The sequence below is a fragment of the Clostridium carnis genome, assembly GCF_054657435.1.
On the sequence record NZ_BAAHYS010000001.1, the window covers coordinates 865,072 to 1,080,000 of the forward strand.

183 protein-coding genes, 2 tRNA genes, 2 rRNA genes, 4 pseudogenes, 4 riboswitches and 1 other annotated feature (2 of these 196 cut by a window edge) are annotated in these 214,929 nt (G+C 28.5%); of the genes and pseudogenes, 26 read left to right on the plus strand and 165 right to left on the minus strand.

The annotated features are described in order from the left end of the window. The 4 genes from ACYQ1T_RS04015 to murQ form a co-directional block, all read right to left on the minus strand. Positions 1–42, minus strand: partial view of a MurR/RpiR family transcriptional regulator gene (locus ACYQ1T_RS04015; protein WP_459832081.1) — the start only. 804 nt of this gene lie to the left of the window's left edge; only the first 42 of its 846 coding nucleotides appear in the window; the start codon lies at positions 40–42; its stop codon lies off the left edge, out of view. A gap of 33 nt (positions 43–75) precedes the next feature. Then, positions 76–1,155, minus strand: coding sequence for a DUF871 domain-containing protein (locus tag ACYQ1T_RS04020; protein ID WP_459832083.1), 1,080 nt, complete (start codon positions 1,153–1,155; stop codon positions 76–78). An 87-nt stretch (positions 1,156–1,242) separates the two neighbouring features. Continuing rightward, positions 1,243–2,604 carry a PTS transporter subunit EIIC gene (locus tag ACYQ1T_RS04025; protein WP_459832086.1) on the minus strand — a complete coding sequence of 454 codons (1,362 nt, stop codon included), beginning with the start codon at positions 2,602–2,604 and terminating at the stop codon, positions 1,243–1,245. Positions 2,605–2,606: 2 nt separating this feature from the next. Continuing rightward, positions 2,607–3,530 carry an N-acetylmuramic acid 6-phosphate etherase gene (gene murQ / locus ACYQ1T_RS04030; protein WP_459832089.1) on the minus strand — a complete coding sequence of 308 codons (924 nt, stop codon included), beginning with the start codon at positions 3,528–3,530 and terminating at the stop codon, positions 2,607–2,609. A gap of 240 nt (positions 3,531–3,770) precedes the next feature. On the opposite strand from murQ, the gene ACYQ1T_RS04035 reads away from it, so the two are divergent. Further along, a complete protein-coding gene (locus tag ACYQ1T_RS04035) occupies positions 3,771–4,391 on the plus strand; it encodes a hypothetical protein (protein ID WP_459832091.1) in 621 nt (206 codons plus the stop codon). Between the two features lie 127 nt (positions 4,392–4,518). Here the strand turns inward: ACYQ1T_RS04035 and ACYQ1T_RS04040 are convergent, their stop codons facing one another. Beyond that, complete coding sequence (locus ACYQ1T_RS04040; protein ID WP_459832093.1) at positions 4,519–5,814, minus strand: M18 family aminopeptidase; 1,296 nt, start codon at positions 5,812–5,814, stop codon at positions 4,519–4,521. Positions 5,815–6,015: 201 nt separating this feature from the next. Between ACYQ1T_RS04040 and ACYQ1T_RS04045 the strand changes: the two genes are divergently transcribed. Both ACYQ1T_RS04045 and ACYQ1T_RS04050 read left to right on the plus strand, forming a co-directional pair. Next, positions 6,016–7,194 carry a cation diffusion facilitator family transporter gene (locus ACYQ1T_RS04045; RefSeq protein WP_459832095.1) on the plus strand — a complete coding sequence of 393 codons (1,179 nt, stop codon included), beginning with the start codon at positions 6,016–6,018 and terminating at the stop codon, positions 7,192–7,194. A gap of 233 nt (positions 7,195–7,427) precedes the next feature. Beyond that, the gene (locus ACYQ1T_RS04050) at positions 7,428–8,636 is read left to right on the plus strand and encodes a dicarboxylate/amino acid:cation symporter (protein WP_459832098.1); all 1,209 of its coding nucleotides are present in this window, start codon (positions 7,428–7,430) and stop codon (positions 8,634–8,636) included. Positions 8,637–8,720: 84 nt separating this feature from the next. Here the strand turns inward: ACYQ1T_RS04050 and ACYQ1T_RS04055 are convergent, their stop codons facing one another. The 5 genes from ACYQ1T_RS04055 to ACYQ1T_RS04075 form a co-directional block, all read right to left on the minus strand. Beyond that, a complete protein-coding gene (locus tag ACYQ1T_RS04055) occupies positions 8,721–8,915 on the minus strand; it encodes a hypothetical protein (RefSeq protein ID WP_459832102.1) in 195 nt (64 codons plus the stop codon). Further along, positions 8,908–11,454, minus strand: a complete 2,547-nt coding sequence (locus ACYQ1T_RS04060) for an SEL1-like repeat protein (RefSeq protein ID WP_459832106.1) — start codon at positions 11,452–11,454, stop codon at positions 8,908–8,910. The genes ACYQ1T_RS04055 and ACYQ1T_RS04060 overlap by 8 nt, the downstream gene beginning before the upstream one ends. A gap of 122 nt (positions 11,455–11,576) precedes the next feature. Then, a complete protein-coding gene (locus tag ACYQ1T_RS04065; RefSeq protein ID WP_459832108.1) occupies positions 11,577–12,299 on the minus strand; it encodes an amino acid ABC transporter ATP-binding protein in 723 nt (240 codons plus the stop codon). Beyond that, positions 12,286–12,966 (minus strand): amino acid ABC transporter permease, encoded by a 681-nt coding sequence (locus ACYQ1T_RS04070; RefSeq protein WP_459832110.1) that lies wholly within the window; start codon positions 12,964–12,966, stop codon positions 12,286–12,288. The genes ACYQ1T_RS04065 and ACYQ1T_RS04070 overlap by 14 nt, the downstream gene beginning before the upstream one ends. Before the next feature lie 67 nt (positions 12,967–13,033). Beyond that, entirely contained in the window at positions 13,034–13,876 is an 843-nt protein-coding gene (locus tag ACYQ1T_RS04075) for an ABC transporter substrate-binding protein (protein ID WP_459832112.1), read from the minus strand. A gap of 359 nt (positions 13,877–14,235) precedes the next feature. Between ACYQ1T_RS04075 and ACYQ1T_RS04080 the strand changes: the two genes are divergently transcribed. Next, positions 14,236–15,324 (plus strand): PRK06851 family protein, encoded by a 1,089-nt coding sequence (locus ACYQ1T_RS04080; RefSeq protein WP_459832115.1) that lies wholly within the window; start codon positions 14,236–14,238, stop codon positions 15,322–15,324. A gap of 116 nt (positions 15,325–15,440) precedes the next feature. Here ACYQ1T_RS04080 and ACYQ1T_RS04085 read toward each other — a convergent pair. From ACYQ1T_RS04085 to ACYQ1T_RS04125, 9 genes and pseudogenes are all read right to left on the minus strand, one after another. Beyond that, a pseudogene (locus ACYQ1T_RS04085) lies at positions 15,441–15,647 on the minus strand (ATP-binding protein); the annotation flags it as partial. Between the two features lie 118 nt (positions 15,648–15,765). Next, entirely contained in the window at positions 15,766–17,793 is a 2,028-nt protein-coding gene (locus ACYQ1T_RS04090; protein ID WP_459832117.1) for a beta-galactosidase, read from the minus strand. Between the two features lie 188 nt (positions 17,794–17,981). Then, positions 17,982–18,194, minus strand: a complete 213-nt coding sequence (locus tag ACYQ1T_RS04095; protein ID WP_459832119.1) for a hypothetical protein — start codon at positions 18,192–18,194, stop codon at positions 17,982–17,984. Then, complete coding sequence (locus ACYQ1T_RS04100) at positions 18,167–19,999, minus strand: DUF3863 domain-containing protein (RefSeq protein WP_459832121.1); 1,833 nt, start codon at positions 19,997–19,999, stop codon at positions 18,167–18,169. Before ACYQ1T_RS04100 ends, ACYQ1T_RS04095 begins: the two co-directional genes overlap by 28 nt. A 15-nt stretch (positions 20,000–20,014) precedes the next feature. Further along, positions 20,015–20,821: a carbohydrate ABC transporter permease gene (locus ACYQ1T_RS04105; RefSeq protein ID WP_459832123.1), complete on the minus strand. Its 807-nt coding sequence runs from the start codon at positions 20,819–20,821 to the stop codon at positions 20,015–20,017. Continuing rightward, the gene (locus ACYQ1T_RS04110) at positions 20,814–21,707 is read right to left on the minus strand and encodes a carbohydrate ABC transporter permease (RefSeq protein ID WP_459836448.1); all 894 of its coding nucleotides are present in this window, start codon (positions 21,705–21,707) and stop codon (positions 20,814–20,816) included. Before ACYQ1T_RS04110 ends, ACYQ1T_RS04105 begins: the two co-directional genes overlap by 8 nt. A gap of 104 nt (positions 21,708–21,811) precedes the next feature. Beyond that, positions 21,812–23,110, minus strand: a complete 1,299-nt coding sequence (locus ACYQ1T_RS04115) for an ABC transporter substrate-binding protein (RefSeq protein ID WP_459832125.1) — start codon at positions 23,108–23,110, stop codon at positions 21,812–21,814. Between the two features lie 210 nt (positions 23,111–23,320). After that, positions 23,321–25,054 carry a sensor histidine kinase gene (locus tag ACYQ1T_RS04120; RefSeq protein WP_459832127.1) on the minus strand — a complete coding sequence of 578 codons (1,734 nt, stop codon included), beginning with the start codon at positions 25,052–25,054 and terminating at the stop codon, positions 23,321–23,323. Further along, on the minus strand, positions 25,054–26,598 hold the full coding sequence (locus ACYQ1T_RS04125; protein ID WP_459832129.1) for a response regulator transcription factor: 1,545 nt from the start codon (positions 26,596–26,598) through the stop codon (positions 25,054–25,056). Before ACYQ1T_RS04125 ends, ACYQ1T_RS04120 begins: the two co-directional genes overlap by 1 nt. A 413-nt stretch (positions 26,599–27,011) precedes the next feature. On the opposite strand from ACYQ1T_RS04125, the gene ACYQ1T_RS04130 reads away from it, so the two are divergent. Further along, complete coding sequence (locus tag ACYQ1T_RS04130; RefSeq protein ID WP_459832131.1) at positions 27,012–29,012, plus strand: flagellin N-terminal helical domain-containing protein; 2,001 nt, start codon at positions 27,012–27,014, stop codon at positions 29,010–29,012. 114 nt (positions 29,013–29,126) lie between these two features. On the opposite strand, the gene ACYQ1T_RS04135 is transcribed toward ACYQ1T_RS04130, so the two are convergent. From ACYQ1T_RS04135 to ACYQ1T_RS04165, 7 genes are all read right to left on the minus strand, one after another. After that, the gene (locus tag ACYQ1T_RS04135) at positions 29,127–29,453 is read right to left on the minus strand and encodes a thioredoxin family protein (protein WP_459832133.1); all 327 of its coding nucleotides are present in this window, start codon (positions 29,451–29,453) and stop codon (positions 29,127–29,129) included. A gap of 49 nt (positions 29,454–29,502) precedes the next feature. Beyond that, complete coding sequence (locus ACYQ1T_RS04140; protein WP_459832135.1) at positions 29,503–29,841, minus strand: hypothetical protein; 339 nt, start codon at positions 29,839–29,841, stop codon at positions 29,503–29,505. Positions 29,842–30,024: 183 nt separating this feature from the next. Further along, positions 30,025–30,345, minus strand: a complete 321-nt coding sequence (locus ACYQ1T_RS04145) for a rhodanese-like domain-containing protein (RefSeq protein ID WP_459832137.1) — start codon at positions 30,343–30,345, stop codon at positions 30,025–30,027. Between the two features lie 192 nt (positions 30,346–30,537). After that, a complete protein-coding gene (locus tag ACYQ1T_RS04150; protein WP_459832139.1) occupies positions 30,538–30,690 on the minus strand; it encodes a FeoB-associated Cys-rich membrane protein in 153 nt (50 codons plus the stop codon). A 16-nt stretch (positions 30,691–30,706) separates the two neighbouring features. Beyond that, on the minus strand, positions 30,707–32,875 hold the full coding sequence (gene feoB / locus ACYQ1T_RS04155) for a ferrous iron transport protein B (protein ID WP_459832140.1): 2,169 nt from the start codon (positions 32,873–32,875) through the stop codon (positions 30,707–30,709). A 46-nt stretch (positions 32,876–32,921) separates the two neighbouring features. Further along, entirely contained in the window at positions 32,922–33,143 is a 222-nt protein-coding gene (locus ACYQ1T_RS04160) for a FeoA family protein (protein ID WP_459832142.1), read from the minus strand. 32 nt (positions 33,144–33,175) lie between these two features. Then, complete coding sequence (locus tag ACYQ1T_RS04165; protein WP_459832144.1) at positions 33,176–33,385, minus strand: FeoA family protein; 210 nt, start codon at positions 33,383–33,385, stop codon at positions 33,176–33,178. A 244-nt stretch (positions 33,386–33,629) separates the two neighbouring features. On the opposite strand from ACYQ1T_RS04165, the gene ACYQ1T_RS04170 reads away from it, so the two are divergent. Both ACYQ1T_RS04170 and ACYQ1T_RS04175 read left to right on the plus strand, forming a co-directional pair. Then, complete coding sequence (locus ACYQ1T_RS04170) at positions 33,630–34,001, plus strand: metal-dependent transcriptional regulator (protein WP_459832146.1); 372 nt, start codon at positions 33,630–33,632, stop codon at positions 33,999–34,001. Positions 34,002–34,174: 173 nt separating this feature from the next. Continuing rightward, positions 34,175–35,113: an L-lactate dehydrogenase gene (locus tag ACYQ1T_RS04175; protein WP_459832148.1), complete on the plus strand. Its 939-nt coding sequence runs from the start codon at positions 34,175–34,177 to the stop codon at positions 35,111–35,113. Between the two features lie 379 nt (positions 35,114–35,492). On the opposite strand, the pseudogene ACYQ1T_RS04180 reads toward ACYQ1T_RS04175, so the two are convergent. Next, positions 35,493–35,837, minus strand: a pseudogene (locus tag ACYQ1T_RS04180) (ATP-binding cassette domain-containing protein); the annotation flags it as partial. 359 nt (positions 35,838–36,196) lie between these two features. Between ACYQ1T_RS04180 and ACYQ1T_RS04185 the strand changes: the two are divergent. Continuing rightward, positions 36,197–37,255 carry a leukocidin family pore-forming toxin gene (locus tag ACYQ1T_RS04185; protein ID WP_459832150.1) on the plus strand — a complete coding sequence of 353 codons (1,059 nt, stop codon included), beginning with the start codon at positions 36,197–36,199 and terminating at the stop codon, positions 37,253–37,255. Positions 37,256–37,515: 260 nt separating this feature from the next. Here ACYQ1T_RS04185 and ACYQ1T_RS04190 read toward each other — a convergent pair whose 3' ends face one another. Continuing rightward, positions 37,516–37,608: an ATP-binding cassette domain-containing protein gene (locus tag ACYQ1T_RS04190; protein ID WP_459836450.1), complete on the minus strand. Its 93-nt coding sequence runs from the start codon at positions 37,606–37,608 to the stop codon at positions 37,516–37,518. 463 nt (positions 37,609–38,071) lie between these two features. Here ACYQ1T_RS04190 and istA point away from each other — a divergent pair. Next, a pseudogene (istA, locus tag ACYQ1T_RS04195) lies at positions 38,072–39,360 on the plus strand (IS21 family transposase). Then, positions 39,354–40,112, plus strand: coding sequence for an IS21-like element helper ATPase IstB (gene istB, locus ACYQ1T_RS04200; protein WP_459831189.1), 759 nt, complete (start codon positions 39,354–39,356; stop codon positions 40,110–40,112). Before istA ends, istB begins: the two are co-directional and overlap by 7 nt. A 356-nt stretch (positions 40,113–40,468) precedes the next feature. Here istB and ACYQ1T_RS04205 read toward each other — a convergent pair whose 3' ends face one another. The 14 genes from ACYQ1T_RS04205 to ACYQ1T_RS04270 form a co-directional block, all read right to left on the minus strand. Then, positions 40,469–40,696: a hypothetical protein gene (locus ACYQ1T_RS04205; RefSeq protein ID WP_459832152.1), complete on the minus strand. Its 228-nt coding sequence runs from the start codon at positions 40,694–40,696 to the stop codon at positions 40,469–40,471. 1,631 nt (positions 40,697–42,327) lie between these two features. Then, the gene (locus ACYQ1T_RS04210) at positions 42,328–44,118 is read right to left on the minus strand and encodes an ABC transporter ATP-binding protein (protein ID WP_459832154.1); all 1,791 of its coding nucleotides are present in this window, start codon (positions 44,116–44,118) and stop codon (positions 42,328–42,330) included. After that, complete coding sequence (locus ACYQ1T_RS04215) at positions 44,118–45,932, minus strand: ABC transporter ATP-binding protein (protein WP_459832156.1); 1,815 nt, start codon at positions 45,930–45,932, stop codon at positions 44,118–44,120. Before ACYQ1T_RS04215 ends, ACYQ1T_RS04210 begins: the two co-directional genes overlap by 1 nt. 252 nt (positions 45,933–46,184) lie before the next feature. Further along, entirely contained in the window at positions 46,185–48,305 is a 2,121-nt protein-coding gene (locus tag ACYQ1T_RS04220) for a methyl-accepting chemotaxis protein (RefSeq protein ID WP_459832159.1), read from the minus strand. A 50-nt stretch (positions 48,306–48,355) separates the two neighbouring features. Next, complete coding sequence (locus ACYQ1T_RS04225) at positions 48,356–49,093, minus strand: acyltransferase (RefSeq protein WP_459832162.1); 738 nt, start codon at positions 49,091–49,093, stop codon at positions 48,356–48,358. Between the two features lie 323 nt (positions 49,094–49,416). Beyond that, positions 49,417–49,506, minus strand: a riboswitch (cyclic di-GMP riboswitch). A 313-nt stretch (positions 49,507–49,819) separates the two neighbouring features. After that, positions 49,820–50,929: an ABC transporter ATP-binding protein gene (locus ACYQ1T_RS04230; protein WP_459832164.1), complete on the minus strand. Its 1,110-nt coding sequence runs from the start codon at positions 50,927–50,929 to the stop codon at positions 49,820–49,822. A 21-nt stretch (positions 50,930–50,950) separates the two neighbouring features. Beyond that, a complete protein-coding gene (locus ACYQ1T_RS04235; protein WP_459832166.1) occupies positions 50,951–51,433 on the minus strand; it encodes a DUF6106 family protein in 483 nt (160 codons plus the stop codon). 296 nt (positions 51,434–51,729) lie between these two features. Continuing rightward, complete coding sequence (locus ACYQ1T_RS04240) at positions 51,730–53,829, minus strand: HelD family protein (protein ID WP_459832168.1); 2,100 nt, start codon at positions 53,827–53,829, stop codon at positions 51,730–51,732. A 148-nt stretch (positions 53,830–53,977) separates the two neighbouring features. Further along, complete coding sequence (gene ftsH, locus ACYQ1T_RS04245; protein ID WP_459836452.1) at positions 53,978–55,942, minus strand: ATP-dependent zinc metalloprotease FtsH; 1,965 nt, start codon at positions 55,940–55,942, stop codon at positions 53,978–53,980. A gap of 19 nt (positions 55,943–55,961) precedes the next feature. Beyond that, complete coding sequence (gene lepB, locus ACYQ1T_RS04250; RefSeq protein WP_459832171.1) at positions 55,962–56,528, minus strand: signal peptidase I; 567 nt, start codon at positions 56,526–56,528, stop codon at positions 55,962–55,964. A gap of 29 nt (positions 56,529–56,557) precedes the next feature. Further along, positions 56,558–57,172, minus strand: a complete 615-nt coding sequence (gene lepB / locus ACYQ1T_RS04255) for a signal peptidase I (RefSeq protein ID WP_459832173.1) — start codon at positions 57,170–57,172, stop codon at positions 56,558–56,560. Continuing rightward, positions 57,172–57,396 (minus strand): DUF3006 domain-containing protein, encoded by a 225-nt coding sequence (locus tag ACYQ1T_RS04260; protein ID WP_459832175.1) that lies wholly within the window; start codon positions 57,394–57,396, stop codon positions 57,172–57,174. The genes lepB (ACYQ1T_RS04255) and ACYQ1T_RS04260 overlap by 1 nt, the downstream gene beginning before the upstream one ends. Positions 57,397–57,587: 191 nt before the next feature. Then, entirely contained in the window at positions 57,588–58,880 is a 1,293-nt protein-coding gene (lysA, locus tag ACYQ1T_RS04265; RefSeq protein WP_459832177.1) for a diaminopimelate decarboxylase, read from the minus strand. Positions 58,881–59,045: 165 nt separating this feature from the next. Next, a riboswitch (Lysine riboswitch) is annotated at positions 59,046–59,210 on the minus strand. A 126-nt stretch (positions 59,211–59,336) separates the two neighbouring features. Then, entirely contained in the window at positions 59,337–60,011 is a 675-nt protein-coding gene (locus ACYQ1T_RS04270) for a hydrolase (protein WP_459832180.1), read from the minus strand. A 299-nt stretch (positions 60,012–60,310) separates the two neighbouring features. Between ACYQ1T_RS04270 and ACYQ1T_RS04275 the strand changes: the two genes are divergently transcribed. Both ACYQ1T_RS04275 and ACYQ1T_RS04280 read left to right on the plus strand, forming a co-directional pair. After that, a complete protein-coding gene (locus ACYQ1T_RS04275; protein WP_459832182.1) occupies positions 60,311–61,507 on the plus strand; it encodes a DUF1576 domain-containing protein in 1,197 nt (398 codons plus the stop codon). 3 nt (positions 61,508–61,510) lie between these two features. Further along, complete coding sequence (locus tag ACYQ1T_RS04280; RefSeq protein WP_459832184.1) at positions 61,511–61,855, plus strand: hypothetical protein; 345 nt, start codon at positions 61,511–61,513, stop codon at positions 61,853–61,855. 241 nt (positions 61,856–62,096) lie between these two features. On the opposite strand, the gene ACYQ1T_RS04285 is transcribed toward ACYQ1T_RS04280, so the two are convergent. Genes ACYQ1T_RS04285 through sfsA form a run of 3 tightly spaced genes read right to left on the minus strand, consistent with a single transcriptional unit; the run spans position 62,097 to position 63,566 of the window. Further along, positions 62,097–62,309 (minus strand): nucleotidyltransferase family protein, encoded by a 213-nt coding sequence (locus ACYQ1T_RS04285; RefSeq protein WP_459832186.1) that lies wholly within the window; start codon positions 62,307–62,309, stop codon positions 62,097–62,099. A 23-nt stretch (positions 62,310–62,332) separates the two neighbouring features. Then, on the minus strand, positions 62,333–62,833 hold the full coding sequence (locus ACYQ1T_RS04290) for an NAD(+) diphosphatase (protein WP_459832189.1): 501 nt from the start codon (positions 62,831–62,833) through the stop codon (positions 62,333–62,335). 40 nt (positions 62,834–62,873) lie between these two features. After that, entirely contained in the window at positions 62,874–63,566 is a 693-nt protein-coding gene (gene sfsA / locus ACYQ1T_RS04295) for a DNA/RNA nuclease SfsA (protein ID WP_459836454.1), read from the minus strand. 566 nt (positions 63,567–64,132) lie between these two features. On the opposite strand from sfsA, the gene ACYQ1T_RS04300 reads away from it, so the two are divergent. Genes ACYQ1T_RS04300 through ACYQ1T_RS04310 form a run of 3 tightly spaced genes read left to right on the plus strand, consistent with a single transcriptional unit; the run spans position 64,133 to position 66,130 of the window. Then, a complete protein-coding gene (locus tag ACYQ1T_RS04300; RefSeq protein WP_459836456.1) occupies positions 64,133–64,438 on the plus strand; it encodes a PadR family transcriptional regulator in 306 nt (101 codons plus the stop codon). Between the two features lie 16 nt (positions 64,439–64,454). Next, positions 64,455–65,144, plus strand: a complete 690-nt coding sequence (locus ACYQ1T_RS04305) for a DUF1700 domain-containing protein (RefSeq protein ID WP_459832192.1) — start codon at positions 64,455–64,457, stop codon at positions 65,142–65,144. Continuing rightward, positions 65,144–66,130 carry a DUF4097 family beta strand repeat-containing protein gene (locus ACYQ1T_RS04310; RefSeq protein WP_459832194.1) on the plus strand — a complete coding sequence of 329 codons (987 nt, stop codon included), beginning with the start codon at positions 65,144–65,146 and terminating at the stop codon, positions 66,128–66,130. The genes ACYQ1T_RS04305 and ACYQ1T_RS04310 overlap by 1 nt, the downstream gene beginning before the upstream one ends. A gap of 59 nt (positions 66,131–66,189) precedes the next feature. Here the strand turns inward: ACYQ1T_RS04310 and ACYQ1T_RS04315 are convergent, their stop codons facing one another. The 59 genes from ACYQ1T_RS04315 to ACYQ1T_RS04605 form a co-directional block, all read right to left on the minus strand. Next, positions 66,190–66,369, minus strand: a complete 180-nt coding sequence (locus ACYQ1T_RS04315) for a hypothetical protein (protein ID WP_459832197.1) — start codon at positions 66,367–66,369, stop codon at positions 66,190–66,192. 136 nt (positions 66,370–66,505) lie between these two features. Then, positions 66,506–66,808, minus strand: coding sequence for a DUF3892 domain-containing protein (locus tag ACYQ1T_RS04320; RefSeq protein ID WP_459832199.1), 303 nt, complete (start codon positions 66,806–66,808; stop codon positions 66,506–66,508). 80 nt (positions 66,809–66,888) lie between these two features. Further along, positions 66,889–67,461, minus strand: coding sequence for a dihydroxyacetone kinase transcriptional activator DhaS (dhaS, locus tag ACYQ1T_RS04325; RefSeq protein WP_459832202.1), 573 nt, complete (start codon positions 67,459–67,461; stop codon positions 66,889–66,891). 226 nt (positions 67,462–67,687) lie between these two features. After that, entirely contained in the window at positions 67,688–68,275 is a 588-nt protein-coding gene (gene rbr, locus ACYQ1T_RS04330; RefSeq protein WP_459832205.1) for a rubrerythrin, read from the minus strand. Between the two features lie 227 nt (positions 68,276–68,502). Then, entirely contained in the window at positions 68,503–70,374 is a 1,872-nt protein-coding gene (locus ACYQ1T_RS04335; RefSeq protein WP_459832207.1) for a PTS fructose transporter subunit IIABC, read from the minus strand. Between the two features lie 17 nt (positions 70,375–70,391). Next, entirely contained in the window at positions 70,392–71,297 is a 906-nt protein-coding gene (gene pfkB, locus ACYQ1T_RS04340) for a 1-phosphofructokinase (protein ID WP_459832210.1), read from the minus strand. After that, positions 71,294–72,046 carry a DeoR/GlpR family DNA-binding transcription regulator gene (locus ACYQ1T_RS04345; RefSeq protein WP_459832213.1) on the minus strand — a complete coding sequence of 251 codons (753 nt, stop codon included), beginning with the start codon at positions 72,044–72,046 and terminating at the stop codon, positions 71,294–71,296. Before ACYQ1T_RS04345 ends, pfkB begins: the two co-directional genes overlap by 4 nt. 161 nt (positions 72,047–72,207) lie before the next feature. After that, the gene (locus ACYQ1T_RS04350; protein WP_459832216.1) at positions 72,208–72,528 is read right to left on the minus strand and encodes a (2Fe-2S)-binding protein; all 321 of its coding nucleotides are present in this window, start codon (positions 72,526–72,528) and stop codon (positions 72,208–72,210) included. A 234-nt stretch (positions 72,529–72,762) separates the two neighbouring features. Beyond that, positions 72,763–74,028, minus strand: a complete 1,266-nt coding sequence (locus ACYQ1T_RS04355) for a sensor histidine kinase (RefSeq protein ID WP_459832219.1) — start codon at positions 74,026–74,028, stop codon at positions 72,763–72,765. A gap of 24 nt (positions 74,029–74,052) precedes the next feature. Beyond that, positions 74,053–74,181, minus strand: coding sequence for a hypothetical protein (locus tag ACYQ1T_RS04360; protein WP_459832222.1), 129 nt, complete (start codon positions 74,179–74,181; stop codon positions 74,053–74,055). Between the two features lie 14 nt (positions 74,182–74,195). Further along, positions 74,196–74,744, minus strand: a complete 549-nt coding sequence (locus ACYQ1T_RS04365) for an accessory gene regulator B family protein (RefSeq protein ID WP_459832224.1) — start codon at positions 74,742–74,744, stop codon at positions 74,196–74,198. Positions 74,745–74,889: 145 nt separating this feature from the next. Beyond that, the gene (mprF, locus tag ACYQ1T_RS04370; protein WP_459832227.1) at positions 74,890–77,415 is read right to left on the minus strand and encodes a bifunctional lysylphosphatidylglycerol flippase/synthetase MprF; all 2,526 of its coding nucleotides are present in this window, start codon (positions 77,413–77,415) and stop codon (positions 74,890–74,892) included. 377 nt (positions 77,416–77,792) lie between these two features. Next, on the minus strand, positions 77,793–80,075 hold the full coding sequence (locus ACYQ1T_RS04375) for a DEAD/DEAH box helicase (RefSeq protein WP_459832229.1): 2,283 nt from the start codon (positions 80,073–80,075) through the stop codon (positions 77,793–77,795). Continuing rightward, positions 80,075–80,977 (minus strand): hypothetical protein, encoded by a 903-nt coding sequence (locus tag ACYQ1T_RS04380; protein ID WP_459832231.1) that lies wholly within the window; start codon positions 80,975–80,977, stop codon positions 80,075–80,077. The genes ACYQ1T_RS04375 and ACYQ1T_RS04380 overlap by 1 nt, the downstream gene beginning before the upstream one ends. Positions 80,978–81,092: 115 nt before the next feature. Continuing rightward, on the minus strand, positions 81,093–82,880 hold the full coding sequence (locus tag ACYQ1T_RS04385; protein WP_459832234.1) for a peptidoglycan-binding domain-containing protein: 1,788 nt from the start codon (positions 82,878–82,880) through the stop codon (positions 81,093–81,095). A 91-nt stretch (positions 82,881–82,971) separates the two neighbouring features. Then, entirely contained in the window at positions 82,972–83,520 is a 549-nt protein-coding gene (locus tag ACYQ1T_RS04390; RefSeq protein ID WP_459832236.1) for a tocopherol cyclase family protein, read from the minus strand. Beyond that, entirely contained in the window at positions 83,469–83,849 is a 381-nt protein-coding gene (locus ACYQ1T_RS04395; RefSeq protein ID WP_459832239.1) for a hypothetical protein, read from the minus strand. Before ACYQ1T_RS04395 ends, ACYQ1T_RS04390 begins: the two co-directional genes overlap by 52 nt. Next, positions 83,842–85,281: an FAD-dependent oxidoreductase gene (locus tag ACYQ1T_RS04400; RefSeq protein ID WP_459832241.1), complete on the minus strand. Its 1,440-nt coding sequence runs from the start codon at positions 85,279–85,281 to the stop codon at positions 83,842–83,844. Before ACYQ1T_RS04400 ends, ACYQ1T_RS04395 begins: the two co-directional genes overlap by 8 nt. 65 nt (positions 85,282–85,346) lie before the next feature. After that, a complete protein-coding gene (locus ACYQ1T_RS04405) occupies positions 85,347–86,102 on the minus strand; it encodes a DUF4184 family protein (RefSeq protein WP_459832242.1) in 756 nt (251 codons plus the stop codon). Between the two features lie 152 nt (positions 86,103–86,254). Continuing rightward, the gene (locus ACYQ1T_RS04410) at positions 86,255–87,895 is read right to left on the minus strand and encodes a SulP family inorganic anion transporter (protein WP_459836458.1); all 1,641 of its coding nucleotides are present in this window, start codon (positions 87,893–87,895) and stop codon (positions 86,255–86,257) included. A gap of 172 nt (positions 87,896–88,067) precedes the next feature. Beyond that, positions 88,068–88,217, minus strand: a complete 150-nt coding sequence (locus ACYQ1T_RS04415) for a hypothetical protein (protein WP_459832245.1) — start codon at positions 88,215–88,217, stop codon at positions 88,068–88,070. 98 nt (positions 88,218–88,315) lie between these two features. Further along, complete coding sequence (gene htpG / locus ACYQ1T_RS04420) at positions 88,316–90,196, minus strand: molecular chaperone HtpG (RefSeq protein ID WP_459832248.1); 1,881 nt, start codon at positions 90,194–90,196, stop codon at positions 88,316–88,318. Between the two features lie 165 nt (positions 90,197–90,361). Further along, complete coding sequence (locus ACYQ1T_RS04425; protein WP_459832250.1) at positions 90,362–91,300, minus strand: ROK family protein; 939 nt, start codon at positions 91,298–91,300, stop codon at positions 90,362–90,364. 3 nt (positions 91,301–91,303) lie between these two features. Further along, the gene (locus tag ACYQ1T_RS04430; protein ID WP_459832253.1) at positions 91,304–92,002 is read right to left on the minus strand and encodes an N-acetylmannosamine-6-phosphate 2-epimerase; all 699 of its coding nucleotides are present in this window, start codon (positions 92,000–92,002) and stop codon (positions 91,304–91,306) included. Between the two features lie 66 nt (positions 92,003–92,068). Continuing rightward, complete coding sequence (locus ACYQ1T_RS04435; protein ID WP_459832255.1) at positions 92,069–93,028, minus strand: acetylxylan esterase; 960 nt, start codon at positions 93,026–93,028, stop codon at positions 92,069–92,071. Position 93,029: 1 nt separating this feature from the next. After that, on the minus strand, positions 93,030–93,995 hold the full coding sequence (locus ACYQ1T_RS04440) for an acetylxylan esterase (protein ID WP_459832257.1): 966 nt from the start codon (positions 93,993–93,995) through the stop codon (positions 93,030–93,032). A gap of 4 nt (positions 93,996–93,999) precedes the next feature. Then, positions 94,000–95,625: an FAD-binding protein gene (locus ACYQ1T_RS04445; RefSeq protein WP_459832260.1), complete on the minus strand. Its 1,626-nt coding sequence runs from the start codon at positions 95,623–95,625 to the stop codon at positions 94,000–94,002. After that, the gene (locus tag ACYQ1T_RS04450) at positions 95,615–96,544 is read right to left on the minus strand and encodes a dihydrodipicolinate synthase family protein (protein WP_459832262.1); all 930 of its coding nucleotides are present in this window, start codon (positions 96,542–96,544) and stop codon (positions 95,615–95,617) included. Before ACYQ1T_RS04450 ends, ACYQ1T_RS04445 begins: the two co-directional genes overlap by 11 nt. Positions 96,545–96,546: 2 nt before the next feature. After that, entirely contained in the window at positions 96,547–97,566 is a 1,020-nt protein-coding gene (locus ACYQ1T_RS04455) for an ABC transporter ATP-binding protein (RefSeq protein ID WP_459832264.1), read from the minus strand. Then, entirely contained in the window at positions 97,556–98,596 is a 1,041-nt protein-coding gene (locus ACYQ1T_RS04460; RefSeq protein WP_459832267.1) for an ABC transporter ATP-binding protein, read from the minus strand. Before ACYQ1T_RS04460 ends, ACYQ1T_RS04455 begins: the two co-directional genes overlap by 11 nt. A gap of 12 nt (positions 98,597–98,608) precedes the next feature. Further along, complete coding sequence (locus ACYQ1T_RS04465; protein WP_459832270.1) at positions 98,609–99,538, minus strand: ABC transporter permease; 930 nt, start codon at positions 99,536–99,538, stop codon at positions 98,609–98,611. Between the two features lie 9 nt (positions 99,539–99,547). Then, positions 99,548–100,507 (minus strand): ABC transporter permease, encoded by a 960-nt coding sequence (locus ACYQ1T_RS04470; protein WP_459832273.1) that lies wholly within the window; start codon positions 100,505–100,507, stop codon positions 99,548–99,550. A gap of 68 nt (positions 100,508–100,575) precedes the next feature. Then, positions 100,576–102,213: an ABC transporter substrate-binding protein gene (locus ACYQ1T_RS04475; RefSeq protein ID WP_459832275.1), complete on the minus strand. Its 1,638-nt coding sequence runs from the start codon at positions 102,211–102,213 to the stop codon at positions 100,576–100,578. A gap of 347 nt (positions 102,214–102,560) precedes the next feature. Further along, positions 102,561–103,376: a MurR/RpiR family transcriptional regulator gene (locus ACYQ1T_RS04480; RefSeq protein WP_459832277.1), complete on the minus strand. Its 816-nt coding sequence runs from the start codon at positions 103,374–103,376 to the stop codon at positions 102,561–102,563. A gap of 231 nt (positions 103,377–103,607) precedes the next feature. Then, the gene (locus tag ACYQ1T_RS04485; protein WP_459832279.1) at positions 103,608–104,525 is read right to left on the minus strand and encodes an aldo/keto reductase; all 918 of its coding nucleotides are present in this window, start codon (positions 104,523–104,525) and stop codon (positions 103,608–103,610) included. A gap of 105 nt (positions 104,526–104,630) precedes the next feature. Next, positions 104,631–105,365, minus strand: a complete 735-nt coding sequence (locus ACYQ1T_RS04490) for an amino acid ABC transporter ATP-binding protein (RefSeq protein ID WP_459832281.1) — start codon at positions 105,363–105,365, stop codon at positions 104,631–104,633. Between the two features lie 14 nt (positions 105,366–105,379). Then, positions 105,380–106,162, minus strand: a complete 783-nt coding sequence (locus ACYQ1T_RS04495) for an amino acid ABC transporter permease (protein ID WP_459832283.1) — start codon at positions 106,160–106,162, stop codon at positions 105,380–105,382. Between the two features lie 79 nt (positions 106,163–106,241). Then, positions 106,242–107,066, minus strand: a complete 825-nt coding sequence (locus tag ACYQ1T_RS04500; protein WP_459832286.1) for a transporter substrate-binding domain-containing protein — start codon at positions 107,064–107,066, stop codon at positions 106,242–106,244. A gap of 193 nt (positions 107,067–107,259) precedes the next feature. Further along, positions 107,260–107,443: riboswitch (Lysine riboswitch) on the minus strand. A gap of 129 nt (positions 107,444–107,572) precedes the next feature. Further along, positions 107,573–108,580 carry an aspartate--ammonia ligase gene (gene asnA / locus ACYQ1T_RS04505; protein ID WP_459836460.1) on the minus strand — a complete coding sequence of 336 codons (1,008 nt, stop codon included), beginning with the start codon at positions 108,578–108,580 and terminating at the stop codon, positions 107,573–107,575. 117 nt (positions 108,581–108,697) lie between these two features. After that, positions 108,698–108,953: a binding site (T-box leader), on the minus strand. Between the two features lie 207 nt (positions 108,954–109,160). After that, positions 109,161–109,559 carry a Fic family protein gene (locus ACYQ1T_RS04510; RefSeq protein WP_459832289.1) on the minus strand — a complete coding sequence of 133 codons (399 nt, stop codon included), beginning with the start codon at positions 109,557–109,559 and terminating at the stop codon, positions 109,161–109,163. A 207-nt stretch (positions 109,560–109,766) separates the two neighbouring features. Continuing rightward, on the minus strand, positions 109,767–113,507 hold the full coding sequence (locus ACYQ1T_RS04515; RefSeq protein WP_459832291.1) for a polysaccharide lyase family 8 super-sandwich domain-containing protein: 3,741 nt from the start codon (positions 113,505–113,507) through the stop codon (positions 109,767–109,769). 314 nt (positions 113,508–113,821) lie between these two features. After that, positions 113,822–114,763: a hypothetical protein gene (locus tag ACYQ1T_RS04520; protein ID WP_459832293.1), complete on the minus strand. Its 942-nt coding sequence runs from the start codon at positions 114,761–114,763 to the stop codon at positions 113,822–113,824. A 12-nt stretch (positions 114,764–114,775) separates the two neighbouring features. Next, positions 114,776–116,359 (minus strand): MBOAT family O-acyltransferase, encoded by a 1,584-nt coding sequence (locus ACYQ1T_RS04525; protein ID WP_459832296.1) that lies wholly within the window; start codon positions 116,357–116,359, stop codon positions 114,776–114,778. Further along, positions 116,360–116,590, minus strand: a complete 231-nt coding sequence (locus tag ACYQ1T_RS04530) for a phosphopantetheine-binding protein (RefSeq protein ID WP_459832298.1) — start codon at positions 116,588–116,590, stop codon at positions 116,360–116,362. Between the two features lie 18 nt (positions 116,591–116,608). Beyond that, on the minus strand, positions 116,609–117,796 hold the full coding sequence (locus tag ACYQ1T_RS04535) for a diaminopimelate decarboxylase family protein (RefSeq protein WP_459832301.1): 1,188 nt from the start codon (positions 117,794–117,796) through the stop codon (positions 116,609–116,611). A gap of 3 nt (positions 117,797–117,799) precedes the next feature. Continuing rightward, positions 117,800–119,311, minus strand: a complete 1,512-nt coding sequence (locus tag ACYQ1T_RS04540) for an amino acid adenylation domain-containing protein (RefSeq protein ID WP_459832304.1) — start codon at positions 119,309–119,311, stop codon at positions 117,800–117,802. 199 nt (positions 119,312–119,510) lie between these two features. Continuing rightward, positions 119,511–121,121, minus strand: a complete 1,611-nt coding sequence (locus tag ACYQ1T_RS04545; protein WP_459832306.1) for a sensor histidine kinase — start codon at positions 121,119–121,121, stop codon at positions 119,511–119,513. Beyond that, entirely contained in the window at positions 121,108–121,809 is a 702-nt protein-coding gene (locus tag ACYQ1T_RS04550; RefSeq protein WP_459832309.1) for a response regulator transcription factor, read from the minus strand. Before ACYQ1T_RS04550 ends, ACYQ1T_RS04545 begins: the two co-directional genes overlap by 14 nt. 306 nt (positions 121,810–122,115) lie before the next feature. Continuing rightward, the gene (locus ACYQ1T_RS04555; RefSeq protein WP_459832312.1) at positions 122,116–122,262 is read right to left on the minus strand and encodes a hypothetical protein; all 147 of its coding nucleotides are present in this window, start codon (positions 122,260–122,262) and stop codon (positions 122,116–122,118) included. A 150-nt stretch (positions 122,263–122,412) separates the two neighbouring features. Further along, positions 122,413–123,555: a hypothetical protein gene (locus ACYQ1T_RS04560; protein ID WP_459832315.1), complete on the minus strand. Its 1,143-nt coding sequence runs from the start codon at positions 123,553–123,555 to the stop codon at positions 122,413–122,415. 1 nt (position 123,556) lies between these two features. Next, positions 123,557–123,910: a hypothetical protein gene (locus ACYQ1T_RS04565; RefSeq protein WP_459832317.1), complete on the minus strand. Its 354-nt coding sequence runs from the start codon at positions 123,908–123,910 to the stop codon at positions 123,557–123,559. 101 nt (positions 123,911–124,011) lie between these two features. Then, positions 124,012–124,560 carry a hypothetical protein gene (locus ACYQ1T_RS04570; RefSeq protein WP_459832319.1) on the minus strand — a complete coding sequence of 183 codons (549 nt, stop codon included), beginning with the start codon at positions 124,558–124,560 and terminating at the stop codon, positions 124,012–124,014. A 206-nt stretch (positions 124,561–124,766) separates the two neighbouring features. Further along, positions 124,767–125,935, minus strand: a protein-coding gene (locus ACYQ1T_RS04575; RefSeq protein WP_459830674.1) for an IS3 family transposase whose coding sequence is annotated in 2 segments (ribosomal slippage) — positions 124,767–125,671 and positions 125,671–125,935 — 1,170 coding nt in all. Because the reading frame shifts where the segments join, the coding sequence is not laid out codon by codon here. 52 nt (positions 125,936–125,987) lie between these two features. Further along, positions 125,988–126,236: a hypothetical protein gene (locus ACYQ1T_RS04580; protein WP_459832322.1), complete on the minus strand. Its 249-nt coding sequence runs from the start codon at positions 126,234–126,236 to the stop codon at positions 125,988–125,990. 126 nt (positions 126,237–126,362) lie between these two features. Continuing rightward, positions 126,363–127,814, minus strand: coding sequence for a hypothetical protein (locus ACYQ1T_RS04585; RefSeq protein ID WP_459832324.1), 1,452 nt, complete (start codon positions 127,812–127,814; stop codon positions 126,363–126,365). A gap of 11 nt (positions 127,815–127,825) precedes the next feature. Further along, the gene (locus tag ACYQ1T_RS04590; protein ID WP_459832327.1) at positions 127,826–128,500 is read right to left on the minus strand and encodes a hypothetical protein; all 675 of its coding nucleotides are present in this window, start codon (positions 128,498–128,500) and stop codon (positions 127,826–127,828) included. A 42-nt stretch (positions 128,501–128,542) separates the two neighbouring features. Next, a complete protein-coding gene (locus tag ACYQ1T_RS04595; RefSeq protein WP_459832329.1) occupies positions 128,543–130,234 on the minus strand; it encodes a DUF262 domain-containing protein in 1,692 nt (563 codons plus the stop codon). Positions 130,235–130,236: 2 nt separating this feature from the next. Further along, complete coding sequence (locus ACYQ1T_RS04600) at positions 130,237–130,755, minus strand: hypothetical protein (protein WP_459832332.1); 519 nt, start codon at positions 130,753–130,755, stop codon at positions 130,237–130,239. A gap of 143 nt (positions 130,756–130,898) precedes the next feature. Beyond that, complete coding sequence (locus tag ACYQ1T_RS04605; RefSeq protein WP_459832335.1) at positions 130,899–131,093, minus strand: hypothetical protein; 195 nt, start codon at positions 131,091–131,093, stop codon at positions 130,899–130,901. Positions 131,094–131,178: 85 nt separating this feature from the next. On the opposite strand from ACYQ1T_RS04605, the pseudogene ACYQ1T_RS04610 reads away from it, so the two are divergent. Beyond that, positions 131,179–132,326: pseudogene (locus ACYQ1T_RS04610) on the plus strand (IS3 family transposase). Here the strand turns inward: ACYQ1T_RS04610 and ACYQ1T_RS04615 are convergent. From ACYQ1T_RS04615 to ACYQ1T_RS04720, 22 genes are all read right to left on the minus strand, one after another. After that, complete coding sequence (locus ACYQ1T_RS04615) at positions 132,310–132,519, minus strand: ABC-three component system middle component 2 (RefSeq protein WP_459832337.1); 210 nt, start codon at positions 132,517–132,519, stop codon at positions 132,310–132,312. The pseudogene ACYQ1T_RS04610 and the gene ACYQ1T_RS04615 sit on opposite strands and share 17 nt — an antisense overlap. Continuing rightward, on the minus strand, positions 132,509–133,585 hold the full coding sequence (locus tag ACYQ1T_RS04620) for an ABC-three component system protein (protein WP_459832340.1): 1,077 nt from the start codon (positions 133,583–133,585) through the stop codon (positions 132,509–132,511). Before ACYQ1T_RS04620 ends, ACYQ1T_RS04615 begins: the two co-directional genes overlap by 11 nt. Before the next feature lie 96 nt (positions 133,586–133,681). Beyond that, a complete protein-coding gene (locus tag ACYQ1T_RS04625; RefSeq protein WP_459832342.1) occupies positions 133,682–136,678 on the minus strand; it encodes a DEAD/DEAH box helicase in 2,997 nt (998 codons plus the stop codon). A gap of 9 nt (positions 136,679–136,687) precedes the next feature. Beyond that, on the minus strand, positions 136,688–137,203 hold the full coding sequence (locus ACYQ1T_RS04630) for a restriction endonuclease (protein WP_459832345.1): 516 nt from the start codon (positions 137,201–137,203) through the stop codon (positions 136,688–136,690). After that, positions 137,191–137,616, minus strand: a complete 426-nt coding sequence (locus tag ACYQ1T_RS04635) for a hypothetical protein (RefSeq protein ID WP_459832348.1) — start codon at positions 137,614–137,616, stop codon at positions 137,191–137,193. Before ACYQ1T_RS04635 ends, ACYQ1T_RS04630 begins: the two co-directional genes overlap by 13 nt. An 892-nt stretch (positions 137,617–138,508) precedes the next feature. After that, entirely contained in the window at positions 138,509–139,870 is a 1,362-nt protein-coding gene (gene rlmD / locus ACYQ1T_RS04640) for a 23S rRNA (uracil(1939)-C(5))-methyltransferase RlmD (RefSeq protein WP_459832350.1), read from the minus strand. A 13-nt stretch (positions 139,871–139,883) separates the two neighbouring features. Beyond that, complete coding sequence (locus ACYQ1T_RS04645) at positions 139,884–140,012, minus strand: hypothetical protein (protein WP_459832353.1); 129 nt, start codon at positions 140,010–140,012, stop codon at positions 139,884–139,886. A gap of 321 nt (positions 140,013–140,333) precedes the next feature. Then, positions 140,334–141,752, minus strand: a complete 1,419-nt coding sequence (pyk, locus tag ACYQ1T_RS04650; RefSeq protein ID WP_459832355.1) for a pyruvate kinase — start codon at positions 141,750–141,752, stop codon at positions 140,334–140,336. 164 nt (positions 141,753–141,916) lie between these two features. Continuing rightward, positions 141,917–142,876, minus strand: a complete 960-nt coding sequence (gene pfkA / locus ACYQ1T_RS04655) for a 6-phosphofructokinase (protein WP_459832358.1) — start codon at positions 142,874–142,876, stop codon at positions 141,917–141,919. 443 nt (positions 142,877–143,319) lie between these two features. Then, positions 143,320–146,874, minus strand: coding sequence for a DNA polymerase III subunit alpha (locus ACYQ1T_RS04660; protein ID WP_459832360.1), 3,555 nt, complete (start codon positions 146,872–146,874; stop codon positions 143,320–143,322). A gap of 16 nt (positions 146,875–146,890) precedes the next feature. Continuing rightward, on the minus strand, positions 146,891–147,841 hold the full coding sequence (gene whiA, locus ACYQ1T_RS04665) for a DNA-binding protein WhiA (RefSeq protein ID WP_459832362.1): 951 nt from the start codon (positions 147,839–147,841) through the stop codon (positions 146,891–146,893). 136 nt (positions 147,842–147,977) lie between these two features. After that, the gene (locus ACYQ1T_RS04670; RefSeq protein WP_459832365.1) at positions 147,978–149,183 is read right to left on the minus strand and encodes an ABC transporter permease; all 1,206 of its coding nucleotides are present in this window, start codon (positions 149,181–149,183) and stop codon (positions 147,978–147,980) included. Then, positions 149,180–149,857, minus strand: coding sequence for an ABC transporter ATP-binding protein (locus ACYQ1T_RS04675; protein ID WP_459832368.1), 678 nt, complete (start codon positions 149,855–149,857; stop codon positions 149,180–149,182). The genes ACYQ1T_RS04670 and ACYQ1T_RS04675 overlap by 4 nt, the downstream gene beginning before the upstream one ends. 2 nt (positions 149,858–149,859) lie before the next feature. Continuing rightward, on the minus strand, positions 149,860–151,065 hold the full coding sequence (locus tag ACYQ1T_RS04680) for an efflux RND transporter periplasmic adaptor subunit (protein WP_459832370.1): 1,206 nt from the start codon (positions 151,063–151,065) through the stop codon (positions 149,860–149,862). A gap of 146 nt (positions 151,066–151,211) precedes the next feature. Then, positions 151,212–151,625, minus strand: coding sequence for a hypothetical protein (locus ACYQ1T_RS04685; RefSeq protein WP_459832372.1), 414 nt, complete (start codon positions 151,623–151,625; stop codon positions 151,212–151,214). A 209-nt stretch (positions 151,626–151,834) separates the two neighbouring features. Then, positions 151,835–153,196 (minus strand): gluconeogenesis factor YvcK family protein, encoded by a 1,362-nt coding sequence (locus ACYQ1T_RS04690; protein WP_459832374.1) that lies wholly within the window; start codon positions 153,194–153,196, stop codon positions 151,835–151,837. Next, positions 153,193–154,077: an RNase adapter RapZ gene (gene rapZ, locus ACYQ1T_RS04695; RefSeq protein ID WP_459832376.1), complete on the minus strand. Its 885-nt coding sequence runs from the start codon at positions 154,075–154,077 to the stop codon at positions 153,193–153,195. The genes ACYQ1T_RS04690 and rapZ overlap by 4 nt, the downstream gene beginning before the upstream one ends. A 162-nt stretch (positions 154,078–154,239) precedes the next feature. Further along, complete coding sequence (gene hisC / locus ACYQ1T_RS04700) at positions 154,240–155,364, minus strand: histidinol-phosphate transaminase (RefSeq protein WP_459832379.1); 1,125 nt, start codon at positions 155,362–155,364, stop codon at positions 154,240–154,242. A 199-nt stretch (positions 155,365–155,563) separates the two neighbouring features. Further along, positions 155,564–156,478, minus strand: a complete 915-nt coding sequence (gene murB, locus ACYQ1T_RS04705; protein ID WP_459832382.1) for a UDP-N-acetylmuramate dehydrogenase — start codon at positions 156,476–156,478, stop codon at positions 155,564–155,566. 133 nt (positions 156,479–156,611) lie between these two features. Continuing rightward, positions 156,612–158,477 carry an excinuclease ABC subunit UvrC gene (gene uvrC, locus ACYQ1T_RS04710; protein WP_459832385.1) on the minus strand — a complete coding sequence of 622 codons (1,866 nt, stop codon included), beginning with the start codon at positions 158,475–158,477 and terminating at the stop codon, positions 156,612–156,614. Between the two features lie 168 nt (positions 158,478–158,645). Further along, on the minus strand, positions 158,646–159,194 hold the full coding sequence (locus ACYQ1T_RS04715) for a dTDP-4-dehydrorhamnose 3,5-epimerase family protein (RefSeq protein ID WP_459832387.1): 549 nt from the start codon (positions 159,192–159,194) through the stop codon (positions 158,646–158,648). A 179-nt stretch (positions 159,195–159,373) separates the two neighbouring features. Further along, on the minus strand, positions 159,374–160,324 hold the full coding sequence (locus tag ACYQ1T_RS04720; protein WP_459832390.1) for an alpha/beta hydrolase: 951 nt from the start codon (positions 160,322–160,324) through the stop codon (positions 159,374–159,376). A 235-nt stretch (positions 160,325–160,559) separates the two neighbouring features. Between ACYQ1T_RS04720 and ACYQ1T_RS04725 the strand changes: the two genes are divergently transcribed. Next, positions 160,560–161,333, plus strand: coding sequence for a hypothetical protein (locus ACYQ1T_RS04725; RefSeq protein WP_459832392.1), 774 nt, complete (start codon positions 160,560–160,562; stop codon positions 161,331–161,333). A 58-nt stretch (positions 161,334–161,391) separates the two neighbouring features. On the opposite strand, the gene ACYQ1T_RS04730 is transcribed toward ACYQ1T_RS04725, so the two are convergent. From ACYQ1T_RS04730 to uvrA, 4 genes are all read right to left on the minus strand, one after another. Next, positions 161,392–162,864 (minus strand): peptidoglycan D,D-transpeptidase FtsI family protein, encoded by a 1,473-nt coding sequence (locus ACYQ1T_RS04730; RefSeq protein ID WP_459832394.1) that lies wholly within the window; start codon positions 162,862–162,864, stop codon positions 161,392–161,394. A gap of 3 nt (positions 162,865–162,867) precedes the next feature. Then, entirely contained in the window at positions 162,868–164,100 is a 1,233-nt protein-coding gene (locus ACYQ1T_RS04735; protein ID WP_459832397.1) for an FtsW/RodA/SpoVE family cell cycle protein, read from the minus strand. Positions 164,101–164,112: 12 nt separating this feature from the next. After that, positions 164,113–164,565, minus strand: coding sequence for an FHA domain-containing protein (locus ACYQ1T_RS04740; protein WP_459832399.1), 453 nt, complete (start codon positions 164,563–164,565; stop codon positions 164,113–164,115). Between the two features lie 75 nt (positions 164,566–164,640). Further along, positions 164,641–167,466 (minus strand): excinuclease ABC subunit UvrA, encoded by a 2,826-nt coding sequence (gene uvrA, locus ACYQ1T_RS04745; protein WP_459832401.1) that lies wholly within the window; start codon positions 167,464–167,466, stop codon positions 164,641–164,643. 229 nt (positions 167,467–167,695) lie between these two features. Continuing rightward, positions 167,696–167,855, plus strand: a riboswitch (M-box (ykoK) riboswitch). A gap of 337 nt (positions 167,856–168,192) precedes the next feature. On the opposite strand from uvrA, the gene mgtA reads away from it, so the two are divergent. Then, a complete protein-coding gene (mgtA, locus tag ACYQ1T_RS04750) occupies positions 168,193–170,874 on the plus strand; it encodes a magnesium-translocating P-type ATPase (RefSeq protein ID WP_459832404.1) in 2,682 nt (893 codons plus the stop codon). Between the two features lie 154 nt (positions 170,875–171,028). Here the strand turns inward: mgtA and ACYQ1T_RS04755 are convergent, their stop codons facing one another. The 17 genes from ACYQ1T_RS04755 to ACYQ1T_RS04835 form a co-directional block, all read right to left on the minus strand. After that, a complete protein-coding gene (locus ACYQ1T_RS04755; RefSeq protein WP_459832406.1) occupies positions 171,029–171,997 on the minus strand; it encodes a hypothetical protein in 969 nt (322 codons plus the stop codon). Positions 171,998–172,146: 149 nt separating this feature from the next. Beyond that, entirely contained in the window at positions 172,147–172,746 is a 600-nt protein-coding gene (locus tag ACYQ1T_RS04760; protein ID WP_459832409.1) for a sugar O-acetyltransferase, read from the minus strand. Positions 172,747–172,906: 160 nt separating this feature from the next. After that, positions 172,907–174,877 carry an excinuclease ABC subunit UvrB gene (gene uvrB / locus ACYQ1T_RS04765; RefSeq protein WP_459832411.1) on the minus strand — a complete coding sequence of 657 codons (1,971 nt, stop codon included), beginning with the start codon at positions 174,875–174,877 and terminating at the stop codon, positions 172,907–172,909. 191 nt (positions 174,878–175,068) lie between these two features. After that, a complete protein-coding gene (locus ACYQ1T_RS04770) occupies positions 175,069–176,340 on the minus strand; it encodes a PDZ domain-containing protein (protein ID WP_459832413.1) in 1,272 nt (423 codons plus the stop codon). Between the two features lie 21 nt (positions 176,341–176,361). After that, positions 176,362–177,624: a S41 family peptidase gene (locus ACYQ1T_RS04775; RefSeq protein ID WP_459832415.1), complete on the minus strand. Its 1,263-nt coding sequence runs from the start codon at positions 177,622–177,624 to the stop codon at positions 176,362–176,364. 43 nt (positions 177,625–177,667) lie between these two features. Continuing rightward, positions 177,668–178,558 (minus strand): permease-like cell division protein FtsX, encoded by an 891-nt coding sequence (gene ftsX / locus ACYQ1T_RS04780; protein WP_459832418.1) that lies wholly within the window; start codon positions 178,556–178,558, stop codon positions 177,668–177,670. Then, complete coding sequence (gene ftsE, locus ACYQ1T_RS04785; protein WP_459832421.1) at positions 178,548–179,234, minus strand: cell division ATP-binding protein FtsE; 687 nt, start codon at positions 179,232–179,234, stop codon at positions 178,548–178,550. The genes ftsX and ftsE overlap by 11 nt, the downstream gene beginning before the upstream one ends. A gap of 151 nt (positions 179,235–179,385) precedes the next feature. After that, positions 179,386–180,222, minus strand: coding sequence for a YitT family protein (locus tag ACYQ1T_RS04790; RefSeq protein WP_459832424.1), 837 nt, complete (start codon positions 180,220–180,222; stop codon positions 179,386–179,388). Between the two features lie 33 nt (positions 180,223–180,255). After that, on the minus strand, positions 180,256–181,107 hold the full coding sequence (locus tag ACYQ1T_RS04795) for a YitT family protein (RefSeq protein WP_459832427.1): 852 nt from the start codon (positions 181,105–181,107) through the stop codon (positions 180,256–180,258). Positions 181,108–181,353: 246 nt separating this feature from the next. Continuing rightward, positions 181,354–182,298: a transketolase family protein gene (locus ACYQ1T_RS04800; protein ID WP_459832429.1), complete on the minus strand. Its 945-nt coding sequence runs from the start codon at positions 182,296–182,298 to the stop codon at positions 181,354–181,356. Further along, entirely contained in the window at positions 182,298–183,122 is an 825-nt protein-coding gene (locus ACYQ1T_RS04805) for a transketolase (RefSeq protein WP_459832432.1), read from the minus strand. The genes ACYQ1T_RS04800 and ACYQ1T_RS04805 overlap by 1 nt, the downstream gene beginning before the upstream one ends. Positions 183,123–183,408: 286 nt before the next feature. Further along, on the minus strand, positions 183,409–183,762 hold the full coding sequence (locus tag ACYQ1T_RS04810) for a type II toxin-antitoxin system PemK/MazF family toxin (RefSeq protein ID WP_459832433.1): 354 nt from the start codon (positions 183,760–183,762) through the stop codon (positions 183,409–183,411). A gap of 8 nt (positions 183,763–183,770) precedes the next feature. Then, a complete protein-coding gene (locus ACYQ1T_RS04815; RefSeq protein ID WP_459832435.1) occupies positions 183,771–184,013 on the minus strand; it encodes a hypothetical protein in 243 nt (80 codons plus the stop codon). 390 nt (positions 184,014–184,403) lie between these two features. Then, positions 184,404–185,012, minus strand: coding sequence for a germination lipoprotein GerS-related protein (locus tag ACYQ1T_RS04820; RefSeq protein ID WP_459832437.1), 609 nt, complete (start codon positions 185,010–185,012; stop codon positions 184,404–184,406). 81 nt (positions 185,013–185,093) lie between these two features. Further along, positions 185,094–186,584, minus strand: a complete 1,491-nt coding sequence (locus tag ACYQ1T_RS04825) for an NAD(P)H-hydrate dehydratase (protein ID WP_459832439.1) — start codon at positions 186,582–186,584, stop codon at positions 185,094–185,096. Between the two features lie 3 nt (positions 186,585–186,587). Beyond that, the gene (acpS, locus tag ACYQ1T_RS04830; protein WP_459832441.1) at positions 186,588–186,956 is read right to left on the minus strand and encodes a holo-ACP synthase; all 369 of its coding nucleotides are present in this window, start codon (positions 186,954–186,956) and stop codon (positions 186,588–186,590) included. Positions 186,957–187,006: 50 nt separating this feature from the next. Continuing rightward, on the minus strand, positions 187,007–187,336 hold the full coding sequence (locus ACYQ1T_RS04835; RefSeq protein WP_459832443.1) for a DUF6514 family protein: 330 nt from the start codon (positions 187,334–187,336) through the stop codon (positions 187,007–187,009). Positions 187,337–187,797: 461 nt separating this feature from the next. Here ACYQ1T_RS04835 and ACYQ1T_RS04840 point away from each other — a divergent pair, with 461 nt between their 5' ends. Then, positions 187,798–190,428 carry an FAD-dependent oxidoreductase gene (locus tag ACYQ1T_RS04840; RefSeq protein ID WP_459832446.1) on the plus strand — a complete coding sequence of 877 codons (2,631 nt, stop codon included), beginning with the start codon at positions 187,798–187,800 and terminating at the stop codon, positions 190,426–190,428. A 47-nt stretch (positions 190,429–190,475) separates the two neighbouring features. On the opposite strand, the gene ACYQ1T_RS04845 is transcribed toward ACYQ1T_RS04840, so the two are convergent. After that, complete coding sequence (locus tag ACYQ1T_RS04845; protein ID WP_459832449.1) at positions 190,476–190,832, minus strand: single-stranded DNA-binding protein; 357 nt, start codon at positions 190,830–190,832, stop codon at positions 190,476–190,478. A 116-nt stretch (positions 190,833–190,948) separates the two neighbouring features. On the opposite strand from ACYQ1T_RS04845, the gene galE reads away from it, so the two are divergent. After that, on the plus strand, positions 190,949–191,935 hold the full coding sequence (gene galE, locus ACYQ1T_RS04850; protein ID WP_459832452.1) for a UDP-glucose 4-epimerase GalE: 987 nt from the start codon (positions 190,949–190,951) through the stop codon (positions 191,933–191,935). A 47-nt stretch (positions 191,936–191,982) separates the two neighbouring features. Here the strand turns inward: galE and ACYQ1T_RS04855 are convergent, their stop codons facing one another. Then, positions 191,983–192,825: a YihY/virulence factor BrkB family protein gene (locus ACYQ1T_RS04855; protein ID WP_459832455.1), complete on the minus strand. Its 843-nt coding sequence runs from the start codon at positions 192,823–192,825 to the stop codon at positions 191,983–191,985. Positions 192,826–193,040: 215 nt separating this feature from the next. Here ACYQ1T_RS04855 and ACYQ1T_RS04860 point away from each other — a divergent pair, with 215 nt between their 5' ends. Then, the gene (locus ACYQ1T_RS04860; RefSeq protein ID WP_459832457.1) at positions 193,041–193,922 is read left to right on the plus strand and encodes an aldose 1-epimerase family protein; all 882 of its coding nucleotides are present in this window, start codon (positions 193,041–193,043) and stop codon (positions 193,920–193,922) included. An 88-nt stretch (positions 193,923–194,010) separates the two neighbouring features. Here ACYQ1T_RS04860 and ACYQ1T_RS04865 read toward each other — a convergent pair whose 3' ends face one another. The 7 genes from ACYQ1T_RS04865 to ACYQ1T_RS04895 all read right to left on the minus strand — a co-directional run bounded on the left by ACYQ1T_RS04865 (position 194,011) and on the right by ACYQ1T_RS04895 (position 203,339). Beyond that, complete coding sequence (locus ACYQ1T_RS04865) at positions 194,011–195,693, minus strand: M3 family oligoendopeptidase (RefSeq protein WP_459832460.1); 1,683 nt, start codon at positions 195,691–195,693, stop codon at positions 194,011–194,013. Beyond that, positions 195,683–196,576, minus strand: a complete 894-nt coding sequence (locus tag ACYQ1T_RS04870; RefSeq protein ID WP_459832463.1) for a GNAT family N-acetyltransferase — start codon at positions 196,574–196,576, stop codon at positions 195,683–195,685. The genes ACYQ1T_RS04865 and ACYQ1T_RS04870 overlap by 11 nt, the downstream gene beginning before the upstream one ends. Before the next feature lie 131 nt (positions 196,577–196,707). Continuing rightward, the gene (locus tag ACYQ1T_RS04875; protein ID WP_459832466.1) at positions 196,708–197,895 is read right to left on the minus strand and encodes a pentapeptide repeat-containing protein; all 1,188 of its coding nucleotides are present in this window, start codon (positions 197,893–197,895) and stop codon (positions 196,708–196,710) included. A 204-nt stretch (positions 197,896–198,099) separates the two neighbouring features. Next, complete coding sequence (locus tag ACYQ1T_RS04880) at positions 198,100–199,827, minus strand: oleate hydratase (RefSeq protein ID WP_459832468.1); 1,728 nt, start codon at positions 199,825–199,827, stop codon at positions 198,100–198,102. Positions 199,828–200,081: 254 nt separating this feature from the next. Beyond that, a complete protein-coding gene (locus ACYQ1T_RS04885) occupies positions 200,082–202,370 on the minus strand; it encodes an ATP-dependent DNA helicase (protein WP_459832471.1) in 2,289 nt (762 codons plus the stop codon). Between the two features lie 133 nt (positions 202,371–202,503). Continuing rightward, a complete protein-coding gene (locus tag ACYQ1T_RS04890) occupies positions 202,504–202,650 on the minus strand; it encodes a YvrJ family protein (RefSeq protein WP_459832473.1) in 147 nt (48 codons plus the stop codon). A gap of 98 nt (positions 202,651–202,748) precedes the next feature. After that, complete coding sequence (locus ACYQ1T_RS04895) at positions 202,749–203,339, minus strand: DUF1836 domain-containing protein (RefSeq protein WP_459832476.1); 591 nt, start codon at positions 203,337–203,339, stop codon at positions 202,749–202,751. A 495-nt stretch (positions 203,340–203,834) separates the two neighbouring features. On the opposite strand from ACYQ1T_RS04895, the gene ACYQ1T_RS04900 reads away from it, so the two are divergent. Then, entirely contained in the window at positions 203,835–204,074 is a 240-nt protein-coding gene (locus tag ACYQ1T_RS04900; protein ID WP_024614332.1) for an AbrB/MazE/SpoVT family DNA-binding domain-containing protein, read from the plus strand. Positions 204,075–204,149: 75 nt separating this feature from the next. Here the strand turns inward: ACYQ1T_RS04900 and rsmI are convergent, their stop codons facing one another. From rsmI to ACYQ1T_RS04920, 4 genes are all read right to left on the minus strand, one after another. Then, on the minus strand, positions 204,150–204,995 hold the full coding sequence (rsmI, locus tag ACYQ1T_RS04905) for a 16S rRNA (cytidine(1402)-2'-O)-methyltransferase (RefSeq protein ID WP_459832478.1): 846 nt from the start codon (positions 204,993–204,995) through the stop codon (positions 204,150–204,152). After that, positions 204,996–205,748: a tRNA1(Val) (adenine(37)-N6)-methyltransferase gene (locus ACYQ1T_RS04910; RefSeq protein ID WP_459832480.1), complete on the minus strand. Its 753-nt coding sequence runs from the start codon at positions 205,746–205,748 to the stop codon at positions 204,996–204,998. Between the two features lie 107 nt (positions 205,749–205,855). After that, on the minus strand, positions 205,856–207,070 hold the full coding sequence (locus tag ACYQ1T_RS04915) for a C40 family peptidase (protein ID WP_459832483.1): 1,215 nt from the start codon (positions 207,068–207,070) through the stop codon (positions 205,856–205,858). A 273-nt stretch (positions 207,071–207,343) separates the two neighbouring features. Continuing rightward, positions 207,344–207,649 carry a hypothetical protein gene (locus tag ACYQ1T_RS04920; RefSeq protein ID WP_459832485.1) on the minus strand — a complete coding sequence of 102 codons (306 nt, stop codon included), beginning with the start codon at positions 207,647–207,649 and terminating at the stop codon, positions 207,344–207,346. Positions 207,650–207,774: 125 nt separating this feature from the next. Between ACYQ1T_RS04920 and ACYQ1T_RS04925 the strand changes: the two genes are divergently transcribed. After that, a tRNA-Pro gene (locus ACYQ1T_RS04925) sits at positions 207,775–207,850 on the plus strand. Between the two features lie 46 nt (positions 207,851–207,896). On the opposite strand, the gene ACYQ1T_RS04930 is transcribed toward ACYQ1T_RS04925, so the two are convergent. Further along, positions 207,897–208,025, minus strand: a complete 129-nt coding sequence (locus ACYQ1T_RS04930) for a hypothetical protein (RefSeq protein ID WP_459832487.1) — start codon at positions 208,023–208,025, stop codon at positions 207,897–207,899. A gap of 113 nt (positions 208,026–208,138) precedes the next feature. On the opposite strand from ACYQ1T_RS04930, the gene ACYQ1T_RS04935 reads away from it, so the two are divergent. Both ACYQ1T_RS04935 and ACYQ1T_RS04940 read left to right on the plus strand, forming a co-directional pair. Beyond that, a complete protein-coding gene (locus tag ACYQ1T_RS04935) occupies positions 208,139–209,488 on the plus strand; it encodes a [Fe-Fe] hydrogenase large subunit C-terminal domain-containing protein (RefSeq protein ID WP_459832490.1) in 1,350 nt (449 codons plus the stop codon). 178 nt (positions 209,489–209,666) lie between these two features. Continuing rightward, complete coding sequence (locus ACYQ1T_RS04940) at positions 209,667–210,323, plus strand: HAD family hydrolase (protein WP_459832493.1); 657 nt, start codon at positions 209,667–209,669, stop codon at positions 210,321–210,323. A 92-nt stretch (positions 210,324–210,415) separates the two neighbouring features. Here the strand turns inward: ACYQ1T_RS04940 and ACYQ1T_RS04945 are convergent, their stop codons facing one another. Continuing rightward, entirely contained in the window at positions 210,416–211,162 is a 747-nt protein-coding gene (locus tag ACYQ1T_RS04945) for a peptidylprolyl isomerase (RefSeq protein WP_459832496.1), read from the minus strand. A gap of 173 nt (positions 211,163–211,335) precedes the next feature. Here ACYQ1T_RS04945 and bcp point away from each other — a divergent pair, with 173 nt between their 5' ends. Continuing rightward, positions 211,336–211,788: a thioredoxin-dependent thiol peroxidase gene (gene bcp / locus ACYQ1T_RS04950; protein ID WP_459832498.1), complete on the plus strand. Its 453-nt coding sequence runs from the start codon at positions 211,336–211,338 to the stop codon at positions 211,786–211,788. Between the two features lie 56 nt (positions 211,789–211,844). On the opposite strand, the gene ACYQ1T_RS04955 is transcribed toward bcp, so the two are convergent. The 3 genes from ACYQ1T_RS04955 to ACYQ1T_RS04965 all read right to left on the minus strand — a co-directional run. Then, positions 211,845–211,920, minus strand: a tRNA-Phe gene (locus ACYQ1T_RS04955). Positions 211,921–211,925: 5 nt separating this feature from the next. Beyond that, positions 211,926–212,042: ribosomal RNA gene (gene rrf, locus ACYQ1T_RS04960) — 5S ribosomal RNA — on the minus strand. Positions 212,043–212,242: 200 nt separating this feature from the next. Beyond that, positions 212,243–214,929 (minus strand): 23S ribosomal RNA (locus ACYQ1T_RS04965); it runs 219 nt beyond the window's last position.

A 214,929-nucleotide genomic window follows, 5' to 3' on the forward strand; every position in this document is an offset into this window, starting at 1 on the left:
AAAGCTCTCATAGTTTTGCTTAATATACTGTAATATATCCATAACTCACATCCAATCTAAAACTTATACTGCTTACTAATTATTAATAATTCTGAATTTAAACTTTTTACCTCTATTAATATATTTTAATAAATAATGTTGATTATGTAAAATAGAAGCTACTACATTTGTTCTTTTATCAGCCTTTTGTTCTGATATTAATATTTGTAATTCTCCCATATACCTCATATATCCTTCATTATCTATTGTAATATCTCCATATTTTTTATCAACTGTATTTTCAGGTTTTATTTTATTTCCTTTTAATAATAATCTACTTTCAGCAGCTCTAATTGCATCTCTAGCTGAGTCTGGTCTTGAACTATAGGTTTCTTTTAATAAATCTAATATAAATTCATTATCTGTTTTTGTATTTATTAAAAGTTCAACCACCTCTGGATTTAAAGATGATAATTCCTTAAGTTCCTTTATATTTGGTAGTGAGTCTCCAATAAATATAGATGTATTTCCTAAGGCAAATAAATGATTTGCAGCTTCTCTTACTTCCTTTCCTCTATGATCTTCTAATGTTGGTAGTCCATCTTTTAATGGGCTTCTTTTTCTATTATTAGATTGAACAAAGGCACAAGCTTTGATTCCTCTTTCTCTTAGCATATTATTCTTCTCTATCATACATTCTTCTGATATTCCTGTTCCTACCCTTGGATAAAAATTATGAAGAGCATCTATATTTTCATAATTTGGATTTTCTTTATCTAAAGCTTTAAAAAAATCTTCTGTTATAGTTGAAGCATTTAATTGTATTTTAATATTATAAGGATTTTTACTCATTTCTGATATTTCTTTTTCTGTATATCCAAAATCTATTCTTATTGTTTTAACTCCCATATCCTTTAAACCATTTAAATCCATATTCTTTAAATCTAAAAATTTAAAGGTATTTGGGGAAATATCACTTATTATATCCATATTGTATTCCTTAGCGATGCTAAAAAATTCTCTTACTTCAGCTTTTAAAACTTCATAATTTGCCTCTGGAATATGTAGTGAAGTAAATATTCTAGTAAATCCTAACTTATAAGCCTCCTTTAACAATTGAATATTTTCTTCTTTTGTATTATCTAAACCAAAATAAACTGAAAATCCAAAACTCATATTACTTACACCTCTATTATTCTATATATTTAAGAAAGTAGAAAACTAAGTTTTCTACTTTCTTCTTACTGTTAGCTACTATTTTATTTATTCTACTGGATCTTCAAATCCTAACATTTCTGTAAAGAAATAACCAGCAACATATGATGCTACTACTCCTGCTAAGAACACAAGAATCTTTCCATCTGCTATTAATAATGCTAGTGGTAATCCTGATACACCAAGTGCAACTGCTCCAACTTTAAATAATGCCATTACAGCACCACCTACTGCTGCTCCTAAACAAGCACCTAAGAATGGCTTACCTAAAGGTAATGTTACACCATATATTAAAGGTTCTCCAATTCCTAATACTCCTGGAACTAATCCATTTTTAGCTGTTTTCTTTAATCTTTCATTTTTTGTCTTTCTAAGCACTGCTATAGTTGCTCCAACTTGAGCCATACCAGCTGTTGCTAGTACTGGAAGTAATACTGTAAAACCAACGCTTGCTATTAAGTCTGCATGTATTGGTGTTAATGCTTGATGCATTCCTGTCATAACTAATGGTAAGAATAATCCACCTGATATAGCTCCTGATATAACTGAAACTATTGTATTATCTGATGCAATTGTATTAGCAACTACTACACCTATTGATTCTGATATAAATCCACCAACTGGTTGAAGTATAAATAAAGCTGCTAAAACTGAAACTGTTAATGTAACTAATGGAGTTACAAATAAATCTAATATATCTGGAACAAATTTTCTGCATGTCTTTTCAACAAAAACAGCTAAAACTACTACTAATATTACTGAAATAATTCCTCCACGTCCTGGAGTTAAAGCTTTTCCAAAAAGAGTTATATTTGCAAGTGCTCCTGATGAAAGGATACCACCTAGTACTCCACCCATCATAGGCATTTCAGATCCAAATTCCTTTGCTGCATTAAAACCAACTAAAACAGATAAAACAGAAAATACACCATTACCTATTAGTCCTATAATTTGTGCTGCTGTAGTTGTTTTATACGCATCTCCAAAATATACACCGGCTATATTATTTATTGCAAGTACAAGCCCACAAGCTACGAATAAAGGTATTAATGGAATAAATACATTTCCTAGCTTTTTAAGTATATTTTTAAACTTAGTATCATTTTTTTCTTTTAGTCTTGCTTTAGTTTCCTTAACTGCCTCTTCTCCAAGAACAACAGGCTTTCCTACAATTTTACTTACCTCACTAGTTACTTTATTTACTTTACCTGGTCCATAAATAACTTGTAATTGACCTTCTGCTTGTACTACTCCAAGAGCTCCTTCTGATTTTTTAATTGCTTCAATATTAACTATTGAATAATCTCTAAGCTCTAGTCTACAACGAGTCATACAATTCGCTACAGATTTGATATTAGTTTTCCCACCAACTAGTTCTACTAGCTTTTTTGCAATTTCTTGATTTGTCATTTTTATTCCCCCTTATTTTTATTAATATATTTCAATGCTTCTGAAATATAACCTCTACTACTATTTAGCACTACACTTGCCTCTTCTTTTTTTAATTCTGATAAAATCATAAATATAGCAAGTTTAACATCATATTTTGTTTTTTCTAAAACTTCCTCTGCCTCTTTAATATCTACTTCTGTAGCTTCACATACTATTCTCTTTGCTCTTTCAACTAGTTTTTCATTAGTTGCCTTCACATCTACCATTAAATTGCCATATACTTTTCCAAGCTTTATCATCGCTCCTGTAGAAAGCATATTTAAAACTAACTTTTGTGCTGTACCTGATTTTAACCTTGTTGACCCTGTAATAACCTCTGCCCCAACTACTGGTGCTATTGATATCATGGCCTCCTTTGCTACAGCTGAATTTGCATTACAAGTAACTGAAATTGTTAGTGCACCTATTTCATTTGCATATTCCAATGCTCCTATAACATAGGGAGTTCTTCCTGATGCTGCAAGACCTACTACTATATCATTTTCAGTAATATTTCTTTCTTTTAAATCTGAAACAGCTAATTCTTTTGAATCTTCCGCACCTTCTTTTGCTCTAAATATAGCTTCTGTTCCTCCTGCTATAATTCCTTGAACTAACTCTTCTGAAACTCCATATGTTGGTGGACACTCTGAAGCATCTAATACTCCAAGTCTTCCTGAAGTTCCTGCTCCTATATAAATTAGTCTTCCATCCTTATGCATTTTTTCAACTATTCCATCTATTGCTTTTGCTATTTGAGGAAGTTCTTTTTCAACTGCTTCTGCAACCTTCTTATCTTCTGAATTTATTTTTCTCACCATTTCTAGTGTTGAAAGGTTGTCTATATCTAGCGTATTTTCATTTCTACTTTCTGTTGTTAATTGCTTTAAATTTAATTTATCCATATCTACTCCTCCTAAACAACAAGTTAATTATAAATTCATCATTCTTGATTACGTTTTCACTTTATGGTTTTATATTACCACCTTTGAAATATTATTTCAAGTATTTTTTTATAAATTAAAATTATGTTTCATGATTTCAATTTTATTATTATCTTCTTAAGAAAAAAAGTCTATATTACTAAAAAATAAAAATGGTATAATATTCTTAATAACTAAACTATCGATAAAGGAGTTTTTTATATGAAGAAAAGATTTTTATCAATTATTATTACAACACTATTATCCTTCTCAGTATTAGTTAGCTGCTCAAATAATATAACTGCTAATGAAAAAAATAATTATTCAAAAGAAGAAATTACTATAGATGCTAATGCTGATTTAAAAAAAGAAAACAATAAAGAAGAAAATAATAATAAAGTATCTAATAATAATGAAGTATCTAATAATAAAAATAGCAATAATGCACCTATTGAAAATGATTCTTTTACTACTGAGGATTCTATAAAAAAATCTTTTGAAAACTCATTAACTAATCTTTATAAAAATGATTATTCCATTGAGAAAAATAAAGATTTAGCAAAAGAATTTATAAAGAAGAACTTTACTGAAAATGGAACTGAAAAAATAAATGAAAGAATTAAAGAGTATAATTCTAAATTAGATTTCTCTGATTTAACTATTACTGGTATTAAAGAAATAAAAAATATTGATGGGAACAAGTACTTAAATACATATGAAATTAGATATAATATTACTGTTATTGATGAAAAACCTTCTATTTATTCAGATATTATTGGAGTAGTTGTTACAGATAAGAGCGGGCAGGTATTAATAGATTCAATAAATCAAGGGAATTTTTAAAAATGATTTCCCTTATTTAAAAACCTACTTTAAGTTTAAATAAATAAATGGTTATGCTTAAGGGACTATATCACAATGTTAAGTGATATAGTCCCTTAAAACATAACTCTTTGTTATTTTCTATATTTTATACACTAAAGAATTTTGTAAATGCTTTAACTGTATAATAGTTGTCTTTAACTGCAGCAAGTTCTTTAATTGAATGCATTCCAAGAACTGGAGCTCCCATATCTATTACTGGTATAGTAAGATTTGCTGATGTAACTGGACCTATTGTTGTTCCCCCTCTTACATCTGACCTATTTACAAACTTTTGATATGGAACTTCTGCTGCATTACATACACTTTCAAATATTGCAGCATTATAACTATCTGTACTATAGCTTCCTGATGCAGCCATTTTTAATACTGGTCCACCTTCTAAAACTGGTCTATTTGTTGGATCATGTGTTTCTGGAACATTTGGATGTACAGCATGAGCTAAATCAGCTGATATCATTACTGAATTTGATAATGTTCTATGGAAGCCTTCTCTATCTTCTCCTAAAGCTATTGTGATTCTTTCTAATATATTAATTAATAAATTAGAACTAGCCCCTTGAGCTGTTAAGTTTCCTATTTCTTCATTATCTATACAAACCATAACCTTTGTTGCAGAATTTTCTTCTGAATCAACTAAAGCCTTAATTCCTGCATAAACCATCCACATATCATCAAGTCTTCCTGTTGAAATAAGTTCTTCATTCATTCCTACTAAAGAACCTTTTTCAATTTCATATAGACCTAAATCAAAGCTTAAAATATCTTCTGCTTTAACATTTAATTCATCTGCTAAAAGCTTAACTAAGTATCCATCCTTTTCAAACTTTTCATTAATTAAACCTAGTAAAGGAAGTGTATCCTTTTGTCTATTTATGTTAAACCCTTCATTTACACTTCTATTCATATGAATTGCAAGACTTGGTATAACAAGTAAAGGTCTATTAATATTAACAAGTTTTACTTCTGGTTTTATTGGAGAAGCTCCTTTTAAAGATACTTTTCCAGCTAATCCAAGAGGTCTATCAAACCAAGTATAAAGTATTGGTCCTCCATAAACTTCTGTGTTTAATTTTAAGTATTTTCCTTCACCAATCATTTCTGGATTTGGTTTAATTCTAAATCCTGGTGCATCTGTATGTGCTCCTATTAATCTAAAACCTTCTTCTGATACTTTACCATCTCCAACTACAAATGCAATTAACGCTGATCCATTTTTTATAACATAATACTTACCTTTTGATTGTAAGTTCCACTTTTCACATTCCTTTACTTCTGAAAATCCATTATTATCTAGCATTTTTTTTATAGTTACAACACTATGAAAAGCTGATGGACTTTCATATAAAAAATCTATTAATTCTAAAGCTAATTTCTTCTCCATAAATTTTTCCTCCTACTGTAATCTTTATTGAATTTTATTATATTAATATATTATATCACATTTTAGAATTTATCCTTTTATGTTATTAATTATTTAATTTTATTTTTAGTAATTTTTAGGATATAATGAAATTTGATTACTTAATTGCATATATAAATTAATTTATTGAAAAAATATTTATAATAGATTGGAGTGATAAAAATGCTATCTAATTTTTTGGTAAAGTCCTTTATTAAAAATAACGAAGATACAAAAAACCCTAAAGTCAGAAATTCATATGGAACCTTAGGTGGGATTATTGGGATATTTATAAACTCATTATTATTTATAATAAAGTTTTTTGTTGGAATATTTGTTGGATCTATTGCTATTTCTGCTGATGCTTTTAACAACTTATCAGATGCTGCATCATCTATAATTACAATAGTAGGATTTAAAATGGCAAATAAACCTGCTGATGCTGAGCATCCATTTGGTCATGGAAGAATTGAGTATCTTTCTGCATTATTAGTTGCCTTTATGGTAATGCTTGTTGGACTTCAATTTATAAAATCTTCAGTTCAAAGAATACTTAATCCTATACCTGTTACCTTTGAACTTATTCCCTTTATATTATTACTAATATCAATTGGATTTAAATTATGGTTATCAAATTTTAATAAATTTATCGGTAATGAAATAAATTCATCAGCATTAAAAGCTGCTGCAACAGATGCATTAGGTGATGTATTTACAACAAGTACAGTTGTTATATCATTTTTAATTGCAAAATTCACTACCTTCCCAATTGATGGATATATTGGAGTACTAGTTGCTTTAGCTATTTTATATGCAGGCTTTAGCCTTGTACGTGAAACTCTTAATCCACTACTTGGAGAAGCTCCTGAACCTGAACTTGTAAATGGTATATGTGAAAAAGTATTATCATATCCTAATATTACAGGCGTTCATGATTTAATAGTTCATAATTATGGGCCAGGTAGAGTTATTGCATCTATTCATGCTGAAATTCCTTCTGATATAGATATTATGGAAATTCATAATGTAATAGATACTGCGGAAAGAGAAATTTCTAAAGAACTTAATCTTCATTTAGTAATACACATGGATCCTATTTGTGTTCTTACTGATGAAATTAAAGAAACATGGACTTTTGTTGAAAAAATACTTAGAACTTATCCTGCAATAAAATCTATGCATGATTTTAGAATTGTAGGCGAAGGAGAAATTAAAAATTTAATTTTTGATATAGTTCTTAATCCTACTGAAAATATTGATAAAGAATCTCAAGATAAAATGTTAATGGATATAAAAAGTGCTATAAAAAAAGATCATCCTCAATATAATTGTGTTATAACACTTGATTATGATTTTGTATAAAATTTAATTTTTAATCAAATCATTTTAACCTTCTTATAATATTAATTTCATTAGTATTATAAGGAGGTTTTCTTATTTTTTATAGTTAATTTCTGGTTTAAAAATACTTTTATCTTGTTATATCCTCTATGAAAACTCTTGACAAAGCTTCATGTTTATAATATTATGTATTTATAGTAAATACAAGTGTATTCAAAGTAAATACACTTTCAATATAAAAAGGGGGCAATTTTATGAAAAAGGGGTCTTTAATTTTAAATATTTTTATTGCTTTAATAGCTGGTATACTTATAGGTTTTGTATGTCGATCATATGAAATAACATTTATTATACGATTATTAGCTACTTTCAGTGGTTTATTTGGTAACTTTTTATCATTTTTAATTCCATTGATAATAATAGGCTTTATAGTACCTGGGATATCTTCCTTAGGTCATAAATCTGGAAGAGGACTTTTAATAACTACACTTGTTTGTTATATATCAACAATTATAGCTGGTTTTCTTACTTATTTTGTTGGATCAAGCTTATTACCAAAACTTATAAAGGGAGCAACTTTAGTAGAAGCCTCTACTTCTTCTATTTCTCCTTACTTCTCATTAGAAATTCCACCAATAATGGGTGTAATGACAGCTTTAGTATTTGCATTTTTAATGGGAATTGGTTTATCAAAAATAAAAAATAGTACTCTTTTAAAAATATCTCAAGAGTTCAATGAAGTTATGTTACTTGTTGTATCTAAAGTATTAATACCTATAGTTCCAGTTTATATAGGTTGTATATTTGCTAAGTTAAGCTTTAGTGGAGAAATGTTTACAACACTTAAAAACTTTGGAATAGTTTATGTAATATTATTCTCACTTCAAGCTATATATCTTATAATTCAATACTTATTAGCTGGAAGTATAAAAAAAGAAAATCCTTTAAAGTTACTAAAAAATATGTTACCAGCTTATTTAACTGCAGTTGGAACTCAATCTTCTGCTGCTACTATTCCTGTAACATTACAATCTGTTAATAATAATAATGTTAATGAAGAAATTGCTGACTTCGTAGTTCCATTAGCTGCCACTATTCACTTAGCTGGAGATACTATAACTTTAGTATTAACTTCAATGGCCGTAATGTACATGAATGGAAAAGTTCCATCATTTGAATTAATGTTACCTTTTATCTTTATGTTAGGTGTAACAATGATTGCAGCGCCTGGAATACCTGGTGGTGGTGTTATGGCAGCACTTGGACTTTTAGAATCAATGCTTGGATTTGGTGGTTTAGAAAAGCCTATTATGATTGCATTACATGTTGCTCAAGATAGCTTTGGAACAGCTACTAATGTAACAGGTGATGGAGCTATTGCAATTATAATTGACTATATAATCAATAGAAAAAAACAACCTGTCCTAGAGCTAAAAAAAGCAGAGAAGAACTGTCCTGCTTAATAAATACTACTATAATAGCCGTACACTAATAATTTAAAGTGTACGGCTTATTTCTAAGAAGAGATTTCAGATACACAAAATTTTTTACACGGTCTTTTTTAAATTATCAATAGCTTCTTTATCTTTTCTTTTTACTGATTTAGTACTACTAGAAATTAATTCTTTATATCTTTTCATATAAAAGAAATCGTCTCTAGTTTCAACTTCAAATTCTGGAGTATTATTGTAGACTGTTTTATTAGCTACAATATAAAAATCGATTCTATATAATTTATACATTATAATAAATTTTCTTTTGTTTATATTTATATAATTCTAACAAATTTTTCTTTGTTTTTTTAGCTTCCTCATAGTAAGTTATTATATCGTTTATACCTTTATAAAAGCCTAAATGGATACTCTTCTTTAATATTTTTATCCCCTTTTCCATTATTACTTTATTATTTTCTTCTTTTCCTATTTGTAAAAGTTTAATGCCACTAACATATACACTTTTACCTTGTTCTATCCAATATCCTGATTTTTTTATATCTCCAATTTTATCTGTATAATCACTTATACTACTATTATTCTTATATAGATAGTACTCTAAATTTGAATATGCTTTTGTTGATCCATAATGTATTGCTCTTAAGTAATAATCTTCAACAGGCATTTTATTTATTTCCTTATATAATCCCTCTTCTACTAACGTTCCTATGAAGTTCATAGTCTTTCCTAAATCAAGTAGCATAACCTCATTTATATAGTCCTCTGCTGCTTCATAATTTTTTTCTACCCCAATTCCAACTATATTATAATAAGCTAATTTTAAATCGCCCTCTACAATATTTGCTTCTCTTAAAAGTAATGCCCCTTCGTAAGCTTTATGATAATCCTTTTTTATTCCTATTCCTAACTCATAGATTTCTATAATATTCATTAAAGCTTCTACATTATATTCTTTAGCAGCTTTTTTATACCAAGAAATTGCCTCTTTTATATTTGCCTTTACAAATATACCATGCTTATACCAGTTTCCAAGCTTTATCATTGCCTTTTGTGATCCTTGCTCAGCTGCTAAAATAAAGTATTTAAAGGCTTCCTCATTATTTTTCGTTACTCCTACACCATATGCATATAAAAGTCCATAATAATAAACAGCTTCTTCAATCTCATTTTCCATTGCATATTCTATATACTCTAAAACTTCCTTTTCATCTACATCCTTTTCATTAAACACATCTATTAAAAGTTCACTAGCTAATACTTCAGCTGCATATGCAGATCCATTTTCATATGCTTTTTTTAAATATTCAAATCCCTTTTCTCTAGATTCTTCTAAATATGCCACACCTAATACATATAAAGAATGTGCATCTCCATCAGTTGCTGCAATTTTCATATATTCTAAAGACTTTTGTTTATCCTTTTTAACACCTTCACCATTAAAATACATAATTCCTAATCTTTGAGTTGATTTCAAATCACCATTATTATGTCCTTTTAAATAATTTACTAAAGCAAGTTCTATATTATTATCTTCTTCGTATAACTTACCAACCTTGTAATACAACTCTATATTTCCATTTTCTATACTTTCCTTATAAAGTTCAAAGGCATTTTCTCTATCTTCATCTACATAAAAGCCAAAGTAATACATATCTCCTAGACTATCAAGGCAATTTATATCACCCTTTTCCGCCCCCTTTGATAAATACAAAAATGCTTTTTTATAATTTATATCTATATTATTTCCTTCTAAGTATGATTGTCCTAAAATATAATACGCATCCTCAAATCCATTTTCAGCTGCCTCTTCTAACCAATAATAAGCCTTAAATATATTTTTTTCACAACCCTCCCCATTTTTATATAAATATGAAAGTGCATATTGGGCAGGTGCAAACTCATTTTCTGCTGCTTTTTTATACCATTCAAAAGAATAATCTAAATTTTGCTCAACTTCTTCCCCTGAAAAATAAATATATCCTAATGAATATTGAGAAAATGCATTTCCCTTCATTGCAGCTTTTTTATACCACTCTAACGCCTTATCAATATTTTTTTCTCCACCAAATCCCTTTTCATAAAATAAAGCTAAATACCCCTCTGCATATTCATTTCCTTGTTCTGCTGCCATTTCAAAGTATTCTCTTGCTTTAAAATAATCTTTATCAACATTTTTTCCTAAATAATAAAGTTCTCCAGCTAAAAGGTATTCCTCTCCATTTTCAAATATATCACAATCCTCTTTATCATCCTCTAAGTCTTCTATATCCTCTTCATTATCCTCATTACTTCCTATATCAAAATATCCAACTTCTTCATCAATATTAAGTCTTTTATCATTATTAGATTTCCCCAATATACCTTTTGCAAATAAACATTCTTCAAAAACTATTTTTTCTTCTCTACTTAAATTATCATAAAATAATGAATAATCTTCTTCTCCACAATTTACTACAAACCATACAATTAACTCATAAATAACAAAAAATTCTTTATATATAATTTTCATATCCTCTGAAACATCTTCTTTCTTATTTATCTTAAGTTGTTCTTTACTAATTTCTCCTATATAATTAAGCAATTTTTTCATTAATTCATATGGTAAAATATCCTTACTAGATAAATATCTAATATTTTCAATCAAAGAATTTTCACTGTTATAAAAAATTCTATTATATAAATGAATTGTAATAATTATATGTTGTAAAATTTTTATTATCTTGGAGCAAATCGCCTTTGGCTCATCTTCATCCTCTAAACTTTTTATGCTATGGTGCAAATCCTTAAACTCTAATAGTAAAAAATCATAGTCAAAATTTACCCTCATTATTCCTCCTAGCCTTTTTATTTGATTAATACTATTTTATTAATATTTCATATAGTGTAGAACAATTTGAAAATTGAAAATGGACATTGAATGCTAAATTTATTAACACTCAATGTCCATTTTTATAATACCTTAGATAAAAAATCTATCGTTCTTGGGTTTTTAGGGTTATTAAATATTTCTTCTGGAGTTCCCTGCTCTACTATATTTCCTCCATCCATAAATAATATTCTATCTCCAACTTCCTTTGCAAATCCCATTTCATGAGTTACTACTATCATTGTCATACCTTCTTTTGCAAGATCTTTCATAACATTCAGTACTTCTCCAACCATTTCTGGATCTAATGCTGAAGTTGGCTCATCAAATAACATCACATCCGGTTCCATAGCTAATGCTCTAGCTATAGCTATTCTTTGCTTTTGCCCTCCTGATAATGATGCAGGATAAGCATCTGCCTTTTCTTTTAATCCTACTCTAGCTAAAAGTTTCATTGCTTTTTCTTCTGCTTCACTTTTAGAAATATTTTTAACTTGTGTAGGTGCTATTGTTAGATTTTTTAAAACTGTTTTATGTGGAAATAAATTAAATTGTTGAAAAACCATTCCCATCTTTTCTCTTATTTTGTTTATATCAGCTTTTTTATCAGTTATATTAGTTCCCTCAAAAATTATTTCACCATCTGTTGGTGTTTCTAATAAATTTAAGCATCTTAAAAATGTACTTTTTCCAGATCCTGAAGGACCTATAACAACTACAACTTCGCCTTTTTTAATGTGTTCATTAACACCCTTTAAAACTTCATTTTTACCAAAATATTTATGCAAATTATTAACGTGTATCACCGGCCTTCAATCTCCTTTCAAAATAATTCATAAGTCTTCCTAATGAAAATGTCATAACAAAATAAAATGCTGCTGCTACCATTAGTGGTTCAAAGCCTCTAAAGCTTGATCCTCTTACAACCTTAGCTGCATACATAAGCTCTGCAACTCCAATAACTGATGCCATTGAAGATTCTTTTATTATAGCAACAAACTCATTACCAATAGCAGGTAATATATTTCTTATAGCTTGTGGCATAATTATTAATCTCATAGCTTTAACTTGACTCATCCCAAGACTTCTTGCAGCCTCCATTTGCCCTTTATCAACAGCATCTATACCAGCTCTTATAATCTCTGACACATATGCAGATGAATTTAATGATATTGCAATTACTGCTGAGGTTACTGCTTCTAAGCTAACTCCAAAAATCATTTCTGATCCAACATAAACCATCATTATTTGAAGTAATAAAGGTGTTCCTCTTATTAACTCAATATATACAGTTGCTATAAGCTTAAGCGGTTTTATCTTCCATATATGAAAATTTGAACGTTTCATAAAACATAAGATTGATCCTAATATAACTCCAACACAAACTGTTATTAATGATATAAGTAATGTCCATTTAGCACCATCAATAAAATATGACATATACTTAGATAAAAAACTAAAATCTAACTCCATAACACTAACCCCCTATAATAATTAGAAAATGGACAAACTAGTGTCCATTTTCTAATCTAACTTCTAACTAGTTACTAGCTGCTTCTGCTGCTAAATTATTTGCATCTAATATAAATTGACTTAATTTCTTTTCATCTGTAATTCTTTTAATTGTTTTATTTATTTGTTCTGCTAATTCTGGTGAATTCTTCTTAATAGCTACAGCTGATCCACCTTCTTCATCTTTTACTTTTTCTTCTGAAATAGCAAGTTCTGAATTTTGCTTAACTACCATTTCAGCAACTGGTAATTCACATACTAATGCGTCTATTTTTCCTGATTTTAATTCAAGTATTAAATCATTAACATTTGAAAGTAATTGCATTTGTGCATCTGGAATTAATTTAGCTGCTAAGTCTGCTTGAATTGAGCCCATTTGAGCTCCTATCTTCTTTCCCTTTAATGCTTCAAAGCTCTTATATTTATCTTTATCTTCGCCCTTTATAACTATTCCGTGTTGCGCTGTATAATATATATCTGAAAAATCTACTGCTTGACGTCTTTCTTCTGTTGGACTCATTCCTGAGATAATCATATCTATTTTTCCTGCTGGAAGTGAAGTTATTAATGAATCAAACTCCATATCTTTAATTTCTAATTCAACACCTAAATCCTTAGCTATTTCCTTAGCTATTTCAACATCAAATCCTACTATTTCATCTTTTCCATCTTTTTTAATATGAAATTCATATGGCGCATAATCTGCACTTAAACCAAGTACAATCTTACCATTTGATTTAATAGTAGCTAATGCATCTTTTGAATTAGAAGCACTACTTCCTTCTTTTTTTCCTCCACAACCTATTAAACCTAAACTCATAACTCCAATTAAAGTTACCCCAATAATCTTTTTTAACATTCCATTTTTCATTTAAAAAATCCCCCTTTTTATTACTTCTATATTATAATTATTATTCCCATTTACGATAGCATAATTATACATCACTATTTTATATTTATGCAATAGCTTTTTAAATAAATTTTTATATTTTTTTTATATTTTATAATTTTTCTAGAAAATATTAAAATTTTATAGAGTTTTTTCACATATACATATCTAACAAATGTTAATTTATACACTTATTTTAATACAAGGTCTGCATAAATAATTATTTTATACTGGTAATTATACATAATGTAAAATTCATTTATTCATGACACTTTTTAAATTTCTTTCATATACTGTACTAAATATTAAATGTAATATAGTAAGGATTAGGAGTGATAACATTGAATCATTTAAAAGAAAGACATCTATTCCCAGGAGGTAATACTTCACAAGGATTTTACTCTTTTTATAGGTATATCCTATCACAAGAAGATGCTGTTAGAATTATTTGTTTAAAAGGAGGTCCTGGAACAGGAAAATCATCCTTAATGAAAAAATTAGGTGCTCATTTTCAAGACAAAGGTTATACATTAGAGTATCATCACTGCTCTTCTGATAATAATTCATTAGATGGAATTGTTATTAAAGAATTAGGAGTAGCTTTATTAGATGGAACTTCTCCCCATATGGTAGACCCTATTCATCCTGGTGCAGTAGATGAAATACTTAATCTTGGAGATGCACTTGATACAGATGCTCTTTCTTTATGTAAAAATGAAATAATGAGTACTTGTAAGAGAATCAGCAATAACTTTAAACGAGCTTATACTTTCTTAGAAGCTGCAAAATCTATTCATGAGGATTGGAGTAGTCTTAATGCAGCCTCCTTAGATTATTATAAGGTATCTACTATTACGGAAAGTCTTAAGGAAGAGATTTTTAATGTTCAAAAATCTGGTTATGGTGATGAAAGACACTTATTTGCAACGGCTTTTACACCTGATGGAATTATCACCTTTGCTAAGGATCTTACCTCCCAATATAAAAATAAATTTGTTTTAAAAGGCGGACCTGGCTTTGGCAAAACTAATATTCTTACAGAGATTGGTAAAACTGCTCAAAAAAAGGGCTACTTCGTGGAATATATGCATGATCCTTTTATTCCTGAAAGATTAGAGCATATTTTTATACCTGAATTATCTACTTGCGTTTTAAGTGAAAATGAAATTAGCCAAACATCATTTTCAGGAAAAGTATATAACATAGAAGATTTTTGTAAGTCCTCTATACTTTCTTCAAATAAAAATGATATAGACTATAGTAGTGAATTATTTTATGAATTAACTAATAAAGCACTTTCATTTATTTCTGAGGCTCATAAAATCCATGACGAACTTGAAGCTTACTATATTAAAGCTATGGATTTTAATATGATTAATAAGATTTATGATAATTTAGTTATTAGAATTGAAAATATAGCAAATTCTTAATTGCTATAAAATAATTGAACATTAAAACAAATAGGCATAAGTTAATTTAATTTTTAACTTATGCCTATACTTTTTAGTATTATTTACCTTGTAATACTATTATTAATATATAATCTTTATTTTTTATTAAATATAACTATAGCTTTAAATAAATCGCCATCTATTTCTATATTAAATACTCCTTCTTGTAGTTCTACTAAACTTTTTGCTATTGATAACCCTAACCCTGAACCTTCTGTATTTCTTGATTTATCTCCTCTTTTAAATCTTTCAACAGCTTCTTCTGCTAAAAAATCTAGTTGATATGCAGATATATTTTTCATATTTCCCCCTAAATTTGCAACTTATCTTAATATTTTACCATAACAACTGTCCTATATATTAATAGTAAAATATACAAATTACAAAATTAGGGTTAAATTTCTTAAGAAATCCTTAAATTTATAAAACTTTAGTTTTTTCTAATATTTTAACTCCAAATGAATCTAATATTATTTTATCCTTTATAACTTCTCCAGTTGAAATTTCTATATAATTATTTTTTCCAAGATTAATTTCTACTTTCTTATCAGAATAATTTTGAATAAATAAAAACTCTTTATTTTCATTCTCTCTTTTAGATACTGTTACACCATAAGGTAAATCTATATCTATATTTTTTTGAATTGAATTTTCCTTAATTATTTTATTAAAAAACTCCTTATTAAAATCTTTTTCAGTCCTACTAGCAATGTAATAAGCAGTTCCTTTACCAAATTTATTTTTTGTAATGGCTGCATTACCTTTATAAAAGTCACTAGTATATGTTGCAAGTATTTCAGCTTCATTAGCTTTAATTAAATCGCATAATTCTATACACTTATAAATCTTATTTGTATCCTTCATTTTAATTGTATTTACTTCATAATCATAAAGTGCATCAACTTCTTCACTTCTAATTCCAAAGACATCCATTAACTCTCCAGGGAAACCACCTAAATAACATAAATCTGTTTCATTTACTATTCCAGTAAAATATGTTGATACAATTACTCCGCCATTATTCACAAACTCTCTAATTTTATTTTGAAATGAATTTCTTATCATATAAAGTATTGGTGCTACTACAAGCTTATATTTAGAAATATCACTTTCCATATCCACAAAATCTACATTGATTCCTTCATTCCAAAATACACTATAATAATCTTTTACTATATCATTATAATTAAGTCCTATATTTCTTGGTCCTTCTGAATCATTAATTGCCCACATATTTTCCCAATCGTATATTATAGCTACTTCTGACTTTGTTTTTGAACCATTAATTTCAGATATTTTCTCTAAAGTTTCCCCTATAGTTCTAACATCTTTAAATACTCTTGTATCTTCCTTTCCATAATGATCAATAACAGCTCCATGTAATTTTTCGCTTGACCCTCTACTTTTTCTCCATTGAAAATATTGTACAGTATCAGACCCATGAGCTATAGCTTGCATAGAGGATAAAAGATGCATATTAGGCTTTTTAAGTTTACTAACACGTTGCCAATTAGTCATACTTGGAGTGCTTTCCATTAATACAAATGGTTGGTTCTTAATGGATCTTATAATGTCAAAAAATAATGCTGTTTTTACTGCCACATCAACATTATTTTCACTATGCCATTCTGAATAGCTATCTATAGAAATAGTATCTACATAATCCTTAAATTTAAAGTAATTCAGTCCTTCATGATAAACTATAAAATTAGTAGTAACAGGAATATTTTCATTATATTTTCTTACTGCATTTATTTCATGATTCATAAAATCTATTGTTTTATATGTTGAAAACCTCTTCCAATCTAAATTTAAAGCATGAATTTTATTCTCTCCATGAGGTGAGGGACTTTCTACTTCATCCCAATCTGAAAAAGTATGGCTCCAAAAAGATGTCCACCACTGCTTATTTAAGTTTTCTATAGTTTTATATTTACCCTTTAGCCATTTTCTAAATTCATTTTGACAAAGTTCACAATGGCACTCTCCATTAAATTCATTTGAAATATGCCACATAATAACTGCTGGATGTTTAGAATATCTACTAGCTAATTTTTCGTCTAAAATAGCAATTTTTTCTCTATATATAGATGATGTATAACAATGATTATGTCTATATCCATGTAAATTTCTTACTCTATTATCACCTACTCTTAAAACTTCTGGATATTTTTTAGATAACCAAGCAGGTCTTGCACCACTAGGTGTTGCTAAAATAGTATAAATTCCATTTTTATAAAGATTATCAATTATTTTATCTAACCAGCTAAAGTCAAATTCTCCTTCTTTTGGCTCTAGCTTTGCCCATGAGAATATTCCAACTGACATCACATTACATTTTGCCTTTTTCATTAATTCTAAATCTGCCTCTAAAATTTCAGGATAATCTAGCCATTGTTCTGGATTATAGTCTGCTCCGTGTAAAAAAGTATCAAATATCTTCTTCATTTTTTCTCTACCTCTAAATTTATTTATATTAATAATTAATTTTCTTAACTTACTCTTTTAATAATTAAAATAAGAATAGCACTCATATATGACGTTTATATATGAATGCTTTTCTTAAAAAATATATAGTTTGGGGGATTTTTAGTATACTTTTATAACAACATTTTTAATATATCTATTTAATATATTTATTCAAAATCCGTTATTCTTTCCATCATCTTTCTATAACGGAATCTTGCCATTTCATTTAATTCTTTTACTTTCTCTTCTGTTCCTGTAAATTGACATCTTAAACAATAATATTCTTCTTTTTCTTTATCGTAAAACATATCAATATCTAAGTCTCTCATAAAACATGATGGACATCTATAATTTAGTTTGCCTTTTCCAGCTTGAGACATGTAATCAACTCCTCGTTATTTGATATTTCCTTAGTTAATCCAATTGTGTACATTGGGGAGAAAGCATATCCTTCTCTTATATATCCTTTTACTTCACAATTTAATGCCCTTAAAGATACTTTAGTTTCTACTTGTGGTATAGTAGCTTCAACTAAAAGTAATTCTTCTACTTCTTCTTCACGGCACTTATATTCATAACTAATTTCTTTAACGTCTTTTTTACCAGTACATTTTAATGTAATACCACACATATCTTCTGGATATTCTGTTGTTCCATAGCATGCTGTCATATATTCATTTATTTGTACTTTAGCATCTTTATTAGTTGATTCTATTATTTTACGAGATACTTTTATTTCTCCTGTATTTTCTTCAAAGATAAACTCTGAAACAAGTTTTATTGTAAGGTTTTTAAATTCTATTTCAACTGGATTAAGAGTTAAAATTCTATCCTTACCTTTTTGTGAGAACTTAGCCTTTGTACGGCATAAGCATAAATCTACTTCTTCACCTTCATAGCTTACTTTACAACTTCTAACAGTTCCTTCACCTGCATAATGAGTAAAGTATCCAGCACGGTACATTGCTTGTATTAAGAATGGATATGAAGCATCTTGTACATGTTTTGTTCCTATTCCTACTGGACGTTCTAATTTTGCAACATAAGGACGTAAGTCTATTAAGGCTCCCCCTTGATTCATATCAACACAAGTTCTCATAAATGGATCACTATACCAAAACAATTGTTTTTCTGATCCATATAATATATCTTTCCATAATGCGCATTCTGGTTCTGTATATGTTTTATTTGATCTATACCAATTTGCAAATTCAGCCATTGTCATTTCTTCAAGCTCTCCAGCATCTCTTAACTTTGCATAGTAAGCCATTCCATCACGATAGCTCTTTACCAGTAGTTCATATGGCGCTTCCCAACGTCCCATTTTATTCATCCAACCTGGTCCAACAAACATCATGTTATATGCATAACCATTGTTGTATTTCTTTAATGACTTATATTGATCAATTAAATTATAAAGGTAAGGATATTCTCCATCTTTATAAATCATACCTCTTAAAACATTTTGTGGATGTGTTCCAAAGTTTGACCCATTTCCATCAAAGCAAGCTAGCAAATCACGAGAAAGGTGTGGTATTGCTACTATACCACTATCTTCAGCTTCATTAACTGCTGGCGCGTGGGTATTTGCCTTTGATGGTATCCAAGGATTCCATGGGCCTCCATCAAATAATGTGTACCAAGAATTATTACAAGTTCTATATGCCTTTGGTCCCTCTTCCCAACATGTTGCAACAGCACATTTAACCATTGGATATTTTTCTTTAATATAATTTGTTAACTCTGCATCCATATAATATGACCCTGTTGATTCTGGATAAAATCCAAAAACTTCATAGAACTTTTCAAATACATCATTAACAATTGAAATCTTGTCCTCCATGGAGAACATCCAAATACAAAAATCCTTCGTCTTGTACTTTTCTCTAAATTCTTTACATGGAAGCCCAAGTAGAGTTAGTGCTATTTCATCTCCATATTTTTCATGATGTTCTTTTGCAAGTGCAATTGCTTCATCATTAAATAAACTAGCATAAGTCATTTGAATAGTAGTTTTAAAACCATTTTCATGTGCAATTTCTTGTTGAAGCTTAAATATATCAAGTGACTCTGTTAATAAACTTTCCCTAGTTATATCCTCTTCTTTTCCCTGTCCTGTTACCTTTTCTGCATATTCTGGCACCATTTCAGGTCTATGGATGATATTTAATATAAATTTGTCCATGATACACCTCCGATGTTATTTTATTGATCCTACCATTCCTTCAACGAAATTCTTTTGCATTAAGAAGAATAATATCGCTGATGGAATTGTTGTTATAATAATAGCAACCATTATTACTCCATAATCAGGTGTATAAGCTGATGACAATGAAGAAATTAATAATGGTAATGTTCTTTTTTCTGGTGTTTTTATTGCTATTAATGGCCATAAATATGAATTCCAATAACTCATAAAAGTTATAATAGCTGCTGCTGCATAAGTAGATTTCATTGATGGAACATATATTTTAAGAAATGCTCCAAATTCTGTTAGTCCATCTATTCGTGCCGCTTCTAACATCTCCTTCTCAAAAGATTTTGTATTTTGCCTAAAGAAGTATATTAAAAAAGCCGTTGCCATAGTCGGAAGAATAAGTGCTGGAATTGTATCTAGTAATCCAATTTTACTAAATAGTCTGAATAACGGTATCATAATGGCTGCAAAGGGCATCATCAAAGAAAGCATTATAACTCCCATTATTCTATCGCTAGTTTTGCTTTTAAATATTTCAAAACCATATCCAGCTAGTGAGCATAATAAAAGTGTAATAATCGTTCCAATAATTGCTACTGTCAGTGACATCCCTATTCCTGCAAATACGTTAGTTGTATTAAAAAGTTCTTTTATATTATTAATTAATTGTCCTCCAAAAGTAAGCTTACCTTTAATTACATCCTTTGATAAATTAGTAGCACCAATCATCATCCAAATAAATGGAAATATTGATAGTATTGATGAAATACTTAAAAATATATATGTGAATATTTTTCCTTTTTTACTCATTTTTATCACCTGCCACTTTAAATTGAATGAATGCAATTATTGCTACCATAAATACAATTGCATAAGAAACTGTAGCTGCATAACCAAAGTTTGGAGTATATACAAAAGATAGGTTATATATATATTGTGATATTGTCATTGTTGCATTTCCAGGGCCTCCACCAGTTATATTTACAACTTCATCGAATAATTGTAATGTACCATTTGTGGAAATAATTGCTGTAAATAATATAATAGGTTTTAGCATTGGCACTGTAATTTTAAAAAATTGTTGTATTTTAGATGCTCCATCTACTGTAGCTGCTTCATAAACATTTTTATCAATATTTTGCATAGCTGCTAAGTAAAACATCATATTGTATCCTGTCCATCTCCATGTTATAGCAACTATAATAACTACCTTAGCCCAAAGTGGATCTAGTAACCATGCAATCGGTGTATCTATTATATGCATATTCATAAGAACCTTATTTGCTAGTCCATCTATTGAAAATAAACTTTTGAATAAAACTGAATATGCTACTAAAGATGTTATACAAGGTAAAAATATAGCTGTTCTAAAAAAACCCTTAAATTTAATGCTAGTACTATTAAGCATACTTGCAATAATAAGTCCTAATAATAACATAATTGGAACTTGTATAATTAAATATATAAATGTATTTTTAACTGCTATTAAAAATACATCATCTTCAAATAATCTAATGTAATTATTTATTCCATTAAAATGTATTGCAGTTCCTTTTCCTGATTGCAATGATAAAGTAAATGCTTTTATCATTGGATAAAAATTAAATATTATTATAAGCAACACAGGTATAGTTATAAATTTCCAACTATTTATGTTGCAGTGTCTTTTCTTTTTCTCTAACCATATATTTTTCATCAAACCTATCCCTCCAGTCTTACAATAATTTTAAAATTATGAGCATCTACCAGTTTGATAACTGCTCCTAAAATATCCTTTAATATCTACTCTATCTTTTTATACTACTTAGTTTGTTGTTCATATAATTTTTGAGCATTTTTAAGTGAATCTTGTATGTTTGCACCATTAACAATATTTGGTATCTCTTGTCTTATAGCTTCTCTTCCTTCATGAGAGTACATACCAACAACGCTTGCTGGAATTTCTTTTGACCATTCTGCAAATTCTTGATATACTTTTTGTCCACCAAAGAATTCTACTGGTTGTTTATACGCTTCACTTTCAAAAGCTTTAGTATATGATCCTACACCACCATTTTTAGTTAAGAATTGAGAATAAAAATCGCTACTTCCACCTATAGTTTTAGCTAAGAAATCTATAGCTGTCTTTTTACTTTTTGATGATTCTAAAACCATCCAGCTTGAACCACCTTCATTAGAAGCATTTTTAGCACCACTAACATTTAAACGAGGTAATTGAGCAATTCCCCATTTTCCTGATTGAGACTTTTCTTGCATAATAGTTGGTATTTGCCAAACTGCTGAAATTACTGTTGCTACATCACCATTGTTAAAGCTACTTACAAATTCACTCCAACCAGTTACTGGCTTTGCAATATCTGCATCATAAATCTTTTTATAAGTATTTAGCGCTTCAGTTAATACAGGATTATTTTCAAAGTTTCCTTTATTATCCTTTGTAATAAACCATGAACCTGCTGATGTAAGCATAAGTGGAATTAATACATCATCACTTGGAGTGATAGTTAACATATTATATCCAGTTTTCTCTTTTACCACTTTACCAATTTCAATATATCTATCCCATGTTATATTTTCTAAATCCTTAGATGTAAATCCAGCTTTTTCGATATAATCACGTCTATAGAACATCCCTGCTGATCCAATATCGAAAGGTACAGCATATGTTTTTCCATCTACAGTTATTCCATCTACTTTATATTTAGCAAAGTCATTTAAATTTACACTTCCTGATAAGTCAACAAATGCTCCTTGATATGAATTAACATATTTATTAACATTAATATCATTTGCCAGTACAATATCTGGTAACCCATCTTCTACACCAGATACTAAGTTTGTATTTAACTTTTGCTCTAAATCCACTTTAGACATATCAACTATATCTAATTGGAAATCTGGATGATCCTTTTTATAAATTTCTTCTGCTATTTGTAATGCAGCTCCATTAAAGGCCTTGTCCCAACACCACACTGTAACTTTTTTAGCTTCACCATCTTTAGTCGTTTTATCTTCTTTATTAGTAGATGAACAACCAACTATTGTACTTCCAGCTACAGCTAGTGCCATTAATGACACAAGTATTTTTTTAAATTTCATTATTAACACCCCTCTTTTTGTTTCTCTTTACAATTTTATTTTAACAAAACCTTTTGAAAACGTTTATAACTCACTTTGGTACTTTTGATACTTTTTTGTGTTAAAATAATTTATATTTTTATAATTGATACTTTTTTTAGAAATTGATACTTTTTTGCGTATTATATAATAAAAAATGCCACACAACCCTTATAGATTGTGTAGCATTTTCTATACTATTGGAATTTTTATAGAAATACATGTTCCATATCCCTTTTCACTATTTATTTCTACATTATACTTGCTTCCATAAATTAATTTTATTCTTTCATCTACATTTTTAACTCCTATTCCTCCCTTTCGCTTATTATTTCTTTTTAATGAATTTATATTATTACAATCGAATCCTATACCATTATCTATTATTTCAATAAATATATTTTCACCTTTTTTATTTATATAAATTGTTATATTTCCACTATCAGCACCTTGAAAAGCATGAAAAAATGCATTTTCTACAAATGGTTGTAAAATAAGCTTAGGAATCAATAAATCATAACACTCTTCGCTTATTTGATAATCTACATTTATAAAGTTTCCAAATCTTAATTTATTAATATATACATATAGCTTCATGTTTTCAATTTCTGATTTTATTGATACCATTTCATCTGTAGTTCCAATAGTATTTTGTAAAATGCTTATGAGACAATCTATAGTTTTATCTACCTCATTAAATTTTTCTCCTTTAGCTAAGTATTTTATTATACTTAAAGTATTATAAAGGAAATGTGGATTTATCTGCATCTGTAGAGCATTTAACTCTGCTTTGCGTCTTTCCTCTTGTTCTGAAATAAGATTCTTAACATGTAAATCTATTTCTTCTATCATTGTATTGTATGCCTCAGTTAAAATTTTCGTTTCATAATCACTACCAAGAATAACCTTCCTATCTTCTAATCTACATCTAGTTGTTTTTGACATACTATCTACTAATGATATAAGAGGTTTAGAGAAATTATAATATATTATATATATACTTATACATGTTATTATAAGAAGAATTACTAACATCATAATCATATAATATTTTAAATTGTATAATTTTCCAAAAATATGTTCATGATTAATTGTTACAGTTAGATAAGCATCTACAATTGGTACATACTTAACTACAAGTGTATTATTTGAATCAACCTTTTTATAATCAGAGCTACTTTTAACTATTTCATTAACATTATACAAAAGATCTAAATCCTCACTATCAATATTGGAAGTTTTATTACTAGACATAACTTCTCCATTTGATGATATTAATGAATATGTCATACCATTATCCACATACTTACTATACATTTTGTTTATAATTCTTTCATTCATAACTATATATAAAAAAGCATAAGCATTATCACCTTGCCTATTAACTAAAGGTTTACTTACAGAAATTACATTATCATAACCAATCTTTTCTAATTTTTTTGTATCAACAACTTTATATTTAACAATATTTTTTACACCTTCACCAAAAAAATCATCCTTTTTAAAAAAATCTTTTACATCCTCATCCCAATTTATTGAATTACTAGAATACCACATACCATTTTCTCCTACAGCAATAATATAGGATCCTTTAGGTGTTAAATGATCTTTGTTAAACTTTATATAATCATTTAAATTTTTTATTAACTCAAATCGTTGGCTATTACTTACTATAGGTTGGCTCAAATATTCCTTAAAAGCTGAACTTTGATTTATCTTAGACATAGCTAGTATTACATCTGCATTGTATTCTATTAACTCTTCCTTTACATATTCTAAATTTTCATTTGTGCCTTGGATAATTTGTTTTAAAATAATTTTTTCAGATATTTTTATACAAGCTGCCGTTAATACAGTGCATATAAAAATAATTAAAGATACTGTTAATATTAATATCTTCGAAAATATACTATTTCTCTTTATCATTATCTTAACAACTTCTTTCTATATTCTGATGGTGTTAAGTTAGTATATTTTTTAAATATTTTAGAAAAGTAATTATGCTCTGAAAATCCAACCATTTCACTTATTTTAGATATTGGATTTTTATTATCTGCTAAATAAATCTTTGCTTTTTCAACTCTTACTTTATTAATATATATAGATAAATTTTCATTAGTTTGACTTTTAAAGTAATGAGATAAATAGTAATAATCTATATGTAGTTCTTTTGCAATATCTGATAAAGACATATCCTCTTTATAATTTTCTTCAACATACTGCTTTACTTTATTAATAATAACATTCTTATTATTAATTTGATTTATTATTGTATTAGATAATTCCTCTATAAAACCTAAAACTACTTCTATTAATTCATTAAATTTAAATGATAAATCAATTTTCTTAAATATTTTCATTCTACTTTTATTAATAATACCTATATCAAATTCTAATTCGTCCACTGTGTTTAAAGTATTATATATAATATTTTGACAAAATTTTTTAAAGCTATATTCATCTAGTGCAAGTAAAGTCTTAACATTATTAAAATAATCTATTAATATATTAGTACATCCATTAAAATCTAAACCAATAACCTTAGTATTATATAACTCATAATTAAACCTAGGACTTTTAGTTAATGATTTGAAAACATTTTCACTAACTATAAACTCCTTATCAAAATAAAAGCACTTATTAATAAATTCAGTTATATTTAAATTTTTTTCTTTTAAAATATTAATATCTTTAATTATATTACTTATTACAAATACTGATTTATTAAAGTTTATTTTAACTTCTTTTGCAAATAACTCCAAATTATGTATTACTTCTAATGAATTCATCTCATCTAAATTTATTATTACTGTATATTGATTATTTTCTATAATAGTAATATAAATATTATTTTTTAATTTTTCTCTAGCAATACTATCTAGTTTTTCTTTAATATCCATATCTTTATTAGAATTATTACCTACTAATAGATTTAAGGACACTTTCATAATATAAAAATATTTTTTATAGAAATGCTTAGATAGTGAATTTATAACATTTATATTATCCTCTTCATCTAAAAACAGCTTGACCAATTCATTTTCTAACTGAATATTTAAATCATTATTCTTACTATAATAATCCTTATCTATCTCTTCACTCATTTTCTTTATTATAGGTAAAATCGACTCTGCGCTAACCTTTGGCTTTAATAAATAATCATATACTCCATGCTTAAAGGTTTCTTTAATATAATCAAATTCCCCAAAACTACTAAGAATTAATACCTTTATATTAGGATATTTTTTTTCTATTATTTTACTTAAATCAACTCCATCTAAAATAGGCATTACTACATCTGTTATTACTATGTTAGGTTGCAATTTTTCTATTTTCTCTAATGCCTCTTCCCCATTTGACGCTTCCCCTACAATGACAAAGCCTTCTTCTTCCCAATTGCAAATACACTTTAATCCATAACGTAATATACTCTCATCATCAACAATTAAAATTTTACATAAACTCTTCATTAATAAATTCTTCCTTTCTAACCTACAATTTAATGTAAAATTCTTTCCTAATTAAATATTAATTATAATAATTTGATTTTATATTTTTAATTTAAACCTTTTCTAAAATTTTATAACTAATTATACCATATTTTACAATAAAATTAACAAATAAACATTTTATTATAACTTATCTTTTATTCTAATTAAAATCTAAACAACTATTAATCTAATATGTTTCATTATATTTTTATTAATGTTTATTCTTTAATATTTCACTCATTACTAACCTGTCTCTTTTCTTTATACAAAAATATATTAAAATAATACAAATAATATACGATAATAAATATTGACGTGGACTTTTATAGGATACATTTTTATAAAGATACTTTATTTGTTAATAAAATTTGAAAATAAGGAGGAAGTTTTTAATGTCCATCAACACCAATATATCTGCTTTAACATCTAATAGAGCTATGAGTTCAAGTTCTAATTTAAGAGATAAAATTAGTAATAAATTAAGTACCGGATTTAGAATAAATTCAGCTGCTGATGATGCTGCTGGTTTAAGCATTTCTGAAAAAATGCGTTCTCAAATTAGAGGACTAGAGCAAGCTTCAAGAAATGCTTCTTATGGTATTTCTCTTATCCAAACAGCTGATGGAGCTTTATCTGAAACTACTGATATAATACAAAGATTAAGAGAATTATCTGTTCAAGCATCTAATAGTATATATACCACTGAAGATAGAGATGCAACTCAAACTGAAATTAAACAATTAATTAAACAAGTTGATAGAATAGCTAATGATACTGAATTTAATAATAAAAAATTATTAAATGGTTCAATTGGAAATTCAGTAAAAAGTGATTCATTAAGTTCAGTTGTTAATAGCTCCAATGGTTTAAATATTATTTATGTTGAAAATACAGATAATTTTGCAACAACAGCTACTTCTTCTGGAACTTTAAACAATTCAGCTACTTTCCCTATATTATCTGATAAATTACAAACAGAAATAGTTCCACAAGCTGTAACTAATATTTTAAAACAATATTCACCTGCATTTGACTATTTAGAGAATTCATCTATAGGAATAGGATTAAAAATTTATACAGATGCTTCTACCAATACTTTAGCTTCTGTTGGAGTTGGATATAGTAAATATAGCGATGGGTCTGTGGCAACAAACCTTCTTACATATACATTATCAGTTAATACTAATACACTAAAATTTATAGATAATGACTTAAAAAAAGACCTAACCGATGATAGTAGAAGAAACTTAGAGTCTACTATAGCTCATGAAATGATGCATGCTTTAATGGATGAATCAGTTACTAATGGTATGATTGGAGTTTCTAATGGTAAATTGGATTCTACCAATGTATTTCCAGGTTGGTTCAAAGAAGGTATGGCTCAAACAGCATCTGGTGGTTATGATAATGATAATGACTGGGTAAATAATGCTTTACATATTAATAAATCTACATCTTTAGACGATATTTCTAAAAACTTAACATCTCCATCTAACATACTTAAGAGTAACTCAACTGAAGCAAAATATGGAACTGGATATCTTGCATCTATGTATTTAGGATATTTAGCTGGTGGAAATAATATTGATAATATAGCTACTGGTCTTGGTGCAATATTAAACAAACTTACCAATGGAGATAGTTTAGATTCTGTTATAAAAGATGCTTCTAATGATAAATATTTAAGTGTATCAGATTTTGAAAATAAATTTGGAGATATAGAATCATCTACTTTTATTTCTAATTTAACTAAAAATGTAGGTGAAGGTAATGGTGGATTAGTTTCTGGTAATTTGAAAGATACTGATTTATTAAGTAACTCTTCCATTAGTACTAATTTATTTAAATTAGATACAACAACACCTACTGTTCAAAATATTTATCCTTCAACGGTTAATGTTTTTAGTGGTGGAGGAACTAAAGTTAATGGAACTAATAGTGAAGGAAAATATATTCCTGTACCTATTGGCGGTGGCTATGGAAAAATATCTAATTATTCTGATGGAATTAACATTCAACTTGGAGCTAATAGTGGACAATGTGTAAATTTAAAAATTGGTAGTGCAACTTCAAGAGACTTAGGAATTAGTAATTTATCTATAACAAATACTACAAGTGCTAACAAAGCAATTAACTCATGTGATAATGCATTAAAATATGTATCAACAATACGTTCTACATTAGGAGCATATCAAAATCGTTTAGAGCATAGCATTTCTAACTTAGATAACACTGCTGAAAATTTAACTTCATCTGAAAGTAGAATACGAGATATAGATATGGCTAAAGGTATTAGTGAACTTTTAAAATATAATATTTTACAACAAGCTTCTCAAGCTATGCTATCACAAGCAAATATTAATCAACAAAGTATATTATCACTATTAAGATAATATATAAATTATATATATTTATTCCATTATTAAATTAATAGACACATAGAAAATACTTTAATAGTAATTTCTATGTGTCTATTAAATCAGGTATAAAATCTTTATATTATTATATTAACTAAATATCATTGAATAATATCTACTTATATTATTTTCAAAATCTAAAATATCAAAGTATCTTCCAAAACGTATAGCTTCCTTTCCTTCTACAAAAAGCAATAAAATCGGAAGAGAAAATATACTATATTCTGCTGCTAATTCCTGATTTATAACTCCATTTACCTCTACAGCATTTATATTTGGATATTTAACTAACATTTTTTCTACTTTAGTTTTTATTACTTCACAAGCTCCACATGAGGTACCACTAAAATATATTATTGTTATTTTATTATTTTTTATTAATTCTTCAACCTCTACTTTATTATTTAAACTCCTCATGTTTATCTCCTTAATATATTTGTTAATCTCTATTTAAATAGTGTTTTATTTATATTCCCATTGCTAATACAAGAGTTACTATTGATGATATTATACATGCTATTGGTGCTAACGCAATATCAAAATTTACTTTTAAATCATGTGCAAATATTTTTTCTAATTTTCCTTCATTTATAGATTGCTTATTATTTCCAACATAATTAACTGCAAGATATCCATCTGATTCGTTTATTGTTGAAAAAATTCCCCCAATTAATACTAATATAGCAATCATAAATATGCTATCATTTAATGTAAAGCTAATAAAATTACTTAATAAATTTGAAGCAATAAATATCCCTCCCATTGTAGCTAAAAAATAAATAACACCTTTTTTTAAACCTATCATAAATACCACCTCTTAACAAATATTTTCTTCTCTATAGTTTTATAGTATCATTTAGCATCACTATTGTAAACGTAAACAAGTGGTATTTTTTAACTTTCATACTTTTGCACTTTTTCTTTTATTACATAAATATTTTTGCAATTTTCCCTTTAATTTCTTAATGAACTTTCAATTTATTTTCTTCTATTTTCTTTTATTCCCTGAATATGAACCTATTCCCCCCAAAACATTAACTACATCGTATCCCTTATCTCTTAACCTTTTACAAGTTGAAGAGCTCCTTCCTCCCGATTGACATAATACATGATACTCTTTATCCTTTTTTAAATACTTTTCAGTATTTGCTAAGAGTTCTCTCATGGGTATATTCTTTGCAGTTTTTATACTACCACCCTTATATTCATATTGTTCTCTTATATCGATTAAATCTATTTTCCCAATTAATTTGTCAATATCATTTACATTAATTGTTTTACCAGTTTCTCTTTTTAAAAAATTAAACATTTTCTTCACTCCTATCCATAAACCTTTTTTATAAATTTATTTTATACTATTTTAATCAAAATTTATGTAACTTACTCACATATACTTATAATTATATAAAAATAAAATCCATTAATATTAAGAATTTAAACTCTTAACACTAATGGATTTATCACTATTTTTTATTAAATATTAATTTACAATAATTAGCATTTACTTATTTTTTACTATCTTTAATTCATTACAACTGCTTTTTCCACATCCTGAGCAGTTTCCTCCACAACCCTTACCTTTATTTTTAATAAGCGACTTTATAGAAAAACCTAAACTCAAGATAACTACTAATACTATAATAATATCAATCATAAATTTTCTCCTTATATTAAGCGGCTATGTCGGAATATTCTTTCATGCTTTTGATCTTATTGGCTATAATTACAATTAATCCTATTGCTAAAATTACACCAAATATAATAAGCACAATATTTCCATGAACAACCGCTGTTTCAGATGCCTCTTCCATTAAACCTATATCTAGCACTTGAGGTTCAGTAATACTTGTTCCCTTAAATATAGCATTACCTATTAAATTTACTAATGTCGCTGATATATATGCTATAGCCATTTGATATCCAACAGCAAAGGAAGTCATCTTCCAGCTTCCAAACTCTTTTTTCATTGCTCCTATAGCTGCAAAACAAGGTGCTGCAAATATAGTAAATATCATAAAGGAAAATGCTGTTACTTGTGTAAATACTATTGGAGTAGATTCTCCTATTGATACAAATGTTGCAACCACAACTTCTTTAGCTACTAATCCAGTAATAGATGCAACTGCTGGTACCCATGAATCTCCAAATCCTAATGGTATAAATATCCACTTTATAGATTCACCTATAGTTGCTAACATACTTTCATTAATCTTACCTTCACCTAAATAATTTAATGAAAAATCAAATGATTGCATAAACCATAATATTGTACATGCTACAAATATAATTGTTCCAGCCTTCTTAATAAATGATTTTGCTTTTTCCCACATATGAATTACTATGCCTTTAGCACTTGGAAGTTTATAATTTGGTAACTCCATAACAAATGGTGCTGGATCGCCCTTAAACATTCTAGTTCTTTTTAAAATAATTCCTGATAAAATAACTGATAAAATTGCTATTAAATAAATAGATGGTCCAACCCATGAATACCCTCTAAACATCATTGCTATAAACATTGCAAAAACTGGTAACTTTGCTCCACATGGAATAAATGGAGTTAACATGATAGTCATTTTTCTATCTTTCTCATTTTCTATAGTACGACTTGCCATTATTCCTGGAATAGAACATCCTGTTCCAATAAGCATTGGTATAAATGACTTTCCTGATAATCCAAACTTTCTAAATATCCTGTCCATTATAAAGGCTACTCTTGCCATATATCCACTATCTTCTAGTAATGATAAGAAAAGAAATAATATCATCAACTGAGGTACATAAGTAAATATAGCTCCTATACTGGCTATAATTCCCTTAGTAACTAAATTAACTGCCCATTCTGAAGCTTGCATATTTACAAGTATTCCTTCAACTCCACCTTCAGCCCATTCAAAAAACTTTTCAACCCATCCAATAGTTGTTTCCCCTACTGTAGTTATTGAAATATAATAAATTACCCATAAAATTGCAAAAAATATTGGCAGTGCTATCCACTTATTTGTAAGTATTTTATCTAATTTATCTGAATATGATATAGCTTCTTTATTTTTCTTATAACACTTCTTTATAATTTTATTTATATTATTATATCTTTCATTTGTAATTATGCTCTCACTATCATCATCTAATATATCTTCATATTTAGCTATTATATTTTCAATACTTTCTAGTTCTTCTTTTCCTAAAGATAATTTTTCTATTGCCTTAGAATCTCTTTCAAAAACCTTTATAAGATTCCATCTAAAAGTATTGCTTTCTAATATACTTTTATCCATAAAAACAGAAATTTCATCTAAAGCACTTTCTATATCATTTGTAAATCTATGAATTATCTTATTTTCTTCCTTGCTTTTAGTCAAATCAACAGCAGCTGAAATAAGATTTTTTATTCCATTACCTTTTAAAGCTGATGTTTCAACTACCTTACAACCAAGAAGCTTTGAAAGTTTTTCTGTATCTAATTTATCATTATTCTTATTTACAATATCTATCATATTTAAAGCTACAATTGTTGGAATACCAAGTTCTAATACTTGTGTAGTTAAAAATAAGTTTCTCTCTAAATTTGAAGCATCTACTATATTTATAACTACATCTGGTTTTTCCTCTAATAGATAATCCCTTGTTATAACTTCTTCTAATGTATAAGGTGAAAGAGAATAAATACCTGGTAAATCCATAATAATAGTCGAACTATTCCCTTTTAACTTTCCTTCCTTTTTTTCAACAGTAACTCCTGGCCAATTCCCCACATGTTGATAAGAGCCTGTTAACTCATTAAACATTGTTGTTTTACCACAATTAGGATTACCTACTAATGCTATTTTCATATTCATTTTAATCCCCCTACTTTTATTAATTTCATACTAGACTATATTTAAATTAATCAACCATTATCTTCTCTGCATCTACTTTTCTAAGTGAAAGATCATATCCTCTTACAGTTATTTCAATTGGATCACCTAAAGGTGCAAACCTTTTAACAAATATAGTTGTCCCTTTTGTTATCCCCATATCCATTAACCTTCTTTTAATTGCACCTTCTCCACTTAATTTAATAACCTTTACAGTCTCTCCTAAATTAGTTGAACTTAATGTTTTCAAAATATCTCCTCCTTATAAATTAATAATTAAATCTACACTAAAATTCTATTTGCCATAACTTTATCTAAAGCAATTCTTGTTTCTTTAATATTTAGTATTAAGTTTCCATTAAACTCTGAAATAACTTTAACTTTTTCTCCAATAACAAATCCTAAACTTTCTAAAAATCTTTTAGTCTCATCTTTTCCATTAATTTTCTTTATATATAATTCCTCTCCTGTTTTAGCCATTGATAGTGGCATAACATTTACCTCCTTTTAGTTAGCATAAGCTAACTAATTATCAAAAAAATCAGTTAGCAATCGCTAACCCAATAACAGTATATGGCAATTGATAAAGATTGTCAATACCATTTGGTATCTTAGTTTTATTTTGCCAGTATTATATATTACCACATATTGTTATTTATCTATTGATTATTCTATAAAAATACATTATATAGTATAATATCAGTTATATTATTTTATTTACAAGGCAGGTGTGTTTATGAAGCTTCAAGAATCAGGTGAAAATTATTTAGAAACAATATTAATTTTAGAAAAGAAAAACGGCATGGTACGTTCTATAGATATAGCTAATACATTAGGTTTTTCAAAGCCAAGTGTTAGTAGAGCAATTAATATATTAAAATCACATAACTTTATTTCTGTTGATAATACTGGAATTATTAAATTAACCGATACCGGTAGATCTACTGCTGAAGAAATATATAAACGACATATGTTTATAACGAAATATCTTATGGCAACTCTTAATTTAGATGAAGAAACGGCTGAAAAAGATGCCTGTAAAATTGAGCATATATTAAGTGAAAAAACTTTTGAAAAAATTGTAGAATTGTTTAAAGATAGACTATAAGCTTTTAAATATTATTTATTTTATTTACATATAAATAATATCAACTATTAACTGAAAATTACTTTCATTTAGTTCTAATAAATGTTAATATATAAATATAATATTTTGTATTGTCTTAGATAATAATAAATAATTATCATTAAAATATACAAATATAAAGGAGGTAATAGATAATGAGTAAAATTTCCATAATAGGTGCTGGTTCAATAGGTGCTACTACAGCATTTGCATTAATGCAAAAAGGTGTAGCTAGGGAAATAGTGCTTAATGATATAAATCAAGAAAAGGCTCTAGGAGAAGTTTTAGACTTAATGCAAGGTAGTTCCTTATGTAAGCCTTGTAATGTTTCTTTAGGTTCTTTAGAAGATACTGCTAATTCAGATATAATTATTATAACTGCAGGAGTAGGTCAAAAACCTGGTGAAACAAGACTTGATCTAATAGATAAAAATTATAATATTTTCAAAAGTTTTATTCCTACAATATCTAAATTAAGTCCAAATGCTATTCTTATTGTAGTATCAAATCCAGTTGATGTATTAACTTATATGACTTATAAGCTATCATCCTTCCCTATAAATAGAGTAATTGGATCTGGTACAGTATTAGATACTGCAAGACTTAGAAGCTTACTTGGAAAATATTTCGAAATTGATGGAAGAAATGTTCAAGGACATGTACTTGGTGAGCATGGTGATAGTGAATTTATTCCTTGGTCAACACTATCGATTGGAAATATTCCTGTAAAAGACTTCGCTAAGCAATATAATATTGAATGGGATAAAGAAATAGAGAATGTTTTAGCCCAAGACGTTAAAAATTCTGCTTATGAAGTTATTAACAGAAAAGGAGCTACTGCTTTTGCTGTTGCTGTTGCTATTGTAAGAATAGTTGAAGCTATATTAAGAGATGAAAAAACTATATTAACAGTTTCGACTTTACTTAATGATTATTTAGGGGTAAATGACACATATTTAAGTGTTCCTTCAATTATAGGTAAAAATGGTATTGAGAAAGTTTTAGATATAAATTTAACTGATGAAGAACATGAAAAGTTCTTATCATCAGCTAAATTAATGAGAGAGTATATTGAAAGAATAAATAATAAATAACTTTAGTTTAAAATGGATAGAGAATAGATAATTCATCTTTATATACTTCAGTTCTTGATTTACACTCTTATATTGATTACATGACTGCAGATTAATATGAATTATTAGCTAGAAGTGTAGCATAAAAAAATTGGGACAGTAGTTAGTTTTGTTTTTGCATAAAACCAACTACTGTCCCTAAACTTTATAGTTTCCTAAGTTAAATTTCCTACTACTAATCAACTTTTTGATGGTTAAATCTTAATTACCTTACTATAATAGTTTTAATAACTGGATTACTATTATAGGTATAAATAATAATAGATAGCTATATAGCCATATCTTTTTAAATTTTAAATTTTTTTCTGATTTATTATTGATACGATTTTTTCTATTTACACTAATAGATGATAGTATACATATAATATTGAGCCTGTGCTGAATACATAACTTCATATTCACTACTTTTATTTTTTATAAGTTCTTCATGGCTACCATATTGAACTATCTTACCTTTATTAAAAACAGCTATTTTATCACAGGACTTACAACTTGATAGTCTATGTGAAATATATATTGTAGTCTTTCCCCCTATAAGTTCATTGAATTTGCTATATATCTCATATTCTGAATGTGGATCTAAGGCCGCTGTTAGTTCATCTAATACAACTATTGGTGCATTTTTATATATAGCTCTAACAATTGCAAGTTTTTGAGACTGACCTCCTGAAAGTTCTACTCCATCCTTTTCAAAATTATCAGTTGTAGTAATTATACTAAGTACTCTAGTTAATTATCTCTAACCTCCCTTGATAAAAACCCTAATTTTTCTACCGTTAGAATTACAATTCTATTTTTATCTGCTCTATCTACTTTCCTTATCTTTGATATAGGATATTTTAATCCATTTTATACTATACCTATTTATTTATAATTATTTTCACTATATTAATCACTATTAATTATTCTATTTAAATTCCATCTATTTTTTCAATAATTATTATTGAAATATTTAAAAAATTATGTATAATATAGTTATATGAGAAATATTGTCAATAGATATATATTATCATATAACTATATTTAATAATTAGGAGTGATAAAATGAAAAAAAAATTAATAATTTCACTAATTTCAATTAGCTTAATTAGTTCATTTTCTGGACAAGTTGTTTTTGCCAATACCGATTCCGTAATTCCACATCCAACTACTCCAATATCTGATAATCATATTAGTACAACAACAACTGTCACTAAAGATCCAAATGGATCAGCTTCTACTATTGATACAGTTTATAATAAGAGAGTTACAACCTATTCCTCCACAGATACAATAAGTAAGGATGGTATAACTTCTACCGTGGATGCTACATTTATACATGATAAAAATTCAGCGGAAATGACAACCATACTAAACTTAAAAGGCTTTATTCCAAGTAATCTTACATACAATTTATTTAATACTGAATATAAAGAACTAACTTATCTTCTTTGGCCATATAAATATCAAGTGCACGCTTCAACTTCAACACCAAAAGTTAAAATTGCTGAAACTTTTCCTAAAAATACTATAGATACTTCTGAAGTTAATAGCTCAATCTCATATTCATTAGGTGGTGGAATAGAAGTTAGTAAAGAAGGTTCTAAATCTAATATCAATGGTTCTGTTGCATATTCAAAATCTATCTCCTATTCTCAACCAGAATATAAAACTGTACAATCAATAAATACAAATAATAATGTTAAATGGGATATAACCTTTAATCAAAATAAAGAGGGTTATTCTGTGCATGATTATAATACTTTATATGGTAATCAACTATTTATGGTATCAAGATATAATACCGCAAAGGCAAACAATAATTTAACTTCTAAAGATCAATTATCCTCATTAATGTCAGGGGGATTTTCTCCTAACATGGGATTAGTGCTGACAGCACCTAATGGTACTAAAAAATCAACTGTAAAAATTTCACTTGGTAGAGAATCACTGTTATATCAACTATATTGGAATGCACAATGGAGAGGAAGAAATTTAGATGAAGAGGCCTGGAATAAAGAGTACTTTAATAAACATAAAAATCATATAGATGTCTGGAGTAACCAAAAAGAATTTATATTTGAAATAGACTGGGAAAATAACACAATTAGAGAAAAAAATTAATATAAAAATTATTATTTAAAATGGTCTCTATGAATAGTAAAAGCTTCTATTGCTACTAGGAGATGTATAACTATAAGAGATATTAATACTGGTGAAAGATGGGCTAAAATAATATAAAAAAGAAATTGTTGCACTAACTAATTAATGCAACAACTTCTTTTTTATTCAGGATGAGAGGGACAGTAGATAGATTTGTGTAAAAACAAATCTATCTACTGTTTTTTTGAATGAATAGTTGGTTTTCATTTTTCTATATATTTCTATATAAATTCTAAATTGCTATTTAAAAATTCTGCAATACAATTAAATAATGTTGTTTTACCTGCTCCATTTACTCCAAGTAAACAATATATTTTCCCTTTTTTTCTATTTTAAAGGTAACATCATCAAGAATTTTTTTTACCATCATAACTATAATTTAAATTATTTATTTCTAATACACTTTATCTTTAGTAAGAGAATGTATTATAAGTACCAAATTCTCACTAAATCTATCCTCCTTTCATTTTATACATTTTTTATTGTCTAATAAGTAGTTACTTCGTTTTAGATTAAAATTGTGTAGTAATAAAATGACTTTTTGTATTATTTTTTCTCCTCAACATATAATAAATTAGCTTCACAATGTGGACATAATATTTCATCAACATTGTTTTTTGCATCAAACCTCATTGGCAATCGCTTTTTACAGAAAGGACATCGCCAAAATATTACTGACTATAAGTGTTAAGATAGGAATGTAAATAAATGATCATTTAATAATGTAATAAAATAACTTTATAAAGTATAATTACCAAAGAGAAATCGGAGGTAATTATGATTATAAAAGTAAATGTTAATTCAGAAATTAAAGTTAATAGTTTAGTAGATCTTCATAAATTAAAAGTAATTATGGAGGTAAATAATTTGAAAGTTAATAAAAGTCAAATTGCAAGAGAACTTGGCGTGGATGCCCGTACCGTAGGCAAATATTTAAATGGATATGTTAAGCCATCAACTCGAAATCGAAAATCACCAATTGATGATTTTAAGCCTATTATACAATCTCTTTTGAATGAAGAGTCAATTCAAGTATTCTATTATAAGCGTGTTCTATGGCAATATCTTAAAGATAACCATGGCTTAGACTGTGCACAATCTTCTTTTAGAAGATACATATCTAATAATATTGAGTTTAATGACTATTTTAAACGTAGAAAAAAAGGCTACATATCTAATAAATCTACTATGAGATTTGAAACGGATAAGGGACAACAAGCACAATTAGATTGGAAAGAAAATATTGATTTTGTTTTAAGCAACGGTGAAGTTATTAACATAAATATATTTGTTTTAATACTGTCATATTCAAGGTTTAGAATTTATAGATTATCATTAGAAAAAACACAAGATATATTATTTTCATTTTTAAATGAATCATTTGAAGCCTTTGGCGGCGTTCCTAAAGAGTTATTAACAGATAATATGAAAACTGTTATGGATCACCCAAGAACAACTTATCAAAGCGGAAAGGTAAATAATAAATTTCAACAGTTTGCAGATGATTATGGTTTTAAAGTACGTCCCTGCATAGCAGGTAGACCGAATACAAAAGCTAAAGTAGAAGCACCAATGAAATTACTAGATGAGATTAGAGCTTATAATGGTACTCTCAACTTTGATGAATTACATGAATTGATTTCAAAACTTAATAACAGAATTAATGGGACATGCCATACTTCAACTGGAAAAATTCCTGTTCTACACTTAGAAAAAGAAAAAGATTTCTTATTTGCGCTTCCAACATAACAAATAAGAAATCAATACAACATCATAACTACAAGTGTTAAGGTTAATAGCCAAAGTATGATTTCTTATAAATCAAACCAATATTCTGTACCACCAGAATATATAGGCAAAAAACTTAAACTGCAAGTATATGACAATCAACTACATTTGTATTATAGCACAAATTTAGTTACTATCCATGAAATTAAAAATCAAAAATTAAATTATCATAATAATCATTACTTACAGATTAGTTCTTTAACATTAAAAAATTCTAAATATGAAATGAATGAAATAGCTAAAAATAATTTAAAAGTGATAGGAGAAATATATGGTAACTAATAGTGCGTATATGCAATTAATTAATAATTTAGAGTATTTAAAATTAAAGCAAATGGTTAATCATTTAGATGAAGTTATTGATTTTTCAACAAAAAACAATTTATCATTTGTTGATACTCTTATAAAACTTACATCTCATGAAATAGATTGTAAAGAAGCAAATATGATTAGATCAATGGTTAAAGTAGGGGCATTTCCCCACACTAAAGAACTTAAAGACTTTGATTTTAATTTTCAACCATGTATAAATAAAGATCAAATATTAGATTTTGCATCATTACGCTTCTTACAAGCAAAAGAGAATATTGTATTTTTAGGAACAAGTGGAGTTGGAAAGACTCACCTGTCCACTTCTATAGGTATCGCTGCCGCGAAGCGAAGATGTAGCACATATTTTATTAAATGTAATGATTTATTACAGCAATTAAAAAGAGCTAATTTAGAAAATAGGCTTGATTCAAGGCTTAAGCATTTTAGTAAATACAAGCTTTTGATTATAGACGAATTAGGATACTTACCTATAGATAAAGAAGATTCAAAACTATTTTTTCAACTTATAGATATGCGTTATGAAAAGAAAAGTACTATTATAACTACTAATATAAATTTTAATGCTTGGGATGAAATATTTTGTGATCCTATAATAGCTAATGCTATTTTAGATAGGGTACTTCACCATGCTCACGTAGTTTCTATTACTGGAAATTCTTATAGATTAAAAGATCATTTTAATTTTGAGGAGAACTAAAAACAACACTCTTAAATGATCAAAAACTTACAGCATTAACTTGACATTTATACTGACATTATAACATAAATAATCAACGAAACTGCCCCAATAATTGCTAATATATCGCTACTTAAAAGAGTGCCTATAATAGAAATAATTATAGAAGCAAACAAAAATATCAAAGAAATTCTTCTAAACATTAACACATCTCTTTTTTTACTTATAATAATCGCCACCATTTTTATATAGTTTTACTGTTTCATAATTTATTACTATTGCCACTTACTTCAACTTTTTAATTTATCTAATTGCTCCCTTAATCTTTTATTTTCATCTTTAAGTTCTTCCATTTTAACTAACTGAATAATTAAGTTTTACTTATCTTCTTTAAGTTTCTTAATTTCTTCATATTGGTAATGCTCTCTATTTAAGAAATCCCAATATAATTTTAGATCTCTTCCATTAGCCTTCATAGTATTAAATGCTCTATCTTTTTGTCTAAGATATTTCAAGTAATGATATATAGGCTTAACTAATTTCATATTGCTGTCAAGTAAGACAACAATATCGTTATCTTTGTATCTTATTGTGTGTAATTCCACCTCCTTTGTTCCTCCATACTTGTTTTCTATTTCTAATAAGTATATACCACTACTATATAAATCCTTTACTGCTATTTCTAATGGTAATATATTCTTACTAATATCTATTCTAAGTACGGTACTTACTCTCTTTTAACTCTTTCCTATCTATACTATAATCACTAAAGATAACATTTATTCTCTCCTTATTTATAAATAAATTAAACAAATATAAAACTATTAAATTTGCTAATAGCACTAGTTATCCATATATAAATTAAATTATTTCTGTGTGAAAATATAAATTTATTAATGTCCTTAAAGTAATACTTATCAAAATAAAATTTAATATTTTATTTATCATTTTATTGCTATTAAACTTATTTGTAGATTTTATTAGCCAAAGTCCACTTATTTCTTTTAAAAATAAAAGTTGGAGCATTAATATAAAATAAATTAAAGCTAAATAGGTGTTTTAATAAATAATTAAACTCGAAATAATAATAATACAAAAAACAGATAAGACTTTAGGAAGCAAAATTGCTGACAATACTTTTGTTTTAACTTTAATTATTCCATTCATTGTAACTCTAATATTGTAATTTTTCAAAACTTTATAATCCGTATCTATATTTATATTCTTTTCAAAACTCACCTTTCCAAGAAAATAGCTAATTAAGGTTTGAACTATAGTAAGACTTAATGATATCTTAATGCTAATAATAGATATCTCTATACTATTAATGTTATCTGCAAAGAAAAAAAATAATATAAGGTAAATACTAATTATAGAGATTATAAATATTATCAGAATAATCATAATTTGAAAAAAGTTTATATCTATTTTATTCAAAATCAAGTCCTCTTTTTTCAAATATCTTTCTAAACTTTCTAAATACCATATAGGTGTAATAGCTGATTGATAAATAACTAAACTAGTAATATAAGAAAGTAATAAAGTTTATTAATTTATTTACTATATTTAATAAATATCTATACAAAATAGATATTATAACATTTAAAAATATAATTGAAATTATAAATGCTAACGAACATATATAAAAAATATAAATAGGATTTATAAAAATATCTTTAAATATTAGTATTGATAATGTTATTACAGGTAAATATGTTTTTATAAAAATCATTAATACCCTTAATATTATATAAACATTAAACTTTTTAGGAACAAACTTTACTATTACATCCCCTTGCAAAAAATATAATGTTTTTTTCTGAATATATATATGGATAATACTGCTGTATAGCAAATTGAAAACAATTATATTAGTGACTGCACCAAACAAGTTATATTGAACTCTTATTAAAACTTTATCTGAAACTATAATAACTACAATAGTAGATAAAATATAACTACGAATAGATTTAATGATGAAATTCGTAAAAAATTGTTTTTTATTAAAATTTTGTTTAAAAAAATAATTTTAATACTAAAAGAGTAAATGATGATTTTAAGCATTTGTAATCTGTTAAAATTATAGTTTTTTCTTTACTATAAATAAACTTATAAAGAAAATGTAAAGCACCGTTGTATATATATCAATAAAAAGTGATATAAAATTATGTTAATTTTATAAATTCAATTTTTTTAAATTGAGCAATTTAAATATAATTAAGTTAATCCTTTTTATTTAAATATAATATTGAGCCTGTGCTGAATACATAACTTCATATTCACTACCTTTATTTTTTATAAGTTCTTCATTGCTACCATATTGAACTATCTTACCTTTATTAAAAACAGCTATTTTATCACAGAACTTACAACTTGATAGTCTATGTGAAATATATATTGTAGTCTTTCCTCCTATAAGTTCATTGAATTTGCTATATATCTCATATTCTGAATGTGGATCTAAGGCCGCTGTTGGTTCATCTAATACAACTATTGGTGCATTTTTATATATAGCTCTAGCAATTGCAAGTTTTTGAGACTGACCTCCTGAAAGTTCTACTCCATCCTTTTCAAATATTTTATATAGGAATGTATTGATTCCTTTATCTAATTTCTTTAAATCTTTATCAAAACCAGTTTTCTTTAAAACTTCAATTATTTCTTTATCTTCAATCTCATTTAATTTATCTATTGTTATATTTTCTTTAATTGAAAATGCCATAAGCTTAAAATCTTGAAATACTATTGATAAAATTTTCATATACTCTTTATAATCTATTTCATTTATATTAACTCCATTTAATAATATTTCTCCTTTAGTTGGCGAATATAATCTAGTTAAAAGTTTTATAAAGGTTGTTTTCCCAGCTCCATTTAGTCCTACAACAGATAGTTTTTCACCATTATTTATTTTAATAGATACTTCACTTAAAGTATAATCCTTTGCTCTTGGATATTTAAACCATACATTTTTAAATTCTATATTATATTCTTTATTTTTATCTAATTTTTTCATTCCTGTTTTATTAGATACTTCTATACTTTCAAACTCAATATAAGCTTCAAGATATCTACACATTTGTCTTAGTTCTACATAATTATTGAAAATTTCTGATATAGAGTTACTAAAGTTAATCGCTGCATTTGTATATAATGTAAAGTCTCCTATACTTATACTATTTACTAACAACTTATAAGCTATATATCCATATACAACTACCATTTGAATTTGTAAATTTACTTGATTAATTCCGTCATAAATACTAAGTCTTTTAAACATCTTACCAAATATATCTATACTATTTTTATTAAACTTTTTTATCTTATCAATAATAAGTGATGCTATACTATATAATCTAATATCCTTCCCTAAAGAAAAATCAGTTGTAGTTTGCAAATAATACATAAAGTATCTATTTATAGGTATAAGCTTATTGTTAAATTTATATTGTAGATTTTGTGATTTTTTATATATTAACATGTTTAATATTACTATTAAAGTAATAGCAATTATAATAAAAACATTTAGAGTTACTATAACTCCTATTAACCCTATAATAGTTAATATTTGAGTTAAAATATTCATTATTCCACTTATCATTCTAGTAAGTGCTAATTGATTATGAATAGGGAATAATGCTCTTTCTTTAAGATTTAATATTTCTGGATCTTCTATTTTCTCAAAATCCATATCCATTATTTTCTTCCCAATTAACAAATCAAATCCAGCTAAAATTTCTTCATTTCTAATTGCTGTAGACTTATCAAACCATTTATTTATAATGGATAGAATAGCATTTCCAACTATAGTAATTAAAATTAGCACAACAAATTTCTCTACTCTTTGTGATCCCATAAGTTCATCTATTATAAATTTTGGCATTATAATATTTATAAATGGAACTACTGCTTTAAATATAGAGGCCAGGACTAAAAATGGAATATATGTTTTTGAAACTTTATTAGTTATTTTAATAAAATGAACTAAAATAGAGAAATCACTTTTTTTAATATTATTTTCTTCCATTATACTGTATCCTCCTTATAATATTGTGCTTGTACATTAAACATCTCACTATAGCTTCCACCCTTATTTAAAAGTTCTTCATGCGTTCCATATTCCTTTATTTGCCCATTTTCAAAAAATGCTATAGCATCACAAAAACGGGTACTTGCTAACCTATGAGAAATATATATCGCTGTCTTATTTCCTATAAGTTTATTAAAATCCTTATAAATATTATATTCAGCTACAGGATCTAGTGCTGCTGTTGGTTCATCTAATATAATTATTGGTCCATTTTTATATAATGCTCTTGCTAATGCTATCCTTTGATTTTCTCCTCCTGAAAATTCTACGCCCTCATCATCTAATATTTTTAGAATATTTGTATCTATACCTTTTTCAAGTGAATTTATTTTTTCACTCATTGTCGCTCTTTCTATACACTCAATAACCTTTTCCCTATTAATTAAATCACTTTTATCTAAAGCAATATTTTCAGCTACTGAAAATGCAAACATTTTAATTTCCTGAAATACAACTGAAAATAATTTATAGTAATTTTCTCTATTAAAGTATTTTATATTTACTCCATTTAATAAAATTTCTCCTTCTGTAGGCTCATAAAGTCTTGTTATAAGCTTTACTAAAGTAGTTTTTCCTGCTCCATTTATCCCTACTATAGCTAATTTCTCACCAGACTTTATTTTAAAAGATAAATTCTTGTATATATATTTTTCACTTCCTGGATATTTAAATGAGACATTATTAAATTCTATTTCATATTTTTTAGTTTTTTTAATATCCACTAACTTTTCCTTATTTGACTCATTACTTATATCTAAAAAGTCTCTAAAATCATTTATATACATATTTTGAGCTTTTATATGTGCAATATCATCAAGGATAGTTTTCATCCAATTAGCAAAACCACCTATTGTTACAAAATACATGGTAAAGTCCCCTATTCCCATACCACTATAAATTACACTATAAATTAAATAAGCATATACAATTCCTTCTCTAAATAAAAGAAGTACAGTTTCAACTATTCCTACAATAAATTCTTTATCTTTTATTTTTTTAGATATATTGACTCTCTCTTTTTTATAATTCTTAAACTTATCTTCAAGTATTTTTTTAAATCCATATACTCTAATGTCTTTTCCATAAGAAAAATCATACATGGTTTTATAAATATAATCTGATTTTCTATCATACTCAGCTATACTATCTTTTTTGCTATATTCATATTCTTTAACTTTTAAAGTTAAAAAGTATACAATTAAAACGTTAACAACTAAATATAAAAGTATTAATGGATTTAAGGTTACTACAATAGCTATATAACCTATAAAAGCTACTACTTTACCTAAAATCCCAAATAATCTATGATATGTTCCCTCTATTCCACTATCATTATTATTAACTGCATTAATGGCAGATTCTATATTGTTTAAAATTATTGGATCTTCTGTATTTTTAAAATCCATAACCATACACTTTTCAGAAAGCATAGTTATATAATTAAATCTAATATTAATTAGTTTAGGAAAATATGCCCCCTTTAAATGTGCTGCTGAATAATTAACTATTGCTGATATTATAAAAAATACTATAAGTATAATTATTAAAATATTAATTCGTTTTTCTCCAGTAAGCTCATCTAATAAAAACTTTGGAAGTAATATTCCTATAAATGGAGTTAATGACGTAAATATTGTAAATAGCCCTAATTGCAAGAATACACTCTTATCCCATTTCCAAGCATTGCTTATTAAAAACTTTAAATTCGTTAGTGTACTTCTATTCTTCTTTTTGTTATTATCCTCACTCATAATTAATCCCTTCCCCTATTATTATTTATAAAAAACTCTTTACTTATATTAATCCCAATATTAAACTTTCCTTTGTTAATTATATCATTAACAAATTGTTTACTTTATCTATCGTAACTACTTCCCATAAATTTTTCACTTTTTCTAATAAATGTTCACTTTCCTATTTTATGTTTATATTATAAAAAAGACTATATTGCAATGATTAAAAAAATCTTACAATATAGTCTTTATTACTTTTAAACTTTAAATTTACTTTGTATCATCATTAGATGTCTTAAATTTCGCAACTAGCTCATTAAGTCTATCAGAAAGCCCTGATAATTCATTAGCAGTTTCTCCTATTTCTTCCATAGTAACTGTATGTTCTTCTGCTGATGCTGATACTTCCTCTGTAGCTGATGCAGTATCTTCTGCTATATCTGATGTAGTTTTCATTTCCTTTACAGTACTTTGAGCTTTATCAATCATATTTTCTGTTGCTGATGAAACATCCTGTACAACAGAGAATATATTTCTAATAGCTTTTTCTATATCTTCAAAATGGTTTCCTGCTTCTAAAGCAACCTTCATACCATCAGTAATTTCCTTTGAACCTTCGTCCATACTTTCTGTTATATTTGAAATTTGCTTTTGTATTCCATTAATTAATGTAGATATTTGATTAGCTGCACCTGATGATTGTTCTGCAAGTTTTCTAACTTCATCTGCAACAACAGCGAATCCACGACCTTGTTCTCCAGCACGTGCTGCTTCAATAGCTGCATTTAAAGCTAATAAATTAGTTTGATCAGCTATACTAGTTATAACTTCGATAATTTTACCAATTTCAGAAGATTTATTAAGTAATATTCTACTTTCTTCTAAATTCTTTTCATTATTTTCAACAATAACCCTCATGCTATATACTGCTTTATCAACAGCTTTAAATGCAACTGCACTTATATTATGTGATTCTTCTGCAGTTTCAAGCATGTAATTACACTTACTAGTAACAGCTTTACTTGCTTCTTGCATCTCTACTGTTTTTTCAACAGCTAAAGCTACTTGTTCTGCTTGTTGAGTTGTATTTTCTGCTACGTGTTGAATTGTTTTAGCAACTTCTTCTGTAGCTTTACTAGATTCATCACAAGATCTAGCTAGTCCCTTTGATAAAGTATTAACTTTATTAGACTCTTGATTAATATCAGTTAATAATCCTCTTAATGCCTTAACAGTATTATTAAATGCTTTTGCTAAATTTCCAATTTCATCTTCTGAATTAACCTCTACAGCACCTGTTAAATCACCAGTAGATACTGTATCTGCAAAATTACTAAGCTTAGTTAATGGTTTAACAAGATAACTTGATGCGAAGTATATAGTTGCTGTTACTATTAATGAAATTGCTGAAGCTATTGCTAACATAATAGCTAACATTTTATTAGACTCATCAAATAATTCACTTTCATAAACTACATTAACTACAGTCCAATTTGTTATTGGAGCTTTTGAATAAAAAGCTATTTTCTTTTCTTTACCTGTACCAAAACGGAATACTCCTTGATTATTCTTTTCTATAAGCCCTCCAAGTTCAGTAAGTTCAGAATCATTAACAGTAGTAATCTTTTCTTTCATTGCCCAATTCTCATCTGGATGAACTATAAATGTTCCATCATCTGAAATTAGCATACCGTATCCCTTTTGTCCATACTTTATATTCCTAGCTATTTCTTGAATAGCCTCAATTTTTAAACTTGCAGCTGCTCCTGCTATAGTTTTTCCTGATTCATTTTTTAACCATGCAAGCATTAATACCATATTTGAGTGATAAGCTTCTGAATATGATGGTTTTAATATAACATCATATGGAACACCACCATTAGCTGCAAATCTTTCTAAAGTTTCTGCTGCTCCTGCTTTAGCCCATGGAGAAGTACTTGAAGCTCCCTTTTGAACATTATAATAACGTGCTTTTAACTTACCTGCATTATCTTGATTTCCCCATTCATTTTGTTCTAAAGGATTTACAATGTGTAAAGCCGCATATTGATCTGGATATGTATTTTTAATAAAATTCCAACGTGCTAAATTAAGTTCATCTATAAGTGCTATAGATTCACTATTTCCATCGAAATTTAAGCTTGGATTTTTTTCTAAAACACGTTTTACCATAGGACTATTAACAGTTTCTTGAACTTCTGCAAGCTTACCCGTTAACCAAGTATTAATATGGTTAGTAGCTTCTGAAGTTCTTGTTGACATGGCTTGTGTTAATTCTTTTTCAATTATATTATTGAAACTAAAATATGCTATTCCAGTTAATGATAATAATCCAACTATAACTAATGGTAAAATTACTACCATTAATTTAGATTTAAAAGATATTTTCATTTTGTCACCCCTTAATTCGTTACTACAATATTATTTTATTTTGTCGTGAGTTATATCTTTTGAAAATCTCCATCAGTAAGCCATATATGCTTTAACTCATGTTCATTTCTATCAAAGTTCTTTCTGCATCTTATTCTCTTAGCTGGTACTCCAGCTACTAAAGAATTTTCTTCTACATTTTTATCTACTAACGAACAAGCACCTACTATAGATTGTTTTCCAATTATTACTCCAGGTAAAATTGTTGAATTTGAATATACCTTAGAATAATCTTCTAAAATCACAGGATTATAACCTCTTATTGAATGATCATGTTCTAAATGAGAATGTGTAAATATTGTTACACCTTCAGTAACAACTACTGAATTCCCAAGTTTCAATCCACCTTTGGAATCTATAAATATTCCTCTATTTAAGAATACATCATCACCTATTTCAATATTATCTGGTACATTAAAACGTACATTTTCTTCAACTATAAGATTTCTACCACAAGACTTAAATAATTTTTTTGCTAATATTCTTCTAAAAGGAATTGAAAAATTAGCTATAAGACACATTGGTGACTTATCTAAAACATCCCATAAAAAATGTAAATATCTTTTTTCTTTTGAAAATGATATCTCTTTATTTTTAGGCAAATAATCCCCATATAACTTAGCTTCCTCTAAAATTTCTATGGGAAAAGGACATTTTAATATTTCTAGAATCTCTCTTACTCCATCCTCAGTTATTCCTCTGTTTATTATTTCTTCTACTTCATTCAATAAATTATTTATTCTGCTCATCTATTATTGCGATTATTAAAATCGTAAAAAAATAACCTTTTCCTCCCTTCATTACAATTTATTACTCCTTACGATTTTTATTTTTACTGCCTCTTTATAATTGCTATCTCTAATGGAATACTAAACTATACATTATCTAGAGCTCAAAAGTATTTTACATAAGAAAAAATTAAGTATATATCCCTTTTTATATACTTACTAAATAAATAATTTCATACTAAATCTTTACTTTTACCTCTGAAAATTTCAGAGAAATAAAAAAATGCCTAAATAATATAGACACCAAAATTTTAAAAAATATAGACTTATATCTATAACTATACTTTGGCAGCCTGACAATCATAAAAAATAAAATTTTCCTTAGACTCATAGCTTTGCGACCCTATCTTTCGATAAGTGTGCTATTTAACATTATAGGTTTTGTTCATACTATAGTATTATTACATGAAATTTGTCAACTTTCAACATATTTTTGCAGGTTTTACCAAATAAATTGGTAATTAAACCTAAATAATTCATCTTTTTAATAATTTATATTTAATTTATAATTAAACTTTTATATTTCATTCTTTTGAAAAACATCTTTAGTTTTAAAATCACAATTAAGCTATCCTTAATTTACCCACTTCTATAACTTTCTAATGAATAGAAAAAGCTAGGATAAATCCCAATGCCATTTCGTTAACAAAATGACATTAAGGTTATTCCTAGCATTTTTTCTCTATCTTAATATATTGTAACTTGATCTTCTTTATTAAATACATGTATCTTATTTTGATCAAATCCAAATTCTATAACGTCTCCAATTCTATAACCTTCTCCAGATCTTGACTTAATTATAAAATTAGCTCCATCTTTCTTAATATGGATATAAGTTTCTGCCCCTAGATTTTCCATTATATCAACTTCACCTTTAAATCTAGTAACTCCTGAAGCTTCTAATGCTTCTTTTCCATGAATAATGTTTTCAGGTCTTATACCAACTAAAGTTTCTATTTTTTCTGCATTCTTTTCTTTTAATATCTTAACCTTATCTTCTGGTATTTCTAGCAATTCTCCAAATACCTTTAGATAATTCTTATTATCCTTAATTAAAGTTTCTCCATATGTCATATTCATTTGAGGACTTCCTATAAATCCTGCAACAAATAGATTTGCTGGATGATTATATATCTCAGTCGGTGAAGCTACTTGTTGTATAACCCCATCTTTCATTACTACTATTCTTGTTCCTAAAGTCATAGCTTCTGTTTGGTCATGAGTTACATATATAAATGTTGTATTTAATTTATTATATAACTTAGAAATTTCTATTCTCATTTGTACTCTTAATTTAGCATCAAGGTTTGATAAAGGTTCATCCATTAAGAATACTTTAGGATTTCTTACTATAGCTCTTCCCATAGCAACTCTTTGTCTTTGACCACCTGATAAAGCCTTTGGCTTTCTGTCTAAAAGATGTTCTATATCAAGTACCTTAGCTGCTTCTCTAACTTTTTCATCTATTTCTTGTTTAGGCATTTTTCTTAATTTTAATCCAAATGCCATATTATCATAAACTGTCATATGTGGATATAATGCATAGTTTTGGAATACCATTGCTATATCTCTATCTTTAGGTGCAGTATCATTTACTAACTTATTATCTATATATAATTCTCCACCTGTTATTTCTTCTAGTCCAGCTATCATTCTTAAAGTTGTTGATTTACCACATCCTGATGGTCCAACAAAAACTATAAACTCCTTGTCCTCAATATCTAAATTAAAATCTGTAACTGCTTTAAAACCATTTTCATATGATTTTTGTATATGTTTTAATACTACTCCTGCCATTTTTTATTCTCCTTTTGTATTTTATATATTACTGAATGCTAATGGATTAATTCTTCTCATCATCATCATTAATTTTTCATCCATAGCTAATTGAAATCCTACTAATCCTGAAGATGTTTTTGTATAAATTACTTGCTGCTTTAAATTTATTCCATCTAAACAAGCCTTAACAACTTTAGTATTTTCTTTTCTTTTAGATCTTCCATCTCTTACATCTGTTATACTTTTAACATCTACAGTTGCTACTGTTTTTCTCTTTTTCATATCTAATATTTTAACTATTACAAGTTCATCATTAGTTAATTCATATTCAAACTCTACAAAAACATTTCTACAAACTATTATTATAATTCCATATATAACTAGAAATATTACTGCCATTATTAATCTAAATAAAACCGCATTAAGCCCTGCTATAATTAAAACTCCAATAGCTACACTATTTAATATACTTTGAATTTTACCATAATTCTTAGTTTGAAATTGCTCGTAAAAACATTCCATTTAATCACCTCTTGCTTACTCAAATATCGTTTACACCCACTGTATAATTTAATTATATAAGTCTCATTTAAAATTTCAAATACAATTCAGGATATTAATTATTTTTCTTAACTTATGACAAATAATTAATAATAAAATCTACATTTTCTACAAATAAATTTATATTGTTTTATAAAATATTAAAATGCTCCCTCTATAGTTACAGTTTTATTATTTTAACTGTCTACCATAAAGAGAGCATATCAAAATTTTATGATATTCTTTTATTTAAATATTTTTTATTCTATTAGTATTTATTATTTTACTTTTATTACTGATAACCTATGAAGAGCTCTAGTACACATTATATATTTTACTAAATCATCTGTTTCATCATCAAAATCAACAACTATAACTCCATCAAATTCAAGCCCCTTTGCATAATAAGATGGTACTAATACTTTTCCACCTCTATATATTATATCTTCCTTGTCAAAAGATAATATTTTAGTAAACTTTTTAAGTTCTGGAGCTATTAATCTAAGTTCTGCTTTTCCTTTAGTTATTACTGCAATATTTTCATATTTTTCATCTTGATAGTCTTCTAAAAGATTTAGTATTGTATCAATTAATCCTTCATTATCTTCCTTAGGTACTACTGTTTCTAATACATCAAATTCACCTTTTCTTACAAATGGAACTATTGCATTTTCATTTAGTAGTTTACTTGAATACTCCATTATTTGATGTGTTGATCTATAACTTTTATTCAGTTCATATAATTTAACAAAACCACCAAATAGCTCTTTCATTTTAAGCATGGCAGGTATTTCCTCTGCTTTAACTAATCTTTGATTAGAATCTCCAACTATAGTATAACTTCTACATCCTGTTAACTCTTTTAAAACTATAAATTGCAGCATATTATAATCTTGAGCTTCATCTATAACTATATGCTTTATTTCTCCATCTACTTTTTTACCATCTAATTTAATCATTAAATATAATATAGCTGGCAAATCTAAATATGAAAGAAGTTCTACATTTGCTACATTCTTATATATATTAACTATACTTTCATTTTCTATCCATTCATCAATGGCAGCTCTAGAGTTCATAACTTCTCTAACAATATCTCTTATATCATTTTTTCTTTGGAATTCTATATTATTTTCTTCTATTAATAACTCTTCACTAGTTAACGAAGCTAGTTTTTCTTTTGTTTTTAGGTTTATTTCTCTAACTTTTTCATCTCTTTTATCTTTTATTTTAGAAACTAATATTCTCTTTATTTTTTGACTTCTTCTAAATAAAGGCATGTATTTATAATGCTTATTAAATAACTCATCTATTTCTTCTAAAGATACTATTTCTTCCTTGCAGAATATTACTGGTTTTGCTTTAAAATAGCCTTCTTCAAACTCTTGAACTTTAGTATCTAAAAATTCTAAGAAAGCTTTTGATGATTTATATTTTATTTCATCTATAATAACATCGTTACCCTTAAGAACTTCTTCTAAATATGCAGTTATATCTATAACTTGTTCATTAAGACCAATTTCTTTATAAGCAAAGCTTAAGAAGGTTTCATTTTTAACTGCTGTCTCTCCTAGAGTAGGTAATACCTCTGATATATAATCCATAAATATATCATTAGGTCCAAGTATTAAAACCTTATCTGTCAATTGCTCTCTAAAGTTATATAAAAGATATGCAATTCTATGAAGTGCTATTGTTGTTTTACCTGACCCTGCAACTCCATTAACAACTAATACTTTATTTCTTTCTGCTCTTATTATTTCATCTTGCTCTTTTTGTATAGTCATTACTATATCTTTAAGCTTTTCACCAGCATTAGATGAAAGCACAAGTTGAAGAATTTCATCTTGTATATTTACATCGGAATCAAAGAAACCTTCAAGTTTTGCTTTTTTTACTATCAGTTGTCTTCTTTCTAATATATCTACTGGAATTTCTCCATTAGGTGTTTTATAACTAGTTTTTCCTAGCATTCCTTTATAAAATAATGATGAAACTGGAGCTCTCCAATCTACTATTACTGGTTCATACGTTCCTTCTGGTGTTAATCCATATCTTCCAATATAAAGATTTTCTGAATATCCATCATCTATAAACCCTATTTTTCCAAAATAAGGAGACTCCTTAAGCTTTGTAAACTCTGATAATTTTCTATCTATTACTCTATAGGATTCTTCCTTTACATATCTTTCATGATCAAAATACTCTATTAATTTATCTTCATCATCCTTATATTCCTCTATGAATTTCTTTCTATAATCAAGTATATAATCTACTATTCCTTTTCTTTTTTCAACATAATTTAAAATTTCGTCATTTAAAATCTTCAATGTATTTTCTAGGTTTTGTTCTTCTTTTAATAGTTCAATTCTATCCAAGCTTACACTCCCCTTTTCTTTTATAATATATTAATTGTAATTTTTTATTATATCAAAATATTAATATTAAGTCTATTATTTTTATTAAAACTCTAAGAAAGAGTGATGCAACTATTTATGCCTCACTCTTCCTATAATTATATATCTTTTATAATTCTTTATTTTCAGTATTATCATTAGAAGTATTAGCTTCTTCTAATTCAATAATATTATCTTCAGTTTTTATTTCTTCAATTTTAGGTTTTACTTCCTTCTTTTTCTTGCCTTTAGTAGCTCTTAATTCTGGATGTTTTTCAAAAACAAATTCCATAAATTCTTCACCAAATATAGTCTCTTTTTCTAATAAATATTCTGATATTTTATCTAATAATTCTCTATTATCATTTAAAAGTCTTCTTGCCTTTTCATGGCAATTTCTTATAATTGATAATATTTCCTCATCTACTAATGTAGAGGTTTGTTCACTACATTCCCTTACAGCCCTACCATCTAAATATCTATTTTTAACTGACTCTAAAGCCATCATATCAAACTTATCAGTCATACCATAAACCGTAACCATACTTCTTGCTGTTTGAGTTGCTCTTTCAATATCATTAGATGCTCCTGTTGAAACTAATTTAAATACCTCTTCTTCAGCAGCTCTACCACCTAGCATTACTGTTATTTGATTTATAAGTTCTTCCCTAGATACTAAATATTTTTCTTCCTCTGGTAACTGCATTGTATATCCTAATGCTCCCATAGTTCTTGGAACTATTGTTATTTTATGAACTGGGTCAGTACCTTCTAAAAGAGCTGCAACAAGTGCATGCCCAACTTCATGGAAAGCAACTATTCTCTTTTCTAAAGGTGATAATATTCTATCTTTCTTCTCTTTACCAGCTATTATAACTTCAACAGCTTCTCTTAAATCTTCTTGAAGCACCATATCTCTACCATGTTTAACAGCTCTTAAGGCCGCTTCATTAATTATATTTGCAAGGTCTGCTCCCACTGCACCTGGAGTTCCCTTTGCTGTTTCTTCTAAATCAACATCCTCACCTAATTTTACTCCTTTGGAGTGAACTTTTAATATATCTACTCTTCCTTTTAAATCTGGTCTATCTACTATAACTCTTCTATCAAATCTACCTGGTCTTAGAAGTGCCTTATCTAATATTTCTGGTCTATTTGTAGCTGCTAAAATTACTATAGCCTTTGTAGAGTCAAAGCCATCCATTTGAGTTAATAATTGATTTAAGGTTTGCTCTCTTTCATCATTAGTTTGAATTTGAGAATCTCTACTTTTACCAATTGAATCAACTTCATCTATGAAAATAATACAAGGTGAATTTTTTTCTGCTTCTTGGAATAAATCTCTTACTTTAGCAGCTCCCATTCCTGCAAACATCTCAACGAAGTTTGATCCTGAAATGGATAAAAACGGAACCTTAGCCTCACCTGCAACAGCTTTTGCAAGTAATGTTTTTCCTGTTCCTGGAGGTCCTACTAAAAGAGCTCCCTTAGGAAGTTTAGCTCCTATATCTATATATTTTTCATTATGATTTAAGTAATCTATTATTTCTTTTAATGATTCCTTTGCCTCATCCTGACCTGCAACATCATCAAATGTAATGCTTATATCATTTTCTTTGTAAACCTTAGCATTGCTTTTTCCTAACCCCATCATTGGACCACCGCCAATTTTTCCTCCTATTTTACTCATTACAAATTTAAATAGGAAGAATATCATAACAAATGGTAACAACCAAGTTATAATAAATTCTGTTATAAAATTATTTTCTACTGGTGCTGCTTTAAAGTTAACTCCAGCTTCATTTAATGTATCAACTAATTTAGGATCTTTTACATTCCCTGTATATAATATTTTACCCTTTATTTTTTTATCGCTATTTTCTTTAGGGGTTATTTGTATTTCATTTTGGCCTATAACAACACTTTCAACTTCTCCAGCTTTAATCATTGTTAAGAACTCATTATAGTTTAACTCCTTTGTAGTCATCATACTTTTAGTAGATGTAAAAGCATATATAACTAAAAATGTTATAACAGCATACCAAATCATAAAATTTCTTTTTTTTGCATTATTGTCTTCAGTATTTTTACCCATCATCTTCTCTTACTCTCCATCATTTTATACTTCCTATATTTTTGAAAGGAAATATTCTAAATTTTACTATTCCTATTATATCTTCCGACTTTATATAGGTATCCTTCCATCTTCTTGAATCTAATGATATTAATCTATTGTCTCCTAAAAAGAAGTATTCTTCTTCTGGAACATAATATTCCCCATTAAACTCATCTTTATTTTTTACATACTCTTCTTTTAATAGTTCTCCATTTATATATACTGCCCCATTTTCTATTGATATATAGTCACCTGGTAAACCTATCAGCCTTTTTACCATATGTTCATCATTTTCTTTTGAATAAAATACTACTATATCTCCTCTTTGCAGAACATCCTTATTATAAATTCTTGTTACTAAAAGCACATCATCTACATTTAAAGTTGGAACCATGGATGATGTAGGTACATATGCTTTAAATATTATAAACTCATTTATTAAAAGTGCTAAAATTAAAGAAGCTATTATTAAAATTCCATATTCTAAAATGTTATTTTTCTTTTGTATAGGCTCTTCACTTTCTCCTTTTCTCTCTTGTAAAAGTTCTTTAAACTTCTCAAGCATTATCAATCTCCAATCCCATACTTATTTAATTACTTCAACTTTCCAATTTCACTAAATGGATATACTTTAATTTGTGCCTTTCCTTTTATATCTTTACCATCTATATATGGATTAATCCAATATCTTGAATCTTTTGACCATAATCTATTATCTCCTAAGAAAAAGTACTTCCCTTCTGGAACATCATATTCTCCATTAAATCTGTCTGCTGCTCCTATATATGGTTCATCTAACCTTTCTCCATTTACATATACTACTCCATCAACAATTTTAACCTTATCTCCTGGAAGCCCTATAAGTCTTTTAATTAGTGAATCTTGTAGTTCATCTGAGTAAAATACAACTATATCTCCTCTTTCTAGCTTTTTAGGCTTATAGACTCTTGTAACAAAAAGTCTATCCTTAACATTTAAAGTTGGTACCATTGATTCTGATGGTATAAAAACTTTAAATACAACAAACTTATTTATAAGAGTTGCTAAAATTACTGCTACAATTATTGGAATTCCCCATTCATAAAAAAATCCATTTTTCTTTTCTTTTAAATTTAACTTATAATCTTTTTCTGAGTTTTCATCATCCTCTATATTAACATCTAAGGATTTAGATATATATAGATCATTTTTAGAATTTTTCTTCTCCATTAATCTTCCCACAAACCTTTCACGATTTTTTCTATTCTTTCTTTTCTTATTCTAGTTTCTACTTCATCAAGAATAAATTTATTCCCTTTTTTAATTAATATATCTCCCTCTTTTATATTATCTGTTAATTCTTTTTTATCTATATTAATAATTTTATTATTAGGTGCTTCTAAAACTATATATTCACCTTCAATTCTATCTACAATAAAAAGTTGTTTTTCCATATAATATAACAATCCTGTTGTTATTCACCTCTCTTTTTTTATACTTATATTTTAGTATAACACATTTGATTTAAATTTAAATATCAGCTTTGTGTCAGTTAAATTTTTTTACACATTATTAAAATAAAAAGCTATTTGATAAAATAAAAATCAAATAGCTTTTGCTTTATTTTAAGCTTATATAATACTTTCTATAGCTCTCCTTCTAATAATTCTTCATAACTTTGTCTTTTAACAACAACTTTTGCCTCTCCGTTTCTTACAAATATAACTGCTGGTCTTAAATTTTTATTATATTTATTAGACATTGAAAATCCATATGCTCCTGTTGAAAATACTGCTAATATATCTCCACTCTCAGCTTTTTGTATTTTAATATCTTTTAAAAGTATATCTCCTGACTCACAACACTTGCCTGCTATTGTTACTTTTTCTGTTAATTTATCATTTACTTTATTAGCAATAACAGCTTCATACTTTGCACCATATAATGCTGGTCTAATATTATCTGTCATTCCTCCATCTACAGCTACATAAGTTCTTATATCAGGTATCTCTTTTATAGATCCTACTGTATATAATGTAGTCCCTGCATTAGCGACAATTGATCTACCTGGCTCTATAGTTAAAATTGGTCTTTTAAGACATAACTTTTTACATACTTCATCTACTCTATTTAATATTACATTGCAATATTCCTCAGTTTCCTTTGGCTTATCACCTTCTGAATAATAAATACCAAAACCTCCACCTAAATCTAACTCTTCAATTAAATGTCCTGTTTCTTGCTTGATAGTATTAATAAAGTTTAACATAACTTCTGCTGCATCACCAAAGGGTTCAGTTTCAAAAATTTGTGATCCTATATGACAGTGTAACCCTACTAGTTCAATGTTATCAAATTCTAATGCAGTTTTAACTGCATCTAAAATTATATTACCAACTGGCGCAAACCCAAACTTAGAATCTATTTGTCCTGTCTTTATATAATCATGTGTGTGAGCCTCTATACCTGGAGTTAACCTTAGGTATATCTTTTGAACTTTTTTATACTTTCTGGCTATTGTATTTACCTTTTCAAGTTCTAAAAGATTATCAACTATAAATCTACCAACTCCAAGTTTTACTCCCAGTTCTATTTCATCTATTGTTTTATTGTTTCCATGAAAATATATATTTTCCAATGGAAATTCTGCCTTATAAGCAGTATATAACTCTCCCCCTGAAACAACATCTAAAAAAAGCCCCTCTTCTTTTATTAACTTGCACATTGCTACTGTTAAAAATGCTTTTCCTGCAAAGGCAACTCTATTTCCAGTTTCTCTACATTTAAAATTTTTATAATAGCTTCTACAGGTATCAATAATTAATTGCTCATCCATTACATATAATGGAGTTCCATAATTCTTTGCTAGCTCCTTTGCACTAATACCTCCAATTACTAAATCATTTCCTTTACATCGACTTGCCCCAAATAGTCTCATAATTTACCTCCATTTTAACTATCTATTTTTTTAATAATAAAAAATCCACTACGGAATTATCCATAGTGGTAGACTTACATAAGTTTAATGATAGCTATAATTATGTTAGTATTTTATTTATAAATACTTTTAGGTATTTACCTAATTCATAATTTTGCAATTTAATGCCATTGTAGCTCTCCACTTACGTGACAGTTATGTATATATTATATACATACCCAGAAATAACTTTTAGCATTGATATCTCTTCGGCTATTATCCCTTTCTCTATGCCTCGAAGCCTGCCGGCTAATCATAGATACTCTTTATAACAGCTCCTCTACCTTGGTAATTCTTTTAAAGTGAGAAACTAAATTTTATATTTAATCTCTTAAATCTTTCTATTAATATTATTATACACTTTTTACAAAATTATTCTATATTTATTTTCAGAATTTTTTTTTTATTAAGTAACTTTCATTCACCTCTATATTTATCCATTAACTCTCCCATTTTTTCTCCTGATGATGGTGGGGTATATGTTATAGCATTAGCTCCAGCTTCTATTGTTTCAATAATTGTCTCCTCTGTTGGTCCACCAGTTGCCATAATGGGGAATATAGGGAATTCTTCTCTTATTTTTCTAACTATTTTAGGTGTATTTTTCCCACCTGATACATTAAGAATTGTTGCTCCAGCATCAATTCTTTCTCTAATATTCTCACATTCTGAAACTACCGTTACAATTACTGGTATATCAATAGTTTCTCTAATACTTTTTACTATTTCATTTGATGTTGGTGCATTAACTACAACGCCCATTGCTCCTTTAAACTCTGCATCTAGGGAAAGGTTAACAACTCTCTTGCCTTGTGTTATTCCTCCTCCAACGCCACAAAATACTGGAACATCAGCAGCCATTACTAAAGCTTGTGTTATTAGAGGCTGAGGAGTAAATGGATAAACTGCTATTATAGCATCTGCATTTGTATTTCTTATAATAGCAACATCTGTAGTAAACAATAACGATTTTATTCTCTTACCAAAGATTTTTATTCCAGTGCAATCTCTTATACAAGTTGGCACTTCAACTACATGACTTCTTAATATCCCCTTAATTTCTGGTACTTGTTTGGTCTTTTTAACTTCCATATGCTCCCCCTATTGCTTATGATTTTTAATTATTTACCACTTTATATTTCCAATTTATATTATACTACTTTATAATTATATTTAAAGATATTACTTGCAATTATATATGTATAATAATTGTATCTAAATATATTATTTTTAATAAAACAATACCTACGAATTTTACACAAATCAAAGGTATTTATCAACTATAATTTTTTACTTTTAATAATTATTTTTCAAACAATACTATACAAGAGAGGTGATTTCTAATGACTTTAAAAAAGAAACTCTATCCCCCATATATCGTATTGCTAATAATGTATTTATTTTTTATTATTTTTGCACTTTTTATAGACTCACCCAAGGAGATTTTTAATGGCTTAAAGTCTATAATATTTACTCCAGACATTTTAATTACAGATTATTTTGAAGTTGGAGGCATTGGTGCAACTTTAGTAAATGCAGCTTTAACAAGTAGCATTTCTATTTTAATACTTGTATGTATAGGTATAAAACCAAATGGGTCTACTATAATGGCCTTATGGTTAATGACAGGCTTCTCTTTTTTCGGTAAAAATATATTAAATATTTGGCCAATAATCATAGGAACATATTTATTTTCAAAATATCAAAAAGAACCATTTTTAAATTATGTTTTAGTTGCTCTTTTAGCTACTTCTCTTGCACCAACAGTTAGTCAACTTAGTTTTACAGGGCATTTTTCAACATTTCAAGGTATAGTTCTAGGGTATTTAATTGGGATTTTTACAGGATTTATTTTAGCTCCTATAGCATCCCATTGCATTAAATCTCATAATGGGTATAATTTATATAATATAGGCTTTGCTGGTGGATTATTTGCTACTTTATTAATGTCTATATTCCGTGGTTTTGGAATTAATTTTGAAACAAGACTTATTTGGCATACTGGCTCTAATATTAAATTCACAATATTTTTAACTATAATATCTGTATATTTAATAATTATTGGGTTAATTTTTAGTAATAAACCTAAAGAAAAGCTTATTGAAATAAATAAGCAAACTGGTAGGCTAGTTAGCGACTTTTTCCTTCTCTTTGGAGAAGCTTCTTATATAAATATGGGAATACTTGGACTATTTTATACACTATTTGTAATTCTTATTAAAGGAGATTTAAATGGTCCTACAATGGCAGGTATATTTACAATTATGGGATTTGGCTGCTTTGGAAAACATTTAAAAAATACAATACCTATAGTTTTAGGTGCTTGTATTGCATCTTATTTTCATGTAGCTCCTATGAATTCGCCTACTTTATTATTATCTATTTTATTTTCCACAGCCCTTGCTCCAATTGCAGGTAAATTTGGATTTAAAATAGGAATACTAGCTGGAATTCTTCACTTAAATATGGTAACAAATATAGGATCACTTCATGGTGGACTTAATTTATATAATAATGGTTTAGCAGCTGGCTTTGTAGCAATGATACTAATTCCATTAATAACAACTTTCAAAAAGGAGATTAACTAAAAAATGAAGTTTAAATTTGAAAAAAATCTTAGAATAATTAGTGAACTTATTACCTATTTTCATAAACTAGGAACTGAAGATGTTCACATAGATATGGGGAGTGGTGAAGATAGCTCTTATTTCTTTATATCCGGTAAAGTGATAGATATGCCTAGTGAAGAACTTGAAAATTTAAATAGAATTTTAAACACAGATCGTCAACATGAAGTTGAACAATATTATTGGCATCTTGGAGGTGAAAGTGAGCTTGATTGTGAACTTTCATTAGTTGGAATGATGATAGATAATGTAGATATAATATACGAAAATGAGGTTCTTACAATTAAAATTTTAAGAGAAGAACATTAATAATGTATTTATACATTTTATAATAAAAATAGAGGGCTATGGCATTATAATATTTAACTCAACAATATGTTGTATTTAAATTTTCTTGTCCAATATCCCTCTATTTTTAATTTCTTAAGTAAAAATCTAAATTTCTATATTTATTAATTCACTCTTACATTTATAAACGAATTTGAGTAACTTTTTTCTTTAATATATTCTCTATGCTTTCTTTTACTTTAAATGGTAAGATTTTTGTTGATTAGGTATTTACTTTATCACTAATATGCTTTTTTCCAATGTTAGTAAGAATATTATCAACTTTATGAATATCTTTAATATCTACTAAAATATCTATATCATTAGGCTTTGATATTATTCCATAGTTATTTAATAATACTGATGCCCCAACTGCCCAAAGTATATTTTCTTCATTTAATTTACTTCCTACATAACTTAAAGTATCATATAACATAAAATTCCCCAATTTAGAATATATTAAAATTTATTTTTCATACTCTCTAATGCTTTTCTAACCACTTTGCTACCTATTAAGTCTTCCTTCATTTCATCTAGAGCAGTTTCTAACTTTCTCCATTCCATACCTTCTACTTCTGTTGATTTATTTATTTCACCTGATATATGCTTTGCCATAAAAGTAATCATTAATATTTCCTTATCTTTTACAAAATCTGTTCCTAAATATTTTAAATCACCTATTTCTATTCCTGCTTCTTCTTTTACTTCTCTACACACGGCTTCCTCAGCAGTTTCATTATGGCCAACATATCCTGAAAGTAAAACCTTTGAATTTTTAAATATATAACTTTGTGTTAATAATAAAATTTCATCATCTTTAATTACAGCTACCATAATACATGGCTTAGGTGTATCAAAAAACATTATATCATCATGAGAGCAATATGGTACTCCACCCTCATCCCAACTATATTTTTCTTCTAGTGTTCTCCCACATAGAGGACAAAATTTAAATTTCATATTTCACCTCATCTTTTTATTCTACTTTATTTATATCTTATTATAATATTATATCAACCTGTTCATTAATAGCAATTCCTTCATTATCAACTTTACAATTATATGCAAATATATCTACTCCATGTTCAGATGCTAACCTTAAAGCGTTAGCAAAATCTGGATCCGTATCATCATTTGGAGAAAACTTATTAACATTTTCTAATTGTATTAAAAATAAAATTCCTCCACCAAATCCTTGCTCTTTTGCTTGTACTAATTCAAGTATATGCCTAGCTCCTCTCTCTGTTGGTGCATCTGGAAATCTAGCATACCCATTATTCTCTAAAGTTACACCTTTTACCTCTAAATAATAAATTTCTTCGCTATCTGTTGATAACTTAAAATCAAACCTACTTTTTCCAAAAGTCTTTTCCCTTAATATACTTTTATATTTTTTTAATTTTTCTATTTTTCCATTAACTAGTGCTTCATATACTACTTTATTTGGAATTTGTGAATCTATGCTAATTAACATATCACCTTTCATAACTGCTATTAAATCATACTTAGTTTTTCTATTTGGGTTTTCCTCTTCTCTTAAAAATACTTTTACCCCTTCTATTAGTAGTTCTCTACATCTTCCTGTATTAGGAACATGTACAACTATTTCTTCTTCATTTAAAATAACCTTAGCATTAAATCTATTAGGTCTATTTATAAATATTGCTTCATATATATTTTTATTATATTTCATATAAGACTCCTTAAGTTTATTATATATTGATAGTTTTCCACATTTTTTTGCATTTATTTCATATATTTTTTTCTTTTCCAAAAAAGTTGTCCACAGGTTAACTATTATCTTCTATGATTTTTCCTATATTTACATTAATATTGTAACATTATCCACAGATTTTATCCACATTATATACAATCTGTGTATAACTTTTTAAAGTTATACACATTTGGAATTTTATCCATTTTAATACTATTTCATTTTTTTCTATGCTTCCCTAAAAATCATCATATTGTTACAAACATATATTCTTGCAATATATATTGTGTCAATACCCTTTTTAAAAGTTTTCAACAGTTTTTAATACTTATCCACATTTTGTGGATAACTTTCCACAATCTTAACAAGTTCTACACTTCTTAAGATTTACTTATCCACTTCTTAATATTTCCTTAAACATTATTCAGTACCTTGTATTATATAATAGCCTTTTATATACTATATTATAGAAAAGAAAAAATTTACTATTTAAAATTACTACTTTTCAAATATATCTTTATTTTTAACTAAGAAAGGGTGATATGGTGAATATTCAACTAAAGAAAGGCGTTTTAGAATTATGTGTTCTTTCAGTTCTATCTAAAAAGGATTGTTATGGCTATGAATTAATATCTGAAATTTCTGAACACATACAAATTTCAGACGGTACAATATATCCTATTTTAAGAAGGCTAACACAAGAAGGGTACTTCACAACTTATCTTCAAGAATCTCAAGAAGGCCCGCCAAGAAAGTATTACAAATTAACTGAACTTGGTTATCAAGTTAAAGATGAATTACAAAATGAATGGATTAATTTTTCTAATTCAATAAATAAAATATTAGTTTAAGGGGGTCTCATTAATAATGACTAAAGAAATGTTTTTAAATATTCTTAAAGATGGTTTAAGTGACTTCCCAGCTGGTGAACTTAGTGATATTTTATATGACTACAAAGAACACTTTGATGTTGGTTTTGCTTCTGGGAAAACTGAAGAAAATATAATAGAAGAACTTGGCAATCCATATGATATAGTAAATCAATATAGAAATGGCTACCTTCAAAAATATAAAGAAGAACCTGTAGAGGAAGAAGAATCTTATAATGATTACACTGAAGATAAACAAGATACTTTTAACGCTGAATATAAAGCTTCAAGTAGCTCTAATTCAACAAATGTTAAAAGAAATAATAACAATATAATTATTACTGTTATTATTATTGTTCTTTCTCTTTTTCTTTTTGGCCCTGTAATAGGTGCTATTGCTATTAGTATTTTAGCAATTATTGTAAGTGTAATAGTTGGATCATTAGGATTATCTATTGGAGGAATAGGAATACTTATAGGTAAAGTAGTTACTAATACAGTTGGTGCTTTTGTCTTTCCAGCCTTTATTTTAGATTTTCCAAGTTCAGTAATTGGCTTAATGGTTATAGGTTGTATTTTATTATTTATCTTTTCAATCTTATGTAGCTATTATTTTATAAAATTATGTGTAATATTAGTTAAAAAGTTTATTTTTTGGATATCTCCAAATGAACAGGAGGAAAAGTAATGGCTAGAAAAAAAATTATAAGTACAAAAATGAAAATATTTATGCTTGCTTTATTTATTTCATCAATATCATGCTTTATAGCTGGATTTATAGTTTTATCTAATAGTGGATTTACATTAAGTAAATATTTTGATACAAGTGATTGGTTTCTTGGTTTTAATAGTTATAATGAAAATCCAAACTTTAATTATTCTCAATCATTATCAGATATAAAATCATTAACATTAGATTTCGGTAATGCTGTATCTTCTGATGAAAATATTTCTATAAATAAACATAGTTATTCAACATCTATAGAAAACTATTCTGGAGATACTCTTAATGTTCTAGGTTTTACTAATAATTCTAATATTATAACTAATGGTGAGCCATTCATTGTAAAAAAGGAAAATAATATATTAAAAATAACATTTAATAAGGATATCTTTACTAATAATTTTGCAGTGAAGTTTAATATACAAATTCCTCAGTCTTATGCTGGAGACTTAAATATAACTAATACTTCAGGTAATGTTAATCTGAATAATTCTTCATTTACTAATCTTGATATTAAATCAGTTAATTCAGATATTCAACTAGATTCCATAAAATCACCTAAAATTAATTTATCTACAACTAATGGAAATATAAATACTAATTTTTTAACTAGCAATGACTTATTGTTAAATACTATTAATGGTGATGCTAATATAAATAATGTTTCTGGAGTAGTTAAAGCTACAGCAGTTAATGGGGATATTTTTGCCTCTTTAGCAAATCCATTATCATCTTTTATTGCTAATACTACTTCTGGAGATGTAGATATATCTATTAACGATAATAAAAATTTATCTGTTACTTACTCTACAGTAAATGGTGATTTCACGTCTAATTTAGCTAATAATAATTTACCCGAACATAACGAAAATATTAGCTTTTCTATAGGTGATGGCTCTAGTATAATTAACGTAAAAACTGTTACTGGAGATTTTACTATATATCCTTAAATTAAAAGACAATGATTAGGTTTATTATAAAAACTTAATCATTGTCTACTTTATTTTACTTATTGTTCTGAAGTTTTTATTCTGTAATAGAAATATAAGTACTGTACCACAACAACCATAGGTCCCATTAAAGCTGTTACTGCAGCCCAAACTATCTTCTGCTGACCATTTTCTTCAGCCATTTTATATGATGCAAATACAGCTGCAACTATCATTATTATAAACATAATTGTGTTCATCTTAACGACTCCTTTATATATGTATTTTAGCTACAAGGTAATTCTATCATATTTTTATAGCAAAATATTCGACTTAATTTTTAACATTTTATAAATTAAAAAAAGACTAGCAAATTGCTAATCTTTTAAAATACGTTTATTCATTTATTGTAGGTAATGCACTTAAGTTATTTCCTTCAGATTGATCTGGTAAACTTCTTAAATATTCTTCTCCTTTTTTAGAAACGCCTACAGCTACCCCTGAGATATTGCCATTTTTAGCCATTTCAACACCTTGTTCTTTAGATATTCTTTCTCCACTAGAAAGTTCATATCCAATAACTTCACCTGAATGTTTAATTAAAGCCTTTATTGATTTTGCATCACTATTTGGTGTTGGAACTTCCTTATTGATGTTGATTGGTAATCCTCCCATCATTCCATCATTTTCATTATTCATAAATAACACCTCCAATAACTTGATGATATTATTTTCTCCAATAACTTATCTTTAATACTACTTTATATTAAATTGATATTTTATATTATTCCCTTTTTTTCGTATCTGTCTATTGCTACTACGAAATTTCCATGAATAAGCTCTTTTAAATCCTCTATTATACTATTCGGCTTTTCAAGCATTCCATTTTTCATACATTGAATAACTAAGCCTGTAAATGCTAATGTATAAAAATTAGCCAAAAACTCCTTATCTTTATTAGCTACATTTCTATTTAAAGCTACTTCATTAACAACGCCCATAATTAGTTCATTAGTTACAGAATATAAATACATATCTAAATGATTTCTTCCCATAGAATTTAATGTATTTAAACAAAAACTTTTGTTTTCTTCAATATATTTAAAAATTTTAAATAATCCATCTGTCCAAGTTTCATAACTTCTATATTCTGATATACTCTCCACAGCTTCTGTTTTATATATCCAATCTATTAAGTCAAAAATATCTTGAAAATGATAATAGAATGTTTGTCTATTAACTCCACATTTATCAACAATATCTTTTACAGATATTTTATGTAAATCACTACTTTTCATTAACTCCTTTAGAGATGCCGCAATAGCATTTTTTGTTATTAAAGAATTAGACATCCTATCACCTACCAAACCTTACTTACATTTATACTTATAAAAAATTATACTTAAATTTATATGCTTTTACAATAATAACTGATTCTATTAACTATTTTATATTAACTTAAATAATCTCTTCTATTAACTACTTTAAATTTACTTAATTTTATCTATTTATATATATTATTAACTTCAACAAAAATAAGGCTATCCATAAATAAATTTATAGATAGCCTTATTAATTTTAATAGTTTTCTAAAAATACTTCAAAGTATCCTTGTGGATGTAAGCAAGCTGGGCAAACAACTGGTGCTTCTAATCCTTCTGCTATGTATCCACAGTTATTGCACTTCCAAAGTACAACTTCTTCTTTTTTAAATACTGTTCCATTTTCTATGTTATTAAGTAATTTTCTATATCTTCTTTCATGTCTTTTTTCTACTTCTGCTATTCTTTCAAAGGCTACTGCTACTTCGTTATAACCTTCTTCTTTAGCAATTCTTGCAAACTCTGGATAGTCATGAGACCATTCTTCATTTTCTCCATTTGCTGCTGCCTTTAAATTTTTAGCTGTTTCATTATGAAAAGATACTGGATAAGCTGCATTTATTTCTATAGCTTCATCAACAAAATCTTCTTTTAAAAATTTATAAAATCTCTTAGCATGTTCCTTTTCTTGCTCTGCAGTTTCTAAAAATACATTAGCAATTTGTACATACCCCTCTTTTTTAGCTATGCTTGAATAATAAGTATATCTTGTTCTTGCTTGACTTTCTCCTGCAAATGATTTTAATAAATTTTCTGCTGTTTTACTTCCTTTTAAACTTTTCATTACATACCTCCACACACTAAATTAACTGGAAATATATATTTATTAATCCAGTTTATAGTACTATTATACTTATAATGATCTTTCCAGTCAATACTAAGTAATAATTATTATTACTTAACTGAAAATTCTAATTTATTCGGTTTTTATTTTAGGTATTATATAATCAAACTTTAAGTTCTATAAAAATAAATCTCTGTAAGAATTATCCTTACAGAGATTTATTTACATTATTTTATTTTTTTCTTTAAGGCCACTAATACGACCATTCCTAAAACTGATCCTGCTACTAATGATATAAAGTATCCTAAAGGATTTGTTATAACTGGAAGTACAAATATTCCACCGTGAGGTGCTCTTAACGCACATCCAAATACCATTGATAAAGCTCCAGCTGTTGCAGAACCTACTACACATGCAGGTATAACTCTTAATGGATCAGCAGCTGCAAAAGGAATAGCTCCTTCTGTTATAAATGATAATCCCATTATGTAATTTGTTAATCCTGATTGTCTTTCTCTTTGTGTAAATCTATTTTTAAAGAAAGTAGTACTTAATGCTATTGCTAAAGGAGGTACCATACCACCTATCATAACAGCAGCCATAAATTCAAATTGTCCACTAGCTAAAGATGCTGTTCCAAATACATAAGCTGCCTTATTTATTGGGCCACCCATATCTATAGCCATCATTCCACCTAAAACTGCTCCAAGTAATATTTTACTTGTTTCACCCATGTTGTTTAACATGTTTGTAATACCATTATTTAAAGATCCTACTGGAGGATTAACTACAAATACAATTATAGCTCCAATTAATAATATACCGAAGAATGGATATAAAAGTACTGGTTTTAAGCCTTCTAAGCTATTAGGTAATGATGAGAATATCTTCTTTAAACCTAACACTAAATATCCTGCTATAAATCCAGCAAGTAATGCACCTAAGAATCCTGAGCCACCTTGATTTGCAAGCATTCCACCTACAAAACCAACTGCTAATGCTGGTCTATCACCAATACTCATTGCAATATATCCTGCTAATACAGGCAACATAAATCCAAATGCAGTTCCACCAACTGTTTTTAAGAATGCTGCAAATGGTGTATTCATACCAAAATTAGATGGGTCTATACTATAATCATCAAATAAGAATGCTAAAGCTATTAATATACCTCCACCTATAACAAATGGTAACATATGAGAAACACCATTCATTAAGTGTTTGTATACTCTTCTTCCTGCACTTTCATGTTCTCCTGAAGCTTCACTCATATCACTTCCACCTTGGTGATTATAAACTGATGCTTTTCCACTTGTTGCTTGATTTATTAATTCTTCTGATTTATGTATTCCATTTGCTACTTTAGTTTGTATTACTTTTTTTCCATTAAATCTTTCCATAGCTACTTTTTTATCAGCAGCTATAATTATACATTCTGCATTATCTATTTCTTCTTGAGTTAAAACATTTTTAGCCCCACCAGAACCATTTGTTTCAACCTTTATAGATATACCCATTTCTTTTGCCTTATTTTCTAAACTTTCCGCTGCCATAAAAGTATGAGCTATTCCAGTTGGACAAGCTGTAACAGCTAAAACTCTATATCCTTTATTTTTTTCTTCTTTCTTATTTTCATTTAACTTTTCGCTTTCTTTGTCATCTATAAGTTTTAAAAACTCATCTACGGATTTAGCTTGTATTAAATCTTCTCTAAAGCCTTCATCCATAAGCATTGTTGAAAGTCTTGCAAGCACTTCTAAATGAAGATTATTTTCCCCATCTGGTGCCGCAATCATAAAGAATAGTTTTGCTGGTGCTCCATCTAAAGAGTCATAATCAACTCCCTCAGTTAAAACCATTGAACTTAATCCAGCTTCTTTAACTGCAGTAGTTTTTGCATGAGGAATAGCTATTCCTTCACCTATACCTGTTGTACTTAATTCCTCTCTAGCTAAAACTGCTTTCTTATATTCTTCCTTATCTCTAAGTTTTCCTGCCTTATCCATTAATTCTACTAAAGTATTTATAGCTTCTTTTTTATCTGTTACTTTAGGATTTAATGATATAGCCCTTTTATTAAGTAAATCAGTAATTTTCATTATTTTATCCTCCTATTTTATATTATTTGTTTTAATAACTCTTCTACTTTTTCCTTGGTTGCTAGCCCTTCTGAAAATGCACTTGCACTACCTGTAGCTACTCCCATTTTAAAGGCTTCCTCTAAATTATTATTTTTTAAATATCCTGCTAAAAATCCACCTACCATTGAATCTCCAGCCCCTACTGAGTTTTTTAGTTTTCCTTTTGGTACATCACTTCTTAAAACTTCATTATTTTCAGTAATAAATATTGCTCCATCACCAGCCATTGAAATTAGTACATTATGGGCTCCCATCTCTTTAAGCTTTTTAGCATAATAAATAATTTCTTCTTCATTTTTTATTTCTACATTAAATAACTCCGCTAATTCATGGTGATTTGGCTTTATTAAAAATGGGTTATATTTTAATACATTTAATAATAACTCACCAGTAGCATCTACTATAAATTTAATTCCTCTACCACTTAATCTCTCCATGATAGTTTCATATATATTTTTAGGTAATGTTGTTGGAATACTTCCTGCTAATACAAGAATGTCATTATTATCTAAAACTTCTAACTGCTTAAACAACTTATTTAATGATTCATCATTTATTTTAGGACCACTTCCATTTATTTCTGATTCTTCACTAGACTTTAGCTTTACGTTAATTCTAGACATTCCATCTTCTAATTTAATAAAATCTGTAGTACATCCAAACTCTTTTACTCTTCTTTCTATCTCTTTACCTGTAAAACCTGCTATATACCCTAGTGCTTTATTTTCTATTCCTAGGTTTTTTAAAACTATAGAAACATTTATTCCCTTTCCTCCAGCATACACTTCTTCATAGGTTGTTCTATTAACACTTCCTAATTTAAAGTCTTCTACATTAACTATATAATCTAAAGCTGGATTAAAAGTTATTGTATATATCATATCTTAGACACCTCCAAAATTTCAGTTAAATCTCCATATATATTATCATCTATATTATTAGTAATTATTACAGCATCTTCTAAATTTCCAAAGGTCACACAACTTACCTCGTTAAACTTTGATTTATCAGATAAGATATATGCCAAGCTTGTTCTATTTAAAGCCTCATGCTTTACCAAAGCTTCTTTTATATCCGGAGTAGTATATCCACTTTCTTTAGAAATACCATTTGTTCCAAAAAAACCTTTTGTGAAATTATATTTCTTTAAACTATTTATAGCTTCTACCCCAATTATAGCTTCTGTTAATACTTTAATTTCCCCACCTAATATATAGGCTTTAAACCCTTTATTTATTAATTTTTTTGCTTGATTTATACCATTTGTAATATAAATGGCATCTTTTTCTGTTAAATAGTCAATCATTAAATCTGTTGTTGTTCCAGCATCAATATAAACAAAATCCTTCTCTTCAATTATAGAAGCTGCATATTTTGCTATTTCTATTTTTTCTTCTATATTAAGGTTTTCTCTTTCTGATACTAAATGATCTTTTGTATGTATTACCTTATCTAAGGATGTTGCTCCACCATGAATTTTTTTGAGCTTTTTTTCTTTATGTAAAAAATTCAAATCCCTTCTTATTGTAGATTCTGATGCATTAAGCTTTTCAACTAATTCGCTGACATTAACTACTGAATTTCTTTTTATTTCTTCTAAAATGATACTATGTCTTTCTTCTGTTAACATTTTCATCACTTCCTTATATATATAATAACTCTTTTTTCAGTCAATTTCAATCATAAACATTCAAATTAATTCATTTATTTGAAGTAAAACTTTCATAAAAATCATTTAAATTCCATTTACTATTAAAAAAAGATCCTGATTAAAAATCAAGATCTTAATTCCTATTTCTTTATTTCAATAACATTATTTATTAAGGATTTACATTTCCCACAAGCTGTTCCTGCTCCTGTAACTTCCCCTACCTTCTCAACTGTATCAGCTCCATTTTTTACTGCATTAACTACAGTTTCAAGAGATACACTTCTGCACCCACAAACTGAAGATAAAACTTTTTCTATTTCTTCAGTACATGCACCACAACCAAGTCCAGCCCCTGTTGACTCTTCTATTTCATCTAATGTACGGGCTCCATTAATCATTTCTTTTCTTATTGTCACGTAATCCACATTACAACAATGACAAATTACCTTATTTCCTGCCATTTGAATCCTCCAAAGTTTTATTTTTATATTTATTATTATATAATAATAAATATTGTTTATCAAGATTTTCTTTTTATATCTCTTAAAATTTTATATTTATAAAAATATTTTAGGTATTAATTAGATATAATATTTAACTTTTTTAATTTAAAAATAAAATATACTACTTAAATAAAAAAGAACTAACTTTTAATGATTAAAGTTTCATTAAAAGTTAGTTCTTTCTATTTAATATTACATCGCCTTGTCCACTTTAAATGGTAAGGATATTTTAAATTCTGTAAGTTCCTCATTACTTTTCACAGAAATTTTACCATTATATTTTTCTACTAGTTCTTTTACAATAGATAATCCAAATCCATGATCCGAACTCTTTTTAGTAGAAAATCCAGGTTCAAATATTTTTTCAATTATATTATCTGGAATCTTAGGCCCATTATTTTGAATTACTATCAGAATATTATCAAACCTAATATAAGTTCTAGCTGTTATCAATCCCTTCCCATCAAGAGCTCTAATAGAATTACTTACAATATTAGAAATTATACTTTGAAGTTCTAATTCTGAAATATTTAAATTACTTATGTCAAATTGTTCATCTATTATAACATTTATCCCTTTGTCTATAGCATCCTTCATAACAATAGAAATAATAGAACCTTGATTATTACAAACCTGAACAGCATCCTTAATGCTATTATTTCCATTAATTATATCTTTTAATAGTTCACCTAATCTATCGTGTTTACCCATTAAATGCAATCCATATAAGTAAGATATTTGTGCACCATAATCATGTTTAACTTTTTTAAGTTCTTGAACTTTAAAGTCTAATGCCTCATTTAACTTAGAAATCTCTTTACTTTTACTTTTAACATTTGCAAAATAAATAGTTACAAAAATTAATAATACTAAATAAGTTACTAGTATAAAATTTTTAAATAAACTAGAATCTTTACCATATAACATTCTTGAAAATGCTATAGTATAATCTAAAGAAAAGATTATAATTATTATTGTTATTAAAGAATACTTCATACTTGTTATAAGCTTATAACTTTTTAGTACAGATTTCATATTACTCATAATTAAATAAGTCATAACATATTGAGGTAAATACATAGTAACTATTAAAACAGTATCTAAATATTTAGCATCTATTATATGTGTAAGATATCCAAAATATATGTTTCCGCATATAAGTACATTTATTCCAATAGCAAAGTTAACCATATTAAATGCTATAACTGCTCCAAGGTAATTTGAATTATAAATTAATCCTAAAATTATCATCTGAATAATGTGTATTAAAAACATAGAAATAGATGAGTTACCTAAAAAATAGGTGAAAATATAAGTACTTGCTAAAAAAATAATTCCTATTAAAAATAGCTTACCTTTCCCATTTATTTTATTTCCATTTACACAATATTCTATTACACTTATAAATAATATTGTCTGTAATATACTGTTTATTATATCTGCCGTAGTTACTAACAATTTATTTCCCCCATATTTACAACATTATCTTTTATTTTTAATAGATTCAGGCATATCTTCTACTCCTATAGTCATAGCTGATGCTACTCCAGCAGTAACAAAAATAGCTGATAAAGCTAATAAAATTGATCCTAGACCTTTTCCTTTTTTCATAAATTCTCACCCCATTATTTTTTATTAAACATTAAAATTGTTTGTATAGTTATTGTCCATATTAATATTAAAGAGATATTATTAATATTAAATGTACAAATTGACAACACTACTAAAAACACAACACTTACTAATCCTAAAATTCTATTGCGTCTAATTAAATCTTCTCTACTTAACGGCATCATAGGATTTATTATTGGCGCTTGATGATATACTGCAAAAATATTTATTACACCCAAAATTACAGTAGTTATAAATTCAAGTCTACTGTTAAAACTTAAAAATATAATTGCAGAAGTTAGAAGAAAAGTAGCTAAGAAACACTTACTTTGTGTTTCTTCATGATATCCTCCAATAAACGGTTTAGTAAATGACATTGCTAGTAATATAATAAGTGCTTCTTTAAAATATCCAGATAAACTAAATATTATTAGAAGCAATATCATTTTTATTATCTCAAAAGTTAAAACCCTTAAAGTATACTCAACTTGTTCTTTTTGTTCTTGAGTATAGTTATTTTCTTGAGATATTTTATTAACTATCTTATTTATTAACCCTCTCATAAATATATTCCTTAATTTTTTTACTATTATATACATAATTATAACAAACAACGATTTATTACTCAATAAGATTTATTTTTCATTACTCATTTCCACAAAAATTTGCTAAAAAAATAAACCTTCGGATTTTCCGAAGGTTTATTTTTTAATTTACTTTAATATTTTTATTACATACAGCTATTACTTGCATCATAGTAAATGGTAAAGATGTTTTTTTTCTATAAGCTAAATATTTAGGTGTCCATTGCTTTGTATACTTTTCCTTAAAACTTCTTAATCCTGTAAATGAATAAAAAGATTGACCATAAACACATATTTGTGCTGCAATACGTTCGCTTACAAATGAATATTTTGATGTTCCTACATTAGCTAATGGAGCCATTCCAATATCAAAGTTCTTAAATTGATTTTCCTTTCCATATGATATAAGATTAAGCATAAGAAAATCCATTGTTCCAATTATTGCATCATTAGAATATCTCATTAAATCTATAGAAAAACTTTTTCCTTCATCATACATTGGCATCAAGTTTGCGAAACATTTAATCTTTCCATTAGCATCTTTAATTATAGCTAGCTTATCTAAAGATAAATAAGCTTCATCAAAGAATCCCATAGAAAATCCTTTTTCCTTCTTATCTCCAAGCCATTCATTAGAAACTTCTTTTAGTTCTTTTATAACTTCACTACTAAATGGTGGTTCTATAATCTCAAAAGTATATCCAGCCTTTTCTATTTTATTATATGCGGCTCTTAACCCTCGAGTCTTTTTACCTGCAATTGAAAAGTTTACTAAATCTACAATTCCTTCTTCTCCTAGCTTCATAAATTCATATCCATATTCATGAAGTATAGGAATCATCTCTTTATCTATTTGATAAAATATTGGTGTATATCCATATTTATCAGCTAAATCATAAAATTCTTCTATTGCATTTAAAAGGTCACTTTTATTTCCTACTGGATTTCCTAAAACAATTAACTTATCTGCATATTTTTGATATTGAATAAGAACTGTTTTATTTTCATTTATAAATACATATTTATCTTTTAAATAAACTAAATGAGTTAATGGTGTCCCTTTATAATTTTCTAAAATATTTGAAATATAATCTTTATTATCTTCAAAAGTTTTAAATGGATATTTTCTTCTTTTATTAATTAAATAAATAGTTCCTATAAATAATATTGATACTAAAAATCCTATAATACTACTAATAAATAAATAACTATAAGTATTAGCTATCATTTCTCTAATATATCCACCTAACTTATTTGCCTTATGTGGGAATTTTGGAAAATTTATTACTAAATAAAATATTAGAAATCCAAATAAAGTTATTGTATCTTTAAGTATTTTTTCCCAAGAAAAAGTAAAACTTTCTCTATAAAAATTCTTTCTACTTAAAAATAAAAATATAGTTACAAAAATTAAAAAGCCAACTTGCCAGTATGAATCAAGTCCTACTAATGATCTTATTAATGTAACTACAACTAAAGCCATAACAACTCTAAATGTATATTTTGATTTATATGCAAGCATTGTAGAAATTGCTATAAGTAAAAATCCCATAACTATTTCAGTAGTAATAGCCACATTATTTATTGGTTCTTTTAGTACATACATCTTTCTAAATACAACTTTCATATGTGGTAATGCTCTCCATAATAACATCATTATCCCTGTTAAAAATATTAATATTGAAGAAACAGTATATGTAAGATTGCTTAAAACTGTTGTAAATATATTATTGTATTTTTTATCTATGTCCTTTTTGATTTCATTTATAAATAATATTAATCCTATTGTTAGTGGAACAATATAATAACTTACACGATATAATACTAATGCTAATAATGCCTCTTCTTTAGGAACTCCTAAAGCTCCTATAGATAATATAAATGATAAATCAAAGGTTCCAAGACCTCCCGGTATCATACTTATAATTCCTATAGCAGATGATACTACATATATAGGAAATATTTGTGCTAATGTTAATTTAGTTCCTAGTATTGTTAAAATTCCATATATTAAAATAACAGATGTTATCCATTCTGCAATTGAAATCATCATTATTTTAATTGTTTTAGATGCATCTTTACGTTTGTCCTTATTAATATATCTAACTATATTATAAATAAAAAGAGCTGGTGTATAAATTGCTGCTACTAATATACCTATTTGTATTAATTCAAAATTTCTTAAATTTGATATATTTAATATAGAGTAAACAAAACATACCATTGAAAATCCTGTAAAATTTAATGCTACTATTTTTGAAACTTCTTTTACAAGTACATTTTTATCTTTAATATATGGTGCGTAAAAATAACTCTTCAATGCTATTGCAGCAGTTCCTCCGAATCCTACCATACTTGAAATTGAACTAGCAATCCAAGAAAATTTGTATAGTTTTCTATTATTTAAATTTATCTCACATGTATCCTTTATAACAAAATCATAAAACGACAACGGCAAATAGGATATTATTCCTAAAGCTGCAATGATAGTTAAACTTACTATAGAAAGCTTATCTCTATAAAAATGGAAAGTACGTGCATTAAAATCTAAAAATAATTTTTTAAATTCCATAAGTATAACTGTAAAAATTGCTAATATGAATATTATTTTTATAGCCAACTTTAATTTTTTCCCTAGTTTCACTTTCATTTAAATTCTCCCTACAAAATTAATTTTATTTTAATATTTTTAAATACAATATCTTAGTTTTAATTTACAATACTTTTATCAGTATATATGAATAAACTCTTTAATTCAAAAGAAAATTTCATTTTTATGGTTATTTTAAGATTATTTTAAGCTTATTTTAAGATACTATTATTAAAGTCTATTTTCTACCTAATCAATTAAATTTCTTTATGAATTAATTATAATATAGATTTTTATATACTACCATCTATCTATATTACTTAAACCTTTCATTTTTGTAAGGTAATTAACACCTCTAATGTTCTTATAGTTTATGTAATATTTAATAAAAATAAAGTAGCATTATTTAACTAAAGAGTAATTATTTTTCATTACTTCTAGCTAAATAATGCTATTATTTCATCATTTGTTAATGTTCTAATTCCATCACCTAATGACACTTCTCCATTTATTACATCATTAATTAATTCTTTTTTATCTTGTTGTAATTTTATTATTTTTTCTTCTATAGTATCTTTTGCTACTAATTTTATTATTTCAACTATATTTTTTTGACCTATTCTATGAGCCCTATCTGTTGCTTGATCTTCTATTGCTGGATTCCACCATGGATCAAAATGAATTACTACATTTGCCGATGTTAAGTTTAAGCCTGTTCCACCAGCCTTTAGTGAAATTAAAAATATATTTATATCTTTGCTTTCATTAAATTTATTTACAAGATTTATTCTTTCTTTAGCATTTGTTCCTCCATCTAAATATAAAAATTCTTTATTATTTACTTTTAGTTCATTACCAATCTTCTTAAGAACAGACGTAAATTGAGAAAATATTATAATCTTTTTATTTAAATTAATTCTATTATTAATAATCTCCATTGAAATCTTTAATTTTCCACTTCCACCACAATAATTCTCTAATAATAATGATGGATCTAAACAAAGTCTTCTTAACTTTGTTAAATAAGAAAAAATAGTAATTCTATCCTCTTTATTATTTTTAATTTTTTCTCTTACTTCTTTTATATATCCCTTATAAACTTGCTTTTGACTTGGAGTCATTTCAACTAAATATTTCTTTTCTATTTTATCTGGTAATTCAATTAAAACATCTTTCTTTAGCCTTCTTAAAATAAATGGATTTATTAAATCCTTTAACTCTTGTATATTTTTATCTCCAGAATTTATAAACTTTCTTTTAAAAGCCTCTTCATTATTTAAATATCCTGGCATAATAAAATCAAAAATTGACCAAAGTTCCTTAAGGTTATTTTCTATTGGAGTTCCAGTAAGTGCAAATTTACATCTAGCATTAATATCTTTAACTTTACTAGTAATTTTAGAAGTTGAGTTTTTAATATTTTGAGCTTCATCTATAATACAATAATCAAAGAACTTATTTTCATATAACTTATAATCATTTCTTAATGTTCCATAAGAAGTTAATATAACATCATATTTTTCTATATCTTCTATTATCTTAGATCTTTCCTTTAAAGAACCATGCATTACACCTATTTTAAATCCTTTTGTAAAGTTATCAAATTCATCTTTCCAATTATATATAAGTGATGTGGGAGTTATTATTAAACTTTTACTTCCTTTTTTAGAAAGTAAAAATGTTATAGTTTGTAATGTCTTCCCAAGACCCATTTCATCAGCTAAAATTCCACCAAGCTCTAAAACTGATAATTCATTTAACCAATTATATCCTATTAATTGATAACTTCTTAGCTTAGCATTTAACTCTTTAGGTGCTTCAATAGTTTTAAACTTCCTATTTAGAATTCTCTCTATTATATTTGTAAGACATTCTCCACCTTTTATAAAAGCTAATCTATTTCTTCTTAATTTTTCATTAATGTATACTCCTTTAAATTTATCTATTTTAATATCAGTTCCATTTAACTCTTTTCCAGAAATAATCTCTTCTAATAGATTAAAAAACATTATTACATCCGAATCATCTAAATCTAAAAAACTATTATTTTTAGTTTTGAAAAATCTATTTCCTTCTTTAAAAGCCATCATGGCTCCTTGTAGTTCTTCACCACTTAAGGTTTCTATACCATATTTAAATATAAATCCATTATTATTTTCTAATAATTCGCATCTTAAAAAATCTTTATTTAAAAATTTCACTTCATTAAAGCTTGGTGATAAATACACTTCTCCTATAATCCTTAAATTATCTAATCCATAAGATAAAAGATTATACATCTCATTATCATCACCTATAAACGTAAATACATTATTTTTCTTTATAAATCTAAATTTCTCTAGTTCTCTATCAATTTCATCTTCTTTTTTAAGGTTTCTAATAAAGTCTTTATTATTATAATCCTTTATTATATCTATTATCTTCCCTAAATAATCTAGCTTAACACTGCATAATATTGTATCCTTACTTTTCTCAAAATAAAATTTGGGGGTTAATAAATTAGTGACATAGCTTTTTACTCCTTCATCAATAGAAATATCATCTGAAATCTCCCTTAAAATCCTTACTATTTTTTCAAATTCCTCTATTGATTTTTTAAATTTAATTTCCCCACTATTTTTAAGCTTTTTATATAATGGAATGTAGTATTTTACTTGATTTAAAGTTGGTAAATATATTTTTCTATCATATATCATGACATCATTATTTCCATTTAACATTATTGGAAACTTTTTTTAGTTCTTAATATAAATTCATCTTTATCTAACTTTAATGTAAATGATATTGGTATATCTTTTTTTATTACCTCAGAAGTATAATCTAAATAATTATAATTTAATGTTATCTTTTTTCCTTTAGTCACTAATCTTAAAAGCTTTCTCAAATCATTAGGCTTTATCTTTAAAGTCCTTCCAATAGATAATTTATTTTCATTTATATATTTAAAAATATAATTTAAAATTTCATTATCCTCTTTAGAAAATTTATATTCTCTTGGATTATATGTAAAATCTTTATTTAATGTAAATAATTCTTTATTTTTTCTTGATATTAAAAAACAACTTAAATTTTTAATCAAGTAAGTAACTTTCTCTCCTACTCTAAACTCACATTCATAATATTCGTTACCTAAGTAATCTATATATTTTAATTTTATATCTAAGTTTAAAACTTTCCTTTTTTCATTTATTTTCAAAGCTTTTTCTTCTTTAACTGCTTCCTTAGTTTCTACACATTCTTTAACTTCTTTATCTATTAATTCTTTATTTTCTATAATGTTGTTTTTTTTAATCCTAGCCTTAGCTAAGTAATAAAATTTATAGCTAGTTGCAACTATGTGCTTACATATATAATTTTTAATATATTTAGAATTATTTTCAAACTCATCACATGTACATCTAACCCCTATTAAATTTCCATTTTTAACATCTATTTTAATGTGAGAATTGAAATTACTTTTTCCTGATTTATCAGCTACATTTCCATATATATGATATATATCTTCTATTCTTTTGCTTTTTAAATTAAAAACATTCCCTTCCCTAAAAAGTTTTTCACCCTCTTTTCTTCTAAAGCTTGAACTTTCGTTTATAACTTTATAAGCAACCTCTCTTAAATTCATATTCTCACCTCTTTTTTATATAAATGAAAATAAAACAACACTCAACTGGTGCTGTTTTATTTGATGCTTTTTAAACTACTTATATTATATATAGTTTTTATAAATATTGTCTAATTTATTTTATTTCGTCTAATTTTTTATATACCTCAACTATTTTATCCCAAGTTGTTTTTCCAACTATTCCATCTACAGCTAATCCAAACTTTTCTTGAAATGACATTACATCTCGTCTTGTTTCAGGTCCAAATATACCATCTATATCTATTTTACTTATTTCGTTATATTTATTGGCAATCATATTTAAATATGATTGGATCTTCTCTACATCCTCACCTTTAGACATCTCTTTTAAAGGTCTTCCTGGATACTGCTGCTGATTTATAATAGACTCATCTATGCCCTCCTCTATAGTCTTATACACTTCATATATCTTATTCCAAGTTAATCTTCCAACTATTCCATCATCTTTAAGTTTAAACTTTCTTTGAAATGCAATTACAGCTTCTTTTGTTTTAGCTCCAAATATACTATCTACAGATATTACTGGAATGTTATAATAAAAATCTCCAATAAAACTTAAATAATACTGAAGCTTTCTAACTTCTTTTCCTTTTGAACCTTCTCTTAATAAGTAACCTGGATATATATTATCTGATATTATATCAGATTCCTTTTCTCCTTCAGATTCAAGATCTGCAAGTTTTTTTACACCAACATAAATATCACTTATCTTATACCAAGTGGCTCTTCCTACAATACCATCCTGTATTAAGTTAAATATTTTTTGAAATACCTTAACTGAATCTTCTGTATCCTTATTAAAATTACCATCTATAGGATTAATTACAGGTATTGCTGTATAATTTCTTGCTATTCTATTTAATTGTTTCTGTATAACTTTAACTTGTGATCCTAAACTTCCTCGCTTTAATACTTCACCTGGATATGACTCTACTATCCCTTTAATATCACTAGTTCTAATTAATTCTATATTATTACCATAGTAATACTTTAACATCTCTATTGGCAAATATCCTTTATTAGCTAAATCTACTGTTCCCCATTGAGACAATCCACCACAAGTTACAGTACTTCCATTGCAATACTGAGAAAATAATGGTTCTATATAACCCATTATTGATATATATTCATTAAATATATCATCTACTATTCTACTTATATTCTCAAATATATTTCTTCCCTTTACATAACATTGATCATAAGCAGTAGAATTTGTTATTTGAAAATTATATCCTTTATTTCTATACCATTCTGTATATACTCTATTTAAAGCATAAGAAATTTGAGCATATATATTAGCTTTTAACGCATTTTCCGGCCAAGTAGGATAAATCTCACTAGAAGCAACGTTTTTAATATAATCAATAAACTTAACTGTAACATTTTCTGAGTACGAGGTTGGGCTTCCTAAATGAACAGTAATATATTCTGGTATATAAACATTTCCTAATACCTTAGTCCCCTTTGGACCTACCTGCTTATCCCTATATGTCCTTACATTAAGTTGATGGCTAGGTATATTTATTATTTCAAATCCATTTCTCAATTTCCCTACTGGTTCCATTTCAACTCTTTGAATAGAAGTACTATCTGGGAATACCTGCACCCCCATAATAAGTAAATCATGATATCCATCTGCAATAATAGAAATATCATATAATTCATAAGGAATATTACTTTCAACTGCATTTAATGAAAATTCCTTTTCTTTCGTACTTACTTCAACTTTTTCAGTTTCACCACTTATATTAGTTTCAAGAACCTTTTTAAAAAAGTTATTGCTATTACATTCAATGGATGGTGTTATAGTTACTTTTGCCAAAGCTATAGGCAATGCCTCCCTAGCAGTAAACAGTTGTACCACTATATAACCTTTTCCCATAATCTTCTCCTTTTATATTAGTGACATCTATATAATATGTTTTTTTATTCATATATGATAATAGACTAGAGAATTTTTATACTAAAATTCTCTAGTCTACATATTCAAAACTTGTATTTTCACTATAAAAATCAAACTCAATCTTATTTTTTATATAAAACTTAAATCTACCTTTGCAAGATGCATTTTCATATATTGGTCTTGTCATATGTCCAATATTAGGTGCTAAAAGCTTTTGTGCTAATCCTTGAAATATTTCAATCTCTAACCTATACTTTCCTCGCTGTATTATTAGTCCACTACTATTATATTTTAATATCTTAACTCCATTATAAGTTGCTAATCTATACTCTTTTCCTTTATAGTACACTACCGCTATACACCCTTTAAAATTAATACCCATAAATGGTATATCTGCAATTGAAACCATAATACTACATTTATTTTCTTTAAAATCATTACATTGAATCCATTGATATGTTTTTGGAAAAGAACATCCCCAATCTTTTTCAATATAACCAGTTCCATCATTAAAATTTATATTATTATCATTAATTTTTAACTCTCCACTTAATTTATGATGTAAACTTAAAACACCATGATTGCACTCCATAAATGGAATAATACTAAATGGTCCCATAATATTATTGGAGTTATATTTTCATAATTTATTTTTCCAACTATTGATATATCATTGTTTTTTATATTAATATCAATTCCTTTATCAGAAAATATGCTTTTGCCTATTCTTACTTGAAATTTTTCTTTACTTACTTCAAATTCACTAAATAAATAATTAATATTATAAGAATTTGTATTTGTAAGTACTTGAATAAAAGCTGATTTTTTTCTATCTCTTTCAATATTAATTCCTGGAATAAAGGCTATAAACTCTTTTTCTTTTTGATGTTTAAAGTACCATCCCTCAAAAAAATTTCTTTTTTTATTATATCCATGAAAATCATTCATATCTTATACTACTCGTAGCAGGTGCATCTAGTAAATTTCCCTTATAGTCAAATCTGGAGCCATGACAAGGACAATCCCAAGAACATTCCTCTTTATTCCACTTAAGTTCACAGCCTAAATGTGGGCATTTTGTAGTTACTATAAAAACTTTTCCAAATTTATCTTTATATACCCCACTCTTTTCCCCATTATATTCAACAATATCACCTTCTCCATTTTTTATATGTTCAATATTTTCATCTGGAATCTTAAGCTTACCTCCAATAAAATTAGTTAATACTTTTATTCCATCTTTAACAAAATTCCTACTTGAAGCTGAAATATCAAACCTTTGTGGGGAAAATATTTCTGCAAATTCATTTTTCTTTCCTAAAATCATATCACATAAAATTATCGAAGCAACCATGGAACCTGTCATTCCCCATTTATTAAAGCCTGTAGCTACATAAATATTATCATCTTTTGAAGAATATCTACCTATATAAGGTACTTCATCTAATGTCATACAATCTTGAGATGACCAGTAATATCGTTCTCTTGAGTTTGGATAAAGTTCTTTTGCTATTTTTCTTAACTCTTCATAGCAGCCGCTTTCTTCATTTTTTCCAGTCCTATGACTAGCTCCTCCTATAAGTAATAACTCCTTATAGTTTCTAAATGAATATCCCTTTTTACTAATATCAATATACATGCCATTAATATCATCTGCATTCTCTAAAGCTATTATATAGGATCTTTCTTGATGCATCCTCATGAAATAATATCCCGGAAAATTTATAAAAGGATAATGAGTTGCTATAACTATATTCTTTGCAGTAATATTTCCCCTTTCAGTTATTACTATATTATCCTTTACTTCTAATGCTTTTGTCTTTTCATAAATAACTAAATCCTCAGAAATAGCTTTTATAAACTTTATTGGATTAAACTGTCCTTGATTCTTAAACCTAATTGCACCTTTAACTTTAAATGGTAAATCAGTTTCTTTTGTAAATTCAGCACTTATTCCAAGTTCATTAACAACCTTAACTTCCTCTTTAATTTCATCTATATCCTCTAATGAATATACATATGCATCTTTTTCTTCAAAATCACAATTTATATTATTTTTTTCAATTATTTCTCTATATTTTTCTATTGCAAGCTCATTTGCCTTTGCATATTGCATTGCTTTTTCTTTTCCAAATTCATTTATTAACTTATGGTAAATTAAATTATGTTGCGATGTTATTTTTGCAGTTGTATTTTTTATATTTCCGCTACCAATTTCATTACACTCTATAATAGCTACATTAACTCCACTTTCATTTAACATATAAGCTGTTAATATTCCAGCTATTCCTGCTCCAATTACAACAGTATCTACTTCTATATCACCCTTTAATGAGCCCCTTTTGGCAATGGTACAACTTTCACTCCATACTGATTTCATAAAATCACCTCGTGAATATTATTCCAATTTATTTGCCAATTAACCCTAAAAATTGTTAATATTTTTTAAACAATATCCCTCTTATTAACACACTTCTTATTGCTAAAGTATATTCCTGCAAATATATATCCTAAAAATATACCATTAACTAAACTAACTACTAAATTACCAATTGTAAATTTATAAATTGTATTAAAATATAAATAACTTAATGATATTGTTATTAAGGTTGTACTTATAATTAATAAATAATACTTTAGTTTACTTACTATAGATATTTCTATTAACTCTCCTTTAAATCTTAGTTTATATAAATATATTAATATTAAAAGTATCCCTATCAAGGTACTTCCATGCTGAGCTATTTTATAAAATGGTATTTTATAATTATTAATTTCTAAAATTCTATTTAAGAACTCTATTTTATTAACAAAATATCCTCCTTTATGGGTAAAACTATCCCAAAGCACATGAGTTATCCACCCCAAAATAACGGAATAAATAAATATTATTAAGCTTTTAAAATTATTATTTTCCCACTTCCAATTAATTAAATATGAATAGTATTTTGATATAGAATTTGGAAGATTTATTATTAAATAATTCTTAATAAATTTAAAATATAAATAATTTAATAAAATACATATTGGTATGTTAATTAGTATTAACCCCCTTAATGTATGTCCTTCATTACTACTTGGACCAAATAATATAAAGTAAATAAAATCTGGTGACATTGCACCTAAAATCAGCCCACTCATACTAAAATATTTACTTTTTAAAAATACAACAGCTGCAGGATGTGCTAAAGTAAATGGCATTTCCCCCACCTTCCCTTTCTGATAAAATATATTTTTATTATACTATCCTAAAGTCTAAAAATAATTACATAAATATTAAGGGTTATAAATTTAGAAATTAAAATTTCTAAATTTATAACCCTTTTCTTTAATATATTATTTCTATTTTTAATTTAAGCTATTTGAAGTTTATCAGCTGCAATAATCGCTTGATCTGCACTCCAGAAAATCATTTCTTTCCCTATTTTTTTATCTAACCCTGATTTAGAAATTATATCTTTAACCTGGGGCTGTAATCCACATAACATAAGAGTACAATTTTTATCTTTTAAAGTATCATATAATTCTTCTAAAGCTTGTATCCCTGAAGTATCAATAAGTGGAACACCTCTCATAGAAAGAATTAATGCTTTTGTATCTTCTATTTCTAAAAGTTCACTTTTAAACTTCTCAACAGTAGCAAAGAATAATGGTCCTGTAAAATAAGCAACTTTAACATTTCCTATACATCTATTAATATATATATCATCTCCTAGTCTATCTTCATCTACGTCATTTATAGAAATATCCATATTAGAAATTTTAACTATAAATAAAAGACTAGAGAATATTACTCCTATTAAAATAGCTTGAGTTAAATCAAATACTACTGTAGCACCCATAGTAATTAAGAATTTTAGTATAGCTCCCCTGAACCTCTTTGAAAACATATATTTAATATTTTCCCATTCATTCATTCTCCAAGCAGTAATTATAAGAACCCCTGCTAATGCTGATAATGGTATCATAGACATAACTGGAGCTAAAATAAACATTGATACTAAAAGAAATAATGCATGGAAAATACTAACCAATCTAGTTTTTGCCCCTGCTTTAATAGCAACACTTGTACGAGCAATTGCTGCTGTTGCTGGAACTCCACCAAAGAAAGGAATTATAAAATTCCCAACTCCCTGAGCTATTAATTCCCTATTAGAGTCAAATTTCTCACCCTTCATTTTTTTACCTACTTCACCACAAAGTAGACTTTCTATCATTCCTAATGCCGCAATACTTATAGCTGGAATTATTAATCCCTTTACTGTGCTTAAATCTATTGCAGAAAAAGTTAGTCTGTCGTCAAGAAATAATGTCTTTGGAATATTACCAATTACTTCTACTGGAAGTTTAAATATCATATTTATCCCTAATGCAACTATTAGACCAATTAGTGATGATGGAACTACAGAATTCCACTTCTTTGGCCAAATAATCATAATTGTCATTACTAAAACTCCAAGTAAAACTGCATACCAGTTAGGATTTAAAGGTCCTTGCAGAAAATATATTAATTTTAACGCTGAAGACTCTGACCCCTTAGTAGCTACTCCAAAAAAATTATTTAATTGACCTATTGCTATTATTAAAGCAATACCTGATGTAAATCCAGTAATAACTGGCGCTGGTATATACGATACAACCTTACCTAATTTAAATATACCTGCAATTATTAATAATAATCCAGCTAATGCACCTGCTATCCAAACACCTTTTAATCCATATTGTTGAAATAATAAGATTAAAATTGCACTCATGGCTCCTGTTGGCCCAGATATTTGGAAAGATGCACCCGATAAAGCTCCTATAACTAACCCTGCTATTATTGCTGTAATTAACCCTGCTGCAGCCGTGGCTCCACAACTTACACCAAAAGCTAATGCCAAAGGTAACGCTACTGCTGTAACTGTTATTCCAGCCATTAAATCTTGCTTAAATAGCTTAGCATTATACCCCTTAAATTCATTAATAAGATCATTTTTGTAATCACTAAACATTAACTTCACTTCATCCCCTTCATAAGTGATATTTTTTCTTTTTATAAATATTGAGTGCATTATAATTCTAAAACTTTACTTTAATAAATACAAGGGCAATATTCTTATTATTATAAATGAAAATATTATCATTTATAATTAAGAAAAAAAACTCATGCCAGTTGACATGAGTTTAGTTCTTATTATCTTTTAAATTTGCATCTACCTCTTCTAAATAATTTGTTTTATTAACAATATTTTCTTCAAAGGTTTCTACTGCTCCCTTTGTGTAATTCCCTATTGCTGCAACATTTACCTTATTGTTATTCTTCATGTTTGACATACAATCACCTCAATAATATTTTTCCACTAAAGTGATTATATATTCCTTTAATTTATAACATGTTACTTTAATTATAGGTAATTTTATATAATTTATATTTATTTCATTAACTTACAGATATTATTTGTAAACTCTACTGGGTCTTCTATACTTAATCCTTCTATAAGTAATGCTTGATTATATAGTAAATTTGTATATAAATTTAGTTTATCCTTATCATTTTCATAGGCATCCTTTAATGAGTTAAATACATTGTGGTTTGTATTTATTTCTAAAACCTTATTTGCTTTTACACCTTGATTATTTGGCATAGCACTTAAGATTTTTTCCATTTCAATTGTAAGCTCGCCTTCTGTTGATAAACATACTGGATGATTTTTTAGTATTTTTGATGCTTTTATCTTGGTAACTTTATCCTTTAAAATATCCTTCATTGCATCAAATATTTCTTTACTTTCCTTATTCTTTTCATCAGATTCTTCTTTATTTTCATCTGATTCTATACCTAAATCTCCACTAGCTACTGACTTAAATTCCTTATCTTTATATTTCATAAGCATTTTTATAGCAAATTCATCTATATCTTCTGTAAAGTATAGTATTTCATATCCTTTATCTAGTAAAGCTTCTGTTTGAGGAAGTTTTTCTATTCTTTCATTTGATTCACCAGCTGCATAATAGATATATTTTTGATTTTCCATCATTCTATTTATATATTCATCTAATGTAACTAATTTCTTTTCCTTTGATGAATAGAACATAAGTAAGTCTTCTAAAATATCCTTATTAGCACCAAATTCATCATAAACTCCATATTTTAATTGTCTTCCAAAAGCATTATAGAATTCCTCATATTTATCTCTTTCATTTTTTAACATACTGCTTAATTCATTTTTAATTTTATTTTTAATATTTTTAGCAATAAGTCTTAATTGTCTATCATTTTGTAATAGTTCTCTAGATATATTTAAAGATAAATCTGGTGAATCTACAACACCTTTAACAAATCCAAAGTAATCTGGTAATAAATCTTTGCATTTATTCATTATTAAAACGCCATTTGAATATAATTCTAAACCTTTTTCATATTCTTTTGTATAAAAATCATATGGGGTCTTTCCTGGAATAAATAATATTGAATTATAGCTTATCATACCATCAACACTTATATGAATATGTTTTAATGGAGTATCAAATCCATAATGTTTTTCTAAATAGAAATTATTATAATCATCATCTTTAAGTTCCTTTTTATTTTTCTTCCAAAGAGGAACCATACTATTTACAACTTTCTCTTCTATATAATCTTCGTACTCATTTTCACTGCCTTCTTTAAGCTTTTTATTAGTTAAATCCATCTTTATTGGATATCTAATAAAATCAGAATATTTCTTTATCATTGATTGTAATTTATATTCATCTAAATACTCATCATAATTTTCATCTTCTGTATTTTCTTTTATATTAAGTATTATTTCTGTACCTATATTAGCTTTTTCACATTCTTCAATAGTATATCCTTCTACCCCTTCTGATTCCCATTTGTAACCTTTATCACTACCAAAAGCCTTAGTTATAACAGTAACCTTATCTGATACTAAAAAAGCTGAATAGAACCCGACACCGAATTGACCAATTATTCCATGTTCTTCATCTACTTCATTTTCCTTTTTAAAATTTAATGACCCACTTTGAGCTATAACACCAAGATTATTTTCAAGCTCATCCTTTGTCATTCCAATCCCTGTATCATTTATTTTTAATAATCTGTTATCTTTATCCATGGTTAATTTGATACAATAACTATCTTTATCAAACTTTATAGAGTCATCTACTAGAGCTTTATAATAAATTTTATCAATAGCATCACTAGCATTAGAAATAAGCTCCCTTAAGAAGATTTCCCTATTGGTATAAATTGAATTAATCATAAGATCTAATAATCTTTTAGATTCCGCTTTAAATTGTTTCTTTTCCATAAAAATCTCTCCTTTAAATAAGCATTTATTTACCATTTATATTATAATTATTATTTTTGTTATAATCAACTTTAACATAGAAATAAAGAAAGATATTATCAAAAAGACAATACCTTTCTTAAACAAAATAGGGTTTAACTGTATAAAAAATGTTTATACCTTTAATTAATTATTCATGTTATAGTAAACTGCACCAACTAATCCAGCATTATTTTCTAATTCTGCTGCCTCAACTTTTAAGTTTTCTCCAAATCTTTTCATAACATTATTTAACACATAATTTCTAACTGGTTCTATAAATAGTTTTTCTTGTTTACTTACAGCTCCACCAATTAGTATTATTTCTGGATTAAAAATATGTGTTAAACTTACTAATCCCTTACCTATATTTTCAATCCATTCTTTTACAACACTCTCTAATTTCTTATTACCTTTTTCAAGTTCATCAAAAATATGTTTACCATTTGTTTCATCCTTTTTAAAAGATAAATTTCCTATATCATCATATTTTTCTTTAACTTCTTTTACTAATGCAGTCATAGAACCATACTGTTCATAGCATCCTATATTACCACAAGTACATTGTTTTCCATTGGAATTTATAGAAAAATGTCCTAATTCTCCAGCTATTCCTATATTTCCAAGTAATATATTGGAGTCTACTATTATTCCTCCACCTACTCCTGTACCTATAGTTATACCTATTATATTTTTATATCCTCTTCCTCTACCTATCCATTGCTCACCAATAACCATACTATTAGCATCATTAATAACTGTAGTCTTTAAATTGTATATTTCCTCAAGTTCTTTTTTAATTTCTGTACCACACCAGTTCTTAATATTTCCACCTACACCTACAATAGTTCCTGTAGTAGTATTAACTTGTCCTGTTGCTGATACTCCAATTCCAGAAAGTTCACTTGAATTTATATTATTATTATTTAAAAATTCACTTACTGATTTTTTTACAGTTTCAAATATAGGAGTTTCATAATTATCAAAAGCTACACTAAAATTATCAGAGGCTAATATATCTCCTTTATCTGTAACTAATCCCATTTTTACTGAAGTTCCGCCTATATCAATTCCTAAATATTTCATATCCTACCTCTTATTTATAGCATCCATAAATCTAGTTGTTATTTCTAGCGGTCTAGTAATAGCTCCCCCAACAACAACTGCAGTTGCTCCTATATTTAACATTTCTGCTGCTTGATTTGGATAATGTATTCTACCTTCAGCTATAACTGGGATATCTATAGATTCTACAAGTGATTTTACTAATTCATAGTCTGGTCCTTCAAGTTTAGGAGTATAATCTGTATATCCACTTAAAGTAGTTCCAACCATGTCTACTCCTGCCTTGCAAGCATTGATTCCTTCTTCTAGATTTGATATATCAGCCATTAATATTATATTGGGATATTTTTCCTTTATAGCTTGTATATGTTCAGCTACAGTTTTTCCATCTTTTCTATCTCTTAATGTACAGTCTAATGCAATTACGTCTGCACCAGCTTCTACAAGTTTATCAACTTCATCCATTGTTACTGTTATATATTGTTCATAACCTTCATAACATTTTTTTATTAATCCTATAACTGGTAAATTTGTTTCTTCCTTTATTCCTGCAACATCTCTAACTCCATTTGTTCTAATTGCACAAGCTCCTGCTTTTTTTGCAGCTCTTGCCATTAATGGCATCATTGAATCATTTTCAATGTATAAAGGTTCTCCTTCAAGAGCTTGACAAGATACTATTAATCCACCGCTAATTTTTTGTATTATTTCTTCTTTTCTCATTATTGCACCCCTTAACTTCATACCTAAATTTTTTTCAATTTATTAATATATTTTTTCTAACAATAATTAATTATTAAATAACATAAACTTTAGATTTTCATTTTCAAAAAAATTATTTAGTTCATGTCCATATTTATGGAATATTAAGTGCTTCTTATTACAATTTGCATTATTAAAAATAGCATATTGTGTACTTGGAGGACATATAGAATCTAATAATGCTGTTCCTACTAATAACTCACATTTTAATTTACTAGCAAAGTTAACAGTATCTATATATCCTAGCTTTTCAAATATTTCTTTTTCTCTAATATGCATAGGATCAAACCATCTAAAATAATATCTTATTCCTTCATATGCATTTACATCAAAATCCATATCCCAAACTCTTCTAAAATCAGCTAAAAATGGATATTGTAATGAGCACTTTTTAATATTTTCATTTAAAGCTGCAACTACTAATGCAAGTGCTGCCCCTTGACCTTTTCCAAAAGATATCATTTTATCTTTATCAGTTTTATAAAGCTTTTCTGCAATCTTAGATAATATATATGCATCTAAATATACTTTTCTATAGTACATTTTATTAATATCATCATCTAATCCATTAATTACATGTCCACAAACAGTTGATCCTTTTGCGCCTCCAACATCCTGGCTTTTTCCACCTTGTCCTCTACAATCCATAGCTAAAACTGAATATCCTATAGCTATATACCTAGTAAGATAGTGCCAGCTTTTACTTGATTCTTTATAATCATGAAATTCTATTACTGTTGGCACCTTTTTATTTATAGATGGACAAATATACTTTGCATAAATTTCTGCTCCATCAATTCCTTTAAAATAAATTTCATAATAATCAGCTTGCTTATTTTTGAAATTCTTTTTTACTATTTTATATTCTAGATTATCTTCATCTATATTTTTTATCTCATTATCCCAATACTCATTAAAATCATTAGGAGTTATATTGCTTCCTAAGTATCCTTCCATTTCTTTTATAGGCATATCTAACATTGGCATATTACTCATCCTCCTTTAAGAAGAAATCTATTAGCATATCATCAAATGCTCCTATTTCTTCATGTGTATAATCTGGAAAAATAATATGTTTTTTCTTAGAAGTTATATTATTATATGCTGCAAATTGAGTTGATGGAGGACAAATATTATCCATAAGTCCAGTTCCAAATAAAACTTCTGCTTTTAACCTATGAACTAAGTTATGAACATCTATATATCCTAGTTTTGTAAATACTTCTTCATCTTTTTCTCCTATTGTATTAAACCATCTTGAGTAATATCTTAACCCTTCATATGCAATTAAATCTAAATCCATATCCCAAACTCTTTTATAATCTGAAAGAAATGGATATAAGGCTGCACATCTTTTTATAACTGGATTTAAAGAAGAGCATGCTAGAGTTATTCCAGCTCCTTGACTAGCTCCATTTGCATAAATTTTATTCACATCTATGCCTTCTAACTCCTGAGCTATTCTACATAAAATTGAAGTATTTTGAAATAATCTTACATAATACATATCCTTTGGATTTCCATCTAACCCTGCAATAATATGTCCTGAAACTGTTGCTCCTTTAAAGCCACCTATATCTTCTCCATTTCCACCTTGCCCTGGACAATCCATTGCTAAAATAGCACATCCCATTCCTGCAAAGGAGGCTTGTTCAAACCAACCTCTACTAGCTCCTGGATATCCATGAAATTGTAAAATTAATGGTAAGTTACCTTCTAATTTAGGTTTTACATACTTCGCATATACTTTTTCACCATTTATTCCTTTAAACCATAAATCATAAAAATCACAGGCTTCATTTCCAGTAATTTCACTAGAAGTTATATTATATTCTAAAGAATGTTTATAAACTTCCTCCATTCTCTCATCCCAAAAAGAATCAAAATCTTTTGGGATAGGATTAGTACCTCTATATTCCCTAAGTTGTTCTAAAGGCATATCTATAATAGGCATTCTATCACTCCCCTTGGAAATAAACTTTAATATCATCCTTTAACTCAACTATTACCCTTCTATCCATATCTTTATTTATAGATGGATAATCATTACGATAATGTGATCCTCTACTTTCTTTTCTAATATCAATTGCTTTTAATAATGCTTTAGCTAACAATAGATTATTTTCTAACCTATATGAATCTCTTATATTTTTAATATCTATATCCTTCTTATATGTAATTTCATTAGTAATTCTATTTAATGTTGAAATTGCATTTTCAACACCTATTTCATTTTTTTCTACCATTGCACTTTTAAACATAATTTCTTGAACTTCTAAAATAAGTTCCTTTGCCTTATCTATTTCGTAAAGTTCAAATTCTACTTCATCTTTATTACTTAAAACTTTGTTTTCTGAATATTTACTTGCGCTTTCTCCTGCTATTCTTCCAAAAACAAGTCCATTTGCAGTAGATAAACCACCTATTCTATCTGCACCATGCATACCACCTGTACATTCTCCTGCGGCAAATAATCCTTCTACCGCTGTTTCTGCTCTTTTATTTATGCTAATTCCACCATTGGCTGCATGAAAAAATATTCCTATATTTATTTCATCATCTATTGTAAGATGCTTATTTTCTTCTAACCATTTAAAATAAACCTTAATAAATTCTGGTTTACTATATTTCAATTCCTCTTTATATTTAATTGTTACTCCATTTTTATTTTTCATAAACTCTTTAAATATGGCATAATCAATATCTCTAGAGTTTAATCTAGAAGTAAATGGTCCATGAGTTGACCTTTCATCAAGTTTTTCTTCTAAATTATCTATTCCTTTAAATATATTTTCGCCTTCCTCATTTCTAGCTTCTATATATTTAAATGTCTTTTCATTAAATATAGTTTTTGGACATGGCTTTATATAGCCTGGCATCATTTGCATAAATTCTATATTAGTTAATTTACATCCAGATTTTAATGCTAAAGCTTGTCCCATCCCTGTAATATCAGTGGTGTTTAATCTATATTTAAATAATCCACCTATTCCTCCACTTGCAATTACAAGTGCTTTACATTTTATAAATTCAAGTTCATTTAATTTGTTAATAAGAATTACACCTATAACCTTATTATTTTCCTTTACTATTTCAATTACTTCTGAAAAAGGATATTCTTCTACCTTATTATTTTCTAATTTATTTTTTAAAATTTCCTTTGCACTTTCAAATAAAATTCCATTCCAATTTCTATTTTTATGATCAAAACATGGAATAAATTCTTTTTCTCCAGCATTGTCAGCTTGTTTTAGCTTAACATTCATTTTCTTTAATAACTCTATACTTGGATTAATATTTTTTACAAATGTTTCTACTAATTCTTTATCTATAACATTACAGCCAACTTCCCTAATTGTATTAGCTAAATCTTCTTCATCGCTTTCATCAGTTGGGCCTATTAAACCTAACCCCCATGTACCAGGATAAAAGCTTGATCCAGAAAATATATTTGCACTACTTGCAATTATTACCCTTTGTCCATTATCAGATGCTTGGATTGCAGACATAATTCCTGCAATCCCAGCTCCCATTACAAATACATCACATGCTTTGCTTTTTCTTAGGCTTATTTTACATTTCATCTAAGAAATCAACCCCTACAATATTGTAAGTTTCTTTTAATTTTTTATATCCAGCCTTAAATTCTGCTTCTTGTTCTTCTGTTAAATTTTCAAAAGGACTACGGCAATATCCTGCATTTATTCCTCTCCATCTTAATACAGATTTCATTCCTGCATAGAATGATGGAATTTTTAATGAATACATTATTATTTCAACTGCATAACGTTGTAATTTTTGTGCTTCATCAATATCCTTATTATCTATAGCTTTCTTAATATTTATAAATAATTCTGGCATTATGTTATAGAATGATCCAACTATTCCATCTGCTCCTGCTAAAAGTCCTGACATAGCCATTTCATCTGCACCTGAGTAAACTAAGAAATCTTCTCCTATTTCATCTTTTATTTGAGTTATTTCATAGTGAGCTAATGCAGTATACTTAATTCCTTTTACATTTTCTATTGCTGCTAATCTCTTAATAGCATTCATTCCTAATAATCCAACTAAAGGTACATTGTACACTATCATTGGAAGGCTACATGAATTTGCAATTTCTTCATAGTATTTAACTATTTGATCTTCATTAAATTTCCAGTAGAAAGGTGGAACGCTAGATATTCCATCTGCTCCTACAGCTTCTGCATGTTTTGCAAGATCTATTGATAATTTAGTTCCTATAGCTCCTACATGAACTACAACTGGAACTCTTCCTTTGTTTTCATCCATAACTATTTCAACTACTCTTTTTCTTTCTTCACTACTCATAGTAAAGCCTTCACCTGTTGATCCTGTTAGGTATAATCCATCTACACCTTTACCAATTAAATAGGAAACTAATTGTCTCATTCCTGCTTCATCAATATTTTCATCCTTATCAAAAACTGTTAATACTGCTGGAATTACTCCTTTAAAATCTTTAATGTCAAATTTACTCATTTTTATCTCTCCTTTAATTTTTGTTCGGCTAAATGGCATGCAACAAAATGTTCTTCACCATCTATAATATATTTTTTTAATAAAGGTCTTTCTTTTTTACAAATATCCATACACTCTTTACAACGTGGATGGAAATTACATCCTTCTGGAGGATTAACAGGACTTGGTACGTCCCCTTCTAAAACTATACGCTTTTTCTTTCTATCTAAATCAGCAATTGGAATTGCTGAAAGTAAAGCTTGAGTATATGGGTGTAGGTTGTTTGAGAATATTTGAGATGTTTCTGCAAGCTCAACTATTCTACCTAAATACATTACAGCTATTCTGTCACTAATATATTCAACTACACTTAAATCATGAGTTATAAATATATAAGTTAATCCTCTCTCATCTTTAATCTTTTTTAATAGATTTAAAACTTGAGCTTGAATTGAAACGTCTAGAGCTGATACTGATTCATCACAAATAACTAGTTCTGGATTAATACAAAGTGCTCTTGCTATACCAATTCTTTGTCTTTGTCCACCTGAAAATTCATGTGGATATCTATCCATATATTCTCTACGCATATTAACTGCTTCTAATATATCACCAATTAACATTCTTCTATCATTTTTATCTTTTACTCCAAATTTCTTTAGAGGATCTGATAATGATTGATAAATTGTAAATGCTGGATTTAATGATGAGTGTGGATCTTGGAATACTATTTGCATCTTTTTACGAGCTAAATCCATCTCTTTTGCATTTAATTTTCTTAAATCTTTATTACCAACATCACCTTTGAAGTGATAAATCATTTCTCCACCAGTAGGCTTAACTAATTGAAGAATTGATTTTCCAAGTGTAGTTTTACCACAACCTGACTCCCCTACTAATCCAAGAGTTTCCCCTCTATAAATAGTTAAATCTATATCATTTACAGCCTTTACAAACTTAGTAGGCTTTTTGAACATTCCACCCTTTATTGGGAAATGTGTTTGTGCTCCCTTTAGTTCTAATAAAACTTCTTTATTTTCCACTTGTCATCACCGCCTCTTTTTTCTTAAGACCGCTCTTTAAAACTTCCTCATGTCTAAAGCAACGTACCATATGAGTTTCTCCTATAAGCTCTTCACCTGGCATTTCCTTGCACTTATCGCAAACATAATTACATCTTGGTGCAAATTGACATCCAACTGGTCTATCATATGGATCTGGTGTTGATCCTTTAATAGGATTTAACTCTTGATCCTTTCCTTTACCTAAAATCGGAATTGATTTTAATAAAGCTTCTGTATATGGATGTGCTGGAGTTTTTAAAATTTCTTCAACAGAACCACTTTCAATAATATTTCCCATATACATTACAGCAACTTCATCAGCAAGTTCACTAACAACTCCCATATCATGAGTAATAAGAAGTATTGCTGTATCATTTTCCTTTTTAAGCTTATCCATAAGTTCAAATATTTGAGCTTGAATTGTAACATCTAGTGCAGTTGTAGGTTCATCTGCTATTAAAACCTTTGGATTACAACTCATAGCCATTGCTATCATTGCTCTTTGACGCATACCACCTGAAAATTGATGTGGGTACTCGTTTATTCTTTGTTCTGGGAAAGGTATTCCCATATCTTTAAGTAACTCTAAAGTTCTTGCTTTAGCCTCTTTTTTAGATACCTTTTCATGGCATAATATGTTCTCAGCTATTTGATATCCAACCGTATATACTGGATTTAAAGCTGTCATTGGATCTTGGAAAATCATTGCGATATCTTTTCCTCTTAATCCTCTCATCTCTTTTCCGTTTCTAACTAATTTATCTATTCTTACATCACCTTTATCACCGTGATAAACAATTTCTCCTTCTTCTATTCTAGATAGCTTAGGTAGTAATTGCATAATTGATGATGCAGTAACACTTTTTCCACAACCTGATTCTCCAACAACACAAAGTGTTTTTCCTTTTTTTATTTGAAAGGAAACCCCGTTTATAGCCTTGTTACATCTTTGATTTGTATAAAAGTAAGTCTTTAAATTTTTAACTGTAATTATAGGTCTGTCCTTCATATTTCTTCCTCCTTAACCTTGTTGTGTTGGATCTGTTGTATCACGAAGACCATCTCCGACGAAGTTAATACTCATAACAAATAGTGAAATTACAACACCTACTGGTAACCATAACCACCAGTTATTTTGTAATGTAAACATATCTTGAGAAGCATTTAATATATTTCCCCATGTTGCAATTTCAAGTGGAACTCCAAGTCCTAAGAAACTTAATGAAGCTTCTTCTAATATAAACATTGCTGTACTTAAAGTTATATTAACAACAATTGGTCCTATAGCATTTGGTAACATATGCTTATAACAAATTAAGAAATCATTTAATCCAAAACATTTTAATGATTGAACATATTCTTCTTCTCTAATTGATAGTATCTTGGCACGAGCCATACGATAAACGCTACCCCAGCCAGTTAAAATAAATATTATTATAAGATTTGTTAAACTTTGTCCTAATATTGCAACTAGCATTAATACTAAAACTAATTGTGGGAATGACATAAATACTTCTGATATACGTAGAACTATTCTATCAAACCAGCCACCTTTATAACCTGCATAACAACCTAGTAAAACTCCGATTACTGCACATCCTAAAGCACTTCCAAGTCCAATTAAGATAGATATTCTACCACCATATAATACTCTTGAGAAAACATCTCTTCCAACTTTATCTGTTCCAAACCAATGCTCTGCTGATGGTTTCTTTAAAACGTTAGTCATGTCAACTTGTAGTGGATCATATTTAGTTAATAATGGGGCAAATATTGCAGATAATAAAATTATAGCGAATATAACAATTCCAATCATAGCTAGCTTATTATTCATAAGCTTTCTTAATGAACGATTTACTTTCTTCTTTCCTAATTCTCCTGACTCTTCCATTTGTCTAATTTTATCTAATTTTCTATCAAATCTACTTTTTTTAACTCTTAATTCTGCCATACTATCCTCCTAATCTAACTTAACACGTGGGTCAAGTAAAGCTGTTAATACGTCAACTAAAAAGCTTGAAACTAATACTGCTGTAACTGTAAGTAATGCTATCATCATAACTAATGGATAATTTTGAGCACGTACTGCAGTTGCAAAGGCACTTCCTATTCCTGGCCATCTAAATATAGTTTCTATAATTACTGCTCCACCTATTAGAGTTGGAAGTCTAAAGCCTATTAATACTATAACAGGTGTTAAAGCAACTCTAAATCCATGAACTAAGTTTACTCTCCACTCTGGTAAACCTTTACTTCTTGCTGTACGAATATATTCTTTATTCATAGTATCTAACATACTTGAACGAGCATATCTCATTACCCCTGCTGTAAGAGCAATTCCTAATACAAGAGCTGGTAATATTAGATATTCATAACGATCTATAAATGCTGTTTTTCCTGGCATCATACGACCACCAACTGGTAACAGTCCTAAGTTTAATGAGAAAATTAATATACAAACCATTCCAAAGAAGAATTGAGGGATTGATACACCAATCATACCTGCAACTGTTAATAGATTTTCTGCAAAAGTACCACGACGTATAGCACTAAATAATCCTAAAAGACTTCCAAGTATTGTTGATATAAGTAATGCTGCTACTGCTAATTCTAAAGTAGCTGGTAATAAATCTCCAAGTATATCTTTTATAGGAACTCCACTTGATACACTGTATCCAAAGTTTCCTCTTAAAATTTCTCCAAGCCATTTGAAATAACGTATTATAAATGGATCATTTAAACCATAAGCTGCACGTATTTCATCCAATTTAGTTGGATCAACATTAGATAGTAATTCGGGACTAATCATATGTGATACTGCATCTCCTGGAGTTAATTCAAGTCCTAAATAAATTATAAATGTTATAAGTAAAAGCATAGGAATCAATCCTAATATTTTTTTAATTATGAACTTTAACATAATGTCCCTCCTAATTTGAAGTTAAGGGATTGCACTTTGCAATCCCTTAAATAATTATTTAAACTACACTATTTCATCTTCCAGTTTTGAATGTTCCAGTCGTAATTAAATTGAGGGTTACCATATTTTTCAATACCAGTTTCAATTTTCTTACTTTCTACTACATATATTGGTTGATAGTATAGTGGGATTGAGAATAAGTTTTCATTCTCATATTTTTGTAATTCAAAGTATGCTTTCTTTTGAGCTTCAGTATCCATTACATTTGTTGCATCTATTAAACTATTTAACTTTTCATCTGCTGGTGTATGTGAGTTTGCAGGTGATCCTGTCTTGTATCTATCATAGTATTCATGCATTGAAAGTGCTGCGTTAGCTCCATAAGCTAAATCCCAATCTACTGCACTTGGTCCATTTACTTGGTCTGCAGGAGCCTTCCAAAGAATAGTAGCTAAGTCTCCTTCTACTAATCTAAAGTTCATCTTAACGCCTACTTCTTTTAAGTAAGATTGGATTGAAGTCATAAGGTCAACTGTTAATTGATCTGTATAGTAATAAACAACATCTAATGTATAATTTGCATCCCAATTAGCTTCTTTTAATAATTGTTTTGCTTTTTCTGGATTATAATCATAGTTATTTAATCCTTCTACTTTATCAGATCCATTTGGAGTTAAGCTGTTTGCTGGAATTATAGTTCCATCAAATAAGTTTTCTCCAATAGTTTTCATATCAACTGCATATCTAATAGCTTGACGAACTTTTGGATCTGCTAATGGTGATTTTGATCCGTTAGCTTTATTAAATTTATTTGCATATAGTAAACGTGTATATCTTACATCTACTTTAGTTAATTTTACGCTATCTGTTTCTTTTAATGCTTTAACATCAGCAACACTCTTTGTGTATGCATAATCAACCATTCCTGATTTAGCATTGTTAACTAAGTTAGCATCACTATCTCCAGGGCTTGGTGTTAAATGAATTGTGTAATCTGCAACACCATTATAATATTTATCAAATGGTTCTAATGTTGTATAGTCATTCATCTTAACTTCTTTTATTTTGAATGGTCCTGATCCAACTGGATTTTGGAAATATTCTGCTTGTTGGAACTTTAATGGATCTACACCTTCAAAGTATTTTGCAGGTAATGGTGCAAATTGTGTGAATGTTAATAATGCATCTGGTGCAACTTTTTCAAAAGTTATTGTTATTTTATTTCCATCAATTACTATTCCTGAAAGCTCTTTTGCATTTCCAGCTAAATACTCTTTAGCACCTTGTATAGCTTTAAATGTATTTGAGAATACTGGGTTAGCAACTGCTGTTTTCATTGAGTATTCAATACTCCATTTTACATCTTGTGGAGTTATTTTTTCTCCATCATGCCAATAGATGTCATCTCTTAGTTCAAATACTAATACTTTTCCATCATCACTTAGCTTGTACTCTTTTGCAAGTTGTCCTTTACCTGGTTTTAAATCTGCATCTGCTGCAATTAAATGATCATATAATACTTTTGAATATGTATATGATCCTGGATTTAACCAAGGCGTTTCAAAAAACTCTACTGGACCTCCATTTGAATACATTATTTTTGCCTCATTTGCGTTAGAAGTTCCGCCTCCCTTATTACCGCCACAAGCTACTAATGATAATGTCATAGCAGCAGCAATAACACAGCTAATAACTTTTTTCATCATAATACTCCCTCCATTTTTTACCCTAATAGAAATGACAAATTAAATTTTCACTCCATTTTTTCTTTTGATTTTTGGAGTTAAATTTCATTTGATGACTTGATTATAGCACTCGACACAATTCTTGTAAACGTTTATTAATGTAAAATTTGTTATTTATGTATTTTATTAATTAATTATCATTATTTTGATAATTCAATAAAATTTTCAGAAAATTTTATTGATTTTATAAATTTATTTATTTTTGTAAATTTAATACTTTTATTTACATATATTGTTTAATATATAATTCTACATATTAACTAAAAAAGACACGTTTTAAATCCGTATAGAATTTAAAACATGTCTTTTTATGTCGCTGACTTATCTATTAATAACTCTGCTGTTTTTTCTTTTATATTCAATATATTATCTTTATGTAGTAATGCATATCCCGTACACAATAAATCAATTACATAAAGCTGAGATATTTTACTTATTAGAGATCCTCCATCTAGTAAATTTTCCTTTCCAGCAGTTAATAACACACAATCTGCCAATTGAGCAATAGGTGATAATGCATAATTTGTTATAGCTATTATCTTGGCTTTTTGCTTTTTTGCTACAGTTAGAGAATCTATCATATCCTTTGTATATCCAGATAAGCTTAATGCTATTATAACATCATTCTCGCTACATAAGGAAGAATACATTAATTGAAAATGACTGTCTGTTATAGAAATACCTGTTTTACCCATTCTAACAAATCTACTTTGCGCTTCATATGCAGCTAAACCAGATGCTCCAACTCCATAAAAAAATAACTTTCCAGATTTTTCAATAAATTTAATAGATAAATTCAACTGCTCTATATCTAGTACCTTTTTTGTGTTTAATATAGTATTAGTCATATTATCTGCAATTGAATCTATATAATTTTCATGATAACTTTTATCTTCTGGCTTGTCATCCTTAGCTATTTGAAGCTTTAAGTCTTGAAATCCACTAAAGCCTATCTTTTTTACAAATCTAAGAATAGTAGCTTCTCCAACATTTATTTTTTTAGAAATCTCTAATAAAGTTTCATATATTATATTTACTTTTTCTGATAAAATGTAGTCTGCAACTTTTTTTTCTGATTTACTTAGAGAAGGATAATAAGATTCTATAATAGATATATACTTCATAATAATACCTTTTTCCTTTCCTTATTACTTAAAAACAATAATCATAGCTATTTTTCCATTTAGTCCTAAAAAAACAATTAATTCTCAATATTTCTACCTTGATTATACAATTTTTCCCTACTCACTTCAATACTTTTATGAAAACATATACATGAAAATATTTATCAATATTTTAAAAACCCTTTTTCATTGTAACAAAAAAAGGCCAGAGAAAAAACCTCTGACCATATTTTATGGTAATACATTATCTGCTGCACGATATATTTCATACCATTCTTGTCTTGATAATTCTATATTACTTGCTGTACATATATCTTTTAAACGCCCTATATTAGTAGTTCCAACAACAGTTTGCATTTTAGCAGGATGTCTTAAAATCCAAGCAACTGCAATTGCAGATTTACTAACACCTTTTTCTATTGCAATACTTCCTAAAACTTCATTTAATTTTGGAAATTTATCATTATCTACAAAAATCCCTTCAAAGAAACCATATTGTAATGGAGACCAAGCTTGAAGAGTAATATTTTTTAAGCGACAATACTCTAATATACTTCCATCACGATCTAAAGAACCCTCAAATAAAGTATTAGCTTGAATTCCGTTGTTTACCATTCCTGAATGCATAACGCTAAATTGCATTTGGTTAACAAGAATTGGTTGTTTTACACATGATTTTAAAAGTTCAATTTGCATACTATTAAAGTTACTAACTCCAAAATTACGAACCTTACCACTTTCTTGTAAAATATCAAAAGCCTCTGCAACTTCTTCTGGCTCCATTAAAGTATCTGGCCTGTGGAGAATTAACATATCTAAATAATCAGTTTTAAGACGCTTTAAACTATTATCTATAGAAGTTAATATATGTTCCTTAGAAAAATCATAATATCCATTTCTAATAGCACATTTACTTTGTATTTGTATCTTTTCACGAATGCCTGGTCTTGAAGCTAATACATTCCCAAAAAGCTCCTCACATTCACCTTTGCCATAAATATCAGCATGATCAAAAAGAGTAATCCCTTCTGATATGGCAATATCAATATAATTAGATAATTCTTCTTCTGACATATTATTAATTCTCATACAACCTAATACAATTTCTGAAGCTTTAAAGTCTGACTTACCAATATTAATTTTTCTCATCTCATACCCTCCAAACTATTTTAGAACTTATATTTTCATTGTATCATAAAAGGGATTAGAGAAAAATCTTTCACCATATAATATATTTACTTAATATAATAAACTTTATTCTAAAGTTCTTTTTAAGAACTCCTTTGTACGTTGCTTCTTTGGATTATTAAATATTTCTTCTGGTGTTCCTTCTTCTTCTATAACACCTTTATCCATAAATACAATTCTATTTGAAACTTCCTTTGCAAAGCCCATTTCATGGGTTACAACTAGCATTGTAAGACCTGTTTTAGCAAGTTCTTTCATTATTTTTAAAACTTCTCCTACCATTTCTGGATCTAGTGCTGATGTTGGTTCGTCAAAAAGTATTACATCAGGTTCCATTGATAAAGCTCTAGCAATGGCTACACGTTGTTTTTGCCCACCTGATAGTTGTTTTGGCTTAGCATTTATAAAGCTATCCATTCCAACTATTTTTAGGTATTTCATAGCAATTTTTTCTGCTTCCTCCTTAGAACGCTTTAATACTTTCATTTGCCCTACTACACAATTGCTTAATACATCATGGTTATTAAATAAATTAAATTGTTGAAACACCATTCCTAGTTTTGTACGATATTCATAAATATCATGCATATCCTCTAGAATATTTTTTCCCTTATACATTATTTGTCCACCAGTTGGTTTTTCTAGGAGATTAACACATCTAAGAAGAGTTGACTTCCCAGAACCTGATGAACCTATAATACATACCACTTCTCCCTTATCTACTGAAAAGTCTATGTCTTTTAAAACTTCATGAGTTCCAAAGGTTTTGCTTAAATGTTGAATATCTATTACTTTTTTCATTTTAGTCCCTCCTCTTAAATTCTTTCTCCATTATTTTTTCTAGCTTTACTTATAGCTTTCTCTGGTGCTTCTACTTGCATTTGATTAGCATAAAGTATATAGTCTTCTGGTCCATCTAATTTTCTTTCTATATAACGTAATATTCTTGTAACTGTGAATGTCATTATAAAGTAAATAATACATGTAATAAAGAATGTTTCAAAATATCTAAAATTATTTCCTGATACTGTTTTAGTTTGGAAATATAATTCTGTTACTGATATAACATTTAAAACCGCTGTATCCTTTATGTTAATAACAAATTCATTTCCTGTTGCTGGTAATATATTTCTAATAACTTGTGGAAGTACAACATTTTTCATTGTTTGTACATGAGTCATTCCTATTGCTTGTGCAGCTTCAAATTGTCCTTTATCTACTGATAATATACCGCCTCTTACTATTTCTGTCATATATGCACCAGTATTTATGGAAACTATAAATATTGCTGCTACTACTCTATTAATATCTACTCCAAATGCTAAAGCTGAACCATAGTAAATTACCATAGCTTGTACTATCATTGGCGTTCCTCTAAAGAATTCTGTATAAATAGATATTATTGTGTTTGATGTTTTTAATACTATTCTTTTTACTCCTTTATCTGGAATTGGAATAGTTCTAACTACTCCAATTAGTAGCCCTATTATAGTTCCAATAATTGTACCAATCATGGAGATATATAATGTAACTCCTGCTCCTCTAATTAGCATTTGCCAGTTTTCAGTAAATATTTTTATTATCCATTCTAAACTCATATAAATATCTCCTTTAAATATTTAGTAAATTCTTATACACTAACTTAATTATTAATTAATAAACCTAGATAATTTTTAGCTATTTTGCTGCTGGTTGATTTTTTATTGCATTTTCCATAATTTTAGTTTGTTCATCTAATGTTGTCTTTGATAATATCTCATTTATTTTTGATGTTAATTCACTATCTTTTCTAAGTCCTACAGCTGTTGTTGTATCTTCTTCTGATGCTACAAATCCATCTTTAAATTCAACCATTTTTAAATTTGAATTTGCACTTTCAGCACTAATACCTTCTGGACGCTCTGATACATATCCATCTAAAACCCCTGCTTCTAAAGCAACTCTCATTGCAGGGAAGTTATCCATAGCTGTCTCTTTGTTTACTCCTTTTATTTGATCAATTACTGAATAATGGAATGTATTTAATTGACCTGTTACCTTTGCTCCACTGAAGTCTTGTATTGATGTAGCATTATCGTATTTTCCACCCTTTTTAACCATCATAACTAATTGTGATTTATAATAGTTGTTTGAAAAATCTATAGTTTTTCTACGTTCAGCTGTTGGAGACATACCTGCTATTATCCCATCTATTTTTCCTGAAACTAAAGCTGGTACAAGTCCATCCCACTCTGTTTTTACAATAACTAACTTTTTACCTAGACCTTCTGCTATCTTTTTTGCTATTTCCACATCATATCCACCTGCATATTCTGAAGTACCTTCAATTTTAACAGCACCATTAGAATCATCCTTTTGTGTCCAGTTAAATGGCGGGTATCCAGCTTCCATACCTACTTTAAAAGTATCCTCCTCTGAAGCATTTCCTTTTGATCCACATCCAGTTAAAGTCATAACTACTGACATTATTATTAATAATATTGCTGATATTTTCTTTTTCATTTTTATCTCTCCTTCTTATATCTCATGTACTTGCTTGTACACTTATTTGATTTATTTATTAAACTTCCAATAATTTTCATTGCTATCTTCTTATAATTAATTTAATATTTGTATTTTTTTATACAAAAAAGACCTATGGCGAGCCATAGGTCCTAACATTCATATAGTTATCCTATTTCCCCCTTCCTTACCCAAATGAGATAGCACAACTTAACAAACTGGGATGTTTGTTAAGACAGTCCTGCAACTCTTAATTGCAGACCCAGCAAATAATACTGAGAAATATTATAAGCTTCGGCAATATTTCCTTCTCCTTAGTTTCATAGCTTTCTCTAGCTCCGCTAAGGACTGTTAAATATTGCGCCTCTACCTCACTAGTAAAGTGAGGTAATTATTAAATTATGTTTTAAAGTTTACACCTCTATAATATACATGTCAATATATTTATTAATATTTTTTCAATATTCTTTTAATAATTAATTTATAAATATATCTATTGATATTTTTTAAAGTAAGTTTATGTTATGCTCACTACAAATTTTAATATTTTTTTCATCCCATACTGAAGCTTGAACTTCTCCTATATGAGCTTTGTTTAAAAAGTACATACATATTCTTGATTGACCAATTCCACCACCTATAGTATATGGAAGTTCGCCATTTAAAAGCTTTTTATGGAAATCTAATTCTCTTCTACTATCATTTCCTGAAACTTTTAATTGATAATCAAGAGCTTTTTCATCAACTCTTATTCCCATTGATGATAATTCTACAGCTCTATCTAATAATGGATACCAGAATAATATATCTCCGTTTAAAGTCCAATCATCATAATCTGGGCTTCTACCATCATGCTTTTCACCTGATTTAAGAACTCCACCGATTTGCATTATAAATACCGCTCCATACTCTTTACATATAGCATCTTCTCTTTCTTTAGTAGTAAGCTCTGGGTATTTATCTTCAAGTTCTTGAGTTGTTATGAAGTATATACTTTCTGGAAGTTTATCTTCTCCTTTAACTAACTCACTGTGAACAAACTTTTCTGTTTCTTTGAAAACACTATATATAGTGTTTACTACTTCTTTTAATTTTTCTTCTGTTCTTTCTTCTTTTGTAATTATCTTTTCCCAATCCCATTGGTCAACATATATAGAATGTAAGTTATCAAGTTCTTCATCTCTTCTAATTGCATTCATATCAGCATATAAGCCTTCACCAACGTTAAATCCATATCTATGAAGACTCATTCTCTTCCATTTAGCTAGAGAATGTACTATTTCTACATCCTTACCTGTAGCTAATAAATCAAAAGCAACTGGTCTTTCTACCCCGTTTAGGTTATCATTTAATCCACTTTTACCATCTACAAATAAAGGTGCTGAAACTCTTGTTAACTTAAGTTTTTCTGCTAGCTTTCTTTCAAAGAAGTCCTTAATTTGCTTGATATACACTTCTGTTTCTATTAATGTGCTACTTGATTTATATTCCTTTGGTATGATTATTCCTTCTATTTTCATAATTAATTCCTCCATATTCAAATATAATTTTTTAGATTTTTATTATATTTAAAATAAAATTTTTGGCGCCTTACTTTATTTATAAATACAAAAAAACTCTCATCCCTTATATAAAAGGACGAGAGTTGTACTCACGTGTTACCACCTTAATTTATCATTATCTCACAATAATAACCTCTTCTAGTACGTCAATTAAATTGATTATACTATAGCACTTTAACGGTTGCCTCCGGTACTGCCTACTGGTTGTTATCTTTGGGAGTACAGCTCTGAGATGTTATTCAAACTAACTTACTTATCCCTTCACAGCTACTGGGACTCTCTGAAAAGCTACATTAATCCTACTTCTTCTCTTCAACGCTATTAAACATTTATTGATAACAATATTATCATCTTTTTTTTATCTTGTAAATAGTTTTTCATAATTTTTTTTATAATTTATATCCTTTTAATTTAAAATATTTTATTTTAAATATAATTATATCTATGGGTTAATTTATTATTTAATTCTATCTAACTATATATAAATAAGTGTCTAGGCTTCTCTCAACATCTTCTCTCTAACTAAAAAATGTTATATTGGTCTATGTGAACTACCACTTATTAAAACATTGGTATTTCTATATTGCCCAGCATTCTTATTATCTATTCCTTTTAAAATTATATAATGTAAATCTTTTATAACTCTTTCACTAATGTCTAAATTTTTACTAATTATATCATCAATATAATCTATTGCCTCTTTATGATTTATAACTTCCAAATGTTCTTTTAAACTTTTCCCTTTTCCAATTGTAAGCCCATCTTCTAATATAACTTTAGTCTCGGTTATTGTTAAAGTATTTCCTTCTATAGCATTTGAATTATATGTTAACTCTACATCAAAATATTTTTTCAAATTCTCAAGTGCTTTTTTATCTAAAGGTCTCTTACCATCAAGTATTATCTTTTTTTCATCTATTGCTTTAAACATATTATCACCTCATACCAATTTATATTCAATTTTATATATTTTTCATATTATTTTACTTTTTATACCTTATAGTTAATATATTAAATTTATTATATCATTGTTGTGACGTAAATTGTTTTTTCTAAAATAAAAATAACTCCTTAATTTAAGAAGTTATTTTTATGGTATTTCTATAAATTATATATTTATTCTAATAATATAACTATTTTATTTAAATCTTGCAGTAATAGCTTGTCCTTGCGCATTTGAAACATCTACAGAAATATGTGTTTTATTTCCAGAAGATATAACTTTAATTCTGCTATCAAGGTTTACTGCTGTTAAATTTGGTTTATCTATATCAATTTCTATTGTTCCATTATTCTCCATAGTTGGATCAGAAATAGATATATCTAAATATCCATTAGATATTTGTGTCATTACTGAAGCTTTTTTATTTACTGTTATATAATCTACACTTTGAATAGTATCTGTCCAGAAGTTAGCTCCTATAATATTTAAGGAGTTTTTCTTAACCGCTTGTACCTCTGGAGTATTAACAAGTACAGTAATATCTGGATTTTGATAATAATCCTTTACCTGACTTGCTGACATATTTGGTAAAAGTACATAAGAATATACATCATTAGTAGGATTAGCTCCATGGTTAAACCATGTAGTTACATAATTTCTTGTTATTTTTGTATTAGATGCTGATGATCTTATATCAGACCATGCTCCTGTTCTAGCTTCCCTTAAAGCATTAATTGTAACACCATTTGAATCTGGGAAATAGTATCCTACATCTGAATTAGATGTATTTCCTTCTAAATGCATCCAGTGAACGTTATTTAAAGTTTCATTCCAACCTAAAGTTGAAGATTTTTTAATACCATCAACTGTAAGTGTATTTGTTCCTGTATCATTTATCTTACGATTATCAACAATTGTTTCTATGTCTCTATTGTCTGTACTATTTATACCAGTACCCAGAGCAACAACTTCTTTATCAAACATAAACCAAGATTTCTTAGCTTGTAAAGTCATATTTAATTTATTAGTAATATTTCCAGTTAATAAATCCTTATGTCTCTTATCAAGGAACATACCAGAAACTCCGAAATTACCTAAAGTTGTACCACCAACCCAACTTTGTGGGGAAATTATCTTACTTGCTGTTTGATCGCTTGGTGAAGTTGGTTGCTTTAAAGTATCAACTGTTGTTCCAGGTAGACGATATGCATCTACTGTAGGCCAAAAATCATTTGCAAAATTTCCTATATCTCCATTATAAAGATAAGTCATACCATCATTTGTATGCCAACCATGTAGATTTTCTCCATTCATAGTTTCATAATTGGATGTACGATTTGAATACATGCTAAGACCTAAAGAAAATGAAGGTGTCCTATGAACTACTCTATCCATATTAGAAAAATTAAAGTGTCCTGTTAATTCACCTGCTGGTTTAATTGTTGCATCATTAAGAATTTTTAATGCTTGTGTTTTTACAATAATATCATTACTATTAGCGACAAAATCTCTATATGTATCTTGTTGAATCCAATATTTAACCATACTTTTATAATTGCTTGCATATGGTTCTGGTGCTATTTGTGCTATTTGAATAATAGTTCCTATAAGCATAGCTCCTATTTCATGATCTTGGTATCCACCTCTTGCTATAGCTCTTCCACTTGCCATATCCATAGCAGAGCCCTTATATATTAACGGTGCTATTCCCTTTTCAATCCAATTATATATGTTACTTACATTTGGATCTGTAACACTCCAAGTACTTCCGTCAAGTGCAGATAGTATCTCTGATATACCCTGTACTAAAACTTGTCCATATGTATTATTGTATGGTACAAAAGAATGCTGTATAAATGATCCATCCTTATAAATTCCTTCACCTGAGTTAACTAATGTAAAATTCTCACTTATAGCATCTCTTCCCGCTTCTATAGCCTTACTGTCCTTTGTATTTATACCATAGATTATTGAAACCTTTGATGTATCTGAAAGATTTCCCCCTGTAGATTTTACTGTACTATTAAATGAGTCTGTATAATACTTAGGATCTGGTTGAAAATATTGTACAGAACTTTCAAAACGGTTTACTTGTTCTGGTGTTAAATAATCATAAATCATAGAAACTATATCATTAAGAGTTTTTGGAGAACCTATATGAAAATCCCACCAGTTTCCATTTCCTGTTCCATTAGCTCCAACAAAATCTTCTACTTTATGATTTTTATTGTATACGTTTTGATTCATCCACTCAAGACCTCTAACTATGTCTCTTAAAAGTTCTACATTCCCTTTAAGTGATGATCCTTCCATTAAGAAAGCTTTTGTCATAGTAGCAAGATTTGCATAGTTTGAAGTTATTTCAGATGCTGGATGTTTAGGACCTCCTGGAACAATACATGGAATATTAGTCCATAAATATTCTTTTGTCTTATCCATATTACTCCATACATTTTGAGCTGAAGTTGCAACCTTATTAACCATACTTTGTATTGCTGGATCATTAATATTATAGTTTTTTCCTCCAATTAAAGAATATTTATATCTTTCTCTAAGATTATCATATTCATCTACTGTATAATCATCCACTGTTATTTTGGATGTTGCTGTATATTTATTATCACTAGTACTTACCGTAATAGTTACATTACCTGGTTTTAGAGCTTGTACTAATCCGCCATCTACAGTTGCAATAGATTGATCACTTGATTTCCATACTAAATTTGCTACTGGCATAACTGCTGGCATAAGTAAAACATATCTTCCCTTTGGAACTGAAACATTAGTTTGTTCTACTGTAAGACCATTAACTTCAATATCAGAAGTTGCCTTTTTAGAGCTATCTGAGCTAGATACCGCAGTAATTTTAGTTTTACCAGGTTTTAATCCAGTAACTACACCATTGTTATTAACTGATGCAACTGAAGGTGTATCTGAGCTCCATATAACATTTTGATCACTAGCATTGCTTGGAGTAATTATCTTATTAAGAGTAACTTTATCTCCTACATTCATAGTAGCACTTACTTTATCAATAGCAACATCTTGAACTAGTATTCCTACTATATTAATATCAGCATAAACCGATTTACTTGAATCTATAGTTGAAGTCCCAGTAATTCTAGCTTTACCATCCTTCAATGCAGTAACTGTTCCATTACTATCAACAGAAGCAATTGTACTATCAGATGATATCCAATCTACTGTATTTGTAGCAGCACTTGGACTAAAGGTTGGATTAAGAGAAATAGTATCTCCTTTAGATAAACTTATACTATTACTTGGAATAGTCATATCATCTATTACTTCATTTAAACTAATGTCATCAACCCATGCTGTTCCATTTGCAGCAGCACTAGTACCATAGATTATAGATATCTTCACACTAGCGGCATTGGAAGCTATTATTTGATCATTATTTACTTGCATCCAATCCACAGTTCCAGACTTAGTTACATCTACAGAACTTATTTGTGTACCTCTACCATTTGCTTGAGGGAACTGCTGAAATCTAAAGCCTATAGTATTTCCTGTAATATTATTAGTTTTTAACCAAGTAGAAAACCTAAATTTTTTACCTGCACTACCAGAAGGTAAATCTATAACCTTGGATATAAATAATCTAGTAGCAATATTATTTGTAGCGTCTATTCTTAAACCATTATTCCCAGATTTTATAATATCGTTTACAACAGAAATTTTAGGGCTATTAGCTGTAGGGGTGCTAGGATTACTACTTACACTCCATCCTGTTGTAATCTTTGAAGGATCACTCCAATAACTTGCATTACCACCTGATCCTATTGTTTCAAAATCTCCATTTACAACTAAATTTGTTGCAGCTGCTTTTACAACTAATTCTGAAAGTCCTACTGGTAATAAAGTCATAATCATAGCAAAAACAATAGAAATTGATATACTCTTTTTTGCTTTCATAATATTTTTCTCCTTTCACATGTAAAATTTTAGAAAAATTCTGATTTTTTCAAAAATAATGTTATGCTTAAAATTTTAGTCTAATAAATTATTTAATTTTTAAGTTTATTATTTATCTACCTCCTTATTCCAGATTATGATATCGTATTCTTCAATGCAATATTATCACAAATTGTGCAACGTTTCAACAATTTTTGAAAACATATACATTTGTTTTTAATATTAATTTTATTATAATAAAATTAATATTAAATATTTAACTAAAAAAATCTCTCTAACCTTAAGTTTGAGAGATTTTAAAATATACTTTAATTTTATTTTTTATTTATTTTATTTAAATACTTCTTCCATGTTTCATTCCAAGATTCATATTCCTTATCTTGTCTACGATCAATTAAGTTAGTATTTTTTGATAAATACTCTCCCATATAATCTGTTACTTTTTTAGCGCCAGAAAAATTCATATGATCTCCTTTATCATATGTTTCCTTTAACCAATCTATTTTAAGTTCATCATTTTTTAAATTTAAATCTATTAAAGGTAAGTTATTTTCTTTTGCAAAATTTTTAACCCCATTATGTTTTTCATAAGTCCAGTTATGTGGTGTAGGAGCACTATATAAAATCAATTGAATATTTTTTTCTTTACAAAGTTCTACTATTTTATCCAAATAATATAATGGTACTTTTTTTATTTCCTTAACTTCATCTGTTTTGTTAATATAATTTCCCTTTGTATATGGCTTGATTTTATTATTATAATGAAATCCTTTCATTATATTTATTTTTTCTTTATTAGAGTTAGTATTATTATTTTTTGCAATACCAAAAGTAAAGTCTTTCCATCTATTATGATACTGATATATTTTAAAATTGTTTCCTAAAATACTTTGTACCACTCTAGTTGTTTCATCATACATTTTAAAAGATGTATATATAGCATTAGTTTCAAGCATAACTACTTTTGGTGTCTGATTTTCAATAGCTCTTTCAAGCAAATAATATATTTCTTGTAATCTTTGCCCTGAAAGTCCTAAATTATATCCTGCAAATCCATATTTATTCCATATTTCCATTGGAGAAATACTTGTATAAGCTTCACTATCACCAATAACAAAATAATCAATAGTATCTTTTTCCTCAAATTCAATACCTTTTCCAACAGTATTTTTTACGAAAAAGGGAGTTAAAGTTATCAATATAAGTAAAAATATACTTATAAATATAATTGGTTTTATAATGTTCTTAAAACGCATATGCTTTACCTCCTAAAATCCTGCATAAATTAGTTCTGCTGGAAGATATCCTTCACCATACGCTCCAAAAATAATTACTATTAATAGAGCAGAGTAATAAAAACCCCATCTAAAGAAAATATTCCAAGTAGCTATTTTTTCACGAATTAATATTTGCTTTTCTTTAAGAATTCCTACAATAAATACAATAACTAATGAAAGTATTACTGCAGCAAAATCTCTCTTTGAAAGTCCTAAATTTAATATTGATCCATCTATTGCAACGGACCAAGAAAATTTTGTGAAAATAGACTGAAACATTATTAATCCTGCTTTTAGTCCATTAGCTCTAAAAAATAACTCACCTATAAAAATAATTGTAAGCATCTTTATAGATTGTGAACATCTATAAAGAATATTGTTTTTATTTATTTTTAATAATGAAATAACTTTCTTATTTAATGGTTCTGTTATTTTACCAAGTAAAATAAGTACAAAGTAATACATACCAAAGAATATATAACTCCATCTAGCTCCATGCCAAATTCCATTAGCAATCCATACTAAAAATAATGGGATCATAGTAGAAATAACTTGTCCTGTATGCTTTCCAAACTTCTTCCTTGTTTTCTTACCAAGTTTTTTAATAAATTTAGTTAATGATACCGGATAAAATATATAATCTTTAAACCAAGTTCCCAAAGTTATATGCCAACGTTGCCAAAATTCAGCTGCTGTTTTTGAGAAAAATGGTTGACGAAAATTCTCTGGGATTTTTACTCCAAACATTTCTCCAACACCAATTGTTATATCAATAGTTCCAGAAAAATTCATATATAACTGAAATGTATAGCTTATTGCTGCAATTATTATTATAATACCACCATATCCTTCGTAATTATCAAATACAGCTTTTACAAGTATATTTAATCTATCTGCTATAACAAGGTTCTTAAATAACCCCCATACAACTCTTTGCATTCCAAAAGTCACATTTTTATACTTTAGTGATTCTCCACTATATAAATCTTTTGCTGTATCTGAATATCTACAAATAGAGCCTTCCATTATTATTGGAAAAAATGACATAAATAATGCTACTCTAGGCAAATTCTTATCAGCTTCAATTTTGTCTTGATAAATATCTACTATATACGATACAGCCTGTAAAGTATAAAATGAAATTCCAAGTGGAAGTATAAATTTCCATTGAGGTAATAAACTTGTCACTGATAATTTCTCAAGAATAGGATTTATATTTCCAACTATAAAGCTAAAATATTTTAGGAATATTAATATACCAACATTAAGTAATATACCAAATAATAAAATCATACGCTTTTTCTTTTTATATGATTTTTTTAATATTGCACTATTATCTACATTTTTCTCTTTTTTTAAATAACTTTTTTTACACCATAAAAGACAAAGACCTAGAATATAGATTGAGACTGTGGATACCAATAAATATATTATAAGTTCTCTACTCATTAAAAAGAAAAAAGTATAACTTGCAAGCAGTAGAACTGACCATCTATATTTTTGTGGCATAATACTGTATAAAAGTAAAACAACTGGTAAAAATCCAAAAATATAATTAAGTGAAACGTAACTCATTTAACTTTCCTTTTGTAATCTTTGAATCATAATCCACATTGATTCTGCTGAATTAAAATTTGCAGGAATTAAATCTACTGGTCTTATTTCAATTTCAAAAGCATCTTCTAACTCTGTAACTAAGGATAAAATAGATAAGGAATCAAGACAACCATTATCAATAAGTTTATCTTCTACCTCATAATTAATATCTGGATCAATACTCTCTAAAATTTCAAATAATTCTTTCATATAAATTACCACTCTTTCTTAATTATTTTTATATTGTATATAATTTAATGTATCTGTAGGAAAATTATTCCTTGCTAAATTAAATCCATGTTTTTTTGAATATAAAAGTACTTGTGGAAGTTCACGACTTAAAAATAAAGATATACCTTCTGATACTGAGTATGCACCTACCATTTTAAATATTAACTTGTCCTCTAATTGAAGATTAGCAAATGGATATTTCTTTACAAGAACATCATTCATTGTGCACAATGAGCCACAAATAGTCCATTCCTTTATATCTCCACCTTTTTGTTCATTCCAATGAATTATAGGAGGTTTTTTCATTGCTAGCATTTGACCAAAATAATTAATATGGTGAATTCCGCCATCAACTATACAATAGTTTTCATTTTTATTTGATTTCATGTCAACTATACTTGTAACATATGTACCACAAGATGCTGCAATAAATCTTCCTATTTCCAATACAATTTTTCCCTTAAAGTTCATATTTTTAATTTTTCTAGCTAAAGCATTTAAAATATCCTCTTCACGATTTTCTTCTTCTTGGAAGTAATAAACTGGAAGCCCTGGGCCATATTCTAATCTTTTAGGTGAAAATCCATAAGACTTTTCTAAATTACTACAAAAATCATCTAGCATACTAAGTTCTTTTTCTATTTTAGCCTCTGATTTTTTTTGAGTACCTGTGAAAAACTGTATACCTTCAATTTCTATATAAGGATATAAATCTTTATTTGAAATAATCTGGTGAATATCTTCTTCATTAATTCCAAATTGATTACCAATAGTTAAACGAAGTAATACTCGAAGAGATAGATTGTATTTTTCAGCATATTCTCTAATTATTTTCCATTGTAATAATGATTCAACAGTATAAATAACTTTATTACCATATTTTAAAATTGCATCTTTAACATCTTCAGCATTCTTATATACGCCAGACATAATCACCTTATCCATAGCTACATCTGCTCTTTCACAAATATGAAATTCACCAGGTGAACATACTTCAAAGCTATCAATTACTTTTTCCATAGACTTAATTAAAAATGGATTTGCCTTCATTGCATAGCATAAATCAACGTCTAATCCTAATGTAGATTTGATTTTTTTAATTCTATCAACTAAAACATCTGTGTCAAAAATGTAAAAAGGTGTCTTATATTCAGCTATAGCTTCTTTTATAAAATTATTACACATCTATTATTTTAACCTCCCATACTCCCTAAGTTTTTTTCTATCTATTTTACCATTTTGAGTTATAGGAAGTTCTTCCATTGAATAAAATACTTTTGGTATCATATGAATCGGTAAAGATTCACGCATCTTCTTCTGAATTTCTTTTCTTTCCATACTTCCTACATAAAAAGCAACTATTTTATTCTTATCGCTATCAAAAATGCAACATGCCCTATCAATTTCATCATAACTATTTAATATTGCCTCTATCTCTTCTAACTCAATACGATATCCCATATATTTTATCTGAAAATCTTTACGCCCAGCAAAACATAGATCTCCATCATTATTATAAGCTGCAAGATCCCCAGTTCTATATATAATCTCCATATATTCTGAATTCAATGGATTTTGTACAAACGCCTTACTAGTTTGTTCTTGATTATTATAATATCCTAAAGCAACAGCTGTACCAGATACACATATTTCTCCAACTTTATCCTTTTCAGTAATTTCTTCATTATTTTCACTAATTAAAAATACCTTTTCATTTGGGAATGCTTTTCCTATTGGAAGTATTTCATCAGCTGCAAAGTCCCTATTAACACAATAATATGTGCAATTACAAGTTATTTCAGTTGGTCCATATAAATTTACAAAATTAGCCTTTGGTAATGCCTCTTGCCAAAGCTTCAAATGTTTTATTGGCATTACTTCACCACTAAATAATATTTTATTTACACTTGTTGGAATTTTATATGTTAAGCCTTTTAGCTGAGTTATTAAGCATAATGCAGATACTGCCCATATCATTGTTGTGATTTTTTCATCATCTATATAGTCTAATAATTTGGTAACTACTGAAAAATACGATTTTGGTATTATTACCATTGTAGCTCCAACCTTTAATGCTGAGTATATATCCTTTACTGATACATCAAAGTCAAATGGAGCCTGATTTCCAATTACATCATCATGTGTAATTTGAAATATATCAGTGAAATATTCCATAAAATCTATTACCCCTCTATGGCTCACCAGAACCCCCTTTGGAGTACCAGTAGATCCTGAAGTAAAATTACAGTAAAGAGGATCTATGTCTAAAGATAATTCTCTTATATTTCTCAGCTTGTCCTCTTTTATTTCAGTTTCTATAATTTTATTATATTCAAGTATTTCTCCACAAAAATTCATTTTTTTAATAGTATCTACAAACTCACTGTGAGTTATAATACATTTTGATTTGGTAATTTCTAAAATTTGTTTAATTCTAATATCATGTTGCTCTGGACTAATAAAAACATAAAAACATCCAGCAGATATTATACCCATAAATGAATTTAAGGCCTCAACGCTTTTATTCATAAATACAATAACTGGCTTTCGTGGAAGTTCATATTCTAATATTGCACTTCCAATATGTTTACTATTTTCAAGTAATTCCATATATGAACAGTTACTTTTATCATCTTTTACAGCAATCTTATTAGGATACTTTTTAGCTGAACATTCAAGGTATTCTAATACATTTTTCATTATTATCTCCTTTCTAGTTACATATTAATAGTATATATCCTTTTCTAAATATAAATTTCATCTTATAACCATTGAATTTTATCTATCGATACGTAATTTATATTAAGTCACCTATGCATTTAATATAATTATGATATCAATATAAACTTATCTTATTCTTTATTAAACCTTAATATTTCTAAAGAATTTCTCTTATCCTTTAATCTTTACGAACGATTTTAGGAAGACTTATAATAAATTGTGTTTTATATGGTGAAATTGGCTTCCTAACAAGAGAAATATTACCACCATGCTTTTCTACAATTTCTCTTACAATTGCAAGTCCCAACCCTGTCCCTTGTTTATTTGATCTTGATTCATCTCCAATAACAAAAGGATTGAATAATGTTTCCGCAATATCCTTACTTATTCCAAAACCATTATCACCTAACATAATTTTAATATTATTTTTTTCATTGTATAAAGTAAAATATAAAGTTGTTCCTGGCAGATTATATTTTATGGAATTTCCTATTATATTGTCTATTACTCTCTTCATATGTGAACTATCAAATTCATAATATATTGAATCATCAGGAATATCTACCTCAAGAAGATATCCAGCAAATTCAAGTTCTTGATATTTATCAGCTAATAACGCTTTGCAAAATTCACAAATATCTATTTTTTCAATTTTTAATGAAAAATCTGGGTGTTCTAGCTTGCTATATTCACTAAAAGTATCTATTAATTCTGAAAGTGTATCTGCTCTTTTACAAATAGTATCTAAATATCTTCCTCGTTCATTTTTGGGAACTAAACCATCCCTAATAGCCCTTGAATATCCTTGAATAACTGTAATTGGAGTTTTTAAATCATGAGAAATATCTGCAAGCATCTTTTGCCTACATTTATCAAGGTTCTCTCTCTCTATTTCACTTTCATCAAGCCTTTTAGCAAGTGCACTAAAATTATCTACTATTTCTATAAATTCACTAGGTCCTGAATAGTTTTTAAGATTTGTATTTTTTTTATTCATATAATCAAGAATCGCTGTATTTAAAGGATTTAATAAACCTTTAGTTCTTTTACTTAACCAAATCATTGAAAATATTATCATAAAAATATATGCAAGAATAAATGATATCCAACTATATGTCCAAATTGAAATAAGTTGGTCATATTTTTTATCAGCCCCTATTTTTGCCATAAACACTGCATAACGTATATTATTTGAAGTAGTATTAAACTTCATTTTTCTAATTTCAAAATCACTGGTATATTTGCCCATATAAATCTGCAATTTTTTTTCTGTAAATTTTTCACCTATCGGAAACAAAGTTCCATCAGTTACATGTAAATTTTCATCAAGGGCTACATACGCATCAGAATATGAATCTACAGATATAGCTTCATCAAAACGCATAATTAATCTTTTTATCCCAGTTGATGTTTGATATTGAGATACAGAATAAAAATATTCATCTTTTATATCTGGAATGTATTTAATTTCATCTAAAGAAAAAGTAGCCGATTGATTTTTCGAGCTTGAATAAACTATCTTTCCACTTTCATTGAATATAATCATTTCAGAATGTTTCCCAAGATACTTCTGCAATAAAATATTTTTATACTGCTCTGTTTCAAAATTCCCAAGCTCTTTTGTAAGATTAATGTATTTCGGTTCGTAATATAAGTTCGCAGTATATAATGTAGTCATACCATAAAGCAAAGCAGCAACAGCTAAAAATGCTAATATAAATATAATTTGATTTTTAGCCAGCAATGAAAAAAAACTACCTACTTTTCGTTTTTTATTATGAATTCTCAATTTTATAACCCAATCCCCTTATTGTCTTAATATATTTAGGGTTTTTAGGATCATCTTCTAATTTCTCTCTTAGCTTTGATATATGTACCATCATTGTATTATCATCACTTTCAAAAAATTCTCCACAAACACTTTGATAAATTTGTCCCTTTGTAAAAACCCTTCCTGGATCTTTCATTAATTTAACAAGAATTTTAAATTCCATGGGAGAAAGATTAATTGTTTGCCCATTTTTTCTAACCTTAAATGAGTCAATATCTATAGAAAGTTCACCTAATGAAATCTTAGTGTTTTCCTTTATATCTGAATTATTGCTTCCAAGCTTATAAAATCTTCTTAAATTAGAATTGATTCGTGCAATTATTTCTATTGGACTAAATGGCTTTGTCATATAATCATCTGCACCTATATTAAGTCCAAGAAATTTATCATATTCTTGATTTTTTGCAGATAAAATTATAATCGGGATATTACTGTACTTTCGAATCTCCTTTATTACATCATATCCATTCATACCAGGCATCATTATGTCAATAACAGCTAAATCAAATTTTTTAGTTTCTGTAATTTTAAGTGCATCTATACCATTATCAACAGAAACAACATTATATCCTTCACTCGACAAGTAAAGTCTTAATAATTCCACAATATCTGGATCATCTTCAGCAATTAATATATTATAAATCATATTTATTATCCTTTCTGCTATAATATAATTATTATACCATTATTTTCTATAATCTATATTTATTTAACCTAAAGATTTGTTAAGAAATCTATCTTATAATTTCTTTTCACCATATACCTAATTAACTATACTTTCATATTTCTAATCTTTTAATACATATATTTCTATAGCTTTATCTTTGTTCAATAGCTATAAAAAAAGAGCTCCATCTGGAACTCCTCTCTAATAATCTTCTTTATAACTAACTCTCTTCTTATTTATTTTTATATAAAATCTATGATACTTTTTTAATTATAAATATTATAATTACTTTCCGTAAGCTGTTGTTTTTATTTTTCCTGAACCATTACTTTGATTTCCATATTTATCAGGAATAATTCTACTTGACTTTACATTTCCTTTCGCCTTCTTTTCTTCAATTAACTTTTTCATCATTTCTATATTTTTATTCATATTTTTCTCACTTTCATTACTTATTTTGTTAATAATGCTACATTTTCTATATGGCTCGAGAGGATAGCAAGTACGTCAAATGCTATTGGTGGTTCGTGGGAACATATCCACTGCGTTTTTGGCACTATCGGTAGACGGAAACATATCCATTTAATCTTTACAAATAATAATGGTACCTTCCATAGCATAATAATTCAATGTTACCTGAGGGTAATCATTTACAAAATTAAAAATATACTTATGGTATTCATCAATGCCACATGGATGAACTTCAAAAATTCTATAATATTCATTTGTCTCTAATCCGTTTTTAAGTTCTGCATACCCTACTATGCCATCTTCTTCGCTACCTTTTTTCTTAATAAAAATCTTCTTAATTCTAAAATCAAAACTGTATATTTCATCATTTGGTTTCACTAACAACGGCAACACCTTTATTTCATTAGACAACTCATTTATGTCATTCTTAACATCAATAAAAAATGATATATATTCAACAGCATGGGATTGAGCATTTTCTTTCATAACCTGCTTAAAAGTGATGTTTTGGATTCTTTGACTATTATTCAGACAATTTGGCAACTGATTCTTAACCTCTGTAAGAATCTCTTCTGTTGTTTGTTGAACATAATCATTTACTTCTTTAGCCTTATCCAAAGCATTCACCATCGAATAGGGTGTCCCATCATATATGAAATCTTTAATTAAAAACTCATCATTAGAACCTATCATAAAACTAGTCTTAACTGTAACAAGAATTGTCTTGATATGCTTAATGTAGTTATCAAAAGCTTGTAAATATAAAAAGGACTGATTAACTTTATTCGCATCCAATAATTTTTTTAATTTTAAAAATGATGTAACTGTATCTAGCTTTCTGTTTACTTTTTTTATTAGCTGCCTGTCCATAATATTAAAGGATTCATCTCCAAACAAAGCAGCATTTATAATTTGAAATAGAATATCAAAGCTCATTCTAGCATAGTGAAAAAACTCTACTATAGTTTTTCTTAAAAAGATACTATCATCAATATCTAACCCTGCAATTTTCAAGTCAGTACAATGCAAATCGCTCTCTTTTACAGATGCAGAACCAGTTTCAACTGCTTCTTGTAAAATCTTTGACTGCTGTGCTTTTAATGAATCTATTCTATTTTTATGAACACTTACTAATAGTTGATATGATAAATCCATATATGTAAGCATCTCTCTTAGACTATCAACATATTGCCAAGTATCATATACCTTTTGATGTGCTAGTTCTTTTTGAAACTCTTTAATATCTAAACTCACTCTATGCTTCCTCCTCTACACATCCATCAAACACTAACAACTGTTCAATGGATAAAAACTTTCTTATTAGTTGAGTTAAATCAATATCTCCAACAGCTATCCCACCACAAAGTGAGCCTTTGAAAGTATACTTTTTACCTTCAGTATCTGTAATAACCATTTCCCAGTTGCCTATATCTGTCGCATAGCAACCCAGTTGGTCGCTATTTATGTACTGCGAAAAAAGTGTCAGTATTTCCTTTGCCACTGGTTTTCCGATAGCAAAATGTTGTCTTCTGCAAATCTCAAATTTACCAAATCCATTTGCATACTTATATCCTGTAAACCATACTCTACCACTAACAGAGATAGTCAAATGCTGTTCCACTTCGTCTTCATGAAGTGGTTCTGGACCATAGCATATGTTATTGGATACAATTCTTACCTTTTGTATCTGCAATCGGAACCCCCCCTATGTTATTCTTTTCTTAAAGCTGTCAAAACTGCTTCTAAATACTCCTGCCAATAATCATTATCGCCTTCCATATCATGAAGCCAATAATACATAAACAGTATTTCAAATTCCTGCTTTCTTCCTTTTGTGAAGGATTTTTTCGGCATCTTTCTGTACAGTGAATCAAGGTTAAAGAGATTACTTTTCTTCTTATAATCATAATCGTACTTTCTCCAAGTATTTAGGCTTTTTTTCCTATGAGTTGAAGACCAAATATCCTCGTTATCGTAAAAACTATTTATCCAATCATAGGCAAATGCAAGAAGATTAACCTGATGTTTCGCCCAGGTCTTATCAATCCAATCATTTACTTCATCGGAAATAATCGGTGTACCGAAGTTGAATCTTTGTTGGCTTTCTACCCTATGATAGTCTTTTATAAAAAGAAAAAGCATCTCTGTCTGATCTTTAAGAAACGGTAACTTTTTAACGAGCTGTGAATAGCAATCATATGAAGCATTTCTAAATTCACTATCAGCGTTATACAGAAAGAAAAACTCATTCTCCTTCACAATATTTCCAACGTATTTGTGTATCTGCTTCCCATATTCATTATAAATATCAACAACCCATTGGAGTGTTCTGAGTAGATTAGACATATAGAATATACGATTTTTTTCTGATTTTCTTAGGATTTCTCAATTTTCTATTTTTTTATATATTTATAACTTTTTGTAAGTGTAGTGTGCATTTTATACAAGTACCACATAATTAAATTTTAAGCAACTTCTTTTAAATTATTATAATAACTTTTTCTATACTCCCTTGGTGACTTATACCCTAAGGTAGAGTGTAATCTTTTTGCATTATAAAATAATTCAATATATTCAACTACAGCTTGCTTTGCTTCCGCTCTCGTTTTAAATTTTCTTCCATAAAGAAAGTCCTTCTTTAAAGATGAGAAGAAGGATTCTGCACAAGCATTATCATAACAACATCCTTTAGCACTCATACTTTGGATACATCCATTCTCTCTTAATAAATCCTGATAATCATAAGATGCATACTGAACCCCTCTATCAGAGTGAAAAATAAAACCTTCATTTGGCTGTTCTTTTAGTATAGCAGTATTAAACGCATCTATAACTAACTTTCTAGTCATAGTAGAATCCATTGACCAACCAACAACTTCTCTATCAAACAGATCAATTACAGTCGCTAAATATAGCCATCCTTCTTCAGTTCCTATATAAGTAATATCACCAACATAAGCCTTTTTAGGTGCTTCTACGTTAAAGTCTTGTTTTAACAAATTAGGTGCAACAGCATAATTGTGATCTGAATAAGTAGTAGCTTTGTATTTTCTAGTAATCTTGCTAGAAATATTATTTTCCTTCATTAATTTAGAAATCTTATTTTTACCACATTCTATTCCATAATACTTAAGTTGAGCCTTTATCCGTCTAGCACCATAGGTGCCATAAGATTCTTTATGAACTCTCTTTATTTCTAAAACGAGCTTTTCATCATTAATTGTCCTTTCAGATGGCGGTCTTTTTAACCATGCATAATATGAGCTCCTCTTTATATCTAATATATTACACATCTTCTCCACTCGAAATACGGAGCTATTATCAAGAATAAATTTATATTTTATTTCTCTGGCTTTGTGAAGATGCGTATAGCTTTTTTTAGTATTTCATTTTCCTCTTGAATATCTGCTAATTTCTTTTTTAATATTCTTAATTTTTCATCTTCTGGTCTTAGTTTTCCGCTACCTGGAAAGGCAGTTTCTCCATGCTCTTTATATTTTTTAACCCACCCTCTAACAGTTGCTTCACTAACACCTATATCTCTTGCAACATGAGTTGCTTTTTTACCTTGATCTATTACCAACTTAATAATTTCTTCTTTATATTCCTTAGTAAATCTTCTTTGGTTTCCCATTTAATAAACACATCCTTCTTAATTCTTATTATACGTACTTTCTATGTGTCTATCAAATTGGGTATACTCCACATTCTCTAACTTCAGGCTCATACTCCCTAAGCTGCTTACGATACTTCTCCAACTTTTCATTATGTAGAACTGTTTTTTCTTCAGCTTCAGTAATATTTAAATAGTTGTTAAAGTACTCAAATACATAATCAACACAGATTTTCATATTTTGAGTACGTGCATCAATATCAAATTCATTGAGCTTATCTTCTTTTTTCCTTCGGGAAATGTATTCCTCAATTGTAAGCATATGAACACCTCATTTTTTCCACTTTTACAGTTCTCTTAGTCAACTACATCAAGAGTACCTTTAAAGCTTATCAAAGAGACACCTTTCATAATAATCTCTTCCCTCGGTTTCTTAGATGTCATTCTATTAAAGGACATATCCTATTTGGTTGACCCCTATCACACCCCTACGAAGAACGGTCATATTAACCGTTTCGTATGATGTGCGATTTACTATATCACTCGGCAATGTTTTTTTTATTTCTGTGGTATTCACATTAGTTCTGTCTATCTTTATGGTATCAATACCGATTTCTTTAAGCACTTCATCTGGGAGTTCATAGTTTTGTTCTACCAGTCCAAAACAGGTGAAACCTGTATCAACACAAAATGAGATAAGTTTTTTCTTGCCGATATTATATACAGTAGCAAAAGCACATCCAACTAAACTTCCTATTAAATAACCAAAGACAGGTAATTGGAAACCTAACGCTTGACCGATAGCACCACCAATTTTCACACCAATCAGATAGCCACTTGAAATTACAACACCATCAACAAAGGCTTCTCCCATTTGCTTGGCTGTCATTTTACCAGCCGCCACCAATATACTGTTTTTGACTGTTTCCATCACAATTGCCACAACAGAACCAAGCAGACTTGGGTCTACTGTTCTAAGTGCCTCCCCCAACAAACCTTCTTTACAAATAATATATAGGGAACAGGAAACTGACCCTCTCAAAAAACCTTCTGCACTGGCAGTAATTGCCTTTGAGCCCATTTGCTTGACATGGTTTATATTGATTTCTCCGTGCTTTATGAGATAATCAATGGCTTTATATAATTCTGGAGCAAGTTGCATGGCAACAGTTATTGCGGCAGCCGTGCAGCCAGCCTCTAATGACTGTTTCAGTAAATGTTCATTTTTTATAACATTAGCAAGTGTTACACCTTGTTCTTCGGCATTAAAATTCTGCTCATGCCCATAGCGAGCCATGTCCTCTAATTCTTTTTGAGTAACAGGATTTGATTCAATCTCTTCTTTGTTGGAAATTCTATCCGTTAGATGTTTTTCTGTATCTCTATTGGCCGTAACAACATCCGGACGGATTTCTTGATTACGCAACGCTCTCTTATGAACATCCTGTTTAGCCCCTTCCAAATGGTCCGTTGGTACAAGTCTTTCTTGACCACCATAAAGAGGTTCTCTCGTATCAGCAGCTAACTTTGCCTGTGCAAGACCGCTCTCTTGTGGTGAGCGATAAGCCTTAGCACTATAGTCTTGAGTATACCCATCTGCTTGAAGTTTAATATCAACTGACCCTAACTCATTACTATGCAAAACCTGTGCTTTATCTAATGACCCCGCAGCTACTGCATTTATATTGAAAGTTCCTGCTGCGTATTCTTCCAGAACATACCCCTTAAAATGAGCAACATCCTGTCCACGGTACGGATGATTATTTATATTTTTTTCTAACTGTTCAATAGCCTCGGCTACTTGTGATACATAGTCAAGACCAACGTGAGCTGCCACATCTGCACCAACTACTTTTGCAGCAAACTCCCAGCCTTGTTGCATTTCAGTTTTTTTCTGCATACCCATCTCCTTTATGAATTCATGAACTTCTTAAGTCCATCATTATATAAACTGATTACTCCAAAGAAAAGCATTTGACGTTCCATTGCTTTTTTATTCTTGAAATTTTCTTCAGAGAAAACAAGTGCCTTTTCACTAACTTCCGCAAATGCATCTCCGATTGTATTGCTTACTTTTTTTACAACACTCTTTCCTTTTGCAAAAAAGCCTGTTTTTTCTTGTACTTCTGGTTGAACTTCTTCCTCAGACACAGATTCTTTCATTGGAGCAATTTTAGGCTTTATTGCATCTTTAACTGCTTTAGGAGCAGGGAGTGTTTCCAGTTCCTTGTGAAATTCACAATAACTCTCAATGGATTTTATCTCATTCGGAGTAACATATATCACTGCCTGATTTCCTGCCCATCCATAACGGATGCCGTGCTTATAGAATTTCACATCAATAACAGGAATCAATTTGTCAACACCCTTAATATCACCTAAAAAGAGGACTTTTGAGTTAATATTTCCGGCTTTTTTATTTCCAAGCCACACTTTTTCTGTCCAAGCAACAACATTGATGTTGTTATCTGTTGTTCCTGTCACTGAATCTTCTGAACCATCCTTAGTTTCAATTAATTTCTTCATCTGGTTAGCAAGCATCTCATCCTTATACACGATAATTAATGTCTTAGGTTCGTAAAACATATCAAATCTCCTTTGCTCATTAAATATTAATCGTATCAAATTTTACCCAAGCAACTGACGTATTTTAGCTGTTAGCAGCACTTTTCTCTTTTCGTAGAACTCTTCAAAATTCTCTAATTCAAGAGAAACTCCCTCTGGAATAATTGCTTCTCTGCGAAATTCAGTTTTTTGCTCATCATTCATATCATTATAATAATCGACAAGACGCATAGCATTTTTACTTCCATTACTTCTTCCCTCAAGCAGTTGAAGGTTCGGCAATCTATTTCTGTTGCCTCTCCATCTACGCCAATCATCCATAGAAACAGATATAGGTTTGGTGTTGTCAAATCGGTCATACGGATGCAAATGGTATTGTTCATATTTGAAATTCTTATTCATCCAATCAGCCCCTAAGAAATACAGAGCCTCACCTGCAACACGGCTACCTTTTTCAGAATTGATAATATCATCAATTTTTCCATCGGTAACTCTAAGGTCATTCATTTGCTCAAGCATATCAACAGTTATTTCATACTCATTATCGTTGATATTACTTTTCATTTGCTGCAACTTACTTGTTGTACCAGATTGGAAATAATTAAACAATACAGCTCTAGTAAAATATGCTCGTATACCTTCAACATTGTTTATATACTCTGGATTGTAATAAATGAAATATATAATAGGTAGAAGTACGTTCCAGCTACTTGAAAAACGGCTGACTTCTATCTTCATATCCTTTAAAATAGTCTCAAGATTTTTAAGAGCTTTCTTGAAATCTTGCCAATTGTTTTTTAAGTCTTCTGCTATTTGTTTATTTATGTTTGATTTTACAACATCACCATATAGCATAAGAGCAGAACGAATGATGAAATCAGAGCCAAATCCTTCATACGAATCCACAAGGAGTTTACCAAATTCCGTCTTTGCGTTAGGCCAATAAGCCTCAAGAATAGACATGGTTATTTCGTGCTTTTTCAGAGCCTTTCCACCGCTATTAAAACGGACAAACATTTCCAAGGCATCATCCTGTTTCATGTCCTGAATTTCTGTATATCGTATCAGCTTTTCCACAAAAATTTTATTATACAACTTATTCAATATGCCCCGTGCATACTCTTTGCTATCTGATGGAACATTAGAAATAGCTGACTCTATAGCCTGTTCTCTTGTTGTTTCATCTTGGAACTTTTCACTTAAGATTTCTTTAATTTCAAATTGGGTAGGACTCAGTTTCCCTACCTTTTCAGTAAACTTAATATCAAACTTTTTACTGTTATATTCTTCTTCGTCAACAGTTAGCTTGTTTTTGTTTAGTTCAATCAACAGCTTTACAATAGTTCCACCTGTTACTTTCTTTCTGGCGTGTTTTTGTCGTATGAAAGCACGACCAAAAAGCGATAAAAACAATGAAGTTAATCTCTGTTGACCATCCAATACCGCGGTATCTGTTGTTTTTACATTAATATTGCTTAATTCATAATTTACACTATCCGCTTGCTTTCTGCTATCAAAGGTAACCTCTGATAGAAAATTACAGAAATATGTATCCCAACTAACATTATCATCATCAACGTGCCAAAATAGGAAAGTTGCGATAGGATAATCTAGAAGGATGGAATCCCACAGCTTTTCGATCTGTTCCATACTCCATACATATTGTCTTTGAAATGCAGGTATAACATATTTTCCGTTTTTAATATGCTCAAGTGCCTCATAAATTGTAATGCTATCATCAATTAAAAAGCTCACGTTTATTCCTCCTCAACATAGAAACTAGACTTATATTTCATAAGAATTTCCTCAACTTCATCCCAAACCCATACTCGCTCTCCATCATCTTCAAAAACCTTACCGTGTGATTTTGGTCCGTCTAATTTCATCTGCGAATAGTTATTCCTGAAAGTAGGAACAAATAAATCCGGGCGTTCTTTATCACTACACAAACGCTCCATCATAAGAAGAGTTGCTTCTCCTTCTATATCTATAGCCATAAAATATGCTTTGATAATTTTGTGGTTATACTGATTGGGTTTTAATGCCCACATAGGAATACGCTGCGTAGCTTTTCCATAAAAATCTTTATCTGTATTATCTATTAGCTTACCTGTCTTTGGTGTATATTCTTTTGATGCATTACCAAAAGCTTGTGCGATGTACCAACGGAGGCAGGTCTCTGCAGCCTCATCAGAGGTTTCACCAGTTAGATTAAGTGCTATATTAAACTTCTCATATACATCTGTATCAACTGAAAAATATATATTTTTACTCATGATTTAACCTCCATTTACTTATATTTCCATATATTTCATTATACTTTCAATTAGTGTCTTTGTCTATACTCATATACTAATTGAAGTAACCAAAGAAAATACCCTGCATTTCTGCAAGGTGCTAACTTCTATAAGCTTTTCTTTTATCTTTCCACGCCAACGCTTGTGCCTGACTTGAATTCCACCGAGAACTTTTCCTCATAAACCGTTACCTTTTCAACCATTCGTCTCACAAGGGATTCATCGTATTTTTCTATCTGCTCCATCTGCTCTGCAAGGAACTCCTGCATCTCGGCAATTCGCTGTTTCAAGCCTTCTCTTTCCGCATTCTCTGCCATAGCATTCTGGTGTTAGTATAAAGTAGTGGACACATTAAGTCAAACTAAGTAAAATTATATTTAGTTAAGAAAGGATGTGTCAATTATGGGAAGTGGCAAAAGGTATGATCAAGAATATAAAAATATGATAGTAGATTTATTTAAATCAGGAATGAGCTTAGCAGAGCTAAGTAGCGAATATGGCATTGCAAAATCAACAATCAACGGCTGGGTTAAAGATGTAAAAGAAGTTAAAATAGATGAAAATGAATCTATGACACTTAAAGAAGTAAAGGCTTTAAAAAAGGAAATGGCAAGGATTAAAGAGGAAAATGAAATATTAAAAAAAGCTATGGCCATATTTACAACAAGAAATTAAATCAAGTAATACTATTTATAGATAATAATAAAAATAATCATGATATTAAGACTATGTGTACCGTTCTAGGCGTAGCCAGAAGTACATATTATAAATCTTTTGATAAAATTAAATCTTCAAGAGCAATAGAAAATGATGCATTAAAAGCAGCGATTACAAGGATATATAAAGCTAACAAAGAGATATATGGTGCTCCTAGGATTCATCATATACTTGGTACAGAAGGCTTTAATGTGTCAATAAAGAGAGTTCAAAGAAAAATGACTGAACTTGGTCTTTGTGCAATAACTGTAAAAAAATATAAGCCTTATTAAAATAAGAAAGTAGCAGAAGATTTGGAAAACGTTTTAAATAGAGATTTTGCAACTACTTCTATTAATGAAAAATGGGTTGGCGATATTACATATATTCATACTATCAAAGATGGTTGGTGCTATTTAGCTTCAGTTCTTGATTTACATTCAAAAAAAATAATTGGCTACGCCTTCGGTAAAGGAATGACTAATGATTTAGTTATTAAAGCTTTAAAAAATGCCTACTACAACCAAAATCCAGATAAAAATAAAAATTTAATATTTCATACAGATTTAGGCTCTCAATATACTAGTAATGATTTAAAAGAGCTATGTATACAGTTTAATATTATACAATCATTTAGTAAAAAAGGTTGTCCATATGATAATGCTTGTATAGAATCTTTTCATTCTTCAATAAAGAAGGAAGAAATCTATAGAAATACATACAGTACCTTCGAAGAAGCCAATATAGCTATATTTAAATATATTGAAGGCTGGTATAACAGAAAAAGGCTACACTCTTCTATTAATTACATGACTCCAAATCAATGTGAATTATTAGCTAGAAGTGTAGCATAAAAAAGTTTGACTTTTTGTGTCCAAGATATTGACGTAAGACCACCTCATTGGAATCTATATCCCCTAAATGTACTGATAGATAATCATAATATATTAGTTCTTGAAGTTCTAATTCTCTTTCAAAACAATTTACAAGTACCAATATCTTTATTGATGTTTCATAAATATTATTATATAAATAATTAGTTTTCATCTATCTCCACCCACTCCAACTTTCTATCATTTACTAATTCATGGCAAACCCCACACTTGTCCATAGGTTGAATTAATCCAAGAGGACGTACTTCTAAAGGAATTATTTTAGCCAAATCCAAGGTATCAGTTAATCTTTTAAATGAACTTTCATATAATTCTAAAGATTTATCTACTACACTCTGATATAGCTGTTCCTTTATTTCTTCATAAGGTTCTTCATCTATTAACTCATCTCTCGTAAATCTTTTTAAAGCCTGAGCAGAATGAAATACTATTCTTTGTCTATTAAAATGTTCTTTTATATATTTATTACAATCTAAAGTATTTATGTCCTTAACAACATCTTTTGTCTTTTCCTTATAAACTTCTATAAGTTGTTTTATATAAGGCATGTCCTTTTCGGTGCTATCAATTTCATCTGCTGGTCTTATAAATTTAGGCCTTTTGGGCATTCCCCCTCCAAATCTATATTTAAACCATTTAGTTTTACTATATTCATCAATTAATCGTATAGGTGCTAATTCCTTAACCATTTTAAAATTAAAATTTTCTATATATTCTTTAAAACTATTATCAAGTCCTATTGGTTTTTCTTTAGTAATTTTATTCTTACAATAATTATCCCAATTTTGAATAAGCCTCTTATTGATTTTAGCTGGATTATCAACTAAACTTGACAAAGCTGGTCCAATTCCTTGACTTGTTACTATATAATAATTTTTAGGAACATTATATTCTCCTTTGTAAGTATAATAACATAGCTTTCCAAACTCTATCCAATACTCACTTGGAGCTAATTGAGATTTATAATGTTTACATTGGTATATGTCAATCTCATCATTTTCATAATATCCTATTATATCTCTCCCTTTATCTCCTGCTCCCCCTAATCTTTTTACCGTTACGTATTGTCCTTGCAAATATGAATATGCCCATTCTAAAACCATTTCTTCAAATTCCGTATCAGACATTATACTTAATCTACTGCTTGGAGGTATATCCGTATTAAAAATTAATCTACTATCCTTTGGTCCCAATGGCTTTTCTATATCATGTATTTCCATATATCCACCTCAAAACTAAAAATTAAAATACCCTTCAATTTAAGTATCAATTAACCACTATTTAATATATTTTTAACTATTTATTAATTACTGCTTCTATTTAAGCATATCAAGAGCTTCTTTAAAATATAGTTTATTTCCCCACAACTCTTTATCTCCAACAATCACAATTCTTTTTTTAGCTCTTGTAACTGCTACATTTAATATATTAGGTGATTTAGAAGCCCAATTTACAGCCCCCTCATGTTCTTTATCTACACCTAAACAAATGATTACTATATCTGCTTCTTTTCCTTGAAACGTGTGAACTGTACCTATTGATTTATCCATCCATTCTTTCAATGATTTACTATCTATAAAGTCAAACTCACTTTCAAGTTTTTTAATTTTATCTTTAAGTCCAGTAACTACTGTCTTAAATGGTGAAATCACATATAAATTTGGAAGTGTATTATCCACAATGCACTCTTTTATCTTTTCATATATAATTTCTCCTTGCTCTGGCACATAATGTGACTTACCTCCACTACTAATTCCCTTACAATCAATCCACATGCTTTTCTCAATAGGTAACTCTTTATCTTTACTTAACGTTCCATATATCATTTTATTTTCATAAGCTATCTTATTGCTTATATTAAACATAGGATTTTCACATCTTCTATGAACTCTTAAAGGACATCCTACCCATAACTCTTCACGATTTGTACCATATTTATTTATCTTATCAGCCATTCCTTGTACTGATAAAGTTTTTGACACTACATCTTCTACATTCCAAGCCTTACCTATTACTTCTATCAATGATAATGGTACTGTTGATACTGGTTCTACTTGTAATGGGTCTCCAACAACAACAACTCTTTTTGAACGCCAAATAGCCCCAAGTGCAGTTTGTGGTAATGCTTGACCTGCCTCATCTATAAGCAACCATCCTATTTCTTCTCTTCCTAAATGTTTATACATTCTTGATATAGACGCAAATGGACTTGATATTACTGGAACTACCAAATATAAAGTATTCCACAACTCACTCATATAGCTTAAATAATCCCCTTGTATTTCAGCTCCTGAAAGATAATTCATCATTAATCCCATATTATTCTTTATTGGCTTTTCAGCATTCAATATAAATGCTTTATGCAATTGTAACGCTAATAGAAATAATTCACACCTCTTTTTATTCAACTCATCGGTTATCCATAAACAATATATTTGTTGGTTATCTTCTGACTTTTGCCAATACTTTTCTGGATACAGTTCCCCTATTTTACCCAACCACTCATCTTTTGTTTTATTAATACTATCCAACTTAATTAGATTTTTCTTTAATTCCCCATTTAATTTAGTTTCTTGTGCTTTAAATTTATCTAAAGTCTCTTTAATATCATTTAGATTATTATTTGCCTCTAATACTTCAACTAATAGTTTCTTTTTATCTTGATTTTGAACTTCTAACTCTAAAACATACTCCTTATACTTCTTTCTATTTAAGATTCTACTAAAAAATGATGGTTTTTTATTTAAATGACATTTAATTATCTCTTCTAATATATTAATTGATTCCCTTAATTTTATATTAATTTGCTCTTTCCTTTTATAATCTTCTTCACTTGATTTAATAACCTCTTGTACCTCTTTAATTATATTGTTAGTTGCAGTAATATTAATATTTACTTCTTTTTCTTCATCTATTGCTTGTTTAAATTTATCTAATTGATTTATATATCTTTCTACTTCATTATATTTATCTAAAAATCTCCTCTTCTCAGCTTCCCAACTTTGAACTTTATTTTTCTCATCTTCATTTTTGTGTATTTTATAAAATCCTCCCCACCAAAAATCATTTACGAATTTTGAACAATTAGTTTTCTTTCCCAAAGTAGCTGAAATTAGCCCCCAGCTTTCTATATTTAAAACCTTATTTGAAAAATCTCTAAAGTAATCAGCTCCTACCTCATTATAAAAACCATTTATAGCTCCTATCTCTGGTAACTCTTTAGATATATTTTCAACAGCATTATTATTATTAGAAACTATTGTTATACCATATCCTTTTAAATTTTCACTTAATTTGTATGGATGAAATGGAATATCGTCTCCTTTATTACTCTTAACTTTAATACAACACTCACTTTTTTGAAATGCGTCTTCTGGATTTTTATATTTTGCTAATTCTCGTGCTCTATTAACTATAATATTACTAATTATATCTCTTAATAGTGTCGTTTTTCCTGTTCCTGGTGGCCCATTTACTGAAAATACTCCTCTACTATCAGCCAATTCTTTTAGGGCTGTGTTTACTGCTACTTGTTGCATTAAACTTAACCCATGCTTTGAAGGCCATTTGCCCATTGGGATATTCTTAGGCTCTAAAGTAAGTTCTATATGTTTAATATCATTTTCTATATCTATTTTTTTAGAATCATTATATTGCAACACAAAATCTTTAAATGCTTTACCATAATTATTTACTTTCACTTCATTTATTAATTTTTCTATATCATTTAAATAAAAGCTATTTAAATATGTATCAGTTTCTTCATTATCACTATTATTTTTTATTGCAATTTCTTCTACTTTAAACTTTCTTCTTACTAATAACCAACTTTCGTCAAACCATTTAAACTGTTTTAATATTTCAGTAAAAACTTTACTTAATGTATCATAATTAACACTCTTCAATTCATTAATTGCAATACTTTCAATCCCCTCTACAAAATTTCTAAATTCATTAGAACTATTTGTTGTATTTATATATCCAGAAATAAGTTCATTTATAGCATAAGGTAATGTTGGTATTTTTATAGATTCCTCAATATACTCTCCTTTTTGATTAACCTTAAAAATACATAAACATGAAAATCCAGAAACCTTTTCTGGCAATCCATCTTTATCTCCATATATATTAGTTATAAAGTCTATTAAATCTGAATTCTTATATATCCCTAAATAGACTTCATAATTTTTTTCTTTTTCATTATTTAACCAAGGTAACTTTTCACAATATGATTCTTTACTAATTTCAACTTTAAACTCTGAAAACTTTTCAATTGTATACCAGTAGTATAATTTATTTATAATTTCTTTCATCTTAAACTCCTATATCTTTGCCTTATCCTTCATTGTTATAACATCAACATATATTTTCCCACTTGTTTGAGCTTCTTTAATTTTTATATCTAACATGCTTTTTAAAGAACATCTACCTTCAACTACATTAATTATGTCTCCTCCATCAACTAATATTGTTTTTACACTTTTCCCCATAACCAAAGCATTTACCGAGTCTTTTGAGAAACCATTCACTGATATGAATAATCCTCTACCATACATCTTCCCATCTACTTTATACGCAAATTGATATAAAGAATCTGAAGCACTTAAATTATCTGTCCATTTTGCCTCCACTATGTAATTTTCTCCATCATACTTTATTACACCGTCTATTTGTTCTCCCGTTATCTTAAACGCCTCGCTCATTTGAATTCCTTCAACCAAACATAACTCTTTTAAAAACTCTTCAAATAAATAGCCTCTCTTTTGTAGATTAATAGCTATTCCATTTTCATCTCTTGCTGAAAACAACATTAAAAATTTATGTTTTATCTCTTCCATTGTATTAACTGTTTTTGATTTAGCATTTTCGTAGTCTTCTCTTTTTTTCTTTCTTCTTTAATCTTAAAATCTCTTATCTCTTGCAATTGTTTAAGATGTTTTATGTTTTTTATTGCTTTGCCTTTGTCTAATTTTTTTATCTCATCAAAATAATAAGGATTGTAATAATCCCATTCAACTAAGCTTTTTAATATACTTCTAAATTGTCCTATGCCATCGTCTGGTCTTGATTTTAAATTGCTAAATACTAAATCTATAATTCCACTTCTTGATAACTCCTTAACTTCATTAACTTTAGGTAACTCTCTTGTTGTGCAATTATTATTCTTAAAAAAATCAATAATATCATTTTTGGCCCAAAAAATAGCCAATATACATTCTTTCATGCAATCAATAATGTCTTTAGGCAACATTCATATACTCCTCTTCCTACAATAATATTTTTACCATTAAAATCATTGTAAATTATTTGGGTTTTATTAGCAATTATTTGTTATTAATACTAATTTTGAATATAAAAAGAGCTAAAGATTTACCCTTTAACTCCAATAAATATATTTTATATTTATTTACTTTCTATTCTTTATATTTTTAATTTCCTTTTTTAAATGATTAATAGTTTGATTTTGATTCTTTAACATTTCTTCCATATCTATTCTTATTTTTTTAAAATTATTATACTTTTATTCAATATTCTCAGCTTTTCTATATATTTTTTTATCTTTATTATCTATTTTTTTCAACGTCTTTTTTACAATCACATTTAACTTGATTTTTGGAAACTTTAAGTTTTTCAATACATTCTTATAAAGGTTAAAAATGATTGCCGGAAATATAAAAATTAAAGATAAGAAATAAATTAATCCTAGTAAAGGATATTTGCCTTACTAGGATATTTTAATTCTATTTATAAAATTGCAAAAGATGCTTAATTTTTGACGCTTATGTTACAAAAAAGTCTAATCAAACTTAGAGCCATGGATTTAGAAAAAATGACTAAGAAATCTCTCTCTTAATCCTACTATAATTCAATCTTTGTTTAAATCATATTTCAATTGCAATTCAATCCTAACCACTTCTGAAGACCTGGTTTTATTAGTGTTAAGGATTAGTCATTTCGAGCATTTACTCCTTCATACTCTCAATCTTACTCCTTGAAATTCTCAATCAGCTACCATCCTTATTCCTTTGCTTTCGCCATCGGCGATACTGCCTCTTCGCACAAAGTGTGACCACCTTAGTGCGACTTTTTCGTAACTGGTGAGACTTTTTTGGAATTAGCGTGAGTTTTTTGTGTGGATACACTTATTTTGTTAATAATGCTACATTTTCTATATGACTTGTATTTGGGAACATATCAACTGGTTGAATTTCTTCCACTTTAAATCCTTCTTCTTCTAGTATTTTTAAATCTCTAGCTAAAGTACTTGGGTCACATGATACGTACACAACTCTTTTTGGCTTTGCTTTTCCTATTGCTTCTAGCAATTTTATATCGCATCCTTTTCTTGGTGGATCAACCACTATAATTTCTGGATTTATTCCTTTTTCTATAAGACTTGGAATTATCTCTTCTGATTTACCAACGAAGAATTCTGCATTTTTTACATTGTTTGCTTTTGCATTTTCATTTGCATTATCTATTGCTGGAGCTATAATTTCTACACCATAAACTTTCTTTGCTTTTTGTGAAAGGAATAATGTAATTGTTCCTGTTCCACAATATGCATCGAAAACTGTTTCATCTCCAGTAAGTCCTGCATATTCTAAGGCTTTGGAGTACAGTACCTCAGTTTGAATAGGGTTTACTTGGAAAAATGAAAGTGGTGATATATTAAATTTAAAGTTTCCTATATAATCTGTAATAAAAGCTTCGCCCCACAACGTTATACATCTTTCACCTAATATAACATTAGTTTCTTTTGGGTTTATATTTTGAACTATGCTTTTTATTCCATCTATATTTTCTGTAATTAGTTTTATAAATTCATTTATATATGGAATTTTTTCTTTTAATGTTACCAATACAACCATTACTTCATTTGTTTTAAATCCTCTACGAATCATTATGTGTCTAAGAAGACCTTTGGAGTTAAAAGTACTATCTATAGTTGCAGGAGCTATTTTATATTCTTCCATCCATTTTCTTGTTAAAGAAGCTACTTTATCTGCTATTTCATCTTGAATAAGACATGTTTCTAAATCTATTATATTGTGGCTTCTTGGAGCATAAAATCCTATAGCTAGCTTTCCATCAACTAATCCTACTGGAAGTTGTACTTTGTTTCTATATCTTTCTGGTACATCCATTCCTAATGGATATTTAACTAACTCTTTAGATAATCCTCCTATTTTATGTACACAATCTTTTACTCTATCATATTTAAAATCTAATTGGCTTTTATAGCTCATATGTTGAATAGAACAACCCCCACATTTCTTATAGTGCTTACATTTTGGTTCTTCTCTTTCACTTGATGCTTCTATAATTTCTAAAAGCTTAGCATATGCAAAGTTCTTTTTAACCTTTACTATTAATGCTCTTACTCTCTCTCCTGTTAAAGCACCCTCAATAAATATAGGATAACCTTCTATCTTAGCTATCCCTTCCCCCTCGTAACCTTGTGAAACTATATCTAATATGTACTCTTTATTTTTATCTACCATAATTATTCACCAACTATTCCTTTTCTTTGGGTATTACGTATTTTTGATTATAGCATATCATTATATATGTGTGAACTAAAGCATTTATTTTTACAGGTAAAAAAAAAGCACCCGCAGGTGCACATACAGAATCGGTTGCCACTTAATTCCATATTTATATTATATCTATCTTCAACTGATACTATACATTATAGCCTAACTTTTATCAATATAATTGTTAACTTTTTGTTAACTTTTATATTTTAGCCCTATTTTATCCATTTTTTAGGTTATTTTATAGGTTTTCCGCCTTACAATTGATAATGTTTTTCATTTAGTAGTTTTTTATCAACTTTAACTTTAATAAATTAATGAATTTATAATTTAGTTTTAAAATCATGATTAAGCTACTTCCAATTTATCTATTAATATAGTTTGCAAAAGAAAAAGAAGTATCTTTCGATACTTCCTTTTTTAAGTGTTATTATTCAACTATGCTTATCTTTAATAAGTTTGTAGCACCAATCTTATCAACAGGAACTCCAGCAGCAACAACTACTGTTTCTCCTTCTTTAACGAATCCATTTTCTTGTGCTATTTTAACTGATCTTTCCATCATTTCATCTGTTGATTCCATTCTATCAGCAACTATTGGATAAACTCCAAAGCATAAAGCTAATTTCTTAGCAACTTTTTCTTCTGGAGTTACAGCAACTATTGGACAATCTGGTCTACATTGAGATAATCTTCTAGCAGTTGCTCCACTTTGTGTTGATGAAATTATAGCTGAAGCCTTTAATTCATTAGCAGCATTTGCAGCAGCTCTTGATATAACTCCTGCTATAGCTGGAATATGCTTCTTAGCTCTTGAAATTGCAACTTCATAGTTTAATTGCTTTTCAGCTTCTTGTGCTATCTTAGCCATAGTTTGAACAGCTTCTACTGGCCAATCTCCGTTTGCTGATTCTCCTGATAACATTATTGCATCAGTACCATCATATATAGCATTAGCTACGTCTGAAACTTCTGCTCTTGTTGGTCTTGGGTTTCTTATCATTGAATCTAACATTTGAGTAGCAGTTATAACTGGCTTACCTACAGCGTTACATTTTTCAATTATCATCTTTTGAACAGCTGGTAATTTTTCCATTGGAATTTCAACACCTAGATCTCCTCTAGCTACCATTATACCATCTGAAGCTTCTAGTATTGAATCTATGTTATCAACACCTTCTTGGTTTTCGATTTTTGAGAATATTTGAATGTGTTCTCCACCGTTTGAGTTTAATACTTCTCTTATAGTGTTAACATCTGATGCTTTTCTTATAAATGAAGCAGCAACTAGATTAACTCCAATTTCGCATCCAAATTTAAGATCTGATATATCTTTTTCAGTTAAAGCTGGTAATTTTATTGAAACTCCTGGAACGTTAACTCCTTTGTGAGTTCCAACAAATCCTGTGTTTTTAACTACACAGTGAACTTTATTTTCTTCTACTGATTTAACTTCTAATCCAACTAAACCATCATCTATTAATATAATATTTCCTGGTTTAACATCATTTGCTAATCCTTCATAAGTAACTGAACATTGAGTTGTATCACCAACTACATCTCCACCTGCATAGATTGTAAAATCTGTTCCTACAGTTAATTCAACTTTTTTAGGTTCAAATTTTCCTGTTCTTATTTCAGGTCCTTTAGTATCTAACATTATAGCTATTTCTTTATTGTGCTTTTTAGCTAATTCTTTTACTAAATTGATTCTTTCTGCATGTTCTGCATGATCTCCATGTGAGAAGTTGTGTCTTGATGCATTCATTCCTGCTTCGATTATTTGTGATAATATCTCTGGACTTTCACTAGCTGGTCCTACTGTACAGATCATCTTAGTCTTTCTCATGTAATAACACTCCTTTGATTGCTTAAAATATAGTTTTTGTAAATTACTATTGCTTAAAATTTATTTATTAAATTTACCCAAATATAGTATTTGGCTCTCAACATCAAACTATTCCTTTAAGGTTATAGCAATAATTTTGAGAAACCAAATTTAAAATTATAATTTTATGATGATATTTCATTTGCTACTTTAAATAAGTTATCATCAAATGTTCTATCTAAAGCTAAAGCTTCATCTATATCTTGATCTATAATTTCATTATTCTTAATTCCAATAACTCTTGAAGTCTTTCCTTCTAAAAGAACTTCTACAGCTTTTGCTCCCATTTTAGAAGCTAAAACTCTATCAAAGGCACTTGGGCTTCCACCTCTTTGAATATGTCCAAGAACAGTTGCTCTTGTTTCTATTCCTGTTACTCCTTCAACATATTCAGCTAACTCTTGTGCTCCACCTACGCCCTCAGCTAATAAAACTAAGTTATGTATTTTTCCTCTTTGCTTTCCTTCTAAGATTACTTTACAAAGGTCTTCTTTGCTATAACCTTTTTCAGGAGTAATTATATATTCAGCTCCACCTGCTAAACCTGCATATAAAGCTAAATCTCCACAATCTCTTCCCATAACTTCTATTACTGAAACTCTTTCATGAGAAGTTGAAGTATCTCTGATTTTGTCGATAGCATCTAATACTGTATTTAAAGCAGTATCAAATCCTATTGTATAATCTGTGTAAGTTAAATCATTATCTATTGTTCCTGGTAATCCAATTGTCTTTATGCCTAACTTTGATAAAAGCTTAGCACCTGTAAATGATCCATCTCCACCAATTACTACTAAAGCATCTACGCCATAAGCTTTTAATATTTTAGTAGCCTTAATTCTTACTTCTTCTTTTTTGAACTCTAAACATCTAGCTGTTCTTAATATTGTTCCACCTCTGTGAATTATATCTGATACAGATGATCTGTTCATGTTGAATAATTCACCATTAATTAATCCACTATAACCCCTTTGAACTCCCATAACTTCAATTCCATTGTGTAACGCTGTTCTTACAACGGCTCTGATAGCTGCGTTCATTCCTGGAGCATCTCCACCACTAGTTAAAATAGCTATTTTTTTCATGTTGACTCCTCCTTAACACCACCGGGACAAAGGTTGTCCCACTTTTTGTGAAATAATCCATATTTTTTCATACTATAATAATTTTATATTTTTATGCTGTTAAAGTTTAATTTACTAAAGTTTTACCACCTCTATTATTTTACTTGCTATAAGCATTTTATGCAACTAAAATAATAGACCTTTGACGATTTTTATCGAGTTTTTTATACTCTATTATCTCTATTATAACCTAATTTTCTATTATTTATAGCTAAATTAATAATTTTTCTCTAATTAGTTTATGTAAAATTTTTCATTTACTAAATTAATAGAGATTTTGTTGAATTTACAACTATGTAATAGATTTCTTAAAAGATATTTTTAAAAATTTGATAATTGGAATATTTTGTTTTACTACCTAAAATAGACGGGATATATCAGTAATTCTGACATATCCCGTTTATTTAATCTATAACTTTTACGTTTTCTTCCCCAGCTAGTTTTCTAAAATACATTAATGCATCTGTCTCTAAGTCTATCCATAAATCTTTAGACATTCTATAGTTTTTTCTATCATTTGCAGTAAATATATAAACTGTTGTATCACCTTTATATTCATTTGGCATCATTTTTAAATTTTTTGTTAACGCCTTACCATCATCAATATTTTCTACTCTTATATATACTTTTGATGTATTAATTTTTTCTAAAGGTTCTATAGTTTCACAAATAAGCTTTGGAGGTTCATCTTCTTTTAAACTTACTCTTCCCTTTATTACAACTAAATTATCTAATTTTAATTCTTCTCTAACTTTATCTAATGTCTTAGGGAAAACTATAACTTCAATAATACCACCTAAATCTTCTAGTTTAAGAAAAGCCATCATAGTATTATTTCTAGTTATTTTTTGATTTACTTCAGCTATAATTCCTCCAAGTATAACTCTTTCATCATCACGAATTAAGTCCTCTAAAGCTTCATCACTTAAACTTTCTTGTATTAATTCATAAGATTTATAAATTTTATCTATACTTGTGCTAGTTTGCACTTTTAAACTTTGAACATATTCATCTAATGGATGTCCTGATAGATATAATCCTGTCATTTCTTTTTCCATTGCTAAAAGGTTCTTCTTTGAAAACTCTTTTATATTAGGATATTTAATTTCTGGAGTTTTTAATGTTTCTTCTGCAAATGAAAATAAACTAATTTGCCCATCTACATTTCGCTTCTTTTCATTAGATACACTATCCATAAGTTTTTCATAAACAGCTAAAAGTTTTGATCTAAAAACTTTAAATTCATCAAATGCACCTGATTTAATTAAACTTTCAACAGCTCTTTTATTTATAGCTGCTAAATCTACCTTATTTATAAAATCAACTAAGGTCTCATATCTACCTTTTTTACTTCTTGAAAACACTATATTTTCAACAACATTAAACCCTACATTTCTTATAGCAGCCATACCAAACCTAATTTTATCACCTTTAACAGTAAATTTAGAAAAACTTTCATTTATGTCAGGGGGAAGAACCTGTATCTGTAAGCTTTCTGCAAAGTTTATATAGTGTGCTACTTTTTCACTTATACCCATAACCGAATTTAACATAGCTGCTATTGTTTCTACAGGATAATAATGCATTAAATATGCTGTCTGATACCCTATTACTGCATAAGCAGCTGCATGTGATTTATTGAATGCATATGAAGCAAAATCCATCATAGAATCAAAAATTTTATTTGCAGCTTCTTCTGATATACCATTACGCTTACATCCTGGTACCTCTATATTCCCATCTTTATCTTCAACACCATAAATAAAGTTTTTTCGTTCTTCTTCCATAACCTTATGCTTCTTTTTAGACATAGCTCTTCTTACAAGGTCACTTCTTCCCATTGAATATCCCGCTAATTTTCTAACAATTTCCATTACTTGTTCTTGATAAACCATTACTCCATACGTAACATTAAGTATATCTTCAAGCTCTGGTGTTTCATACTTAACTTTATCTGGATTCCTCTTACACTCTACGTATCTCGGAATTTCTGCCATAGGCCCCGGTCTATATAGTGATATTCCCGCAATTATATCTTCTAAGCAATCTGGTTTTAACTCCTTCATAAAGGATGTCATACCTGCAGACTCTAACTGGAATACCCCTGCTGTTTTCCCTTCTCCTAGCATTTTATATACTTCTTTATCTTCAAAGTCTATTTTATCTAAATCAATGTCTACTCCTCTATTTGCTTTTATCATTTTAACAGCATCACTCATAACTGTTAAAGTTCTAAGGCCAAGGAAATCCATTTTTAATAGACCTAATTCTTCTAATGTAGTCATATCAAATTGAGCTACTATTGATTCATCATTTTTTTGAAGTGGAACATATTCAACTAATGGATTTGATGCTATTACAACACCTGCTGCATGAGTTGATGAATGTCTTGGCAAACCCTCTAAATCTTTACTTACATCTATAAGCGCTTTAACTCTTTCATCTGTATTATAAGCAGCTTTTAATTCTGGATTTAATTCTAAAGCCTTATCTATTGTTATTCCAAGCATTGTAGGAATCATCTTAGCTATTTTATCTACTTCTGCATAAGAATAATTCATAGCCCTTCCTACATCTCTTATACAAGCTCTTGGAGCCATTGTTCCAAAGGTTATTATTTGAGATACATTGTCTACTCCATACTTTTCTACAACATAATCAATAACTTCTTGTCGTCTCTCATAGCAAAAGTCAGAATCTATATCTGGCATACTTACTCTTTCTGGATTTAAGAATCTTTCAAATAGTAAGCTGTACTTTATTGGATCTATCTTTGTTATTCCTAATGTAAATGCAACTATTGAACCTGCTGCTGATCCTCTTCCCGGACCTGTTGGAATTCCATTATCATTTGAATATTTTATAAAGTCCCATGTAATTAAGAAATAATCTACATACCCCATTTGATTTATTACTGATAGTTCATACTCTAATCTCTCAACATATCCACAAGCTTCTTCACTTTTTTTAGAATAATCCACAACCTCTTCCACATTTAGTGGTTTATTTAGAAAATCCTTAAAAATATCATATCTTTCAATAAGTCCTAAATAACATATTTCCCTTAAATAATCATAAGGCGCTTTACCTTCTGGTACTGGAAATTTAGGAAGCTTAGAAACGTGAAATTCGTAATCAAAGTTACATTCTTCTACTATTTTTGATGTATTTTCTAGTGCCTCTGGGACAAAGGAAAACATATCCCACATTTCTTCTGGAGATTTTAAGTAAAATTGATCTGATGGATATCTTTTTCTATTAGGATCATCTACAGTTTTAACTGTTTGAATACACATTAAAACATCATGTGATTCTGAATCTTTTCTATTTATGTAATGAACATCGTTGGTTGCTATAAGAGGAATTCCTGTTTCTTTAGCTAGCCTTATATTATCCTCTATAACTTTTTTCTGCTCTTCCATTCCATGATTTTGTATTTCTAAATAGAAATCACCATTAAATATATCTTTATATAATAATGCAGTCTCTTTTGCCTTTTCATAGTTGTCTCTTAAATGCCAGCTTTGAACTTCTCCTCCAAGGCAAGCACTTAAAGCAATTAGACCTTCACTGTGACTTCTTAAAAAATCATGATCAACTCTTGGTTTATAATAAAATCCTCTAATAGAAGCTTGGGATACAATTTCCATAAGATTTTCATATCCCTTTTGATTTTTAACTAAAAGAACTAGATGATGGGTTTTATTTTCCTTATCATTAATTTTAATATCCATGGATTTTGCTGCAACATAAACTTCACATCCAAGTATTGGTTTAATTCCTTGAGCAATTGCTTCTTTATAAAAAGCAACGCAACCATACATTACTCCATGATCTGTTATAGCTATACTATCCATACCTAGTTCTTTAGCTTTACTTATTATTTCTTTTACTTTTCCTGAACTATCTAATAAACTATATTCTGTATGCAGATGTAGATGAGTAAATTTCTTTTCCAATCTAACACCCCCTTTTTTAGTAAGTTCCTGATCTTACCTCTTCAGCTATTTTCTCTATTTTTCTTAGTCTATGATTTATTCCTGATTTACCTACTGGAGGATTTAGCATTTCACCTAATTCTTTTAGTGACTCATCTGGATAGCTAAGTCTAAGTTCTGCTACCTCTCTTAAGTTTTTAGGTAATCTTTGAAGTCCTATTTCCTTTTGAATAAGTTTAATACTCTCAACTTGCCTTACTGCTGCATTAACTGTCTTACTTAAATTAGCTGTTTCACAATTAACAAGTCTGTTAACATTGTTTCTCATTTCTTTCATTATTCTTATGTTTTCAAGTTCAAGTAATGATGTATGAGCGCCTAAAATTCCTAGAAGATTAGATATTTGTTCACCTTCTTTTATATAAATTATGTGGCTATTTTTTCTTTGAATTACTTTTGAATTTAATCCAAAGGTATTTATTAGCTTACATAAATCATTTGCATACTCTTCACTATGTGTTACAAATTCTAAATGATAAGTTTTTTCTGGGTTACTAATACTTCCTCCTCCTATAAAAGCACCTCTTATATATGCTCTTTTTAATTCATCTGTTTTAACCATTTCTTCATCTATTCTATAATCTATCGTTAAAACTCCATCAACCTCTTTAAATATTCCTGTATCTCTAAGTAAATCTCTAACACCCATAGACTCTTCTATTAATACCATATAGATATTATTCTTTTTTAGAGAATTACTTTTTTTAACCATTAATTTTGAATGTATATCAAAATGCTCTTTTAACAAACTAAAAATATGCCTTGCTGATGCTGGATTTTCAGTTGTTATTCTAAAAGCTAAACCTAATCCGCTAAAGGATATAGTTCCGCTTACTTTCATTATTGCAGATATTTCAGCTAAAGCATCACTTTTCGTTAATTCTGAATGTCTACATATTTCTCCTTTAACCTTTGATGAAAATGACATAAAGTTTCCTTCCCCTCGCTATAAATATGTATATATTATATCAATATATTATAACATAAAAATATTTTTTTTAAGATGTAAATTATAAGCAAAAGAAGAGCCTTACCTTTAAGTAAGACTCTTTCTATATTATGCTTTATTTAAGAATATCTATAGTGTTTGCATTTGCTGCCTTTTTAGCTGGTAATATACTTGAAGCTATTCCAACAACAATTGAAATCCCTACTGCAATAGATGCTGTATATAAACTTGGTGTAATAGTTAACTTCATAAATGCTGAAATTATATTAGCAATTATAATTCCAAGTATATATCCTATTACTCCTCCTGTTAAAGTTATTACAACACCTTCTATTAGAAATTCTCTTCTTATATCTCTTTTTTTTGCCCCTAGGGCTCTTTTAATACCTATTTCTGCTATTCTTTCTGATACTGATGTATATATCATATTCATTACACCAATACCGGCTATAAATAATGATATTCCTGCTACTGCTGCAATAAATAGTGTTATAGTATTTAATACTCCACCCATAAGCTTTACTATTCCACTAGTATCCATAACCTTGTATTTTCCCTTACTTCTATTACTTCCTATATCATTTAATTTATTTTCAATATCCTTTATGCTCTTTTTTACATCAGCTTCTTTTTTTAATGTTATTGTTAAACCTGCTGTGTTTTTACTTGTACCAAAATACTTATTGTAAGTTCCTTCTGGTATTTGTATTCCACCTGACATATCAAAGAATTTAACTTCACCATCTGGCGCTGCTTTAACTATTCCTACAATTTCAAAAGTTAGTCCCTTAATAGTTGCTATTCCACCAAGTACATCTTCTACTTTATTAAACTTTTCATTTAATAAACTTTCTGAAACAACAACTACTCTTTTCTTTCCATCACTATCGCTTTTACTTAACTTTCTACCAATAATATCCTCTTCTGCTCCATTTACAACCTTTTTAGCTAAACCTTGAAAATCTTTTCCTCTTATATTAATTGATATAAATTCACCAAAGCTATTAGTATCATAGTTAAAATCTACCTTTTCAACTCCATCTAAATCTACTATAGCATTTTTATCTTCAACATTAAATATGTTTCCTGATATCATTTGTTGTTCCTTACCTTCAGTACTTAACATAGCTTGTAATACAACTTTTCCTTCATCTTCTCCAGTAAACTCTTTAATGGTTTTAGCTTTATATCCTTCTCCTAATGCAACAATTGCAATAACTGCTGCAATCCCTATAATAATCCCAAGCATAGTTAAAAAAGAACGATTCTTATTTCTATTTAAATTTCTTAAGGCTGAAAATATTAATACTTTAATTCTCATATTACCTCATCCCCCTCCTTAAGCTCTCCATCAAATATCTTAACCATTCTATCTGCTTTTCTTGCTACATTTATATCATGAGTTATTAGGATTATTGTAATTCCTTCTTTGTTTAAGTCCTTAAATATTTTCATAATCTCTTCTGAAGTATGACTATCTAAAGCACCTGTTGGCTCGTCTGCAATTATTATATCTGGATTATTTACTAAAGATCTTGCAATAGATATTCTTTGTTGTTGTCCACCTGATAACTGCGTTGGATATTTATTAATTTTATCTGCAAGCTTTACATTTTCTAATAGCTCTTTTACTCTTTTTCCAGTTTCCCTTAAGGAGCAACCTCTATAAAGCATTGGAAGTTCTATATTTTCCTTTATAGTAAGCCTTTTTATAAGATTAAAATCCTGAAACACAAATCCTATTTTTTCATTTCTAAATGAAGATAAAGCATCATCTGATAAATCTTTTATGTTCTTATTATTTAATAAGTAGCTACCTTCAAAGCTTTTATCTAATAATCCTAATATTTTTATCATTGTAGATTTTCCTGATCCTGAAGGTCCCATTATCGCTAGAAACTCACCTTTTTCAACTCTTAAATTTACATCTCTTAAAGCATGTAATTTTTCTTCTCCAGAGATATAATACTTATTTATCCCCTTCAGTTCTATCATATTTAATTATCCTCCTTAAGGACTTCTGATGGATTCTTTACTAATTTATCACCTAAAGTAATATCTCCATCATCTAATATATAGTTTTCTCCTTGTAGTGTAGCTTTAATTTCTACTTTTTCAAATGGATTTTCCTTATCACTTGTTTTAGATTTAGCTACATAAAGTTTAGAATTATTTTCATATACATATTCCTTCGGAATTTGTATATTACTCTTATCTATTTTTACTTCAACACTAAATCCAACTCTTATTTCTTTTTCTGGTTTAATATAGAAGTTATATGATATAGACTTACCGTCCATTGAAGCTGTTGGAAGTTCATCTATTGAAGTTATTTTTCCCTTAATTAAATCTCCATTACTTATTACTTTTATTTGAACTTCTGTATCAACTTTTAAACTTTCAACATCAAACTCTGAAACATCCGCCTTAACTAATGGTTCCTTTGATACTACTCTCATATATTCTGCTGTAGGATCTGTTAATCCCTTTTGATTAATATATACAATTCCATCAATATCAGCCTTAACTTCTTTCTTAGCTTTTGAATTTAAAGAATCCTTTTGAGATGTTAAATCTGAAGCAGAATCCTTAAATGTTACTATTTGAGCATCCTCTGCTTCTATTTTAGAATCTAGAACTTGACTTTTTTGATCTAACTCTGCTTTTTTTCCTGCTAATTGAGTTATAGCCTCTTGTATTTTTGCCTTATCCTCATCCTTAGCTTGACTTAAAGCTTTTTCATTTGCAGCTATTTGATTTGAAAGCTTTAAAGCTTCACTTGCAATTCTACCTTTTTCATTAAAAAAGCTTGTCTTCTTTTCGCTGCTTCTTTGAGCTTTTTCATTAGCTGAGTTTATTTGCCTACTTAATCCATCTACTTGTTCAGTTATTGCCGGATTAGTATATGTAAAAAGTATATCTCCCTTAGCTACTTCTTGCTTATCTGTTACATTTACTTTTTCTATATCCCCAGATGTTTTATCCATCATTATTTTTTGTTCTTTGCTAACAATACTAGTCCCTTTAAACTTTACTCCGCTATCTCCTGTAATTTCATATAAATTTTCAGTTGAAGTTGTAAGATTTAAAGCTTCATTTTTTTGATTTTTAATTTTTAATCCTAAAAATACAACTATAGCTAAAGCTATTACAGACCCTAAAATAATTAAAATTAACTTTTTATTTATTTTTTTCTTATTCACTACAGCACCTCTTTATATAAATTTTTATTTAATATTCCCATAAATTTTCAACTAATCTTTTAATTGAAAAAATGACCTATACTCACTAATTGTAATAACCATTATTACTCTTAAATGAATATAGGCCATAACTATTTTCCATTTTATTATGCTTCTATATTATTCCCAAACCCATAAACAGCTTTCTTTTTAAATATAAATATAGCCATTAATACTGGCATTACTAATCCCAATAGAGAATATACTGATACACCTTCAGTTATTGCAGTAAATACAATTGATAATACTTGAGTAATAAAATATAAATATACTCCTATTGATTTTTTACATAATAGTAAAATTACTGAAACAATAAGGGCTAATGTAAATACAAGTGATATAATTCCTTGAGATTTAGTAACTTCTTTTGCTTGTCCTAAAGCAGACATTTGATTATTCATTGCATCATTCATAAAAATAATCATAATTGATCCAAATAAAGCAAAAACACTAAATATTAAATGTATTACTGATATAGTAATAACCCCTGCACCTACTTTTTCTTTTTGTTTAATTTCCATAGTTATCTCCTCCTTATTATAAAATGATATTTTTTATCACCTTATCCCCAAAAATATAAATTATTTTAGATAGCTAATCTATTAGTAATATAATATTAACATTTTATCCATATTTTGTACATACATTGTGTGAATTTAATTAAATTCTTATAAACTTCACTTAAATCTATATTTATTATTAATTAATACAAAAGAGAGCTAAGAATATCTTAACTCTCTTTTTGTGTATTTTTATTTTTTCCCGATTCTTCTTTTTCCTTTATACGTTGTGATACATACATATATTCTATTATTTTCTTTCTATCATAAGAAAGCTTCTTTTCCATTATAGTATCAACTAAAACTTCAGCTAAATATTCTGAATCATGTTTAACATATCCTTTTTCTATCTTAGCTAGCGTAGCTTCTACAACTTCAACACCTAATTTCTTTAGTTCTTTTGTATCTAATTCAACAAGCTCTGAATTATCTTCTATATATTTTTCTTTTATTTCTTGCGGAATATCTCCTCTATTAGCAATTACATAGTCTACAATTCCTCTTCCTGCATGCTTTTTTAATACCTTTATATGATCTGAAACTTTAAATCCATGAGTTTCCCCTGGTTGTGTCATTATATTTGATATATATATTTTAATAGCATCACTTTTTTTAATACTTTCAGCTATATCTTTTACTAATAAATTTGGTATTATACTTGTATAAAGGCTTCCTGGCCCAAGGACTATTGCATCGGCTTCTTCTATAGCTTTTAATGCATCCTCTAAAGGTTTAGCATCACTTGGCTCTATCATTAATTTTTTAATTCTTGAATTTCTCTTTAAAACTTCGCATGGTATTTGTGATTCTCCATCAACCTTCTCACCATTTTCTAGTTCAGCTACAAGTTTCATATCTTCTAGAGTTACTGGCAATACCTTTCCTGTAACTGCTAAAACTGAACTCATTTTTTGAACAGCATCTTCAAAGTTTTCACTTACACCATCCATAGCTGCTAAAAATAAATTTCCAAAGTTTTGATTTTTAAGTCTACCATCTATAAATCTGTATTGTAATAGTTCTTCCATTAAAGGCTCTGTATCTGCTAAGGCAAGTAAACAGTTTCTTATGTCTCCAGGTGGTAACATTCCAAGGTCTTCTCTTAAAGCTCCTGATCCACCACCATCATCAGCAACTGTTACTATTGCTGTAATATTTGATGTATAATATTTTAATCCTCTTAGCATTGTTGAAAGCCCTGTTCCCCCTCCAACAACTACTATTTTAGGTCCCTTTACCAATAATCTTTTTTCATATATTAAGTTTTCCATTTTTCTACTATCAATAGATAACTTTATATATCCTTTATTCGTAAGGGTAATAATTGATTTCATACTTTCAACTACAGATATATATATTACAAAAATTCCTGTTATATTTAAGAAAATATAAAATAACTTATAGTAAATATCATATACTCTACGAATAGCTAGTTCTGTAAATCCAAAAGCAATTAAAAGTATTCCTAATATTCCAAAGAAAAACCATCGCTTTATTCTTACTCCAGGTTTTAACCAATCTTTAATACTCATAGTTTCTTAGCCCCTTGATGTACATCCTCTCTTATATCTCTATGCTCTACAGATACGTTATAATTTCTTTTTAATAGATTTTCAAAAATAGCATTTGCTATAGCTACTGATCTATGTCTACCTCCAGTACAACCAACTGAAATAATAAGTTGTCTTTTTCCTTCCTTTTTGTAATTAGGAATTAAGAAGTCTAGCATATCATCTACTTTTTTAATAAATCCTTTTGTTTCTTCTTGTGCTAAAACATAATCTCTTACTGGAGCATCACTCCCTGAAAAAGGCTTTAACTCTGGTATATAAAATGGATTTGGTATAAATCTAACGTCAAATACTAAATCTGAATCTACTGGTATTCCATATTTGAAACCAAAGCTTAATACTGTTACTGATAATTGCTTTTCCGGTTGCTTTGCATCACCATAGTTTTTATTCATTTCTTCTCTTAAATCTCTTATGGCATATTTTGAAGTATCTATTATTATATCTGCTCTATCTTTAACTTCTCTTAATTTGTTTCTTTCTTCATTTATACCAGTAATAACTCTACTTCCTGGTGCTAGTGGGTGGCTTCTTCTACTTTCCTTAAACCTTTTGACAAGTACTTCATCTGATGAATCTAAAAATAATATTTCATATTTAAAGTCTTGCTGCTTTAAATAATTTAGACTTTCAAATAGATCATCAAAGAATACTCCGCCTCTTATATCTATAACTAAAGCCACTTTATTTATTTTCCCTTGGCTTTGTACACATGCTTCTGCAAATTTAGGTATTAATTTTGGTGGAAGGTTATCTACACAAAAGTAACCCATATCTTCAAGGCTTCTTGTTGCTTCTGTTTTACCTGCTCCTGATAAACCTGTAACTATTATAAATCTCATACTATTACCTCCCTTATAATCTACTATATAAATAATTATATCATATAGTTGTTAAATTTGCTTAGTGTTTTACACTTCATATTCTACTCAATTATATGTATATAATATAAGTTTCACTTAAAAAGGTGATAATAATTTTAACATTATTATCACCAATATTTATTATTTATCTCTTTCTTCCATAGCCTCCCATAAAAGTTCACAAAATTCTCTATTATTTTCCTTTGTACCTAAACTAACTCTTATCCATCCTGGTACTCCTAATAAATATCCAGGTCTTATAATATATCCATGTCTTAATAAAAATTCATGAATTGGTTTATCATCACCTTTAACATTAATCATAATAAAATTTGCTTGTGATGGTACATATTCTAGTCCCATCTTTTCAAATTGCAATGTTAAATATTCTCTTTCATCAGCATTAAAAGCCTTTACTTTATTTAAGAATTCATCATCCTTTAATGCTGCCACAGCTGCCTTTTGAGCAAATAAGTTAACATCAAAGGCATTTATAACTCTATTCATATAATCAACAAAATCTGGTCTTGCTATACCATATCCAAATCTTAGTGATGCTAATCCATAAGCTTTAGAAAATGTTCTTAAAATAACCAGGTTAGGATATTTCTTTAATAACTCTAATGAATTTGGATATTTATCTGATGTTACATATTCACAATATGCTTCATCCATTACTATAACTACTTCTTCTGGAATTTTATCTATAATTTTATTAAATTCTTCAGCTGTGAACATGCTTCCTGTAGGATTATTAGGATTACAAAACCATATTATCCTTGTTTTATCTGTTATTGCGTTTACCATAGCTTCTAAATCTAAATAATTACTTTTCAAAGGAATTTTAACTGGTGTAGCTCCCATAAGTAATGTATTACTTTCATATCTTGGAAATGTAAGTTCCGGCATTACACTTTCATCACCCTTATCAAGTACAATAGTACAAAGTACATTTATTAAAGAGTCTGATCCTGCCCCACAGAAGATCATATCTTGTTTTATATTTAACTTTTTACTTAAATCTCTTTTAAATTCATATGATGATGAATCTGGATACATATTAACTTCTGTTAATAGCTCCTTTATTGCTTCAATTACCTTAGGTGAAGTTCCTAATGGATTTTCATTAGATGCAAGTTTTACAACTTTTTCTATTCCAAGCTCTCTTTTAACCTCATCTATTGGTTTTCCTGCTACATATTTTGATAAACCTTTTACTTCTTCTCTTATTTTATATTTCATAATATACTGCCATCTATTTGGCATAGCCCCCTTTTTTATCTAATATTCTAATTATATATTATAGGATTTATTTTAACAATTCAGAATTTAAAGAAATTTTCTTCTTTAACTAATATAATGAATCCTAAATAAAATTAAAACTTTTAAAATATAAAAAATCCCTTAGGATATAATCCTAAGAGATTTTATTATATTTATTAACTTTAATAGTATACTCTATTAATTATTCTTCTCCAATTATTCTAACTTCAGGATGAAGTTTAACTCCAAACTGCTTTTCAACTTCCTCTTGTATATGACTTATTAAATTAATTATATCTTTAGCAGTTGCTCCACCTTTATTTATAACAAAGCCTGAATGTTTCTCTGATACAGCAGCACCACCTATGCTAAAGCCTTTTAAGCCAGCATCTTGTATTAATTTTCCTGCAAAATATCCTTCTGGTCTTTTAAATGTACTTCCTGCTGATGGATATTCTAAAGGTTGCTTTGATTCTCTTTTAAGTGTTAAATCATCTACTCTTTCCTTTATACTATTTCCATCTCCACTTTCTAGCTTAAAAGTAGCTGATAAAACTATATATCCTTTTTTCATAACTATGGATGATCTATATCCTAATTCTAATTCTTCTTTAGAAAGCTTTACGATATTATTATCATTATCTATAACAATAGCAGATTCTATAACATGTGATGTTTCACCATTGTAAGCACCTGCATTCATAAATACAGCTCCACCTATTGTTCCAGGTATACCACAAGCAAATTCAAAACCTGTTAAAGAGTTTTCTAATGCAGCTTTCGATACATCTTTAAGCATAGCACCGCATTCTGCCTCTACTCTATCTCCTTTTACTGTTATATTTTTAACTTCTCCAAGTTTTATAACGACACCTCTTATTCCACCATCTCTAACTAAAAGATTAGAGCCATTTCCAACTACGTAAAAAGGTATGTTATTTTGTCTGCAAATCTCTATAGTCTTAATTACCTGTTCCTGATTTTCTGGAATTAGAAGTATATCAGCCGGTCCCCCTACTTTAAAGTGAACATGACTTTTCATAACTTCATCTACTTTTATATTATCTTCATTATAAAATTCTTTAAATAATCCTATATATGCTTTATATCGATTCATACCTATCTCCTTATAAAACGTAGTAATATCCTTACATAGTATAAATTAAAAGTTTATATTAAACAACCCATATAATGATATATTTAATCATTATACTAATATTGTAACCACTTTGTTACAATATTAGTATATATTAATCCTTTTTTTGGAAGTAACTAACTATACTCTCAGCTGCTTTTTTGTCTATGCTTGGAGTTTCTAATAACTCATCAAAAGATGCCTTTTTTATATTTTCAACACTTCCAAATTTCATTAAAAGATTTCTTCTTCTCTTTTCACCTACGTTTGGTATATCTTCTAATATTGAATGTAATGTTCTTTTATCTCTTAAGGTTCTATGATAAGTTATAGCAAATCTATGTACCTCATCTTGAATTCTTCTTATCATTTGCATTAAATTTGAACTTCTATTTATTATAAGCTCTTGATTGTTATATATAATTCCTCTTGTTTGATGTTTATCATCTTTAACTAATCCACATACAGGAATATTTATATTAAGTTTATTTAAAACATCTAGCGCAACATTAACTTGACCTTTTCCTCCATCCATCATAATAAGATCAGGAAAGCTTGAAAATTTCCCTGATGAAAAGTTTAAGTTTCTTTGTTGTATTTCTTTGATTTCCTTAAGTCCATGCTCAAATCTTCTTTCTAGTATTTCTCTCATACTATCATAATCATTGGCACCTTTTACAGATTTTATTCTAAATCTTCTATAATCACTATTTTTAGCTCTTCCTTCTTCAAAAACTATCATAGTCCCAACAGAATCTACTCCTTGTATATTAGATATATCATAAGCTTCAATTCTAAATGGTGGTTCATCTAAATCAAGAATTTCTTGTAATTCCATTAATGATATTTTATTTATTTCCTTTTCTCTTAAAAACTTATCTTTAAACTGTTCAAGGGTTATCTTTGCATTACTTCTAACCATCTCAAGCATTTCTTTCTTTTGTCCCTTTTGAGGAATTTTAACCCATACTTTAGCCCCTCTTTTTACAGTTAAAAATTCTTCTATTAAATCTAAATCCTCTATTTCAGGAACATAGATATTTTTTGGTATTTTTGCTGTTCCACCATAAAATGATGTAATAAATGAACTTAATACTATGCCTATTTTATCATCTACAGTATTTTCAAAAATAAAGTGTTCTCGTCCTGTTACTTTTCCATCTCTAGAAAAGAAAACTTGTACGCAACTATCTTTTTCATCCTGAAATATGCTTATGAAATCTTCATCACCTTCCATAGTTTTAAATATTTTTTGTTTTTCTGCAATTGCTTCAATAGCAAGTATTTTATCTCTAAACTTAGCAGCTTTTTCAAACTCTAAATTCATAGATGCTTCTTCCATCTCTAATTTTAATTGATTTATTATGGTTTTATCTTTTCCACTAAGTATATCCATAATATCAGTAATCATTTCTCTATACTTCTCTTTTGATATATATCCTGCGCAAGGCCCAAAGCATTTCTTAATATGATAGTTTAAACAGGGTCTAACTTTCTCACCATTTTCTTTTATTGAAAGCTTACATGTTCTTAAAGGAAATATTTTGTTTATTAAATTAATAGTTTCATATACTGCTGTCCCATTTGTGTATGGTCCAAAATATTTACTTCCATCCTTAGCATATCTTCTTGTTACAAAAACTCTAGGATAATCATCATTAATAGTTATTTTAATAAATGGATAAAACTTATCATCCTTTAGTGCAATATTATATTTAGGACTATGCTTTTTTATTAGATTACATTCTAGTATTAATGCTTCCATTTCTGAATCTGTAACTATATATTCAAACTCTGCTATATTTTTAACCATAACTCTAACTTTTTCTGAATGGTTTTTAGAGTTTTGAAAATAACTTTTCACTCTATTTTTTAATATTTTAGCTTTTCCAACATAAATAATTTCACCTAAAGAATTTTTCATTATATATACTCCAGGTTTCTCTGGTAAATTCTTTAAGTGATATTCAAAATCAAACATTTAATCACCAACCTTGGCTACTATTTTATCCACACTTGATATTTAAGATTTTATCATATCTGTGGATTAATACAATAATAGCCATTAATTATTCACATACATTTTATTAAAAATGAAAAGTAGAGAATTATAAATTTACAATTCTCTACTTTCAAATTTTAACTTTATTTAAAAGGGTGATTTAAAATTCTCAAATTTAGGCCAAGTTTCATCCTCTGCCTCTACTTCAACTCCACTGCCCCTAAAGTCCCAAGGAATATCTAATGAATCCCAATGTATTCCACCTCTATATTCTCTAATAAATGGTTTAGTTACTTTATAAAAAATTAAAGCTTCCTTTTCACCTTTTATATAATATCCATGTGCGCATCCTTTTGGAACATATAATAAGTTTCTATTATCTTCATTTAATGTAATAACTGTATATTTACCAAAGGTTTTTGATTCTTTTCTTAAATCTACAACAACATCTTGTATTTCTCCTATTATACAAGTTATTAATTTATCATGTTCTTCTGGCGGTGCTTGAAAATGCATTCCTCTAATAACACCTGGTCTTGCAATTGCATAATATTCTTCCTTAAAGTCAGTGCTTAATCCATATATATTAAATTGTGTATCATTAAACACTTTAATTAAATCACAAGTGCTTTCCATTGACACCGTTGGAGTAATTAGATAACATCCCTCTACTTCTAACTGCTTCACTCTAAACATTTTGTCATCTTCTCCTTTTAATCCTAAAAGTTTTAGCTTATTAAATAAGCCTTAATTTATTCTCTACTTTTAATATATGAAGTAAATAAATTAAGGTGTTTTAGAATTAAATTTTTTTATTATTTATCGACAAAATATTTTTAAATACTTTTACTAATTTAAAACAGCTTTAAAGTTTTTTACTTTACATTTTTTTCTATAAAATTATAAATTCTATTAAAATATTCATCCTCCATCTCATTATCTGCTACGCAATGACCTAACCCATCTATTAGCCATAATTCCTTTTTATCATGTGGTATTGTGTCATAAATATGTTTACTTCCTTCTGGCGATGTAGTTTTATCTGCAGTACCATGAATAAGCATAACTGGAACGCTTATATTTTCTACTGACTTATATGGTTTAACATCATCGAATGAAAATCCTGATTTTAATTTGATATATAAGTCACCAGCCCATGCTGCATATCCTACTGGTATTAAAGGAATATTCTTTTTTATTATTCCTAGTCTTATAGCACTTTCCATAGTATCATATGGTGCATCTAAAATATAAAAATCAACATTTTTATTTTTTTCGTTTAGCTCAGTGTGCATTGTTGCTGTTGCAGCTCCCATTGAATAACCATGTACTCCTAATTTTCCATTAGGGTAATACTTTTTAGCATAATTTACTACTTCATCTAAATCAAATCTTTCATAAAGTCCCATAGTAAATTCTTTTCCACCAGTTTGTCCTGTTTGTCTTTGATTATATACTACAACATTATATCCATTCTCTAAGTAATTAAATGCAGAGTTTAAAACTTCATAATAATTACTTTCTATTCCATGTACTAATACAATAGCATTTTCTGTTTTTTTATTTGACTTTATATTTAAAACTTCTACATCATATCCATTTATACTACTTTTTACAAAAGTTTTCTCACTATTATATTTTTCTAATTTATCTAATAGCTTGTCCTCTCTACTGCTATAAACTTCTATCATACTATCTTTGTCAACTTCCGGTGATGAACCTACTGATCCATTATAAACCATTCCTCCAACTATATATGTTAGACTTAAAAATACTATTAATATTATTGCTACTATCCATCTTATTATCTTGTTTTTTTTGCTCATAGTTTCCTCCTTAGTCAACTTTCTCTATATAAAAAGTATTTTTTCTTAATTATACTTAATTTATTTTGATTGTCAAATTATTTTATAATAAAATATCTTTGTAATAATAATAAATTTCTTTATTCTAGTTAAAATATCTCACTTCTTAATTAATAACTTTTTATTACAACATACATTTAGATTTTACAATATGATATAATTATTTTGTAAATAACTGTATTAGGATGGTAATATTATGAGTGTTAATAAACTTTATAAACTATTGGATTTAATTAAAACAAAATACTACATGAAGTTTAAACAAAAGACTTTTAAAGGTGAAAAATATAATATAAATTATCTTCTAGAAGAAAACCCAAATTCAGATATTCTTATAGTTGTTTTTACAGCATGTACTAAGGTTGGACAAAAAGCTAGATATAATTATGTTAGAACTGTTGAAAATTACAATTATAATAAATTATTTATTTTAGATGATTTTGGTTTTGATAATAGAGGTGCATACTATTTAGGTAAGAATAAAGACTTTAAAATCCAAGAAGATGTTTCATCATTAATTTCTTTAATATCTTCTAAATTAAATATAAACAAGGAAATTTTTATTGGATCAAGTAAGGGTGGTTATGCCGCATTTTATTTTGGTATTGATAGAAAGAATAGTACTATTATAGCTGGGGCCCCTCAATATAATTTAGGTGATTATCTTAATTTGCCTGGTCACAAAGAAATCCTTAAATATATCATGGGCGATATAAATGAAGATTCAATAAAATATTTAAATACTTTATTAGAAGATAAGTTATATAATAGTATATCTAATAATAATGAAATATACTTACACTATTCTGATAAAGAAGAAACCTTTGATACTGACCTTAAGTTTTTAGTTAATAAGTTAAATAGCCTTAACTATAATTGTATCTATGATAAGCATGATTATAAAGAACATGCTAATTTAACATTATTTTTTCCACAATTTATAAAAGATGTTTTAAATAAATATAAATAAAAAATGTAGGTAAACACTTATTTAAAAGTTACGTTTACCTACATTTTTACTTATATATCTATTGTCCAAGTACAGCTGCTCTAACTACTTGTGATGCTATATTTGCTGCTGAACCTGCTCCATTTTCTCCATTTTCTACAATAACAGCTATTGCAATCCTTGGATTATCTAATGGTGCTGCTGCTATAAACCAACCATGTGGAATTGCATCTGTACCATCTGATAACTTATAATCTGCTGTTCCTGTTTTTGCACCTGCATTTGTTCCTTCAAAGGCTGGCCATCTATAGATATTATTAGATACTAAATATCCCATATATTGCTTTACTATAGCTGCTGTATTTTTTGAGATTACATCATCTTTTAAAACTTTACTTTGTGTCTCTTTTACTAAATTTCCATCCTTATCAATGACTTTATTAACAAGCCTCGGTTCCATTAACACTCCATCATTAGCAACAGTTGCTGCCATAATTGCCATTTGCATTGGAGTTACTAATACACTTCCTTGACCTATTCCACTTTGAGCAATATTTCCTAATTCTGATGGATTTAATGTTGGAAATTCACTTTTAGAAATATTAACGCCTATTCCTGGTATTCTTGAATTTAACCCAAACTTCTCTGCAGTTGCTTTAAGCTTATCATTACCAAGTTCCATTGCTAGTGTTCCAAATACAACATTACTTGAAACTCTATATGCCATTTGTAAATCAATTTGTCCATGAGCTTGATGCATATAGTTGTTTAATGCAGTCCCGTCTGGAAAATCTATTTTACCTTTATCATTAAATGTTCTTCCAGCAACTGACGGATCATTTTCTATTGCACTTGAAAGTGTTATTGTCTTAAATACCGAACCTGGAGGATACATTCCATTTACAGCTCTATTTAAAAGTTTGCTTTCTTTATCAACTCCACTATTTGCATCTGCTATAGTCTGCTCTAAGTTATCTGGATTATAAGTTGGCTTAGATACCATTGCTAATATTTCTCCCGTTTTAGGATTTAAAGCTACAACTGAACCCTTTCTATCTCCTAATGCATCATATGCTACCTTTTGAAGATTGTAATCTAGTGTGGTTACAACACCATTACCAACCTTTTGATTTTTTTCATCTCTACTTGCTAAAGCCTTTTTTAAGTTAAAATCCTTAAAGAAATTTTTTAAACTAGTTGAAAAGCTATTGTAGTTAGAAAGTTCAGAATCAAAAGCATCTTCTAACCCTGTTAATCCAAATCTTTCATCAACATAACCTAATGCATGAACATAAAGATCACCATAAACATATTCTCTATTTTGAGTTAAGGTATCTACTCTTGCACTTTTTGTAAGAGCGTTACCATTTCTATCATATATTGTACCTCTTAATACTTCATTTCTTTTTGCCCAAAGTCTAATATTTCCAGAATCTTCTGCGATTCCAGGTCCCTTGAACACTTGAAAGTAGGCTATATATGATATTAAAGCTACAAAGCAAAAAAGGAATATAGCCATAACATTTCTTACACTCTTTGCTAAATCATTCATATATTATGCCTCCTCTGAAATTTTTTGTAGTATTCCTAATGTAAAGAACATTGTTAGCATTGAACTACCACCATAGCTTATAAGAGGAAGTGTTATACCTGTAAGAGGTATTACTGTAAATATTCCACCTATTATAACTAATGTTTGACATGCTATCATTGTACTAAACCCTACTGCTGCTAGTTGACTAAACTTTTCATTTGTAACAAAAGCTGCTCTTATACCTCTATAAAACAATAAGAAATATATAATCATAATTCCTACAGAAAATATCATTCCAAGTTCTTCAACTATAACAGCAAATATAAAGTCACTTTCACTTGCAAATATAAATTGTGGATATCCATTTCCAAGTCCAACTCCAAGCAATCCACCTGAAGCTATAGCATAAAGACCTTGAACTATTTGATGTCCTTCATCATTTGCATATTTCCACGGATCTCTCCATATCATAACTCTTCTTTTAACATGAGAGAACATACCATATGCTCCAACTGCTCCTATAGAAGATAATCCAAGACATGTAAAAACATACTTTTTCTTAGAAGTAGCTATGTATAACATCGTTACTGATATACCAAAGAATATCAATACAGATCCTAAATCTGTTTGTAGAACCATACAGGCTAATGAAAACATAGCCACTAAAGCTGGTTCAATCAGTTGCTTAAAGTCTTCTTTTAAATTATTTTTACTTTCATAATTCATCAATGCTGCTGCTAAGTATAAAACCAATGCTATTTTACCAAATTCTGATGGTTGAAATCCAAAAGAACCTATATATATCCAGTTCATAGCTCCATTTACTTGTATCCCTGTAGCTAATCCATATATAAGTGCCAACGGCATGCAAACTATTGTTGTTATCATATATAATCGTTTATACTTTGCAAAACTTTTTAAATCTGGTAACAATACTACGATTGCTATATATGCCGCCATACCTATTACTATCCAAACTAATTGCTTAATAGCTAATTCTGGTTTTATTCTATATAGCATAGCTACTCCTACTACAGCTAATATACTAGAAAATACCAACATAAATTTATCCCCATCAGGATAAAATCTTCTTACTACATAATGAGAAAGTCCTATGATAAAACATAGGACTACTCCCATAGCCAGTGCCTTTTTATCAAATGGCTTTTGTAATAAAGATAAGTTAGTAAATAAAAGCATACATAATAAATAAATTAGCTTTAAAACTCTTTTTTCTAACTTTAATGTACTCATATTACACGCCCCTTATTTTTTATCCGATCTTATCACTTTAAACACAGCACTACCTATTCTTATTTTATCATTAGGTCTTAGCTTGGCTTGTTCTTCTATTTTTTCATCATTAACATAAACGCCATTTGTACTATTTAAATCTTGAATAATTATCTCATTGTTTTTTATTAAAAGCTTCGCATGGTTTGATGAAGTATATTGATCTGTTAACCTAACTGCATTATCTTCACCTCTACCAATTGTTAAAGGACCTCTTAAAAGCAATAGAGTACCATTTTGGATATTTGAGTTTTCTCCTGCTTTAATTACTTCTATCCCATAATTTTTCTTTGTTGCGGATTGTTTTTTTCTTCCGCCACCTTTAACATCCTTGTACATTATTTTTAGTGCGTAATAAATTATAACATATAGTACAATCATAAAAGCCACACCAAAAACTATAGTCATTAGCTTTGAAAAACTCATTTCTTCACCCCTATAATTAGTATTATTACCATTATATATTAAAACTTATAGATAAAAATAACAAGTATATTATGGCTATCTTAACATCTTTTTAAGATATTTCCCTGTATAAGACTCCTTTATTTCACATATTTTCTCCGGTGTTCCAGCTCCAACTAATGTACCACCTTTATCTCCACCTTCTGGTCCAAGATCAATAATATAATCAGCACATTTTATCATGTCTAAGCTATGTTCTATAACTACAACAGTATTTCCAGCATCAACTAATCTTTGTAAAATTTCTATTAGCCTATTTACATCATCTATATGAAGTCCTGTTGTTGGTTCATCTAAAATATATAATGTTTTTCCCGTACTTCTCTTAGAAAGTTCAAATGCTAATTTTATTCTTTGAGCTTCTCCACCTGATAGTTGAGTTGATGGTTGACCAAGTCTAATATAACCAAGACCTACATCATTAAGTGTTTCAAGCTTATTTTTTATTCTCGGTATATTTTCAAAGAATTTTAATGCCTCTTCTACAGTCATGTTCAATACATCATCTATTGATTTTCCCTTATACTTAACTTCTAGAGTTTCTCTATTATATCTCTTTCCATTACATACATCACAAGGTACATATACATCAGATAAAAATTGCATTTCTATTTTTATAATTCCATCTCCAGAACATGCCTCACATCTTCCGCCCTTTACATTAAAGCTAAATCTTCCTGGTTTATATCCCCTCATCTTTGCTTCAGGAGTTGTTGAAAAAAGTTCTCTTATAATATCGAATGTACCAGTATAAGTAGCTGGATTTGATCTTGGCGTTCTTCCTATTGGACTTTGATCTATATCTATTATCTTATCTATATTTTCATATCCCATAATTGCTTTATGAGCACCTACTGGATTTTTGCTTTTATTTATAATTCTATTAAGACCTTTATATAATATTTCATTTACTAACGTACTTTTTCCTGAACCAGAAACTCCTGTAACCATTGTTAATGTTCCAAGAGGTATTGAAATATTTACGTTTTTAAGATTATTTTCCTTTGCACCTTGTACGGTTATCTTTTGTCCATTTCCTTTTCTTCTTTCTTTTGGTATTGTAATTTCTTTCTCTCCTATTAGATATTGACCAGTTATTGATTTTTTACAATTTTTAATTTCATCTATAGGTCCTGCTGCTATGATTTCTCCACCATGTTCACCAGCTCCTGGTCCTATGTCTACAATAAAATCTGCTTCTCTTATTGTATCTTCATCATGTTCAACAACAATTACTGTATTTCCAACATCCCTTAAATTTTTTAACGTTTTAATAAGCCTATCATTATCTCTTTGATGCAATCCAATACTAGGTTCATCTAAAATATATAGAACTCCCATAAGAGCTGAACCAATTTGTGTAGCAAGTCTTATTCTCTGTGACTCTCCACCAGATAGTGTTCCTGACGTTCTTGAAAGATTTAAATAATCAAGTCCTACATCAATTAAAAAATTTAATCTACTTTTTATTTCTTTAACTATTTGATCACTTATTATTTTATCCTTCTCTGAAAACACTAAAGACTCTAAATATTGAAGTTCTTCTCTAATAGGCAAAGTTGTGAACTCATAAATATTTTTTTCTCCAACTTTTACTGCTAGAGCTTCCTTTCTTAACCTTGCCCCTTTACACTTTGGACAATGATTATTACTCATATACTGTTCTATTTCACCTTTTATAAGGTCTGAATTAGTTTCTCTATATCTTCTTTTTAAGGCATTAATTTCACCTTCATAAGCATATGCATATTCTGCTGTCATACCTTCTTTTGTATAAATTACTTTTAACTTTTTACCATTAGTTCCGTATAAAACTAAATCTAACTCTTTTTTAGTAAGATCTTTTACTGGTTTATTTAAATCTAATCCATATGCTTCACTTAATCCTTTTAAAATAGCTAATGTCCAAGAATCTTCTTTTAATCTTCCTTCTCCCCAAGTAGCTATTGCACCATCCATTATACTTAATTCTTTGTTAGGTATAACTAGATTTTCATCAAGCTCAATTAAACTTCCTAAACCATCGCAGTAATCACATTTCCCAAAGGGTGAATTAAAAGAAAATAATCTTGGTGCAAGTTCATCTATACTCATGCCACATTCTGGACATGCAAATTTTTCACTAAATAAAATATCTTCTCCGCCTATAACATTAATTACAACTAATCCGTCTGCTAACTTAAGGGCCGTTTCTATAGAATCAGATAGTCTTCCTTCAATACCTTCTTTTATAACAATTCTATCTACAACTGCGTCTATATTATGTTTTATATTTTTATCTAAAGTTACCTCTTCTTCTGTTAAGTCATAAAGGCTTCCATCAATTCTTGCTCTTATAAATCCATTCTTTTTTATATTATCCAGTACTTTTTCATGAGTTCCCTTTTTCCCTCTAATCACTGGCGCTAAAATTTGTATTTTACTTTTATCCCCAAGAGCCATTACTCCATCCACAATTTGATCCACAGATTGTTTATCAATTTTAATCTTACACTTTGGGCAATATGGTGTTCCAACCCTTGCATATAATAATCTAAGGTAATCGTATATTTCCGTTACTGTACCAACTGTTGAACGTGGATTTTTACTTGTTGTTTTTTGATCTATTGAAATAGCTGGTGATAATCCTTCTATGTATTCAACATCTGGCTTATCCATCTGTCCTAAAAATTGTCTTGCATAAGAAGAAAGAGATTCTACATACCTTCTTTGTCCTTCTGCATAAAGCGTATCAAATGCTAAAGAAGATTTACCTGAACCCGATAACCCTGTAAATACTACTAATTTATCCCTAGGTATTTCTAAAGAAACATTTTTTAAATTATGTACCTTTGCACCTTTTATAATTATTTTATCCTTCATAATATTTTGCCCCTTTTCAATTTATAAATATATTTTTTCCTAACCTTTATAATTTAATCTCGAACAAACGTTCTTTATACTATTTTAAATTTTATTATAATTATTGTCAATTATACACCTTATTATTTAATAATCTATATTCCAATATAAATTATATTTCTTAAAATTTAATAATATTTGCAACTTTACAAACTCTTTATCATAATGTATTATAAAGATAATAAAAAATTAATATTCTCGGTAGGTGAGGCTACCATAGGGATACGGGTTGCTGCCGCGGAGTAGTGGAGACACTATGAGAAGGTTAGCAGTCTATGTCGGAAAACAAGGCATAGACTAATGCAATTTCATCGCCCTATGATGCTAAAGCTTGAACGGTGGCATTTACGTGTTTTTAATTCGTACTTGTAGTTTATTTAGGATATATTCCTTGTCATTGTTTATGCTTTGGCAAGGATTTTTTATTTGTCAAATTTTTTGAAATAGGAGGTGGAAATGAATGGACGAAGGGAGTAGGCAATGCATAGAGCCTTGTGGGCATAGTATAAAGAAGAGTAGATATAAAAAGACTTACTTTAAGCCTTTGTCTATTCTTCTGCCTTTAAATGAAATTTAAAACTTAATATCTTAAAATAGGCATTTTACTTGTGTCCTATGTTCTATGTCTTGCTTCCTAATATTCTAGATTTCCAAAATATCAATTATTTAATTTAGGAGGTAATGAACATGAACAAAAAAAACTTAAAAACAAATTTATCTCAAAGAGAAACTGTTAATAATATTCTTTTAAAGGCCGCTACAATGGATAATAGCACGCTACTTAATGAATTTAGAACTTCACTTAAGGGTTTAAAGGAATCACAAATTGAAAATTTAAGAGATAAATATGGAAATAATGAAATTTCACACGAAAAGCAAGCTTCTGTATTTAAAAAAATATTTGAAGCATTTATAAATCCTTTTACTATAGTTTTAATTGCTTTAGCTTGTATTTCTGCCTTTACAGATATAATTTTAGTATCTAAAGAAGAAAGAAGCTTTACATCTGTAATTATAGTTTTAACTATGGTAACTATAAGCGGTTTACTACGTTTTGTACAAGAAACACGTTCTAGTAATGCTGCTGAAAAACTTAATGCATTAATTAAAACAACTACTGCTGTTGAACGTGAAGGTTTTGGGAAAATAGAAATTCCACTATCTGAAATAGTTCCTGGTGATATTGTTTATCTTGCTGCTGGTGATATGATTCCAGCTGACGTTAGAATACTTCATGCAAAAGATTTATTTGTAAGTCAATCTGCACTTACTGGTGAAAGTGAACCTTTTGAAAAATATGGTGAAACAAAAGAGTTTATTACAACTTCTAGCCCACTTGAATATGATAATCTTGGCTTTATGGGTAGTAACGTAATAAGTGGCTCTGCAATATGCGTAGTTATTACAACCGGTGACCAAACTTATTTTGGCTCAATGGCAAAAACAATAACAAGTACTCATACAGTAACTTCCTTTGAAAAAGGGGTAAATTCTGTTTCATGGCTTCTTATTCGCTTTATGATGTTTATGGTACCTTTTGTATTATTTATTAATGGTTTCACAAAAGGTGATTGGATTCAAGCTCTATTATTTGCTTTATCCATAGCAGTAGGCTTAACCCCTGAAATGTTACCAATGATAGTAACTACTAATCTTGCCAAAGGTGCATTAAAGATGTCTAAGCAAAAAACTGTAGTTAAAAACTTAAACTCAATGCAAAATTTTGGTGCTATGGATGTACTTTGTACAGATAAAACAGGAACTTTAACTCAAGATAAAGTTGTTTTAGAATATCATCTTAATATTCAAGGTAAAGAAGATGAAAGAGTTCTTCGTCATGGATTTTTAAATAGTTTTTATCAAACTGGTCTTAAAAATCTAATGGATATTGCAATATTAGAACATGGTAAATGTGAGCCTTACCATAGTTTAGAACAAGCATACACTAAAGTTGATGAAATTCCATTTGACTTTAACCGTCGTAGAATGAGCGTAGTTATTAAAGATAAAAATAACAAAACTCAACTTATTACTAAAGGCGCTGTTGAGGAAATGCTTAATATATCAACCTTTGTAGAATATAACGGTAAAGTTGAAAAACTTACTTCTATGATAAAAGAAGAAATTCTTCAAACAGTTGAAAAACTTAATTCTCAAGGCATGAGAGTTATCGCTGTTGCTCAAAAGACTAATCCTTCTGAAGTTGATGCTTTTTCTATAAAGGATGAAGCAGATATGGTTCTTATGGGATATCTTGCATTTTTAGATCCACCAAAAGAAAGTACTAGTCAAGCTATAAAGGCTCTTAATGATTACGGTGTATCTGTAAAAGTGTTAACAGGAGATAACGATTCTGTAACTAGATGCATTTGTAAACAAGTAGGTATAGATGTAGAAAACTTACTACTTGGTTCTGATATAGATGAACTTGATGATACATTACTTTCAATTGCTGTAAAAGAAAGTAACGTTTTTGCTAAACTATCTCCAAGTCAAAAAGTTAGAATAGTAGAAGCATTAAAAAATAGTGGAAGTGTTGTTGGCTTTCTTGGAGATGGAATAAATGATGCAGCTGCTATGAAAAAAGCTGATGTTGGGATATCTGTTGATACTGCTGTAGATATAGCAAAAGAATCTGCTGATATTATATTACTTGAAAAAGATCTTATGGTATTAGAAAAAGGTGTTATAGAAGGTCGTAAAATTTATGGAAACATTATAAAATATATAAAAATGACTGCAAGTTCTAATTTCGGTAACATGTTTTCTGTATTAGTTGCTAGTTTATTTTTACCTTTTATTCCTATGTTACCAATTCAAATTTTAGTTTTAAACCTTATTTACGATATTTCTTGTATTTCAATTCCTTGGGATAACATGGATGAAGACTTTTTAAAAACTCCAAGAAAATGGGATGCCTCTTCAATCCGTAACTTTATGATATTTATTGGACCTACTAGTTCAATTTTCGATATAGCAACTTATTTAATTATGTTCTTTATAATTTGCCCAATGGTTGCTGGTGGAAGCTTTAATGATCCTGGCGTAAACAAAGTATTATTTATAGCAATATTTAATGCAGGATGGTTTGTAGAATCCCTATGGTCACAAACTCTTGTGATCCATAACCTACGTACACCAAAGATTCCATTTTTACAAAGCAGAGCATCTTTACCTGTAATAGTAATTACATTTATAGGTATTATTATTGGAACAGTTATTCCTTACACTGAAGTTGGTATAAACTTAAATATGGCTCCATTGCCACTAATTTATTTCCCATATCTTTTAGGTATAATTGTTTGCTATATGATTCTTGTTAATATAATAAAAAAAGTTTATATAAACCGCTTTGATGAACTACTATAAAATAAAAAAATAGAGTGATTTTTGAGCTACCCCCTGTCAAGTAGACAGGGGTTAGCTTATTTCACCCTATTTCTTTATTTAACTATTATTCCCATATATTTTCAACTGCAATAGATATTTTATCCCCAAAATAAATCCTTGTAGCCAACCTTTATTAAGAAACCATTATTTCATCATCTTCAATTTTAATATTTTCTTCTACTTTAATATTTTCTTCTTTAAATACAAACATTGCAATAACTATAAATAGTAAACTTCCTATTATAACTTGTATAGAAAACATTTTAACCTTTTCTACTTCTAAAATCATAGGAAGCAAAGCAATCGCTGCTACTGGTGGAAATAACATTTCTAACTTCTCAAAACAAATAAATACTCCAATAGTGGAAATCATAGCAGTGATCCATAAAGGTAGTAATAGATTTATATTAAGTATAAACCTTGCTGATGTACCTATTAATGCTGCTAAAGTAAATAATAAAAATAACTTTTTAGGATTTTTTCTAGCCTTACTTTTTGTTTCACTTAACTCCACAAAAGCTACAATCAGTGGTGGAGCCATTAAAAATGTATTTCCACTCTTAACAGAAATAATTGTAATAAGAATAATTATTGTAAATAATTTAACTAATCTTACTGTTTCTTTTTTAATATCTTCTTGTCCTAACTCTATTTTAGTTTTTTCTTGAATCTGTCTAATATTATATTTTTCCATGAAACCTTGAACTATAACTATTATTAAAGACATCAAAAATACAGAAATTGGATATATCCATGTTTCTGTTCCCATTATTACTGGAAGAACGCACGCTGATATCATAGGAACAAGTGTTGTCTTCGTTGCTTTTAGACAAATCCCTGTAAATACCAATGATATAGCTACTTGTATAACTAATCCTAAATTAATATATCTAACAATACCTACACCAACAATTGCTGATAATGTCATTAAAATAACTAAGCCTATCTTACTTATTTTCCATGGTTGCTTGTCTGCAATCCAAGCCCCTACTGCTAAAGCTAATATTTCTGGGAATATTATTTCTTTTTCTCCCATATATTCAGCTAAAGCCATCATTAAAAATACAAGTATTAATGATATTAAATATTTTTTATTTTTCATATAATCCCATCCTTTGTATAAAGTCCTCTTGTTAATTTTATCACAAATCCTATATTTTTAAAAATATTTCTATAAATAAAAAATAACTTTATACAAGGATTTTCCTAAATAATAAAAAACTACTCATTAAAGTTGAGTAGTTTTAAAGTTTATCTTTCTATTTCTAACTTTTTAAAATAGTATTTTTTATCATCCTCAGTTATTTTACGAATAACTTTACAAGGGTTACCAGCTGCTATTGTATTTGCAGGAATATCTTTAGTAACTACACTTCCTGATCCTATAACACAGTTATCTCCTATTGAAACTCCTGGATTTATAACTGTATTTGCTCCAATCCATACATCATCTCCTATTGTTATAGGAAAAGCATATTCATACTCCTCTGCGCGTAGTTCATGATGTATTGGATGCCCAGCAGTATAAATCCCAACATTAGGAGCAAGCAATACATTCTTTCCTATTTTTACTTTAGCACAATCTAAAATTACACAATTATAATTTGAATAAAAATTTTCACCTATTTCTATATTATATCCATAGTCACAGCGAAATGGAGGTTCAATAAAAAAATTATCTCCTGTTTTTCCAAACAAATTACTAATAATTTCATTTCTTTTTTCTACTTCCTTTGGTCGTAAATTATTAAAATCAAAAATTAGTTCTTTTGCGTGTTGACGTTCATTTAGAAGCTCTTCTCCAAAAGATCTATAAGCCTTTCCATTTAACATTTTTTCTTTCTCTGTCATAATAGTTCCTCCTAAATTCTCTTATTCACAACTATAATAATATAATGTTTATTTATTTTAAACCCTAGTATTATATCTTTCTAATAATTTGTCCGCTATTTCTGGATTTTTTTTCTAAAGTTCAATACCTAATTCAAATTTCACTTTATTTATATAAACTCTATTTCTTCTTTAATTTATCTATTATATCTCTTAATTCTGCCGCCCTTTCAAATTGTAAATTTTTAGCAGATTCCATCATTTCTTCCGTATATTTTTTAATTAACTTTTTCTTATCCTTTGGTGAAACATCTTCTTCTTTTTCAACTATATACTCTTCTTTTACTTCTGCTACCTTTGTAGCTTCTATAACAGCTCTTACATCTTTTATAATTGTTTGTGGAATAATTCCATGTTCCTCATTATATTTCATTTGAACTTCTCTTCTTCTATTTGTTTCTTTGATAGCTTTATCCATAGATTTTGTTATCTTATCTGCATACATAATAACTTTACTTTCCGAATTTCTAGCAGCTCTACCTATAGTTTGTATTAAAGATGTTTCTGATCTTAAAAATCCTTCTTTATCTGCATCTAATATTGCAACTAATGCCACCTCTGGTATATCTAGCCCTTCCCTTAAAAGATTTATACCAACAAGAACATCAAACTCTCCAAGCCTTAAATCTCTTATTATTTTCATTCTTTCTATAGTTTCTATATCAGAATGCATATAAGTTGTTTTTATTCCTAAATCCTTTAAGTACTTAGTTAAGTCTTCTGCCATTCTTTTTGTTAATGTAGTAATTAAAGTTCTAAAACCTTTCTCTGTTGTCCTTCTTATCTCTTCATATAAGTTATCTATTTGTCCTTCCACAGGTCTTATCTCTATAACAGGATCTAGTAATCCTGTAGGTCTTATTATTTGCTCAGCTATGTTAGTTGAATTATCTATTTCATATTGAGCTGGTGTAGCACTTACAAAAACAACTTGATTCATTTTTCTCTCAAATTCCTCAAACTTTAATGGTCTATTATCATATGCACATGGTAATCTAAATCCATAATCAACTAAAGTATTTTTTCTTGATTTATCGCCTGCATACATAGCCCTACATTGGGGAAGAGTAACATGACTTTCATCTATAAACATTAAATAATCATCTGGGAAGTAATCTAATAATGTTTGTGGTGGAGTCCCAGCATCTCTTCCATCTAAGATTCTTGAATAATTTTCTATTCCACTACAATATCCCATTTCTCTAATCATTTCTATATCATAATTTGTTCTTTGTCTAAGTCTTTGAGCTTCTAATAATTTTTCTTGTCCATTAAGTTCTTTTAATCTTTCCTCTAATTCATCTTCTATTGACTTTATGGCCCTTTCTAAAACTTCTTGTGAAGTTGCAAAGTGAGATGCTGGTGAAATAGAAACGTGATTCCTTTCTCCTATTATTGTTCCTGTTAAAACATCAAATTCTCTTATCCTCTCAATTTCATCACCAAAAAATTCTATTCTTATTCCTTTGTTAGATGATGATGCAGGAATTATATCCAAGGAATCACCTCTAACTCTAAAGCTACCTCTTGCAAAATCAATATCATTTCTTTCATATTGAATTTCTATAAGTCTTTTTATTATCTCATCTCTTTCCTTTTCCATTCCAGTTCTTAATGATATAGTTAGTTTTTTATACTCTTCAGGGTTACCTAACCCATAAATACAAGAAACTGAAGCTACTATTATAACATCTCTTCTTTCAAGTAATGCTGATGTAGATGAATGTCTAAGCTTATCTATTTCATCATTTATCGATGCATCTTTTTCTATAAATGTATCTGTTTGTGGTACATAAGCTTCTGGCTGATAATAATCATAATATGAAACAAAATATTCTACTATATTATTAGGAAAAAACTCCTTAAATTCTGAACATAATTGTGCTGCAAGAGTTTTATTATGTGCTAATACTATAGTCGGTTTTTGAAGCCTTTCTATTATGTTAGCCATAGTATAAGTTTTTCCAGATCCAGTTACTCCAAGAAGTGTTTGCCCCCTATCTCCATTTTTTATTGAATTAACAAGACTTTCTATAGCTTGTGGTTGATCTCCTGTTGGTTTAAATTTAGACTCTATTTTAAATTCTGGCATTTTACCCTCCCTTATCTATTTGTAATTTCTTCCTTATATTATTAAATATATTTTATATCTTATTTTTTCCTTATTCAATAATAATTAATCCAATATTAACATTACAAAATAAGTATTAAAAATACCCTATAAGTAGACTTTATATAATGCTATACTTGCCTACTAATAGGGTATTAAAAACTCTTATAAAATTATCTTTTTTTCTTTAACTCATCTAAAACTTTTTTAAAATCATCTTTATTTATATCTAATGCATCTTCTTTATTAACCATTTTAGGTACAAGTAAAATTCCTATTCTTTTATTCCTAGGTTTTAGTGAAAAATCGACTATTTCCCCGGAAATCTTCTTTATCTTTATTGAAATTTCATGGATATTTTCCCTAATCATTTTAAAAACTTCAGCTTCTGAGATTATTCTTTCGTTATTTATTTCTAAAATTTTATCTCCACGTCTTATTCCAACTTCATATGCTGGAGAGGTAGGTGCTACTTCTAAAATAGAAACTCCTTTTTCATCAGTTACATAAAGATACTCTCCCTTTTCTTCTAGCTTTTTTTGTATCTTAATCATTGCTTCATGAGCAATTGGAGCATATACTATTGCAATAATAGCTCCGATTATTCCAAAATTAGCTAGTTGAGCTACTAATGTTAATGATATACCATAGAATAAAATTCCTAAACCTGAGTAAATAGGCTTTTTTGCTTTATCCTTTGTGAATGTAACTGAACTATATCCTATCATACCATATAGTGGTATTGCCGAAATTATCGCTGTTTTTAATAATTCTAAAGTAATATCTTTATTAATTATTGGCCACCAATTTGGTGTTGCTACACTTATAGATGTTGCACTACTTGATATTGATCCACTAATAACTATAAAAAATGCTATTGGTATAGCCCAATATCTATTAAATGCAAATCCACCAACTATTTTACCGTCTCTATTTGAAAATACCGGTAATGCTCCTCTTCCACCATCTATTATAACTAAGAAAGCTTCTACTATATGTAAAACTCCTACAAAAGTCATTAGAGAAAGAATGTCTATATGTATATATGTATTAGTTCCTGTTGCTTTAGCTATAATTGATGAAATTATACTAATAATTCCAAGTACTGCTCCTGAATAAGAAAAACATATAAATCTCTTTTTAAAAAACAGTAACAATAATGATACTATAAATAACATCTCTATTCCTGAATTTTGATTAAATACTATACCTAAACAGCTTAATATAATGCTACCTATTGTCCCTGCGACTATTCCTAATACAATTTGTGATAATGTAAGTTCTAGGGGAGAGTTTAAACTCTCCCCTATTGTCATCTTTTGCATTATTGATACTCTTCTGTTTTTTGTATAAAATACTATTCCTAAAATTACTAGCATTAATATATGAGTTGGCTCAATTATGGCATAGGCTACGGTTCTTAATGTATATAGTATTAATTCCATTTTAGAGCCTCCTATTTCTTATTATTTTAACTTTTCTTTTATTACTTCTAAACCTTTGTTCAACTGAGGGTCCTCAGCTCTATTATATGGTTTTTCAAGTTGATCCTTTGGTATATTAACTTCTATATCTGGCTTTATACCTTTTTTGTGTATATTTTCTCCATTTGGAGTGTAATACTTAGAAGTAGTTACCTTAAGACCACCATTTCTATCTTTATATTCTACAAGTTGTTGAACTACACCTTTTCCAAAGCTTGTTACCCCTACTGTAGTTGCTACGCCATAATCTCTTAAGGCACCTGTAACAACTTCTGAAGCTGAAGCACTTCCTCCATCAATTAAAACAACTAATGGCATATCTTCTGCTTCTCCTCCTACTGATTTAGATTCAAGCTTATTTTCATATTTATCTATTGTGTATGTTACAACTTTTCCCTTTGGTATGAATTGAGATGCTACTTTAACTGCTTCTCCTAAAAATCCACCTGGGTTTCCTCTTAGATCAAGAATCATTCCCTTCATACCTTTTTCTTTCAACTCTACAATTTTGTTTTTAAAATCTTTTGCTACATATTCATCAAAGGATGCTATTTGAATATATCCTACTGAATTATCAAGGATTTCACCCTTTACTGAAACCATCTTTATCTCGTCTCTAGTAATTGTTACATCAAATGTTTTTTCGTTATTTCTTTCTATAGTTAATGTAACAGGCTTTCCTTTTTCGCCCTTTATCATAGATACTGTTTTCTCAACATTAGCCTCTACTAATTCATTTCCATCGACTTTTTTTATTATATCACCTGCAAGCAACCCTGCTTTTTCTGCTGGCGACCCATCTATTGGAGCAACTACAGTTATTCTTCCATCCTTCATTCCAAGTTGAGCTCCAATTCCAACAAAGTGTCCCTCACTTTGTTCTACAAATGATTTATATTCATTTGAATTCATAAATACTGTATATGGATCTTTTAATGATGCTGTCATTCCCTTAATTGCTGCTTCTAATAACTTTTGATCATCTATTTCTCCATCATACTTTGTTAAAAGAGATTCTCTAACCTGGAAAAGCAAATCATATTTCTCTACATCTTTAACATTTTCTAAATCTTTTGCTACATTTGTACTTATACTTTTTAGTCTTATCCCACTAAATGCAAATACATTTCCTATGTAAAAAAAAGTTAGATTTGATGCTATGAAAATCACTACTATTATAAATGTTATAATGATCTTCTTGTTTCTACCATTTGTTTTTCCTTTTCTACTATTAGAATCCTCCATAAACTATACTTCCTTTCAATCAAATTCCCATATATACCCCATTTTATACATCTAAGAATCTTCTTAATGCTGCAAAGCTACCAATTGCTCCTACTACTATTCCACCACCTAAGAATAGCCAAGTTAAAGTTCCTAATACAAATCCTGGTGTAATTAAATTAACAAGGAACATATTAGATACTACCATTTTAAATACAGCCTCATATCCGAAGTATAATACTATACTTGAAAGTAATGACCCTACAGCTCCAATAATTATACCTTCTATTATAAATGGCCATCTAATAAACCAATCTGTAGCCCCTACAAATTTCATTATTCCAACTTCTCTTCTTCTTGAGTACACTGTTATTTTAATAGTATTGGTTATTAAGAATATTGATACTGCTATAAATACAAAGAACAATACTATACCAACTGATTGTAAAACCTTCACCATTGAACTAATAGTATCTATTACATCTTGTTGGTTATTTATACTTTCTACTCCAGTCATGCTCTTAACTGATTCTCCAATTGGTTTAGCATAATCTGGGTTTTCTAATTTTACTATAAATGAATTTGGTAGTGGATTATTTTGAAGATCATATCCTTGTAATAATCCTGGATTATCCTTTAAGCTTTCCTTAAATTTTAAAAATGCTTCTTCTTTTGATTCATAAGTAACATTCTTAACTCCCTCTTGTTCATTTAACTTAATTTCAACTTCTCTTTGGTCTACTAATTTTATATCATCTTGTAAGTATACTTTAATTTCAACTTTTGATGCTACTTCTTCTATACTTTTATTAAAATTTAATGCTAATAATGTAAAGGATCCAAATATGAAGAATGTAATTAGAACTGTAATCATAGCTGCTATACTAATAGTTCTATTTCTTTTAAGACTTTTTAATGCATCTATTATAAAATATTTTAATGTATTAATTTTCATCTTCGTACATCCCCCTCTTTTCATCTCTTGTTATACAACCTTTTTCTATGGCAATAACTCTCTTTTTCATGTTATCAACAATATCTTTAGCATGTGTTGCCATTAGTATAGTTGTTCCTGCTCTATTTATGTCATCAAGTAAATCCATTATTTCTTTTGCTGTTTCTGGATCTAAGTTTCCAGTTGGCTCATCACATATAAGTACAGATGGATTGTTTACTATAGCTCTTGCTAAAGAAACTCTTTGTTGTTCTCCACCTGATAACTCTGTTGGAAACATCTTATATTTATGTGAAAGTCCAACAAGTGAAAGTACCATAGGAACTCTCTTTCTAATTTCTTTAGGAGATGCTTCAACTACTCTCATAGCAAAGGCAACATTTTCATATACATTTAATGATGGTATTAATCTGAAATCTTGGAATACCATTCCTATCTTTCTTCTATAATAAGGGGTTTTCTTTCTTGATATTGTTGAAAGTTTCTTTCCTTCAACAATTATTTCTCCTACTGTTGGATCAACTTCTTTAATTAACATCTTAATAAAAGTTGATTTACCTGCTCCTGATGGACCAACTAAGAAAACAAATTCTCCGGTATCTATTGTTATATTTACATCTGATAATGCTTTAACATTTTTATCATACATCTTCGATACATTTTTAAATTCTATCATAATTTAACACCTCACATCAGCGTATTTTTTCTATGGTTAAAACCTATAGCGTTATTATAGCATAACAAATCACCCTAAAAAACGTTTTTTATGCTTTTATCTCTAATATTCCCTAGTTTTCTTGGTATTTTTTCGAAATTTTCATAAATAATTAATAATCTGTAAAGCCTTTACCTAATGCTTCTGTCGATTCACTAACTGTAATAAATGCTTCTGGATTATTTTTTTTAATAAATTGCTTTAGTACTATAAATTGTTTAGAACTCAATACTGTGTATATTATAGTTGTGTCTGCTTTAGTATAACCACCCTTACCAGTTAAAATAGTGCATCCTCTATCTATATCTTTTGTAATAAAGTCTACTACAAGTTTTTCTTCTTTAGTAACTATAAAAACTTGTTTAACGGGATTAAACCCTGCTATAAACCTATCTACTAAAATACCTATTAATATTGAACTTAAAAGTCCAAATAATCCTTTTTCTACACCAAAAGAATAAATTGCTAATAAGGTAACTGTACAATCAGATAATAATAGACATTGTCCAATAGGTACATGAAAATATTTATTTATTATCTTTGCTATTATTGAAGTTCCACCTGTTGATGCTCCTTGATGAAATACTATAGCTGTTCCCATTGCAATAGTTATAGATCCAAATATACATGCAAGAACTAAATTTTCAGTAATAGCCTTCGGATTAAGCATATTTTCTGCAACCCACATAAATACAGACAACATAACTGAGGAATATATACTCTTTGAACCAAATGATCCCCCTATTAAGAAAAATGCCAATATAAACAGTACTATATTAAATATAAATACTAATATACTTGGGTCTATATTTATAATTGCATTTAATCCTAATGCTAATCCCGATATTCCTCCAGCTGCAACACCGATAGGAAAGAAAAAATATTCTAATCCAAATGCTACAATAGCAACACCTACTGTAGATAATAAATACTCTTTTAACTTTTTCATAATTTTTAGTTTTCCTCCTAAATATATGGAGTTTTAGAGTTCCTCTATGTCTTTAAACCCTTCTCCCATAACTTCATGAACCTCTCCAACTGTGATAAAGGCTCTTTTATCTATTTTACTTATATACTGCTTTAACTTTATAAATTCATTTCTTCCAAGTACAGTATATAATATTTTCATATCCTCTCCTGTAAATGCACCTACTCCTTTTAAATATGTGCATCCACGTTCTAAGTCTTCCATTATAAATTTTCCTATTTTATCATTTTGGCTACTTATAATAGTTATTTCCTTACAAACTCTAAAACCTGCTATTACATTATCTATAGCTATTCCATTTATAACTACTGCAAGCATGGCATATAAACCAATATTAATACCAAAAGTCAAAACTCCTAAAAGAGTAACTATAAAATCTACTGCTAATAATGCTTTACCTATATCTATATGAAAAAATTTATTTAATATTTTTGCTATTGTATCTGTTCCTCCTGTACTAGAATTGGCATTAAAAACTAAAGCCATTCCAATAGCCGTAATAAAGGTTCCAAACAATGTTGCTAATATTAAATCATTAGTAATAGCCTGTGGTTTTAATACCTTTTCCATAATAGTCATGATAATTGATAAGCTAAAACTAGCATATACGGATTTTACTCCAAAGTTTTTTCCTAAAATCATAAATCCAATTACAAATAAAAATAAATCCATTATAAATACTAAAGGACCTGTTGAAATTGCTGGAATATAATGATTTATAACAATTGCTAAACCAGTTAACCCACCTGCTGCTATATTATTAGGAATAAAGAAATATTCCATAGAAATAGCTACTAATATTACCCCAAATAAAATTAACAAATATTCTTTTACTTTTTCCTTCAAATTAAATATCCCCCTTCCTTAGAGGAAGTTTTTGTATTATCTTTCCTCAATTGATTATTTTCTATCCTTTTTTTAAATATAACATTAATATTTTCATTAAACAATTTAAACCACAATTACTATTATATTACTTAAATAAAAAAATTGTAATTTAAAATTTAAAAAGCTGTAGAAAATTTCTACAGCTTTAGTGGTAAATTTAGCTATTTTTAGTGGTTATATATTTAAATTATTATAGTAAACAAATTATTTTTTTAGTGTTAACGCCTTTTTAGCTTTCTTAACTATTTCTGCTGATGTTAATCCATAAGCTTCTAGTAATTGATTAGGTAATCCACTTTCTCCAAATACATCCTTAACTCCAACCTTTAAAACTGGAACTGGATATTCTTCTGATAAAGCTTCTGATACAGCTGAACCTAATCCCCCAATAATACTATGCTCTTCTGCTGTAACTATTGCCCCTGTTTCTTTTGCAGCATTTATTAATATTTCATTATCTAATGGCTTTAATGTATGAATATTTATAACTCTAGCATTAATTCCTTCTTCTAACAATTCTTCTCTTGCTTCTAAAGCTGCATCAACCATAATTCCTGTAGCAACTATAGTAACATCATTACCATCAGTAAGTTTAACACCCTTACCTATTTTAAATTCATATGTAGAAGCATCATTTATAACATTAACAGCTGCTCTACCTAGTCTTACATAACAAGGTCCATCAAATTCTGCTACTGCCTTTATTGCAGCTCTTGTTTCAACATCGTCTGCTGGGCATATTACTGTCATATTTGGTATACTTCTCATTAAAGATAAATCTTCAATTGCTTGGTGTGATGCACCATCTTCTCCAACTGTTAATCCAGCATGTGTAGCACATACTTTTACATTTAATTTAGGATAACAAATTGAGTTTCTTATTTGCTCAAAAGCTCTACCTGCTGCAAACATTGCAAATGTACTTACAAAAGGTACCTTTCCACAAGTTGATAATCCTGCTGCAACTCCCATCATATTAGCTTCTGCTATTCCCATGTTAAAAAATCTTTCTTCACAAACTGATTTAAAATCAGCAGTTTTTGTAGATTTTGAAAGGTCTGCATCTAATACTACTATATTTTTATTTGTAGTTGCTAACTCTGCTAATGCTTTACCATAAGATTCTCTTGTTGCAATCTTCTTACTCATTATTTGTCCCCTCCAATTTCTGCTAATGCTTGCTTACATTGTTCTTTATTTGGTGCAGTTCCATGCCATCCTGCTTGATTTTCCATAAAGGAAACTCCTTTTCCCTTTACTGTTTTACATATAACCGCAGTAGGTTTTCCCTTGCAATTCTTAGCTTTTTCTATAGCTCCAAATATTTCTTCCATATTATGTCCATCTATAACCAAAACATTCCATCCAAATGCTTCAAATTTCTTATCTATTGGTGAAGGGTTCATAACCTTAGTTATGTCTCCATCTATTTGTAGACCATTAAAATCTATAAATGCAGTTAAATTATCAAGCTTATAATGAGCCGCTGACATTGTAGCTTCCCAAACTTGACCTTCTTCTAATTCTCCATCACCTAAAATTGTATATACTCTATAATTTTTATTATCAATTTTACCTGCTAACGCCATACCTGTAGCAACTGAAATTCCTTGTCCTAATGAACCTGTTGACATATCAACCCCTGGTAAGCACTTCATACTTGGATGACCTTGTAGCCTTGAACTAAATTTTCTTAATGTACTTAATTCTTCAACTTTGAAATATCCTTTTCTTGCTAAAGCACTATACAGAACTGGTGCTGCATGACCTTTTGATAATACAAATCTATCTCTATTTTCATCTTTAGGATTACTTGGATCAATATTCATTTCTCCAAAAAATAATGCAGTTACTATATCTGCACATGATAACGAACCACCTGGATGTCCTGAACATGATTCTGTTAACATAGAAACTATATCTCCACGAACAGTTTGAGCTAATGATTTCAATTCTTCAATATTTTTACTCATTTCTTATCCTCCTAAGACTTTAATTACGTAAATTTCCTCATAAAAATATATTTCAATATATTTTACCCTCTTTTTGCTAAATTTATTTTAACATAATATTTTTAGCTTGTATATACTATTTGTTTAAATATGATGTTTTTTTATATCTTTATTTTAAATAGTATATACTATTTGTTTTTCGCATACACTTTCTAATATATTTAAAAATAAAAGAAACCCCATTGGGGTTTCTTAAGTATATAAAGTATATCTTTATATAACGTATATTTATTTATTATAAATTTGTTTAAGCAAGATTTAAACTAATAAGCAAAGCCTTATTAACTTTCCTCATATCTGTATCTGTCATATGACCTATTTTCTCTTTTAATCTTCTTTTGTCTAAAGTTCTAACTTGTTCCAATAAAACAACGGAATCCCTATTTAGTCCATACTCCTCTGATGAAATTTCAACATGTGTTGGTAATTTAGCTTTATTTATTTGTGATGTTATAGCCGCAACTATTACAGTAGGACTATATTTATTACCAATATCATTTTGAACTATTATTACCGGTCTAATTCCACCTTGCTCTGAACCAATAACTGGGCTTAAATCCGCATAAAAAATGTCCCCTCTTTTTACTACCATAGTCGTCATTAGAAATATCACACTCCGCAAAGCCAGTTCTCATACTCATTAATATCTGCATTTTCGCACTCAAAAGGAAGGTTTGCAATTTCTAAATTAATTTCAGCCATCTGCTCATAGCCCTTTTTCATTAATTCTAAAAACTCCACCTCATATTGCTCTTTATTATATTCTATTAAATTCCATCCAATAAATTGACTATTATTTTTAACATTTACGATTTTTTTTATAAAATCTATTCTTCTAACATTTTTAGACATAATTTGCCTCCAGGTAGTAAAAATCTATGTATATCTAAATTATATTGCAAATTATGTCATTTTGTCAAAATATATGTTTTACTATTTTACAAATAACTTCTAGTCTTTATTACTGTATTATATTTTTTCTATATATTTCTTTTTACCTTTTCTCTTTGTTATGAAAATTAATCTTCATAACTTATGTACTCCCCTTCGTTTAATTCCTTAATGTGTACTACATTGCTTTTTAATGTTAGAGCTGGTCCATAAATTAAATTTTCCCTTTTACGCTTACTTCTTCTATTTGTAATTTCATATAATTTTTAATATTTTCATACGTATATTATTTTTAAGTAATACAGGTGCAATATTTACTGCACCATATTATTAAATCTATACTTTTCTTTACTATAATAAATTTTCGTCTATTTGTTTTAGCTTCTCAAAGCCATTATAAACAATTCTTACTCTATCTTTACCGTCCTTATCATAAATTATTGCACCAATTGGAGACTTCTCTTTCTTATCAATAAATATTTTAATTTTATCTAAATGATAATTTTCTAAGAATACCTCTGTAGTAAACTCTATATATTGAGTTTCCCCCCACTCTTCTTGACCTTCCTTTATTGTTCCTTCTTCAATTGTTCCTGATAATAAATTATTCATAAATGCAATTGAGTGAAGTACATCCATTTCTTCTTCCATAGAATACTCTTTATTAGAAATATTATCTTTAATGGTTATACTTCCATCTTTATAAAATTTTGTTCTATCTTGACCAAAATCAATTCTTCCACCCTTATCCTTAAGATAATACTGAGTAGTCTCCTCCCTATCTTCACCCTTAGAATTTTTAATTATATATTCTACCTTAGTAGTGTAACACTTAATATCTTTCAAAGACTGTATTATTTCTTCATTAGATGGTTCTGCTGCAAGTCTAAATATTACAACTAAAATTATTGATATAAATGGTATTAAAAGTAAAGTTCCTATTAATAACTTCTTTTTCATAGATCCTCCTAAAGTTTTAATGTTCATTAATACTAATATTAAGCTTTAGCGGATTTTATTCTTATTTTTTAATATGTTATACTAAATACTTTCCATAACCTTTGAAATTTTTTCTATAATCATATTAGCTGTTATGGAATAATGATTCTTACCACATTGTTCTCCTGCTAATCCGTGAATATATGCTCCTAATACTGCAGCATCAATTTTTGAATGTCCTTGAGCAATTAATGCTGTTATTATTCCTGTTAAACAGTCTCCCATTCCACCTGAAGCCATTTTACTATTTCCTGTTTTATTTATATATACCCATTCTCCATCTGTTATAACAGTGTTATATCCTTTCAATAATAAAACTATATTATTACTTTTTGCATACTCTTTTGCCACATCTATTCTATTTTCTTCAACATATTCTATAGTTCTTCCTATTAACCTTGCCATTTCTCCTGGATGAGGTGTTAAAACAGCTCTTCCACTTAATTTCTTAACTATATCATTATCATTAGCAATCATACTTAAGCCACCAGCATCAATAACAAAGTCAATTTTGGTCTCTTCAATAATTTTTTTTAATCTCTTTTCCCAGTCTTCACCCACTTTAAGACCTGGTCCAAAAGCAATTACATTTGAATTTTTCACTATAGACTCAACTACTTTAACCTCATTAATATCCGCCGTCATAGCTTCGATTAATTTATTACTTAAGACATCTTGCACATAGGAAGTGGTTATAACCGTAGTTAATCCAGCTCCAGCCTTTACACAAGCCTCTGCTGAAATATATGCTGCTCCAGTATAACCTTTACTTCCTGCAAAAATTACTGACTTTCCATAGGTACCTTTATGCCCATATACATATCTGTTTATAAGTCTCTTAGAATATTCTTCTTTATCTAAGGTTACTATCTTTGTATTATGTAAATCCTTAATATAGCTTGGTATTCCTATACTAATTATCTCAAGTTCACCTAAATATTCTAAAGCACTATATTTTAAAAAACCAAGCTTTATTACCTCAAAGCTATATGTAATATGCGCTTTCACTACTTCTCCCATTGATTTTCCCGTATTGCCATTAAGTCCTGATGGTACATCTATTGAAATTTTAATACCTTTAATTTCATTAATAAATTTAATAATTCCAGAATAAAAACAATTTAAGTTTCTATTTAATCCTACTCCAAATATACAATCTAATACTACATCATAATGATTTAATTCATTTCTGATTAAACTATCATTATCTATATCCTTTATATACTTTATTTTAGAATTCATATTTTTTAAAATTTTAAAGTTAGTTTGGAAATCATCTGTATATTTTCCTCTTTCACTAACCACAACTACTAAAACTTCTTTTCCTGCTAGTAATAGCTTTCTTGCAATAGCCAATCCGTCTCCGCCATTGTTTCCTTCCCCACAAAAGATTAGAAAACTGTTTCCCATACTAACAATTCTTTTCGTCACTTCACTAGCTGCATTTTCCATTAATACTATACTAGGTATTCCAACTTTTTCTATAGCATATTTATCTAACTCTTTACACTTATCTACAGGTAATATATACATTACTTACTCCTCCAACACTGCAAACGCAATAGCCGATGTATTGTTATGAGATATAGATATGTTTAACTTATATTTCTTATCCCCTAATATATCATTAATAAATCTCCCCAAAAAAGCCACTGGCTTTCCTAAATCATCTCTTAATACTTCAATATCTCTAAGTGAAAATCCCCTTACACCTGTACCTAAAGCCTTACTTATAGCCTCTTTCGCCGCAAAATTTCCCGCTATAACCTCTGCTCTCATACCCTTACTTCTGAAAAGTTCTAATTCCCTTTTAGTAAATAACTTTTCTAAAAAATTTGGCGTTCTCTTAACTGCCTTCTCAATTCTCTCTATCTCAATAATATCAGTTCCTATTCCAATAATCATAAAATCACCTCTAAAATATATTTTACTATAAATTATTAGATGATTTTAAATTAATTTAAAACACATAATTCTTCTACTCTATCAAAATCATATATATATTCATCTACATATTCTCCCAATATTTCTACTAGATGTATCGGAGAAACTTGATTTTTATATAGTAAATCTAAAAGTTCCCTAACTTTGTTCTCATTATTTGATATAAGTTTAATTTCATCCCTTTCTATTTTTATTACATTTCCGTCTACTACATCTTGCCTTTCTACTTCAATCCCATACGCTTGTCCACTATTAAAGATTTGATTTGTCATCCTATATGCATATCTCATCTCTTTATCACTTTTTCTTATTATGCTGTATAAACTTTCAATAATATTCATATTTCCTCCCCCAGTAATTAAATTTGTTAGTTAAATTGCTATTACAATAAAACAATATCACACTAAGACATAAAAGCTTGTCAAACATTGTTTGATAGTATGAAAAAATATTTCTCTATAAATTTACATAATTCTCTATTCTGTTAATAATTATTTTTATATTTTAAAGTCTGTAATATAATTGCAAAAAATATTCTCAATTATGTCGAATAACATATTTTCAAAAATTTAGAGCATTCTATATATTGAGTAAGTTAGCACTAATATGGTGGTTATCTTTTATTATTTTTATTTATATAATTTAATTTAATAAATTTTAAAATATTTTGTCTAAAAATGCTTAAATGTTTTTAAACTTTTTTTATCAATTCCATTGATATTGTTAATAAATAGACATATAATAGTTATATAATAATCGCTATTAAACAATACTAATACTTGAAAGAGGTAGGTGTAAATTAATGAAATCTTTAAAATTAAAAAATGATATACACTGGGTAGGCGCACTAGATCCAAATTTAAGAATCTTTGATATTATAATGTACACGCCTTATGGAACTACTTATAACTCTTATGTAGTTAAAGGTAGTGAAAAAACAGCTGTATTTGAGACTGTAAAGGTTGAATTCTTTGATCAATATATAGATAGATTAACTGATTTAGGTATAGACACTAAAAAAATTGATTATATAGTTTTAGATCACACTGAACCGGATCATGCTGGATCTGTAGCTAAATTGTTAGAACTTTCACCAAATGCTAAAATAGTTGGTTCTGCTGTAGCAATTAAATTTATGAAGAAAATTGCTAATAGAGATTTTGAATCTATTACAGTTGGAGATGGAGATACTATTAGCTTAGGAAATAAAACTTTACAATTTATTTCTGCGCCATTTTTACATTGGCCTGACTCAATGTATACTTATATTCCTGAAGATGAAGTGTTAGTTACATGTGACTCTTTCGGTTCACATTACTCTTCACCTGCAATATTAAATAATAAAATTGAAAATCAAGAGCACTATATGGAAGCCTTAAAATATTACTTTGATTGTATTTTTGGACCATATAAACCTTATGTTTTAAAAGCTATTAATAAAATTAAGGATTTAAAAATAGATATGATTTGCCCAGGGCACGGACCTGTGTTAGTAGATAATCCAATGGAAATAGTTGAAATATACAAAAAATGGAGTACACCTGCTGAACCTTTAAAGGATGGTAAAAAAATAGTTACTATTCCTTATGTATCAGCTTATGGCTATACTGAACAGCTAGCTAAAGAAATAGCTAAAGGAATCGAAGCATCTGGAAATGTAGAGGTAAGATTATTTAATGCTATTCATCATGAAATGAGTGAAATAATTGGAAGTATTGGTGAATCTGATGGTATATTATGCGGTTCTCCTACAATAGTTGGTGAGTTGCTAGAGCCAATTCGTGACATACTTTCTAAACTTAATCCTGTAGTTCATGGTGGAAAACTTTCAGCTGCATTTGGCTCATATGGTTGGAGTGGTGAAGCTATTCCAAGAATGGAAACACGATTTAAAGAGTTAAATATGAAAGTTTATGGACCTAGTTTAAAAATAAACTTTAAAGCTAGCGATGATGAATTAAAACACGCTTATGAATTTGGATTAGGTTTTGGTGAAACTTTAGTTGGTACAAAGAAATTTGTTCCATTTAATAATAACTCAACAATTCAAGAAATTTCTGGTGATGGAGAGTTAAAACTTTGGAAATGTGTTATTTGTGGTGAAATTTTTGAAGCTGAAGTTGTTCCGGAAGTTTGCCCTGTTTGTGGAGCTGGAAGTGATCAATTTATAGAAGTTAAAAGAGAAGTTTGCAACTATTCAATTGATAAAGAAGAAACTTATGTTATTATCGGAAATGGTGCTGCTGGTTTCTATGCCGCTAAAGCGATAAAATATAGAAATCCTTGTGCTATTATAAAACTTATATCTAATGAAAATGAACATTCATATGTAAGAACTCAACTTTCAGATTTAATTTCTGAAGATAGGGATGATAGCTTCTATCTTGCTGCATCTAACTGGTATAAAGAAAATAACATAGTAGAAATGCTAGGTGTTAATGTAAATAAAATTGATAAAGATAGTAAAACTATCTTCCTTGATAACAAACATGGTATTCGATATGATAAATTAATATTAGCAAACGGTAGCTATAACTTTATACCTCCAACAAATGTTAAGATTGATGGAGATGAACTTGAAATAAATTCTTGGAACTATAACTCTGTAAAGGGAATTCATACAATAAAGAAATTAGAGGATGTTGAAATCTTAAAAGAAGAATTACCTTCTGCTAAAAATGTTGTTATAATCGGTGGTGGTCTTCTTGGTTTAGAGGCTGCATGGGAAATTCAAAAGAGAGATGTTAATGTAACTGTTATTGAATTAGCAGATAGAATGTTACCTCGTCAATTAGACACAGATGGTTCTAAGTTATTTGAATCTCTTGTTAATAATACGCCAGTTAATGTATTGTTAGGATCAGCTGTAGATCATATAACAGCTAATGAAAATAAAGTTAATTCTATCACATTAAAAAATGGAGATACTATAGATGCTGATATTGTTATATTCTCTGTAGGAGTTAGATCAAATATTTACTTGGCTCAACCTATAGGAATTGCTTGCAATAGAGGAATTATTGTAAATGATCATATGGAAACAAATATTCCTGATATATTTGCCTGTGGTGATGTAGCTGAAGTTGACGGCTGCTATTATGGCAACTGGCCTGCTGCTATAGAAATGGGTAAAGTAGCTGGTGCTAATGCAACTGGAGATAATGTTAAATTTGAAAAATTTGTTTCATCAACAGTATTTACTGCAATGAATACAGAAATATTCTCAGCTGGATTAATTAACTTTGATGATGAAAATCTTGAAAAGGTAGGATATGTTGATACTATTCATAATAAATACTCAAAGTTATTCTTCAAGGATAATAAACTTGTTGGTGGAATATTAATTGGAGATATTTCTTCATCAGTTAAAATCATTATGGGAATACAAAAGGGTGAAAGTAAGGCCGTAGTACTATCAAAAGGAACTATTTAATATATTAAAAATAAGCTATTTGCACTGCAAATAGCTTATTTTCTTAATTAAATTTCTTCTATTATATTTTCTTGTTTATCCCACTTTCTATCCCCTACAAACTTAAAGTCTTCTGCAACTACTTCAGCTATGTATTTTTTATTTCCTTCTCGATCTTCATAGCTACCAGTTCTTAACCTTCCACTTAGACTTATATAACTTCCTTTTTTCATATATTGGCATACAACTTCAGCTTTTCTACCCCATATTGTTACTGGAATTAAATCTGCTTTTCTTGTTCCATCCTGTGATTTAAAACTTCTATCCACAGCTATTATGAATCTTGTGAATACTTTTTCTGAGCCTTCTAAAAATTTAAGTTCAGGGTCCTTTATTAATTTTCCTAATAATACAATTTTATTCATATTTTACACCTCCTGAATATTTCTTCTTTGATTCTATCCATTTATGGTTTTTCTATTCAAAAATATTAAAGTATATTATAATTAATCTAGAATTTAATTTTGGAGGTATAATATATATGGCAATATTAATTTGTGGTGGTGCTGGCTATATAGGAAGTCATATGGTAGCTGAGCTTTTAGAAAATGGTAAAGATGTTGTTGTTTTAGATAACCTTGCTAAAGGGCATAAAGATGCATTATTAGGAGGTAAGTTCTATAAAGGTGACTTAAGAGATAGATCTATATTAGATAAGGTATTTACTGAAAATAAAATAGATGCTGTTATAGATTTTGCTGCTGATTCGTTAGTTGGTGAAAGTATGATAGAACCGTTAAAATATTTTAATAACAATGTTGGTGGAACAATAACACTATTAGAAGCTATGAGAGATTATAATGTTAAATACATAGTATTTTCTTCTACTGCTGCTACTTATGGAGAGCCTGATGAAGTTCCAATTTTAGAAAGTAGTAAAACAATTCCTACAAATGCCTATGGTGAATCTAAGTTATTAGTAGAAAAAATTCTAAGATGGGCAGATCATGCTTATGGAATAAAATATACAGCATTAAGATATTTTAATGCTGCTGGAGCTCATATAAGTGGAAAGATAGGAGAAGATCATTCACCTGAAACTCATCTTATTCCAATAATATTAAGTGTTGCTCTTGGAAATAGAGATAAAATAATGATGTATGGAGATAATTATGCAACTCCTGATGGCACTTGTGTTAGAGATTACATTCATGTTTCTGATTTAGCTTCTGCTCATTCTCTAGCAGTTGAAAGATTAATAAATGGTGGGGAAAGTGCAATATACAACTTAGGTAATGGTGCTGGTTTTTCAGTTAAAGAAGTTGTGGAAATTGCAAGAAAAGTAACTGGTCACAAAATTCCTGCTGAAGTTGCACCAAGAAGGGCTGGTGATCCGGCTGTTCTTATTGCCTCTTCCGAAAAGGCTTCTAAGGAATTAAATTGGAAACCTAAATATAATTCACTTGAAACAATAATTGAGACTGCTTGGAACTGGCATAAATCTAACCCAACAGGCTATAGTAAGTAAGAATAAAAATAGTGTTATTACTCTTAAAAGATTAATAACACTATTTTTTATACTTTTTTTGTCATTGCTAACACCGAATTTATTTCTGCTCCTAGTATAAGTATCATAGAGCTTATATATAACCAAGTCATTAATATAAATACAGCTCCCAGGCTTCCATATAATCTTGAATAATTTGCTATATTATTTATATAATACGAAAAACCTAAAGATACTACTATCCATCCTATAGTACTTATAATAGCACCCGGAAATACCTCTCGCCATTTAATTTTTCTAGCTGGAGTATATCTATATATAGCTGCAAATACCCATATCATCATAAATACAACTATTAAGTATCTTGTTAAGTTCCAAATTGTATATACTAAGTCTTCAAATGGAACTATCTTTGCAATATAATTTCCTATTAAATCTCCAAATACTAGCATAGCTAAAGTTAAGATTATAATTAAGGCTAATGCAAATGTGAAGAATACTGCTATAAATGCTCTTTTTATAAAGCCCCTATCTTCGTCTATGTTATAAGCTTTATTTACCCCCTTAATTACTGCTCTAAATCCAGCTGATGCGGACCATATAGCAACAGCTATAGATGCTCCTAATAAACCTGCATATTGACTATCAACTACTTCAACTACTGTTGTTGATATAAGTACAAAAACATTAGATGGTAAAATCGCTCTAAGACCTTCTAGTATTTCTCCTGAATTTAAATTACTAAACCCAATTAATGTCATTAAGAAAATTAAAAAAGGGAAAAATGCTAGTATTAAATAATACGCTAATTGTGCTCCTAATGCAAAAATATCATCTTGATTTATTTTCACAATAAAATATACTATAAAATCTATAGGCGATCTCTTTTTGCCTAAATCGTCTTTATTCATTAAATCACCACATCTTATTTCATTTTTTCTATTCTTTACTATTATATATCAAATATAATATATTATAATGCTTATATTATTATTTTTAGGATATTTTCCCAATTAATAAATGTTATTAATTCTAAATATATAGTTTATTCTACTATTTATTTAAAAAAAAGCTTATAGTATAATTTATTTATACTATTTTATAATATATGAAAGGATGTTAATTAATGATATATACATTAGAAAATAATAATATTAAAATTACAACTAGTACCTTTGGTGGTGAACTACACAGCTTAATAACTAAAGATGACAAAACAGAATTTTTATGGAATGGTGATGAAAAATACTGGAAATATCATGCTCCTATACTATTTCCAATAGTAGGTAGAGTAAAAAATAGCCAATATAGAGTCTTAGGAACTACTTATGAACTTCCACAACATGGACTAGCTAGAACAAGAGAGTTTACTATGGTAAATAAAACTGACGATAGTATAACTTTTGAACTTAATTGGTCTGAAGACACATTAAAAGTTTATCCTTATAAGTTTTCATTAAAAATAACTTATACTCTTGTAGAAAACGGTGTCACAACTACTTATACAGTAAATAATATGGATGATAAAACTATATACTTCTCAATTGGTGCTCATCCAGCATTTATGTGTCCATTAAAATCTAATGAAACAATGGATGATTACTATTTTGAATTTAATAAAAAAGAAATTGCCCCTTTAATGGATTTAGATGCTTCTACTGGATACTTTAATCATAATCCTAAGGAATATTTTAATAATACAAATATAATTCCATTAACAAAGGGTGTATTTGATAATGATGCATTAGTTTTTGAAAACCTTAAATCAAATATAATAAGTTTAAAATCAAAGAAGCATAATACGGTTTTATCAATGGACTTTACTGGATTCCCTTATATAGCAGTATGGTCAAAACTAACTGGTGCTCCATTTGTATGTATAGAGCCATGGTATGGTCACTCAGACTTTTCTGATTTTGAAGGTGAATTAAAGGATAAGGCTGGAATTCAAACTTTAAATCTTGGAGAAACCTTCACTTCAAATTACACAGTATTTATTGAAAAATAATATTAAAAAGGTTATGTATATGATGCTTTAAATTGCTTCATTACATAACCTTTTATTAATTTTATATAACCTTTATTAAAAATAATTTTTAATACATATTATTTAAATACTTTTCTATTTCATCAATTATAGAGTTTACACATCCCTCTTCAAAAGGTGATTTTAACTCTGCTACCTTAACTAATCCTAAGAAGGATTTTGTTCCACCCTCTTTACATAACTTTAAATAACTTCTCCAAGCCTTTTCCCTATCTTCATTTGCCATTTTCCAAAATTGTAATGCACATATTTGTGCTAAAGTATAGTCTATATAATAGAATGGGCTTTCAAATATATGGCCTTGCTTAAACCAAAAACCTCCATTTTCTAAGAATTCATTACCCTCATAATTTATATGTGGTAAATATTTCTTTTCTATCTCTCTCCAAGCTTTTCTTCTTTCTTCTGGGCTTATATCTGGATTTTCATATACAAAGTGCTGGAATTCATCTACTGTAACTCCATATGGTATAAACTTAACAGCTGATCCAAGATGAATAAATTTATATTTATTTGTATCTTCTTTAAAGAAGCTTTCCATCCATGGCCAAGTTAAAAATTCCATGCTCATAGAATGAATTTCTGCACTTTCATATGTTGGCCAAATTATTTCAGGCATTGTTATCCATCTAGATGAATATACTTGGAAGGCATGACCTGCTTCATGTGTTAATACATCTATGTCTCCTGAAGTTCCATTAAAATTTGAGAATATAAAAGGTGACTTATATTCACTTATATAAGTACAATACCCCCCTGATGCTTTTCCTTCCTTTGTTTCTAAATCTAAAAGTTCTTTATCAACCATAAAGTTTATAAATTCCTTTGTTTCTTCTGATAACTCTTCATACATTTTCTTACCATTTTCTAATATCCATCTACTATCACCTTTAGGTATCGCATTTCCATCAGTAAATTCAATATCTAAATCATAATATCTTAACGTATCTAATCCTAATCTTTCTTGTTGCTTTTTATAAAGTTTGCTTGCAAGTGGTACTATATATTCTTCAACTTGTTTTCTAAACTTTTTAACCATTTTAGCATTGTAATCAGTTCTAGACATCCTTATATAACCTAGTTCTACAAAGTTATTAAAGCCTAGCTTTTGGGCTATTTTTGTTCTTATTTTTACTAATTTATCATAAATTTCATCAAATTCAGTTACATTATCTTCAAAGAATTTATAAGTAGCGTTCCAAGCCCCTTTTCTTACTTCTCTATCTTCTGATTCCCTATATTTTAAAAGTTCTGATAGATTTCTATCCTTCCCATCAAAAGGAATTTTTGCTGAAGCTATTAATTTTACATATTCTGAAGCTATTTTATTTTCAAGTTGTAAATCTTCAATAATCTCTGGTGAAAATGCCTTAAGCTTTAATTCTATAAGCTTAAATAGTTGATCGCCATATTTTTCTTGTAGCTCTTTCTTAAACTTTGATTCCATAAGAGCTTTATAAAATATATCATCTAATTCTTCATATAAAGGTGAATTCTCATCCCAATATTCGTTTTCCTTACTATAAAACTCATCCCTTGTATCTATTGTGTGTCTTATTAAAACAAGTTCATGCATAGTTGATATATTATTTCTTAAAGAATTTATTTTATTTAATTTATCATCACATTCTTCTAATGAGTTTACACTATTAAATTCACTTACTAACTTTGTAAAACATTCCTTATATTCATTATAATTTGGTCTTTTATATTCATAATTACTAAATTTCATTTTCTTCATCTCCTTTTATTATTTCATACCAATAACTTAATAGAGACTCTATCTTAAACCCTCTTTTCTTATACATTTCAAAGGCTCTTGTATTTTTCTCTATTACTGTTAATGATATTTTATTTACATCTTTATTATTCATATAATTTATTGCTGTTTCTAATAACCTTTTTCCTAACCCTTGTCCCCTATATTCTCTTCTTAATCCAATATCAAAAAAGCCTTCACAATTTTCAATAGAACATTCTATAAAGCCAATATGTTCCCCATTTTTATCAGTTACAATAAAGCGTTCTTCTTCTTTTTTATTCTCAATTAAAAATTTGTTAATATCACTTAACTCTACAAATGTTCCATGTGGCATATCTCCAAAAGATAAATTATAAATTTTTATATAATCCTCTTTATTTTTATTAGTAAGTTTAATTAACTTTAAAGGCTCTTCTCTTATTTTTCTATCTTCAAGTGTCATTATAAAAGCTGAATAATTTTTATATAATCCTATTGTTTCTGCAATTTTTACTATATTTTCATTTCTAATTCCTAACTTAATTTCCCTTGCATCATATTTTTTAGCAAGCAGGACTCCTTGATTAATTAATTGTTTTAATATTTCTCCCTTATTTTCCGCTTCCTCTAAAATATCTACTGAGTGTATAAACCCTGTATGTAAAACTCTTGCTACTTCTAAAACTACATATGCTTTTCCAATTACTTTATTTTTATTAAAATAAAATAATGCTCCTACACCATAGTCATATATCTCCTCATTAAACTCTTCATCTATATTTTCTATGCTTTTTTTAATGGAATCTTCTTTACTTAAAAATTCTATTACAGCTTCCTTTTCATACTTATCTAATATCGAGTAGCTTTTAATCAATTTCTCTCCCCCTTAAAAACTGATATATATGCTAATAATACCATATTATTACTTTAATTATATATATTAAAAAACTTTTAAGTTTTAAGATTTCATTAAGATTTATTTTTTATCTAATTATTAATTATACTTTATCTTATTAATTTCTTAGTTAAACTTCCAATTCCAATGCCCATCATAACAATTCCTACGAGCATTTCTATATTTGAAACCATGTAAGTAAGTGGTATAGGCATTGCTTTATTGAATCCAACTCCTGCAAACATACCAACACTTAAGTTTAATGCTTCGTTACAATAACTCATAAATTTAAAGAATTCAAAATTATTAATTAAAATTCCTAAGTTAATTAATTCCCCATCAATATCCATTCCCATAAATAAATATAAAATTGAAAAAATAACTATAATTACTATTGATGAATATATTGCATATGCTGGTCTTTCTCCATATCCACAAATACCCCAATTTAAAAAAGAAAATACTTTAGGTATTGGCTTTAAAACTTTATTTTTCATAGTTTGAGCTAAATAATAATATTCTCCAAAATTATTACTTAGGTTATTTTCCTTAAATTTATTTGCTATAGTTTCATAAACCATATAAAGCCCTTCATACTCTTCTTTTGTTTTTGTTTCCACCTTTATAGTATCTATAAATGTTTTTTCATCCATTTTAGTTTTATATTTATCTCTAAACTCTAAATCTTCTATGTATGTATTTACTATTTTAGCACCACTTAAATCAACGTCAGAAAGTATTACCATATTTATTTTAGAATCTATTATTATTACACTTGTCATATCGTTTATTTCAAAGTTACTATTTTTAATATTACATTCTTTAAAAATACTATAACTTAAAGTGGAATTAATAAAATTTATATATAGATTGCAATTTTCAAACTGACATGATAAGTTATCCTTTCTATTTAATGATGGAAGCTTTTCACTATCCGCTTTAATAAATGTACAATTATCAAAAGTTGCACCTCCACCATTAAAGTCACAATTTATAAAATAGCATCCAATAAATCTGCAATCTTTAAACTTTATATTATGAAATTTACATTCTTTAAATGTTGTGCAAATTATATCCTTATTAGAAACTTCCTTAAAATCCTCTTCTGCCTTTAATTCTTTATCTCCAAATATTTTATTATCTAAATTTTTGTAACTATATTCGCTATCTGGACTATAGGCTTTAGATATTTTTTTACTTTTCTTAATTGAATCATAAAGCTTTTTATTATTTTTAATCCTCTTATTTAATTGATCTTTTGCAACTACTCTTTCTTCTTTAAAATTAATGTAAGGCATAAATACACCCCTTCCTTTAGTAATACGTTTTATTATTCCTAAATTAAATAATTTTATGCCTTACACTATAAAAAAAATTGATAAAAATTTTTAAGGTAATAGTCTTACTCTATCTATAAGAATAATAAAAGATATATTCTTTATAAAATAAAAGCCCCTTAAGTCAATATGACTTAAGGGGAAAAATATTAATATCTAGAAATTTTATCTATAAGATGTCTTTAGTGCATCTTTTAAAACTTTAGGATTCTTTTTATAAGGAGTTACAGGACAAATCTTTTTGTCTTTTACTCCTAAAAGAGTATAAACTGCTATTCTTGCTGCACGTACAGAATATTCTTCTGTAAATACCATGTCTTCTGGAATTTCAACGAATTGGCTAATCATAGCAAAGTTTGTTGATCCTTGTGGTACAACTTGTGGACGATCACTCATCTTACGTGGTTGGAATTGTGAATCTATATATGGCATCATACATGGAATAACATTTACTACAGTTTCCATTATTTCATCCATTTCATCTTCTAGATGTAAATGGTGTAAAAGCTCTATTAACATTTCTTCACCAGTACAATCTCTCATTGGCTTCTTTATATAGTCACCAACTCTATCTGTATATAAGCCATATCCCCAGAAAATAGTTGTATCAAGTGGTTGGTTTTTAAAGTGTGGTTGAGCTGCTACAACTATACTCATTAACCAGTTAGAATCTTTAAATGTCATTAATGCTCCACTACCTGGAATATTAGTAGATATTTTTTCAATTAATTTTAAAAGTTTATTTCCCTTACAAGTTACAGTGAAACTTTCCCAATTTGTTTCTTCTGGATGTCCAAAGAATGGTTCTGGATTACCAAGGCCTGGTTTTTTATTAGCTATCTTTGCCCAAAGTTCTCCTGAAATTGGTTTGCTTGGATTATATTCTGCTGGTGTATTAAAATCACCTAAAGTTGCACTATCAGTCATGCAACCATTTGTCATAATACATATATCTCCATCATTTAAATTTATAACTTTTTCACCTTCAGTATCTTCTAAATGTATTGCAGTTACTGTAATTCCCTCACCTGGCTTAAAATCTAAATCAGTTACAGTTGCATTAATACTAAAATCAACACCAAAATCATCTAAGTAAGCCTTTAATGGAAGAATAACTGACTCGTATTGGTTATAAGGAGTACGTGTAACACCTTCTAAAGTTTCAATACGAGAAAATTCAAAAATCATACGTTCCATATAACGCTTAAATTCAAAAAGACTAGACCATTTTTGGAATGCAAATGTTGTTTGCCACATATACCAGAAGTTAGTTTCAAAGAAATGTGGTGTATGGCTAAACCATTCTTGAATAGTCATATCATCTAAATTTTCTTCTGGTGTAACCATTAATTTTCCAAGAGCCATACGGTCTGCATTATTAAATCCCATACTAGTTACATCTTGAATTACACCATATTTATCTACTAAACGTGCTTGTGCATGGGTTGGATGTAAATGGTCAAAATTAAGGATTTCTTCTGATACACTTTTACCTGGTAAGTCTAAAGACGGAATGGTTGAAAATAACTCCCAGAAGTTTTCATAAGTTTCTTCATTTAGCATTCTACCACCACGGCATACAAATCCATTTGTTACATCACCAGCACCATCATTGCTGCCACCAAGGATATTCATCCCTTCTATAATATGAATATTTTCACCTTTAAACTTACAGTCTCTTATAAGATAAGCTGCTCCTGCTAAAGATGCTAATCCACCACCAACAAAATAAACTTGTTTATCCCCATTATCAGGATATGAAAGCTCTCCACATTGTTTTTTGCATTGTTCCTTAACTTTTTTTGCACTTATAGTAGCTATAGTAGCTGCCCCTGCTATTGCACCTATTGCAAGTAATGCATTTATGTTATTTTTATTTGATTTTTTACTCATATAACATCCCTCAACTTTCTGTTTAATTTTTGTTAGATTTCTTATTAATCATTATAGTTTAAAGTAATATAATTGTAATTATACAATCTTATGTATTTGTCTAAAAAACATACAAAATATTAAATGTGTATTTTTAGATTTTATAAAAATTTATTTCACCTATACATTGTTCCCTTTTTATTCTTTAATATTATTAATTTATAAAAAAAAGAACTTAGTTTTTTTACTAAGTCCTACTATAAATTTAATAATCTTTATTTTTTAATATCCCACTCTTGAGGTAATAAACTTTTATATTTTAATGTAAAATATCTATCATCTATTAATAGTAATCTTCCCTTATCTTCTTCAGTTCTTATAACTCTCCCTGCTGCTTGCATTACCTTGTTTATACCTGGATAAATATATGCATAATCAAATCCCTTTTCTTCATAGTAATCTTTTATTATATCTCCCTCTGTTGATATTTTAGGAAACCCAACACCAACTATTATGCTACCTATTAATCTTTCACCTGGTAAATCTATTCCTTCTGAGAATATTCCTCCAATAACACAAAAGCCTAATATATTATTACCCTCTCTAAAACTATTAATAAAGTTTTCTCTTTCTTCTTCTGTTAAAACTTCACCTTGACATATTGTTTTATCATAACCATATAATTCTGTAAATCTAGTATATATTTTATTTAAATATATATATGATGGTAAGAATACCATGTAATTTCCAATCTTTTCATCAATAAATTTTTTAATAATGTTGCAAAGATTATCTATATTATTTTCTCTTTGGCTAAATCTCATATTAAGAGGGTTCCCATAAACTTTAAAATTATCTTTATTAAAAGGTGATGGTAACCTCATTCGATAGCTTTTCTCATTTCCTCCAAGTAAATCTATATAGTAATTAAGAGGTGTGAGCGTAGCAGAAAATATTATAGTAGAATAACTTTTTTGAATTATCTCTGATAAATTTTTAGATGGATTAACACAAAATAGCTTTATTTTTACCTCACTTTTATCACTTTCAACTAATGTAACGTATTCTTTAGAATATAACTCTGAAATTGAAATAAAGCTTCTTATATCAAAATATAAATCTAATACTTCTTCATATCCTAATGTATTAGCACCCTTAACTAAATATTCATCTCCTTCTTTTAAGACTACTCTTAAAAGTTTATATAAATCCTTATACTCATCATTTTTATAAATGCTATTTTTTTCTGCTTCTTGAACCTCTCTTCGTATTTCAATAAGCTCCTTATTAACAGAATTTAATGCTTTATACAACCCAGGTACTTTTCCCTTTATAAGTTTACTTACATTTAAAACTTTACTTTTATACAGTTCTGCACTAAACATATTTCTAGATCTATCCACAAGATTATGACCTTCATCCACAAGAATTATATTTTCATCCACATTATCCTCAAAAAACCTTTTAAGTTTAACTCTTGGATCGAAAGCATAATTGTAATCGCAAATAATAACATCACACCATAGACTTAAGTCTAATGATAACTCAAATGGACATATTTTATTTTTCTTAGCATAACTTTCAATTATCTTTCTAGTAAAATTATTTTCTTCTGAAATCATTTTAAATATAATATCATTTACCTTTGTAAAATAATCTATTGCATAAGTGCAATCTTCAGGATTACACTTAGTTTTATCTTGAAAACATATTTTCTCTTTAGATGTTAATGTAATACTTCTACATACTAACCCTTTTTCTTTTAATCTTAATAAAGCCTCCTCAGCAACTGTCCTTGTTATTGTTTTAGCTGTTAAATAAACTATTCTATTTCCTTTTCCTTCTCCTAAGGCTTTTATAGCTGGAAATAATGTAGAAATTGTCTTCCCTATTCCTGTAGGTGCTTGTGCAAATAGAATACCCTTTTCTCTTATTGTATTATAACAAGCAACAGCTAATTCCCTTTGCCCTTTTCTATAGCTATTAAATGGAAATTCTAGATTCTTAATAGACTTATTTCTTTTTTCTATTAATGACTTGTTTAATAAAATCCATTTCTTATATTCATTAATTACATAAAAAACAAATTTTTCAAGTTCATTAAAATCAAATTTATTGTTGAAGCTTTTAACTTCTTCAGTTTCAATATTAAAATAACTCAATCTTATATATATTTTAGGTATATTATTTTGTAAAGAATATATATATGCATAAAACTTTGCTTGTGCCCAGTGTAACTCATTATAATCTTCATCTATAAGTACTAATGGTTTCATAGTTGACTTTATTTCTTCTATGTAAACTTCTTTACTTTCTATAATTATTCCATCTGCTCGTCCTTCTATATTTAATATTGCAAAATCTAAATCAAAGTTTTGCTCAAGTCTAACTTCCTTCTGATAATTTTCATAAATCTTTTCATTATCTGCTTGAAGCTTTTGATGAGCCATAGTGCCTTCTAAGGCTCTAGTTCTTCCCATATATCTATCATCTAAACTTCCATGTCTTAATATGTATTCAATTAAGCCTCTAACGGATTCTTTTACAATTGCTTTTTCACTCATAACTATTTCCTATCCCTTAGTTTTCTATTTTTATTATATCCATATAAAATTTTAAAAGCCATAAGTAAAAAAGAAACTGAGGTGAAATTTAATAATTTCACCTCAGTTTCTTTTAACTAAGTTTTATAGCTTTCTATTTTTTTATTGAATTAATAGTTTGTGAAAGATTATTTATACTTATAGTTAAACTCTCTAGCTTCCCTTCTATTCTTATAAGTAAATATAATGATATAGCAATTGGAAACCCTAGATTTGCAACTAATTGCATTAACTCCTCCATAAAATCACCCCAATATTTATATATGCATTTATTATATAAATTTGTTGATTTTACATAATTAATTATCAATATTTACTTGTTAAAATAATCTATTTAAATTATTCTGAATGATATTCTGTTACTATCTTTTGAACTAATTTTTTTATAGCACTTGCTTGAGCAATTAAAGACATTACAATAACGAATGTTCTTACACTATTTTCGTCTTTTTCATTTAAATCAAATTGTGTCATAATTTCATTTAACTTTTCTTCATCAACTGCAGAAGTTGTTAGGAAATCCTTAAAACTCTCACTTTGAGTTTCTGAAAATATTTTATATGCATTTTCCCATGATATAATATCATCTGATCTATCATTAATTTCATTAAAAGCTAGACTGAAAACCTTTTTAATCTCTTCTGTAGTTAAAACTGGTCTCATGTAACTTAAAAGAACTAGTTGAACAAGATGAATTTTAGTATACCCTCTTTTTTTTCCGTCCTCAGGTTTAGTTATAACTTCACTCTTTATATAGTTTTGTACTATGTTATTTGTATATTTATCTTCAGTAAACTTATCGTTTAAAAAATCTATAACTTGTGATAAAAAAAGATCATACTTAGGTAGATCATCATAGGAAATCATACTATTGTTTGACATCTCTTCAGCCACATCTGTTATATAATTAGTATCAATTCTTTTAACCATTATTATCCACCCCTACGCTAATATTGTTATAATATTATTATATAGTACCTATAAACTTATTACAAGTTATTTTTGCCTATTTCATTCCACTTTATTCCTTTCTAAAGGATATTTTTTTAATCATTCCATTATTATCCAAATCTTTTTAAATCTTATTATTACTCCTAATAATAAAAAATCCACTTTTAGGAATCTATTTTTTTACATTTTTTTCTTATTTTATTAACGTTTTTTTAATATTATGTTATGTCATCTCAACATGGTTGTCCTTAAAGCTAGTAGACAAGCCATTCTACTTTTTTCTCTATATTAACTTAAATTTACAAAAATAGTATTGACTTTTCTAATTTATGGTAGTATATTTGTAATATAAATTTTATTACATAAAAAAATTTGTAAATTTTGAAAACATTTTTCTTTTTTGTTGACTTTTAATTACATATTTAGTAATATTAAGTTGCAAGATGTCGAAACTTGTTTTAAGGAGGAAATATAATGAAATCAACTGGTGTAGTAAGAAGAGTAGACGAATTAGGAAGAATCGTTATTCCTATAGAATTAAGAAGAACATTAGATATAGCTGAAAAAGATGCTTTAGAAATCTATGTAGATGGTGAACAAATCATATTAAAGAAATATGAACCAGCTTGTATCTTCTGTGGAGATGCTAGAGATGTTGTAAATTACAAAGGTAAAAATATTTGTAAGAATTGTTTAGCTGAATTAAAAAAATAATTTTTTCAGTAAGAATATATATTTTAACATACTCATTAAAATACCCCATTAGTTTTAAACTAATGGGGTATTTTTCTATAAATTTGTTGAATATTTATAAACTTCTTTTTTAGGTATTCCTCTCTCTTTAGCTACTATTTTAATTGCCTCTTTTTTATCTATACCTGATTCTATAACTTTTATTATATGCTCTTCAATTGTTAAATCGCTCCATAAGGCTTCCTTTTCAGCTTTAATTTCAGCCTCTGATTTCCCCTCTATAACAAGTACAAATTCCCCTCTCGGTCTATTTTCTACAAAATGATTAATTCCATCATTTATAGTTCCTCTAAAAATTTGCTCATGTAATTTAGTTAACTCTCTGCATATAGCTATTTTTCTATCACCTAAATTATCTCTTAAATAAGTTAATGTATCTAACAACCTATGAGGAGCTTCATAAAATATTAATGTATCTTTAACACCTTCCAGTTCATCAATAACAGGCTTTCTCTCTTTATTTTCCCTTGGTAAAAAACCTCTAAATACAAATTTTGTAGTATCTATCCCTGAGTAAACTAAAGCTGTGGTTATAGCTGTAGCTCCTGGTAATACTTCAAAATCTATTCCTCTTTCTATACACTTAGTGACAATTACACTTCCTGGATCTGATATTCCCGGAGTTCCTGCATCTGTAACTAATGCTATATTTAATCCTTCTTCTAATTTACTAATTATATCTTCACTTTTTCCTTGTTCATTATGTTGATGATAACTAAACAAACTCTTCTTTATATTGAAATGATTTAACAGCTTCAAACTTTGCCTTGTATCTTCTGCCGCTATTATATCTGCATTTTCTAAAACTTCTAATGCTCTTAAGGTAATATCTTTTAAGTTACCTATAGGTGTTGGTACTAAATATAATTTCCCTTTTACCACTTATTCTACCTCTCTTCCATAAATCTCATTAAGTTCTTTGGTATAACTCCCATCATTATTATATACAAATAAAGGTGCCTCCCACTTTAAATAAGCCCCACCATCTCTTTGCCCTTCTACTAACACTATATTAGGAGCTTTATTTGCTTTTGGTTGAATCATCTTAACTCTTTTAGGCTCTATCTTATACTTCCTCATTAACTCAAATATATCAATTAACCTTTCAGGTCTATGTACAATAAACATTCTCCCATTATCCTTAAGTAGCCTTCTAGAAGCCTTTATAACATCTTCTAGGTTACATTTAATCTCATGTCTTGCAATAGCTAGCTTATCACTCTCATTTACTATCCCTGCATTATTAAGCTTATATGGTGGATTTACTGTTAGAACATCAAATTTACCTAGTTTATCTAGTAGTTTATGATCCTTTAAATCACCAGTGCAAAATGATACTTTTCCCTTTAGTTCATTATATTCTACACTTCTATTTGCCATTTCAACCATATCATCTTGAATTTCTAACCCTAAAACTTCTTTAGGTTCATATTTTCCATAAATTAAAAATGGTATAATTCCGGTTCCACTACATATATCAATAACTCTATATTTCTTTTTAATATTTGCAAAATCTGATAATAGTACTGCATCTACCCCAAATCTAAATCCTTTTGTTTTTTGGATTAGATGTAAGCCTTTTAGCTGTAAATCATCAATGGATTCATCTTCTAATAAATTTACTGTTTTACTCATATTATCATCCTTTTGTTACTTTTTTTCTAATTATATCATTACTTATATATAAAATAAACTCCGACCACTAAAGATCGGAGTTCTAAATACTATATTTAACTTTTTTATTAAAGTATTCTTCTAGCTGCATGGAATCCAGTTATTGGTGAAACCTTAACTGATTCTCCTGGTTGTGGTGCGTGTATATAACTTCCACCACCAACATATATACCAACATGATCAACACCATAAGTAAATACTAAATCTCCCGGTTGTAAATCTCCGTAAGCTACTGGTACACCTTGACCAATTTGTGAATATGTCGTTCTAGTAATATCTACACCAGCTGCATTGCTATATACATAGCTTGTAAATCCTGAACAGTCAAATGCTGATGGACCTGTTGCTCCATATACATAAGGCTTTCCTAACAAGCTATATGCATAATCAACGATTGCATTACCTGTCGCTGAACCTTGACCTCTATTAGGTGGTCTATTTGCTGCTTCTTCTTGAGCTTGTAGATTCTCTAATTTTACCTTAGCTGATTCAATACTATTATTAACTTCTTCAACTACTATTGGGCTCTTAAGTTGATTATCTCTAATATTTCTTAATTGAGTAATAGCACTTTGTAATTCAGATATTGAACTAGATGAATTTAAAACACTTAATTGGTGTTCAACTAATCCTCTTTCAGCTACTGATAAAAATTCTGTATCAAATTTATCTTTTTCAGTTTTAACTTCTGCTATAAGAACTTCTTGTTCTTTTTTCTTTCCTTCAAATTCAGATAACATTTTCTTTGTTTCTTCATTTATTTTTGCAATTTCATTACTCTTCTCTTCTAATGACGTAACTTTATTGTCTAATTTTTCTTTTTGATCTAGAAGATCTTTAACTACTTTCTTATCAATACTAACAAGTCTAGTAGTAGAATCTATTTTAGATATAAGATCACTAAAACTCTCAGCACTAAAAAGAAGCATTAAATAGCTACTTTGTCCACCTGATTTATATAACTCTCTTAATCTCTTACCTAAAACTTCCTCTTTTTCTTCTATTTCTACCTTTGAAGTTTCTATTTCCTTTTTCGTATTTTCTATTTCATCTTTAATGTCTCGAATTTGTTTTTTATTATTCTCCATCTTTTCTACAAGTGGATCTATTTGCATATTTAAATTATATATTTTTCCTTGGATGTCATCTATCTTACTGTTAAGTTCTTCATACTTTTTTTGGTTTTCTATTACTTGTTGGTTGTTAGGCGTTGCAAAAACAGGTGTAACCGAAGTTAATACTAACGCACCAGTAATAACTAATGATAAAATCTTCTTTTTCATATGTTCCGGTCCTTAGACCATCCCCCTCTCCTACATGATATGTTTCCATTATAACACTTATGGAAAGCTTGGACAATGGTAATTTTTTTTAAATGGGCTAAATAGGACATGTAAATGTATTCTATACATAATAAAATATATATAACCAATCTTGCTCAAATTGACTATATACCTATCTTTTACTAGTATATGATCTTAATTTATTATTCTTGTCACTATTTTGTAATAAATTTATTTAAAATTATAAAAAGTACCTTTTTAAAGGTACTTTTACTAAAAATTCCTATAACTTTTACCTTTTTTATTTTGTATTATAGATGATGCAACCATAATAATAATAAATATTATAACTATATATTTAGATTTATCTTCTAAAAAGAAATCTAAAATTCCAAGTACAAGTCCAATTAATCCAACTACAACATTAAAGTTTCCATTAAAAGCTATAAATTTCTCTAAATCACTATATGCACTACTATTTTCTAAAGTTTTCTTTATTTTCTTACTCTTTAAAATTGCCAATCCCATTAGTATAAAGCCTATACTAGCCACAATCATAACAATAGTACTTGCTCTCATATATATTCCTCCTTATACATTCTTTATCTTATTATATATTAGAGCACTTTTCAAATTTATTCAATATTTTATTCTATTTATATATTGACATAACTACAATTCCCTAATATAATATTAATGTACTTCGGGGTGTGGCGCAGATGGGAGCGCGCGTGGTTTGGGACCATGAGGTCGCAGGTTCAATCCCTGTCACCCCGACCAAAAAGCTAGGCATAATGCCTAGCTTTTTTATTATTAAAATTTAACACTACTCTTTATACTCACTACTTAAATATTCTTTTGGTTCCCTAAATTTCTCTTCCATACCAATAATTTTACAAAGCCATAATACTATTGGTATTATAGCAATATAAATACACAAACTTAATACTTGCATAAATATGTTCTCCTTTAGAAATTTTAGATTTAAGTAATATTATTTATGAAAATATTTATAATAACTATATATAAATATAAAAATTAACTTATATTTTATGGGAGGTATAAAAAATGAATGCACAGTACAGTGAAATTTTCAAAGACCTTATAAAATCCTATTACAGTGGAAACTTTAATTCTACTCTTAATGACATAATTCAAAAATCAGATTCTACTCCAGAGGAAACCTTTAATATTATAACCACACTCTGCGGAGTTGATGTAAAATATGATGAAAATTATATATACAATCTAAAAAAGGCTATTACATCATATAAAGTAAATAAAAAAATTGTTCAAAAACTAGATCATTGTTCTGGCGATTGCTCTTTAGATTCTAATGGAAAGTCCAAATGTCAAGCTATATGTCCATTTGATGCAATTTTAAAAAATGATTCAGAAAATACTAGATATATCGATAGTGATTTATGCATGGACTGTGGACTTTGTGTTGAAGCTTGCGAAAATGGTTTTATAGTGGATAAAGTAGAATTCTTACCTATACTTGAACTAATTAATAATAATAAGAAGGTAATAGCTACTGTTGCTCCTGCCATAAGTGGTCAATTTGGAGAAAATGTATCTATGGACCAAATAAGAGCAGCACTAATTAAAATCGGATTTACTGATATGATAGAAGTAGCCTTCGCAGCTGATATGCTTACTATAAAGGAAGCTGTTGAATTCAATAAGCATGTAAACTCATCTGAAGATTTAATGATAACATCCTGTTGCTGTCCTATGTGGGTTGGTATGCTAAAAAAAGTTTATAAAACACTTGTTAAAGATCTTTCACCATCAGTATCACCTATGATTGCTGCCGGAAGAGTAATTAAAAAGCTTAATAGCGATACAAAAGTTGTATTTATAGGACCCTGTATTGCAAAAAAAGCTGAGGCTAAAGATAAAGATTTAATAGGCACTATAGATTTTGTCCTAACATTTGAAGAATTAAAAAATATTTTTGATGCTTTAGATATAAACCCTGCTGAACTTGAGGGAATTCCATCAATAGAATATGCTTCAAAGGGTGGAAGATTATATGCTAGAACTGGTGGTGTGTCAATTGCAGTTTCTGAGGCACTTGAAGAAATATATCCTGATAAAGCTAAACTTTTAACTGCAGTTCAGGCAGAAGGAGTAAAGTATTGCAAAGAAATCTTACAAAAAGCTCAAGATGGCAATTTAAATGCTAATTTCATAGAAGGAATGGGTTGCATTGGTGGTTGTGTTGGTGGTCCTAAAGCTTTAATTCCTAAAGAACAAGGAAAATTAGCTGTTGATGATTTTGCTTATCAATCCGCTATAAAAGTCGCTACACACAGCAATACTTTAGATAATATTTTAGAAAAACTTGATATTACTTCACTAAAGGATTTTGAAGATCCTAAAAAAATAGAAATTTTAGAACGAGAATTCTAATATCTATCCACTACATTTATGTAGTGGATTTATTTTTTTATATTATCTAATATTTAACTAAAACACATAATTACTAAATCTTCCATATTGTTATACTATTATAGTATCCCAATTTCGTTGATTATTTTTTCTATTTATTATACTATTATTTTAAATATATACAACAGGGGGAGCATTTATGAATAATATAACCGCAGCAATATTTGACTTAGATGGAACATTAGTAGACTCAATGTGGGTATGGGAGAAGATAGATATAGAATATTTAAGCCAAAAAGGATATACAGTTCCTAAAAATATAAATGAAGAAATTACTCACTTAAGCTTCTTAGAAACAGCCAAATATTTCAAAAATAGATTTAATTTAGAAGATTCTCTAGAGGAAATTATGGATACATGGAATAGAATGGCATTTGATTATTATTCTAATACTATTAAATTAAAAACTGGTGCTTTTGAATTCCTAAATAAACTAAAAGAAAACAATATAAAAATAGCTTTAGCAACAAGTAATTCTGTACCTCTATTAGAAGCTACATTAAAAAATAATGGAATATTTGATTTATTTGATGCCATAACAACAACTGATGAAGCTAATAAACCTAAAAACTATCCAGATATATATCTACTATCTGCAAATAAACTTAGCGTTAAACCTGAAAACTGTGTTGTATTCGAAGATATAGTACAAGCCATAAATGGAGCTAAAGCTGCTGGAATGAAAGTTGTAGCTGTTTATGATAAAGCTTCTGAATCTCAAAAAGATGAAATTACATTATTAGCTGATAAATATATTAATAGCTATTCTGAATTAATGTACAGCTTTACTCATTAATAAAAAACTAATAAAAAGGTAAAGAGGCTATATCTTTCTGCGATATAACCTCTTAGTAAAGTATATAGGTTTGGTAATCTTAAATCTATATACTATGCTCTGTTAACTCCATACTTAGCTTCTAATTCTTTAACTACATCTAAGTACTTTCTTTGTTGCATTTCTTGAGCTAATTGACTTATTATTTGATTTTTAACATCTTCAAATGTTGAAACTACTTCATCATTTTTAGCTTCTACTTTTATTAAGTGATATCCAAATTGTGTTTGTACTGCTTCGCTTACTGCTCCTATTTCTAATTCAAATGCTGCTTCTTCAAATTCTGGAACCATCATTCCTCTTCCAAAAGCACCTAAATTACCACCTTGATCTTTTGATGGACAGCTTGAGTTCTTCATAGCTGCTTCTTCAAAAGTTAACTTTCCTTCTATTATGTCTTTTCTAATTTCATTACACTTTTCTTCTGAATCCACCAATATATGTTTAGCTGATACAGTTGGTTGTTGTACAAACATATTTTTATTTTCATTATAATAATCTAGTGCATCTTTATCTGTCACTGTAACTTCTGATAATACTTTATTTATTGTTAATTGAGTTAATATATCCTTTTCTGCTTGCATAACATTTTCTTTATATTCGCTAGTTTCTTTTATATTTAACTCTTCACCCATTTTATTCATTAATTCGAATGCTATTGCTTGTTCTAATAATTGTTTCTTAGCTTCTTCTGTTTCAAAATATCCTCTTCTGTCTTCTGGATATCTCATTATTATCTTTTGTAAATCTGATTCCTTAATTTCTTTTCCTGCTATAGTAGCTAAAATTTTATCTTGCATTTAAAAATCTCCTTTTTTATAATGTTTTCTAATCTTTATTATATCAGAATTCTATATAAAATATATTAAATTTAAAATTTTATATAAATATTTAATTGCTAGAATTTTTATTTCTTGATAATAATAATTATTAGTATTATAATTAAATAAAAACTTTAAGGAGGTTACGTTTAGTGGAAATAGGTAAAATATCTCCAGATTTCTCTTTAATGGGATCTGACGGAAAAGAACATAAACTAAGTGATTACAGAGGAAAAAAAGTTGTATTATACTTCTATCCAAAAGATAATACTCCAGGTTGCACAACAGAAGCTTGTGATTTTAGAGATAATACTACAATTATAGAAGATTTAAATGCAGTTGTTATTGGTATAAGCAAAGATAACTTAACTTCTCATAATAAATTTATAACTAAATTTAATTTACCATTTATTCTTTTAAGTGATGAAGAAAAAATAGTTTGTGAATTATATGATGTTATTAAAGAAAAAAATATGTATGGAAAAAAAGTTCTTGGAATTGAGAGAAGTACTTTTATAATTAATGAAAAAGGTATTCTTATAAAAGAATTTAGAAAAGTTAAGGTTAAAGGCCACGTAGAATCTGTAATAGAAGAACTTCGTTAACAAGCTCTTCTATTTCTTAAAAACAAAAAGCACTAACATATGTTAGTGCTTTTTCCTGGTGGCTCGACCAGGAATCGAACCAGGGACACGAGGATTTTCAGTCCTCTGCTCTACCGACTGAGCTATCGAGCCACATGACCTAGCGACGTTCTACTCTCCCACACAGTCACCCGTGCAGTACCATCGACGCTGTAGAGCTTAACTGTCCTGTTCGGAATGGGAAGGAGTGTTTCCTCTACGCCATCATCACTAGATGGTTTGAGATTCTAAATCTCTGATTTAGCTATCGAAACCACTCAGCTTTGCTGAGTTTCCTTCATATAAATCTTTGATTTAGTTTCTTCTTTTTAATTTTCAGAGTTTGTTCTCTGAAAATTGCACATGAATGAGAGCCAAAATTCTTTGATTTTATTTCTCGAATTTACTCAGCTATGCTGAGTTTTCTTCTTTTTTATTGGTCAAGCCCTCGACCTATTAGTATCAGTCAGCTAAATATGTTACCACACTTACACCTCTGACCTATCAACCTTGTGTTCTTCAAGGGGTCTTACTAGCTTATGCTATGGGAAATCTCATCTTGAGGGGGGCTTCACGCTTAGATGCTTTCAGCGTTTATCCCTTCCCGACTTAGCTACCCAGCTATGCTCTTGGCAGAACAACTGGTGCACCAGAGGTCAGTCCATCCCGGTCCTCTCGTACTAAGGACAGCTCCTCTCAAATTTCCTACGCCCGCGACGGATAGGGACCGAACTGTCTCACGACGTTCTGAACCCAGCTCGCGTGCCGCTTTAATGGGCGAACAGCCCAACCCTTGGGACCTACTACAGCCCCAGGATGCGACGAGCCGACATCGAGGTGCCAAACCTCCCCGTCGATGTGGACTCTTGGGGGAGATCAGCCTGTTATCCCCGAGGTAGCTTTTATCCGTTGAGCGATGGCCCTCCCACGAGGTACCACCGGATCACTAAGCCCGACTTTCGTCCCTGCTCCACTTGTAGGTGTCGCAGTCAGGCTCCCTTCTGCCTTTGCACTCTTCGAACGATTTCCGACCGTTCTGAGGGAACCTTTGGGCGCCTCCGTTACTTTTTAGGAGGCGACCGCCCCAGTCAAACTGCCCACCTAACAATGTCCCGTCACCAGATTCATGGCGTCCGGTTAGAACCCCAATACTGTCAGGGTGGTATCCCAAGGTTGACTCCACCAAGGCTGACGCCCTAGTTTCTCAGTCTCCCACCTATCCTGTACAGACAATATCGGAATTCAATGCTAAGCTACAGTAAAGCTCTACGGGGTCTTTCCGTCCAATCGCGGGTAGCGAGCATCTTCACTCGCACTACAACTTCGCCGGATTTGCAGTTGAGACAGTGCCCAAGTCATTACGCCATTCGTGCGGGTCAGAACTTACCTGACAAGGAATTTCGCTACCTTAGGACCGTTATAGTTACGGCCGCCGTTTACTGGGGCTTAAGTTCACACCTTCGCTTGCGCTAAGTGTTCCCCTTAACCTTCCAGCACCGGGCAGGCGTCAGCCCCTATACATCAGCTTACGCTTTAGCAGAGACCTGTGTTTTTGCTAAACAGTTGCTTGGGCCTATTCTCTGCGGCCTACTCTCGTAGGCACCCCTTCTCGCGAACTTACGGGGTCAATTTGCCTAGTTCCTTAACTGCAATTCTTCCGATGGCCTTAGGATTCTCTCCTCACCTACCTGTGTCGGTTTGCGGTACGGGCACTATTTCTCTCTCTAGATGCTTTTCTTGGAAGCATGGAATCAGATACTTCGGTCACTTGGACCTTCCCCATCACGCCTCAGAATTGTTAAAGCGGATTTGCCTACCTTAACTTCCTAAACGCTTAGACTAGCATTTCCAATCGCTAGCACATCCTATCCTTCTCCGTCACACCATCGATAATAACGATAATAGTGGTATCGGAATATCAACCGATTGTCCATCACCTACGCCTTTCGGCCTCGGCTTAGGTCCCGACTAACCCTGGGCGGACGAGCCTTCCCCAGGAAACCTTAGGTTTTCGGCCTGTAAGATTCTCACTTACATCTCGCTACTAATGCCAACATTCTCACTCGTAATCAGTCCACCGCTCCTTACGGTACGACTTCAGCCCGATTACGACGCTCCTCTACCGCTGAAGTAAACTTCAGCCCGTAGCTTCGGTGGTAAGTTTGAGCCCCGGACATTTTCGGCGCAGGATCTCTCGACTAGTGAGCTATTACGCACTCTTTCAATGAGTGGCTGCTTCTAAGCCAACATCCTAGTTGTCTTAGAAATCCCACATCCTTTTCCACTTAACTTACACTTTGGGACCTTAGCTGACGATCTGGGCTTTTTCCCTTTTGACCACGGATCTTATCATTCGTAGTCTGACTGCCGGACTCATAGTATATGGCATTCGGAGTTTGATAAGGTTCGGTAAGCGATATGCCCCCTAGCCCATTCAGTGCTCTACCTCCATTACTCATATCCGACGCTAGCCCTAAAGCTATTTCGAGGAGAACCAGCTATCTCCGAGTTCGATTGGAATTTCTCCGCTATCCACAGCTCATCCCATGCTTTTTCAACAGCAACGTGGTTCGGTCCTCCACGGGGTTTTACCCCCGCTTCAACCTGGCCATGGATAGGTCACCCGGTTTCGGGTCTACGGCATGCAACTAGTCGCCCTATTAAGACTCGGTTTCCCTTCGGCTCCGTACCTTAAGTACTTAACCTTGCTACATACCGTAACTCGTTGGCTCGTTCTACAAAAAGCACGTCATCACCCTCATATGGGGCTTTGACCGGTTGTAGGCACACGGTTTCAGGTTCTATTTCACTCCCCTCCCGGGGTTCTTTTCACCTTTCCCTCACGGTACTGCTTCACTATCGGTCATCAGGTAGTATTTAGCCTTGGGAGGTGGTCCTCCCTGCTTCCCACAAGGTTTCACGTGTCTCGTGGTACTCTGGATCAGAACTTAGTGATTATAACTTTTATCTACGTGGCTATTACACTCTACGGCTTAACTTTCCAGTTATCTTCGATTAATTATAATTTCCCGTTAATGTTCTGTCCGCAACCCCAGAGATAAATCTCTGGTTTGGGCTCTTTCCCTTTCGCTCGCCGCTACTAAGAAAATCGATTTTTCTTTC

What these genes read in the sequence shown, in the direction of transcription:
- ACYQ1T_RS04225 (WP_459832162.1), bottom strand. Translation starts at nt 49,093, where the DNA reads ATGAGCAGAATAAATAATTTATTGAATGAAGTAGAAGAAATAATAAAC.
- ACYQ1T_RS04025 (WP_459832086.1), bottom strand. Translation starts at nt 2,604, where the DNA reads ATGACAAATCAAGAAATTGCAAAAAAGCTAGTAGAACTAGTTGGTGGG.
- ACYQ1T_RS04270 (WP_459832180.1), bottom strand. Translation starts at nt 60,011, where the DNA reads ATGGAAGTTAAAAAGACCAAACAAGTACCAGAAATTAAGGGGATATTA.
- ACYQ1T_RS04675 (WP_459832368.1), bottom strand. Translation starts at nt 149,857, where the DNA reads ATGATAGAACTGAAGGGGATAAATAAGTATTATATCTCTGGAGAAGAA.
- ACYQ1T_RS04350 (WP_459832216.1), bottom strand. Translation starts at nt 72,528, where the DNA reads ATGGCAGGAAATAAGGTAATTTGTCATTGTTGTAATGTGGATTACGTG.
- ACYQ1T_RS04880 (WP_459832468.1), bottom strand. Translation starts at nt 199,827, where the DNA reads ATGAGTAAAAAATCAAATAAAAATAACATAAATGCATTACTTGCAATA.
- pfkA (WP_459832358.1), bottom strand. Translation starts at nt 142,876, where the DNA reads ATGAAAAAAATAGCTATTTTAACTAGTGGTGGAGATGCTCCAGGAATG.
- ACYQ1T_RS04105 (WP_459832123.1), bottom strand. Translation starts at nt 20,821, where the DNA reads ATGAGTAAAAAAGGAAAAATATTCACATATATATTTTTAAGTATTTCA.
- ACYQ1T_RS04485 (WP_459832279.1), bottom strand. Translation starts at nt 104,525, where the DNA reads ATGAGAAAAATTAATATTGGTAAGTCAGACTTTAAAGCTTCAGAAATT.
- ACYQ1T_RS04490 (WP_459832281.1), bottom strand. Translation starts at nt 105,365, where the DNA reads ATGAAAAAAGTAATAGATATTCAACATTTAAGCAAAACCTTTGGAACT.
- ACYQ1T_RS04530 (WP_459832298.1), bottom strand. Translation starts at nt 116,590, where the DNA reads ATGAAAGAATTATTTGAAATTTTAGAGAGTATTGATCCAGATATTAAT.
- ACYQ1T_RS04140 (WP_459832135.1), bottom strand. Translation starts at nt 29,841, where the DNA reads ATGATAGGTTTAAAAAAAGGTGTTATTTATTTTTTAGCTACAATGGGA.
- ACYQ1T_RS04580 (WP_459832322.1), bottom strand. Translation starts at nt 126,236, where the DNA reads ATGCTTACAATTGAGGAATACATTTCCCGAAGGAAAAAAGAAGATAAG.
- ACYQ1T_RS04515 (WP_459832291.1), bottom strand. Translation starts at nt 113,507, where the DNA reads ATGAAAGCAAAAAAGAGTATATCAATTTCTATTGTTTTTGCTATGATT.
- mgtA (WP_459832404.1), top strand. Translation starts at nt 168,193, where the DNA reads ATGAACAAAAAAAACTTAAAAACAAATTTATCTCAAAGAGAAACTGTT.
- ACYQ1T_RS04900 (WP_024614332.1), top strand. Translation starts at nt 203,835, where the DNA reads ATGAAATCAACTGGTGTAGTAAGAAGAGTAGACGAATTAGGAAGAATC.
- ACYQ1T_RS04150 (WP_459832139.1), bottom strand. Translation starts at nt 30,690, where the DNA reads ATGATTGATATTATTATAGTATTAGTAGTTATCTTGAGTTTAGGTTTT.
- ACYQ1T_RS04040 (WP_459832093.1), bottom strand. Translation starts at nt 5,814, where the DNA reads ATGGAGAAGAAATTAGCTTTAGAATTAATAGATTTTTTATATGAAAGT.
- ACYQ1T_RS04555 (WP_459832312.1), bottom strand. Translation starts at nt 122,262, where the DNA reads ATGAATAAAAATATAGAAATGATGAAAAAGTTAATTGAAGAAAAGAAG.
- ACYQ1T_RS04720 (WP_459832390.1), bottom strand. Translation starts at nt 160,324, where the DNA reads ATGAGCAAAAAAAACAAGATAATAAGATGGATAGTAGCAATAATATTA.
- rapZ (WP_459832376.1), bottom strand. Translation starts at nt 154,077, where the DNA reads ATGAGATTTATAATAGTTACAGGTTTATCAGGAGCAGGTAAAACAGAA.
- lysA (WP_459832177.1), bottom strand. Translation starts at nt 58,880, where the DNA reads ATGAGACTATTTGGGGCAAGTCGATGTAAAGGAAATGATTTAGTAATT.
- ACYQ1T_RS04895 (WP_459832476.1), bottom strand. Translation starts at nt 203,339, where the DNA reads ATGGTTAAAAGAATTGATACTAATTATATAACAGATGTGGCTGAAGAG.
- lepB (WP_459832171.1), bottom strand. Translation starts at nt 56,528, where the DNA reads ATGCTTGAGAAGTTTAAAGAACTTTTACAAGAGAGAAAAGGAGAAAGT.
- ACYQ1T_RS04845 (WP_459832449.1), bottom strand. Translation starts at nt 190,832, where the DNA reads ATGAATAAAATTGTATTATTAGGAAAATTAATAAAGGACCCTGAACTT.
- ACYQ1T_RS04305 (WP_459832192.1), top strand. Translation starts at nt 64,455, where the DNA reads ATGACTAAAGAAATGTTTTTAAATATTCTTAAAGATGGTTTAAGTGAC.
- ACYQ1T_RS04090 (WP_459832117.1), bottom strand. Translation starts at nt 17,793, where the DNA reads ATGAAGAAGATATTTGATACTTTTTTACACGGAGCAGACTATAATCCA.
- ACYQ1T_RS04315 (WP_459832197.1), bottom strand. Translation starts at nt 66,369, where the DNA reads ATGAACACAATTATGTTTATAATAATGATAGTTGCAGCTGTATTTGCA.
- ACYQ1T_RS04875 (WP_459832466.1), bottom strand. Translation starts at nt 197,895, where the DNA reads ATGCCTTACATTAATTTTAAAGAAGAAAGAGTAGTTGCAAAAGATCAA.
- lepB (WP_459832173.1), bottom strand. Translation starts at nt 57,172, where the DNA reads ATGGAGAAGAAAAATTCTAAAAATGATCTATATATATCTAAATCCTTA.
- ACYQ1T_RS04475 (WP_459832275.1), bottom strand. Translation starts at nt 102,213, where the DNA reads ATGATGAAAAAAGTTATTAGCTGTGTTATTGCTGCTGCTATGACATTA.
- ACYQ1T_RS04470 (WP_459832273.1), bottom strand. Translation starts at nt 100,507, where the DNA reads ATGTTAAAGTTCATAATTAAAAAAATATTAGGATTGATTCCTATGCTT.
- ACYQ1T_RS04135 (WP_459832133.1), bottom strand. Translation starts at nt 29,453, where the DNA reads ATGAGGAGTTTAAATAATAAAGTAGAGGTTGAAGAATTAATAAAAAAT.
- ACYQ1T_RS04930 (WP_459832487.1), bottom strand. Translation starts at nt 208,025, where the DNA reads ATGCAAGTATTAAGTTTGTGTATTTATATTGCTATAATACCAATAGTA.
- ACYQ1T_RS04865 (WP_459832460.1), bottom strand. Translation starts at nt 195,693, where the DNA reads ATGAAATTTAGTAATTATGAATATAAAAGACCAAATTATAATGAATAT.
- ACYQ1T_RS04440 (WP_459832257.1), bottom strand. Translation starts at nt 93,995, where the DNA reads ATGCCTATTATAGATATGCCTTTAGAACAACTTAGGGAATATAGAGGT.
- ACYQ1T_RS04285 (WP_459832186.1), bottom strand. Translation starts at nt 62,309, where the DNA reads ATGTTATATGATACTTTAAGTTATGTAGGAAGTAAATTAAATGAAGAA.
- ACYQ1T_RS04165 (WP_459832144.1), bottom strand. Translation starts at nt 33,385, where the DNA reads ATGCCACTATCAATGGCTAAAACAGGAGAGGAATTATATATAAAGAAA.
- ACYQ1T_RS04095 (WP_459832119.1), bottom strand. Translation starts at nt 18,194, where the DNA reads ATGTCTCAAGCTGGAAAAGGCAAACTAAATTATAGATGTCCATCATGT.
- ACYQ1T_RS04290 (WP_459832189.1), bottom strand. Translation starts at nt 62,833, where the DNA reads ATGAAATTTAAATTTTGTCCTCTATGTGGGAGAACACTAGAAGAAAAA.
- ACYQ1T_RS04130 (WP_459832131.1), top strand. Translation starts at nt 27,012, where the DNA reads ATGTCCATCAACACCAATATATCTGCTTTAACATCTAATAGAGCTATG.
- ACYQ1T_RS04805 (WP_459832432.1), bottom strand. Translation starts at nt 183,122, where the DNA reads ATGAGTAAAAATATTGAAGAATTGAAATCATTAGCTCAAACTGTTCGT.
- ACYQ1T_RS04060 (WP_459832106.1), bottom strand. Translation starts at nt 11,454, where the DNA reads ATGAGGGTAAATTTTGACTATGATTTTTTACTATTAGAGTTTAAGGAT.
- ACYQ1T_RS04380 (WP_459832231.1), bottom strand. Translation starts at nt 80,977, where the DNA reads ATGAATTTAAGAGAGGTTGCTTATAAAGTTATAAACGAAAGTTCAAGC.
- ACYQ1T_RS04235 (WP_459832166.1), bottom strand. Translation starts at nt 51,433, where the DNA reads ATGGAATGTTTTTACGAGCAATTTCAAACTAAGAATTATGGTAAAATT.
- pfkB (WP_459832210.1), bottom strand. Translation starts at nt 71,297, where the DNA reads ATGATATATACAATAACTTTTAATCCAGCTTTAGATTATATAGTTAAT.
- ACYQ1T_RS04615 (WP_459832337.1), bottom strand. Translation starts at nt 132,519, where the DNA reads ATGAAAACTAATTATTTATATAATAATATTTATGAAACATCAATAAAG.
- ACYQ1T_RS04600 (WP_459832332.1), bottom strand. Translation starts at nt 130,755, where the DNA reads ATGAGTAAAAATATATATTTTTCAGTTGATACAGATGTATATGAGAAG.
- ACYQ1T_RS04425 (WP_459832250.1), bottom strand. Translation starts at nt 91,300, where the DNA reads ATGAAATATTTAGGAATTGATATAGGCGGAACTTCAGTAAAAATGGGA.
- ACYQ1T_RS04760 (WP_459832409.1), bottom strand. Translation starts at nt 172,746, where the DNA reads ATGACAGAGAAAGAAAAAATGTTAAATGGAAAGGCTTATAGATCTTTT.
- ACYQ1T_RS04625 (WP_459832342.1), bottom strand. Translation starts at nt 136,678, where the DNA reads ATGAAAGAAATTATAAATAAATTATACTACTGGTATACAATTGAAAAG.
- ACYQ1T_RS04800 (WP_459832429.1), bottom strand. Translation starts at nt 182,298, where the DNA reads ATGAGTAAGAAGATTGCAACAAGAGAATCTTATGGTAAAGCATTAGCA.
- ACYQ1T_RS04375 (WP_459832229.1), bottom strand. Translation starts at nt 80,075, where the DNA reads ATGTTAAATGGAAATAATGATGTCATGATATATGATAGAAAAATATAT.
- ACYQ1T_RS04220 (WP_459832159.1), bottom strand. Translation starts at nt 48,305, where the DNA reads ATGAAAATATCTTTTAAATCTAAATTAATGGTAGTAATTTTACCATTA.
- ACYQ1T_RS04450 (WP_459832262.1), bottom strand. Translation starts at nt 96,544, where the DNA reads ATGAGTAAATTTGACATTAAAGATTTTAAAGGAGTAATTCCAGCAGTA.
- mprF (WP_459832227.1), bottom strand. Translation starts at nt 77,415, where the DNA reads ATGAAAGTGAAACTAGGGAAAAAATTAAAGTTGGCTATAAAAATAATA.
- ftsE (WP_459832421.1), bottom strand. Translation starts at nt 179,234, where the DNA reads ATGATAGAATTTAAAAATGTATCGAAGATGTATGATAAAAATGTTAAA.
- ACYQ1T_RS04935 (WP_459832490.1), top strand. Translation starts at nt 208,139, where the DNA reads ATGAATGCACAGTACAGTGAAATTTTCAAAGACCTTATAAAATCCTAT.
- ACYQ1T_RS04345 (WP_459832213.1), bottom strand. Translation starts at nt 72,046, where the DNA reads ATGTTAACAGAAGAAAGACATAGTATCATTTTAGAAGAAATAAAAAGA.
- uvrB (WP_459832411.1), bottom strand. Translation starts at nt 174,877, where the DNA reads ATGCCAGAATTTAAAATAGAGTCTAAATTTAAACCAACAGGAGATCAA.
- ACYQ1T_RS04230 (WP_459832164.1), bottom strand. Translation starts at nt 50,929, where the DNA reads ATGGCAGGAGTAGTATTAAAACATATACAAAAATCATATGAAAATGGT.
- whiA (WP_459832362.1), bottom strand. Translation starts at nt 147,841, where the DNA reads ATGTCATTTTCATCAAAGGTTAAAGGAGAAATATGTAGACATTCAGAA.
- ftsH (WP_459836452.1), bottom strand. Translation starts at nt 55,942, where the DNA reads ATGGGTAAAAATACTGAAGACAATAATGCAAAAAAAAGAAATTTTATG.
- ACYQ1T_RS04175 (WP_459832148.1), top strand. Translation starts at nt 34,175, where the DNA reads ATGAGTAAAATTTCCATAATAGGTGCTGGTTCAATAGGTGCTACTACA.
- ACYQ1T_RS04520 (WP_459832293.1), bottom strand. Translation starts at nt 114,763, where the DNA reads ATGCGTTTTAAGAACATTATAAAACCAATTATATTTATAAGTATATTT.
- galE (WP_459832452.1), top strand. Translation starts at nt 190,949, where the DNA reads ATGGCAATATTAATTTGTGGTGGTGCTGGCTATATAGGAAGTCATATG.
- ACYQ1T_RS04050 (WP_459832098.1), top strand. Translation starts at nt 7,428, where the DNA reads ATGAAAAAGGGGTCTTTAATTTTAAATATTTTTATTGCTTTAATAGCT.
- ACYQ1T_RS04825 (WP_459832439.1), bottom strand. Translation starts at nt 186,584, where the DNA reads ATGTATATATTACCTGTAGATAAGTGTAAAGAGTTAGATAAATATGCT.
- ACYQ1T_RS04045 (WP_459832095.1), top strand. Translation starts at nt 6,016, where the DNA reads ATGCTATCTAATTTTTTGGTAAAGTCCTTTATTAAAAATAACGAAGAT.
- ACYQ1T_RS04525 (WP_459832296.1), bottom strand. Translation starts at nt 116,359, where the DNA reads ATGAGTTACGTTTCACTTAATTATATTTTTGGATTTTTACCAGTTGTT.
- ACYQ1T_RS04360 (WP_459832222.1), bottom strand. Translation starts at nt 74,181, where the DNA reads ATGAAAAAAGGAAAAGGTCTAGGATCAATTTTATTAGCTTTATCAGCT.
- ACYQ1T_RS04435 (WP_459832255.1), bottom strand. Translation starts at nt 93,028, where the DNA reads ATGCCAATGTTAGATATGCCTATAAAAGAAATGGAAGGATACTTAGGA.
- ACYQ1T_RS04120 (WP_459832127.1), bottom strand. Translation starts at nt 25,054, where the DNA reads ATGATAAAGAGAAATAGTATATTTTCGAAGATATTAATATTAACAGTA.
- ACYQ1T_RS04215 (WP_459832156.1), bottom strand. Translation starts at nt 45,932, where the DNA reads ATGAGTGAGGATAATAACAAAAAGAAGAATAGAAGTACACTAACGAAT.
- ftsX (WP_459832418.1), bottom strand. Translation starts at nt 178,558, where the DNA reads ATGAAAATTAATACATTAAAATATTTTATAATAGATGCATTAAAAAGT.
- ACYQ1T_RS04740 (WP_459832399.1), bottom strand. Translation starts at nt 164,565, where the DNA reads ATGAGTTTTTCAAAGCTAATGACTATAGTTTTTGGTGTGGCTTTTATG.
- ACYQ1T_RS04715 (WP_459832387.1), bottom strand. Translation starts at nt 159,194, where the DNA reads ATGTTTAGAGTGAAGCAGTTAGAAGTAGAGGGATGTTATCTAATTACT.
- ACYQ1T_RS04690 (WP_459832374.1), bottom strand. Translation starts at nt 153,196, where the DNA reads ATGAGTATTAAAGATTGGTTAAAACCTGGAGTAAGAATAAAGCGATGG.
- ACYQ1T_RS04445 (WP_459832260.1), bottom strand. Translation starts at nt 95,625, where the DNA reads ATGAAATGTAAAATAAGCCTAAGAAAAAGCAAAGCATGTGATGTATTT.
- ACYQ1T_RS04920 (WP_459832485.1), bottom strand. Translation starts at nt 207,649, where the DNA reads ATGAGAGCAAGTACTATTGTTATGATTGTGGCTAGTATAGGCTTTATA.
- ACYQ1T_RS04860 (WP_459832457.1), top strand. Translation starts at nt 193,041, where the DNA reads ATGATATATACATTAGAAAATAATAATATTAAAATTACAACTAGTACC.
- ACYQ1T_RS04070 (WP_459832110.1), bottom strand. Translation starts at nt 12,966, where the DNA reads ATGGAGTTAGATTTTAGTTTTTTATCTAAGTATATGTCATATTTTATT.
- ACYQ1T_RS04115 (WP_459832125.1), bottom strand. Translation starts at nt 23,110, where the DNA reads ATGAAATTTAAAAAAATACTTGTGTCATTAATGGCACTAGCTGTAGCT.
- ACYQ1T_RS04945 (WP_459832496.1), bottom strand. Translation starts at nt 211,162, where the DNA reads ATGCAAGATAAAATTTTAGCTACTATAGCAGGAAAAGAAATTAAGGAA.
- ACYQ1T_RS04585 (WP_459832324.1), bottom strand. Translation starts at nt 127,814, where the DNA reads ATGCAGAAAAAAACTGAAATGCAACAAGGCTGGGAGTTTGCTGCAAAA.
- ACYQ1T_RS04500 (WP_459832286.1), bottom strand. Translation starts at nt 107,066, where the DNA reads ATGAAAAAGAAAATATCAGCAATATTATTAATAATAATGTCAGTAGTT.
- ACYQ1T_RS04405 (WP_459832242.1), bottom strand. Translation starts at nt 86,102, where the DNA reads ATGCCATTTACTTTAGCACATCCTGCAGCTGTTGTATTTTTAAAAAGT.
- acpS (WP_459832441.1), bottom strand. Translation starts at nt 186,956, where the DNA reads ATGATTATTGGAATAGGAACTGATATTATTGAGATAGAGAGAATTGAG.
- ACYQ1T_RS04775 (WP_459832415.1), bottom strand. Translation starts at nt 177,624, where the DNA reads ATGGAGGATTCTAATAGTAGAAAAGGAAAAACAAATGGTAGAAACAAG.
- ACYQ1T_RS04310 (WP_459832194.1), top strand. Translation starts at nt 65,144, where the DNA reads ATGGCTAGAAAAAAAATTATAAGTACAAAAATGAAAATATTTATGCTT.
- ACYQ1T_RS04365 (WP_459832224.1), bottom strand. Translation starts at nt 74,744, where the DNA reads ATGAGAGGGTTAATAAATAAGATAGTTAATAAAATATCTCAAGAAAAT.
- ACYQ1T_RS04915 (WP_459832483.1), bottom strand. Translation starts at nt 207,070, where the DNA reads ATGAAAAAGAAGATTTTATCATTAGTTATTACTGGTGCGTTAGTATTA.
- ACYQ1T_RS04410 (WP_459836458.1), bottom strand. Translation starts at nt 87,895, where the DNA reads ATGTTTAGTGATTACAAAAATGATCTTATTAATGAATTTAAGGGGTAT.
- ACYQ1T_RS04835 (WP_459832443.1), bottom strand. Translation starts at nt 187,336, where the DNA reads ATGAATATTATTGAAAGTTTATACAGCATAATAAGAAAAAGTGATAAA.
- htpG (WP_459832248.1), bottom strand. Translation starts at nt 90,196, where the DNA reads ATGGAAAAGAAACAATTTAAAGCGGAATCTAAAAGATTATTAGATCTT.
- ACYQ1T_RS04390 (WP_459832236.1), bottom strand. Translation starts at nt 83,520, where the DNA reads ATGGGACCATTTAGTATTATTCCATTTATGGAGTGCAATCATGGTGTT.
- ACYQ1T_RS04430 (WP_459832253.1), bottom strand. Translation starts at nt 92,002, where the DNA reads ATGAGAAAAGAAGAAATAATACAAAAAATTAGCGGTGGATTAATAGTA.
- ACYQ1T_RS04415 (WP_459832245.1), bottom strand. Translation starts at nt 88,217, where the DNA reads ATGTCAAACATGAAGAATAACAATAAGGTAAATGTTGCAGCAATAGGG.
- ACYQ1T_RS04125 (WP_459832129.1), bottom strand. Translation starts at nt 26,598, where the DNA reads ATGAAGAGTTTATGTAAAATTTTAATTGTTGATGATGAGAGTATATTA.
- ACYQ1T_RS04020 (WP_459832083.1), bottom strand. Translation starts at nt 1,155, where the DNA reads ATGAGTTTTGGATTTTCAGTTTATTTTGGTTTAGATAATACAAAAGAA.
- ACYQ1T_RS04145 (WP_459832137.1), bottom strand. Translation starts at nt 30,345, where the DNA reads ATGTTTAATTTTTTAAAAAGAGAAACTGGTAAAACAATTAATGTAAAT.
- feoB (WP_459832140.1), bottom strand. Translation starts at nt 32,875, where the DNA reads ATGAATATGAAAATAGCATTAGTAGGTAATCCTAATTGTGGTAAAACA.
- ACYQ1T_RS04890 (WP_459832473.1), bottom strand. Translation starts at nt 202,650, where the DNA reads ATGGAGGAGTTAATGCAATTAGTTGCAAATCTAGGGTTTCCAATTGCT.
- murQ (WP_459832089.1), bottom strand. Translation starts at nt 3,530, where the DNA reads ATGGATAAATTAAATTTAAAGCAATTAACAACAGAAAGTAGAAATGAA.
- ACYQ1T_RS04730 (WP_459832394.1), bottom strand. Translation starts at nt 162,864, where the DNA reads ATGAATGATTTAGCAAAGAGTGTAAGAAATGTTATGGCTATATTCCTT.
- ACYQ1T_RS04605 (WP_459832335.1), bottom strand. Translation starts at nt 131,093, where the DNA reads ATGGCAGAGAATGCGGAAAGAGAAGGCTTGAAACAGCGAATTGCCGAG.
- ACYQ1T_RS04395 (WP_459832239.1), bottom strand. Translation starts at nt 83,849, where the DNA reads ATGAATGATTTTCATGGATATAATAAAAAAAGAAATTTTTTTGAGGGA.
- ACYQ1T_RS04550 (WP_459832309.1), bottom strand. Translation starts at nt 121,809, where the DNA reads ATGATTTATAATATATTAATTGCTGAAGATGATCCAGATATTGTGGAA.
- ACYQ1T_RS04820 (WP_459832437.1), bottom strand. Translation starts at nt 185,012, where the DNA reads ATGAAAAAGAAGTTATTAATAGGAACTTTACTTTTAATACCATTTATA.
- ACYQ1T_RS04670 (WP_459832365.1), bottom strand. Translation starts at nt 149,183, where the DNA reads ATGAGAATTAAAGTATTAATATTTTCAGCCTTAAGAAATTTAAATAGA.
- dhaS (WP_459832202.1), bottom strand. Translation starts at nt 67,461, where the DNA reads ATGTCTAATTCTTTAATAACAAAAAATGCTATTGCGGCATCTCTAAAG.
- ACYQ1T_RS04940 (WP_459832493.1), top strand. Translation starts at nt 209,667, where the DNA reads ATGAATAATATAACCGCAGCAATATTTGACTTAGATGGAACATTAGTA.
- ACYQ1T_RS04510 (WP_459832289.1), bottom strand. Translation starts at nt 109,559, where the DNA reads ATGTTTAAAGCAATAGATGAAAAAAAGATAATACTTGATGGTAAGAGA.
- ACYQ1T_RS04035 (WP_459832091.1), top strand. Translation starts at nt 3,771, where the DNA reads ATGAAGAAAAGATTTTTATCAATTATTATTACAACACTATTATCCTTC.
- ACYQ1T_RS04855 (WP_459832455.1), bottom strand. Translation starts at nt 192,825, where the DNA reads ATGAATAAAGACGATTTAGGCAAAAAGAGATCGCCTATAGATTTTATA.
- ACYQ1T_RS04685 (WP_459832372.1), bottom strand. Translation starts at nt 151,625, where the DNA reads ATGGAAATTAAACAAAAAGAAAAAGTAGGTGCAGGGGTTATTACTATA.
- pyk (WP_459832355.1), bottom strand. Translation starts at nt 141,752, where the DNA reads ATGAGAAAGACTAAGATGATCTGTACAGTAGGACCAGCTAGTGAAAGT.
- rbr (WP_459832205.1), bottom strand. Translation starts at nt 68,275, where the DNA reads ATGAAAAGTTTAAAAGGAAGTAAAACAGCAGAAAATTTATTAAAATCA.
- ACYQ1T_RS04790 (WP_459832424.1), bottom strand. Translation starts at nt 180,222, where the DNA reads ATGAAAAAGTTAAAAGAGTATTTATTATCTACAGTAGGTGTTGCTATT.
- ACYQ1T_RS04210 (WP_459832154.1), bottom strand. Translation starts at nt 44,118, where the DNA reads ATGGAAGAAAATAATATTAAAAAAAGTGATTTCTCTATTTTAGTTCAT.
- ACYQ1T_RS04460 (WP_459832267.1), bottom strand. Translation starts at nt 98,596, where the DNA reads ATGAAGGACAGACCTATAATTACAGTTAAAAATTTAAAGACTTACTTT.
- istB (WP_459831189.1), top strand. Translation starts at nt 39,354, where the DNA reads ATGGTAACTAATAGTGCGTATATGCAATTAATTAATAATTTAGAGTAT.
- ACYQ1T_RS04770 (WP_459832413.1), bottom strand. Translation starts at nt 176,340, where the DNA reads ATGGAATTAATACTATATACATTAAGAACCGTAGCCTATGCCATAATT.
- ACYQ1T_RS04735 (WP_459832397.1), bottom strand. Translation starts at nt 164,100, where the DNA reads ATGAGTACATTAAAGTTAGAAAAAAGAGTTTTAAAGCTAATTTATTTA.
- ACYQ1T_RS04620 (WP_459832340.1), bottom strand. Translation starts at nt 133,585, where the DNA reads ATGGAAATACATGATATAGAAAAGCCATTGGGACCAAAGGATAGTAGA.
- ACYQ1T_RS04590 (WP_459832327.1), bottom strand. Translation starts at nt 128,500, where the DNA reads ATGTTTTACGAACCTAAGACATTAATTATCGTGTATAAGGATGAGATG.
- rlmD (WP_459832350.1), bottom strand. Translation starts at nt 139,870, where the DNA reads ATGGTAGATAAAAATAAAGAGTACATATTAGATATAGTTTCACAAGGT.
- ACYQ1T_RS04815 (WP_459832435.1), bottom strand. Translation starts at nt 184,013, where the DNA reads ATGTCTAAAAATGTTAGAAGAATAGATTTTATAAAAAAAATCGTAAAT.
- ACYQ1T_RS04075 (WP_459832112.1), bottom strand. Translation starts at nt 13,876, where the DNA reads ATGAAAAATGGAATGTTAAAAAAGATTATTGGGGTAACTTTAATTGGA.
- ACYQ1T_RS04495 (WP_459832283.1), bottom strand. Translation starts at nt 106,162, where the DNA reads ATGAGTTTAGAATGGATAATAAAAATATTTACTGAAAACTGGCAAATG.
- ACYQ1T_RS04885 (WP_459832471.1), bottom strand. Translation starts at nt 202,370, where the DNA reads ATGAGTGAAAAAGCAATTGTAAAAGAATCCGTTAGAGGCTTAATTGAA.
- ACYQ1T_RS04400 (WP_459832241.1), bottom strand. Translation starts at nt 85,281, where the DNA reads ATGAAATCAGTATGGAGTGAAAGTTGTACCATTGCCAAAAGGGGCTCA.
- ACYQ1T_RS04260 (WP_459832175.1), bottom strand. Translation starts at nt 57,396, where the DNA reads ATGGAAAAACAACTTTTTATTGTAGATAGAATTGAAGGTGAATATATA.
- uvrA (WP_459832401.1), bottom strand. Translation starts at nt 167,466, where the DNA reads ATGAAGGATAAAATAATTATAAAAGGTGCAAAGGTACATAATTTAAAA.
- ACYQ1T_RS04630 (WP_459832345.1), bottom strand. Translation starts at nt 137,203, where the DNA reads ATGGAAGAGATAAAACATAAATTTTTAATGTTGTTTTCAGCAAGAGAT.
- ACYQ1T_RS04280 (WP_459832184.1), top strand. Translation starts at nt 61,511, where the DNA reads ATGAAGTTTAAATTTGAAAAAAATCTTAGAATAATTAGTGAACTTATT.
- ACYQ1T_RS04840 (WP_459832446.1), top strand. Translation starts at nt 187,798, where the DNA reads ATGAAATCTTTAAAATTAAAAAATGATATACACTGGGTAGGCGCACTA.
- ACYQ1T_RS04480 (WP_459832277.1), bottom strand. Translation starts at nt 103,376, where the DNA reads ATGAAGTATATATCTATTATAGAATCTTATTATCCTTCTCTAAGTAAA.
- ACYQ1T_RS04055 (WP_459832102.1), bottom strand. Translation starts at nt 8,915, where the DNA reads ATGTATAAATTATATAGAATCGATTTTTATATTGTAGCTAATAAAACA.
- ACYQ1T_RS04335 (WP_459832207.1), bottom strand. Translation starts at nt 70,374, where the DNA reads ATGAAAATTACTGATTTACTTAATAAAAGGGCTATATCATTAAATCCT.
- uvrC (WP_459832385.1), bottom strand. Translation starts at nt 158,477, where the DNA reads ATGTTTGATTTTGAATATCACTTAAAGAATTTACCAGAGAAACCTGGA.
- murB (WP_459832382.1), bottom strand. Translation starts at nt 156,478, where the DNA reads ATGAATCGATATAAAGCATATATAGGATTATTTAAAGAATTTTATAAT.
- ACYQ1T_RS04910 (WP_459832480.1), bottom strand. Translation starts at nt 205,748, where the DNA reads ATGAGTAAAACAGTAAATTTATTAGAAGATGAATCCATTGATGATTTA.
- hisC (WP_459832379.1), bottom strand. Translation starts at nt 155,364, where the DNA reads ATGCCAAATAGATGGCAGTATATTATGAAATATAAAATAAGAGAAGAA.
- ACYQ1T_RS04100 (WP_459832121.1), bottom strand. Translation starts at nt 19,999, where the DNA reads ATGGACAAATTTATATTAAATATCATCCATAGACCTGAAATGGTGCCA.
- ACYQ1T_RS04725 (WP_459832392.1), top strand. Translation starts at nt 160,560, where the DNA reads ATGAGTGTTAATAAACTTTATAAACTATTGGATTTAATTAAAACAAAA.
- ACYQ1T_RS04465 (WP_459832270.1), bottom strand. Translation starts at nt 99,538, where the DNA reads ATGGCAGAATTAAGAGTTAAAAAAAGTAGATTTGATAGAAAATTAGAT.
- ACYQ1T_RS04810 (WP_459832433.1), bottom strand. Translation starts at nt 183,762, where the DNA reads ATGACGACTATGGTAGTAAAAAGAGGGGACATTTTTTATGCGGATTTA.
- ACYQ1T_RS04275 (WP_459832182.1), top strand. Translation starts at nt 60,311, where the DNA reads ATGTATTTATTTTTTATTATTTTTGCACTTTTTATAGACTCACCCAAG.
- ACYQ1T_RS04385 (WP_459832234.1), bottom strand. Translation starts at nt 82,880, where the DNA reads ATGGGAAAAGGTTATATAGTGGTACAACTGTTTACTGCTAGGGAGGCA.
- ACYQ1T_RS04185 (WP_459832150.1), top strand. Translation starts at nt 36,197, where the DNA reads ATGAAAAAAAAATTAATAATTTCACTAATTTCAATTAGCTTAATTAGT.
- ACYQ1T_RS04320 (WP_459832199.1), bottom strand. Translation starts at nt 66,808, where the DNA reads ATGAATAATGAAAATGATGGAATGATGGGAGGATTACCAATCAACATC.
- ACYQ1T_RS04110 (WP_459836448.1), bottom strand. Translation starts at nt 21,707, where the DNA reads ATGAAAAATATATGGTTAGAGAAAAAGAAAAGACACTGCAACATAAAT.
- ACYQ1T_RS04635 (WP_459832348.1), bottom strand. Translation starts at nt 137,616, where the DNA reads ATGTTGCCTAAAGACATTATTGATTGCATGAAAGAATGTATATTGGCT.
- ACYQ1T_RS04755 (WP_459832406.1), bottom strand. Translation starts at nt 171,997, where the DNA reads ATGAAAAATAAAAAATATTTAATATCATTAATACTTGTATTTTTAATG.
- sfsA (WP_459836454.1), bottom strand. Translation starts at nt 63,566, where the DNA reads ATGAAATATAATAAAAATATATATGAAGCAATATTTATAAATAGACCT.
- ACYQ1T_RS04540 (WP_459832304.1), bottom strand. Translation starts at nt 119,311, where the DNA reads ATGAAAAATGTATTAGAATACCTTGAATGTTCAGCTAAAAAGTATCCT.
- ACYQ1T_RS04170 (WP_459832146.1), top strand. Translation starts at nt 33,630, where the DNA reads ATGAAGCTTCAAGAATCAGGTGAAAATTATTTAGAAACAATATTAATT.
- ACYQ1T_RS04535 (WP_459832301.1), bottom strand. Translation starts at nt 117,796, where the DNA reads ATGTGTAATAATTTTATAAAAGAAGCTATAGCTGAATATAAGACACCT.